This window comes from Pleurocapsa sp. FMAR1, assembly GCF_963665995.1.
GTDB lineage: Bacteria > Cyanobacteriota > Cyanobacteriia > Cyanobacteriales > Xenococcaceae > Waterburya.
Genome location: NZ_OY762512.1, coordinates 1094136 through 1324821 on the forward strand (window position 1 = coordinate 1094136; position 230686 = coordinate 1324821).

The following is a 230686-nucleotide window of genomic DNA, read 5'->3' on the forward strand; positions in this document are numbered from 1 at the left end:
GTTTCAATGTCTTTTAGAAAATCCTCAACTTCATCTATTTCTTTATGGTGAATTGATTTTAAAAAAGCCTGGACGGCTACAGTGCTAATTCCTTCTGAAATATCGGCTAGGCGATTGAAATAATTGGTTTTATTTGACTTGTCGCCTTCTAAAAGCCGTTTATCAATGCCTGGCTTATCAAAAGTAATATCTAAATTCTTAATAATAGGTTCGAGCCAGTCTTGAAATTCTTCAGGCTCAATTTCAGGTAACGTCATCACTTTTCCGCAATATGCCTCTAAATTGCAGACTGAGTTTAAATATTCCCATCCTACTTCACCCCCGCCAATAATCCAGAAGCGATTTTTAGAGCCATCACACAATAATGACTGTAGATATTCAATTCCTTCTAAACCTTCAAGCGATCGCAAAAAACACCAGCTAAGGTTAGGAATTGCTATTACCTCTGACTGTTCTTCTGGTTCATCATCTTCAGGCTGTTGTTGCTTGAGATAATGCTCTAATTTAGATTTAATCTTCTCCGCAGCAACTGGTCTGGCTTGCAGGGGCAAAAGCTTCATCGGTATTTGCTTCTGTTTTGTCCAGTCTTCTAAAGTCTCTGATAATATACGGGACACCGCAGCCACAGGACTACTAAGAATTACAATTGAATTATTATTATTATTGGGATTAGCCTGCCAACGTTCAAAAGCTTCATCCAAGGCATCGACAATCGCCTTTTTATCAGCAGGGTTGCTAGATAGATTTTCAGTGTCCTCCACCAGCTTTTTTCTGACTTCTGGTGACAATTCAATTAGCGATTTTTCAGGCTCTTGGGTTTTTTCCGAGTCTTTAGTGTACCGAGAAAATACAAAATTACGATTATCAGCTAGCCAACTTTTAAATCCCTTGAACATAATTAGCCGTGTCGCACACTGTCATTATTATTCTTGTCATTTTCTTTATTGTTACGTATCTGAGCTAGTTGTCGCAGAGAATCGCTAATATCCCTAGCTTTGGGATTGTTACCTTTAACCGAGGGCCAGCCTTCTCTTTGACGAGCGCGATCGCCATCTGTCTCTTCTGTTTGATCGTGGAACAAGATTTGCTGAGTGGGGAAAGGTAAATCTATACCAGCAGCTACTAGTCTATTACACAACTCGGTTAATACCATATCTTGAGAGTCTATGGCTTCGGCACGACCAGGAGGACTAATCCACCAGCGAGCGCGAATATTGACGGTGCTATCGGCTAACTCTACTACCAATGCTTCAGGAGGCGGATCTGATATAGCTTGAGGATCGTCGTGGAGTACATCTAAGATGATTTTCTTGGCTTCGGCAATATTGTCACCATAGCCAATGCCGATATCATACTGTAAACGACGTTTTTCAAAGGCTGTATTCACTTTGACTGAGTTGGTAAATAGCTCGGCATTGGGAATTACAATTCTAGTCCCGTCATAAGTTCTAATCATAGTAGCACGGGTCTGAATGTCTTCTACCGTACCTTCAAAGTCATTAAATACTATCTGATCGCTAATGACAAAAGGTTCAGTAATTAAAATTAAAATACCTGCCAAAAAATTTTGCAAAATATCGCGGAAAGCAAAACCGACGGCAACCCCACTAACTCCTAATAGCTGTACTAAATCTCCTGGCTTGAAAGAAGGAATAATAATTGCCAAGGCAATAAAAGCACCTACTAAGATAATAAATCCCTGGGAAAGCCTAGCTAAAACCAGACCTAGGTTACGGGACTTTTTACGCTTGGTAAAATTTTTAATTAACCTGCGGGAAAATCTGGCAATAAACCAAAAAATAATAAAGACAACAACTGCGATTAGTATATTCGGCAACAACTGTATAGTGCTTTTGACCATTGAGGTCAACTGTTGCGTCGCGGTTTGTATAGGTGTAAAAGAATCCATAAATATATCTTCGGTTATCTTGCCACCGAGTATAGCAATAACTTCAATAAATATGTAGATATGTCTATTTAAGATAGGAAAAACTTATTTTTGTTAGCATTAATTATTCATTGATAATACATTTACTACCAAAGAGGGATGCGGTAGCAAATTAATTTGCTGCACGATTGTTGACAAGCAGATTAGTAATCAAGTTGATTAATAAATGAAGGGTATTAAAGGCAAGAACGTTTTAGTTACAGGGGCAACTTCGGGTATTGGAGAGGCGATCGCAGCTTACTATATTACAGAAGGTGCCAATGTAGCCCTCAACTATCGCAACGACCCTGAAAAGCTTGACTCCACCAAAGAATTGATCGCTCAGATGTGTTCTAAAACTGAAGGCTGTAGTGGCAAGAGTATAGCTGTGGAAGGAGATGTATCGGTTGAAGCAGATATTGTGCGGATGTGTGATCAGGTAGTCAATCAATTAGGTAGCCTAGATATTCTGATTAATAATGCGGGTATTCAAACTGCTGCACCTTCCCATGAACTAAAAACTGAAGATTTTGACAAAGTAATTCAGGTTAATCTGCGAGGTGCTTATCTTTGCGCTAGAGAAGCTATCAAACACTTTTTAAAACGCGGCAGTAAGGGGATTATAATTAATGTTTCTAGCGTCCATGAAATTATTCCTCGTCCTACCTACGTCAGCTACTCAATTAGCAAAGGTGGCATGGAAAATATGACCAAAACTCTGGCTTTAGAATATGCACCTTACGGTATTAGGGTAAATGCGATCGCGCCTGGTGCTACCGCTACACCAATCAATAGCTGGACTGAAGATCCTCAAAAATTAAAAGAAGTAGAAAGTCATATTCCCATGGGTAGAGTCGGAACTTCTGAAGAAATGGCAGCTATTACAGCTTTTTTGACATCTGATGACGCAGCCTATATTACTGGTCAAACTCTATTTGTAGACGGCGGTTTAACTTTATATCCTGATTTTCTCCAACCCTGGTCTGCGGGAGAATAAATTTTAATAGCCTAAATCTAGTTAATTTGAATGAGATTGTATATCTCATAGCCTACTCAGAAAATAAGCTTTATAACTAGCGGATGATTACGAATAACGATCATTATTGAAATAATTAGGTGTAGTTTAAAAAACCTTTAGCGTTTTTTTCTGGTGAGATTACTCCAGATCGGCAACTTTTCAATGATGACTAAAGTATTTCTGCCAAACGATTCTAGTCTTGATTCTCAAAAGACGTGTTGTTACAAAAACAATACGGACGGGATCGCCATTGCCCGTATTCGCGGACTAATTGAACAACATTGTGAGCGAGTTATTTTCCCTGGCGAAATGTTTTTATTTGAAGCAAACGATGATTGCGAACTAGAAATTTCTCAGCAAACAAGTGTCGGAGTAATTACAGACGTTACTTCTCGTTTGGGAATTTAGAAGTTATAGGTATTGTCTTTTGTCACCATTTTCATACCCATAACGAACCAGACAAACAAATATACTAAGTAAATTGAGTTAATCATGGCAACTACCTCTAATAACAGCATAGCTAACTATTTAAAAGAAATTGGTCGTACTCCTCTATTAAGTTCAGAGGAGGAAGTCACGCTTGCTAACCAAATTCAAGCAATGCTGCCTTTAAATGAGAAAGAAGACCTGACCCCAGAAGAAACAAGAATTGTGCAACAGGGTCAGTTAGCTAAAAAGAAAATGACTCAGGCAAATTTACGTTTGGTAGTTTCAGTAGCTAAAAAATATCAAAATCGTGGTTTATCTATATTGGATTTGATCCAAGAAGGTAGTATTGGTCTAATGAGAGCCGCCGAGAAGTTCGATCCTAGTAAAGGTTATAAATTTTCTACCTATAGCTACTGGTGGATTAGGCAAGCAATGACCAGAGCGATCGCTAATTCTGCTCGTACTATTCGCTTACCAATTCATATTACTCAAGATTTAAATAAAGTAAAAAAAATCACTCGCCAACTTTCACAAACTCTAGGACGCAAACCCACCGATAGCGAAATAGCGACGAAGTTGGATATGGACGTTGATAAATTGAGAGCTTTAGCTCAAACTGCACGGATTACCAAACCGAAAAGCTTAAACGCCACCATTGATGAGAATAAAACTGAATTAGGACAAATTTTGGCAGACGATTCTGATTCTCCCGCAGATTTTGTATCCGAAAAAGAAATTATTGATAAGATTGAAAATTTGCTACATACCCTATCCCCTAAGCAGCGAGACGTAATTATCTTACGTTATGGTTTGAAAGACGGCAAAATTATGACTTACGAACAAATTGGCGAGGTGTGTGGTATTAGCAGAGAAAGAGTCAGACAGATTAAAAATAAAGCTATGAAACTGCTGCAAAAAAGAGCAATCAATTTATCAACTATGGCAGGGTAAATTTGAATTGCGATCGCCTTTACGCCCTACAAATATATCTTCAAAAAATAATCTCTAAATTGCAGCCAGCTTATTTTCCAGGTGAGATGCGATCGCTGTTTGTAATTCTTCTAGAGCATAAGGTTTGCAAACATAATCGTCAAAACCTGTTGCAAAGATCAGGTCTTTTTCTTGCTTACTAGATAATCCAGTAACCGCAATTAAAGGTATGCTGCGAGTTTTACGATCTGCCTTAAGCATCATTGCTATCTGTAATCCGCTTATGTCTGGTAAAACAATGTCTAGTAAAATTAAATCTGGCTGATGTTTTTTAGCCATGCTGATTGCTTCTAAAGCATTGGCTGCGAATATGGATCTCCAACCATAAATGTCAATTATATATTTGAGTAGTAGCTGGTTATCTAGGTCGTCTTCCACCGATAAAATTAGAGGAATTAGCTCAACTTCTGATTCTGTATCTAATAGCTTTTTCATAGTCCATTTTTGATTTCCCTTAATTAAGAAACGACCGACGCTTAACTACAATGAAACAATAAAATTATTAATTTCGCTAATTAATTAAATAATGGGTTGTAATTTATTAAATATGTTTTATTAAATTAAAGTAGAGATGATTTCTTCTTACAAAGTTTCCTCAACGCGCAAAACCCGCGCAACGGAACTTTGCGCTTCAACCAGCTTGGCGATCGTCTTTAAATTATCTTATAGAAATTTTCATTTTTATTATTAATTATTATTATGTATCTACTTTTTTTTGTCAAGATCATAATCACTATTATTTATGACTATTCGCAAAACTTTAAGCTCAATCATCAACTAACAGATGAAATTAAAACCACAGACAAAAAAAATGCAGGTGGGTATTAAATCCCACCTGCATTTACTATGAAGAGATTAGATAATACTTGATTTAAATGTTGTCTCTTCTGTCTCTGTTAATATCATTAATATCTCTGTTTCTGTTAATATCTTCGTCTCTGTCCATGCTTTTGTTGACAACGGCATCACCATCTGTTTGCACGTCTAGTTCTTCACGACGAATAGTTTCATTAGCAGATACAATATCTTTCTCTACTTCTTTACGAACGCTTACTTCTTCTCTAACAAATGCTTGCTTTTGAATATCAGCAGTCTCTTCGTATAGTTCTACACGAGCAACTTCGCCTCCACCAAAAGCAGCTTCTCCAGGTGCAACCACATTAGTATCAGTAGGTGTGGTACGCTCAATTACGATCCTTTCTTTTTCTACAGGGACAGATACACTTGCTGTCTCAGTCTCAACTCTTTTTCCTACGGTTACCGAACCTGCACGGAAACGATGTTTATTGGCTACCAAACGCTCTTCATAAAGTTTTAGGCTTTGGCGACCATCTACATCTGCTTCTTGGTGATCGTATAGACTTGGTTCGCGATCGTAAGTGTAGTTATCGGCAGTATAATCACTAGCGTTGTTGTAAGCACCTCTATCGTATTCTTGCGCTACTCCATCGCCAACTGTACTTGTGTCGTTGTATCCTACACCGCGATATACCCCTCTGACTCTTTCTTCGTAATCATGATCGACGGTCATATCATCGCTATATTCAGGCAAGCTTTCTGCTTGGTCTTTAGTTAAGCCTTTAGCATATACTCGGTGTTGACTATAATCAACATTTGCTTTACCTACTGGTAACAAAACCTTTTTACCAAAAATCCAAAATCCAGTATCAAGAACTAGGTAACGAAAACGACCAGTTTCATCAACAATGATGTCGTAGACTGAACCTACCTTGTCGTTGTTGAGATCATATACTGAAAAATCTTTAATATCTTCGCCGCCGAAAATATCCTCTTTATAATTAGGATATAAATCTGCAATTTTTGCTAATGCCATAATTGTTTTTTCTCAAACATAATTAGATAATTTCAACCCCATAATATTATTAATGGAAATTACTTACATCTAACCAATGAGATATCTATTTTTTCAATAGCTTATGTCTATAGATATAGTTTTTTGTACTCAAGAACTTTTGTATTAAAAACTGTTGGTAAAAAAAATGTCTAAAAAGTATGTTTTGGGCGATCAATTACGACCGCGTGAAATAGCGGTGAGAAAGGGATTCCCCCCGTTGCGAGACAAAGCGGTCTTGAGGGTTTCCCTCATAGAGCTATTGCCGAGGGCGAGGCTATTGAGTAAGAAAGGGGTACTAGATGCGGACAAGCGCGAAAAGCGAAGCGAGGCGGTCTTGGGGGTTTCCCCGCAGGGCTGGGTACAGCCCAGAGCGTCGCTGGACGCGACTCAACGCTTCGCGTTGTGCAGCCATCGCTTCAAGAAGCCGTTGCGGGGGTTTCCCCCGTTGAGGCTATTGAGTAAGAAGTCCTTTCTCGCATTTAGTCCTTTCTGTCGGTGAAACCGCCCACTAAACATTCTTGCTTTCGCTATCCAGTATTGTCTCTAACATAGGTGCGTACAAGTTTATCTTCTTATGTGTCATCTCTATCCCAAGATAGTTTTGGTGATTGAAAAAAACTCAAATACTGTTAATAGCTAACAATAATGTAAATAGGTAAAAATTATGGCAGATCCAAAAGAAAAAGAAACAGATAAAGAAACAGAAACTCCTGCTGCGGATGGTGGATTCCAAACTCCTGTAGATCCAGAACAGCGTTTAACAGGACAAGGCGTAAAGCAAGAAACTAAAAATGCAGCACCTGAAGCTCCTGGTGCTAGATCCGAAACTCCAGGTGCTCCTAACCAAGGTACAGAAGCTCGTTAATCAATAAGCTTGGTTAACGTCGATCTAGAAGATCGGTAATTTATTATAAAATACGATCATTTACCGATCTTTTTGCTGGCAAAAAAATATATAGTATGTGAAAAAAAAAAGCAAAAATCGCTATAAAGCTCTTAGAGGCGATAATTGGCGAGATGAAATAAAAGAAATTGTTAGCGGAGCATCTGGAGGCTTTCTTTTTGGGATTCCTCTTCTGTATACAATGGAAGTATGGTTTATTGGCTCATATGTTCAACCAGCAATATTACTAGGCATATTAGCAGTTACCCTGATCATTGTTTTCTTGTTTAACCGCATCGAAGGATTTCGTCCTCAAGAAACTGATACTTTATTAGGTGCGATCGCCGAAACGATAGAGACTTTAGCAATAGGTATTACCTGCGCTACTTTGATGCTAGTTATTTTACAGCGCATTGATTTACATACATCTTTGAGCCAAGCATTAGGCAAAATAGTATTTGAAGGCGTACCTTTTTCTTTGGGGGTTACTTTTTCGCGATCGCTTTTGGGCGGTGAATCTGAGGTTAATTTAGATGGACGTAAGCCAAATAAACCTCAGGTCAACGATGCTAATCAAATGGTTTGGCAAGATGCTATAGCCGACTTTAGTGCCACCTTAACTGGAGCCTTATTTATTGCTTTTAGTATTGCACCTACAGATGAAGTAACTGTATTGGCAGCTTCGTCTTCTCCTTTTTGGCTATTACTTATTGTGGCAGCTTCTTTACTAATTTCTTATGGTATTGTTTTCGCTTCCAATCTTACCAATTCTAAGCAACGTCGTCAGCAGCAAGGACTCTTTCAATCTCCCCAAAGTGAAACGGTTGTATCATACTTAATATCGTTGCTAACAGGAATGTTAATGCTGTGGTTTTTTCAAAAATTAGCTTTTAGCGATCCTTGGTTTATCTGGCTACGCTACAGCATTATTCTAGGTTTACCAGCAACAGTTGGCGGTGCAGCAGGACGATTGGCAGTCTGAAATAGTATTTTTTATAGAATTAAGCAATGCAGGAAAAATCGATAAGGCGATCGCGAAGAGGTTGGCAAGGTAAATCAATGGCTGAAAGAGTCAGCTTTGGTGTTTCTCTTTCAATCGTCGGTATTGTTGTCGCCTTAATCTGTTTTGCTTGGATTACGGGAGATAATAACCCGCCAATTCTGGCGATCGCTACCGAGTCTAAAATCAGAGAAATTAATCAACAGTACTACGTACCTTTTACGGTCAGCAATTCTGGAGGAGAAACAGCAGAGTCGGTAGAAGTTACGGCTAGTTTGTTGTTGGATAATAAAATAGCCGAGACTGGTAGACAAGAAATCGATTTTTTATCTCGCCAAGAAAAAAGATCTGGTGAATTTATTTTTACTCGCGATCCACAGCAAGGAGAATTAATAATTCGGGTAGCTAGCTATAAATCACCTTGATGTTCACTGACTTCTCTTCTTAGCTGGTTTTGATTCGACGATAACGAGCCTGTAAAAAAAGATAGACTGCATAGGCAATTAAACCTGCTGCAACTAAAGCCAGAAAAACCTTACCAAAAGGCTGTCGAGCAAAGGTAAGTAAAATGCCGTCTAGTCCTCGTACTTTTTGAGAATCATACTGATAAGCAGCCTGTAAGATAAAAAAGCCTAAAGCGACAAACACTACTCCTCTAGCAGCAATACCAAAACGACTAATATTTACTAACCATTTTTGCTGCTGAAAATTCAATTCACTAAGGTTTAGTTTTTTGCGAAACTTAATTTTGTATGCTTGGTAAAGTCGCCAAAAACCAATGCCGATGGTTATTGCGCCTGCTATGCCAACTAACCATCTTCCTAACGGTTGCTGCATTACTATCGATGTCCAGTCTTGTTTAGATTTGCCACCGCCACCATTGCCAGAGCCAATAGCTAACGAGGCTGCATTAGCTGCAACACCTGCATAAGCAATCCCGCTCAAAATGTAGCCGAGTCGAGTAAATATGCCTTTCAGATCGGAGCCTTTATTTCGAGGGTCTTTGATAGCCTGGATAAACCGCCAGATAACATATCCTACTAAACCAATGGCAATCAACCCTAATAAAATTTGACCAAAAGGCTGTTGGGCGATCGCCTGTAAAGCCCCAGTAGTACCAGTGGTATCACCTCCACCAATATCAAAAGCTGCCATCAACGCTAGAATACCGATTGCTCCATAGACAAATCCTTTCGCTGCATAACCAAAGCGTGCAAATGTTTCCATAACTTTATTAAATATAGGTGTTTTATCAATTACAAACATGGAAAGTAATACACCAGATCCACATTATGATTTTCAATCAGAACGCAAGTATGACGAATTCGCTACTAAGTTCCAATTCGGTTCTAATCCCAGCGCAGAGATCTGGAATGGTAGATTAGCCATGCTCTGATTTTTGGGAGCATTAGTAGTGGAATTATCTACTGGTCAGGGTTTTTTATTAATAATTAATAAAAACATGAAAAAAGGACGAGTTTTCTCATCCTCAATATATTTGCTAAGACTCAAAGGCAATAGCTAATAGTCTTTGAGCCGAATGGTATAATAAGTAATTAGCGGTTATAGGTAGTAGGGCGATCGCTCAATCCTAAATCATCGCGACGCTCAACTACAGTGGTTTTCTTGCCACCAGCTAAACCAAATAAACCAATCAGACCAAGTAAACCTAACCAGCCCCAGTTAGATTTTTCTTCAATGGCGTTTCCAGCATTTTCTAAACCTTGTCCTGCTGCTTGACCAGTATTTTTGACACCTTTGCCCAAAGCACCGCCTGCATCTTTAAGATTTTCGCCAGCATTATCGACGTTTTGTCCAGCTTGGTTTAGGTTCTGGTTAGCAGTTCCATTTTCTTGAGCTAATGCTACTCCAGTAGGCAAAGCGAGACTAAGACTTATAATAGTAGCAGTGGCTAATTTTGTTAAATTCATAAAAACTCCTAGTTAATATTTATTGAAAATTTATCGGTAATATGACTCTTGAAGAATTAAATCAGTTTGATTCTGTACTTTAATATACCAAAAAATATTCAATGATTTGGTATGCTTACACTAACTTTATACGTGCTACGCAAAAACTACATCTTTCTGGGGATATATATTTTTAGTGAACATTACACTGTCGTCTTTCAAGATGAGTTTGAGAATAAAAAAGCTGTACTTTCTATAGAAAGTACAGCAGATGTAATTAAGAATTTATACTCAAAGTTTACTATCCCTTAAGCTCAATCTAAGTCGAAAGGTTCAAATCTATTACCATTTGCGATCGCCATCTTCATCAACTCTAGCTTGGCGAATTACATCGGAAATATCTTCAGCATCTCTAACGTGATGTAGTGCTTCTTCTTCTCCTTCTTCGTTTTCCACAGGAAAATAAGTAGGGACTTTAACATGACCAGCAACATCCCAAGTATCTACAGCAACCTGATCCTTTTTTTCTTCTATAGATTTAGATTCATCAACCACATCTCCTTTATTGGCGGTACGACGACCCTCTTCGCTATTACTTTGACGATATACTTTTTCGTGTTCTTGATTACTCATAGTTTTTTAAAATTAAATTCTTACCAATATTAAAAACCATTTAGAGACAAATACGCTCTAGCTATTGATAGATTTTTGCTCAAGCTACATCAAAGATAAAAGGTTGTTTTGGTATTCGGTTTTATCTTGACCTTTATTACCAACGGCTTGATCGACTTTGATTTTTTCCCTGATAGCCTCAATGCGATGTTTGCTACTAGGATGGGTGCGTAAAAATTCAGGTGTACCACCTCCACCATTCAACTTATCCAAAAACTCAGCGAAAGCTTCTGCTGGATAACTAGCCTGTTGCAATCTTGTTAAACCGTAGCTGTCTGCTTCGTATTCAAATGAACGACTCTGGGGTAAGTCTATCGCCACCTGATAAGCAATTTGAGCTAGAGCTTTGCTATCTACTCCTGCTGCGGTAGCGATACCTTTAGCAGCAACTGCCTGTTTTAAGCCTTTAATGCCGTGTCTTTGATTAACGTGAGCAATTTCGTGAGACATTACCGATGCTAGCTGCGCTCTATCTTCGGCTGTTTTCAGTAAGCCAGTAGTAACATATACGTATCCTCCAGGTATGGCAAAAGCGTTTACCTCATCACTAGACACTACTTGAAAATTAAAGGGAATATTTCTACTTTGACTGCTGCTTACTAACTCTTGACCTAAATTGCCAACATACTGTTGAACTTGAGAATTGTTGTATAACTGGTATTGGCTTAACACCTGAGCGTTAGTCTGTTTGCCAATTTCGATTTCTTGCTCATCTGAAATATTGGCTACCTGAATATATTCAACCGCACCCTTAAAAATATTGAGAAAATCGATCGCGACAGTGATTGGTTGCTTTTCAAGATTTGGTTGCTTTTCAAGATTACGGTCAGGATAAGCCCAAAGAGGCGATCCTGCCAAATTAATTATAAATAAAGCGCAGAAAACTGATAAGACTGTATATACCCAAAGCGATCGCTTGGTTGAGCTTCGCTTACGCCATACCTTAAGATGTTTGAATAAGGATTTATCAGACATATAGTTTAGTTATTCAATAATATTTTGTTTCATTAATCCTCTTATAATATTATCCTTAACCATCAGCAGTTGAGAAGCACCTAATAACAAAGTGCGAGCATCTTCAGAATTCATAGTTTTAACTGACTCTTGAAAAATCCGCATCTTAAATTTTTGTTCGATACTTAACTCTAGATTGAGTTGAAAGTTCGGTATGTTTGCATCCACGATCAAAAGTCTCCAGGAAGAATAACAGTCTATTTAGTTGGCTAAAAAAATATCTCGAAAATTTCGATTGCTCTACCTATATGCAGTTAAAGTTAGCTCTCCAAAATTTATGTTTCTTCTGTCAAAAGATGTAATATTTTAAGTTTCTTTACAACATCTTTGATTTGAAGCTGATATTGTGCAATTAAAATATAAATCGAATGAAGGTCTGTCTTTGGATAGACCTTTAACCTGCTAAAAATAACGTCTATATAATAATAAATGATTGTTAATTATTTATTATTCATGTATATCTATAGCTTTTCTCCGTATATGAGTAAATATATATGTCTTAAGTCAGATGTGATTGGATTCTGCTAATTGCTATTAATGTTAGGTAATAAAAAATTATTGAGGAAAACTTATGTTATTTAATAAGTTGAACAACTGGTTAAAAACTTCTATTCGTTTGGTATTGACAGCTGTAGTTTGTGGAATGCTGTTTATTTCTAGCGCTTATCCTGCTAATGCAGCAACTAGCAAGACTACCGATGGAGAAGCTAAGTTAAATGAAATCCAAAAAGAAACTGAGGATGTAGCTCGTTCTGGTCCTAGAGGAATTAACGAAATAACTGAAAAAGCGCAGCAGGGAACAAATGCCGTCCAGGGTGCAGCAGATGCTGATAAAATGAACAATCCTGGTAATCCTGATGCAGAGACAGTAAAAGAAAAGGCAGCTAACTTCTTAGATAACTTGACTAACTAATATTTTTTAGCTGTTAGCTTTTAGCTTCTAGCTTTTAAAAACTGCAAGCAAAGATCGATCATTTTTTAATTCACATTAAAACGTGTATTAGACTAATAAATTATTTCCTGACTTTCCTAAACTCTATCAAAGGTTCAGTCAGGAATTTTTAGTATTTACATTAGTATTTATATTAGACACATTACGATCATTACCATGTCAAAACCAACTCCACCTGAAAACTTTATTAGCGAAGCAGTTAACAATCTAGGCGATTTAACTGCAACCATTACTACCGAAGCTCAAAAACTATTAGAGCAAACTACCCACTCTACAGGCGAGACTTTAGAGTGGATTGCCTCTAATCCTATTTTAAAGTCAGCAGATAAGATCATCGGTTTAGGTTGGTTAAAGACTTTTTTAGGCAAGGTTGACACTACTAAAATACAGGCTACCGTAGATAAAATGCGATCGCAATATCCTAATGATACTCCTAATGAAATTGCTCATCGCTTAATTGTGGAAAAAACTTGGGAAGGCGGACGTTTAGGACTACTTACCAATATCATTCCGCCTATTGCAGCATTATTTTTGGGGATAGAATTAATCGCCACCACTAAGCTGCAAACCGAAATGGTGTATGAAATTGCAGCAGCCTACGGCTTAGATTTAGAAGATTCTGCAAGACGAGGAGAAGCTTTAGCTATCTTTGGCTTATCATTAGGTGCAGACGTAATGAAAACAGGTTTGACCGTTGTGGAAATCATTCCAGGTATTGGTGCGGCAGTAGGTGCGTCTACTAATGCAGCTATGCTTTATGTATTGGGTCAAACAGCCTGTCGTTTTTATCAAGGAAAGATCGATCGTACAGAGGTTGCATCTATGCAGCAAAAAACCGATGCTGATTGGCGAATTGCTTTAGAACAGTCTAAAATTATGGACTGCATTTTGGCGCAGATGATCGCAGTTAGTTATCCAAACCAAAATTGGTCAGAAACTCTAAAGGTAATTGAAGACATTTCTTCTTCTTCGGTGAAAAACATTGCTGAAAGTCTAGAACATCCTCAAGATTTGTCTAAGTTACTGGATCAACTGTTACCAGAATTTGCACCTTTAACCTTAGAAAGATGCTACAGAATTGCTAAGTCTAATGGCGAAGTCACTTTAAAAGAACAGGAAATACTAAGCCAAATTGCCATCAAATTTGATTTAGATATGTCTGGACTAAGTGAAAATTAATCTATTGCTAAAAGCTAATCTGTGTAATGCTATAAAACGAACAGCCACAAAAATAAGGACGTGAGGTAAAACAAAACGTCCTTATAATATTGCTTTGAAAGATTAGCAGGTTATTTGGGTTAGCGATGTAACCATTTAGCTGCCACTGCACCTAAAGCTGCACCAACTAAGGGATTGCTTAGGAATTTTAACAGTGCGGGTTGATCTGCCATTACTTCTTGAAAGATATCAGGATGAGAATGATAGCTAAAACTTGCCAGTTTGCTAACATCGTCAGCATTCATGCGACTGGCGTGATGGGTAGACAAACCAAGCTGTTTTTCTAGATCTTTTTCCTTTAGACCTCTTTTCTCTAGATGCTTAATAAACTCTTTGGCTACATCATCTCGTTCATTGGGCTTAATCTGAGCGATCGCTTTTTGCAACTCAGGTTCCATCTGTTGTGGAGAAACGTTATCATGATGAAAAGCTTTTTGAAACAAACCGTGTCTTTCTTCTTTGGTGCTACGTTGAGCAAAATCATCAAAGTTGTCGTAATTTTCGCTCACAGAAGTGCCATCGAGAGATTCGACGTTACCACCTGCTAGGTCGTTCATTATTTGCTTTTTATACTTGTCACTGCTGGACATATTCTTGCTCCTAAAATTAGTAATACGGTTAAACTGCATCGAGATAATTACAATTATCCTTGGTACTCAATGTTGTTAGACTGCACATCATATTTAGCAGTCAAAATTCTTTCTTTATCTGGCGCATACATCAAAATAGTCAAATCTTGATCGGGAAAATTCTGATGGAAACCCATTGCCAACGCTTTAGCTAATGTTTTTACTTCTTCGGGCTTAACTTTGTCCGAAATAACTACACCGAGCTTATTATTGTCACGTACAAAAGAATCTTTGACTAATCCTTGACTAGTGCTAACTACCCAATCACCAAATTTTTGTCCTGCAACACTGTCTCCTCTTTCTAATTGAGTATAGGCATTAGATCTACTGTCTAAAGTTGGATTAGGAAGAGTGGCAGTACTACTTGAAGAACAGGCGGTAGCCGTAACTGTGATCATCAATGCTAGTAAAGTAGCCGTTAAAATACGGCGAATTTTGTTCAACTTCATTTTTGTAAATGAAACTCCAAATGTTATTTAACAAGGCGATATTTAAACAAAAGAGAGAAGGAAAATTTTGTTTCCTTCTCAATTTTTAATGGATTAAACTACTATCGAATTGATTATTTGATTAGTCAACTGCATCTTTGACTGCATCTTTGCCATCTTCAACAGCGTTTTGAGCAGATGCTTCACCTTGTTTGGCTTTACCTTCTGCTTCAGTGCCTTCGTCTCCAGTAACTTTACCCATTGCTTCTTTGGCTTTACCTTCTACATTCTTAGCTGCAGCTTTAGCTTTATCTTCAAGACTCATAATATTATCTCCTTTGAGATTTCTGTATTTATTGTTACTACTTAGAATAATTTGAATTTTTTAATAATCAATCTACCAAAAGGAGTAGTTTTGTTTTTTCAAATATAAATGTGACTAAATGTAATTTATAGATTTACTAAGATTTTTTAAAAGATAATTAAAATTTACTTATTATCTTTAATATATAAATAATATTTTGATACTATAACTCTGGTGTATGACTTGAGGAGATGCAGTTTTTAAACTAAATATTCCTATCTAAAGAAAGATGATGCTCGGGTAAAAATTTGGTAACCTAATTCCAAATCAAAGGCACAATTTTTGGAAAATTATTCAAGAATTTACTCTACCTATTTACTTCTCATTTGTTAATAGGTTTTTTCAAGAAGATTAATTATTAAAGGGAAGAAGTCGTGTTTTTTACAAAAGTATTGCTCCAGGCACCTGTCATAGTGCAACCAGAGCCGAGTTTAGAAGCAGTTCAAGATGCCTCCTATGTATTCAATGGTCCCCAGTTTTTTGCAGCTTTGATTGCAGGAATAGTTTTGGCTTTTGCTTTCCAGCTACTATTTACCAATTTGGGAGTTGCTGCTGGTATTTCTATGGCTGGGGGCAGTTCTAGTAGATCTTCTACACCTGATACACAAAATCTACAGGATTTAGAAGGGAGGACTGTATATGACCTAGCAGACGATAGTTCTCACAGTTCTAGTGGCTTGGGCAGCACAATTAAAAAAATTGGTCTTGCTGTCGGTTTGGGTACGCTAATCAGCGTTAGTCTGTCTCTATTTATTGCTAGCTTTCTAGCCGTTAAGCTAGGCTTATTTGTAGCTCCTCTTTCAGGGGCAATTGTTGGCTTGGTTATTTGGGCAGCCTTTTTTGCTCTGATGGTAACCTTTAGTTCTAGGGCAATTGGTTCACTGTTAGGATCGGTTGTTAGTACTGCCACATCTGGAATGCAGTCAATTTTGGGTACTGCCACCGCTGCCATAGGTGCAGGTGCAGCTAGTAAACAGGTAATAAATACAGCAGAAGCTGCTGCGGCTGCGGTGAGAAAAGAGTTAGGAATGGCAATCGACCCTGTTTCGATGAGGGAAAACGTCGAGGACTTTTTGCATTCTCTCAAACCAGCAGGGCTAGATATTGACAAGATTGCCCAAGATTTTGAACGGCTATTAGATGACGAAAATCTGCATACTATTTTAGATAGCGACAGTATTCGCAGCGTTGATCGCAACACCTTCGTCCAGTTGATTAGCGATCGCAGTGACATCTCGAAAAAAGACGCAGATCGTATTGCTGGCAAGCTAGAGTCGGTTTGGCGTAAAACCCATAGTAAGGTTGCTCCCTCTGGCAATCCTCTTAATGATTTCACGAGCTATCTCAAGTCGGCAACTAGAGAGCAGCTTACAGGTACAGATTTTGGAGATAAGATAGATTCTTTGATTGGCGAAATAGGCAAAAATCGTCGCGCTCAATCTTCTAGTCCTCTAACCCAAGCAGCCAGCATGAGCGTGAATAGCTTAATGGGTATGGTGATGGGACGTAGCGATCTTACAAATATAGACGTTGATAAAATTACCGAGCAGTTACAAAATTTGGGAGGACACTTAGGCGAACAAACCAATAAGGCTGCATCTCAGTTGGGACTTGCCAGTACTCCTGAAACTACAGTTAAAAAGGACATCAAAAACTATTTGCTCAATGCCTATCCTTGGCAGCTAAAGCAAGCTAACCTAGATCGAGAATTTCGCGATTTGATTTACGATCCTGCTGCCGATCCTTTAGCAGTAGCTTCAGATTTAAGACAAATTAGTCGTCCTGATTTTGTTGAAATCCTTAAGCAGAAAGGATTATTGTCTCAAGCTCAAATTCGCAGCACGGCAAACTTACTGGATGCAATTCGTTTAGAAGTAATTGCTACGGCTGAGGCAGCCCATGCACGACAAAGAAGTATTGAACTGATGGTGGAAGTAGAACAATATTTAACTACCACCCCCAAAGAAAATCTCACTCCTGAGAAAATTCAAATGGAGTTTAAGCTAATACTCGAAGACTTTGACGCTAGCTATGAAGAGTTGAGTACTCGTTTAGCTGTGTTAGATCGTCCTACTTTAGAAAGAATGCTTGAGTTACGGACTGATACAGAGGCAATTGAGGCATCAGCCATTGCAGGGGAGTTAGAAATAGCGCGCGATCGCGTTTTGGCAGATTCTCAGAAAAACCTTGGTCAAGCAAAAACCGTTGCCGATAGACAGTGGCTACAGGTTCAGTCTTATTTAAGGGACACTGGAAGAGGCGAATTAAATCCAGATGGCATCAAGCGAGATTTACAGCTAATGCTTAATAATCCACAAGCAGGAAGTTCGGCATTAAGATCCAGATTATCCAGCTTTGATCGCGATACTCTAACTCAGCTACTGGCTCAACGTCAGGATTTAAGCGAAGAGCAAATAGAAGATGTACTCGATAGCGTTGAAGGTACATGGATGCGAATTGCTAATGCACCAGGGCAACTAGTAGGAAAAGCTCAAGAGCAATACGATCAGGCTACTTCAGTGGTTGCTGATTATCTGCGCCAAACTGGCAAGCCAGAACTTAACCCTAAAGGTATTGAACGGGATCTGACTTTATTATTCAACAATCCCAAACTCGGATCTAGAGCTATTCGTCAACGTATAGCAGCTATGGATCGCGATACTTTGGTACAGCTATTGGCACAGCGTCGAGACTTAAGCGAAGCTGATGTCAATCGCGTGATCGATGATATTCAATCTACTCTACGCAGTATTGCCAAAGCACCTCGTCGTGCAGCTATTCGTACTCAGGAGAAGGTTCAAGATTTCCAAAGTGCGATCGCAGATTATTTACGCTCTACCGATAAAGCGGAATTGAGTCCTACGGGTATTAAGCGCGATGTAGAACTATTGCTTAACGATCCTCGTGCGGGTGCAGAAAGTCTTAAAGACAGATTGTCACACTTTGACCGCTCGACTTTAGTTGCATTATTGACTCAAAGAGAAGATATCTCTGAAGAAGATGTCAACCAAGTAGTCGATCAGGTGTTAGCAGTCAGAGATAATGCCATGGCACAGCTACAGAAGATACAAGATCAAATCAAGTCTGTACTTGACAGTATTCTGGCAAAAATCAAAGCTTACCTTGACGGTTTAGATCGTCCTGAACTAGCTTATGAAGGTATTAGACGAGATATAAACGTGATGTTTGACGATCCTCAAGCTGGCTTTACTGCCCTCAAAGATCGCTTTTCTAGCGTCGATCGAGATACTTTAGTTGCCGTTATGAGTTCTCGCGATGATATCTCTCAAGCCGATGCCAATCGCCTTGTTAGCCAGATAGAACGAACCCGCGATCGCGCCTTACAGCGTGCAGAACGTATCCAAACCGACGCAGCAATGCGTATAGAGTCAGCCAAAAAACAGGCTGCAAAACAGGTAGAAGATACTCGTAAAGCTGCTGCAATTGCTTCGTGGTGGTTATTCTTTACCGCTTTAATATCAGCGATTGCTGCTGCTGTTGCAGGTGCATTAGCTGTGTTGCCTGTTGCTGGTTAATTGATTAACAATAATTTAGTTTTAAGGGCGTGGTTGTAAAGCTGCGTCTTTTTCTATATTGCGATCGCATTTCAGCTATGTTAAGGAATAATTAAACCTTGACGATCGCCTGTTTCTCTCGATAGATAGAAGCAGTTTAATTTGAATTAGCTTAAAGTACAGATATAATTGCTTATTATTTTAAACTTTAAACTTAGGATGTCCATCCCATGGTTTTCCCTTCTAATAAATTACCTTCTATCGTTCCCCCATCAGTCAAATCAGTTTATATCGATGGAGAAAAGTATCCTTTGTCTGAACAGGTAGTAAAAAACATCGAAGCAATTATTGGCTTTCAGGCAAAACAAAAACAAAAGTTGCCCTGGCGCGATCGCATCATTGACAAGATAGCTGCTTTTTTTGGCAAGTCGGATTTTTTATATCTGCAATTATTATTTTTTGCCAGTTGGGCAATATGTTCCCGTCTAGCACCACAAATATTACCCTTTGGTTTGCCTCTGTTTGATGTCCAAGAAATGGGAATTGATGTTTCTGCCTTACTAATAACTACTGGGGTATTAATACAGCAAACTCGCCAAGATAAACTGGCTGAACAGCGATCGCATTTAATTTTACAGATCAATTTATTAACAGAACAGAAGATTGCCAAATTAATTAAACTAATGGAAGAATTACGAGAAGACCTTCCTGATATACGCAATCGCAGTGATTTTGAGGCACAAATTATGCAGCAAGCAACCGATCCCCAGGCTGTTTTAGATATTTTGCGAGAAAATTTAGATTCGAGTGAATCATAATTGTTTTAATTTGGTACTATGCTTATTTTGTATATATCTTGAGAATGATTCTGATAATGATTATTTAGCTAATGATGGAGTTAACTTTAATAAATGCTAAATTTTATTAAGCACTTTCACTTTATATTTACTACTATATGACAGTTATTCTGACCTATAATCCTCGATATCTTACTCGCATCAGATATTTTCTACGTAAAGTAAATCGTAAATTTCATCTCAAACGACTTTGGGAACAGGATAATGGCAATTGGCTTTGGTTGAGAGAAAAGGCGACCCCTATTGCTAGCTTAAACCGAAGTATCTGGCGATTATCAGTTCCCTCATTTAGCTTTCACTTTATGCTGGGTTTATCGGCAATTATTGCTACTTTGGGGCTGCTGGCTAATAGTGCTGCGGTGATTATTGGGGCGATGATTGTTGCACCTTTGATGGGTCCAATTGTCGGCATGGCTTATTCTACGGCAATGGGCAATCGTAGACTGCTGCGTCGCTCTAGTTTTACGCTACTCAAAGGAATCTTGCTAACAATTGGTGTTTCTTGGCTTGCTACTTCAATCATTGGTCTAGATACCGTAGATTCAGAAATCATGTCTCGCGTCAAGCCGACTTTAATTGACTTTGGTATTGCCATGGCAGCAGGGGCAGCAGGAGCTTTTGCCAATACTCGTCGGAGTATTTCTACTGCTATGCCTGGGGTAGCGATCGCCGTGGCTTTAGTTCCACCTCTTAGCGTAGTCGGTATTGGTATGGCACAGGGAGAAGCTGATATTGCCTTTGGTGCGCTGCTGTTATTTTTAACCAACCTAATTTGCATTATCTTTTTTGGCAGCTTAGTATTTTTATTTCAGTCCTATGGCAATCTTGGGCGAGCGAAAAAAGGACTAGCAATGTCTACGGCAGTAATGTTTTTGTTGGGTATTCCCCTAACTCTTTCGATGCGTGAGTTGATTGTAACCAAGAATGTTCGCCAACAAATTGAATACTTTATTTTCAATGAGACAGAAACTTTTGCTAATGCCGATATCAACTCAATTGTAGTTACGCCGAAAAAAGGCTATTTGAGAGTAGATTTAGATATAGCAGCACCACTTAATTCAATTTCTAAAGAGCAAATCGAGCGGGCAAAATCTGCTCTCGCTCAAAAAATTGGTCAAGAAATTTATCTTGATGTGGAAATGGTTCCTCTAAAACGTATAACAATCCCCAACTGATTAGGGAGATAGGGAAATCAAAAAATACTAATAATTCAACTCTTTGTGTAATTTGGCTTTATTCAAATAATTATTGTAAGTTGCGATCGCCACAAAAGATTTTGCCAAAAACGCAATCTATCTTAAGGATGATTTAGATTCTCAACTGGTAGCGTAATATTACTTAACAATCAACAAGAAACTAAACGATACTAATAAAATTTTTGTAACCTAATTGTTGCAAAAAAAATTCAATTAACTAATATATAACTATTTATCTGCCCTTGGAGGGAGTTTCAATATGTCCGAGTTTAACGGTGTGATGATGCAGTATTTCCACTGGTACAACGAGCCTGATGGTAGCCTGTGGAATCAGTTGACAGAAAATGCTGCACATTTAGCAAAAGTTGGTATTACCTCTGTTTGGCTACCTCCCGCATATAAAGGTACTGGAGGTGGCTATGATGTGGGTTACGGCGTTTACGACATATTTGACCTAGGGGAGTTCGACCAAAAAGGCTCAGTTAGAACTAAATACGGTACGAAAGAAGAATACATCAAGGCAATTAAAGCAGCCAAAGAAGCTGGCATACGCACCTATGCAGACGTAGTGTTAAATCATATGCTTGGTGCTGACAAGGAAGAAGAGACAGAAGCAACGCCAATGGATCCTGATAATCGTCATGAAGCTATAGGCGATTTACAGAAGGTAAAAACCTGGACACATTTTACCTTTCCTGGGCGTAAGGGCAAATACTCTAGCTTAGAGTGGCACTGGTGGCATTTTGACGCGGTTGATTATAATGCTTATGACGGCGATGCTAATGCTATTTATTTATTTAGAGATAAGCAATTTGACGAGCAGGTAGATTTGGAAAAAGGTACGTTTGCCTATCTTATGGGTTGCGACCTGGATATGGAACAAGAAGAAGTTCGAGGCGAACTTATGTATTGGGGTGAATGGTATATTGACACCACTGATGTCGATGGTTTTCGCTTCGATGCCGTTAAACATATCAAGGCTGGATTTTTTCCTGATTGGTTAAATCACGTCAGAAAATACTCAGGCAAACCTTTATTTGCTGTCGGGGAATACTGGTCAGATAATATTGAAGCCTTGCAACACTTTATTGATACTACAGGTGGAGACGTGGCTTTGTTTGATGCACCTTTGCACTATAACTTTACTGAAGCTGGTAAAGCAGGCAACAATTTCGATATGCGTCAAATATTTGATGGCACATTAGTTGAATATCAGCCTACTTTGGCAGTAACTTTAGTCGAAAATCATGATTCTCAACCTTTGCAGTCTTTAGAATCTGTAGTGGAATCTTGGTTTAAACCCTTGGCTTATGCCTTAATTCTGTTAAGGAGAGATGGCTATCCCTGTGTTTTTTATGCTGACTACTATGGCGCACATTACAAAGACACTGGCAGAGATGGACAAGAGTATGAAATCTTTATGGAATCCCATCAATGGCTGATTGATAAATTTCTTCAGACACGCCAAGAGTATGCTTACGGTGAGCAGTACGATTACTTCGATCATGCCAACTGTATTGGCTGGACAAGACTGGGTGATGAAGAACATCCAGGAGGAATAGCAGTGGTTTTGAGCAATGGTGGAGACGGTACTAAATGGATGGAAGTTGGTGAACCTAATCACACCTACGTTGACCTAACCGAACACATAGAAGAACCAGTTACTACCAATGAAGAAGGCTGGGCTGATTTTCATTGTCTAGCGGGTTCGGTTTCTGTTTGGATTCCCAAATCATCCGATTTACTAGATTCTTAGATCTCTAAAATTGCGATCGCCCATCTTCTTTACTAAAGTATTCAAGAAGTGGGCATTTTGCTTTGTTTGATTACAGCGAATTTCAGTTGAGTAGAATTTATAATCTATAATTTATAACCTATAACCCATTGGTAACTGCTGTAAACAAAGCAAAGATAATTTAAGGTTTGTGATTAATTATCTACACCATCAATCGATGGAGTCTTAATTTCATTTAAATTAAGTTTTTCGGCGACGCTTTCTGAGTTAGTTTTGGCTTCGGCTTCAGCTTCAGCCTGTTGTGATAATTCTGCCTGTAATCGATTGCGGTTTGCTTTTGCTGATTCATACTCAGTACCGCTTAGAGGTTTCTCTTCTGGTATGCCTACCGTATCCCTTTCTAAAACTTCGGCAAAAGCGGTATTTTGGCGCTCAACTGCGCTCGCTGAACCAAGAAATAAAACAAGCGAAATTAAGCATACAGCCAAAAGACGGCGAAAATCAACTTTCGATAAGATAAACATTTTTTGTTTAAGGCGATTTAATTATATTTCAAGTATCTATTAACTCAGTATCTTGTGCTAATTAGTATCCTTCGCAAGATTGACTTTTACAAAATTATACTTTCAAATCACCAACACCTAATTTGGATATCTAGCCATCGATTGATTTAATCGTTTTTAAGATTAAGTTAGGTTGAGGCTGCTTTAACAAAACGATAATAATGGACACTTATATTCTCAGCCTATTAGTAATAGGATTGCTGTTATTGGCAGTAACCCTTGGTTCTGGCTGGATCAAAAGACTACCTCTTTCTTATGCCTTAATTTATTTAGTAGTCGGTATTTCACTTGGTTCTTATGGGTTTGGATTAATCAAAGTTAAACCAGATACGCAATTTTTAGAAAGATTAACCGAATTTGTTGTTATTGTCTCTGTATTTGGCTGTGGACTTAAAATTAATCGTCCCCTTAAATTTTGGGCATGGCAATCGACGATTAGATTAATTGGGTTATTAATGCCGATCTCTATTTTAGCCCTAACGCTGGCTGCTCATTATATTTTAGGCATGAATTGGGGGGCTGCGGTACTGTTGGGGGCAATACTAGCACCTACCGACCCTGTATTAGCTTCAGAGGTACAGCTTGCCCACGTAGAAGATAAGGACGAGTTGCGCTTTGCCTTGACTTCTGAAGGAGGTTTAAATGATTCTTTGGCGTTTCCCTTTGTTTATTTTGGCATTTATGGGTTCAAAGATTCTAACTGGGACAACTGGTTTAAAAGCTGGGTAGCAGTTGATTTACTTTGGGCGATCGCAGCAGGGATTATTATGGGTATAGTGGTGGCAAAAGCATTAGTCTGGATCGATCGCACTCTTCAAAAACGTCGCCAAGCAGATGAACTATTAGAAGACTTTGTGGCTATAAGTATTATTTTGTTAACCTACTCTTTGACTGAATTAGTCAATGGCTATGGCTTTTTAGCGGTATTTGTGGCAGGTTTAGTGGTGCAGCGCAGTTACTTTGTCGAACAGGAAAAACGCATGGCGCAGCTAGAATTTACCGAACAAATAGAAAAGTTATTAGAAGTAACGGCAATCGTCGTTTTAGGCACAATTTTATTGGTTGAACCGATGCTTAAATATGCAGGAGAATCTTTATTAATTGCAGGGTTGCTATTTCTAATCATTCGTCCTTTTGGAGTCTGGCTAAGTACGTTGGGAGGAGGTTTACCAAAAACAACTCGTAGTCTCATGGGTTGGTTTGGCATCAAAGGGTTAGGTTCACTTTATTATCTGACCTATGCTTTGGGCGAGGGAGTTACAGGAGAAGTAGCCGAAGAAATTGCTTGGATTACCTACACTGTGATCGTCTTGTCTGTTATCGCCCACGGTATTAGTGCTTATCCTTTGATGGCTTGGTATGAAAATCTCAAAAATAAAGATCAAAAACCGAATAAAGCTTCCAATCATTTAGTTTAAAAGGAATAAAATTAACTTTAGTCATTTTGAAAATCAGGATGACTAAATTACTCTATCCCTCTTACGATAGAGCTAATTTTGGACAAAATTATTTAGGGTAGAAAAAATCTGTATGTTTTATTTAATAATATGACTCGTTCAGCTTGTTTGATTTTCAATCCTGTTGCTGGACAAGGCAACTCAGAGCAGGACTTAGCCACGATTAAACGCATTTTAGAGCCAGAATTTGAGCTTGATATACAATTTACCACTAAAGAAATAAGCGGTGGCGAATTAGCTCGTAAAGCAGTAGCAAACAATGCAGAGATAATAATTGCCTCTGGGGGAGACGGGACGGTTTCAATGGTAGCTGAAGCTTTGATCAATACAGATATTCCTTTAGGTGCGATCGCTAGAGGTACGGCAAATGCTTTTGCTAATGCCTTGGAGATACCCGACACCATCGAAGCAGCCTGTAAAGTAATTGTCGATGGTGCTACCAAAAAAGTAGATGCAGCAATATGCAATGACAAACCAATGATTTTGCTGGCGGGAATTGGTTTTGAAGCTGAAACCGTAGAAGATGCCGATCGCGAGGCAAAAAATCGTTTGGGAATGTTAGCTTATGTACTATCAGGCTTAAAGCAGCTAAGAGAATTTGAAAAGTTTAAGGCTACCATTGAAACTGATGACAAAGTAATTAAGGTAGCTGTTAATGCTATCACTATTGCTAATGCTGCTCCCCCAAGCTCTGTATTGGCTCAGGGTACAGCAGGAGTAGTTTATGATGATGGGCTATTAGATGTCACTATTATTGCTGCTGAGACAAGAGCAGGAGCGATCGCGATCTCCTATCATCTTTTGCAAAGTGCCAGTAATGGTGAAGCTGCCGAAAGAGATGATGTTGGCTATCTACGAACTAAATGGATAAAGGTTACTACAGATCCACCTCAAAAAGTTGTTTTAGATGGGGAAATTGTTGGTTCAACTCCTATCGAGATTAAATGTATACCAGAAGGCTTAACGGTATTTACTCCCGTAGAAGAAGTTATTCAAGCTGAAGAGAGATTGGAACATCTAGCAGGAATACAAATAGAAAATAAGGAAGCTACATCTGAATCTGAGACTATTGTAGAAACAGACAACAGTAAAATTATTAGCGATTAAAAACAGGCTTATTCTATAATTTGTGTTAACTAGCTTGCCCAAATATAAAAAGCTTCGGACTAAATAATTTTGGTGGGCATAAGTAGCGATTTTATTAAGAACATAATTGTTTTTCCTGCCCACCCTACAGCTGATAGTTGTTTATTGTTCATGGAAAAAATTGGGTTTTCTACAAATATTTGTTCTGGTATAACACGCTACTAATAAAGGCAATAAATCACACTTCCAGTCAATAAATATTTTTCTTAAGATGGTATCAAAGCTAGAAAAAAATAAAAACGAATTCATCGAAGAAATTAATTATGGCAATTGTTCGCTATAACCATTGGACAGAAACAAACTCTTTTCAACGTCAATTAAATCGTATATTTGATGATACTTCAACCCCTGCTACTTTTGCCGAGTTGGCTAACTTTTCTAAAGCTCCTGCTGCTGAACTTACAGAAACAGAATCAGCATTAATTCTCAAGTTAGAAGTTCCGCGAATGCAGCCTGGAGACATTGATATCAAAGCAACAGCCAAAAGCATTTCCATCCAAGGCGATCGCCAGCCTGAAGTTCAATCAGAATCAGCAGATAAAACTCGTTCTAAGTTCCACTATGATAGTTTTCCAAGAGTAATTTTTCTACCTGTGCCAATTCAAAATACTGAAGTCAAAGCTGAATACAAAGATGGTATTCTTCACCTAACACTACCTAAAGCTGAGGATGAGAAAAACAGGGTTATTAAAGTTAATTTGTTAGATTCAGCACATAGCTAACTGAGTTACTAAGTAGAGTCTAATAAGTTCTACAATTCCATTTAGAAAACGCTAGCCAGTCTAGTTTTTACTAAGCTGGTTTTCTTTAACTTATTTTAAGCTGATGTATTGTTGTATTTAATTGGATGTATAAATTAAATACGTCATTAGATAGACGAAGAAGATCGAAATAACGGATATTCTAATTCCAACAAGTAAAAACAATAAATAAATTTTTAGGAGCAAACACATGGGTATTATAGCTTGGTTAGTTTTAGGATTAATTGCAGGTGGATTAGCAAAATTAATCTATCCTGGACATCAGGGTGGCGGCATTTTTGCTACACTCGGCTTGGGAATTTTAGGTGCATTAGTTGGAGGCTACCTTGGATCAATGCTACTAGGTAGTGGCTCAGGAGCAGGAGCAGCCTCTGTAGGAGCTTTAACAATTCCTGGTGTTATCTTCGCTGTGTTGGGCGCAATGCTACTTATCTTTATTTGGGGTCTGATTACCCGTCGTGCTGCCTAGTATCAGCGCACCAACTGATTAAGTAGTTTGGTATATTCCTTCGTAGTCATCATTTATATAGTCATTATTTTGGGGACGTTAATTTAACGTCTCCATTTTTTGGCGATAAATTTCTTATGCGATCTCCAAACTGGAGTTTGAGCAATGCTTATTGTTTGAGCCTTGTTATTGATTGGTTGAGTAATAGGTAGTGGGTAGTAGATAGCGGGTCATCATTACCCATTACCTAAATTAAGATCTACTGAGCGCAATTGTTGACCGAGAAGTATTGGGAGTTTAAAGATGTCTTTCTCAATTTGGCAACAGCCAGAGATTATTCGCTGGAGTCAAATTTTGACCAGAAATTTCAAGCAATTGCTAAACAAAGACTTGGTTGCGTCTGCAAATACACCAGAGCAATTAGCTCAAACGTTGTTTGATGCACCTTTTGTTGTAGTTTCTCATGGAACTCAAGCAGATCCTATTTTAAATTACGGCAATCAGATGGCTTTGCAACTATGGTCAATAAGTTGGGATGAATTTGTTACAACCCCTTCTCGTCTTACAGCCGAACCTGTCAATCGATCTGTCAGGGCGCAAATGCTAGAGCAAGCAGCAAAGCAGGGATATATTGATAATTATCAGGGAATACGTATTTCTCGTACTGGTCAAAGATTTCTAATCGAACAGGCGATAATCTGGAATTTAACTGACGAATTTGGCAAAAAGTGTGGGCAAGCAGCCACTTTTTCTGATTGGAAACTGCTAGGGTGACTACTGATTACCAATCAAGAGTAGGGATTAGCAGGTAAATTAAAAACATCCAAAATTTTGTTAACTGTTGGGTATTTTAGGTAGATAGATGTGTGAAAATTACAGTAATCATAAATATTAAGTTAACAAAATAAACTATACTGCGATCGCTCATGAATGAGAATCTACCTGTAATATATATTTCCGCTTTACTTGCCATACTTGTTCTCGCTGCTATTTATATTTTGCGCGAAGTAATTAGAACTCGTAAGCAAGAAACCACTTTCTCTCGTCTACAAAGCAAACTTAAAAACGAAAAAGGCACTGCTGAAGAATATTACGAACTAGGTAGTCTTTATTTAGATAAAAAACTGTTTGTTCAATCTCTTAACCTGCTCAAAAAAGCGTTAAAAGTAGATAAAGAACTACCATCAGAAAATCAAGCTTTAATTCACAATGCCATGGGCTATGCTTACTTTGCTCAAGAACAATACGACATTGCTATCAGAGAATATAAAGAGGCACTAAAGCTATATCCAGAATATGTGATTGCTCTAAACAATTTGGGCAATGTCTATGAGAAAAAGCAGATGATCGTTAAAGCGGTAGAAACTTATAGAGAAGCTACCAAATACAATCCTGAAAACGATACTGCTAAGCAACGCCTCAAGTCTCTTGAAAAACGCCTAGTTCCTTCCAAATCAAAATAGCTTTGTATTATTTAGCAGTCAACATTTAACATTTATCCTCCTTCAAGGACATAGTAAATGTAGGGTGGGCAAAACTTAAGTTTATAATTTGAACTTGTTTGGATAATACTTTTGCCCACCCAAAGTTGAATACTACTCTTTAAGTAGCCAAAATCCTGCAAAGGATTCAGAATCAGGAGATGATTGAACAGCCAAAAAGTGAACCCCAGCAGCTTTTTGTTTGGCTTTTTCAAAATCTTCTGCTTGTTTGACAGTTTCTTTGTTGGTTAGATTAACTAGCGTCCAACTATCGCTTAATCCAGTTTCTAAGCGTAACTGGGGGCGCATATCTTTTTCTAAGTTTAAATAACCCATTTCTAAACCAGACATCCAGGCAGCTAAGGGTGTAGCACGGAGAGAATAGATAATTAAGCCAGGAATAATAGTATCTGAGGCTATATTAAGCAGAGAAAGAGCAAAGGATTCTTGAAAAGCAATATCCCATTCTTTCATGTTATCAAAGTCCGTTGCGCTGAGGCTCACAAAAATCCATTTGTCTCCGCGATCTCCCTTTACAGCATCGGGTAAAGAAATAGCATTTAGGGGCGGGTACTGCACGGAAGGAGCATTGGCAGTATTGAGATCGAATCCTGATTCTTGGGGATAGACATTTTTGATGCGTTCTTCCAGCCATTTGTTAAGAGCATAGGTGCGACGGCTAGGGACGGGATTTATGCCCACATCGTTGCAGGCTTTAACAATCATATTATTCATCTGACGGCGAAAAAAGCGAATTTTTCTAGGGGTAGTTTCGGCAAGGGCGATCGCTTTTTCAATAGCTTCTTTCAACCACAATGAGTTAACCGTTTTGCTCGAACAGTATTGAGCATATTTAAATAGAGTATCAGGCGATCGCGCAATATCGTCAGAACTTTCACAGATTAGCAATTCCCAAAGCTTTTTTCCCTCTTCGTCTAATATTGGACGTGAATAAAAATCTAATTCCCAAACTGTATTGCCCATACTCACCAATAACAATTAATTTTTAAATATATAATTAAACTCAGTTATTAGTTTACAGATATATCTGTCATGACGGTAATTAAAAAACCTCAGAAACCAGAATTTCTAAGGCTGTAATCAAAAAACCAAATTTTAATAAATATCTCAGAGATAGTTTTACATTCGATATCCCTACACTACAGACAACTTCATGCTAATGTCGGTAAACAAAATGTACATACCATCGTCTAGAGAATCTAGATTATACCCGTGCCTTTACCGCCAGGTGTATTGATATCTTTTAATTCTTCAGCACGTTCAGCTTTTTCAGCTTCTTGCTTTTCTCGTAAATCGCCTGGTTCTTCAATATACATTTCAGGCTCAACAGCATAATTATTAGCTAAACCTTCTCTGTCTACTGTTTGACCATCAGTTGCATCTAAATCCCCTTCACCTTGAGAAGTATCTTTAAAGTCTTCTCCCTCTCTTTCCATTCTGGCTGCTGTTTCGGCGGAGGTAATACCACGGTCATAGTTAGCGTCGTTGGGCGTTTTGTTTTCCATGTCGTGTTTCTCTTAAATTTTGTTATTATAGTACATTGGAAGTACCAAAGATTTTGCGACGATTACTTATCAACTTTAGGAACAATATCAGGACGCTCTTTATCTTCCCAGCCAGCAGGACGTTTGGAATTGTACCAAGCAATAGAACCAATGCTCACCGCAGCAATAAAGCCTACAACTAATGCTCCTGTTGCTAAATAAGGAAAGTGAGGTCCGGCGTCGGCAATCTGTAGTAAAAGATTCATAAACTAGTTTTCCCTGTTATTTTTTATTTTAATTAACTATTAACTTTATATCACCAATCTTATCTACTGCATCTTTCTTTTTATAGATATAAGAAGAAAGATGCAAATCCTGCTGATGATAGATCTTTCTTTCTTACTTAACTAATCCTGCCCGTAAAGCTCTAACCGCTGCTTGAGTGCGGTCATCGGCACACAGTTTATTAAGGATATGACATACATGAGTTTTAACTGTGCCTACGGTAATATATAGCTTGGCTGATATCTCTGCGTTGCTACAGCCAGCTACAATTAATTCTAATACTTCTAATTCTCTGTCCGTGAGAGGATAGGTTTCAATTAGCTGCTGATATTCTTCGGCTATAGCAGTAATAGCCTGAGTATCCTCTTCAGCTTGAGGAATATTTTCAGCCACAGCTACACTAGTACTTTTAGTAGATTGAGCTTGCTTAAGCACAATACGAGCGATCGCTGGATCGATCCAGGCATTTCCTTCGTGGGTGGTGCGAATTGCCTCGACCAGATTGTCCATGCTGACATCTTTGAGGCTATAGGAATCAGCCCCAGCAGCGAAAGCAGCCATAACTGAATCTTCGCTATCGTGCATCGTCAGCATCAAGATTTTAGTATTAAAGTCAGAGTTTTCTGCTTGATGTTGCTTTAGTTTTTGAGCTACCTCAATGCCGTCAATGTCAGGTAAGCCTATATCTACTAGAGCAACATCAGGTTGATGAGTCGTCACCTTTTTAAAGCCGTCTTCGCCATTAGCAGCATTATTAATAATTTCTATATCTGAATATTGCTTAAGGGCTGCACATAAACCGATTCGGCTTAAGTCATGATCTTCAATTAAGACGACACTAATCTTGCTCATTCTTGTTTAATAAAAAATATTTTTTTACCTATACCTTTTAGACTATGCAATATTTCAATATTGATAACATCTTTCTTTAGAAGTATATCTTTTGAGGGCAGTTGTAGCTTATACATCATCCATGATTTTGTCCGAACTATTAATTAAAAACCCTAAACATTAAAAACTTTTGACCTCTGTACGGCGGCGAACAACTGTTCGCCCCTAACGGACTTCATTCGTTAATCTATAACCTTTAATAGACACTAGCTATGAGCAGGAGCAGTATTATAAATGATTATAAAGAATATTAATATAAGAAGTTTTTATAGTTTAGTAAGTTTGACTTTTGAAAAAGTATAAATCTGATCTTAATCAAGTCAGCTTCAAGTGACTGTAAGTTTAATAATTGATCCAAAGCAAAAATAGGTATGGAAAGCAAAATGATCAACATCTTATTGGTGGAGGACGACGAGGTTGATGTGATGAATGTCAAACGCGCATTCAAAAAATATAAGATAACTAACCCCTTGTACGTTGCAGGAAATGGCTTAGAGGGTTTAAAAATGTTGCGATCGCCAGATGGTCAGCCGACCGTACCAGATAATCGAAGATTGATTTTACTAGACCTAAATATGCCGAAGATGAACGGTCTAGAATTTTTACAAGAACTTAGAAATGACGAAGAGTTAAAACGCACTCCTGTAATCGTTTTAACTACCTCTGACGAAGACAGAGATAGAATTGAGGCTTACAACTTAAATGTTGCTGGTTATATTCTCAAGCCAGTTACTTTTATAATTTTTGCTGAGGTGATGGTTGCCCTCAATAAATACTGGACTTTATGCGAGATGCCATAGCTGCACAAGAATAGTGAATGATAAGTGATGAGTGAAGAACAATTTTCTATACTGTTGGTTGACGATGACAAAGTCGATCGCCTAGCAGTCAGACGAGCTTTAAGCAAAGCTGGTTTGATGGCGAATTTAACCGAAGCTAAGAATGGCGCAGATGCAATGTCTGAGCTAAAGGTTAGGCAAAATTTTGGCGGTGTTGACCAAGTTAATTGCTCTGACTCAGCTTCCAATTATCTTGGACATATTTTTGATTTGGTACTGCTCGATTATCGTTTGCCAGATATTGATGGTTTACATTTACTTTCTCAGATCAAAGCTTTTAATCTATATTTGCCTGTCATAGTTTTAACGGGACAAGGAGATGAAGAAATTGCCGTCGAGATCATGAAGGCAGGAGCAGCAGATTACTTATCAAAAGCCAAAATTGAACCAAAAGGTTTAGCTAAGGCAATAAACAGTGCTGTTCGGATTCATAAAGCAGAACTGGCAGTGGAATTGATAAATAAACGTCTGCGTATTAGCAATGAATTATTGATATTCAAAAATCAAGAATTAGAAAGACAGCAAGAACAAATTAAGCTCCAGAATGTCCAGCTACAAGAATCCTACAAACTCAAGTCCGAGTTTTTGGCAACCATGTCCCACGAATTGCGGACTCCCATGAACGCTATTATGGGCTTTTCTCAGCTTTTATTGCGCCAATACGGCGATCCTCTATCTGAGCAACAACAAAACCTTATTCAGCGCATTTTCAGCAACAGTAAAAATTTGTTAGATATGATCAATGAAATGCTCGACTTTTCTAAGATAGAGGCAGGCAGATTAGAAATTAGACCCCAAAGATTCAATCTAGGCAATTTAATTAATTTAACTATTGAAGAGCTACGTTCTTTAGCTGTCCAAAAACAGCTTGATTTAACAGCAGAGGTAAAGTTAAAAGATTCCTATATTGTTCAGGATGCTAATTTCATTAAAAGAATCATCGTTAATCTGGTTTCTAATGCCATAAAATTTACTGATATAGGAACAGTAAAAATTAAGGTTTGGGAAATAGATCCAGACAAAATTGCGATCGCCATTACGGATACGGGAATCGGCATCGCTCCAGTAGATAGAGATAAGATATTTCAGGCCTTTCGCCAGTTAGATCAAGGCTTCACCCGCCAACATTCTGGAACAGGCTTGGGTTTGGCTATTACCAAGTCTTTAGTAACTATGATGGGGGGCAAAATTAACCTAGAGAGCCAACTTGATGAGGGTTCGACTTTTACTATAGAAATACCTCGCAAGTATGATGCCTAAATCTCAGAGTGTTAGTTAGATTAAGTGGTATTTATGTATAATATTTTACTAAGCAATGTCTGTTACACAGCCCACAAAAAGCAACTATATTTTAGCCGTAGATGATATTCCTGATAATCTTTTATTGATTCAGCTTTCCCTAGAACAAGAAGGTCATCGAGTTGTTGTGGCTAATAACGGCAAAACAGCTTTAAAACAGATTAAAAAAGCTCCTCCCAGTTTAATTTTATTAGACGTGATGATGCCTGGGATGGACGGTTATGAAGTCACACGACGCATTCGCGAAGACCGCAATATTCCCTTTATTCCCATACTGTTGGTTACAGCTAGAGAGGAATCTAGCCTAGTTGAAGGATTGGATGCAGGTGCAGATGAATTCGTGCGCAAACCTTTTCAACTAGATGAGTTACAGGCTAGGGTGCGCTCTATGCTCAGGCTGAAAGAAACAATAGACCAAAGAGAAAACTTTGTATCTTGTCTGACTCACGATCTTAGAACACCACTGGTAGCTGCTAACCGAATGCTAGATTTAATTCAGCAGCAGGCATTTGGTGAGGTTAACAATGAGCAGAAAGAAGCGATCGCCAGTATCCTCAGCAGCAATCAAAATATGCTACAAATGCTCAATACCCTATTAGAGACTCATCAATATGAATTGGGGCAAAAAACTCTAAGCTTTATCCCTGTAAATCTTCAGCAGCTAATAGTCGAAGTAGTAACTGAACTTCAGCCATTAGCAATTGAAAAAGGAATAGAGTTAAAGCAAAATATAGCTTCAGAAGTGCCAGAAATTAAGGGCGATCGTCTTGAACTGCGCCGAGTTTTTACCAATTTGATTGGCAACGCCATTAAGTTTACCGACAAGGGTGCAGTAAAAGTATCTTTAGATCACAATAAGTCTCAGGTATTAGTTACGGTTAAAGATACGGGAATTGGTATATCCCCACAGGATCAAAAGGCTGTTTTCCAACGCTACCATCAAGGCAACCATAGACGATCTGGCAAAGGCTTAGGACTCTATCTGTGTCAGCAAATTATTAATGCCCATCAAGGACAAATTACGGTGACATCCGAAGTCGGTAAAGGTGCTACTTTTTCTTTTTGGTTTCCCAAACAATTATCCTGATGATTGATAATTGATCATTGTTTATTGATAATTGATAACATTTCTCGATCTTGTTTTAGCCGCTCAATCTGTTGGCGATCGCCTTCAATTGTTTTTTTGACCTCGGCTAGTTTTTCGTTAGCAGTTTTGGCGATCGCCTCAATTTGCTGTTGATAATATCTATTTTCTTCATCCACCGAAGCAATGAGATCCCGCGTAATTTTGTCTGCTGATAAGCGGATTAATATCTGGTATTTGTTATCTAATGTCCGCTTTAATTCTTTACTTTGCTGTTTTAGTTTATTTGTTTTGGCATCTTGTCCTGTAAACAGATTTATAAACTGGAAAATTATAATTATAAAGCCAATAAATAGACCTTCACCTGATAGAAACTTAGTAACTAGATAAATCATTAAGCCTATGCTAGCAACCATCAAAAATCTGAACCATTTACCTTGACTAAAGTGATAGTCAAAAGTTAACTTGCTTCCTGCTTCTAAGATTGGTAAGTAAGCCAAGTTGGCTAACTCAAATTTAGGTGCGGTAACTACTTTGGGTTTGATCGTCACATCGGCTAAGTGAACTATAGATTCAAGCTCTACTGCTATTTGCGATCGCAATTGTTTTAAGCCTCCATTAGCATAAGTGTTATTGCAGCTATACCATTCTTGCTCTAAATAATTTTGAAATTCGCACTGATATAAATCGGCTATATACAAGCAAAGCTGTGACTCAATATTATTGTTTTTAACTATCGGTAATAAATAGGTGTTTTTTTCTTCTTTGATTATTTTAATTTCTGATTTATAAATAATTTCTTGGGTTGACCAAATCAAATTGTCTTGGACAAAAGGATTGATTAAAATAGCTTTTTTGTGATTTATTTCTTGCTTGATTATTTGTAAACTGTGCTGTTGCTTTTTATTTATCTTAGGAATTAGCTGATTAATTTGTTGCTGAGATTCAACTCCTTCTGCTTGGCAATATAGTTCTTGTAGTGTTTTTATTTTCTGCCATTTCTGTTGATTAGCAACTTTAATACTTCTATTAATAGTTGTGATTAGCTTTTGAGATAATCTTGTTTCTAATTTAACTAAAGCTAAAGTTAATAACTGCCCCAAATTATGCTGATATTGCTCAATACAAGCAGAATCTGTAACTACCAAAAAATTGTCTAAAAGAAAAATGATTTCTGAAGGAAATGTATATGCCTGCTGTTTAAGCCAATTGTTTATATCTGCTTGACTATCATCAATTATAACTATCACCATGCCAATGTTTTTGGCAAGTGATTTCTGGATTAACCTTTGTTTTTTAGCTGAGATTTTTTCATGGCGATCGCATACCAGGAAAATAAATTCGCAACCATGTACGATATGCTGAATTTTTACATCTGGGGGAATTATTTGTAGCTGATATTGCTGCTTGAGATTTGGATCTTGTTCGCTAATGTCTTTTAGCTGCTTCGATAAAGACGTGTTGCAACTAACTAATTTTATTTTTGGCTTGCTGTGAGCTAATCGATCGATAAGAGCATCTATTTCGGTAATTAAATCTAGGTAAACCGCTTTTTGCTCGACTTTTGTAGCTAAATATTCCTTTACCTTAATTAATTTTGGTAATAAGCTGGGTTCAATAGACTGCATAAAATTGCCACAGGCGCCATCGCCTGAATACTTCTAATCATTTCCTGCCTATACTAGCTAAAATAATTGTTTTCTACTGGAATTATCGAGCAAAATGTTTAAATAGAAAAAGATCTAACTGCTTCTTTGTCTAAATTTAAATAGATATAATCTTCATCCATACGAGCGATCGCCGACATGGGTAAGGTTAATTCTTTTTTGTGCCATAAATGCCCCTCTTCTAGTACCAAATGAGTAATGTGCTGATCCTGGGGATCGAGCAAAAATTCTTCTACCCGCCCAATATGTCCGTCGGTGGCTTCTACTGATGCACCTCTGTGTATCGCTATCTCCCCAGCAGGAATTATTTCCTCTTCTACTGGCATAGAGAATATATCTGTACTCATATCTCCACTCATAGTTGGATCGGACCACATCAAATAAGAAGTGCGATCGGCGATCGCTTTGTCGCTAAAGTCTTCTAATGCTTCATACTTATACGTAACAGGATTGAGAAACCGCATTTCAGTAAAAGGAGGCATAGCAGCCAATTCCTCTTTAGTACAGCTTAAGGCAATAGATTCGGGGGTAGTTCTCACAACTCGGTCAATCGATACCAAATATTTATGAGACTCTAAGAAATTAGAAACTTTGACTACAAAGTGAGTTACTTTTTGACTATTGCGCTCGATAATTACATGAGTTGATTTACCGCATTCACCATCAACACAGACAACTTTTGCATCTAAAGAAATTTCTTTCATTTTCCTTACCCAACTTTTAATGCCTGAATGTATTGTGGCACAATTAATAACTGACTTACGCAGAATAACGAAAAGTCAGTAGTTTTAATGAAGCTCAAAAAATAGATGTGTCGTTTCTTTGGCAATTTTGTCATTTAATAATTTCTTCCTATTTTGATAACAAAATTATTGGCTTCCATACTGATCAACAAGACTGGTTGATTTAGATTGTCCGTTGCTTACCAAAAAGTTAAATCAGGAAACAATATGGCATCTATAGAATATAGCCCTGGTCCAAATACCGCAATTAGCATCATGATTAAAACGTAAATAAAGGCTTTTTCCCAGCTTGGTCCTTCAGCTTTGCCATGTGGTCCTTTATAATCGTCGGCAGGAGTTAAATAAGGATCTTGAGCAATAAAAGGTTCACCCCCCATAATTTCTAGTATCATAGCAAATGCCATCGAGCCTAAAATACCGATGCTAGCTAATAGAGTTAGAAAACCAGCAATTAAGCAAAATCCGCCAAAAAACATGGTCGCTGCACCAATAACACAGAGCCAAATCGGCATATTATTAAGTGACTTAGACCACTGCTTTAGGTGAGTCAGCTTGGGATATGCGTGACGCACGAAGATAATGCCCATGCAAACCCGAAAAATTAATAAAATTATGCTTTTAAATACTCCTGGGAAACTATCACTAGGATAGATTAAAGCAAATGAACTTGTAGCCGATAGGGCAGGAATTTTTAGTAAGATGCCGCTAGTTATCAAAAAAGCAACTACAGCAACTGCAATATAAATAAATTTGCTTATAAATTTGCTCATTATTTTCCAATTTTTAATATTCAATGTATTTGTAAGCCTCTTGTATTGGTGTCGATCGCATATAAGAGAAGTTTTAGCCGTAATAAACAGGCGATTTTTCTCTTTACCGCCGAAAGTAAGATTAGTGCATACTTCTGGCACGAAGATTTTACCCAAGCGAGTACCATCGGGGGCATATACCTGTACGCTATCGGCAGAACTGGTAAAAATATTGCCATGCACATCTACGCGAAATCCATCAGGTTCGCCTGGTTCTATAGTTGCAAACACGCGACCCTCTTCTACATAGCGATTTTCCCTCACTTCATAAACGCGGATATTGTGAAGCTGCTGGGGATGTTCGGCAGCAGAAGTATCGGAAACATATAGCAGACTTTCATCGGGGCTAAAAGCAATTCCGTTGGGTTTTTCCATTTCTTTAATTACTGCATCTATTTCCCCCGTCGCAGGATCGAAACGATAGACAAAATCTCCAGCTTGTTCTTGTTCGCCCCCGTACCCTTGGTCTTCGTGAGTGATCCCGAAAGTTGGGTCGGTAAACCAGATCGTCCCATCGCTTTTTACTACTAAGTCATTGGGACTATTAAAACGTAGACCCCAAGCGCGATCTATTAAAACTCGCCACTCACCATCTGCTTCGCGTCGGATAATTGCCCGTTGACCCTGAGAACAGGCGACAAGACGACCTTCGAGGTCGCGATAATTGCCACTTTGATAGTGGGATGGCTGACGAATCACTTGATCGCCATCAGTCGGACTCCAACGCAACAGGCGGTTATCGTGGGCATCACTCCAAATTACGCTGTCATCCTCAGAAAAATAAACAGGTCCTTCTCCATGAACCGTTCCACCTGTAAGCTTTTGCAGAGTAGCATCTTGACGCAACAGAGGTTTTAAGCGATCGTCATAAATTTCAATACCTTCAGGCATAATAAGTCAACCTTATTAGCAATAGTTTTCTAGATTCAAGCAAAGTCACCAGGTTGTGCAGCTAGCCATTTCTCATCTTTTAGCTGCACTACCATTAGTACTGCTGGCTCATCACCTACAGTACCCGATAAATGACCTTTATGTCCTTTTTCATTGGGTTTGGTTTTTTGGTCGCCACCAAAAGAAACCTCCCCAGCACCCATTTCTACACGAGTGCCATCTGTTGTCTCGACAAACCATTTACCAGACAAAGGCACGATCCACTGGGGCTTAGGGTTTTCATGCCACTGACCCACCCAGCCAACTGGCTGGACGGTAAATAAAATCTCTGCATCACTAGAAAGCAGATGATCATTCCACTGGGGATCGGCACCGCCACCCATACTTTCTTTGGCAAAGTTGGTCAATTCACATTGAGTTTGGTGACTTATACCATCTTCGTCTGTCCATACGTGCCAGTATTTTACTTTTGGCTTGCTCATGTTTTTTTAGCTTTTTTATGATAAATCAAATAAGAACGCGAGGTTATAGTGCTTGACTTATGAAGGCATTAATTGCTGAAGTTTCTCTGGTTCTTCTCCCAGCCAATCAGGATTTTGGGCAGTGCTGTCAAAAATTGAAGAGGTTTTAAATGGCTCAAATTCTCCTTTCGCTCCTGCCTGTGCTGTTTTATCTAATAACGATTGTACCTGTTGTTCGTCCATTGGCTCAAAGCTACTTACGGCTTCAAATGCTTGGTCGAGAATTTCGAGACTATCAATTCCAGTGATTACGACCGAGGTGGGTAAATTGAGAGCATAATGCAGACATTCGATGGGAGTAGCAGTATTGGAGCGTAAAAGTATACCGTTTGCCATAGTTTTCATCGCCAAAATGCCGATATTTTGTTTAACTAATTCTGGAACAACTAACTTAGCAAAGCTACGGTAATGAGCATCCATTACATTTAAAGGCATTTGAACTGTATCAAACTGAAAGTCGTTTTCGGCTGCCACTTCGAGCATATGTAGATGAATTTGGGGATCTTTATGTCCCGTAAAGCCGATATATCGCAGCTTGCCAGCTTCTTTTGCTTCGATAAAAGCTGCATGAGCGCCCTGTTCGTCAAATACTCGATGTGGGTCTTCGTAGCGGATAATCTCGTGATACTGGATGAGATCGATGCAATCTACTTGATGACGCTGTAAAGATTCGTCTATCTGTTTTGCCGCTTCTTTTTTCGAGCGACCATCAATTTTGGTCATCAAAAACGCTTTTTCTCGATAGCCATCGCGAAGAGCTTTGCCCATGCGTTTCTCACTGACTCCATCATTGTAATCCCAACTATTATCCATAAAAGTGATACCGCGATCAATCGCTGTACGAACAATTCGGATACCTAGCTGCTCATCGACGTTTGGCAAGCCGATATGCCAACCGCCCAGTCCTATGGCTGAAACCTTTTCTCCTGTATTACCAAGCTCTCGATATAGCATTTGTGATTGACTATTAGCTGACATTTTTTTCCTTTCAATTTATTTTTGTACTTGAACTTTATTAATCTGAGTTGGATATGTTTAAGAGTAATTTAGACAGTGATTAACATCATTGCGTGTCCATTAGGATCTTTGACGATGCAAGCTTGAGAATAAGGATAGGAGTTGGGAAACTGGATGATTTTAGGCGAGATAATTTCGACTCCGTTTTCTCGCAGGGTATTTACTGCTAAATCGATATCCTTAACTACAAGCTGTACTTGCATAGATGCAATATCGTAACTTTGCCAATCATCGGCAAACGGACGACCAGTTCCAGGGACGATATAGTCGAGTAATTCTATTCCCAAACCTTTTTTTTTTGGTCGCGTTCCTGTCACTCGCACTTTGGCTTCTGCTAAGCCATCAAGATGAGCCTGAATTTCGCCAGAGTTGATATTGCTTTCTTCTACCTCCATCCCTAAAAGATCTCGATAAAATTTGAGACTCTGTTCGGTATCGGCTACAGCGATCGCACTATGATCAATGCCTAAAAATAATTCTTCCGTGTTTTGCTGCCACTTATCTTTACTAAGCTCAGGTGGAAACCAAATTATTTCTAAATCGTGACCGTCTGGGTCTTTAAACTTAAAGGCACGTATGCCATTCGGAAGAGTTTGTAGTCCGCTAGAAATTGGCTCGATCTCAAAAGATTTTACATGGTCGTAAGCGCGATCTATATCGCTAACAACGATCGCCAGATGTTGAAACCACAGATCATTACTCTGGGAATCAGTTGGAATGGGTTTTCCCTCGATGTCAAGATACTCGATAAGCTCGATCACTTCATCCCCAAGCTGCAATGTAACAAGCCGAATTTTAGTCGCTTTTATTCCTTCCAATTCGCTGTAGTAACTTTCTTCGAGCGTAATATCTGAAACTAATTTAAATGAAAACGCTTCAGTATAAAACTTGAGCGATCGCTCTGCATCGCTTACTGTTGAACCAATAGCTCGAACTTTTTGTACTTGAACGTCATCAGTCTGTGTTGAAATAGTCATCTTCGTAAACCTTTAAACCAAAGCCAAATCCCTGCTCCTGCCATAATTAATAAGGCAAGAGCATTATAAAATGGATAAAAAGAACTCAAGTCAATTATCCCAAACTTACCAGTATGGATATCCATTAACCATCCATACTGGTCGTCTTTTCCTGCTAAATCCGCTATGTGGAAAAGCCCACCTGTTATTGGAGTCAGGATTAGAGGAATAATTACAAAGGGAGCAAGGCTATATTTGATCTTTTTTAGACGACTGGCACGCATTTTTTTAGTGACGATAATTTGCTTTAAACTATTATCACTCTTAAGCTGATAACTGTCCGCCAGTTACGTCGTAAAGTGCGCCTGTCACAAAGCTACTGTCAGAACTACCTAAGAAAACATAAGCAGGAGCTAGTTCTTCTGGTTGAGCAGTACGCTTGATAATACCGTCACTATCGTAGTTATCTACTTGCTTTGCCGTCATCGTCGCGGGAATATTAGGAGTCCAAACGGGCCCTGGTACGACGGAATTAACTCGAATACCGCGATCGCCTAAATTCAATGCCAAAGATTTGGTGAAAGTATGGACTGCACCTTTGGAAGTGGCATAATCAACTAGAAAGTTTTTACCCATTTTGCCGACAATGCTACCAGTATTGATAATCACATCACCTTCTTCTAAATGAGGCAATGCAGCCTTGACCATATAAAAATAGCCAAATACATTGGTTTCCATCGTGCGACGAAACTGTTCTAAGGTAATATCTTCAAACTTCTTCTGCACCATTTGGTAAGCAGCGTTGTTAATTAAGATATTTAACTTACCAAAACGCTCTACTACCTGGGCGATCGCCGACTCACAATCTTCATAGTTGCGAACGTCGCCTTTGATTATCAGGCAGTCTTTATTACCAATATCTTTGACCATTTTTTTAGTCTCTTCCGCATCGCCATCATTTACGTTGTAGAAGATAGCTACTTCCGCTCCTTCCATGGCATAGGCGATCGCCACAGCGCGACCAATACCAGAGTCTGCACCAGTAATAAATGCCACTTTTCCTTTGAGTTTTCCTGCTGGGGAGTAGTTAGACAGATCGCTATCTGGCTGTGGAGTCATATCCGCTTGAGAGGCTGGATAATCTAACTGCTGTGGTGGAATATCATCGGGAGTTGGACGACGTTCTTTGGTTACCATTTTTGTCTCCGTTTATAACTAAATATTGGCGATTAAATTTTGGTCGCTTTTAGGCATTCTGGCAAATTATGTAGCTGATAACACCCGTTTTTGAGCAGCGCAACTTTTCTCTACGCTATTAGTTACTATTTTTATTTCTTATTCAACTGATGATCGTCTGCCAAAAGTCAGAGAATTTATTTTTTATTTGTTATTTTTTATCAATATCAGGTTTTCATAACAATAATGAGCGGAATTTTGTTTTTTCTCTTAATTGCTAGTTAAAAGAAAAAACAAAATGAACCGCAAAATAATTATCGAATTTTTATTAAACAAATAATCTTCAATTGCCTCTTGTGCCATGGCGAAAATTTTTAATTACACCGTTAACTCCAGCCCTAAAGGATTGTGCCACTAAAGATACTTTGCTTTACCTCACTCGTAAACATACCATAAGGAAAAACCAGATCGGGCGCACTGCTCTGTTTTAGTGTCTGGATTTGGTCTGGGGCAAAGCGGATTGACAACGAAGATAAGTTATCATGCAGGTGTTCGAGCTTGCTAGCACCCAGGATAGGCGCGGTGATGCTAGGCTGTGCCGAGACCCAAGCCAGGGCGACTTGCGCCAGCGGGCGATCGATCTCAGTGGCAACCGTTCGCAGGGCATCGAGTATGCGCCAATTGCGATCGGTGAACTTAGTAAACTTTCCCTCGAAGGGATTACTATTGCTGAGTCGTCCCTGTCCGTTAGTGTTCTCAAGACTATACTTACCAGTGAGGAATCCACCTGCAAGCGGACTCCACGCGCAAATGCCAAGACCACATTCGCGGGCGGCGGGGATATGTTCGTTTTCAATATTGCGCTCGACAAGAGAATATTCAACCTGCAAGGCAATAGGTGCAGGAACATTAAAGGCAGTGGCAAGCCCAACAGCTTTAGCAGCATACCAGGCTGGTACATCTGAAAAACCGAAGTAGCGAATTTTGCCAGCGCGTACCAAATCGCCGAGTGACTGTAGTACTTCCTCAACAGGTGTCACCATATCCCAAGCGTGCATCCAGTAAAGATCAATATAGTCAGTTTTAAGACGACGTAGCGACCCTTCAATTGCCCGATACATATTCTTTCGTCCGTTGCCCCCCGCATTTGGATTGCCCGATTTGCCACCATGAAAGGTGAACTTTGTCGCAAGTACCAGATCGTCGCGTAGGCTGCTATGGTTGATATAGCTGCCGATTAATTCTTCACTGCGACCCTGTGCATATATATCAGCGGTGTCGATAAAATTCCCACCCGCCTCGACATAGGCGTGAAAAATAGACTGGGAAATTTCATCAGACGCTCCCCATCGTTGCGTGCCGAAGGTCATAGTACCGAGAGCCATAGGACTGACGATCAGTCCAGAGTGACCAAGGGTGCGAAAATTAGTAAGGTTCATAAGATTTTATTCTAAATAAAACAGCAAAGTTAATCGAGATATTTTGTTGACGTAAACTACACTAGTTCGATGACGATTTTGCTAAAAAGATCTGATGAGGACTGGGCTTGAAAAGCATTTTTAGCATCCTCAAAATCAAATTTGCGATCTATCGGTGGCTTAATTTTATGTGTTTCAATTTCTTGGGATAAAGCTTTATACATTTCGGCACTGCCAACAGAACTACCACGAATGGTAATGCCTTTACTCATTAGCGGGTTAACGTCTGGGGGACTATCGCCATTTGTCATCAGTCCAATGAGGGCGACTTCGCCACCGTAGCCAGCAGCAGCCAGAGACTGATTTAGTGTACCTGTTCCGCCAACATCAACTACTTTATCGACCCCCCCCGTCCGCTCGAACACCGCACTGCCCCAATTCAAATTGTCTTGATAGTTGATGGCATCACTAGCACCAAGCTCAATTAATCGCTGCATTTTAGTATTTTGACTCGATGTGGCAATTACTTCAGCACCTGCGGCCTGGGCAAAAAGTAGAGCGAATAGTGAAACCCCGCCACTGCCTAAAACTAGAACTTTGCTGTTGGTTTGAATAGGATGGTCGCCGTAAAGAGCATTCCAGGCTGTAAGTGCAGCGCAGGGAAGCGTAGCTGCTTCAGCATAATCCAAACTTGCGGGTGCGGGTACGATACGGTCAGCGGGTAAGACGACATATTCAGCCAACATACCGTCTTCGTTGAGCGAACCTAAACCCATGCCGAATCCTGCTTTAACTGGCTCTTTTAGCCAGGGTAATAGTAATCCAGTGACGCGATCGCCCACAACCCAATTATCGACCCCAGACCCAACCGCATCAATTTCACCTGACCCATCGGAAACTGGGACGAGATCGCGATCGCTTAGCCGACCGAATGGCCCTTTAATCACTAGCTGGTCTCGGGAATTAAGCGAAACTGCGTGAATCCGAATCCGAACTTCGCCCACGCCTGGCTCTGGCATTGACACATCCTCAAGTACTAACCCCTCAAGATCGGTAGCACCCGCTTTCAAAATCCAACGTTTCATAGTCATTTTCCTGCTTTATATCCGAATAGCCTAACTATAGAGCGAATGTTATTCTATGACTAGATAGTATAATCAATATAGACTTGTGAGAAATATGCAACAATGAGGCGTGACGAACTAACCGATTTATCTGCATTCGTGATGGTTGCCGACGAGATGAGTTTTACAAAAGCTGCGTCAAAACTGGGAATGTCTCCATCCGCCTTAAGCCATGCTATGAGGTCGCTTGAAGACAGACTGGGAGTACGATTGTTGGCGCGAACGACCCGAAAAGTATCTACAACAGAGGCAGGTGAAAGACTATTGACAACCTTACGACCTGCACTTAGGGATATCAATGCTGGACTAACCGACCTGGGCAAGTTACGGGACAAACCTGCTGGAAACTTACGTATTACCACATCTAAACACGCAGCAATTTCTGTTATCTGTCCAGTATTGCCTGATTTTATCGATGCTTATCCAGATATTCGAGTCGAGATTACAATTGACGAAAGCCTGAGCGACATTGTTGCCAGCCGTTACGATGCTGGAATTCGGTTAAGAGAAAAGGTTGCCAAAGACATGATTGCAGTGCGAGTCGGCTCAGATGTGCGAACGGCAGTTGTTGGATCTCCAGCCTATTTTGCGACCCACCCCAAACCAAAAACACCCCAAGACCTGGTTGAGCATTGCTGCATCAACTATCGATTTATGACCTCTGGAGGGCTTTATCACTGGGATTTTGAGAAAGATGGCAGAGCTTTTCAAGTTAGAGTTGATGGATCTCTTGTTTTCAACGACAGCGATCTAATTCTAACGGCTACCTTGGCGGGGCAAGGCATTGGATATCTTTACGAGGATCAGATTGCCGAACTGGTCGTCGAGGGTCGGCTAATCCAGATTTTGACAGACTGGTATCCGACCGCTTCTAGCTACTACCTTTATCATCCTAATCAACGTCAGACCCCAACCGCACTCGCCGCGCTAATTGATGCTTTGCAAGTTAAATCAACATAGACAATAAACAGAAGTCTATTGGTTCATGTCTCAATTAGGCAACGCCTGCAATTTTTAACAAATTTGAGCAAGAAAAAAGAAGAAACCCTTTGGCATTTTGTTTTCTTCTAGAGCGATTCTAATAGCTGGCAAGGACGTAACTATCAAGTTGTAGTAAAAAGCGATTGATTTTTCTGAACAGTTTTTTAGGAGCGACCCCCGCGCATGGTTCGACATCGAAAAGCCACGCGGACTTGGGAATACGCAATTGGTATTTTTTCAAAACTCGGACAATCAAACTCTGCTTTTCATTGAGATAATAACATTAAGGTAATAACATTTCCAACTTCAATACCAGTGCCAGAGGTAAACCGATGACTCGAAAACAATCTCTTTCTTTTGCAGATAGACTGACTCAGGGTGCGCCACTTGCAGTTTTACTGTTATTATCTCTCCTCATCCTCTATCAACTTCGTTCAGTTTTAGAGCTTATTGCGATCGCCATTTTATTATCGCTAATTTTTCAAACGCTACTGCATCAGCTAGAAAAGTTGGTAAAAAAGCCTTGGTTAGCAGTTCTAATTCTATCCGTTGGCATCCTTGGTTTAACCGTAATGTTCCCCCTGGTTATTGTTCCTAGTCTTTTAGATCAAATGGGAAAACTATCTTCACAATTACCACAATACATAAGTAATTTAACTTCAGAGTCTCGCAATCTCCACGAGCAATATCAACTTGTTCTTGATCTCTCTCAGGAAATTAGTAAATTAAATAATTTTATCGATGGTGTTATCGGGTCATTACCTCAGATGCTGGCACAAGCTTTTGGGATTACCATTGAGGTTTTTGCTACATAGGTTAGCAATTCTCGAAACAGATGGCGCAATGACTGTAGAGCATTATCCCTCCTCTTCTGAAGATAATCGGCACAGAGAATTTAGCGATGCCTTCAGGCCGCGCTTCGCAATCGCCTAAATGAAATTGAAGAGCTATTATCTCAAGTCAACAAACAACTAAGCTGATCTAGCGATTCTCGGTTTAGTGAGGTAATAGGTGATCAGGATTTTAAGCTTTTTGAGTAAGTTAAAATTTGTACTTCATAAGTCTGAAAACTGCTATCTCAATCAATTCATTGCTTTTCAATATCACTGACACAATAATGCAATATCAGAGCTTTAGGATGAATAATTAGCGAGAAAAACCAAATAAATTGCCCGAAAAAATACGTAGCCTAAATGAGTTGTTTTTAAATATAAAACTTTAGCTTTTCAAAGCGATCGCGCCAATAGCAGCATAATTCCACGGCTTTTTACAAGATTAAACAACTGAAAACACATATTAGTCAAAAAAACATTGACATATTAAGAATTTGAGATTTGTAAGACAACAATGTAATTTTTTGGCATTTTATTAATAACCGAAACAAGGCAAAAATAACTTTATCTTAATAGCCATTTTAACGATCATTAAAAATGATTTTATCGAAAATTCAAGTTGCTCAATTAGATGTATATGAGTTCACCTTTTTGATAATTAATAGCATTTAAATGCAGTTGATCTGCGCTTTGTAAATTAAAAAAACTAGAATAAATAAGCGTACTCAAATAATACATCAATAGTATACAGAGGTTTGATTTGACAGATTGCGAGATCTCTATCTTAAGATGGTGTAGTCAAAAAAATTAGCGAATTAGTATTAGTTTATGAGTTAATTTAAAGCAGCGAAATTTTAAAGTTAGGAAAGGGTATATATATAGTTTGTAAAACTTACCCTAAATACACATCAAATAATCGCTTTATAGGAGGCGTAAACCAATGTTTTTCCACAAAAAAGAAACCATTCACAATGTCGAGATCAAAGAAGCAAATCCCCGCTTTGCTCAACTATTACTAGAGCAATTTGGTGGTGCAACTGGAGAACTATCTGCTGCCTTGCAATATTGGGTGCAATCTTTCCATGTTGAAGATCCAGCAATTAAAGATATGCTCCAAGACATTGCTATTGAAGAGTTCGGTCATTTAGAAATGGTTGGTAAAATGATCGAAATGCACACTAAAAATGTAGACCAAACCGATGCATATAAAAGTACGTTGTTTGCCGTGCGAGGAATGGGACCTCATTTCCTCGATAGTCAAGGTAGTGCTTGGACAGCAGCTTATTTAAATGAAGGCGGTGATGTCGTGCGCGATCTACGTGCCAATATTGGTGCAGAAGCTGGAGCGCGTCAAACTTATGAATCGTTGATTAAAATAGCGCCAGATGAAGGTACAAAAAAAACTCTAGTACATTTGTTGACTCGCGAAATTTCTCATACGCAGATGTTCATGAATGCATTAAAAGATTTGGGCAAGCTTGATGATCCCTTCTTTGGTAACGTTCAGCCCGATGAAACAGTAGATTTGTATTATAATTTATCTACTTCTACTCCAGCAGAAGGCTCAAACATAGAAGTAGACCAACGCGGTCCCTGGAATCAAGAGCCAGATTTTAGATACGTCGCTCACCCCCAACCAAATCATTCTTCGGCAGCCAATTGAGGATATATGCTCAATTAAAAATCGCTCGAAACTGATTTAGCCATAGCCAAGAAATTAATTTCTTGGCTATGGCTTTTAAATTACAGCAGTTTTCATGCTTGATAGACTTAGTTTAAATTACTACTGTCCACTCACGAGCCAACACTCGCGCGTTCCTTTGCTGCTTGCAAAGCAGCAGGGTCGCTCGCCTTTTTGTGTACTGGCTTTTCTGAATTGTAGTGCTGTAGAGCATTTTTGAATCTCTTTTAAGATCAAATTTTTATTTAAAAAGCTAATAGCGGTGCAACGCGGTTTTGGTGTCCTAATCTAAATAATGGCAACGGCTATAGTCCCGAAGAGGATACAGACTGGGCAGGCCTCTGTATCCTCTAACAATTTAGAACGTTGTGTTAGTACTTCCTTGACAAGTTGATGTAGGCGTTATCAAGAATTGTCGGCATTCATATTGTTCATCAGGTATTTGCTGTAGCTAGTGCCATTTTCAAGTGCCTTAGATAATTGCGTATGCATCTCCTGCACGGGTAAAGACTGCTCGATGAAAGCTTGCATATCTGGATCTTGAGCAGATGTAGCTTGACTTTGCAAATCCTTTACGTCACTAGCGTTAGCTTGCATTGACTCGCTGATATACTGTCGATCAAATTCGCTTCCTTGAAGCTGCATAAGCTGCTCTAACTTAGATTGGTTTTGACTATCTAACTGGACGGGTACGATTATGCCTTTGCGACGAGCGAGTTCCATTAGCTGCGTATTATACTCTGCGTGGTCATTCATTAATCGTAAACCGTACTGTGCAATCTTAGGATCTTGAGCTTTCTGGACAGCTAATTGAGCGGAAGAAAACTCATAAAGACTATCTTGAGCAGATTTGGTCAAAAAATCTTTTTCGCTGTTGCTTAAAGAAGATGTGCTAGTGTTGCCAAGCTGCTCGCTCGAAGGCATTTGCGCTATCTGTTCGGAGATGGTCTGCTGCATTGGCTGCGTTTTGACAGGGGCTTGCTGTGCTAAAACTGTTCCAGCTAAAGTTACTGAAAGTATCGCTACTGCTGCTATTGCAGTAAATTTAAGTCTAATCATGGGAAATTCTCCTTTTTTTTATTGTTTCAAAAGCTGCTTGGCTTTTGACTTGTCCCTGTCTGCTATCGAGTTATCTAAATATTGGTATACTGATTTCGATAATATTCAGGCTAGAAGCTGTGGATATTTTTAGGCGTTGCTGATTCAACAGAGCAGACAGCGCCTTGTGAAGGGCGTGTTGCCCGAACCTGGATCGGGCATTTATACCGCTGGGTCTTCGTCTTGTAAGAGTATTCTTGCAAAAAACGCGACGTGCTTTGTATCGCTATTGGCTTTTAAGCAATCTGTATTTATGAATAGATAAGTAAGATCGGATTTAAGCATTACACATTGAGCAACGCCTATTTTTATTATGGCTAAAGTGTTTCAAAATTGCGTCGGTTTGCCAAAGTAAATTTGAAGTTAGTTTTGGCGATCGCAATCTTAAGGCGTTTGATCTTCTGTATCAGCTTGAGCGGTGGGATATGCTCCTGCTTTAACTGCTACATTCATCTGTTGTCCATTGCGTTTTAAATCAAGCTGGAGATTTTTACCCACTTTGCTGCTTTCCACTGCTTGCTGTAAGGCATCAGCATCTTTAACTGCTTGTCCGTTGACTTTTCCGATGACATCCCCAGCCCTCAAGCCAGCTTTAGCCGCAGGAGAGTCTGGTACTACTTTCATAACCAAAACCCCGCTATTATCATAAACACTCAAACCACTATTGGGATTAGAGTTTATTTCTTGTTTAACTTCTGGGGTTAGAGTAACCATTTGGATACCCAAGAAAGGATGTTCTACCTTTCCAGAAGCAATCAACTGGTCGGAAATTCCTTTAGCAGTATCGATGGGAATGGCAAAACCAAGTCCTTGGGCTCCTTGAATAATAGCGGTATTAATGCCAACCACTTCGCCATTTTGGTTTAGCAAAGGACCACCAGAATTGCCAGGATTGATCGCAGCATCAGTTTGAATAAAATTGACTCGTTTATCGGGAATACCTACTTGTCCTGAAGAGCGACCTGTGGCACTGATAATACCTTCGGTGACGGTGTTATCTAATCCTAAAGGATTACCAATGGCGATCGCCGTTTCTCCTGGCTGTAGAGTCTTACTGTCACCAATTTTTACTACAGGTAGATTTTTGGCATCAACTTTTACTACTGCTACATCGGTAACGGGATCTTTGCCCATTACCTTCCCAGGAAAAGTACGACCATCTTTTAAAGTGACGCTGACTTTTTCTGACCCATCGACAACATGAGCATTAGTCAAAATCGTGCCGTCTTTATTGATGATAAAACCAGACCCTAATCCCCTCTCAACTTCTTTATTGGGCATTTGGGGCATTTGCGAACCAAAAAAGTTACGGAAAAAGGGGTCGTTAAACATTTGGGCATTAGGATTGTTGACCGTACGAGTAGAATCAATTCGCACTACAGCCGGTCCTACTTGTTGGGCGATCCTCGCAACCGGATTGTATACTGAACCTTCTGCTGGCGAGGGAGTAGTAACCTGGCTATTAGCTTGGGTAGCTGGATTAGATTCCGCAGCTGCGGTAGTCCCTAAAACTGGACTATTGTGAGCAAATAAATAGTCTCCCCCCACACCGAGTCCTGCACCCAACAAAACTAAAGCCAAAGCAGCAACAGATTTTTGAGGTATACGGCGACGATGAGATGAAGAACCAATAACTACATTACTATTAGAATCATATTTAGGATAGGTTGGCATAATTTTAAGCTTGAATTTATTTGTATATTAATATTTTTAAAATTTCCGTTTGTCTTTTGTGTGTCAAAAAGATAACAGTTTGACGACGCTCAAATAATACTTTTGTTGATTGATGTCCAAAATACCTTCACGACAATGACAAGGCTTTGACACATTTTGGTCATAAACTCTTCCTACATTGAAGTTGTGACAATTTATAGATAAATTTAATTGCCCTTAAAGCAGTTGAACAATAACTAAGATGGATACTTCAACTTATCAACACACACCCATTTTTGTTAATCATCAAATTCCTCAACCTGCTGTAAATGAACGCGCAAGACGCTCAAGCGCAAGGCAGAGAATTGACCTTCAGACCTTGAATGGTAATTATCAACAAGGTTCTCAGTTAGATCGGCATTTAGAATTAGCCACAAAAAACGTGCAGTTGAGCGATCGCGAAATAGTTATAGCCACTGAGCCAGAGGTTATAGTAATTATGGGTTATGCAGAATTTAGCGATTGCGAAGCGAGGCCTGAAGGCATCGCTTAAAAACCTATGATAATAGCTAAAATACAACTAGACTAATTTTAATTTACTTGTGTCTATCAGCCAGAGTGCGATCGCCTGAAGGCATCGTTTAAACAAAAAGATTCTGACAATAGAATTAAAGCCTGAAAAATAGTTACTTTCGCCTACTTACTTAGCGACTACTGACTTGGCAATTGAAACATCAATATTGCCAAAATAAATGCTAAAAGCAATGAGAAGATGTTCTAAAGTTTTAAATAACCAAGGTATTTCTTGAATAGCATTTAACTGGTAATAGCTAGCAATCAAGGCAATTCTTTTCTCTAAATCAGATTTTGATTCGGGACAGATTAAGACTATTTTAATTAAAATCATCATCATCTGAGCAGTGCCTAAATTAATAATATCGACGTTTCTTCCTTGAATCAATAAGTTTTTAAATTCCTGAATTACTTCAGGGGAAGATTTTGCGATCGCACACTGCAATAAGTATTCATAGACAATATTACTTGTTTGATTAACTGGTTGAGCCGAATTATTTATATTTTTAATTACAGATAGAAAAGAAATATATAAACTCTTGCCACATCTTAACCTTAGATAATCTGAATTAGAGAAAAGTCTGCTTGACCAAAATAAACGCTAAAGGCTACCTGTAAGTTTTCTAGGGATTTAACCAGCCATGAAGCCCGATCTTCGGCTACTGTTTCGTAATGGGAAAAGAGAATTGAAAATCTTTGCTCTAAATAAGGTTTGACTTTGCTGCATAGCAAGACTAACTTTAATAACAAACCAATGGTTTTAACTTCTCCTAAATAGGCAACTAACTCTAGATAACGTTGATGATCCAAATTGCCTTTGCTATCAACTACCAAGCATTTGAACAATTAGTAGTAAGTCCGCATGGTTATAAATTCATTTAACTCACGATTATTAAAATCCGTCAAAGTATTTTGTAAATAATCACTTAGTCTGTCAATAGAAGTTTGAAGACAGAAGTATGAAGGCGCGAAGTTTCAAGTTTGGAAGAGGCTTGTACCTCTACCAAACCTCTTCCGTCGTGAACGACGGGGCTTGCAACTATAGTGGAACAAAGGACTTGTCCGCATGTAGGAGGAAGTAGCTGTTTTACTTCATACTTCATACCTCACACTTCATACACAGGGCTATCGCCCAGATCGTCCGTCCTTCGGACGACTTCGATGCTTCGCATCGTGTAGGGCGAAGCCCTGGTCAAGATTTTACTTGATAGCTGTTAGTATATACACTCAAAACACTGAGTTACTCTAGTAGCCCAAAAGTAAATTTAGGTATTTTTCTCTGTAAACAACACCATGAGCATCTATTTCTCTTTGTCGCAACTCTGCACAATTCTTAAGACAAATTTAATCGCTCTTAGTTCTAATGTTGCGGATGACTCTGTAGTCGGTATTACTACAGACAGTAGAAATGTCAAACCTGGAGAAATATTTATTGCCTTGGTAGGAGAAAACTTCGATGGTCATAATTTTGTCGAGTCAGCAGTATCTCAAGGCGCGATCGCCGTAGTTGTTTCTCAATCTCAAATCTCCTCAGACATCCCGCAATTTGTTGTTCAAGATACCCTTAAAGCCTACCAGCAAATAGCTCAGTGGTGGCGCGATCGCTTTGAGATTCCTGTAATTGGCATCACGGGTTCAGTGGGAAAAACTAGTACTAAAGAATTAGTCAGTGCCGTTTTAAGTACCCAGGGAAAAGTATTAAAAACTGAAGCAAACTTTAATAACGAAATTGGTGTACCTAAAACCCTTTTGCAAATTACCCCAGAACATAACTATGCCGTAATTGAAATGGCAATGCGAGGCGAAGGAGAAATCGCTTTATTAACAGATATTGCCCGTCCGACTATTGGCATCATAACTAACGTGGGAACGGCTCATATTGGTCGCTTAGGCTCAAGAGAGGCGATCGCCAGAGCTAAATGTGAACTCTTGGCACAAATGCCTGATTCTAGTGTCGCTATTTTAAATTACGATAATTCTTTATTAATCGAAACTGCTGGGATTTGGCAAGGAAAAACTATCACCTATGGTTTTACGGGGGGAGATATTTCAGGGGAAATAATTAATTTGGCTACTCTAAGGGTATTTGACAAAGATTTACCTTTACCCTTACCAGGAAAACATAACGCCAGTAACTATCTTGCTGCGATCGCTGTTGCTCAAGTTTTAAATATCGATCTGACACCTTTAATAGCAGAGTTAAAAGTAGAATTACCTCAAGGGCGATCGCGTCGCTATGATTTACCCAATGATCTAGTTGTTCTCGATGAAACCTACAACGCGGGTTTAGAGTCGATGCTGGCTGCGCTACAGATGCTCAAACAAACCCCAGGCAAACGCCACATTGCTGTCTTAGGCACAATGAAAGAATTAGGAGAACATTCCCCTCAGCTACACCGTCAGGTAGGGAAAAAGGCACAGGAATTAAACTTAGATCTGCTGCTGATATTAGCTGATGAAGCTGCAACTCAAGAAATTGCTAGGGGTGCAGAGAAAATAACTACAGAATGCTTTAGCGATCGCGCTAGCTTGACTCGTAAATTAAAAGAAATGATGCGTTCAGGCGATCGTATTTTATGTAAAGCTTCTAATTCAGTCGGTTTAAACAAAGTTGTAGATGAGTTAATTTCTGACAATGAAAGAGTAGCTAAACAATTAGAAATTACAGAATCGATTATAAGTGAAGATCGTAACGTATTGAAAAAGCTGGCAGAATAGACGATCGCAATCTTATTTTGTGGTTGAGCTTTAACAGGCGATCGCGCTTTTATTTTGTTCGACATTTTGAGAATAAAATAGACAAAAAAAAAGGGATGAAGTTTAATCATCCCTCCTCATTAAATTTGTAAAAGCTGAAGGCTGATAGCCAATTACATTACTTGTTCTACTTCAACAATTTCAGGAATTTTCTCTCTTAGACGGCGTTCGATACCCATTTTGAGGGTCATTGCCGAACTAGGACAAGAACCGCAAGCACCCTGTAGTCTTAATTTCACAATAGGTCCTTCGATTTCGGCTAATTCGACGTTACCGCCGTCAGCCATAAGATAAGGACGTAGTTCGTCTAAGACGGTTTCTACGTTATCTTGAGTTAATGCTAATGACATAGTTTACTCAGTTGATTTATTTGTATTATTATTATTCGATCCTAGCGCGATCTTACACCCCTTGGGGCGATTCGCTAATTGCCTTTGCTACCTAACTGTTGCGGGTTCTAATAATTTGGTTTGCGAGAAGGTAAACTCAGTAATAATTTTATCGTTGTCTGGATCAATAGATTCAATGACCTGATGTTTAGGAACATAGTAGTTACCTAGCTTTTCGTAGCTTTCGTTAAATTCTCGTTTAGCCTTTAAATTATCAGTTTTGGAGTCGCGGAAAATTGCATTATAACCAGTAGAAATATAGCCTTCTCCAGTGTCCAAACTTTCGTTAGTGTTAATCACAAAAGCCATTGGTCCCATGACACGGCTAACCTGAGAAATTTCTGTACCGCGAATTTTGTAGTTAGACCCCATAGAGTCGCCCTTAACCAAAATTTCTACTGCACCAGAAGCATCTTCTTCTCCTAGAGTGAAAGTACTTTTACCGTGAGCATTTTCAAAGGTATTGCGCTTACGGTGGGTAACCACATCTCTCATGTGGTTGTAAACGCTTTCAGATACCTTCTCGTCTTCGATACCAGTAACTTCTACAGACAAATCGCTATTGACTTTAATATCGGCTGTATATACTTCATCACCTTGTTTTAGTTCTAGCTTGGTACTATAGCCAGGAAAATTACTATCCCAGGTGTAACGGTTTTCGTAAGCTGCGCGAAAGCGATCGCGTGCGGTATTATCTGACATAATTTACTATTTTAACTTTTATTACTCTTCGTGATCTAGTTTAAGAAAATTTGCCCCCAATTCACAGTAAGCACCCGAAGAAATTTCAATTAACTAAAAATTGCTGAATTAGTATTGCTCAAAACATAGATTTGGCTGGCGATCGGCTAACTTAAAAGAGAAGGCATTTTAGGGGAAGCCAAATGCAGTTTAATACATCCAGCTTTAATTTAAATAGTCCTGAATCCTGGTTTATTTTACTGATATATATTGGATTTTGGGTATACAGTTGTTATTCTCTAGTAATTTTTCTAATTCATACGCATAAACAAAATAGTCTAATAGAAGATCTCGAAGCGGAAGAAAATCCTTGAAAGATTTTTTGTAAACATCTTAGTTAGTCCCAAAGTATTAACATCTCTCCGTAGTGCCTTTAACCTGATTGGGCTTTAGCGTCACCCAACAAAATAATTTATTTTCGCTATAGTCGAGATAAATTCCCTGAAGATCTTAAATTTCAGGCAACGAGCGATCGCAATTTGTTTCAAGGCAAATATGTAATATGTAATTCGTCATCCCTATGAAGGAGAGCTTACCTGTGATGTTGGCAAGGAATACCGACAGTCAGTCAAAAAAAGGCAAGAGCGTGAAGCTAAGTCTCTTGCTAGCTTAACAGGCTGGAAAATTAAAGAAATCCGCGATCGCATTAAGTTTGTCGAAGCTAAACCCTTTACATGGTGGGAAGATCTTTGGAATCGTTAAAGGTATTTGTAATTGAAAGTTTGGAATCGTTAATGTTATTGTTTTTAGCTATCAGCTTTTAGCTCTTAGCTCTTAGCTTTTAAGAAATATACTCTGTGGGAATTAGAATGTGTCTGAGGCGATTTAAATTAGGGAGTCTTGCAACTACTGATAAATGTTAAATGCAAAGTGGAAGATTTTATCGGCATCAGATATACCCCAGGAATTTATTGAAGGGGTGGCAAAGATTACGGGCAGAAATTCTCAGTATGTCGCGCAATTGCTGTGGCAAAGAGGAATCCAAGACTTAGATCACTTAGCAGGATTTCTCGATCCTGCTCAATATCAGCCTAGTAGTCCTAGTGCTTTTGGCTTAGAAATGGATTGGGCTACAGAACGTTTACAGCAGGCTGGCGATCGCTCCCAAAAGGTGACAATCTGGGGGGATTTTGATGCGGATGGTATTACTTCTACTAGCGTTTTATGGGATGGACTAGGACAGTTTTTTCCGCAACATTTGCAGCTTGATTACTATATTCCCAATCGTATTACCGAGTCCCACGGTTTAAATAATTCTGGCATAGCTAGACTAGCAGAGGCGGGGACAAAGTTAATTGTTACCTGCGACACGGGGAGTACAAATTTAGCAGAGATTGAATATGCGACGGATTTAGGTATTGATATCATCGTCACCGATCATCATACTTTGCCTGAAGCTCGTCCCGAAGTAACAGCAATTATCAATCCTCGTTATTTAGAAACCGATCACCCTTTATATAATCTTTCTGGGGTAGCAGTGGCATACAAACTGGTTGAAGCTTTATATACAGCTTTGCCCGATGTCCCCCAGCAGCCGTTAGAGAATTTATTAGATCTAGTTGCCATTGGTTTAATTGCCGACTTAGTGGAGTTGAAGGGAGACTGTCGCTATTTGGCACAGGTGGGAATCCAACAGCTACAAAAACAGGTCAAAGCCGAGACTATGACTCGTCCAGGAGTGGCTAAATTACTTGATTTATGCCGTCGAAATGGCGATCGCCCTACGGATATTTCTTTTGGCTTAGGGCCAAGAATTAATGCTGTTAGCCGTATTCATGGTGATGCTAGTTTTTGTGTGGAACTACTTACCAGTCGTGATGCTCAAAAATGCAGCCAGCTAGCCGAAGAAGCAGAGTTGGCTAATACTCGGCGTAAATCTTTGCAGAAAGACACCATTAAACAGGTTATTAAAAAGTTAGAGCAGCTAGATTTATCTACCACGTCAGTTATTGTCCTCGAAGATCCTCAGTGGCAGGGTGGAGTCTTAGGTTTGGCTGCGGGACAAATTGCCCAAGAATATGGTCGTCCCACGGTTTTGCTAAGTAGCGATAGCAACATGGTAGGGGCGAATGATAAAGAAATAATGGCAAGAGGATCGGCAAGATCTGTCAACGGTATCGATCTATATAAATTAGTTAAGTCCCAGTCCGATTTACTCCATCGTTTTGGGGGACATCCTTTTGCCGCAGGATTAAGTCTGCCCTTAGCTAATCTAAATTTGTTTAAGCAAGGAATCAACCAGCAACTACGACAACAAGTTGACGTTACAGTCATGATGCCCCAAATTGAGGCTGATTTGGTAGTTACGGTGGCGGATTTGGGAGAAGATTTATTTAATGAATTAAGACAGCTTGAACCCTATGGAATGGGTAATCCTATTCCCAAGTTATTAATTAAAAACTGCTGGTTTAAAAATGCCTGGAATAAAAATATCAAAGACAGACGCGGGCAACAGGTTCAATATATTAGGACTACTTTTAATATTTGGGATGATTCAACTGATCGGGGGTTTCCTGGTCTTTGGTGGGGACATTATAAGGATGAAATACCCGTTACGGGAAAGTGTGAAGCGATCGCCGAATTAGATTTCAATACCTACAGCAAACAGTATGAAATTAGACTAGTTGCAGTCCGTTTGATGTCAGAAAGTTCTTTAGGCAATTCTACTTTTGAACCAGCATTTTCGGTAATAGATTGTCGTTTTGCGCCTCAAGAATTAGACAGTTTGGAAATACCCTTATCTCAGGTAAGCATCTTGCAGCAATGTCCTAATAACTGGGGTGATATTCGCTCCTCATACCATCAGGCACTAAATTGCGATCGCTCTCTTGTCCTGGCATATACATCCGAGCGATCGCCAGATGCTATAGAAGTTTGGCAGCAGTTAGTGGGAGTTGCTAAATATTTAAGCCGTACTCAAAAACAGGTGACTAAAGCTCAAATACAAGCAAAATTAAACTTAAGCAATTATAGTTTTAATCTAGGATTGCAGGCTCTTAAGACGTTAGGTTTTCAATGCCAAATAAAAGATAATTTATATCAGTTTGCCTTTGAAGAAAATCTTGATGCCAACCTGAATAATCAAATAGACACTTTTTTGTCAACCATCAAAGAAGAAAATTTTCAACGTCAATACTTTTACAAAGTCCCCTTGCCGACAATTAATAGACAACTGTCACTAATGTAAGGGCGATATTCGAGAAGGCTTCGCCAACGCTAATCGCCCCTACATTAATTGTCACTATGGCGATAGACTTCTTCAGCAACTCTTTTTAGCCTTCTTAACTGTGCCTGCATATCTTTTTTGGTTAGGTTGACTGCAAAATTGTTAAATCCCCAGCTAACCATCGGGTTAGGAATAGCAAATTCAAAACGATTTAAGAGAAATGTACCATCTTTAGTGGGTTGACATTCCCAGCGATCGCGTCCTTTAAAAAAGCCGTCAAATTCCCAGACAATTAGACCTGGTTCTCTTTGAATCACAACGCTTCTAAGACTTGGCTGGAGTAGAGGAATTTTGAGCGTAAAACGACTCAGGCTGCCTACAGTCGTACTCCAAATGCCAATTGGTTCACACTTTAGCATTGGATTTAGCCAACGATGCATTAATTTTAAGTCCGTTATGCATTCTTCAGTGATTACCGAACTGGCTTTGATTTTAATAGATTGTTCAAAAATTTGAGCAGATGGCATAGATTTGAGCAAAAATACGAATATGAATCAGATAAAAAATGTGGGTGCTGTATATTTAACCTTCTCTTTATTTTTAAATAATCAGCCAGTTTTTTGGAAAATGCGACACTATGAAATATTTTGATTTTGGGAAAAGTATAAAAATATTAAGTTTAAACTCAGTAATTTGGCTTAAAAAGAGCTAAGAACATTAATTTTTTAAACATCTGGGATTTAATTTGGGATAATTATTGCAGAAAAATATACTTACTTGTGAAAATAACAAGACATCTGTATTGATTCCCGCTACTATTTATGGCGAGAATAACCAACGCTCACAGTAGGCTCAGTCCGTTTATGTCGGACGCGGCAGAGTAATCTGTGACTAGATAGAATTAAAACTAAACAAACATGACACAAATACTTAGTAATATTTCGTCACTAGATCCTTTGCTTTTGGCTCAGGCTCAGGCTCAGGCAAATCCTATACAGCAACTTCAAGGTCAACTAGGAGTTGATATCTGGAGCTTTGTTAAAGCTCTTCTCATCTTAATTATTGGCTGGATTATAGCCATCATTGTCAAAGGAGTTGTTAAAAAGATACTTAACAGCACCGATATAGACAATCGAATTGCTGCTGCTGTTGTTGGACAAAGAGGCGCACAGTCTTTTCCGATTGAAAGCTGGATTGCCAACCTATGTTTCTGGCTAATAATGCTATTTGTCATTATAGCTGCTTTAAATACGCTAAATTTGCAGGCGGTATCTGGGCCTTTAAATACGCTCTTAGACCAAATAACAGGCTTTATTCCCAAAATCATTGGGGCGGCCTTTTTACTGGGTATTGCCTGGGTAGTAGCAACTATTGTCAAAACAATAGTAACTAGAGGATTGGGCGCGTTAAATATAGAGCAGCGTTTAGGCTTAGATTCGTCCGACACTGGCGATTTTTCCTTAACCGATACTTTAGGTAATGCCCTATATTGGCTGATTTTTCTGCTGTTTCTTCCTGCAATACTTAATGCTTTGCAGCTAAACGGAACTCTTCAGCCAGTCCAATCAATGCTCAATGAGATTTTGGCACTATTACCAAATATTTTGGGTGCAATTATTATTGCAGCCGTATTTTGGTTTGTGGCAACTATTGTTAAACGCATTGTTTCCAACTTATTAGCTGCTACTGGCGTAGATAACATCGGTCGTAAAGTCGGGCTAGGGCGTACTACAGGAAGCCAGTCTCTATCTTCAATTATTGGCACAATAGTTTTTGTACTGATTTTAATTCCAGGTATTATTGCTGCATTACAACAGTTACAGATTAGTGCTATTTCCGATCCAGCAACCGAGATGCTGAATCAAGTCTTGGACTTAGTTCCAAAACTATTTGCAGCAGCAATAGTTCTGGCTATCTTCTACTTTGTAGGGAAGTTTGTATCTGAGTTTGTTAGCAATATTTTGACTAATGTTGGTTTTAACAATTTGTTCCAGTGGTTGGGAATATCATCTACTACTGCTGGTAGTGACTTTCCTCCTCCAGGGTCACAACCTTTAAATAGACCAGCAGAATTAGGTTTGGCTAGCGAGCAACCTACTAGAATTCAAACTGAATCTAGTGTAAGTTCCAAAACACCTTCGGAGTTAGTTGGCTTGATTTGTTTAGTGGCAATCATGCTAGTTGCTACCCTGACAGCCGTAAATATTTTGGGAATCCCTGCTTTAGAAGATGTCTTCCGCGTTATTTTAGCGATCGCAGGTCAAGTCTTGATTGGGGTAGTTGTCTTTGCTATTGGTCTGTACTTAGCAAATTTCGCTTACAAACTGATTATAGCTTCAGGAACTACTCAATCACGTTTGCTAGCGCAATCTGCTCGTGTGGCGATTATCACTCTTGTAGGCGCGATGGCGTTAAACCGTATGGGAATTGCTCCTAATATTGTTAATCTGGCATTTGGCTTGATTCTAGGGGGAATTGCTGTGGCGATCGCTCTAGCATTTGGTTTAGGTGGTCGAGAAGTGGCACGAGAAGAACTAAAATCTTGGGTTAGTTCTTTTAAGGGTCGATAACTTAGCGTTGAATTTATATTCAACGACCTAATTTAAGTTTTATCATGGCTTTCAGTATTAAACTACTGGGAGCTTTTCAATTAATATGAATTCCAAAAAAGAATGACACGAATCAGGTGACGGGGTGACGGGGTGACGGGGTGACGGGGCGACGCGGTGAGTCCATTCCTGCGGACGGGTTTCCCTCCACAGGGAACTGGCGAACCCTTTAGAGGGTCGCACCGCAAGTCCCCAGGTCTATAAATTAATCATACGTAGCAAACATTTGAGTGTTTCATATAAGATTCATAAGTGCTGTCTGTATTTTGCCCAATGGTAAGATATGTAAATTTTCTACATTGAGATGGTTATACTGCTTTTCTTCCTTGGTAATTAACAATAGCAAAAGCGGAATTTTAAATCCTTGGAGATATTCTACTAACTTCTTTCTCTCTTCATCCCAATCAATAAAAATACAAATACAGCCACTCAGCATTGATATTCGCTCTATTAGGCCAGCAGTTAAATAAGCAAAAGTTTTATCCTGACAAGCCGTAACCCCCGCTAAAATCTCCAGCATTTGTTCGCTATTGCCCAAACCCCTACCGCTCGTAAAGCAATAGGATTCTATGCCCACAAACATTAGATCCAACAATGATTCTTGGGTATGGAGATCCCAGGCAAAAGATGCTGCTACAGAAATGGCTTCTTCGAGGATTTCGCTTTGGCTTTGGGATTGGAAAGTATCTAGCACCAGGGCATGACGCACAAAATACTCGCTTTTTTCTTCCTTAACTACTGGTTTGCCTGTTTTTGCCCAGCTTTGCCAATGAATTTTGCGGAGAGGATCGCCTGGGCGATAATCTCGCAAAGAGACAAACTCTTCTGAATCGCCTACAGAAGAAGCCAAACTAACGCTACCAGATTGGGACATTCTTGCTCCTGGCAAATTAATTCTTGGTAGCTGATATCTTTGGGGTAAAACTAACAGTGATTGGGGCAAGCTGATAGTTTTTATGGCATTAAACAAGTTAAACGGATCGGGGCGTAAAATTGTGATTCGGCTAAGTCGAACGACTCCTCGATGAGTTGGCGTAATTTCGCCCCGAATTTTGGTTTCGCTATCAGGCTTGAGGATAGGTAAATCGATCGCCTTGGCTTCGGCTTTTCTTTGGCGAGCGATCGCTTTTAAACAACGAATATAGATATAGGTCAAGGAATTAATTCTGCCTTTTTTGGTAGAAGATTTTACTATTTGCTTAAATTCGCCTAAACTTAATTTAGGATGGGCAATCTCTTCAATAAATTTTAATCCCGCCTGTATCTTCTTAGTTTTGTTAGTAATAACTAGAGGATAAGAAAGCTTAACGCCAACTGTGGCAAACCTGGGTAATGTGCGCGTTGCCCTAAATTGAAAACGGAAATAAAAGCTAAAGGCGATCGCAATTATTAAAACCGCCAACAAAAAAGCCAAAACCTGATATGCCATAGTCTGTTTGGTATCCAGACCAATAATTGCAGCAGCCAGCAAGCAAACTAGCATAGCTAACCCACCAGTAGTAAAACGTCTAACTAACCACTGCTGTATCCCATAGCTAAAGCAAAACAGGCGATAGAGAAGTTTCATTTACATTAGGGTATGGAAAACAAAGCACTATCTTGGCATAGTTCAGAAATCACAGGTCACAGGTCACAGGTCACAGGTCACAGGTCAGGTCAGATTGAGCTTTATTCCTTATCCCTTTAAAATTGATTTTTCTAATGCAGAGCGAAGATCTTGAGTTAGATCTTCAACTGCTTGGCGACGATTAGATTTATATTGTTCCCAGTATTGATCGATAAAAAGTGCGGGCATAGCCGTCATCTGGACAGTTTTTTTACCAAGATAGGGCGTTTTACCTTCAGATTCTCCCTTAAGTCGGGCTACCATTTTCCATAAAAGTAAAATAGTGTCGGCAAATCTTTCTACAGTTCGCTTTTCAGCTACATAGTGTCCCGTGACGCTGACAAAATTTTCGACTAAGCGCATATGCCACAAGCGCAACTCTGCTTCTGAGGCGATCAGATCCGCTAAACCTTTGACTGCGGGGGCAAGATTGTCTAATGCCGATAGATCGTCGCGATAAATACGATTCCATCCTGCCTGTTCTACCCGCCGACAGCGATCGCTTATACTGCCATTTGGCTTAACTCCCAAAGACTGTTCGGCTACTTTCAAAGCAGCATCTAATAAAGCCTGAAGGCGACTGGGCAAATCTTGATTTTCAGCAACTAGCTGCTGATGATAAAACTTACTATAAAATTCTTCCATCAAAGCTAAGAGATATTCTGCTAGAGTATAAAGTCTTTGATAAAGAATATCTTCTTGGCTAGCTGTAGGAGCAACACCGTTTACTAGTCCCATGCTGGCTGGAGTGATCTTCTGCAAGCCACTATCGACTTCGAGTTGAGCCAGCAACCGATCTAAATATTGCCAGGGTGCAGTTTGATAAAAATATCTGATGCCTAAAGGAGCGATCGCCACATTTTCAGGACGATTAGCCTTGAGCAAATCTTCTTGACACCAAAAGCCAAACTGAGCAATACCAGGCTCTAAGGAACTGATCAATTCATTATGACCGTTAGTTGCGCCTTCTGGTGCAGCAGCCATAGGCAGCTTGCCATTCACAAATAAATCTCGCACCGAACGTAAACCAACCCGATCCAATGCACCCCTGCGAATGGGAGTCCCGCCTAATTTAGAGATGCCCCAGCCTACTTTTTTACCTGCCCAAAGAGGAATACCGCGATCGTAAATGAAGTGAGCGTGTACGGGAGCTTTTAAATTTACTCCTTGTTGGCTAGCTATTTGGGGTAACTGATTCCATAACAACTGAGCAATACAGGGAGGATCGGTAACAGCAGGATGACGAAATGCCAGCATAAACCGAGTTTTTCCCTGCTGAAACTGACTAAATAAATTAATCAATTCTGTGGCATTATCAATCTTGACGCTAACAATATCAAGGTTGTAGCGTAACCAAAATGGTGATATTATCTTTCCCGCTTTCCATACTAAAGGATTGTAGTCTGGGGGAACAAACTTTAGGGAGGGTTGAGCTTGAGTCATTTCATTAATCATTTACAATTTATCATTGACTTGGAAATAGACTCAAATCCAAAACAATGTCTAATAAAAGGTCATTACTATTAAAGCTCAAATTTCTTTTACTGTTTTGTCCAGTACTGTAACTATCTATGCTGCGTCGTATTTTTTTATTCCAGATCTTATTAGGCTGGCTCATCGTCGTCATCAAAAAAGGTCTAGAAGCGATGCAGCCGCTCATGAAGGAAAGCCCCAAGACCGCGCTGCATAAAGAAGTAATCGCCAAGCCAGCTTTAACTGCTCCTTTATTTGCCCATGCAGAGCCAATTAATTTGTATGTTGCCCTCAACGGTAATGATTCTTGGACAGGAAGACTTGAAACAGCTAACCAATTTAATAACGATGGTCCATTAGCAACTATAAAAAAAGCAAAAACAGTAGTTAGAGAATTAAAATTACAGCATAGCGATCGCCCGATTAAAATCAGCTTGCGAGGCGGGACTTATTTTTTATCTGCTCCCATAGTATTTGAGCCAGAAGATTCAGGCAGTATTAATCAGCTAATTACCTATAGGTCTTACCCAAAAGAGCTAGCAACTATCAGTGGCGGGAAATTAATTACTGGTTGGCAAAAAGAAACTGTTAACAAGATTGAAATGTGGACTGTCAAGCTACCTCAAGACACTGAGACTAAATGGCAATTTCAGCATCTGTGGGTGAATGGCAAAAGGCGATCGCGATCGCGCTATCCTAATCAAGGGTACTTAAAGGTTAAAACAGTAGACCTTAAACCAGGACAAACTTGGTCACAAGGAAACTCCAGTTTTGAATATTACCAAGGAAATTTACCTGATACTAACGCTGCTGCTTTTAAAGGCGCGGAATTGATAGTCATGACTCGTTGGGTAGAGTCTCGTTTGCCTGTTGTTAAAATAGATCCCACTCAACGTCAGATTTATTTTAGTAAAAACAGCGTCTTTCAACTTGCCCCTGGAGATTTATATTACCTAGAAAATTCTCTAAAGTGGTTGAATACTCCTGGGGAATGGTATTTAGATCGCCTACAGGCTAAACTCTACTATTTGCCATTATCAGAAGAAGGGATCGATACCGTCGAAATTATTGCGCCTATTCTTGACTCTCTCTTAATTTTCCCAGGTAATGCAGCCGAAAATAGATATATTCAGCATTTAAAATTTGAACAATTAGCTTTTTCTCATACAGACTGGCAATTACCTGCTTACATATCTGGTTACAATCAAAATGCCTGGGAAGTGCCAGGTGCAGTTAAAGCGATCGCCATACGTAACTGTACCTGGAATAATTGTACTTTCTCTCATTTGGGCAATTATGCTTTGGAGTTAGGCAAAGACTGCCAATACAGCCGAATCTCCTGTTGCTCCTTGTTTGATTTGGGTGCTGGAGGAATCAAAATTGGAGATAAACACTCTAATAACTTTGATCTAAATACTGCCGAGGTAACACATCACAATCAAATTATTAATAATCATCTATCTGCTGGCGGAAAATTTTTTCACAGTGCAGCAGCCATTGCAGTGTGGAAAAGCCATCATAACCTTATAGCTGGCAATCATATCCACGACTACTATTACACTGGCATTGCAGTTATGGGTGATTGGAGTTTTCAACCAACTCAAAGCTATCAAAACCTAGTTATAGACAATAACATTCACCACATCGGCAAGTTGAGCAATGGTGATGGACCAATCATGAGCGATATGGGTGGTATCTATATATTAGGCTGCCAAGAAGGAACTAAAATTTGCCATAACCAAATTCACGATATCAATGCCTTACGCTATGGTGGCTGGGGAATTTATCTGGATGAAGGTAGTTCTTATATAGTGGCAGAATATAATCTAGTCTATAGCACTAGCCACAGCGGTTTTGCTCAACACTACGGCAAAGAAAATTTAATTCGTCATAATATCTTTGCCTTTGGAAAAGAATCTCAAATTCATCGCCATCGACAAGATCTGCAAACTGCTCGTGAGCAAAACTTTATCAGCTTTAGGTTTGAAAATAATATTGTCTATTGGCAATCGGGTCAACTGTTTACTGGTTTAGACAAAGACTATCAATCTCATGCGATTTTTCAGCGTAATATCTATTGGCAAACAGATAAATCTTCTTTCTTATTTGGTAATTTAACTTGGCAACAATGGCAAAAAAGCGATCGCTATTCTTTAATTATAGATCCCTTATTTGTTGCACCCCAGGAAGATAACTTTAAACTACAACCCAACTCTCCTGCTTATAAAATTCTTCCTGCTGCATCACTTGCAGAATTAGAAAAATAATTGCATCTCTAACTCATTTCAAATCAACGGCATTGCTGAATGTGTAATGCTAAAGCACTATTTTACTTACCTAAATAACTAATAACTAACAACTAATAACTATTTTTGTCCTGTAATTTTAATCTGGTATTTATTGCTAGACTGAGCCTGATATGAACCCACCCAGACTTTATATATTCCTGGCTGCCATACTCCTTCGATCATTGGATTAGCACTACTTACATCATCATTACACCATGTTCCTCCAGAACCTTGAACCATGATAGTTGTATCGGCATCACTTTCAACTTCCAAGCGCAAAAATTGCCAATAAGAGTCGATTTCTAAAATATGATTAGGCTGAGAATTGGCAAAGCCATCACAATAACCTGTGGCAGTATTTTCAGTTTGAGTAATTTCTAAAGCAGCAACTGAACCACCACTCATTCCTTCAATAATTAGAGGCTGGATCATAGTACTTTGATTAATTACAATCTGAGCAAAGGCTGAGGAAACGTTGACATTCAAGCTAGCTCCAGTTAATAATAACCAAGCAGCTTGTTTGAAGATAAATTGACTCTTTGTTTTAAAAAAAATTGGCTTAACGATAGCTTTAAACACTTATATTAATCTACTTTTTAAACATCAAAATACATATACTTTGATGACGCTACCATTATTTTTTTGTTCCACTCAAACTACTTTTTAGGAATAGTAAAAACCGCTTTTGCGATCAGATTATTTCTATATATTGACTCTCTAACAAAAATGCTCCTTGAGTAAAACGAATGCCCCAATAGCCTCCAGGACGACGATCCATAATTGTTCCTTGTTCTCCTACCGTCAATAGATTAGGAGGACGTAACATGGGCATAGGTTCTGCGGTTTTAATATAGGCAGGAAGAGATATAATTTTAATGCGATCGCCTACTTTGAATTTTTGCTGTTCACTACTCATTAATTATCAATTTATTATTTTTCTACTGAATTTACATCAGTTGCTTTAGAAGCCTTTACTTTAGTCAAAATCTTGTCTTTTAACTTTTCTAATTCTTGTCTTAAAATTTCTTTTGCCGTTTTGGCATCGCCGACGCTTCTTGTTACCTGACTAAGATCTGCCCATTGCTTCAACATTTTACAATTACGAGCATTAATTATCGAACTGACAATATGCTGGCATTGCTGAGATTCATTTAGGGCATAGAATAAAATACGATATTTACCCTGTTCTGCTAGGGCGCGGCTAATCTGTTGTCCTTTATGAGATTTAAGGTCTAAATAACAGGAAAGCCATTTAGCCCCATGTTCTAGGTTATATAAAACAGTGATCCAAAGCAACATTGGATGGGGATGATTTAGGTAGAGGAATTGATTGTAGCGCGTGCTAGATATTCGCTTTTGAATACCTTCTGGATCTAGCATGACGCAAAGAACAGGAGCTTCTCCCAAAGGAGTAGAAATTAGTTGAGGAAAAACAATTTTCTGTAATGGCTTGTTTTTTGGCCAGGGAGTTTGCAAACAAGTCTCTGTCACCGAAAATTCGGCATTGACGGTTTGATCCTTAGCAAATGCTGTGTTTTTAGTCTTCTGGTCAGTATTGTGATCCTTAATTTCTAACTGATGTTCCTGAGCCATATTTCCCTGACTGGGGTTTGTCGATCTAGATTTAGTCTGTTGCTCAATTGTGTCTAAAACATTAATAATCTCGCCGACGTTTTGCGGTCTATCCTCTCTCTTCTTTGCCAAACAGCGAAATACTAAATTTTGTAATTCGGTCGGTAAGCCAAGGTTGCTACTAAATGGTTCTGGTTTAAAGTTGTGGTGAGCCTGATACCAGCCTCCAAAGGAAGAGTTTTGAGGCAATAGCGGCATATCCATAGTCAGCATTTCGTACATCATGATGCCTAGACTATAAATATCAGAACGATGATCTAATTCTTTGCCTTCCATTTGTTCGGGAGAGCAATATGCCAAAGTCCCCATAAATGATTGAGTTTGATTAGCATTGGCTTGAATTAGTTTAGCAATCCCAAAATCGAGGATTTTTGCTACTTCTCCTAGAGTGGGATCTTGCAGTACGATAATATTGCTAGGCTTAATATCTCGATGAATAATGTGGCTTAGTTCACCATTCACATAAATACCTTTGTGAGCCGAATCTAGACCAAAACAGACGTGACGAGTTAGGGTGAGAAATCTGTTTAAAGACATTGGCTGATGGCAAATTAGCTCGTTGATGCTTTCTCCCGAAAGAAACTCCATCACATAGAAAGGAATATTGCTTTCGTCTACTCCGTAATCTCTGACTCGGACAACATGAATACTTTTTTCGCCTAACAAAGCCGAAATTGTTGCCTCACGCTCAAAACGCTCACGCATATTATCGTTAAGTAGAGCCTGTGCCAAGAATTTTATCGCTACCGTAACACCGCCCAATATAGTATCTTTGGCTCGATAAACCCTGCCCATAGCACCTTCGCCAACTAAATCATATAGTTGATAGCGGTTGGCAAGTAAACGACCAGTGTTAGAATCTTTATTCATATCTTCATATATTGGAAGCTGTTGTGGCTTCTGTTATTTTGGTCTTAACTTATAAATATCTTTAACGTTTGAGGGTGACTTCGATTGTGCTTAAGAGACTGTGACCTTCTAGAATATTGCTAGTCAGGTAGTAGGTATTTTGGTCTATACAGTAAAAAGTATCCAATCCCTTTTTATTGGTAGTAGTTCCTAAAAACCAGTAATACTGAATAATAGACTGCAATCCAAGTCGCCCCTCTCCCTCAATGTTCCCTAAAAGGCTATGTTGAGCAACATAAGTATAATATTTCTCTTCGTAATTTAAATTACCCCTACACTGATAAATAATTTTGGTTTCAGCTTCATCATCACAAGCTAAACTGGTGGTCATTTTGAACCAGTTTGCTCGTTTCCAAGCAATTTGAATATCACCTTCTAAGGTAATTGGTGTTAAATTGGGCTTAAGCCAATGACCCTTTACATTCCAATAGCCTGCATCTACCAGAAAACTATGAGCCACAACTTTATCCTCATGATTTGCGTATTATTAAAAAATCTAGATTTAATTTTTGGGGTTGCATAGCTGCACAAAGGCGCCTGGTTTGCCGCATGTATGATTATGAACAAAGAAGATTAATGATTCCCCAAGTCCCCAAGTCCCCAAGTCCCCAAGTCCCCAAGTCAGCTTCTACCATCCCATGAAGGTGCAACCAATTTTTTAGGGGCAATAGATATTTCCTAATAAAGTAGGTTTGTCTGCGCCTGTTACTTGAGGTAAATTACCAGGAATAGAATTAACTCTCCAGTATGCCAATACTGCAAAAGCGATCGCTTCTTTCAAATTGCCGTTAAGTTCTACCTCGTCTGTTGTGCCAATATGTGCCGATATTAACTCAGCTTGTAAGCGATGTCTCATATAGGAATTTCTACTGCCTCCGCCACAAAGCAAAACTTCGTCGGGTATTTGGGGTAAAAACTGTCGATAGCTATGGACAATTGAGGCGACGGTAAGTTCTGTTAAGGTAGCAAGGCGATCGCCATTGTTTAGCTGCTTTTGCTCCATATCTTGCCAGCAGCGATCGAGATAATCTTTACCAAACAATTCTCTGCCAGTAGATTTTGGGGGAAACTGATGAAAAAAATCATGCTTTAACCATTGTTCTACTAATTGATGATCCCGAGTTCCTTGTGCCGCCCATTGACCATCGCGATCGTAGGTTTTGCTACCATTAGTCAGGCGAGTAACAGCTAAATCTAAAAGAGCATTACCTGGTCCTGTATCCCAACCGCAAACTCGTTTCTCCCAGTCTTGTGTTTGGCTAGCAGGTAAATATGCCACATTGCCAATACCGCCTATATTTTGAATCGCTCTGGTTTTGGTGGGATGGGATAGCAAACAAGCATCTATTTTAGGCACTAAAGGCGCGCCTTCTCCCCCTAAGGCAATATCTGCTGCACGAAAGTTACTGATAGTTTTGATGCCCGTAATCCGAGCAATTAAATCTCCCCGTCCAAGCTGGAGACTGTAGCCTAAATTTTGATTTGTTTTTATTTTTGATGGTGGTCGATGATATACCGTTTGACCATGAGAGCCAATTAATTCAGCAATTGAATGCTGAGATTGAATTTTTTGTGCTGCTTCGGCAAATTGAATTGCCACTGCATCATCTAAAGCAGCTAGTTCAGCGATCGAAACTGCTTGACCACCACATACTGCTAATATTTTTGCTCTTAATTGTTCGGGATAAACAAAAGTCGCTCCTGCCAACAGTCTTACTTCTAAATCTTTCTCTCTACCGCTAACTTCTACCAAAGCAGCATCAATACCATCGACAGAAGTGCCACTCATTAAGCCGATAACTTTCATGATTTTCAACTGTTAACTGTAAGGTGACACTTTAACAGTTTCTTTTAGTCTTGAAAAGACTATTTATATTGTGTGTACTATTATCACTTCAGTTATTTAGCCAGTTGGAGCATAATTAAATCATCGATCATTTAAAAAGCCATTTAACTCAAAAACAATGCTTTCATCTACTGGCAAGTTAACTGTCCAAGAGTTCTTTGAACTTCCCGAAGGCGATCGCCCCTACGAACTTATAGATGGTCAAGCTATTCTTAAAATTTCTCCTAAATTTTTTCATTCTCAACTACAAAAAACTTTGCTCCTTGTTTTAGATAGCTGGGCTAAAAATAGAGGCAGAGTTGAGCCTGAATGGGCAATTAAACTAAAACGAAATGGAACTGATTGGATTCCTGTTCCCGATCTAAGTTACACATCTTATAATCGTCTGAGTACAGATTGGATACTAGATGAAGCTTGTCCTGTGGCACCAGAATTGGTAATTGAAATCATTTCTCCAGGGCAGACATTTGGTAATTTAGCAGAAAAAGCCACAGACTATTTGCAAGCAGGAATAGACAGAGTGTGGATAATTGACACAAAAGCTCAAAGTATTACTATCTTTTATCCTGACACTTTACCCAAAACAATCAAAGGAACTTCAGCGATCGCTGATGACTTGCCAGAATTAAACCTAACTCCTCAACAGATTTTTCAACAAGCAGGTTTAATTTAATTTCAATTACTGCTAAATAGAGTGGACATTTAGATAGCTTGCAGATACAAAATAGTTAGACCTCTGTAAAAATATCTGCAAAGCAAAGAGATTAAATTAATGGCTATTGAGAAACAACGTCATGGTTGTCTAACTACCTGGTTAATTTTGATGATAGTAGCCAACTCAATAACGGCTTTGATGTATCTCTTGAATAGTCAAACAATTAGACAAACTTCTCCAGGGCTTCCTAGTTGGCTATTTCCTGTCCTGATTATCGTCTGTATTTTTAACCTTATTTGTACTATTGCGCTCTTTAAATGGCAAAAGTGGGGTTTTTGGGGTTTTCTCGGTTCTAGTATTACTGCACTGGTGATAAATTTATCTATTGGTTTAGGTGTAGGAAAGTCTTTACTTGGTTTAATTGGCATAGCTATACTTTATGCTGTGCTAAATATTGGAGAAAGTAATAAAGGCTGGTCACAACTTGAGTAATCAAACCGTTCAAAATAGCATTTTTATTAAATTAAACAAATAAAAAAGCGATCGCCTTCTTTTTATTTAAGGAGATCGCTACATGCGGCTTAAGCCTTTGTTAATTAAATATTCCAATTCTCAACGAGACTGAGAAAACAACATTTTAGTTTCTGATACTCCTGCTTGCCTTAGTTTCCTTGTCATCTGTAAACCAATTAAAGAGATGACAAACCACTGTACCGAAACAGCTACCATCACTGCCGAAAAGGTAGCATATTCAGCAGCAATAGTCGGAATAAAGCTAAATAACCAAGCTTGAGGCGAAGTCTCAGGAATAATTCCAACAACACCCAAACAAAGAAACGGTACAACAATCATTGAGAATACTGTAATCGCCGACCAAACCGAGCGTTTACGAGTTTTAGCAGTCAGGATTAACTGAGCCACTACGGCACAAAGAAGAATGCAGCCAGCATTAAGGATCAAACCCGAAAATATTTGCTGTTTATCTTCCCCTAACATCAAAAATATGGAAGGAGTAATATAAGCGATCGCGATCGCTAGATTAATTGCCACCGCAATTGTTGAAGGACTATTTTCGCCAAAAATTAATTCTTTCCAGAGGACATTGCCATTTTTACTCTTTTGATGACGATATCGCGCCCAATCATATAATGCTTGGCGATGCGGGCTTAATAGAGCAATTAATGTTAATCCCCAAATAAATAAACAGCATTGTAAAATTACAAAATTGCTGGTTAGTAAACGATTATTATCTTGTTGCAGAGTAAACCCAAGAGCGATCGCCATAAACCAGCCAGTTAACCAATAACTTTGGGTTTTGCTAACCAAGGTATTTTCTGGATTATAAAAGCGGCGTTTTAAAACTGACCAACACCAATAAGTCCAAAGACTTAAGTTACATAACATTAAGCCAATGCCGATACTTGCTTTTGTCCATAATCCTTGTCCATAAAATAATAATTCACCCAAGTTTTCTGCTGATAGAAAAGCAATTTTGCTTTGAGATATGCTGGTAGCATCAATCAAATACGATAAAACTATAGCTGGATTGAATAAAAACAACCAATCAAATATGGTTTGGGACAGATTACCACCCTCAACCAAAACCATAGTGGTAGTCGATATAAGAAAGCCAACTGTTCCACTAGCTAACCAAGGTTTAAAGCCTGATAAGCCAAAATTCATTAAACTCCAGAGTAAAGCTAAGCTGTAGCAAAAGGCACAACTAGCAACTATTACTGCATCAAAGCCAATAATAAGCGTAAGCGGAATACGCGCTCCCAAACCAGCTAGCAAATGCAGGGGAACAAATAATGAAATTACTGTGTAAAGCAATATTGGCACTCCCAAAATTTTCCCTAGCAAAATACTGCCAGAAGATTGAGGAGTTAGACGAATAAAGTTAAGCGTGCCTCTACTTTCTTCTTTGACCGTATCGGCAATCAGCATATAAGTACCGACTATTAGTAGGGCAAAGATGCTAATAATGCTCAAAATTATAAACAAATCGAGCCATAATAGCTGCCAATTGACCATCCAATTGTCCAGCATATCTTTGGTATACAATAGTTCATTAGTGCCATAGCCGAAGGCATAACGTCCTGTTTGATATTCTAATAATCCTTTTGGATCTGGTTCTGGTAATTCACTTAAAAGAGAAATGACAATCACAAATTGAGTGATAATGGAGATGGCAGCAGCAACAACTACATTTCTCGTTTTTAACTTGCCTTTAAGCTCTCGAAATAGTTGGGGATTCCAATCTAAGAATTTTTCCCATAACGAATTATGGTCGTGCCACACCTGCATATTTTGTTTCATGATTATGACTAATAAAACTTAAATAGTAAATTGTTACCATCGCCGATTTTGTACTTTAAGAAGCCTGTTGATGTCCTAATTTTAAAAATATAGTTTCGAGATCTTCTTGGGTACAATAAAATTCTGTCAAGGGAATATCAGCGAGAATAAGCGATCGCAACAGTTGAGCGCAGTCAGACTCTTTTCCTGTAAAATTAACCCGAAGACGATTGCTTTGGGGTATCATCTCCCATGTTTCTACCAAAGAGTTTTGGCTGAGTTGTTGTTGCAATATCTCTATCTTACCTAAAGTGCTAATAATTATTTGTTGACGAGATAACCTTTGGTATAGTTCTTTCAAAGAAGTGCTTTCTACCAAAAAGCCCAACTCCATTATGCCTACTGAAGTACAGAGTTCGGCAAGATCGCTCAAGACATGAGAAGAAATTAGAATTGTCATTCCCGCTTCTTGTAAAATTTTAACAATTTGCCTAAATTGTTGTCTGGCTAGAGGATCTAATCCTGATACGGGTTCATCTAACAGTAACAATATGGGTTCGTGAATAATAGTCCGAGCTAAACTAAGGCGTTGCTTCATGCCTCGCGAGAGGTTAGAGATAATACTTTTGCGTTTATTTTCTAGCTGAACTAGTTCTAATACTTCTACTAGACGACGACGACGAAAAGGTTGTTTAAGATTATACAAACGAGCAAAGTAATCTAGATAATCCCAGACAGTTAGATCGTCATAAAGCGGAAAATCATCTGGGAGATAACCCAAGCGTTTTTTTAAGACAGAATTAGAATTATCCCGTAATAAGCGATCGCCATGGAGATAAATTTCTCCTTTTGTTGGTTCTTCTGCTGCTGCTAACATTCTGATTAAGGTCGTTTTGCCCGCACCATTAGGACCAATCAAACCGTAAACTTCGCCACTTTTGATCCTTAAATCGATATCATTGACGGCGATATGTCCTTCAAATCTTTTAGTTAGGCCGTAGGTGGCGATCGCCAAATCTTCGCTCATAAGCAATAATTATACCATCTCCAACTTTATACCCTTGCTTTCTTGATTATATGTAAAGCGATCAATCTTTTAGGTAGTAAGTAGTAGGTAATGGGTAGTGGGTAATAACTCAATCAAAAATTAGAGTTGGTTGCAGATCGAATCTCCAGATCGAGCTATCTTATGTAAGATATAGATTTACCGCAAGTTGAGATTAAAGTCAGTAGGCGAGTCACCCCACCTACTGCTCTACAAAACGGTACGTGAACCTTTCAATTCATACCGCTCCTCAATAAGACGGCTGTTGTCATCAGTACGTCTCAGAACTTATGTGATTAACATTCCTTCTGACCAATGCCATCCTTCAGGAAGGTTGGCTGGTTTGAAGGGCGTTTCGTTTGAGCCGTCAATCGCTGTCTTTTTATCATGGCAATGTCGATGTAGCAATTGAAGATTGTTGTAATAATCCTTTCCACCTCTTGATTTTGGGATTATATGGTCTTTTTCAATCACATCATCGTTGAAGAATGTTAAACCGCACCAATTACATTTTCCTTTTTGGATTTTAAGTAATTTGGCTTTGCTTAGTGGCATGAGTGGATTTCTTCCCATGCGAGAACTCCAGTAGACTAAATCTCCGTCAAATGGGCTACTTTCACCTTTGACTATGACGTGACGAGTAATTTTCGTATCCTTGTGAAAACGAAGACTATCGTTAATAATTCCGTCTTTAGTCGTGGCGAATATCCAGTCTTTACTACTAAATGTGTTCTCTTTATTATTGTAAATTGACTTGCTTTGGAAATATTTGCTTTTAAGCCATTTCTTTCCTTTGTTTCTATGTCTTTTTACCGCCCACTTCCAGAGTTTAAATACAGTCAAAGCGTCTAATTTCTCAAACGTTATGCTACTTACTACTTTTGAATAATAGTTACACCATCCCCTAATTATGGGATTGAGCATTCCTATTAATCTTTCTTGCTTAAGTGATTTACCAGAGTTGATAATATCTGCAAGTTTTTCGTAATGAGTTTTAATACTCTTTTTACTAGGCTTAATAAGAGTTTTAAAACCTAACAATTTGCCCTGTGGATTTTTCCCACTTATGTACTTGCCGACTTTGTATTGTCGAACGTTAAATCCGAGAAAGTCAAAACCAGCTTTTTCCTTTCCTACATTATGTAGGGTGTGGGTTAATCTAGTTTTGCTAGGTTTTAATTCTAGTCCTATGTCTTTTAACCATTCGGAGATAATTTCTCTGCAACTTTGAACCACAGAATAGTCTTCGTGAAGGATTACGAAATCATCCGCATATCGAATTAAAGATAAAGAAAATCTTTTGTCTCTTTTACCTACTTGTTTACCTCGATAGTCTTTCATATCTAGAGTTTCGGCATATCTCTTTATGCGTTCTTCCATTCCATGTAAGGCAATATTAGCCAAAAGTGGGCTAATAACTCCACCTTGCGGTGTACCTTTAGTTGTTTCAGAGAATTTGTAGTCCTGCCATATCCCAGCTTTTAACCAAGCTCGTATTTGTCTACGTAAGGATGGGTAGGTATTTAATTTTTGTAATAATTTTTGATGGTTGATTTTATCAAAGCATTGGCTAATATCCGCATCCAAGACAAATTTTGATTTTTGCTTGATTGCGAGGAAGATTGCTCTGATAGCATCTTGACATGAACGTCCAGGTCTGAAGCCATGCGAGTTTGGTTCAAACTTTGCCTCCCATTCTGGCTCTAATGCCAATTTAGTGAGACACTGCACTGCTCGGTCGTACATTATAGGTATTCCCAAAGGTCTTTTCTCGTCCTTCCCTGGTTTGGGTATGAATACCCGCCTTACAGGAGACGCTTTGGCTTTCAAGGTGATTTTATCAACCAGTTTGAATCGGTCTTTTGGAGATAGGTTTTTAACCCCGTCCACACCTGCCGTTTTAGAACCCTGGTTATCTTGTGTTACCTTTCGTACCGAGATGAGTTTTGCACTTCTGGATTTTAGTAATAATTTTTGGAGTCGTCTAACATTCTTGACATCACCACGTTTCGACGCTTGATAGATACGTTTTTGAAGCTTATACAGAACCTTCTCGAATTTCTTCCAGGGCAGGTCTGACCATTCATACTCTTGTTGAATATATTCAACGTTGTCCATGACTTTTATACTTTTACTTGTGTCCCTATCTTCCGTTTCACCGTGAGTCTGTCTGCATATACTCTTTTATTACAAAGAGTCATTGGCTTCTGACTCTATCTCTATCAATCATTCCCTAGCGAATGAAACTAGATGTTGCATCTTGGTTGATTACTCAAGTTTTGCGACCTTGTACTTGAGAAGAACAATTGATTTATTTCGTTCCACATACCATTGGTTTGCTCTTTTAGGTGGGAATCTCTTTGCCCGTTATAGGTAACGCAAAGCTCTCATCATAAATAGGAGCTTACCTGTTAAAGAACGCATATAGCGGTTCTTTATGCCTTTTTAGGACTTCCAGCGCATTAAGCCTTTCCGCTGGTTTCCCCTTGGGACAATTCAGTCAATTCCTTAGACCTCGTTCACCTTGAGAGCTTGCTGACGTTAAACCACATTAGGCTAGTAGTTTAAATCCGTCGTCCCCCTGCTTTACGGATTGATGACCAGTCGCTACCGCAAGGGTTTTGCTTTCATTTTGCGTCTAAATGGTTGGGCTTGTATCATTTAAGTTAGAAAAATAAGTTATTCTTCTTACCCCTACTGTCTTTGCTAAATTAGCTTGGCAGGGTTAACTCACCAACATGGTTATGTAGTTGTCATTTCTAAGAGGATTAAAGTGCTACCTCAACCCAGTATGGGTTACTCTTAGAATTGCTCTCAATCCTCCGTATTGATATTCACCAATATAGTTTCTGAGAAACGAATCGCACTTATGTTTGGAAAGTCGCCCCGTGAACCACAAAAACCTACTATGTCTGATTTACAAGACATTAAACTTACTCCCCCTACTGTAGTTAATTCAACCTTTCCCCAAGATACTTTGCTACAAACAGAAACCGAGATGCTAGAAAGCAGCGAGCTTGTATCTTCTGTGGAAAAAATTAGCCGTATTGTTTCTCCTTACTTTATCGCTATAGTTGGTTTAGCTTTGTATAAAGAGAACTTTCTAATTGGCACAATTTTGATTGTAGTGGGTATACTTTCTTTGCTTAAAGTTTCTACTAAAGATGTAGGCAATTTTTTAGACTGGCTCAAGAATTTTTTAGGTTTAGGTAGCTAATAGCAACAGTTAGGGCAGTTAAAGCAGTTAGACGAGCGAACCCCGTCTAGGGAGATGTCTTGAGAACAAGTCCTTTGTCTGCGGAGAGTTTCCCTCCTGCAAAACTGAGATGCGGACGAAGCGTCCTTTCTAGCTGTTCCACACCCGCGTTGACTTCACTTAACCAGAGTTTTGGAGACTTATGCAAGAAGTCTAGTACAGTTGGTCGTAATCAAGAATTGTAATTGGGCTAAACTTGCCAAGTCTTTTGTAGTTTTGTCCAGACTGTAGAAACTGTCTGTTTGACTTCATTTTGAAAACTCCATCTTTGGAAGGCTCGTTCGTGTTCTTCTCCCTGAGTTTGATAAGCTCTCCAACCATTGAGAGCAACGCCTAATCCCCAAAATAGCAGAATATATAAAGACCAGGTAAGAGAGCCAGCAGCAATTATGTTTAAAGAAACCAGAAAAATATTAACGATCGCAAATTTAGTAAGTTTCTGCTTAAAGTTTTGACGGCGATATAAATTAAAGGTATGTCGCTGGCGATCGACTATTTTTTGTTCGAGCCAATCTTTTTCCGCAGCTTGAATAATAGCGTTGCTAATATCTAATTCTGAGGCTATTTCCCACAGTTGTTGTCTGCTTAATTCTTCGTGGGTATGGTGACGGGCGATCGCGATATTAAGAATCTGCTGAATATCGTCTTGACTATAGGAGTCTGGATATTGGGGGGTTGTATCTGGCATATTACTATTGCTGCTCTCTAATATTTATTATGCCCAAAATGTGTCAAGTTGTTACCGTAAATTTGAGGACGGTTTTTACCCTACTACCAATCGTTACGCTTCGCTACCATTGTAATAAATTAATAGCAAACAAAATATAAAACATTTTCCTTTAGCAAAAGTGGAAAAATATTAATATTGCTTCATCCACAAAGGAGTATTTAATGAACGGCAACATTCGGATCGGTAATTTATTTGGGATTCCATTTTTTATTAACCCATCTTGGTTTCTTATCCTAGGTTTAGTGACTTGGAGCTATGGTTCTAATTTAACTAGCGATTTTACAGGGTCAACTCCCTGGATTTTGGGTTTTGTTACTGCCATACTATTATTTTCTTCAGTATTAGCTCACGAGCTTGGTCATAGCTTTGTGGCGATTTCTCAAGGAATTCCCGTTAAATCGATCACCCTATTCATTTTTGGCGGTTTAGCGACCTTAGAGAAAGAATCAGAAACACCATTTCAGGCGTTTTCTGTGGCGATCGCAGGGCCTTTAGTTAGTATTTTATTATTTGGAATTTTTTCACTAATTGCAGCTAGTTTCTCACCAAATCAACCTTTAGGGGCGATTATTTATCCTGTAGCCATTATTAATTTAATTCTGGCACTATTTAATATGATTCCTGGCTTACCTCTTGACGGTGGGAATGTCCTCAAGGCTGTTGTCTGGAAAATTACAGGTAATCCTAATAAAGGAGTAATTTTTGCAGGGAGAGTTGGTCAAGTCATAGGCTGGATTGCTATATCTCTGGGTATTTTATCTGTTTTGGGTATCAGCCAAGCGGGAAGCCTCTGGACTTTATTAATCGGCGTATTTCTCTTGCAAAATGCTGGTATGGCTGCTCAATCGGCTGTGGTACAGGATAAATTAAGTCAGTATACTGCTAGAGATGCTGTCATTGCAGATAGCCCGATAGTGGGAGAACATTTAAGCGTTAGAGAGTTTGTCAATGACTATGTGATTGGTAAAGAGCGTTGGAAAAAGTTTTTGGTAATAGATGAAAATCAAAAGTTAGTTGGTGATATTGCTGTAGAAGATTTGAAACAAATCCCTACTTCTGATTGGAATGAAATTTATCTTCATGAGCTAGTCAGATCTATACCAGAAGTTGATACTATTGCTGCTGATACTTCTTTATTAGAGGTAGCCAAAACTATTGAGATCAAGAAAGCTCAAGAACTTGTAGTTGTAGGAGAATCAGGTGAGGTAATTGGATTACTGGAAAAAGCCTCTATCGTCAATCTAATGACCCAAGAAGAGATAGCTAAAAACAAGGCTGTTGTTGAATCTGTTCAAGATGATGACAAAGTGATAGTTAATTAAATTTAACGGTAATTTCCTGGACGCATTAAATCATTAAATATTATCGGTTCTGATTAGAGTAAACTCACTATATAGTGAGTGGTCAAATGGCTAAATTGTTTCCTAAGATATGCGTTCTTGTTCTCTGATTGCACCAGCAAAAATCAATCTTTATTTAGAAATTATTGGCGATCGCTCTGACGGATTTCATGAGCTAGTCATGATTTTACAGAGTATTAGCTTGGCAGATCGAGTAGATATTAAGCCAAGCGATACTCAAAAGATTTGCATTTACTGCGATCATCCCCATGTACCAGAAGATGAAACTAATTTGGCTTATCGCGCTGCTCAACTAATGTGTAGAGTCTTTCCTGATGTACACGCTAACTATGGTGGTGTTAGCATCAGAATTGCGAAAAACATTCCTGTAGCTGCTGGCTTGGCGGGAGGATCTGGTAACGCAGCAGCAGTATTAGTAGGAATTAATCTAATCTGGAATCTTGGCTTAACTCAACCCGAATTAGAGGAATTGGCTGCTGAATTAGGCTCTGACATTCCTTTTTGTGTTTCTGGAGGAACAGCGATCGCCACTGGTAGGGGAGAAAAACTAGACTCTCTTGCAAATCTTGACAATATTTGGCTGGTATTAGCTAAATACGACAACATTGGTGTTTCTACACCCTGGGCATATAAAACCTATCGTCAACAGTATAGTGATTCTTATATCGCCGATGCAGCAGGAATTAAGTCTCGTACTGCCAAAATTAATTCCAGTCCTTTGGTTAATGCCATAGTCAATAAAAATGCCAAGGAAATTGGCAAATTAATCGACAATGATTTAGAAAAGGTTGTTTTGCCTGAATATCCCCAGGTAGCAAAACTTAAGTCAGCTTTTGCTGCTCAAGATATACTAGGTACAATGATGTCTGGCTCAGGACCAACGGTGTTTGCACTGTGCGACTCTGAAGCACAGGCGATCGCCGTTAAAGAGCGGGTAAAAACTCAAATTAACGATTCTCAACTTCGTTTTTGGGTAACAAAACTTGTTAGTCATGGCATCCAAATTAAATCCCAAACATAAACTTTTTAGGGTTCAATTCTAGGAATACATACAAAACTGGCTGTTGTTAATAATTGCTTCTCCATAATCGGGTATCCAAGCTACCCATTCTGATTCTGAGTACCTACACAAAATCAATGCTTGATCGTGGTTATCAGGGTTGGGTAATTCTAGCAGCTTGACCCATTTATCTGTCAAATATTGCTCAATTGTTTCAACAGACAAATTGGGCTGTAATGCACACCATTGAGGCGTAAGGGCTTGCCCGCATCTACTGATAATTGATATGACACAACCAGAAGCACTAAAAAATTTGCTCCAAGCGATCGCCTCTGGTAATATAAGTCCAGAATCGGCTTTGGAGAAACTCAAAGATTTGCCTTTTGAATCTTTAGATGAATTTGCCAAAATCGATCATCATCGACAGCTTAGGACAGGTTTTCCTGAAGTTATTTGGGGTGCAGACAAAACCCCCGAACAAATAATTAAGATCATGACTGCCATGGCACAAGACGCTACGGTAGTTATGGCAACTCGGATTGAAAAGGAAGTATATCAACAGCTAAAACAAACGATTCCCGATTTAATTTACTATCCTACTGCCCGCATTTGCGCTCTGTCTGCGCCTCAAACTCCCAACCAAGCGGGAACAATCTCAATTCTTACCGCTGGTACGGCAGATATTCCCGTTGCCGAAGAAGCTGCCATTACTGCTGAACTCTGTGGCTTTGCCGTGACTCGTCTTTGGGATGTGGGGGTAGCAGGAATCCATCGTCTGTTGAGCAATCGTGAAGTCGTTTATGATGCCGATATTTTAATCGTGGTGGCGGGCATGGAAGGGGCATTACCCAGCGTTGTGGCAGGAATGGCAGACTGTCCAGTGGTGGCAGTACCTACTAGCGTTGGCTATGGAGCAAGTTTTGGTGGTGTTGCGCCTTTATTGACTATGTTAAATTCCTGTGCTGCGGGAATCGGAGTAGTAAATATAGATAATGGTTTTGGTGCAGCTATTTTGGCAGGACAAATATTGCGTACTGCTAAGAAAATTGCCAAGAATTTAAGCTGATTTTTATTTACGGCTTAATTACATAATTCCAGAAGCATTGATTACAGGTAAAACTGTTGCTAAAACCAAAAAAGTTAGAACTCCCAAAGCTAAGTTACGATAGATTCGCTTTTCGGGTCTGCATTTTTTATATCTCATTTTAATTGATATTATTTAAATATAATTTTCTCCTTTATAACAAACTTAGTTTTTGCTCATTTTTCAAACGAAAAGCTACAGGGAATCCTAATCCCCAGTCTCCAGTCACAGTCATCATCGAAGTCTTTCGTTACTAGAGATAAATGGTAAATGGTATTAGTCTAGCCAATAAGCTGACTATCCTGATTAAATAAACGTTTGTATATCCCTTCGGTGACTAAAATTGTCGAAATCAAATTAGCTAAGACAATGGCAAATAAAATCATGATTTGATAAGAAGCTGCATCTAAAGGGTCACTACCTCCTAAAACCTGTCCTGTAAACATTCCAGGCAAGCTAACTAAACCTATCACCACCATATTATTAAGAGTAGGAATTAAGCCAGTGCGGATTGCTTCTTTTTGATAAGGGGATATAGCTTGCTTGGCAGTAGCACCCAAACATAGGTGAGTTTCAATTTCTAAGCGATTTTGATTGACGGCATTTAAAAAGCGATCGCCAGCCAGAGAAGCACCATTCATGGCATTGCCAAACAACATTCCCGCCAGAGGTATCAGGTAGCGAGGTTCGTACCATTTATCGGGTTGCAGGATCAACAGAATTACATAACCTAAAGTAAAGGCACTACTGGAAATAATCGATAAAAATACCACAGGTAAAAGCCCCTGAAGCTTTTTATCGATGCGGTTGCGGGTAACAATGGAGGCAATAGTAATCATCATGACTAAAATGCCCAATACCACTAGCCAATTATCGATCGCAAAAACTATATTTAAGATGTAGCCAACGGCAATTAGCTGCATCAAAGAGCGAACTGCACTATATGCCAACTGCTTTTCTAATTCTAGCTTTTGCCAAAGAGATAAAGCGATCGCCATGCCGATCATGCCTAGACATAAGACTAAATCGGTAGTATCTAGGGAAATTAAATTATCCATTCTACATTTTTACTGCTCTTACTGTCCTCAAGGAGATAACCTGGCAATTTTCCAACTACCATCAGCCTTTAGATCGTATACTAGGCGATCGTGAAGACGACTGGGACGACCTTGCCAAAATTCAATACGGTTAGGTATAACGCGAAATCCTCCCCAGTGTTCGGGAAGAGGAATAGTAGCATCTCCTTTGTATTTAGTCTCTAGATCTGCTAATTGTTGTTCTAATACTTGGCGATTGGGAATTACGCGACTTTGAGCAGATGCCCATGCACCCAACCGTGAGGCTTTGGGGCGACTATGGAAATATGCCTCGGATTCTTTAGTAGCCAATTTTTCTATTTTCCCCTCAATACGAATCTGTCTTTCTAATTTGTCCCAGAAAAAAACCAGTGCAGCATAAGGATTGGCAATTAACTGTTGACCCTTTTGGCTTTCGTAGTTGGTATAAAAAACAAAACCGTTTTGGTTAACGCCTTTGAGTAAGACAATTCTAGCGGTAGGTTTCCCGTCAGAAGTAGCAGTAGCCAGAGTCATAGCATTTGGTTCAATTAGTTCGGCATCCAAAGCTTGTTGAAACCAAACTTCAAATTGTTTAAGAGGATCGGCATCTAAATCGGCTTCAGATAATCCTGCCAGAGTATAATTTTGTCGTAAATCGGCGATTGAAGAGTCCACTTTATCAATTATCAGTTATCAGTTATCAATTATCAGTGATTAAAGTTCCCCCAGCAAGACAATTGAACAATTTAAGTTTCCTAACAAGGGTTTGGTTGTAGGACTCAGAGCCAAACTATCTACACCGACACGCTGGCGTTGCGATCGCAATATTACTAGTTCATGGGTACGACTGGCGTTTAAAATTTCTCTAACGAAATTGTTTTGAGCGGTAACGTGAATATCTACTGTTGCTTCTGCTAAAAAACGGTTTGCCACTGTCTCTAACTGATTATGAAGACTAGCTTTACGCTCTTTAGAAGTACCAGAAGCACAGACATGAAGCAAAGTTATTTCTGTCTCTTTGCTAGTAATTAGGCTTTTGACAAAGCGCACTGGACGCAAGCCAATGGGGTTAATACTTTCAACTGGTACGAGAATGCGTTTGATTGCCAGAGGTGAAGTGAGTAGGCGAGCGACAACCACAGAGCAGTGAGCCGACCATAGTATGCTATCGGTAACTGAACTAAATAAGCGCGAGCGAAAGCCAGTCAAACTACTAAATCCTAAGATAATTAAATCGGCACTGACTTCGCGACTAGCATGAGCGATCCCTTGAGCAATGTCATACTCAACCCTTAATTCTGGTTGAACTTGAATATTAAGTTCTGTGGCAATTGCTTCTGCTTGAGTAAGTAGCTTGGCACAACGCTGAAAATCAACTTCAAGTTGCGGAGAATCTAAACGAGCTTGAGCTTTGGCGATCGCTAAAGGGACAATTGCGCCCTGATTTTTTTCAGCTAGTAAAGATGCCAACTCTAACAAATAACGTTCTGTCTGCGGGTTATAAACTGGAACAACAACTCGAAATATATCTTTTGATTTTGCATCGAGATCGGACTCTGCTTCAGATTCTGTCGAATTCCTAATAGGCAACTGAGCAGCAAAGCGAGATGTAATCAATGGACCTGCGATCGAAGTAACTAGCATCAGTAAGATAACGCTATTGAACACTCGCTCATTAATAATTTCTGCCTGAAAACCAACCAAAGCAGCAGCCAAGGTGGCAGCTACCTGAGGCAAGGACAGCGACCACATGGTAATGGTCTGTTGCCAACTGTAGCGATAGGCCAATTTAGCCACGCAAGCTGCCAAAAACTTACACAGGAGCAAAGCCCCCACAATTGAAAGAGGAATGCCAATGGAGCGAAACACATCTTCAAACGCCTTGAGATCGAGCAGTAAGCCCATATCGACAAAGAAAATCGGAATAAATAGAACCGTACCGATAAATTCCACCTTTTCTTTTACAGGACCATCGCCAATAACATCGTTAATTGCCAAACCAGTTAAAAATGCGCCGACAATTTTTTCGATCCCTATTGCCTCTGCCGATACTGAAGCCACAAACAAAGCCAGCAAGACAAACAAAAACTGATTACCTTGGTCATTCTTAGAACGACGGAAAAAAGCTCTACCCAAACGGTCTAAGCCAAATAAAACCAGCAGAGTATAAATGGCTAAAGAACCTAATAAGATCCCCAATTTTGCTGCGCTAAAGTTCCCTTCGTTTACCCCCAAACAAATTGCCAATACTAATAAAGCACTAATATCAGTAAAAATTGTCGCTCCAATGGTGACGGTAACAGCTTCATCATTAACTACCCCTAAACGTTTGACAATGGGAAATGCTAGCAGGGTATGGGAAGCTAAGAGTGAACCGATGAGGAAGGCAGTATTCCAGCCAAAACCAAATACTCGTCCCACTAAAATACCGCCAATTAAAGGAATGGCAAAAGTAGCAAAACCAAAGCCTATAGAGCGAGTTCTGGTACGGCGAAACTGCTCCAGGTCAATTTCTAACCCTGCCACAAACATTAGATAAATCTTACCAATATCTGCCAGCAGGATCATTGTTTCCGATTTACTATCGAGTAAACCTAAACCGCTAGAGCCAAACACTACTCCTGCTGCTAATAAGCCTACTAGTCCTGGCAGCTTTATTTTTTCAAAAATTGGTGGCACTAGCAAAATAATTGCTAAGAGCAAGGCAAAGGTAAAGATAGGCTCGCGTATTGTTTCAGAGATAGATTCCATATTCGTCAGTAATAAGAGAAAAAGGTGTAAATCTACTATTTATATTGTTTATATTGTCAAATTTCGTTGCCAATACAAGCCCCACCGCCAAACACTAAATATTCATGTAAAGTATCGGCATCAAAAGCATCGCCTTGCGCTTTTGCCAAAAAAGTTCTGCCTTCTACATATTCATCTACCGTAGTTTCTCTGCCATAAACTTCAAAAGTAACAATGTCTTTAAATCCAGAATAGCAACTCAACTTATCAGTCATAGTCAAACCTTTTGGGACAAATGTAACACGGCGATCGATGATGCACAGTCCCCCGGCGAAATTCAAACTATGTTCTCCTGTTTCATCTTTTACCTTGACTTCGTGAGCGAATTTATACTCATCGGCAAATGGTCCTGAAACCATCTGTTTGCGTAAAATTTCTCTACCACCTGAAAAACAGACAATTGTTCCAGGAAATACTTCTGGTTTTACTTGTCTGGCAATTGCCGATCGCACTCCCAAATTAAACCAAGAATAGAACAAAATTACCAGACACAATAGAACTCTGATCATTATTGCACCTATTGAATTGTAGAAGTGTTTCTTAACCAACCCCGTCGCCAAAAATAGATAATCAGCACTAAAGCGATCGCCAACATAAACCCCAAACAAAAAGGATAGCCCCAATACCAGTTGAGCTCTGGCATATTCCAGGGAGAAACATCAGGATTAAAGTTCATGCCATAAAGTCCCGCAATAAAAGTTAAGGGAATAAAAATACTAGAAATCACCGTTAGTAGTTTCATTACCTCATTCATTTTGTTATTAACTGCTGATAGGTAAACATCCATCAAACCAGAAGCTAGTTCGCGATAGGTTTCGATCGTGTCAATAATTTGGACTGTGTGATCGTAACAGTCTTTAAAATAAATCAGCACGCGCTCATCTATTAATGGATGACCGTCTCTTATCAGGGTATTTATGGCATCTCTTTGAGACCAAATTCCCCGACGCAGAATTAATAATTCTCGCCTAATCTGATAAATTTTGGTTAAAGTACGATCGTTTGGCTGTCCAATTACTTCATCTTCTAATAGTTCAATTTTTTCGCCGTAAGCTTCTAATACGGGAAAATAACCATCGATAATGGCATCCCAAAGAGCATAGGTTAAATAATCTGAGTTTTGCTTTCTAATAATACCGCGATCGCGTTTTAGGCGATCGCGTATTGCTTCAAAACAGTCTCTTTCTGGTTCTTCCTGCACCGTCAAGACATAATTTTTTCCCAAGACAAAACTCACCTGTTCGAGCCAAAATCCTGCTGCGTTGGGTTTGAGATTAGCCATTTGTGTAATAATGACCAACTGTTCTTGATAGTCTTCTATCTTCGGTCTTTGAGGCACATTGACCACATTTTCTAAGACCAGAGAATGTAAATTAAACACTTGAGCTAACTGTTGTATTATTGATTTGTCTCCCAAGCCAGCAATATCAAACCAGGAGATTAATTCTGGATCGAGATGAATACCACATTGGTCTGGAGTTAAATTAGTTAGATATTCATATTGATTTTGATTGTAATCAATTAAAGTAATCTCAGGAGTTTGAGCTTGCGAGGAAATGGTGATCGTTCCTGGGGGACTGCCTGGTTGATTATAAGCATAGTTAAATAAACTTTGGGCAGATGGACTTTGTTCTCGATGGAACAGACGAAAAGATTTTGCGCTCATGAAAAGTGGATTTTAGTCAAGGGTATTCACTTGTTTTCTTTAAAAGAGGAAAGCAACGGCAATATATAAAGCAGCAACCACAAGCTGTACCAACATTACAGGAATACCGTATTTCAAAAACTTGCTAAAAGAAATACGACTGCCGTGAAGTTCGGCAACACCTGCTGCCACAATATTAGAAGATGCACCCATTAAAGTGCCATTTCCGCCCAATGTCGCTCCAAACATCATGGCGTAGAATAAGGGCAAAACTTCTGGGGGTAATTGTCCAGTGAAATCAGGGCTTAATACTTCTGCGCCGACTAAGCCGACATTAACCAGATATTGCTTGAGCAAAGGAACCATTGCCACTACTAGAGGAATGTTCGGCACAACACTAGATAATAGACCCACTAAAACTAGTAAAACAATTGAACCTAGGGCAATATTTTTACCCAAGATAATTGCCAATAAGCTGGATATGCTGTCTAAAACTCCTGTTTTTTCTAGTCCGCCAATTAGCACAAAAGTAGACATAAAAAATAACAACGTACTCCAGTCAATGTCCTTGAGAATATTGTTGACTGTATCAATTTTGCTTTGATCGGCAAGGAATAAAGCCAGTGCTGCCCCTAATAAAGCTACTGCAGCAGGAGGAATTGGTGTAGGTAAAGAATCGCCAATCACAAAAAAGGTTAGCACTACGACAATTAACAATCCTCCAAGCATCAGTACCTTGGGGTGATTAATTTTAGGATGAGGCAAAGTATTCATGTCTGCCAGTTTCTTGTTCCAGATACTACGGAACAAAAAGGGAGCCATAATTAAAATTGAGCCAACGGCGATCGCGCCACCCAAACTCAACCTCATCAAATAGTCATTGAAGCTTAAGTTAACTGCATCTCCCACAATAAAAGTAGCAGGGTCGCCCACTAAAGTTAATAATCCCGCGCTATTTGCCACAAAAACCATCAAAATCAGCAAAGGTACAAAATCTACGCCGATTTCCTGAGCAATAGGGGGAATCAAAGGAGCAAGTAGCATGACCGTAGTGGCATTAGGTAAAACCGCACAGATAGGAGTAGTAATGGCAATTACTCCTAACACCAAACGTTTACCTTCACCCTTGGCTAGCACTACCATTTGGGTGGCTAAATAGGCAAAAATATTTGTTGGTTCAAAAGCTCTAACAAGGATCATTACTCCCAAAAATAAAGCTAATGTGGCGTAACTCTGGCTGATATATTCGATTGCCTGATTAAGGGTCATGACGTGGGCGAAGATTAAAACTAACGCCCCTAAAAATGCAGCAACAGTTAAATGTAATCGTTCCGTCAAGATGGCTATAGTTACAGTCGCAAAAGTAACGGCTGCAACTATCGATGGCAAATTGGTAGCGGTTATTTCCATGATTATTCCTCTTGATTAATAACTGTGCTAAAAAAAAGGCAGTCAGATAAAACACTGGCTGTCTCAAAATTAAGTGAGGTATGACTTGCCAATTAAATATTTATTTAATTGGCAAGCTATTTAAAAATTATTTACCGTGAAGAATCACTTTGTTTCAAGCAACTTCACACAAGCTACTTTTAGAAAAACGAGGCAAAGTGCAGGCTAATATTTTAATTTGTCTATCTGGCAAAGCTTGCCATCGATCGAACAAATCTTCTGCTATGGGTTGAATAGGACAAGAACTATAGGATCGAAGTTCGACTTTGAGAGTGGTTAGATTATAATCATCGCCAACTCGACATCCATAACCGACTATTTTGCCAATTTTCCCTGTGGTTTTGTGTTGAACAAGGTCGCCAATTTTAAACATAATCATAAGTCTCCTTGGTAACTGGTTATCTAAAGGCGATCGCCAATTTCAAATAAGTAAGGGCGATGTCCTCGGCTATGCTACGCAAATCGCAGCTAGGTGTAGAGAGCAGTTGGTAACTAAGGATCGTGATAAAAACAATATCTAATATATATATTGCTTTTTCAATCTCCTCTCAATGCCGACGAGGTTAGCTGACGGGCTAGGACTGAGAGATGTCCCTTTCTATTTACCGTAGAAATAAGCCCCGAAATTGGTTCCCCCGCTTCTGTATGTGACTACAGAACTAAGCTGACTGACAACTCTGGTTTTTGTTCTCGACCAGACTAAACAATTAATATGAATATGTTGTGCCAATCATATGTCAATTTTGACAGGTCTTTGAAGCAGGCATCACTTAATTACAGTCCGTATAAAGACATAATTAGCAAGGGCGTGATAATTGCCATAATTAAGTTCAAAGGTGCGCCAACTCGGAAAAAATCCCAAAATTTATAACCACCAGGACTATAAACCATTGTATTTGTTTGATAGCCAATCGGAGTCATAAAGCTATTAGAAGCTGCAAAGGTAACGGCAAACATCATTGCTATAGGATTGAGGTTGAGTGATTCAGCTACTTTGGCTGCAATAGGAATTAATAGCACCACTGAAGCATTATTAGAAAGTATTTCTGTTATCAGAGAAGTAATGACAAAGAAAAATAGCAATATCCAGTAGCCGCTTAAGTTGCCACCAACAGCCAAAATATTATCTGCCAGCCATTTAGTTGCGCCAGAGTTTTCCATTGCCGTACCTAAAGGAATTAATCCTGCTAAGAGAAATATTACGTCCCAACGCACTGCGCCATATACTTCTCCTGGCTTTAAACAACCCGTAATAATCATTAATACAACCCCAACTAATGCACTGACTAAAATTGGCAATACGTCAAACGCAGCTAGCAGAATAACTCCGAGGACAATGCCTATAGCAATCCAAGCTTTATCACGACGGACCAATTCAGGCTCTTTTTGCTCCATAACTAGTAATTCTCTGGTGGTTTGTAAACCCAGTAAACTTTGTTTCGCTCCTTGAACTAACAGCAAGTCACCAAACCGCAGACTCACTTTACCTAATCTGTCTCTAATTAGTTCTTCTCCTCGACGAATAGCTAATACTGTTAGGTTATAGCGTTGACGAAAACGCAAGTCTTTGAGGGTTGTGCCAATTAAACGGGAGTTAGATAAAATCAAAACTTCAGCAACTCCTTCATTAGCAGAATTTAGCTCTGTTTCTAAGTTTTTTTGCTTGAATTTAACATCAGGTAAAATATCCAAACCCTGCTCTGTTTTAATTTGTAATACATTTTCTGTTTTTCCCCGTACTAAGAGAATATCCTCGGCACGAATAGTTCGGCTTGTAACAGGTTGAGGTAAACGCTCTTTGTCTCGGATAATTTCTAATACATCTACCTGTGAATTACGCTGTAATTGCGCCGAACGAAAGGTACTGCCAATTAATTTGGAACTAGGGGTAACGACAACTTCGGTAACATAATCTTCTAAGCCATAGCCTTCACTAACTAAATCACTATTTGGATTTTTACGGTTGGGCAATAGACGGGGAGCAATAAAAGCCAAATAAGTCAAACCAACTAAAAAAGTAATAACACCCAACCCTGTAAACTGAAACAGATGAAATTCTCCATATCCCAAATCTTTAGAAATACCGCTGGCAAGAACATTAGTCGATGTACCAATAACGGTAATCATGCCTCCTAAAATAGTGACAAAAGATAAGGGAATTAAAAGCTTAGAAGGAGATATACCTCGCTTTCTGCACCATTCTTCCACAATCGGTAAGAATATTGCTACTACTGCCGTGTTATTAATAAATCCAGAAATAGGACCGACAAGTAATCCCATAACTAAGATCTGGCGAGTAATACTCTTGCCACCCCACTTAAGGAGTAAATCGCGAAATACTTGAATTACTCCAGTACGACTAATTCCTGCGCTGAGGATAAACATTGCCATGACGGTAATTGTGGCAGAGTTACCAAACCCAGCTATGCCTTCATCGGGAGTAACTAACCCTAAAACAATTAATACTACCGCTACACACAAAGCAGTAATGTCTACAGGTAGTAATTCAGTAATAAAACAGATTAAAGCTACAACAACTACACCTAACGTAAGAAAAATAGTCATAATTTTTAGATTTACCCCTAAGACAACTCCAGTAAGTTTGCTTTTTAAATTTGAAGATAATCATATTCTATTTATAATTAAATTGCAAAACATTTAAAACTCACAAAAATCTCCTGAGAAAATTGCATTAAGATCCAAGGGATTCAGTTAGCGATCGCCAGACTTAAAATCTCATTATTGCTTTAGCTATTAACGAATATCATTTTGATTTTTTGAAAAAAAACAGCTTTTTAGATGTTCTCTGAGAATGAAAACCACTATAGTTTGATTTATCTAGGATTGTTTTAACCCAAACTGACGTTAAAATAAAGGATTGATTATTCCAGTAACAGTTAGATAATGCAGATTAGACGTAGAAATCCTAACCCCAAAGTCAAGTCAGGAGAAGTGATATATCAATCAAAGATTCCTAATGCCGAACCAAATAATATCTTAGAAGAGATCGTTTGGCATAAAGAGGTTGAAGTTGAACAGATGCGCGATCGCCTGCCTCTAATGCAATTGCAGCAGCAGGTAAAGGATGCTTCTGCGCCTCAAAATTTTTTAGCTGCTTTGCATAATGGTAAAACTAATCCTGCTTTAATTGCCGAGGTCAAAAAAGCCTCACCTTCCAAGGGAGTAATTAGAGAAGACTTTAATCCAGTGGCGATCGCCAAAGCCTATGAAAAAGCGGGTGCAAGCTGTTTATCTGTTTTAACCGATCAAAAATTCTTCCAGGGAAGCTTCGATCATCTGAATTTAGTCAGACAGGTAGTAGACTTACCTCTGTTGTGTAAAGAATTTGTTATTTATCCTTATCAGATATATTTCGCTCGCGCTAAGGGTGCAGATGCCATACTCTTAATTGCTGCGGTGTTAGAAGATAAAGACTTAAATTACTTTGTCAAAATAACCAAAGCTTTGGGCATGACTCCTTTAATAGAAGTGCATACTCTAGAAGAGTTAGATCGAGTACTGGCGGTTGATGGGGTAGAGTTAATTGGGATTAATAATCGCAACCTAGAAGATTTTTCCGTTAGCCTTCAGACTACTAGGGATATTTTGGCAGCTAGAAAAGAAACGCTCGAACAGCGCGGTATCTTAGTCGTAAGTGAATCTGGTTTACATACCCCAGAAGACTTGAAAACGCTTAAAGCAGCAGGTGCAAAAGCAGTTTTAATTGGTGAATCTTTAGTTAAGCAAGAAAATATCGAGCAAGCAGTAGCTAATTTATTTAAGGCGTAAAAACAATAGTTAGACGAGCGACCCCCGCGCATGGTTCGACAGTTCCTTCAACAGCGCGATTATTCAAGCGGAACTAAATTCCGCGAATCTCGCGCTCAAGTCGGGGAACCCGCCCAACGGACTGTCGAACCGCGTCGGCGTAAGACGCAAGGGAATGCTCACCTAGAAAGGGAATGCGCAAGGGAGACAGTTAAAACAGTTATCAAATTGCTAAAATCAACCAGCTAAATACATGGACAGAAATAACTACAGTTAATTATTATTGACCTCTGACTTTGAGCATCAACGTTAAATTTAATTTTGTCCAACTACTTATTTAGCTATCAACAAACTCAGTTAATCTTTTAATTCCCTCTTTAATCGTGTCCATATCTGTAGCATAGGAAAAGCGAATACAATCATCCATGCCAAATGCCACACCAGGAATGGCAGCCATCTGTTTAGTTTCTAACAACTGATTACAAAAATCGAGGGATTTTTTACCAGTCTTGGAGATATCTACAAAAAGATAAAATGCACCATAGGGTTTAGGACAGCTTAAGCCAGAAATAGTATTTACTGCTGCGTGCATATAACTTCGGCGTTGAGCAAAAGCTTGAACCATTTCCTGCACACATTCTTGAGATGATTCTAATGCTGCGATCGCGCCATATTGGGCAAAGGTGCAAACATTAGAGGTACTATGCCCTTGAATTTTAGCCATTGCCTTGAGGATTTCCATTGGTGCTGCTGCATAACCTACTCGCCAGCCAGTCATGGAATGGCTTTTGGCAAAACCACTACTGGTAATGGTGCGCTTAAATATTTCCTCGTCTATCGAACCAATACTTAGATGTTGAGCATCATCATAAAGAATTTTTTCGTAGATCTCATCCGAAACCACTAAGATATCTCGCTCAACGATTATTTTAGCTAATGCTTTTACTTCATTGGGTGCGTAAACTGTCCCCGTGGGGTTAGAAGGGGAATTAAACACAAACAGCTTAGTATTAGGTGTAATAGCCTGCTCTAGCTGCTCTATGGTAATTTTATAGTCATTCTCCGCCGAAGTCTCGACAATAACAGGCGTACCTCCAGCTAGTTTAACCATTTCTGGATAGCTTAACCAATAGGGTGCAGGAATAATTACCTCATCTCCTGGCTCAATCAACACCTGCATCAGGTTAAACAAAGAAAACTTGCCACCGTTGGTAACAATAATATTGTCCGCTTCGTAATTAAGATTATTATCCTTTTTGAGTTTATTGGCGATCGCTTCTCTAAGCCTCAACTCCCCTACCGCAGCACCATAGCGAGTTTTGCCTTCATCCAAGGCAGTTTTAGCAGCTTCGCAAATATGCTTTGGTGTCGGAAAATCTGGTTCTCCTGCACTAAAGCTACAGACATCTATGCCTTTAGCTTGCATAGCTTTAGCTTTGGCAGCAATTGCCAAGGTAAGAGATGGTGATACTTGATTTACTCTTGCTGATAGTTTCATTTCGTTCAAACCCAAGTTCTGTTCCGCGCCCGATAAACTAAACTATAGTGTCTCAAAGTCTCTTGGATTTTTCTGATATCCTGGCACTTTTCTTTACATTTTTGCTTAAATTGTCAGAGAAAGAGGATTTTTCAGAGTCATAAATTTAAACTTCTTGGTTTAAGCGATCGCCTGGGGCGAACCTATAATAACCAGAACCCCTTTCATAGCCTAAACGAACTGATTAAGAATGCTACAAAAATTATGACAGAGCGTGACGCAGAATTTTTACCGCACGAATTGCTGCGGGAGTGTCTGCGTCAGAGTCAGGGAAGATACGAACTACTGAAGATACAAAACCAAATCGCTCTCTATCAATCGCGCTCCTTCAAAGTGGTAAATACGATCGCACCACGCGCTCTTGATTCTAATAATATCAATGTCCCCTATCAAAAACTCAACGAGCAGAGGAAAATCCAGCAAATTGTTAATAATGAGGCACGTATAAAGGCGATCGCGCATTCTGTGCGTCAGAGTTTGATGGCTGAAGGAATATTGGGCAATCAAAGTCAATTAATTCCGACTTTACGGCGCAAAAACCTGGATAAGTTGGCTATAATTCAAGCTCATCATTATCAACGGGGAGATGTAATCAAGTTTCAAACAGACTTGGCTCGATTTAGTAAAAACTCATATGATTCACATAGCCTCCAGTTACGGAAGGAAATATGAGGTCATTTCTATTGGGTTTGATGTCCATAGAATCTAGTAACACTTTCAGTTGTAAATTTATAGGAAACAAACGTATTTCGTAGGTTTTTGTGTGCGGTAATAGTATTCCGTTGCTGTATGCCTTGTTAATGGTATCAATCGACACCACTCCTATCTTTGCTTTGTGGTTCGAGTCATCAATGTACATATTACTTTTAGGTTGCAAAAATAATATTTACTAACCCAAAAACTAACCTAAGTTTTATTGAAGCTATTTTTGTACTGAACTACTTTTTAGTATAGAAATACTAATAGACCACATTATTTATAAATCCCCAAACAAAAAGCTTGCGTTAAGCTACGAAAACTCGTAATATTAAATTTGTGTTAATCACGGGGCGTAGCGCAGCTTGGTAGCGTACCACTTTGGGGTCATTCTGTTCTAGCTTCTGAATCTTTTTTAACGCAATGTTTTCGTGATTTACTTTGATATGGTCGCACACGATTAGCACACGACCACGATTTTTTTGCAGGCTTTATGTCAATGTAGGATTCATGCTGCAATATGATTCCATCTAGTTCCAGTGTTGATAGTACTGATTATCTGTTGACTAACATTGAATTTGGCAGCTATATCCTTTTGCAAAATATTACTTTTTAGCAATTGTTTGATTTGGATTACTTCTTTGAGAGTTAGTTTAGCGTAATGATGCTTCTCTCCTTTGGGCTGTAATCCATTTTGATAAGCGTGTATTTGCTGCTCAGATTGAGTATTCCATTCTAAGTTACACAAATTGTTATCAATCTTACAGCCATTGATATGATTCACTTGAGGTTTGTGGAATGGATTAGGTAAGAATGCTTGAGCTACAAGACGATGTATTGACCTGCTCTTTCTTTTTGCATTAAGCAATAGATGAACCTTAAAATAACCTTTATTCGTTATGCAGGGTTTCAGAACTTTCCCTTTAGCGAACTGTTTTTTTCCATTTTGCTGAGTGATAATACGGTCTAGACTTTTTACTCTACCAAAATTTGAAATTTGGTAGTAACTTTCATAATCTGGGATATCTAACCAATATTCAGTTAAGCCACTTAATTGTGGTACTAATTTTATTTTTGATATTTTTTGCATTAATCTTACTCATAACCTTAAACTTTAAAATAAATTTTATATACTTCTATTATATTTTATTCAAAAGGTTGTTGATTATAAAAATAATGTGTTTGAGGATAAAGCTTTAATGAATGTGCGTGTGGAAGAAAATCACGCTCCTCTCTTTGAAGCAAATGAAATTAGAGAGGAAGTTATTGTCACACTAAAAAATAATTCAAAGTATCAATTACCTGAAGTTCAATCTGGTAGTGATTCTGTATAAAACAATTATAGCCTACAATTTCTATCGATAAAGGATTACAGGCTATTTCAATTAATTAATTAAATAAATTATTTAGGCAGCTATCGCTACTTTTTCTTCACAGAGGTAAAACTCTTTAAAGAAATAAACATTGCCAATATTTCCAGGCATTCGAGAACTTTCAATTAATCTACATTCAGCTACTAAATCATTATCTTTTCTAGCCATCCCTATGACTTCATAAAGAGCATCACCTACATTTCTATGAACAATATCACCAGCAGAGATCTCTATTAAAGGTGTGGGCTGCTCAGGCTTTTTTATAGCAGGCTTTTTCTCTTTACGTTCTTGTGTAATAGGGATGCTGATATTTACGTCTTCTTTTAAGACTTCTTCTTCTTTTTTCTCTTGAAGAGTAAAATCTATTTTAATATTTTCTTTTGGTACTAAGTAAGCGTCCTTAATATAACTAATTTTACCAATAAAGGTTGGCATCTCAGCATTATAAATTGCTATTACTTCTAAATGAGGCACGCCATCCAATTCTTTATGAGCTAGTACTTTATATTGTTTATCTTTAATCTTGGTGGCATCAGTAGAGACAATATCACCTAACTTTGTATTTTCTATTGCGATCGCTTTAGGTAAAGGTTTACAAGCAGACTCATATTTACGCTTGCGAGTAGTGCGCCAAACTTCTCTAACTTCGCGGTGGTCTGGGTGATCGTAATCTCTCTTAAGATTAAATTTAGTAAGATGAGTGGCATCTTCTAGAGATATTTCTTCTAGTCTTAGTTCATATTTACTATCTTTGACGAATGAAGGCTTGTTACTTACAGTATATTTTGATGCAATGTCTAGGATTTTTGTAAGATAGCTACCATAAGTATCAGCCCTACCTTTTGCACTAAAGGCTACATACGCACTAGAATCATTGTGGTTAAAAATTATGTCAGCCCCAATCTTTTCAAATTCAGAAGGTTTTTTTACATCCTCAATTAATCCCTCTATATATTCGCGATCGCAGTAGAATTTGAGTTCCCAACTATGCTTGTTCATAACGTTTAGTATTCTTTGGTTCTTGCTTCATTTGTTTTACGTTTATAATTTTCTATGTAAATAAAAAGAGGATTAGAAAGGTTCTTCTTCAGGTGGTTTACAAGTCCATACACTAGAGATCTTCTATTTGGTTGAGTGAAAATGTATAGACGAAAAAACAGCCCTCAATCAAATTAATGATCGAGAGCCGTCTGATAATTATAAGTAGCTAGTCACTTTATCTACCAAAAAAGTTTACCTTCTGGCTAACTCATAGTGTTTTGGCAAGATAATAAAGTGCGGGAACTAAAATAGATTTTGCAGATCACTCTCCTAAAAGCTCTCTTCTACGCTGTTCTTTTTCTTCTTCTGCCAATCTTTGACGTAAGGCGGTATATTCATTCCAAGCTTTGTCAGCTTCTCCTCTCATGCTAGTACGATTAGCCAATTGAGCTTTTTCATCGCCCAAAATAGACATTAGTTCTTTTTTTTGGGATGGTTTGAGTTTAGTAAACCATTCTATGAATGCCCCAATCATTTGTTTTCTTGATGGATTGTTATTGTAAGCAATCACACAAGAAGGACAAGTGTAGGCAAGTCTTAAAATAGGTTGAATATCACCTTGAGATCCAAAAATTGAATCAAATTTGCCAGGAGTATCTTTACTATACATTTTATAAAATGTATCTTCATCAAATGATGAATTGATACACTCTTGACTATCTTTATTTTTAGAAGCAAGACAATCCAACATATTAGATTGACTAAAGCCGTTCTCATAAGCTATACGAGAAATCGCAACCGAACCTAGATATCCAGGTAACATTTCATTAGTTGAAACTAGCCAAGGTAATTTAGAGATAACCAGTAGATAGAAATATCGAGATTTAATACAGTTATCGACATAATAATCTGAATCTTTGCTAGTTGGGCTTACTACTTCTTTAATTCCCATTTGTTGATAATATTCTGATGAAAATACATCTTTTTGACAACTTTCAGCAACCTCAGTTAAAAAACTCATATCAACCTGTGCCATACTAGCTTTGGCTGTCGAAAGTATTGCCATACTGGTTATACAAGCTGCGATCAAGCTTTTGAATACTATGTTTTTCATTATTTTTTCTCTCCACGAAGCACACTTTCTAAATCACTTGAATTACTTTTAATTGAAGTTTTTAATTGCCAAGGTCTAGGAGCTTCTAATGCTGCTTTAAGAGCAGCATCTTTTTCAGCTTTCTCGGCTTCAATAGTAGCTAAACCTTCTTGTTCTTTTTCCTCTGCTTCAATAGCAGTTAAATCTTGTTCTTTTTCCTCTACTTCGTTAGCTTCAATAGCAGCTTGCTTTTCCTGTTCTTCTTGTATGGCAGCTTGTCTTTTTTGCTCTGCTTGAATAGCAGTTTGTTTTTCTTCTTCTTTAATTTTTGCTTCTTTTGTTCCTCGCAAAATAAAATAAGCCGTGAATGCTGTAATGACTATAGAAACTACTGCTAAAGTTGCAAGCATTATCGGTTTTTTCTTGAAAGAGTCAATTTGTGGTTTGGTCATAATTGGGATGTGTATCCAAGCGTCTGAACTATTGTTCCCAAATTCACTGCAAAATTTAAATAAAGTTAAAAAATTAAGACTATGAGCAAAAGTTAATTTCTGGTAGATCTATCGCTTTGGTTCGACAATGCTAAAGCAAGATGGTTTTTATGTTCAGATGTTCAACAGAGAAAATAGACATTATTGGCACTTCATATTTTTGTTTTTTTTATCGCCCAAATAATAGACGAGAAATTTTTACCTTGAATTATGAAAATGGATCGAACAGATTTATATTTACTACTCAAGTCAAGTGAATGCTGAAATGTGATTAAGCATTTTTACTTTGAATTTCAAAATGAATGTATTTCTCAATATTGTTTATTGAGTATTTAGACGTAATTTAACAAGCTTTTGGTAGCAATACATAGCAGTAAACACCTAATTCTAAATTAGATGTTAAATTGATTACATTTTATTTAATATCGCTAGTTTTGATAATTAAAAGCCATGTCTGGGAACTATAAAAATATTAAACTGTTTTAAATATTTTTAATTTAATGCAGAAATTTTTATATAAAGGAAATATTACATGGGAAATATTGTTGGAATTGATTTAGGAACAACCAATTCGGTTGCTGCTTTTAAATTTGCCAATCTCGAAGTGGTCACTGCGCCAGATAATCCTGCACCCGATCGCACTCTTACTCGTTCTGTGATTGCGTTGGAAAACAATCAAATTATCGTAGGAAACGATGCTTACCAAAAGCTAAAAGCCGATCCAGAGAATGTCATTATTTCGATTAAACGTCTGATTGGAAGAGGTTTTGGCGATTCTGTAGTTCAACAGCAATTAGATCGTTTTGCATATAAAATCGCTCAGTCCACAAAGGGTACAGAAAATAGTCTTTCGGTGTGGTTAGGAGGGAAAGAATACGAGCCTGAAGATATTGGTGCTGAAATTTTAAAAAAAGTAGTGCAGAATGCTCAAACTTATCAAGAACAGCAAGGACAAAGAGAAAGAATTACTAAGGCAGTGATTACTATTCCTGCTTATTTTAATGACAAACAAAGACACGCTACTCAAATAGCAGCAACTAGAGCAGGATTAGCGGGATCGGAACTTTTACCAGAGCCAACAGCAGCAGCTATTTCTTATGGATTTAAACCAGACTCCGACGATGTAAAAACTATTTTGGTTTATGACTTTGGTGGTGGTACTTTTGACTCATCTATAGTAACTGCTGCTGGCAATCAATTTATTGAATCTGGTAAAGCAGGTGATTTATGGCTTGGTGGAGATGATATAGACGATCGCCTAATCGATTTTGTTAAACAGCAGGTAGCAGAAACAGAAGATTTAGATGATATTGATGGCTTAATTGCTAAGATGCCGCATTATCAGAGAGTTCGTTTTTTGGGCGATCTAAAAATGGCTGTAGAACAAGCCAAAATTCTGTTAAGTAGCAATTCTACAGCTAAAATTATGCCTTCTACTCCTCTACTAGATGATTTAGGAATGGCTATATCTATTGATGTAGAGATTACCCGCGAACAGTTTGAGAGCATAATTTTACCCCTGGTGGAACGTTCTATTTCCGTCTGTAAAAATGCGATTAAGTATTCTGACTATCCAGAGGACATGATTGATGTTGTATTACTGGTAGGTGGTTCATCACAAATTCCTTTGGTACAGCGAAAAGTTAAATTAGCCTTTGGTGCAGAAAGAGTAGTAGTTCATCCACGCCCCATGTATGCCGTGGCTGAAGGTGCTGCTATTCAAGCTGCTGGGTTGGTAGAAAAGGTTGGTACGGTTTCTCGCGACTATTGTATTGAATTAGTTAACGATCCCAGACACAAACTTATTGAACAAGGAGATATTCTTCCAGTCAAAACTACTCATACTTTTAGAACAGAAGCAGATGGACAAAGCTTAATTCACTTTAAGTTTTATAGTCCTGATAATGTCAACAAGCGAGATGATGAGCGAATTGGGGATATGTGGTTAGCATTGGATAAAGCTTATTCTAAAGGAACAGAGATTTTGGTAACAGCAGAGTTGGATGAGAAAAATGGCTCACTTCAAACTACAGCTATTTTGAAAAACGATCCTTCTGTCAAAGTTAGCTGTTCTCTATCAACTGGCGGAGAAGATGAAAGTATTTCTCGCGACGTAGAAGAGACTATTAAACAATTGAATCAAGAGGGCAATTTAACTGAACATGGAGTTCAGGAAGTCTATCGCATTGCTGGAGAAACAGTTAGGGCTGCTAATCAAATTAAAACTCAAGATGGAAAAATAGAGGAAGATCGAGCTAATGCAGCAAAAGAAAAATCGCAAGAGTTAAAAAGATTTGCTGACGACGATTACGATACTGCGGAATTTTTTATCAGATACTTTAAATTTATTACAGAAGAATGTGATTTTCTACTTCCCTCAAGTCAGAAAGCGCGACTAGAAACTCTGTCTAGAGATTTGAAAAATGCAGTTTCTAGAAATGCTAAGGGTGATATACACAAACTTTGCGAAGATGCTAAACGAGAGTTAGATAATCTTCCTGAAAAAGTCTCGCTAATCCTGGCTTGTCGTGATGGAGTGTCGAGAGCGCATCAAATCGAACCAAACAAAGCCAGAGTATTGGCTGGGAAATTCTCTCAAATGATTGATGCTCTAAGACGTGAGGAAGGCTACGAAGCTCAAAAACTGTTTGAAGAGTTAGCAGAAGGTATTCGTCCTTATTGGGATCGAGAGCTTCCTACTTCTAACAACAGCATTGCTACAGGATTAACCCGATAACTATGCCCCCTAAATCCCCCAACATTGGGGGACTTAGATAATATTTTTCGTTCTTCACATCTTAAAAGAATCATGTCAGTAAAGTTAACCTGTCCTGTTTGCGATCGCTCGCAGATCGAAGACAATACTTGTCCTAATTGCGAAACTAATCTTTCTACTTATCGAATGCTGGCAGAATTACCAGTAGAAACACCCGTAGAAAGAAAAGAACAAAAGCGAACTATTCCTTTGTGGTTACCTGTGGGTGTAGCCATTTTATTTCTGCTACTGGGTATTGGCTTAGGATTTGCAGGTAATTCTGTTATTGCCAAACAACAGCCAAAAACTACACCAACTTCTACCACTGCTTCTAATCAAACATCCGAAACCAAAGCAGATCAATTAGTCGTATCTCCTACCGTTGTGGAAAAGCCTCAAGGAGTAGAAAAGTCTGAATCAAAATCCTGTGGCGGCTTTAACTACGTAGTGAGAAAAGGAGATTCTTTATCCTTAATTGCTTCGCGTCTTTATGGAGACATTAACTCTTGGTCATTAATTAGTAAAGCTAATCCAGCAATACAAGGTCGAGAAAGTTCGATAGAAATTGGAGAATTATTATTTGTACCTAATCTTAAGAACAATTGCCAAAACATTTAATTACTCAAAGACTTTTCAGTGTTTATACGCAATAAAGATCTGTAATATCTGAATTAATTTCTCTAATTAAACTTCTAAAAGAATTAAGCGTATGCCATTTTTACTTTTTCTTATTATTTTAATAGGCTTAGGTAGCTTCATATTCATCCAATATCGAAAGCACCATAAAGCTAATGAACTTTATATTGAAGCCAAAGAATTAGAAACGAAAGATACTAGAAGTCCTTACGATACAACTAAGCTTAAACAAGTTCTTACACTATATAAGCAGTGCAGTAAATTAGTTAATAAACCCGAATTTGTCAAAGCTGCAAATCAATGTCAGCAAAAAATAGACGATTGCCAAAGATTTCAGCAACTAGTAGCTGAAGGTAGAAAAAAAGCTAAAAGAAATTATTTTAGAGAAGCATTACGTGATTTTACGCAAGCCAAGAAACTTTTTTCCACCACTGAATTAGAAAGCGAAATATCTAAATGTCAGGAAAGTATTAAGCACCAAAAAAAGTATGAAAGGGTTTTAAAACAGTCCGCTCAAATAGCTAGACAAGGACAATTTAAAGAAGCAATTGATTTACTTATACCTGCACTCGATAAATTTCCTCGTGAAGATGGGCAACACTTACTAAGTAAATTACGACAAGTAATACGAGCCAAAGACTTATATAAATTGGGGTTGATTGCAGAAAATAAAGCTCAACTTCAAGAAGCGATCGCCAATTACAAACAAGCATTAGATCTATTACCAGAATTTACTGAATGCAAAATTAGGCTGGCTATTATTGTTGTTAAACAAAAACCCAAACAAACAATTTCTTATTTAGAAAGAATAGAGGGAGAACAAGCAGCTTATATTCGTGGTTTTGCTCATATTCAATTGGGAAACTGGCAGCAAGCAGATAGAGAATGGCAGTCTATTTCTAAAGTCAGTATAGAAATAGTTCAGCGTCCTATTCTTAAACGTTTGGCAGAATGCGATCGCTTATTACAAATTAAAGAAATTGAATCTACGGTTGATAATAACAACGTTGAGATAGCTAAAAAACTTAGTTTAGAATTTATCAACAAGTTTGGCTCAGAACCTACAGTAAAGCAAAACTTAGAAAATTATATCCAACCTTTTTTAGATCGTCAGATTTGGAAAAGTCAAAACTGGCAAGAAATAGCTGCAAAAACCGAACAAATTTGGTTAGAACAACAGGATATTAACTCTTTGCACAATTGGGCGATCGCTAGCTACTATCTTTCTCAAACAGATTCCAGTAAGTTAGATTATTTCATTATTGCTTGGTCAACAGCTTTAGCAAATATAGAGTTCAATCCTACACTACAAGACATTCCTTGGTTGGGAAATAACTCCATAGATATAAAAGATATTTTTGCCAAACTAAAACAAATACTGGAAAATGCGATCGATGCTGTAAAAGATGAGGATATTAATAAGTATCTTAAACTACGAGATATTTATCGTCGAGACATGGTGACATTATCTTTAATTCAGCAGAATGATTGTGGGATGAGAATTAAGCAGCAATTGTTTATTCTTCCTGGCTGTTACCAGCGTTTTTGCGATCGCTTTCCCGAAATCAAATTTCCTGTTCAAATCTTGGGCGCACTATACACAGATTGGGGATTGGCTGTAGCAGCTTGTCACGACGGAGATACAGCCCGTGCTATTAAAATTAAACCTAGCAAAAATCCATCTTCCGTTGCCGATCGCTTTGCTAGTTGCTTTGTCGCCTACCATGAAGGTTGTTATTATCTGCAAAATCTAGAATGGCGTGAAGCAATTAAATCTCTTCAGCAAGCTCAATCTGAGATTAAAGTTAAGTCTGTTTGGTCTAAAGAAATAGATAAACTTTGTGAATTACAGCGTAAGAAAATAGATGATTTTGAAGAACATCTAGAATTTAGTCAATTCTGGTACGAACTTATAAATAGTCAAGCTGCTAAAAGTTATTTTGCTGAAAAAAAAGCTATACAAGTCGGTATAAAACTGGACGACAAAAAAATTAGTCCCGAACAAGGACTAAAAGAATTGAAAGAAGTAGCAAGTATCGATCCAAATAATTCTTTTATTCTCGATTTGATACAAAGAGTAGATATATCAATCGAAGCGGAAAAAATTGATCGTTTAATAAAACAAGGACAATTTAGTGATGCAATTATGGTAGCAAAACGATCTCGCCATGAAAAAATCCGCTTTAGACTTGCTGAGATGTGTATAGACTTACTGCTCGAAGGTGCTAAAAATCGTAGTTTGAACTTTGAAACTATGCACCAACTTGGACGATGGGCTTATGAACTTTGCCCACGCGAACCAGCATTTCAACCGATTTATAGCCAATTAGGAATTTATTAAAGAGAAAATCAATGAACAAATCGCCTGCACCAAACCCTTATGATGTTTTGGAAGTATCCCCTGGAGCATCCAACAAAGAAATTACTGTAGCCTTTGCCATGGCAATGAAGCGTCGTAAATATCCTCCTGATGCGATCGCTCTTGCTCGTAAAAGTTTAATGAATCCTGAAGAGAGAATCATCGCTAATTATCTGCGCCCTCTCATTGGTAATGTTAAACGTTTTAAACGCAGCGATTTTTCGGCTTTGAATACACCAGCACCCAAACTAGAATTTTTATCAGAATTTGATGGTTTGGAACAGGCGATCGCAGATAGCAATAAAGTATCACAAAGCGATCGACGATTGGGGGCAGTATTATTTGCAGATTCTCCTATTTAGACAAAAACCACTCAAGATAATACTTTTACCAAAACCTCTACTATGACTACTAATCAATTACCAGCTTTAAAACTAAACGATGAACAGAGAAATCAACTTCAACAGGAATTAGGAACTCTGCTTAAAGAAAAAATGTCTCTCAAGCAAACTATACAGCAACAAGGGGAAAAAGCAACATCAGAAAAAGAAGAACTATTTCTAGAATTGCTAGAAGTTTTCGATGCTCTGGAATTTTTTCTTAATTACATTGAAGAAAATCCCGATCCCAATCCCAAATTTTTTAAGCGTTTACCAAAATCTTTGGGAACTATTCAGAAAAAGCTACTCAATATTCTTGAGCGCAGACAAGTAGAGCCAATTGAGTTTCAAAATACTAAACCTGACTATAGTATTTGCCAAGTAGTCGATCGCGAAGAGAGAGAAGATATTGAGGAGCAAACAATTACGAAAGTAGTTCGTCAAGGATTTCGAGTGGAAGATAAAGTTTTACGTCCTATTGAAGTTATTACGTCTAAAAAACCATAAAGTTGAATCTACAATCTTTAGAAGTTATTTAGTAAAATTTGACGCTTAATTTTTGGGTTTAACTAATTAAATTAACTGAGTATTTATTAAAAGCAGAATCAACAGATATGATGGGTATCTCCTCTGCTATAGATTGAGCAATAATGAGGCGGTCAAATGGATCTCTGTGATGAAAAGGCAGAGTAGCATTAATCCTTAGATGCTTTAGTTCAATATTGAGTAACTGTATAGTGCTAGTAGCAACTTCTCTATCGACAAATTCTTCGTAGTTAGGGTCTAACGTTAGCTTGCCTAAGTTAAATTTAATCGACATTTCTCAAAGGCTAGCTACACTCAAGTAACTAACATTGCTTGTATCTTCGATTAGATCCTTGAGATGGTTGCTTAGTTTGGGATAATCATTTACGAACCAAAGGAATGTATGCGTATCTAGTAAAAGTTTCATTCCATATATTCCCTGAAGTCTTCTAAAGGTTCATCGAAATCACTACTCATCTGTACTTTTCCTTTGGCACTACCTCTTTTTAGGGGGCGTTGCATAGAGACTATAGGAGAAATTTTAGCCACTGGTTTATTATCTTGAGTAATAACAATCTCTTCGCCTTTAATAGCAAGATCTAAGAGTTTAGATAAATCTGCCTTCGCTTGGGTTATATCTAGTTGTGTCATGGTATTAATTTAACTTTCTACCCTCGTTCAAAGAGATCTACTAACAGTAATAGAGCGATCGCAACAACTAAAAAATAAGTTGGATATTGATAGGCAGGAACGATGATTGTTGATGCGAGTATTATTTTCATAATTTTTGGTTGACTATTTAGTCAAGTTTTGAGTATTTAAAAAAAGTAGTGTAGTTAGATGTAATTATCAGGTTCGCTCTGGCTAACCCATACTGATTTAATACACCAACTAGAGCCGTATCCTTTTTCTTGCAGGCGTTTTGCAATGTACTTATAGTCTGTACCTCCACAAGGTAAATACACTTTACAATGAGGGATATCTTCAAAGTGAATAATTTTAGTATCTACAGGTACTAGACGATGACAGTCTGTTTCTATTTGCGCTCTGGTGGCTATTTCACAGCTTATTGAAACTAAGACTGGACGGTCATCTTTGTTAGCGTTGTATATTTTTTTGAATGTAGTCATAGTAGTAGTTGATGTTTTAGTCAAATTAATAAACAAATAAAAAAAGACTGCCACTCAAATTAATGAATGACAGTCTTATTTCTTTCCGACTTTTATATTGACTTTCGGCAGGTCAAATAGGTGAGGTTAAGGTATTTAATCAATCTTCATTTCCATTGAATTAATAATTGATTGGTGAGGCGCAGTACCAATAATGTTTGCTATTTTCTGCATAGCAATCACTTTATGCAACTTAATGTCTGCGATCAAAGAATTAGCATCTACTAAAGGGTTAATAGTGTTTAGCATTTTGGTTAGGTGTCTTTCAGCCAATAGGGGATCGCCGTCATCAAAGACATTCCTCACGCTATTGATCATGAAACACGCTGTTAAGTACATATTCAACATAGTTTTCCCCTTCTCCTCTGTATAGTCGCCCAGAGGATGATGGTAAGCCTCATCGGATTTTAAGGTAAGGGATTGATTAAGAGCTACTTTTAGCCCCTCTTGTCTTTCATCTAAAGGGATACCCAAGCTATCTGTTAGGCTATTGTAGTTAATCATAAATTCTCCTTTCACCTTAGTAGCCTTCATCTCAAAAGGTTCTTGCATTTCTTCTAAGATAAATTTAAGGATTACCGTCTCATTATTTTTTACCTTTAGACTGGCTGCCTGAAAATATAAGTCCATACCAAATTCAGCCGATACTTTTTCAGTAAATTCTTCGGGTTTTAAGTGTTTGTATTTGACCGCTACTTTATCTTGAACTTGCTGCGTTATATCTTTTTGACTGATAGTTATTGTCTTCATTAATTTACTAATTTATGGTTTTCTATATAATTTTTAATTAATTGCCTCAGAGCTTTACTAAGCGTCGTGCCGTTGAGTTCTGCCGTATCTTTAAACTGATACCACAAATTAAGTTCGATTCTGAAGTTTCTGGTTATTTTATTGTTTTTAGTCATGCTACCTGCTCTATTTCCCTACTCATTTCTAAATGAAGTGGCGACATTATCTCAGTACCCTCATTTTCACAAGCAATCTGATTGAATTCGCCCTGATACTTTAGCCTCTGGTTCTCTCTCTTTAATTATTCGACTCTTAGTATTAATTCAGCAGTTTGATTAGCCTCTCTACCGTCACTAGGTAAATTTGAATCTTGGTATATTAGACCAGCTATATATTGATTCAGAGATAAATTATCGACATTGGCTTTTTTTTCTATTAATATCTTTACCGAGCCACCTATATATACCCCTATCGAATGATCATTTCTGGTCGCCATATTCATGTTGATAATTTGTTCGTTGATTATAACAAGAATTATTTAATTTTGTGGTGCTAAAAATTAAAAATATTATATATAATAAAAAAGTCAGAGACAATTAAGTTTCCGACTCCCCTAGGTACCTATTAATTTAATAATTATGTACGATAATTCTAACATTTCAAATCATTTAAGTGCGCTATTAAACACTATTAAAAGTGAATTATCAATAGTAGATGAAATTAAGGGTACGACTGCGATCTCTTTATCTGGTACTGAAAGATGTTTAAAAGTACCCATCTATCAACTCAGTAGAGATTTAAATAAAGAAATATCACATAACTTAGATACCTTTGCATTTTCTGACTTTTCGTTAGCTGAAAAGCTTACTCTACATGGCTTTAACCCCTTTGCATTTTTTCAAGGAAATGGAGTAGCAGCACAGATACCCGATATAGCATTTGGAATAATTGCTAATCATTATGCAACTAAACTAGGTAAAGACTATACCGATCACTGCCAGATGGTAGCAACGGCTCTTATTGCTAGTGGGGCTAGAAAATTATTTAGACAGGTTTTAGGCTGGAAACAAGATCGACAAATTAACTCCATAGAAGAACAATTAAAAGTAGCCAAATTTATCGGAAACGAGATTGAAGCTAAATTTAATAATTCTGGTATTGGTAAACAATTAGCTTTAAAAATATATAGTATTGTTGCTCCTAATAAATTTTTACCCATCCTAGAAGAGGCTAAAATGCTATTAGCTGAAGCGAATGCTGTCGATAGTAAAAATCTTTATACTGCAACTAATATTTTCCACGAATTAGTAGAGCGAGGTTTTGTTCAATATAATACTGCCCGTAAAGTTAATAATCTGTTAGAAAAACTTGGATTACAAACTAAGCCTAAGAAGAATTGGATAGCTACTAATAAGGCTAAAAATCTAGACCTTTGTTCAGAAATGGAAATTACTGCTTCCTTTAAGCAGAAAGATAATAAATGGGTCGGCAAACAGCTACGCTGGAAACAACCTGTTATTAACTATATTGCTGCCGAACTAGAAGACAATATTAATATAGCTTCTTAATTCAATAACTACACAAACAATAAGAGAGAAGAGGTAATAATATATCTCTCTTTTTTTTAATTAGGAGTTGAAAGAACCGTCCTCTTTGCTTGCTACTCACTTTACGGAGTGCTACTTCTTTTGTCGCTCCTACTTACGTAGGAGATGCGTAAATTGGAAGCATCACTTCTTATTTTACTTTTATAGGTTTAATATAGTGTGGTATTGATTCTGTAGATAGAGTATTTTTTTGAGATGCTCTGACAAATAATCTATATTCTTGATTCTCAATTTGTACGAATATATTGAGATCGGGATTATAAACCCACGATAGAATAGGGTTTCAGGCTACGAAAGAATAGGTATTTCAGGACTTAAGCGGGATTTTTGACAGGGGTTAGGACGCATAGTCTGTATGCTCTAAGGTACTATATATTAGTATATGATGGACTACTTAACCCTGTCTTCTCTTCGCGCTTCCTGTTCCTGCCTCCTGTTCTTCTCCTGCCTTGTGTTCTGTTTCTTTCTCCTGTCTTTTCTTGTCTTGGGGGGGGGTTCTAGGGGGGGGTGGAGGCTGGGCTGTTGAGATGGATGGGGGAAATTTTACATTAAGATTACATTAAGAGAAATTATAGGGCTAATAAAGCTAAGGGCTAAGTCCGTCTGCAAAATGGAGCTAAGAGAAAGGTTTTTCTTCTAAAGAGGCATAAGTCATACCTGCATAGCCAGAGGCTTGCAGTACAGCTTCATTAGGAATAGTACCAACGGTGATTACCCCGTCCATTTCATTCTGAATAACTTTGTAATCGTATTGAAGACTCATAATTGTTAAATGATGAATAAACGCTGCTTCCTGACCTTGTAAAACAAATGCAGCTATCTTAGCTTTACGTTGCCAAATATCCTTACCTTTAGGTAGATCGTTAACACAGATTTTAGTACCAGTTGGATTACTCACGTACAGCTTACTTGCTGCATAATTGCCAATCTTTTTAACATAGGTGCTTAATAACCATTCGTGCCATTTTGTGATTTCTTTTTGCAGGGGAGAAACAACGTCACTAAATTTACATAAATAGTTGGCAGCTAATGCAAATTCACCGCTTGCTTCCTCCATCAGGTATTCCCAAATTTTAGCATTATTGGTTTTCTGACCTTTAGTTGGAACATAACCGCCCATTAGTAAAGCGCATAGACATTGCTTCCATGTGTCTACACTAATTTCAATTTCGGCAGAGTACTCGTACTTAGCCTGTTTATTTTCTTTATAATTTTCTAACCAAGTAGTGTCTAATTCTGCTAATTTAAACTGTTGGATTAAACCTATGACTTGACTACTTCTTAAATCGTAATTTCTTAAGTTTTTCACATTTGTAAAAGCTTTTTTCTTCATCTTTCTACTGGCATTTTGCATAAAGGTGTGTATTCTTCCAGTACTCGATACCGTGTAATTTGGAGTATATGAATAGAATCCTGGGAAAACTTCGATTATATCTTGATTAAGAGCCTTTTCTAAACAAGTACTATCATTATAAAATCTACCTCTTGCCTTTTTGTATTCAATGCTATCTTTTCCAGAGACAATTTTAGATTCAACCATACTAATCTTTAAATCATTAATATGTTTTTCAACTGGAGCTAATTCAAATATACATTTAGGAATACATTTGATAGATTCTACTATTAATTTAGGATAAGGATGCTTATTACGATCGTAAAACTTGCTTTTGTTAATAGCTCTACATCTTTTACCATTGAATAAATTAACTTTGGTGGCTGCCATATATTCAGCAGCACAAATATCCCGTAATTCAATAAATCTTTCAACAATATTTTCTACAACTCTGTAACTAGTACAGATGTGAAATTCAGCCGAATAACTATAACCTTTTTCCTCATCAATAATAAGACGTTCGATTATACACTTATTTACTAAATTCTGTACATCAGCCTTTTTACAAAATCTTTTTTTTACCACATAGGGAACTGGAACATAACCTTTATTTCCTTTTATGTATTCATGTAATTGGCAACTCATAATATGAGCTACAAGTTTAAAACTATCTTCGTTAGCCCACGGCATCAAACCTTTTATGTATTCATACTGCGATTTTAATACCTTACAATGATGCTTAATATAAGATTTTGACTTAAGACTACCAGTTTTTTTTACACTAGACTTTTGTGCTATAATTGGGAGGATCGATGTATTTATTAATTTATTAGTCATCAACTTTCTTAGTAGTTAATTCATTAATTAATATTTGATCTTTTACTCTTCTTTAAATTAGGTTTTTCCTAATAATCTAAATCTTTCTTAACCACAAATTAAGGAAGATTTTTGGTTTCAAATATTATTAATATTCCTTTAATACTAACATTATTTTTACTTATGCTTGTGATATAAAGTAACGAGTTAATAATTAACTTTAACAATTCTTTTAAGCGTTTGGCTGTCTATTTTGAAGAGATTTAAAATTAATCTGTATCGTCTCTGATTTTAAAGATACTAACTACGTATTTTTATTATCTGTTCGATAACTTAGTATAAGTTTATACTCGTTATCCCCCCTTATTCTTTTTTAACTGCATAATATAGATGTATTTGAGCATTTCAACACCGTCTGGTTGGAAAGTATGACCGTTAGTATTGCCACCTAGTCATACCTTTAGTCACACTAATAGTTAAAAAACACATCTAATAGTAAAACAGAGTAATCAAGAGATAAGTATTTTACTGCTATAATCATTGGTAAAAATAAAATCTTTACTGTGTATGGGTAAAATGAACTTTAATACCTTAGAAAAACAAAAAGCTATCTAAGCTTAAATTAAGATTATTTCCCTATTAGATTGCCTCCCAAGCCTAAATATGGATAAATATGGCTAATTACAGACGTTCGTGGATTAAACCCTCAGTTCCTATATAAAACAAAAAGGCGCGCACTTAGTACAAGCCCTCATTTGACTTAGAATTTTAAAGGGGGTTTCAAAACCTAGAAGTATCTACCAGTAGCCATCATCTCTTCTAATTCATACTGACAAGCTAAATTAATTAGTGCCATATCATCTCCATCTTTGAACTTTTGCACCGCCACTAAGTTTTTATCTGTGTATCCTCTAAAATTAGATTTAGATTTCTTACTGGACTTTTTATTAATGTTTGAACAAAAACCTGACATAATTATTTCTCCTTTTTAATTGTTATATTGAATTATCGAATTCCTGTGATTATCTACTCTGAATATCTTTTTCAACTTAATGAACAAAGACTAGTAATAAACACAAAGGTAGAAACCCTACTACTACTTAACTGGATTACTAGGATTACTATCTTAATATTTATTTAATAATAGGTTGTTCTCTCTCCTAACTTAATAGGCAGGAAGAATTTTTACCTATCCTTGGCTCAATTTAAAAGGGTCTTATTTTTATTATTCATTCCAGAAATTGTCGGGCAATATGTCTGCATCAAAACAAAGGTTTTCTTGTGCTATATCTATCTCTAGACTAGTATTAAACATTTCTACGTCTCTACTAGTAAATGTTTTAGCTTTGTATATCTCTCTACCTTTATCATCTAGAACAAGGTTTTCTACTAAGTCATCAATTCTGTCAGCAATGTCGTATATGATTGCTTCAAATACATTGGCTGGTATCATTATTAAAGTTATCTCCTAAAAGTATGTAATTTTGTTTATTGAGCAACGGTGACTCGCAAGCCGCGTCTTTTCAAGACGGGGAACGAGTGACTCCTAACTTAATAAGCAGTCAATTTAAGAAGATACTCAAAGGTGTTACTAATAGTATTACCTCTAGGTATCAATATAATAGAAGAATACCCAAAGGGTATTTTCCTGGGAAAGGGTAGGGATTCGCTTTTCATTACATCTAAATCTAAATTAAGACTTGAGTATCGATCTCTAGATATTTATTATCCCAACACTTAAATGGCGATAAATCTAGAAGATCGATACCTTATGATATATTCTCTACAACAATCTACACCTAAGCAGCACTGTTATTAGTTAGAGAGATATCACTTAATTTAGACATCGATTAGAAAAGTAATATATTTAAATACTTATATTTAGTGTTTATTAATTTTAAATGTTTCATAGGTCAATAATTGGAATGTTTATAAATTCTATTCGGTATCAGAACTTATCAGTATTGCCTCACTGTTGAGATAGAATTAAGCTACTTATTAGGCTACGCTAAGACCATTCTGAACAAAGGATTGCCAGGTTTTTAGAGCATCAGCAAATGGATTACCTTCATTAACTTGAGCGGAGTTGAATAGAGAGTTGACTTCAGTGCCGTCATAAATAAAAGCACCTTTGGTTAGTGAACGGAATAAACCATTGGCAAGAGCTTCTTCTCTGATACCACTAGCTTTTGCGTCTTTAGCAAAGAAATTGCCCGCGCATTCAACTTTTGATTGAACTAAGTGCTGTGCAAAGAATATAGCAGCAGCATTCTTAACTTCGGTGCTTAAACCAGCACCACTACCAGAATTCGCTCTGCGTAACTTTTTGTTAATCATGCTAGATGAACTACCTTTATGGATACCTAGATGAACCTTGGCGCGTTCTTTTAAGTCAGCAAATGCTTTCTCATTATCATCTGTGTATCCAGATAATCCCGCACTTTCGTAATATACAAACGAACATCCTTTAATACCTATTACTTCGGCTTCACTGAATACACCACCATTATTGATTTTGTTGATGTAGGTAGAATAAGCATTGAACATAACAGAGTAACCTTGCCCAACACGTTCTCTGTAGTGTCTAGCTACTTTCTCAGCTTCTTCTAGAATGTTAATCTCGATTTCTGTGGCAGGGTTAAGCACACTGAACTTTTCTCGACATTTGATAATCCCTGAATAGAGATTCTCGCACCCAAATGCGTCCATAGTTTTATTAGCGATCGCTTGTCCGACAAGTTCGTGCTTCATTAAGCTACCAGCTACAGTGCTTGGGTTAATGGCAATACCCTCTTTAGTAGTGAAGCAATTGCTATTAACATTAGCTACACCAATTTGGTTAGCAGGACATACCCATAACACATCTCCATCATTATCTGTCTGGCTACTCCAGGCTAGTACAGACGGACTAACTGCACAAGTATATTTGCCACAAACAGTCTGATTTTTAGCAGTACGGATAATAGCAGGAGTAAGATCCACCATAGGATTACGATAGAAAAATACTACATCGCCGTCTTTAATAGCCTTAGCTAATTTACCATCCTTGCTGATAGCAGTGCCTTTAACAAGAGGATTGTTTTCGTCTACCAGAATGACTGGGACTTCTTCACCGCCGTGTAGTTCAAAACCAGCTTCAGGATTAGAAAGAACTTTCATACCGTGAGTAGTATAGACTGCGCTACCTTTGGTAAATGCCTTCTTGTTATGGACAACATCTTTACGCCATTCATCTAATGTTACTCCTAAGCCCATAGCATAGTCAGCAATTAACTGAGAGCAGGAAGTTTTATCAGCAAGAAGATTTAGGAAGGTATATACATTACAGACTCTTTCATCGAAAGACCATCCGCTATTACTGTCAAAGCTTCCTTGTATGCTCAGAAGATGTGTAGGGATTCTAACTGTCCAATGACGAGTTCCTTTATTAGTGCTGCCACTGATTTTAATGCCTTGTGGAAACTTCTGAGCTAGGCTACGGAAGAATTCACGGGGATTGTGCTTTTTGTTAGCAATAGTTAGTAAGTGAGCCAGAACATCACGAGTTTCCATAGGAACAGGAGCTATCTTAAAACGCAAGTCGAAGTGAGCATCAACTTTAGAACTAGCACATAGTTCAATTGTTCTACTAATTTTCTTAGAGTGCTGTTTAATAGTGTTGCGAACAGTTTTGTTGATGAAGCTACCAGGAGTTCCAAAGGTGCTTAGGTGAGCAGACTGGATTGCAGATAACTTACGACCGACACTAAAGTTTTCCGCAATAGAACTTAATTCCACAGCATATACAATAGGTGCTTCGATACCTTCAGCTTTGAAGGTAATGCGAACACGACCGTTGCCAATAATTTCTTTATTGCTAACGGTAGCAAAAGCATCGGGATTCGCTCTTTCAAAGAGTAATAGTTCTTTTTCAGTAGTGATAAGAGAAACAGTGTAGGATTTGATGTATTTATTATCAAGGTCTGCTTGAACTTTAGAGAATTTAATTGCTTCTTTTTGTTGAGTAAAGGTTTCAGTATCTTGGCAGTAATCTACAAGATAAAATTCTCCGTCTTTACCGAAGCTGACTAACTTGTCTTCAGACTCCGCCCACATACGAATGAGAGTTGCTTTGCGGTTCTTAACCGAGTTATCGTTAAAGATAATATTTGCTTCTACTCTGCCTTCTTTTGAATTAACAACAACATCGTTATTACGAGTAGTCATACCTTTGAACCACTGACCGCGAAGTTTGGCATTACTATCGATAACTGTGGATAGGGTTTTAAGCTCGATGGCGATAGTGCGAGTCTCAGTGTTAATGGCTTTGCCTTTCTTAACTATAGGCTCTTTAGAAACTGTAAGCTCTAAGTTAGTGTTGTTTTGGATTATAGGTAGGTTTTGGAACTCAATAATTTCACTAGGAGCAATCACTTTACCTTCTAACTCAGAGTTTAAGTAAGCTTTAAGCTCATCTTTGATAAACTTAACTTGGTTATTTCTGTTAGATCCAGCTAGAGCCACTACTTCAGTTTTATATTCTGGATTAGTAGCAAATAACAAATCAATGTTTAGGCTACCGTCTAGACGTTTGCAGGTAGTATAGGTAATATCATTTCTTACTACACATCCACCATCACCAACGGCTAGGGATAGTAATGGAGTGTTGAGATATAAACTATTTTGCTCAAGACCATAATGGGCAGCAAAGCGATTGTCAGAGATTTCAGCAAAGAGTCTATCAAAGCTTTTATCTTCTTCAGCAATTACAGCACTGATATGTTTGACCATTGCGTGACGGTTGAAGAATTTTCCGCCTTTGTCATTGCTAACCATAGAGATTCTGCCGTTAGCCGATACACCCATAACTCCCAAAGCATCTTTTACAAACGCTCTTTTAGTATTAGTTTTATCAGGCAGTGCAAAGCCAAAAGCTTTAGTAGCAGCATCTAAACAATCTTTAACCCAAGCAGTCTTGGTATCGCGATCGCTTTTAAGTATGATAAAGCCTTGTTTGTTGACGTGGAAAGCACAAACGCTATTTGCAAGAAGAACTTTTTGAGCATCGACAAGGTTAGCTCGATCTTGCTCAATGTTAGCGTAATTGTAGTTATCAGGATTATGTTCTTCAACTTCACCGTCAGCTACAAGCACAGTGCCTACCAATCCATTAAGGAACTGGGTTGTATTTTTACGCTGTCCTTTACTTTCTAGCCGATCCTCCACAGTATCTAAGATTTTATTAACTACTTCTTCAGTAGTAGGAATAGTAAATAAATATTCATTAGTCTCGAAGTCGAGTTGTTTCTGAGCGCAGATTAGATTGTCAGCTATTTTATAAGCATTACCGCCATCCCAAGCAATAAGTTTTTCAGCAACGCTATACTCTATTGTTAGATTAGTATCAGCATTGATATTTCCATAACCTTTAAAGTTATAGGATACTGCTTTGGCATCAGACGAACCCTTAAGTCTTTTGTTGTTGATTTCAGGATTAGACATTTGATTTTCTCCTTTTATATTATTAGATTGAAATGAATTATTAGAAACACAATTATTTAAGTTGGACATCGTTCGTTACCTCATCCGTTTTTTGATTGATTGATTTACTGAAATACTTATTTAATTCGTGATTTCAGACACGATAAAACATCAACCAATAAGGTGAATATAAGTTGATAAAAAAAGGGTCAACCTCAATTAAGAGATTGACCTAATTCTTAATAATTTAAATCATGAACTTGAAGAACAAGCTTTAGCTGTCTTTAACTCTAGTTATCGCGCAGCAAATGATAATTAAAATCTATAACATTTTTCTTAATTACTATTACTTTTTTCAGGTAATTATACTAAAAGCAAATTTAATACAAATCTAAATTTGCCGATTCTCAATAGCTTTTCTTCCATTTTGAAACTGATAGTTATTACTACTACGAGTAGTGATCTTTAAATTGTAGGCATAAACAATATTTAAAATTACGTTGATCATCGAACCAAACGTCATTTCATTCTCCTTTTTAAATTAAGTTAATGACAAAAAAAAGGTAGATTATTCTACCCTTAATTAAAATTATTTATTCATTTTAGCCCCTACACTGTTCCATATACACTATGCTTGGCTCAAACAAGCAAGGATTAGTTACAGGAAGAACGTAAATGAAATAACTCCATACGCTTAGAAAAACAGATAGGATAATAATCATCTCTGCACTAAATAAAGTCTTCATTGTTTTTATGTATAGATAGGCATAAAGGCATCCATCTACAAAATAAGGGTCATAGACCTTATTAACTATTTAAAAAAGTATTTTCTAGTTTGAAAAAACCCGATGGGGTGGGGGACTACCTATAGCTATACATATCCCTACAAGTTGGCTGAGGAAATTTACTCAAATACAAAGCTCTTGCTGAACGCAAGAGAAGCTTTCATCTACAGCAAAAGGAGTAGCAAGCTAAGATTTTTTATAGATAGGAAATAAGCAAAAAAATCAAATATACTTTTTATAATTTAACCTCTTTTTGCGATCGCAAAAAAAGACTTCTAAAACAATTATTGTGAGAGGCTTACAGCCTTAGCGGGGTTTTTTGCACGATTGTTACTCGCTTTCCCTCTCCTAAAGTTTCTAGAGAACGTGTACGTCAGGTAATCTCAAAAGCTCTTGCCAAATTAAAATTTAATCCAATTGTTATTAGCCGACTTCAAGATTATGTATCTTAGGTGATGTGAACTATCTACACCGAATCAAAGATTACGGATGTAAGCTTCAACTACGAAGAGTTTGCTTCCCACTCTTCTATTTGTGGATTAAAGTTCTGGAATATCAAATTCATTTTTAGCAGCTAAGTAATGTTTAATGATAGTTTCAGGACTGTTGCCAGATATTCTTGCAACAGTAGCAATATCCCAACCATCTCGGATTAATCTAGTAATAAAAGTGTGTCGCAGAGAATAGGGACGAAAAGCCTTTTCTAATCTCTCGTCTTCTATCAAGCCACTTACAATAGTTTTCCAGTAGCGTCTATTAAATGTTTTCTGGTTTACATAACCCAGTGACACGCTAGGAAATATTAAATTATGTTTATTTTCAGAAGTAGCCATTGTATTGAGTAGTGTCTTTAGCTGCTGATTAATTGGGAACAGTCTGATTTCATGTGTCTTAGTATGAGGTAGCAAGATACCTTGGCTGTAGGCTTTATTAAATCGAATATAAAGCCTGTCATTATTACGTTTAATATCATCCCAAGTTAAAGCATGACATTCACTAGGTCTACATCCCACTAAACTAATGAAGTCAATCATGGGAGCATAGTATGAGTGAGGATAAATACTGCTGGGTTTGACATATTCATCACTATAGAATGCACTGACTATAGCCTTTACTTCATGTGGGTTCATAAGCCTCGATAGGCTTCTTACCTTTGTTTGCTATTGATATTGCAGCATATATATTGCGCTCTATCTTTCCCATCTTAACTGCCAGATTAACTGAAGGATTGAGGCAGTTAGAGAAGATAGGTAATATTGAACCCGAACTATAGCGAGTCAATAAGTGAGCTACAAATTCACTAGCTCTATCAAGTTCCAATAGTTCTTTTGGTGTTTTACCTAGGTAGTGTTTTTCATATTGTGTCCAATGCTTTTTCTTTGTAGTAGCAGCAACTCTTTCCTTACTTATTTCTTTATACGTTTGCCAAAGATCAATTAAACTTGGTTGCTTATTTGCTAATTGAAGTCTTGAAGCTCTTCTAATACTATACTTGGCGAGCGTTTGATCGTAATTTTCTGTTTCAATATCTGAGTTGATTATGTTTGCCAGCCTAATAGCAGAAGCCCAAACAACATCACTATCTTTACCTACTGTTAAGTCTTCTTTTGTGTTTGTGGGATAGGTGAAGCGAATTTTAACTGAACCGTTTCTAACTGACAGGCTAACACGCCCAATTTTAGCTTTTCTCTCTTCGTTGTTGATATACATAGTGTTTCACCGATCTGGTGCTAACACACGATTTACACACGATTTAAAAAGAGAACAGAGAAAACAGCCTTATTTGACCAGCCAATTTGATAATATAGCCACAGCATTTAAATAAATTAAAAATATTTGTAAGTCTTTAACCCGCTTATTTTCAAAACATTTATTAAAAAACACTGAACAATGTTATGATATCTACTTGTGAAAACGGGGCGTAGCGCAGCTTGGTAGCGTACCACTTTGGGGTAGTGGGGGTCGTGGGTTCAAATCCCGCCGCTCCGATATAATTGAAAGCTTCTGTGTGAAAGGGTTTTGTCGTTTTTAGGGACATTTTTGAACTGTGCCTGATTCTCAATAAGTAGGGCTTTTCTGGTATTTTTTGGGGGGTTTAAAGTTAAAATTGGTAGAAGATTGGTAGACGGATTTTAGCCTTTAACTATTCATGATTCAAAGCGATATCAGCATTATCAGTAGACAAAGTGGTAGACAAAAAAAAAGGCAAAAGCAATAGTAAAGATTGAATCAGATAAAGGCTGGCTTAGACTGAGATTTACTCATGCTGCTAAAAGACGTGCCTTTGCGCTTAGTTTACCAGACACTATAATTAATCGTAAATTGAGCAGCGACCCCGCGTCGGCGTAAGACGCAAGGGAACGCGCTGCTTCTGCCGAACAGAAAGAAAGGCAAATAGAGCTAGATATTCTTTCTAGTAATTTTGACTCCACTCTACAAAGATACAAACTGCAGAAAACAAAGGAAGAGATTGAAGCAGATTTAGTAACTGCCGAAGAGTTGATTTTAAAATTTATCGAGTACAAATTTAAGTTTGTATCTTCACCTCGTTTCTCGGAAAAATATCAAACTGTTTTGACTCATTTGAAATCTTTCAGTTTAAAAAAGAAGAATGCTGTTAGCTCTTTAGCTAATCAATCTGCCATCGATTTTAAGCCAGATTATTCTGGGCAATTTTATCAATATTTGGCAGAGAAACTAGCACCAGTGACTCTTAAACAATCTATTGTCTGGTTGTCTGCTTGTTGGCAATGGGGAACAGAGCAAGAAATAGTTGAATTTAATCCTTGGAAACCTTTGATTAAGAGAGTTAAAGTTCCGCCCAAGCAAATGCCTAAACCCTTTACTTCAGAAGAAATAAAAGCAATTATTTAAGGATTTGAGCAAGATAAGTATTACTCTCATTACACTGGGTTTGTCGAATTTCTATTTGGTACGGGTTGCAGAACTGGAGAAGTTATTGGCTTATGCTGGAAACATCTAAACGAAGACTGTTCAGCAGTTTGGATTGGCGAGAGTTTAAGTAGAGGGATCACAAAAGCAACCAAAACTAATAGAGCTAGAACAATTACCCTGACATCTAAACTGCGATCGCTTTTACTTTTAATGAAATCTGAAGATATCGATCCAGATAAATCTGTTTTTACATCTTCAAAAGGTAATCCTATTGACGACCATAATTTTAGAAACCGAGCTTGGAAATCGGTTTTATCTAGAGTAGGTGTGGAATACAGAAAGCCTTATAATACTCGCCATACATTGCAAATGGCAAACCACTAGTTATCTAATTAATGTATTCGACAAAACCGAGTTTTGTTTATGGTTTTCATGGGATAGATAGAGATGCTGCTATCCATATTTTGAATCAAGAAGATAATTTTCGTCATAGCAACAACTCCTATGACTGGCTGGGAAATGGGATCTACTTCTGGGAAAATAACTATCAAAGAGCTATTCAATACGCTCAAGAAAACAGCAAAAGGTCTAACTCAACAATAAAAACTCCTTTTGTTTTGGGGGCTGTTCTAGATTTAGGGAACTGTCTCGATCTCCTCGCTCAAAAGTACATCGATTATTTATCAATTGCTTTCAATGTTTTAGAGCAATATTTAGAAAGAGAAAATAAACTTCTTCCTATGAATTCTGCCTTCGGAAAATCTGATTTTGACGAGTGACCCCGCGCCGAGGCAAGAGGTGAGACCCCCGCGCATGGTTCAACAGTTTGACGGGCGGTATAAACGTCGCAGCAAAGCTACGACGACACGTCCTCCTCAACGGGGGGAACCCCCCTTCGGGTGAAGCAGTTTGCTTATGCCAGGGAACCCTTTCAGCATTTGCTCATGGGGGAAACCCCTAAGACCGCAATGCTTCACCGCAACGCAACTGTCTCACCGCGTCGCCGCTACTGCGCCTACGGCGAATGCTCACCTAGCAAAGGAAGAGGGTATATATTTTGATTCTGTTCGAGCAGCTTTTTTAGAGGGGAAGCCTTTGTATCCAGGCTCAATGTTTAGAAAATAGAACCATATTCAAATAGCAGTTATTAACCCTAACTGTATCAAGGGAATATTTTTACCAAGAGAGGAAGTAAACTTCCCCTCAGATGATTTCACTAATTGAGAATGTATTCTAGAAAGATTCTAAGCAAACTCTTTAAGAGAATGAATCATCCCACAAGACTTATCAAATAGCACTTCAGCCGTTCCCGTATCTCCATGCCTGGCTTTAGCTAAAATCAACTCTAAAATTCCTGGTTGGGAAGTATTGGCATCGTAATATTCATCCCAATAAGCAAAGATAATATTATCTGCTACCATTTCCAGAATTCCTGACTGAGAAAGATCTGACATCATCGGACGTTTATTTTGTCTGCCCTCTACTCCCCGATTAACTTGAGATAAAGCTAAGACAGGTACTTCCCAATTCTCCTGCTAGTTGATACAAACCCCTACCGACATCACCAAGTTCATAACTGCGATTGCCACTATTGTCAGATGCCATCATTTGCAAATAGTCCACAATGACTAAACCTAATTTGCCCTCTCTGGCTTTAACTTGACGAGCCTGTGAAGCAATTCTGGCTACACTAATTCCTCGATTCTCATTCATGTAAAGGGGAAACTCTGCGGCAATTTCAAGCACTTTAGCGATACTTTCATTTTTCGCGTCAGTGAGTTCAGATAACCTAGCACGATATTTACGAAGGCGATCGCCATTAATCGGAGTTATATCTAAATACTGATAGCAATCTAAACGACTTATCAAACTCCAAAGCCGATATTTCATGTGGTTTTTGGTCATTTTCAAAGGAAAACAACTATAGGTAACTTATGTTGAATGATAGTATTGCAAAGCCAGATAAAGAGCGATCGCATCGCCTAAATTCAATGATTTTTAGAAGACTCTTATATGTATTTAAGCTAAGCTTGCCAACCTCGCCAGTCAGTATTTGATCGCTCTCGAAAAGATGTGGTTTTAAATATTTCCGACCTTACGGCTTCTTGGGAAGGAGAATCGGGGCAACTGAATACAGCAATTACTAATCTTCAAAATGAAACTGGTCGTTCGGCATTGAGGTTAGAACCAGTCAGTTCTCAGGGAAGTGAGCTTTATTACATTTTGCGTACTCGATTGTTTAAAGAGCTTCTAGAAGAATCAGTAATTAATGATGTGGCACAAGTTTATGCTAAATCGGTCAAAGATGCCAAAGAGATGGACGTTACTAATGCGAATCCCGATTCTTATGCTGCTCAATTGATAGAATCATATTCTTTTCATTTCTCCATCCGAGACTTATATGCTCGCTTTAAAGAAAATCCTGGTTTTCAGCAGACAAGAGGCTTGATTCGTTTATTACGAGCAGTAGTTGCAAATATTTATGATACTAATCAAGCTGAACGGCTAATGCTGATTCATCTTTACGATCTTGACTTAAATAATGATGAAATACTATTTGAAGTCAAAGCCATCAATTCCAGTTTGGGAGAAGCGATCGCTCATGATATTGCCAAAGAGGGTTTTTCAGTTGCCGAACAACAAGATAAAAAGTTAAACACTACAGATTTTCAAGATGTCGCCAAGCTAATTTTAGTGGCATCTCTGGCTAATATTCCCAATGCCACCCATGGTTTACGAGAAGCTGAAGACCAAGAATATAAAAACCGTATTTTGTTCCTGACAGGCTCTCACGAAACGATGGAGCGAATTATCGAGCAAGCAAGACAGCGTAGGGCGATCCTGACAATTAAAGCAGAACAAGAGCGCGAGCGCATTTCCCCCAGAGATCCGCAATATATTGAAGCTGATAAAAGTCTCGACCAGATTCAACTCAGCCTCCGCAGTGCATTACAAGAGACATTTACCACTTTGGTTTATCCCTCAAGGAATGGTTTTCGCTTTACTGATTGTCGTATTTACTTCCAAGGGAATCTGTTTGATGGCGAAGCTTTAATCCGTAACACCCTAGAAAAAGCGCACAAGTTTACGAAAGATATAGCCTCTGAAACTTTTCGTAAGAAGTGTCAAGCCCGACTTTTTGCAGGACAGAAAACATCTTCTTGGAATGAAGTAAAACGATGTGCTGCTACTCAAACAGATTGGAATTTTGATCATCCTAAAGCACTGGAAGAATTGAAGAAACAAATGCTCGAACAAGAAGTTTGGGTAGATGAAGGGGGTGCGATTAATACTTAACCACCGCCACCAGAAACAACAGTGGGGATTAAAGAAATCAGTCGAGATGAAAATACAGGAGAAGTAATCCAGAAAATCAGCCCTACTAATGGCAATGATGTTAAATATGAAATTGCGGACGGGCGCGGTCTTTGCGGGTGGAAACGCTCCCGTCCAGGGAGCTTGTTCCACACCCGCGGTGGGGGTTTCCCCCATGAGCGACCCGTTCAAGAAGGCGAGCGCGAACCTTCGAGCGCATCTAGTTCTGTAGGCAATGCCCTTGGAGGCTATAAAGCATTTAAAACTAAAGATCTTTGCTTGAGATTTAAGTGTTTTGATACTGAAGACAAAAATAATTAGGGTGCATCTATTCTGTGGAGAAACAGAATTATCCTTAAACATCGAGTTTATCAAGATTCCGATGAGTGGAAAGTAGAATTTCAGGCAATTCCCAAGGGTGAAATTCGATATACCACAAGTTATGCGATCGCTCAACTAGCTAAAGACATCACTTGATTTTATGTTAAGGCGATCGCATTATTGCATAGCTAATGTCCATACCTGCTATTTATATGGTCAAGCTCTAATTAGTTAGAAGCCTAATCGTTGTCAGTACAATAAAATATAGGTCACTCAAAACATCAATTCTATTGTTTATGATTGTTTATTGTTGACGGCTGATAGCAAAATTCTTAATTACGCTGGAGTGAAAACTTTGAAATAGTATACTTGATTATCTTTAGAGATCGCATTATTTAGTTTAAAGCTTTAGCCAAGGCTAGAGGTATGAATCTTGATAAGCTAATTGAAGAATTAAGCACCATTGCTTTAGCGGAATCTGATGTTGAGACTAGATTTCGCGCTGGCGATCGCAAGTCCGAGTAAATTAGTATAGTAAAGCTACGGTTTTTTCGTTGTTACGGTATTTTTACGCGAATAAAATTGTTTTGTATTATTTTTTTACAAACAGCAAAATTTCAGTACAGTTTTATGCTTGTTTTAAAAGCTGTACTGAAAACAGATAACTGGTTGCCATCATTGTTACAAAATGCCTACCATATGGAGAGGACCACTACCACTAATTAACTCAACCAATAAACCAATAAAGCCCAACATCGCCAAACGACCATTCCAAACTTCGGCAGCAGTAGTCAAACCCCATTGCCATTTTTCCTGGGGATACATTTTCATGTTTTTCTTAGGATGAGTTACATCTGCAAAGGTATGAGGAGCCGCATCCAATGAATCGGTGACTAAATGAGCTAGTGAATCGATAAAGCCAGGGTGAACATTAAGAGCAGGTACGCGATAGAAGTTTTTGACTCCCGCTTCTTCTGCTACTTCGCGATATTCAATATCTATTTCCTGTAACGTTTCAATATGTTCGGAAACAAAGCTGATGGGTACGACGGCTAAGTCTTCAATTCCTTGTTCACCCAACTCTCTAAGAGCATCATCGGTATAAGGCTGTAGCCATTCAACAGGACCTACCTTGCTTTGATATGCTAGGGTGTATTGGTTGGGTCGTCCCAGAGTTTGCATAATTAAGCGGGTACACTCTTGAATTTCTTGCTGATAGGGATCTCCCGCTTCTTCTACATAGCTGACGGGAACACCATGCGCGCTAAAAAACACATGAGCCTGATCTGGAGCGGGGAATTTGTCTAGTTCTTGTCCAATCAAATCTGCCATTGCTTGCAGATAGCCTTGATTATCGTACCAAGAGGAAATTAATGTATATTTAACATCCTGTAGAACCCGATCGGTATTCCACATTTCTTCTAAAATACGGAAGCTAGAACCACTGGTGCTAATGGAGAATTGCGGATAAAGTGGCAAAACTACCACTTCTTTGATGCCGTCTCTTTTTATTTGGGCGATCGCTTCTTCTGTAAAGGGATGCCAATAGCGCATACCAATATAAATCTTGGCATCTTGACCCATCTCCTTGAGTTTGGCTTCTAAAGCTTTTGCCTGTGCTTCAGTTATTTCTCTTAAAGGAGAACCTCCGCCAATTTCTAGATAGTTTGCTTGAGATGTTTTGGCTCTTAAAGTAGAAATTAACCAAGCCAAAGGTTTCTGTAACGCTTTAACGGGTAAACGAATAATTTCTGGATCAGAAAATAAATTGTACAAAAAAGGACGGACATCTTCGATTTTGTCGGGTCCGCCTAGATTGAGTAGTAAAACTCCAATACGACCCATAGTTCTAATAGCTTATTTAAATTTTTAGTTTCTTTACTAATTTTAACAATATATCTTTTCTTTAGGTTTGATTGTTACGAGTATACAGAACTTAATCGATTATATATACACATTTTGCAGTATTATAGTATTTTTTTGTAACTGAATAAACTAGACAAAGACCAAGCCATACTATCTCTTAAGTCGCTAATATAGTTTTCGTCGAGTAAAATTTTCCTGTTATCTACATACTTAGATATTTTTTTGATTATGTCCGTGATTACCCTACTGCAACCGAATTTGATTCTTGGAGCGACTATTTTTGATTTAACGCCTCAAATACTCCAGAAATATAATATTAACGGGTTGATTTTAGATGTGGACGAAACCCTGGTTCCTTTTAAACAAAGGGAAGCTTCCGAGGAATTACAGCGGTGGATTGAGCAAATTCGACAAGCAACTCCTATTTGGTTAGTTAGTAATAATATTAGTCATAATCGCATCGGCAACATTGCCAAATCTGTTGATTTACCCTTTATTTCTGCTGCCAAAAAACCTTCTCGTCGTCGCCTCAGAGAGGCTGCAAAGGCAATGGAACTACCCGTAGAAAAAATTGCTATGGTTGGCGATCGCTTGTTTACTGATGTTTTAGCTGGTAATCGTTTGGGAATGTTTACCATTTTGGTCGAACCAATGATCGATCCTTTAGTAGCGGTTCGCTCTCATCCCATCCGCGATTTTGAAATTTGGCTATCAGAGTCTATCGGCGTATCTTTAGTAGCGAATCGAGATAATGTTACAAAAAGCAACAACTCTTGATTGAGCTAAATATAAAGAATATATTACGAATTGACTGCTCACCGCCGTAAACGATCGGTGATTCCCAGTTATTAGTTATTGGTTCTTAGTTCAATTAACGTGCATGACTAAATACTAAAAACTAAATACTAAAAACTAAATCGTCATAAATGACGGGGTTTTCGACCCATTTACTAAACGATAAAGATGTGTCTAAAACTGTTCAGTTGGAATTTGTTTGACACCGAGGACAGCAATTTTCATAGGTGTTAGCTAACTAATAATTGGGATAAGAAATATATAGTTTGGTAATTTTGCGCTCGGCAATTTAAACGCAGACATCAAAGAAATACGCTTTAAACTGTGAGATTTGAATGAAGATTTATGTAGTTGCGCTCAACTAGGCAAATTTATAAATTGAAAATATTTGTTAATACAATTGCTACTTGCAGTTAGTTAAAAAAGCCACGTGTATTTTTATACACGCATACCAGAAAAATAGCTTCTAATCTTATTAGAATAAAAGCAATCTAAGCCAGCATTCTCTAAATTTATTTAATTTTGAGCGGGTTTTGGGTAAAATATATTGGATATATTTGGTTAATAAACTATCAAGAATAAAGAATGTTGATGTTGATCTTTATCTCAGTATAAATATTTAAGAGAAAATACTTAGGTTGTTTTCAAACACAATCACAATCACAATCACTCAAAATAGAATTGACAACCTTGATTTTATAAAGTTTCAATAAACATCAAGCTAGTTTTATAAAGTTTTAGTAAATACTAAGCTATCAAATATTTGATTTTATGAGCGACCTCCGCGCATGGTTCAACATCAAAATTCCCCAATTCCCTACTTTCCTATCTCCCAGTCTTTCAGGATTAACAGGTGCATAACATCAGTTAAATAACTCCTACCAGATTGTTAATTCTTCATTGGCTTTCAAAGGCACTTCATAGTTATGAGATAGGATGAAAAATTGTTCAATCATCAAACCAATTAGGATGAAAAAAGCTGTTTATCGTATTTTGGATGCTAATCTCGATCGCGCCAGAGAAGGATTAAGGATTATCGAAGAGTGGTGTCGCCTTGGTTTAAATAATCAACCATTAGCTGAAGAATGTAAGCAGATACGTCAAGAATTAGCCCAATGGCATAGTTGGGAATTACGTCAGGCGCGAGATACTCCTGGTGATGTGGGAACAGATTTATCTCATCCCCAAGAAGAAACGCGAGATAGTATTGAACAACTGCTACAGGCAAATTTATGTCGATCGCAAGAGGCTTTAAGAGTTTTAGAGGAATACAGTAAGCTTTATAACTCAGAAATGGCAGCAGCCTGTAAACAGATGCGCTATCGCGTTTACACAATTGAAAGCAGTTTATTCAACAATTATCGTCTTCAGCAGCTACACAACGCTCCTTTATATTTGGTGACTTCTCCTGAACCAGAAATTCTTAAAATAGTTGAAGCTGCTTTAAAAGGTGGTTTAACTTTAGTACAGTATCGAGATAAAGAAGGTCAAGATAGCGATCGCATTGCCAAAGCCAATCAATTGTGCCAGCTATGCCATCATTATAATGCTCTGTTTCTTGTTAACGATCGAGTAGACATCGCTCTAGCGGTAGATGCAGATGGAGTTCATTTGGGTCAACATGATGCACCTGTAGGTTTTGCTCGTGAGGTATTAGGATCACACAAAATTGTTGGTCGCTCTACTACCAATAAGCAAGAGTTAGACAAAGCGATCGCCGAACGAGCCGACTACGTTGGGGTAGGGCCTTTCTATGAAACTCCTACCAAGCCAGGTAAGCCAGCACTGGCTGTTGAATATATTAATTATGTCAATGCTAAATGTCCTGTACCTTGGTTTGCGATTGGTGGCATCGAGCAAAATAATTTAAATGCAGTTCTAACCACAGGCGCACAAAGGGTTGCAGTAGTTCGCGCTATCATGAAAGCAGAGCAACCAATGCAAGTTACTCGCCAGCTTATGTCTCAGTTAATTAGACGGTAATTACCCCATTTAAGGCTAGATTTATGTCAAATGTAACTAATACAATAAAAGTACAGGTCAACGGAGAACCTCATACTTGCGTAGCGTCAATCCCTTTATCTGAACTGCTAACCCAATTAGATCTAAATCCTCGTCTGCTCGCCGTAGAATACAACGGAGAAATTTTACATCGTCAGTATTGGCAACAGACGCAAATGCGTTCAGGCGATCGCTTAGAGATTGTTACCATCGTTGGCGGTGGGTAGATCGCTTTGCTTTTAAGTGAGAAGTAAGTTAGAGGCGAAGGGCTTTTCGCCCGTACAGAAGTAAAAATATTTTAGATAGATGATTAACAAACAAATGAAAATGATTTTTAAACGAGAATTTTGGTTCAAATCTATTGTTGCTTTAGGACTTGTCGGCGTTCTTGTGCTTGGCAATGCTAGCACGGCAATGGCAGCCCGTAGTGGTGGCAGAATTGGTGGTGGTTCATTCCGCGCACCTTCTCGCAGCTATTCTACTCCTCGTGGCGGTGGCTATGGTGGTGGCTATAGATCCCCTGGCTATGGTTACGGCGGTGGCGGATTTGGGTTTCCCTTCCTGCTTCCCTTTATTGGCTTTGGTGGTGGCGGACTGTTTTCAGTTCTGATCTTTTTTGCGATCGCCAGTTTCTTAGTCCGTAGCTTCCGCAGTGCTGGAATTGGTGAAGATGGTGGTTATACCAGCAGTTCTAAAGTATCTGTAGCGCAAGTACAGGTAGGCTTATTGGCTAATGCTCGTGAGTTGCAGCCTGAGTTAAACCGTTTGGCTTTGACTGCTGATACTAGTTCAGCCACAGGTAGAGCCACCGTAGTTCAAGAAGCAACCTTGGCTTTATTACGTCACCCTGAATATTGGGTATATGGTTCAACAGACTCGCAAAAAGCCAGTCTCGATGCTGCTGAAGCAAAATTCAATCAGCTAGCTTTGACTGAACGCAGTAAGTTTAGCGAAGAAACCCTAAGTAATATCAATAATGTCATTGATAATGAAGAGCAGAAAGCTTTGGGCGGTAACTCCAAAGAAGGGGCGATTCAGCTAAGAGAAGGAGACAATGGAGAATATATTGTCGCCACGGTAATTGTGGGCGCAACAGATAATTTAAACCTGCCTAAAATTAATAATCCTGATGATATGCGCCAAGCATTACAACAAATAGGCAGTATTGGCAGCGATCGCTTATTGGCAGTAGAGATTCTTTGGACACCCCAAGCAGACGGTGACACCTTATCCTCTGATGATATTTTGGCTTACTATCCTAACCTTAAATTAGTATAGATTAACCTTGACACAAAGCCCCTTCTATTGAGGGGGTTTTTCTTTTGGTCTACAAAGCTTGTCGCTAAAAACAATAAATTGAAAACGAAGCCTATAGACATCAAGCGCAATCTAGAAATATGGATAAATGGTTAAGAAAACTGGTACATTTGATTATAGTTACGTCTGGTTTGGCGTTAAAAAGCCTTTTAAATAAATTGAAAATTGTAAAGGAGATAAAATTATGGATTGGCGTATAGTAATAGTCGTTGCTCCCCTAGCGATCGCAGCTAGCTGGGCTTTATTTAACATCGGTAGTGCTGCTTTAGCTCAAATACAAAAATACTTCAACCAAGAAGAAGCATAAATTTAAAATCAATATTTAAATTATTTTGCCGACTAATTACATCTTCGTGTTAGTCGGTTTTTTTGTATCTAAGATTTGGCGTTATAGAGCCTATATCTGTAATATCTCTAACTATTCCATTAACAACTAATTTTTATTTATCTGACTCCAGTGGCGCATCAGGAAGCGAGGATGATAGCTATATTAAAATGCTGGTTGCCAACACTAAGTCAATTGTCAAGTCTTTAAGTAGAGATTATGAGGCTTTTTCAGCGAAAAAATAAATGTTCTATTAAAATTTTGCTACCAATAGCTATTAAAATTAAACCACCCATGATTTCAATTTTATTATTTAACTTGTTGCCAACCTCATGACCAATAAATACTCCCGCAAAAGACAATAAAAAAGTAATTACGCCAATTAAAGTAGCCACATAAATAATCGAAATTTTAAGTAAAGATAATCCCAGACCAGCAACTAAAGCATCAATACTAGTTGCGATCGCTAAACCTAAAAGAGTATTAAAATCTAAGGGGTTAAACTTTGGTTTATCAGTTTCACATTGCAGTGATTCGTAGATCATTTTGCCCCCAATTAAGCTCAAAAGTAGAAAAGCTATCCAGTGGTCAAAATTCGCAATCAGTTGACTAAAGTTTACTCCAAGTCGCCAACCTAGCAAAAACATCAGCCATTGAAAACCACCAAAAAACAAAGCAATTTTTAAAGCTTTATTAATTTTAATTCTTTGAATTAGCAAACCACTAGTCAGAGAAACCGCAAAAGCATCGGCAGCCAATCCTGATGCTAGAAAAATTATTCCCCAAATGTTCATTCATTTAAAATAAAAGTTTATCAGTAATTTTCTATTATTACTTATTTTAGTAATTTTACTTGCCGATAAATATCATTTTTAGCTCATTTTTTCATCATTTTACTTTCACATTTAGACTTAAAATTATGATGGAAAAGCTATTAATTATTACTTAATTTGAGATACGCTTTGAACATAATTAAGAATTGCGCTACTATAAAAGCAGTAGTAGGCTAATGAACCTTTGATTTACTGGTAATTTACTGATTTTGAGCGATACAGAGAGTTTTTAAACTTTTTGGCTGATGCAATGTATAAGAAAGGGATATAGCATCAAATCCGTTCTCTCTTGACGAAAAAGTAGGCTTTCTAGCTAGTTTTAGCTACTATATTTATATAGATTTATATAAATATAGTAGCTTCGGCTTGGATATGATATAAACTTGCTAGACTGATCAGTAATATTATTCAGTTTTTCTTTGACTTACTCACGATGTAGTTAAAGGAAGGCAATTTTTAGTTATTCGTTTCTAAGCTGATAATTTATTTGAGGTTGATAGCCAAACTGCACAAAGCAGAAAAGATTAGCTAGAGCTACGGGCTGATTTATTCGCTCAGTAATTACCAGAGGCTAAAGGCTCAAAACATAGAGGTTAAAGCTTAAGAGGTAGATAAATAACCTGTATTCAAGATAATTATGTCAATTATTCACGGCAGTTGGATTGTTAATTCGGGACAAGATTATTTCTTTGTCTGGGGGGAAGCTTGGCGATCTCTAGTCAATGAAAATTTCTCTTTAAATAAATCAGGAGATTTTATTCATCCGTTTGATTTATCTCGTCAAGAATTACTAGATCTATTTCAAAGCCATGAGTTGGACGTTGCCAAATTATTAGCTAAAAGTAACTGGCAAACTCAACTAATTGGAATGCCTACTGTTGTGACTGGTACAGGAGAAAGCAGAAAAATACAGCCAGTTTATGCCAAAGATATCGTCGAAGCTGAGTCAAGTTTAGACTTATATCTTTGGGAGGTAAAAGGATTTGGCTTAACTCCTACTGAAGCCGTTGATTTATTGCAGGTTTTATCTCTTAGTTCATTGCAGGCAACAACTAAATATTTAGCAGGGGATATTTGTTTCTGGTCCCATGTTTATCGTTGGGCATTGGACTTAATTGTCAGACAAAAGTTTTTACCAGGAATTGATGCCCAAGATGCTAAAAAAAATATTTATCGAGGTATCTGGCAACCATTAATCGAAAGCGAAGTCGATCGGGTGCGGTTAGCTAAGTTTACTCAAGCTATTCCTGAAGCCTGTTTAGCTTATTTAGATGCAGAGAAATCAGAAGTAGATACTACAGACGAAGATTTATTATTGCGATCGCTTTTTGTTATTTTAGATACGCGGTTACGTTCTTGGGTTGGTGACAACTATGGTAATGTCAGAGAAGATGGGATGCAGCCTTGGTTGCGATCTTTAGCCGAATCACCAGTATTAGAAGCTGAACCCAAAAGTATTAAACGCCTAATTAATGCTCTTTATAATTGGGCATTACCCATCAGTGAATATGTAGTTAGTCGCCATAATCAAAACATAGGTTCAAATCGCTATCGAGTTTGTTTTGTGCTGACTCCACCCCATGAAACTACCGAAGGAGAACAAAACGACTGGCATTTAAATTATTATCTCCAGGCATTAGACGATCCTGACTTTGTTGTTTCGGCAACAGCTATTTGGCAATGTGCGGGAGAGTTTCTAAATATTGGTGATCAGTCAAACCTAGCAGCGTTACGTATCATTGAAAACCCTCAAGAAACTCTTTTAAAAGGTTTAGGGTTGGCTACGCGCATTTACGATCCAATTAAAGCCAGCCTTGAAAAAGGTCAACCTGTCAATTGTTCTCTCGATCCCATCCAAGTTTACCAATTTATCAGAGCAATTTCTTGGCAGTTGCAGGATAATGGTCTGGGGGTAATTGTTCCGCCTGGCTTAAGTCCTGATAATAGTGAGCAAAGATTAGGCATCAAAATGACTGCCAGCGTTGCCAAAAGAAAAGGAGAACGCTTAAGTCTGCAAAGTATGCTCAAGTATAAGCTAGAAATTGCAGTAGGCGATCGCCATGTTTCTAAAGCAGATTTTAAAAAGTTATTGGCGCAAAAATCGCCAATAGTTGAGATAGATGGACAATGGATTGCCCTGCAACCTGCCGACGTAAAAGCCGCTCAAGCGGTATTAGATCAGTCTAATGAGCAGCTTGATTTATCAGTGGAAGACGCTTTGCGTTTATCTACTGGCGACACAAAAACCCTAGCTAAACTGCCTGTAGTTAAGTTTGAATCTACTGGAGTATTATCAGGTTTACTTGATAACTTGAGCGACAATAAAGCGGTTGAACCTGTTAATAACATCAAAGGTTTTGTTGGGGAATTGCGTCCCTATCAGGCAAAAGGTGTAGGTTGGTTATCTTTTCTAGAAACCTGGGGATTAGGTGCTTGTTTGGCAGACGATATGGGTTTAGGAAAGACGATCCAGCTAATAGCTTTCTTGTTAAACCTGAAACAAGAAAATGGTTTAGAAAAGCCGACTTTATTAGTTTGTCCTACTTCTGTGATCAATAACTGGGAGCGAGAAGTAAATAAATTTGCACCCAAATTAAAAACAATAATTCATCATGGAGATAAGCGATCGCAGGGCAAAACTTTTGTTAAACAAGTTCAAGATAAACAGTTAGTAATTACCAGCTATTCTTTAATCCCTAGAGATTTTAAAACTTTATCGACTATGGACTGGCAGGGAGTTGTTTTGGACGAAGCGCAAAACATTAAAAATCCCGCTGCTAAACAGTCTCAGGCAATCAGAGAAATTCCCGCAGGCTTTCGGATTGCCCTAACAGGAACACCTGTAGAAAACCGCTTGACAGAATTATGGTCAATTCTCGACTTTCTCAATCCTGGCTTTTTGGGTAATCGTAACTTCTTCCAAAAGAGGTTTGCTGTGCCGATTGAAAAATATGGCGATCGCGAGTCTTTAAATATTCTTAGATCTTTGACTCAGCCCTTTATTCTCCGCCGTTTAAAAACCGATCAAAACATTATTCAAGACTTACCAGAAAAGCAGGAAATGAACGTTTTCTGTGGGCTTTCAAGTGAACAGGCAGAACTATATCAACAGCTAGTTGATAACTCCTTATCAGAAATAGAAGATTCTGAAGGCATCAAACGCCGTGGTTTAATTTTAACTCTCTTATTGCGTCTCAAGCAGCTTTGCAACCATCCAGAATTACTCAATAAAGATAAGAGTAAAAAAGAGCAAATAAATACGGATAATTTTGGCGATCGCTCTGGTAAATTACTGCGTTTAGAAGAGATGTTAGATGAAATTGTTGACGAAGGCGATCGAGCCTTGATTTTTACTCAATTTTCTCAATGGGGTAAGATGCTTAAGCCTTATTTAGAAGAAAAATTAAAAGGCGAAGTTCTATTTTTGTATGGTTCAACTCGTCGTGAAGCCAGACAAGAAATGGTAGATCGTTTTCAAAACGAGCCTAATGGTCCTAAGATATTCATTTTATCCCTAAAAGCGGGAGGAACAGGACTTAACTTAACCAGAGCAAATCACGTCTTTCATGTCGATCGCTGGTGGAATCCTGCGGTTGAAAACCAAGCAACAGATCGAGCATTTCGGATTGGGCAAAAGCGCAATGTCCAGGTACACAAATTTGTCTGTACTGGTACTTTAGAAGAGCGTATCAGCGACATTATCGAAAGTAAAAAAGAACTAGCAGAACAAACCGTAAATGCAGGAGAACAATGGCTAACAGATTTAGATACCAGCAGCTTGCGTAACCTATTACTGTTAGATCGCGATGCAATTATTGATGAGTGAAAACATTGAACATAGTTGTTCTAAATAGAAAACATCTGAATGTTCAGTCTTATTACTCATTACTCGTTACTTTTAGCACAGATAAACATAGGTCAATTAATTAGTATGGCTATAGTTATTCAGTCGGCGTTTGATTTAGCTGCTGACGACCATTTTGCACAATATTGAGCATTCCTTGTAGCCGTTGTTCAATATCTTCTAAAGCAGAATCAGCATACTTGTCAGCACCTGTTTGAATTGCTAGACATTCGGCGATCGCATCTTTGCGCCACTGCTCTATCTGCTCTATTGTGGTCTTTTTTAGCTGCTCACACTCTTGTTCAGTTTTCAAACGCATTTTTGCTCCATCTAGCTCTGCTTGACGAACAATGGCTGAATTTTGCGTAATTTTGCTAGTTGTCTCTTCAGCCGATTTGATCATTAGGCAAGCATAACCCTCAGCTTCGCTAATAATCTCTTGTCGGCGAGTTATAATTTCAACCGCAATAGCTAATTCAATCGGTAAATTGACTCTAATTTGATTTAGCTGATCTAACAACAAATTTAGATTTAAAACAGTTAACTCTGTTAAAGGAATACGAGATCCACTGATAACTATTTCTTCTAAATCGTCTAATTCAGCTTCAATCTTAAAATTAGATGAGGAATTATCAGCTATATTTTCTTGTCCCTCCAACTCATTATGCTGAGTTAGATTATCTTGATAATAATTTGTCTGTACCATAATTTAAACTGCTTCTTTTAGTAACTTGTAACCTAAATAACTAATAATTGCCAGTAAAAATTAGATATTTATCAGCCAAAAATCACTTTTTAGTGTTTTTTAGCCAATTTACTACTGGTTTTGGTATTTTTGATACATATCTTGAGCAACATTCGTCGAAACTAAATGATCGATTGACCCTCCAAAATGAGCGATTTCCTTAACAATACTACTGCTTAAAAAACTATATTCTTTAGTGGTAGCTAGAAAAACTGTTTCGATTTCCTGATTTAAAGTTTTATTGGTATGTGCCATTTGTAACTCCTTTTCAAAGTCCGAGAGAACTCTCAAACCTCTCAACAATACTCCAGCCTGATGTATTTTTGCATATTCAACTGTCAAGCCAACAAAGCTATCAACCTTTATATTTTTAATATGTTGAGTGCATTTTTTAATCTGCTCCATTCTTTCATCTACGGTAAATAATGACTGTTTACTAGGATTAGAAAGAACTGCTACAATCACTCGCTCGAATAGTTTTGCGCCTCTTTCAATAATATCAATATGACCTAAAGTAACTGGATCAAAACTGCCTGGATAAATTGCAATCATAATTTGAAATTTTTCTCTGTTCCACAAAATTTAGACATTGACCGTTAGTTTTTCAGGCTTTGGTTCGGGTTCAGACTTAAAAATAAGCAATAAAGCTTTGATAAAGCTAGCAGCAGGCACTGCTAAAATCAAGCCCAAAAAGCCTCCTAACTGCGCTCCAACCAACAAAGAAAGTAAAATTAAGACAGGATTTAAGCCAGTAAACTCTCCCAAAAGACGAGGAGCAATTACGCTTTCAACTATTTGCTCAATTACAAAGGCTACTATCAGAACACGTAATCCTAGCCAAATACTTTTTAAAGCCATCAGTAAACTAACCAAACTAATGCTGAAGGCTGCGCCAAAAGGAAAAAGTGCCATAATCCCCACAATCAAACCAAACAAGAAACTAAAGGGAACTTGAATAATGAAAAATGCCACGGTAATGCTAATCCACATTACAGAAGCAACCGTTAACTGTCCGACAAAATAGTTATTAAAGGTTCGCTTCAGCGATTCACGAATCCTAACTCTTGATTCATCAGGAAAAACTTGGAATAAATCTTGCCAAAGTTCGCTGCCGTGCAGCAGCAGGTAAAAAGTTAAAACTACAGTTAATAATAAGTCTAATAAACTACCAACTACCGAAAAGAAGCTGCCCAAAATTTGTCCGCTTAACTGCTGTAGTTGGGAAGAAATGCGACCTAAATAATTGGTAACTAAGGTACTAATGCTAATCGGAAAATTGCGCTCATCAGCCCAGGTTTCAAATACCTGTGCTTGCTCACTACCCGATGCTACCCAGCTAGGTAAACGCTCTAATAGTCCATTTGTCTGATCGAGCAGGACAGGAATGACTGTAATTCCAATTACGGTCAATAGTAGTATACACGATAGTAAAACAACTAAAATAGCGATCGCTCTAGGAAGACGGCGTTGTTCTAACCAGCGAACAGGGTAATCTAAGATAAATGATAGTAAAGTTGCGGTGGCAAGGATGGTAACTAAAGATTGAAAATATTCAAACACCAATATTAGCAGCCAGCCATTTAAAACCAATAGGGGTAAAACTAACCCTCTAGTCAACCATTTCGGTAATTTAGTAATTGTATCGATCATATTGTCGGTATTTGACAGAGTCTAAGCCAATAATCTATCTTCAAAAAACATCATAATAGACCTACTGCCAAAGGTGGAAAAAACCTGGTTAAGCTTTACGATTTAGAATTGTTTGGCATTAGAAGCCTCGTCAGCCTTAAATTAGCCCACCATACTTTTAATGTTTAGCTAATAACTTAATGCTTAGTTATTAATAAACATCAAAATTAAATAATTTACACAGCAGAAGATTGCTCATTTTTAGTTTTAGATACTGTTTTAGAAAGGGTTAGCTTTGTGCCATCCCTATTCCAGTGTACGCAGTCAAAAACCTCGTGCAGAATTGAAAAGCCTCGACCATTTTCAGCTTCTTCTTTTGGTAATTGTGTAGCAATACTGTGGTAACTGTTAAGACATTCATGACCTTTAGCAAATCCGCTTCCTTCATCTGCAATTACCCACGAATATTCTTGGTTAGTAATTACAAACTTGACAATAATAGTTTTACTGGGATCGAGCTTATTACCATGTTTGGCTGCATTAACTAAGGCTTCTTGTAGTCCTAACCTTACTTCTGCTCGCCATTCTAAAGGTACGCTTGCTAATAGTAAATCGAGAACAGGGCAGAGATAAAGTGTTGAAGTGAAGCTCAACGTACTCCACTTGCTTCTATTCCAGGGAATAGGAATGGCAATCACTAATTTGTACCTCTAGGTTAAATTATCGGATTTTTGCTGTTAAAAACTTATGTTTGTAGCTTTACTAGCATTCAAACTTTAGAATTACGAAAGTTGCTCATGGTAGCTAACACAGTGCTTGAATGTATTAGTACTTGTGCATACTTTCTATAAAAATTATCTTTAACAATTTATTCCCTGAAATAATTCGCTTAGGTCAGTGTTTAGTTTAACAGCTAAAAGCATATTGTTCCTCTTAAGGTTTTTTGAGTAATCACTATATCCGCAGATACTATTGATTATACTAAATTTCGGAACAAAATTATAAATAGAACAACGCAAAACTGTATATGGCGAGACATTGAATCTAAATTATTTTATTTTATATATATTAAAAAAAATAAAGCGTTGCTGAATATGTAATGCTAAATCACATTTTTATTTACCTATTTGCAAATTAAAATTACTCAAAGGCTAAAAGCTAAAAGCTAATAGCTAATAGCTACAAACAGAAATACATTGTACGTCATTAATTAAATCAGCAACTCCAAAAATAAACTTATGTCCTGCTTAGAATTACATAACACTCAACATGAGTAGTTTGAGGAAAAAAGTCAGCAGGTTGAACATACACAGGTTGATAAATACCTGATTGAGACAACAACTTAATATCTCTAGCCAAGGTTGCAGGTTTACAGCTAATATAAACAATTCTAGATGGTTGTAAATTAAGTAATGCTTCAATCACCTGAAGATCGCATCCTTTTCGGGGAGGATCGAGAAAAAAAATATCTGGCTGTGGCTCAATTTGCTTAATGATGTTTTTGACTTTACCTGTGCAGAAAGTAACGTTGTCAATGTGGTTAAGTAGAGCATTGTTTTGAGCCTGTTGAATTGAAATAGGATTAACTTCTATGCCCTTAACCTGCCTTACTTTCTGTGCCAAGGGTAAGCTAAACGTACCAATGCCACAATAAGCATCGATAACAGTTTCATTCCCTGTCAGGTTCAACTGATCGATAATTGCCTGAAATAACAATTCGGCTGCATGAGTATTAACCTGAAAAAAAGTATCCGCAGCAATTTCTAGCTCTACTCCTGCAAAAATTTCTCGCAGATAAGATTTACCTGTCACAGTGATAGTTTTTTTGCCTAAAATAGCATTGGTGCGATCGCTATTAATATTTAAGCATACTCCCACGAGTCCAGGATATTTATCTAGCCAGATTTGCGCCTGTTCTTCTAAACCCAAGAGATTTTGCTCTGTTGTCACCAGAGTAAGTAACATTTCTCCTGTGTTGATACCAATTCTTAGAGAAAGATGTCGTAACTTCCCTCGATGGCTAGCTTCATTGTAGATTGACCAACCTCGTTCTTGAATATCTTGCTTAACTTCTCTAAGTAATGGATGCAAACGCTCATCCTGCACAGGACACTGATTTAGATTGACCAACTTATGACTACCCTGTCGATAATAGCCAGCTTGAACTTGTCCTGTAGTCGATCTAGCAAGAGGATAAGTAGACTTATTACGATAGTTGAGAACATTTGATGTATGCAGAATTGGCTGTACTTCAATATCAGACAAACCCCCAATACGTTGAAAAGCTTGAATTATTTGCTGACGTTTGGCTTCCCTTTGATAGACTGGATCGATATGTTGCCACTGACAACCACCACATTTGTCAGCTACTATACAATTGGGGCGTATACGGTGGGTCGAGGTTGCCAATAATTGCTCAACTCTTCCCCTAGCAAATTTAGCTTTAGATTGGATTATTTTAGCGCAAACGCGATCGCCCGTAACTGTATTCGGCACAAAAACAACTCTACCTTCATGCCTGCCTACTCCTTCACCACTAGTATTTAGGTCAGTTATTTCTAATTCAACTGTTTGACCCTGCTGCAATTTTTGATTCATTTATTAAGAATAAATTATTTAAGCCAAGATGTTTGATTCCCTTCAAGCTTGTTTAAAACAATTAATCTTAGTTGTTGTTTTCTCACTATTAATTATCCAGCCAAGTTGCGCAATTACAGCCACCGATATTCTTCTTTAACAAAGTTAGAGTAAAATAAGGCTTCAAACAAAAGCATCAATGGCTTTGATACTAAAATTATAAATAAAAGTTAAACAATATCTAATTACATCGTCAATAAATGCGATTTTGAGCAAGAAGGATATGATGATTAACTCCACCATATCCTCTCTTTGTCTTTGTCTGCTCTTTATCTATTAAAAACCAACGCCGTTAGCATCAATACCAACTAAGTGATCCAATTGACTTTCAGAAAGAGCATTGCCACCCAGGTTGTCATACTGCTGAATCAAAGCAGAAGCCAAAGGCGCATTGTAACTAGTACCCACTTCATTGGTGATCGCATCATCACGGCGGTCATTGTAAGAATAATCATCCGCATAACGAGGGCCACCCACGACTGCACCGTAAAGAATATGTTCGGCTGGCGCTGTTGGGTTGCCACCCTGGTTAGGAGAAGAACCTCTGTGGTGAATATGCTGAGGATAGTTCTTGCCAAATCCAACCACGTAGCTAAAGTTATTTGGATTATCACCCAGGATATAATCTATTTGATTATTAGCAAACTTGCTGTAGCGAGAATCCTCTTTTACCGTGTCGTTATAAAGCTGTGCTAAATATGCAGTAGCACTAGTTACAGGAATCGAACCCCATTCAGCACGATGAGCAAAACCACCCGCCGTATATTTAATATTGCTGTTGCCATTGACCCAGTTATTTAACCAACCTTCTACCTGACCTTTAAAGAAAGGATCTTTACTTTCTTGAGCCAAAATCACTCCCGCATCATAAGAATGCTCATCTGCTGCGGATGACCAGTCTCCTAAACCACCAACTTTAGTTTTAAAGTAGTTTTCCGCTTTATTTAAGTAAGACTGTTGTTTTGTAGCTTTGTATAACCAGGCAGCACCAGAAGCTAACTCATCTCCAAAGCCACCCCAGCTAGTATAGAAAGGATTAGCCGCAGCGACTGAATCTGAATATTTGCCCTGATAAGTTTCGGCAAACTTATATAGCTGCTTGGCATTGTTGAGTAATTTATCGGCATAGGCGTTATCTACTCCACGAAACAGCATCGAAGCTGATGCTAAAGCACTAGAAGTCAAGGCAGCTACATCAGTCCCAGGATGGGCTGGGTCAATCGCAAAAGCTCGGCGGGTAGTATGTTGTTCTACCGTCTCTGGCGCCCCCCAGTAACCATGATCGTTGGCAACACCGCCTTGTCCGACTTGAACCCAAAGTTTTGAAGTTTTACCACCACTAGTTTCATGTGCCTTGAGGAAATAATCTGTTCCCCACTTGACTGCTTCTAAGAGTTCGTCAAACTGTCCTGCCTGTTTGTAAGCATCCTTATACTCCACCCCACCCCAAGCCAGCATATTAATTGAGGCTGCCATGGGTTGACCAAATTTGACGTGATCGCCTGCATCGAAATAACCACCTTCTAAATCGCGACCAACGGTGCTACCGTCATGAACTGTAGCATCACCACGCCATTCAATACGGTTGTCTGCTCCTAAGTCTCCAGAGCGATTGGCTTCCCAGAAGAGGAAGTTTTTTTGTAGAGCTTCACCGTAAGCGAATTTACCTTTTTGTGCCACCGATTTACCTGTCTGACTGGTCATAGATGTATTGGGGGTTGTTGCTTTGGGAGTAGTAGATATTGGGTCAAGCAGATTGCTATCGAATTGAGGTGTTAAAGCTTTTTTGCCGTTGTCGTCAACGATGAAGATTGGAGCAATGGACTGTCCTTTGCTTAAACTTGCCTGATCGTTTTGACCGCTAATTGTGTATTTACCATTGCCATTGTTGACGAGATCGACACCATAAGCAGCAGATATGCTGTAGGGAAGTTTAAAATCTAGTTTCCAATCTTTAGCATTGGATTTTGCTTTTAAACCTAGCTCTAATTTGTAGCCACCGTTCCAATCTTCAGTTATCGAAGCATTGGTGTTGAAAATTGAGTTGGATATTTTGTTAGTAGCCATAATGAGTAACTTTGAGTAACTTGTTTTTTTTGTTGAACTTGTTACCTTTATAAAAGCTTTACATACCTTTCACAGTGACTTCATAACTTCTGCTGTGTAGATCTCGATCACAATTGAAGATTGAGCGCGAGAGATGGCGAGGAAACCTCGCCATCTCTAATCGCGCTGTTGAGGTGAGTTTTTGATGCTCTCTAATCCTTGTTTTACGTGAATCTTATCAGGCTGCTCGTTTGAAAAATTTTGAGAAAAAAATGTTTATTCGTTGAATTTGACCAGCGTTCTACGAGCGATCGCTCTAGTCTCTAACTTATGATATTGCTCGGCTTGAGACATTTTAAAATGTAATAATTCGGTTTGAGAAAGACAGTATATTTGCTGGGGTCTAACTGGGATAAATTCCATTGCCTTAATAATCTCTTGGGCGACTGCTTTGGCTAGCAGAGGCGGAACAGAATTACCAATCTGCCGAAAGCCATGCCATTTAGTAGCATGAAGCATAAACCAATCAGGATAGGAATGCAGCCGTGCAGCCTCTCTAACGGTAATACAACGGGGGGTAAGGGGATGAATGGGGCGAGGAGAAGTAAACGCACCATGATTGCTAGCCGTACCTGCCCTCAAGGTTGTACACAGACCGTTTAAATCTAGACGATGAAAATGACTAATGCGATCGCTTGTTCCCGGAATAGTTGCCGCAAACCTGGCAATAGTTTGGTTGGTGTGTTTGGTACGGCGACTACAGGTTAAAAGTTCGGGTTTACATTCACGCTTCTTGCTCAACCAAGGGGACGCTGGAGCGTCCCGACAGCTTCGCTGGCGAATCGGCGAAGCCGATTGCCGCAGGTAGCTCAACGGGGATTCCCCGCGCAACGCTTCTTCGCGCTGATAAGCGTAATCATCGTCAACTAAGGTTAGATTACGCAATTTACTAGCATATTCACTAGGTTGACCATAATCGGCTATTACCCAATCTCGTAGCTCTAATTCTGGATAATTATTAGCTTCTGGAAGATCGCCAATAGCATCTTGTACGGTTGGAGTAGGTGGCAAACCCCGATATTTTTCTTGAAGCGATGGCTGCACAACGCTTCGCGTTGAGTACAGCGCATCCGCGCCATCGTCTGCGGAGCACAAAGGCGTGAGCCGCATGTCTGGCAAAGCTTTGCTTTGCGTTCCAGCGACGCTCTGGGCTGTACCCAGCCCTGCGGGGTGACCCCCAAGACCGCCTCGCTTCGCTTTTGCTTTTAAAGAAGAATCTAGGGCTTTTTGAATTAAAGGTTGGGTTAAAGGTTGAGGATAATTTGGTAAGGTAAAACCCTGCCGACAGCCAAGGAGAAATAATCGACGACGATTTTGCGGGACTCCATAATGGGCAGCATTTAAAACCTGATAGTTTTCAGTGACTTGATAGCCATAACTTTTAAACTCTTCAATTATGGTCTGGAGAATTTTTTGATGTTTGCCGATGGTAATTCCCCGCACATTTTCCATTACAAAAAATTTAGGATTTAAATCCAAAACCAGCCGCAGGAAATGAGACACTAAGGAATTGCGATCGTCGTCAAAGTTCCGTTTTCCCATCATGGAAAAGCCTTGACAGGGAGGGCCTCCAAAGACTACATCAATATCGCGATCGCCAATTGTTGATAATTCTCTAATTTCTCTGCCAGTGATTTCAGTAACGCTTTTGCAAATGGTCGTCCAAAAAGGAAAATTATATTCGTGGACGCTGGCATGAATTGGATCTAATTCTACTGCTGCTAAAACATCAAATCCAGCTTGTTCAAAACCGAGGGTCATTCCTCCCGCGCCAGCGAATAAATCTACAGCTATTGGTCGTTGATCATTAGTAGCCATTGCTTACCTCTGGAGGGATCTTTAGGGCCTAGTTTGATTAGCCAAGAAATTTGCTCTATTTTCTCCGCTCAATCTAAGATTTTAGTCTGATTAACCTCAAATTGTGTAGATATAGCAATATCAACTGTGCTTAAGACAATATGAATCGTCAGGGCGATACTGGATTTATCTCGCTCTTAATTTATGAGATGATTAAAGGTTATTAACAGATTGTAAAGACAAAGGAGCTAGAGTATGGCAGATATTCAATTTGCTAAAGGCGTAACTGAGAAGGTAGTCCCCAATATTAAGGTTACTCGTTCTACAACAGGAAATACTGGTACGGCTACCTTTTATTTTGAAGATCCTCAAATTTTGCGCAAGGAAAGCACTGAGGAGATTACAGGTATGTATCTGATTGATGATGAAGGAGAAATTGTCAGTCGCGAAGTAAAAGGTAAATTTATTAATGGTGAAGCTAGAGGAATAGAAGCCGTTTTGATTATGAAATCAGAAGAGGAGTTTGAGCGTTTTGTTCGCTTTATGGACAAGTATGCTGAAGAAAACGGACTAGGATTGGATAAACAGTAATTTATTCAAAATTTTAGCTGAAAAAGTCCAAATAATTGCTACAAACTGGGAAACTTTCGTTAGTAAGGCGAAATTTCCCTTGATTATTTTCAAGTCTATTGCGCTTAATACGCCATGATTCCTCATCCCGATCCTGAGAATATAACTTTAAATTGTGCCGTGATTACGGTAAGCGATACTCGCACTAAAGAAACTGACAAAAGTGGTCAGCTAATCCAGCAACTGTTAACAGATGCTGGTCATAAAATAGCAATTTACGCCATTGTTAAAGATGAGCCTGAAGATCTAGATGATTGGCTCAATAAGTTAGATACTAATTCAGAGTTGAAGGTAATTATCTTTAGTGGCGGTACGGGAATTGCACCTAGAGATACAACTTATGATGTAGTCACTGACTGGTTAGATAAGCCAATTCCTGGTTTTGGTGAGATATTTCGCTATCTAAGCTATCAAGAAATTGGCTCTAGAGCGATCGCATCCCGTGCCGTGGCAGGTGTTAAAAATCAAAAGCTAGTCTTTTCGTTGCCTGGATCTGCAAATGCTGTAAAACTCGCAGTTAGCCAACTTATCTTGCCAGAACTAAATCATTTAGTGAGGCAAATTCAGGGCAAAAAATAGTTTAATTTTGAGTTTTGAGGCAATCTAACAATATAATCTACGGATTTAAACCAAATTGCGATCGCTCAATACCTCATAACCATCTTTGGTGACTAATACGGTATGCTCAAACTGAGCCGATAAATTATTATCTACGGTAACTACTGTCCAGCGATCGCGTAATGTCCGAGTATGTTTAGAACCAGCGTTGAGTATGGGTTCTATTGCTAATGTCATTCCTGCTTTTAATTTAACGTTGGGCATCCGCTTAGTACGATGATTAAATACGGACGGTGCTTCGTGCAGATTTTTGCCTACACCATGTCCTGTATATTCTTCTACCACACTATAGCCATTAGCTTTTACATGGTCTTCTACCGCCCCTGCAATATCTAATAGATGATTACCTGCTTTTACCTGTTCGATTCCTTTATATAAAGCTTCCTCAGCAACTTTGATTAACTTTATAGCATCTTTAGAAACTTTGCCGACGGCAATAGTAATGCAGGAGTCGCCATGAAAGCCATCGCAATAAGCACCCGTATCTACTTTTAAGACATCTCCGCGACGAATTACTTTTTTATGGTTGGGAATACCGTGTACCACTTCGTTGTTAACGCTAGCGCAAATCGAAGCAGGGAAGCCATAATAACCTTTGAAGCTTGGGGTTGCGCCCATCTCACGGATACGTTTTTCGGCATATTCATCTAAATCAGCAGTCGTCATTCCAGGCTTAGTCATCGCTTCGATTTCAGCCAGGACTGTTGCTACAATCCTGGCTGAACGTCGCATTTTCTCTATTTCAGGTTCAGATTTAATCTGAATCCCACGCGGGTTGCGATTTAGTACAGGAAGTCCATTTGATGTAGTTGTCTCTCGATCAGAGCTTTTTTTAGATTTAGGAAAGAGAAGATTAGTAATAATATTCATTAAATAGCTTTTTTATATATCTTTAAAAAGTATATCGCTTGAGAGCAACTATTAATCAGTAATCAATTATGTATGTTCTCGGTATGCTGCATAAACTCCCTGAACGTTATACCAGTTGAGAAAAATGCGGGCTACCTGTTCGGCAAGTTGAGGTTGTCCACGGCTAATTAGCCATTGTAATAAAGGTTCAAGAGTACGTTCATTTAACTTTCCGCCTAATGATAATACTGCCCAAAGAAGACGATGTAAAAACGTCATTTGAATCATCATTTTGACATCCAAAGTTGGATGTTTTTGATAGAAAACAACTCCCATTTTTCCTCTTTGAATTTCTTGTTCTATCATTTGAGGAATTTGTTCTAAACTAAAGGCAGGATGCCAATGATAACCAACAGCTTCGGGACACTTTATTAATTTTAGATTTAGTTTTTTCAAACGCACTCCAAGCTCTAAATCTTCCCAGCCATAGAGTTTAAAACCAGTATCAAATAAGCCTGCTTCTGACAACCATTTACGAGCGATCGCAACATTACCTGTAGCGAAATAGGCTGCGGAAAAATCAGTTATTTTATAAGGTTCAGAAGTAGGATTTTCAAAGTTATTAGTATTAATTACTGCACCATAGGTAAACAGGCGATCGCTTTTAATTTCTTGTTTACCTTTGACTAAAGCATTTGCGTGGGACTGAAGAAAACTATTGGTAACTACTAAATCACTATCGATAAAAACTATAGTGTCCCCCTGCGCCTTTTTGACCCCTAAATTTCTTGCTGCTGCTGCTCCTTGATGATTTTGCTCAAATATTTTAACATGAGGAAATTGAGCTTTATTTTCTGTTAACCAACTCAATGTTTTATCCGTTGAACCATCATCAACTAAAACTATTTCATAACCATCAATTTTATTATCAGTAAGCTCCTGTTTTTCTAAAGCTACAAGGCTTTTTTGCAGAATCGGTAAACGATTATATGTGGGAATTACTACACTGATATACATTAATAAGTAGGTTAGGCAAAATAAAGTTAACTATGACGATAAGAGGTCAGAGAAAGTATAGTACACGTAATAATGTTTAGCATGAGTAGGTTTGATTATGTCGAACTACTTAAGACCAAACTAAGTTTACCTAAAATAACTTAAATCATCTTCTCTAATAACATTTTAATTGTGGGTGCATCTTTACTGTCTGGAAAAATTTTTAGGAAATACTCTAAATCCACAACTGCTTCATGCCAACGATTCATCTGGTAATATAGCAAACCGCGATCGCGTATTTCTAGAGCATTTTCGGGAAATAAATTTAAGATGCCACTTATGATAGCTAAAGCTTTATCTAAATTCTGCTGACGCAAGTAGATAAATTTTAAATTATTGAGCATTCGCGCAAGTATGTGTTTATTGCTCACGGGAATAAGTAAACTAGGGTCTAATTTAGCTTGTTGATAAATTTGGTTCAGCTTTGCCTGACAGTCTTGTTTAAATAAAATTTCTCCCCGATTAAAAGCGTCCACAAAAATTCCTGCGTTTTCAAATTGAGGACGAATCAAAAAATGCCCAGGCATACCAATTCCTACCATCGGAAAATCTAGCCGTTTAGCAATTGCTAAATAAACTACCGATAGGGTTATAGGGATTCCTGTTTTTAGCTCTATTACTCGATTTAAAAAGCTATTGTCTGGATTATAATAATCTTGACTGTTCCCTTGGAATTTCAAACAATCAAAAAGATGATAATTGATTGTTTGAATAACTTTAAGCGGATAAAGTTTTGCTGGTAACTGAGGCTTTATCTCTGAAGCGATCGCATCTAAAACATTTAAATATTTTTGAACATCTAAATCTGGATATTCTACTTGAGCATAATAAAGTGAAGCTTTAGCTAAGTCTATCTGCTCGTCTGGCTGGTTAATTTCTTGATAAAAATTATGCCACAATAGTTGATTCTCCATGAGGCTGATTTTAGTTTTTTTGTTTATTTAAAATATCTTAGTATTTTTCGGTATTCACGAATAGATGTAGGCGATTTTAAATATTAAGGCACAAGTAATACAGCGAGCGCCCTATATCCTAACTGTTGTTATCTATGGTTGAATAAATAGTGTTGTTCTCAAACAATGTTTAAATACTTTTCCTCATGGCTATTTCTAATCCTAGTTTAAATTTGCATAGTGAACCCCATAAACGCTCGCTTTCCCTCGATCATCAGAGTTTGAGTCAAATACTAAGCCAGCAAGAAAATATTCTAATTATTCAAGATCTTGATGGTGTCTGCATGGGTTTGGTTAAAGATCCTCTGACGCGAAGGATGGAGATTAAATATTTAGAAGCAGCTAAGTCTCTAGGCGATCGCTTTTTTGTTTTAACTAACGGTGAACATATCGGCAAACGAGGCGTTAACGGCATCATTGAAAAAGCCTTTGACAATTTAAATCAAATCAAAGAGCAAGGCTTATATCTACAGGGTTTAGCTGGAGGTGGGGTACAGTGGCAAGACTGTTTTGGTAATGTTTCGCATCCTGGAGTCAGCGATGAGGAAATGGCTTTTTTGGAGGCAGTACCACAAAAAATGGCAGATTCTTTGAGAGCATTGATTACACAGCCTCAATATGGCTTAAATCAGATGCAGATTGAGGAATGTATTCAAGCAGCAGTATTAGATAATAAAGTTTCCCCCTCAGCCAACTTAAACACCTTTCACGAAACCTTTAGCCAGTCTCCTGAACTATACGCTGAGTTGCAGCAAGAGGCAAAATCTTTGATGGATAGGCTACTTCAAGAAGCACAACAAGGTTTAGCAGATTCCTTTTTTGTACATTATGCTCCCAATTTGGGTAGGGATGCTGAAGGCAAAGAAATTATGCAGCCATCTCAGGGTCAAAATTCGGGAACAACAGACTTTCAGTTTATGCTACGGGGAGCAATTAAAGAAGTGGGAGTTTTGGTAATTCTCAATCATTACTACTTCTTGCAAACAGGTAGCTATCCTCTAGGTAAAGATTTTAATGCTCGACAAGCTCCTAGACAACATCAAGCGCTACTAAAGCTAGTTAAAGATAATTTCGATCCTGTTATCATGCCTACCATTGTCGGAGTTGGGGACACGGTAACAAGTAAGGCAGTAGAAAATGAAAATAAGCTGGAATTTAAACGAGGTGGAAGCGATCGCGGATTTCTCGAATTGATTCAAGAATTGGGTAAAGAATTTAAAACCAACAACATTGTAATTTACGTAGACAGTAGCGGGGGAGAAGTCAAAAATCGCCAAGCACTTAAGTTAGATCGCTCTAATACTCAAGAAATTAAAGTTATCCAAGGCCCTGGAGATCCTAGAGATGTAGAAGATCCTCTAACTTTGAATATCGTCTTTCCTGGAGGGTATCAAGAATATGTTGATTTTTTCTGTCAAACAGCTAAACAAAGAAAATTGGCTTAATAGTCAGAAGTTAGGAGTTCTAATGTTCATTATTAAGCTTAAGTGAATATATGGAAAAATGTTCTATTGAAGCATCTTTGATAAAGACTATCAGACATTTATTATTGACGCTACTTTCTGCCTCAAGATCTATTTGATATTTTTTTTTATTTTCAAATTAAGCATCTTAAACCAAAAATTTTGCTTTGGTATATAAACAACTGGATGATGTAGCGTTAGCTCTTGCTCGTTTTCTGGCTGATAATTGGCTATATCTATGTCATTGTAAATATCGGTTTTTAATAATAATAAATTGACTACTATGACTCCATCCCCCCAAAAACTGTGGCTTTTGAAAGCATACTCTTTTAAAAAAAACTTATTATTAATTACAAAACTTTTATTTTTTCGTTTACTTACAGACGAGCTATGAGCCATGGGACATTTGCCCTAAAATGGGTCTAAAGATATTTATTAACCTAATAATTTATTGCCCTATAACGTTGCATAATCTCATCTGATTAAAATCGCCCATAAGAAATGAATACAGCTTTCAATAACCTTAAATAGCCATTAGTAAGGCTCAGAAACATGATCTTGCTATCGAGATTAACAAAAAAACTAGCTGATGACTAGAGTAATAATCTTGAAAAATTATTGCGAGTCATAAGTTAAATATGCAAAATTAATTAGAAAATAGTTTGGGTAAGTAGTAAATACTAAGGCAGAGTAACAAATAAAACTAAATTATAGTTTTTGGAGTTGTGTAATTATCTACGTCTATTTACTTAAAAAGATCGGTAATAACTTTTTCAATTGACCTTTCTACTCCTTTCTGAACACCATTTACCATTATTCTTTCTATCCCAGAAGATTTTTTGACTGGTTGTTGATCGGATGAAGTAGATCTTTCTGTCTGAGTTATTTTCTCGCCAACAAACAAAAAGCTGATATCGCTTTCTCGATGATCCTGACTAGTGATGTTGTTTTTATAGCTTCCTGTATAAAATTTTTGTCCTTCAAGCAATTCTATGGTTACTTCTCCTCCTTCTTGGGCGACAATCATCCCTGAATGAACGGCGGTAGTGCAGATGTCTGAATTAACTGTGTAAATATTTGTTCCCCAGATAGGAGAATAAATTAGGTCTTCTGATGCAGCCTGACAATAAAAGGTGTATCTTTTGCCAATATTATCAGCCTTATCTAATCCCATACTGCTCAATCTACTACTCCAGCCAATTTCAGGAACTTCAGTATTTTGAGCATTGACTGGTTTTAAAGAAGTTAGGTCTATGGCGATCGCAATACCAGTAACAATAAATTTTAAGCTGTTAATTTTAAAGGTTTTCATAGAGCAATTTTACTGAAGTTATATTCAGTTTTTTGATTTTAAAAAATTTTTATTAGTATTAATCTAAAAAAGATTAATCTGAAATCTAAGCAAATTTAATAGCCTCTTATAATTAAAAACATCGAAGTTTTATATTTATTATTAACATCAATAAAAATTTCTTTGTCAGTGATATTTAGCACTTACTAGCACGATCCAAAATCACAGTTACTCGATCGATTGCTTGTCTAATTTTTTGGCTCGATTGCTCAGAATTATTGAGCAAAATACTAAAAACTATAGTTTTACCTTCAGATGTAGTTAAATATCCTGATAACGTGTCAACTCCTGTTAAAGTGCCAGTTTTGCCAATTAAATTATTTTTGATAGCAGTATCTATAAAGCGGTTTTTTAAAGTGCCGTTGACTCCAGCAATTGCTAAAGAGCGACGAAAAGTTTGATTATCTTTAGAGCGAGACATTAATCTTAATACTGTGACCAATGCTTTAGGAGTAACCAAATTTTGACGAGACAAACCAGAGGCATCTAGCAAAACATAATCCTCTGAGTTTATACCTAAATTATTCAAGCTTTTATTGATAGCTTCAATCGGAGTTTTTACATTTAATTCTTTAGCTAGAACACGAGCTAAAACTTCAGCAAATAAATTATTACTTTCTTGATTAGTTTTGGCTATAATTTGCTGCATTGGTGGAGAAGCAATTGCCATTAATTCAGTTTCTAATTTATTGCGATTGGGTTTGTCGATTACTATTCCTTGGGTAACTTTAATGTCAGATTGAGCTAAATAAAGACGCAGTGATTCTAAAAAATAGTTATCAGGATCGACTATGGCTAAATCCCAAACGTCCGCAGGTTCATTAACGGCTAGCTTTCCCCTAATTTGTAAAGTAGGTTTTCCTAAATCTCCATCAATTTCTATCTCATAAGGAATATTTAAAGCCCCAGTTATCGCCTCATTAATTACCTGCCATTGTCTAGCGGCGATCGCATCACTCCAATAAAATTTAACGGGCTGTCCTATCTGCTGCGGTAACAAGATCAGAGTAACCGTATTTTGATTGAGAATCGTACTATTTACCGCCGTGGCAAAGTAACTATGGACATCTAACCATTCCCAAGTAGGGTTAATTATCGGTGGCTCAAAATAGCTATCATCGATTATTAATTTTTCGATCCGTTTGATTTTTAAGACCTGTAACTGATGTACTATATGTTTTAGGCTTTGGCTCGATATAGTGGGATCTCCTTGTCCTTTTAGGCGCAGAGAAGTCAAATTTGGTGGATGACCCACAGCATAGATAGGAGTACGAAATCGATAGTCTGCACCTAATGCCGAAAGTACAGCAGCAGTCGTTAAAAGTTTGGCACTAGAGGCGGGGGTAAAAAACTTATCTCCATTCAGGCTGTATAAAGACTCCCCATCAAGGGTTTGGACTTCAATTCCCCAACGCGATCGCCTAAACTCCGAACGGTTAATAACATTCTCAATAGCGGTAGATAAATCTTGGTGACAAAGCCTGGGAGCATCGTCAGCTATATTGTTCTCGACACTTGACTTAAAATCTTTATCCTGTGCCAGAGTTTCTTGATTAATTGTTGAGCTACCAAACAGCAGAAACAGTAAACTAAAAAACCTCAACCACTCAAAAACTAATTTCATTGGCGACAATAATGAGACAGAGTTGAAAAATAAAATAGACAAGCTTGAAACTAGAAGCTAATCAAGCAATATATAACCTTTTCAAATAAAAAAAACAAAATTGATTTAGTAACGAGAGCTATCTAATACTGGATAATCTATGAGACATACATCAAGTTATCTTTAATGCTTCTCGGCTAAATTCTACTATGCCATCTCCATCTATAAAAAACTGTATTGTCTCCGTTTTAGAGTTATTCGAGCTAGATCTATTTAGTAGTTGTGCCGATTTATACAGCGATTTGCATCTAAATAGGGGACAATAAAGTGTTATAAAAATAGGTAACAAATGAAGCCTTATTCTGTAGATTTACGAGAGAAGATAGTTAGTGCGATCGAGAAAGGTGATAGCTCGGTGAGAAAAGTTGCGCTACGCTTCGGTGTGAGCAAAAACTGTGTCCAAAGATTGATTACTCAGAAGCGGACAAAAGGGCATATCCTGCCAGGGAAGCAGGGCGGGTCGATGGTAAGTCCTGTTCGGAAATATAAAGCCGAGCTGATAGCCATCTTTAAAAAACAGACTGATGCGACTTTAGCAGAATACTGTGAGCTACTTTTTGATGAGACGGGACTATGGGTAAGTCAAAGTACGATGTGTCGGACATTTCAGAGATTAAAATTACCACTCAAAAAAAACACTTCGCTCCAGCCAAGCAATTCGTGAGCGCGTCCAGCTTCTAAGAGCAGAGTATTGGGCAAAAGTTAAAAATGTAGATCCCCAAAACCTCGTGTTTTTAGATGAAATGGGTGTTTTACTCGGATTGATGAGAACTCATGCTCGCGCTGCACGGGCGTGAGAGAGCCTATGACTACAAACCGTTTGCTCGAGGTAGCAAGGTAAGTGTTATCGGCGCAATCAGCGAGTCTAAAATACTAGCAGTAATGACGCTTAATGATTCAATGGCTGCGGCTGCGTTTGAGGTTTATGTTTCTAGGTGTTTAGTGCCTCAGCTATGGAAAGGAGCAGTGGTGGTGATGGACAATTTGCCTGCACATAAAGTAGAAGCTATTGCACCTTTAATTGAAGCAGTGGTCGCGAAGATTTTGTACCTGTCTCCATACTCTCCCGAATTTAATCCAATTGAACATTGGTGGTCACAACTCAAGGCTTTCCTGAGACAATTTTCTCCCAGGACTTCCAAAAGGGTCGATATGCTGATTAAAATAGCGATGGATTTAATTAATCCTAAACATTTGCGTAACTGGTTCGCTCACTGCTGCTACTGTCCCTCTTAAACCTGCAAACCGCTGTAACGAAGCTAAGAGTGTAGAAGCGATCGCTAACTTAGCAGGAAAACAGAGAACGACAGTATTAAGATGGCTAAGTAGTTATAGGAAAGGAATGAATGCTCTACTAATAAGAGGAAAAAGTACTGGTAGAAGCAGAAAGCTTAATGACGAGATTGAGCGATTGTGGAAAGAAATCAAAAAGCATCTTAAATGGGAACTATTCGATAATCTCGATCGCCTCAGACAAAAGCGATCGAGAGTATAATCGCATCTTACTTCCTCCACGATCGCATTTATTACAGGACGAGACCTTATTCTAGACTCTTTATTTGTAGCAAACGTTTAAGTAATTCAGCTAAAATTGAGCAATGGTTACGCAGCCGAAACCCGATTAGTTAGATTATTCAGCTTTTCTTCTAATACTGCTTGGTCAACTAAGCCAGGAATCCGCTCTACTACTTCCCCTTGGTCAAAAATGAGAATTGTGGGAATAGCTTGTATTTGATAATTAGTGGCGATCTCTTCATTGTCATCAACATTGGCTTTGCCTACTATGACTTTTCCTGACCATGTTTCTGCAATGTTAGCCACAATAGGATTCATTACCCTACAAGGACCACACCATACAGCCCAAAAATCGACTAAAACTGGTATGTCACTATTAGTTACTTCAGCAACAAAATTATCTGGGGTTAAATCGATATACTTTACTTGCTTGGACATAATTCTCTCCGATTAAACTTTTTGTTGACTGGTAAGGTTATTGTTAATCCGATCGAGGACAGTAATAATTTCGGTGGGATTAAGTCTTTGGGTATAGTCTGCATGGGCGAAACTGTAGACAACTGTGCCGTCAGCAGCTACTACGTAGGTGGCAGGAAGGGGTAACTCAAAAGTAGAGTCCCCATTATAAGCAGAGATATCGATGCCGAAGTTGTCATAAATTGGTCTTAATGATTCAGGTAGAGTAAATACTAAGCCGAATTGTTTGGCTAGTAAGTTGCCGCGATCGCTCAAAACTTCAAAGGATAATTTGTTTTTTTCTTGAGTAGTAAGAGAGTTATCAGGGGTTTCTGGAGAAATTGCGACTAAAGTTGCGCCTCTTGCCTCTATTTCTGGTAAGGCTTGTTCTAAGGCGCGTAATTCAAGATTGCAATAAGGACACCAGCCACCACGATAAAAAGTAATAACTAATGCACCCTTAGCCAAGAGTGAATCTAGGGTGATTTCTTTACTCACTGCATTGGGTAAGCTGAAGTTAGGAACTTTTTGTCCCTTACTTAGACTTTGTTCGGCGATTTTGGTGTTAATTAAGTCTGTGGTAGCTTGTGCCATCATTGCTTTGATTGATTCTGGTTGATTGGCACTAAATTCGGCTTTGAAGTTATTTATTTCTTGAGTCAGATTCATAATCATCTCCTGTTTTTGAATGAACGTTCCAATATTGTGTAAAAAAAGTCAGAGCATTTTTTTGGAGTAATAGAATAGCTAAGATTTAATCCAGTACTGAGAGAATGACATCAACAATGTTGTTTAGAGTTCGCCGATCGCGGTTAACTTTGCCGATTACCCTTAAGCCTTGCAAACTAGAGGTGAGATATTGCGCCATGCTAACTAAATCGCGATCGCTTTTTATTTCTCCTTTAGCCTGCGCTTTACTGAGTGCCTGTTGAAAAGCACCAGCTATTTGACTAAAGTGAGTATCAACTCTGGCTTTAGCTTCAGCATCATGAGGACAAAGTTCGACAGCAGTATTAGTCATCAAACAACCATAGCAATTTTGCTCTTTTGCCATTCCTACTACCAAATCTCGAAATAAATTGGTAATAGTTTGTTTTGCTGCGTCGGGAGTCATAAGAGATGAGATCGTACTTTTAACTACCGTTGCTTCGTAATGAGCGATCGCAGCTAAAAATAATGAGCGTTTATCCCCAAAAGTGTCATAAAGACTACCTCGGTTAATGCCCATAGTTGAAACTAAAGTTTGTATTGATGTCCCTTCGTAACCGTTACGCAAGAATGTGTACATTGCTTTGCTTAACACTTCGTCTTTGTCAAACTCTTTGGTTCTTGCCATCGCCTCCCAATTTTAACTCTTGGAGATACTATAACATATTTTAGAATGATCGTTCCAAAATAATCATTCTTCTAATTTCAGAAGATACAGCGATCGCTTAAGAATATGGTGTAGATAATATTACTAATATTGCTCAACTGTATATTTAATCAATTCATCGCGCACAAGAAACGGGTGGTTTTGAGCTAGCACTATTGATAGAGTAAAAAAGTTACAACCTGGGCTTGGAGTACAAGAGTAAAAATGCAGGTATCTATAAAATACGAAGATTGCCAGAGAATTGCCAAAGCGATCGCCTCTATTCGTCAACATCACCTGAGTCAGCCCGCTCTTTTCACTGTGGCACAACACATTGGAAAGAGCGAATACCATTTTCAAAAATTATTTACTCAATGGGCTGGTATTAGCCCCAAACGTTTTTTGCAGTATCTAAACCTCGAATATGCTAAATCAAAAATCAACCAGACCAAAAAGCTTATTAGATTTGACATTAGATGTCGGGTTATCTAGTCCAGGTCGATTACACGATCTATTTGTGAACTTAGAAGCAATGTCTCCTGGTAAATACAAAACAGGTGGAATAGGTTTGCAAATTCATTATGGTGTTCACGACACCCCGTTTGGTAAATCTTTAATTGCCACAACTACTCGTGGTGTTTGCAATCTTCATTTCTTAGATCTGGCTAATAAGCAAACGCCTGAACAAATCCTACGACAGTCTTGGTCAAATGCCGAAATCATTCATAACCAAAACGCTACTCAAGCCTTATGCGATCGCATTTTCCATTTAGCAAACTTGCAAGAGCAAAAATCACTAACGCTTTTAGTCAAGGGAACTAATTTTCAGATTCAAGTTTGGCGTGCGCTTTTGCAAGTACCATTTGCAGAAATTACAACTTATCAAACCATTGCTGAAATGATCGGTCGCCCTACTGCTAGCAGAGCGGTAGGCAATGCTGTGGGAAAAAACCCTATAGGCTATCTCATTCCTTGTCATAGGGTGATTCGAGGCTCTAGAGAACTCGGTGGCTATCGTTGGGGAGCAGAGCGTAAAACTGCCATTTTAGGTTGGGAAGCCAGCCGTAAAATTGATCGAGAATAAAATCATGAAAGTTTTAGATATTATTGAGCTTCTTCTGTTAGCTGCGTTAAGAACTAGACTTATTCTAGTGCTAGTAAACCGTCAAGTCTTAATAAAAAAAGATGGAAGAACTATTGTCTATACAGATAAACCTTTAGAGGCTAACCATTCCTGGTTATACAGACGAGATTGATATCTTGCTCCACCATCACATAGTACCGTAACTATAGTATGACCAGGACCCATTTGTTTTGCTAAAGCTAAGGCTGCACCGACATTAATCCCCACAGAACCGCCCATAAATAAGCCTTCTTTATTGAGTAGCTGATAGATAACGCGGACACATTCTTGGTCGTTAACCTGAAGCGCATCATCAATGGGCGCACCTTCCATATTGCCTGTAATGCGACTATTGCCAATTCCTTCGGTAATCGAATTTCCTTCAGGATTAATTTCTCCTGTTTTGATGTGGCTATAAAGACCGCTACCCATAGGATCGGCAACTACACAACGAACATTAGGGTTTTGCTCTTTAAGATACATAGATACCCCAGCATAAGTTCCCCCCGTACCAGTAGCAGCAACCCAAGCATCAATTTTGCCGTCGGTTTGCGACCAAATTTCTGCCCCTGTAGTTTCATAATGTGCCTGACGATTAGCTAAATTCTCAAACTGATTAGCCCAGATAGCATTTTCCATCTCGGCTGCTACACGCCCTGATACTTTGACGTAATTATTAGGATTTTTATAAGGAACTGCCGGGACAAGACGCACATCTGCACCAAGAGTTTTCAGGGTATCAATTTTCTCTTGAGACTGAGTTTCAGGAATGATAATTAGACATTTATAACCTTTGGCATTACAAATATGCGCCAGACCAATTCCCGTATTACCTGCTGTTCCTTCAACTACAGTTCCCCCAGGTTTGAGTAGTCCTTTTTTTTCCGCATCTTCAATAATATAAAGAGCAGCACGATCTTTTACTGAACCACCAGGATTAAGAAACTCTGCTTTACCTAGTATTTCGCAGCCTGTTTCTTCACTAAAGCTGTTGAGCCGAATTAACGGAGTATTGCCCACCGTGGCGAGAAAACCATTTTTGATATCCATATTTATAAAAACTATACTGAATCCACCCTTTAGTCTTTACATTACCTGAATTTTGCTGGTAGTTGATTGTTAATTGCTAATGTCTTGATGTCCTTCGGCGATTAATTTGGGCTTGATGTACAAGTTTTCCAAAAGTACGCCCATTCCTGCTATCCAAGGTGGAACAATTAGCGCACCAATAATTCCTAGAACCTGTGCGCCACCAAGGACTGCCAGCAATTGATATAAGGGAGAAACTTTTACAGAGTTGCCGACGAGTAGAGGATCTAAAATATAGGTTTCTAAATTCTGGACAATGGCAAACAATAAGAGTACCCAAACAAAAGTTAATCCTCCTTGGGAAGTGGCGACGATTAGAGCGGGAATTGCACCTAAGATTGGACCAAAAAAGGGAATAAGGTTAGTAAATCCAGCAATTACGCCTAAACCCAAAGCTAGATCTGATAAGCCTAAAAATCTGAGACTAACGCTAATTACTACACCCAAAATTCCCGAAACTAAAATCCGTCCCTGAATATAATTTCCCATGCGTTTGCCCACTGGCTGAATCTGTTCTGCTAAACGTTGATTCCAAGGTCTGGGAAAGAGATTGATAATATCTTTTATTAGTTGTTTGGAAGCAGATAGCATATACGCTGAAAGCAGCAAAGCCAAAAAAGCACTAAGCACACTGCCAATAATTCCCCTCGTAACGCTGTAGGAGCGAACTACTAACTGCTGACTAGAACGAATTGCCCAAGAGATTAATCCCTGCACATCTAATAGCTGATTAATGATATCTGGTGCGCCTGTACCGTTCAAGCCCAAACGCAGAATTAAATCTGATAAAAGCGATCGCACTGTCTCTAAATATACAGGAAGTCTACCAATCAAGCTTTGGATTTGTTCTACTACCGTCGGTCCAATAATTAAACCAAAACCCGTCAAAGTACCGATTAACGCTGCATAAACTAGCAAAATTGCTAAAAATCGGGGCAATCCTAATTTTTGCGTTGTCTCAACTATGGGAGCTAAGGTAGCAGCTATGACTACGGCAATCATTAATACTACGATTAAACTTCGCAACTGCCATAAAAGAATCAGCAGCAAAGGAAGAGTAACTAGCAGGATAATATTAGTCAGAGAAATAGAAATCGGTCTGTTGGTCATGGGAGAGCCACAAGCTATAAGCCTTAAGCTATTAATAGATTTGAATTATTTAAATTGTTTTACAGCTAATAATTTTGTAGTTAAAAACTAAAAACTATTGAATAACTATTTAGACTAAGGCTAACTCAATTGTTTCTCCAGATTGAGGATCGATCGCTTTAGTAGCAAGATTGTTTTGTTGCAAAAGTTGCTTAAACTCTTCTATCGTGCCGTCTGCTTTCAGTAGTGTCTTAATCAAGCCTTGAACATCAACATCGCCTCCAGCAGCAGTAGCTAAAATCACCTGTGGTTTTAAGCGTTTACACACCTGCAAAGCTGTCTCCTGCCCTTTGATTACCGGTCCTACCAAAGGTAACTTAAGGTTAATAAGAGGAGTGATAATTACATCGATAGGTGCTGCTTCACTCAAAGAATCAGAATGATTGCCGTGAGGTTCGTAATAAATATTTTTGCCCGATTCTAAGCCTTTTATAATATACCCATTTTCAACCAGTGTAGGACCGACGGGTGAACCTGGAACAGCAAGAATTTCTGCCTGTTCTCCTAGCTTAAAGCTTTCTCCATGGTCTAGGGAAGTGACGTTAGTATAGCCTAATTCTTTGACTACCTTGGCTGCATTAGGAGATGCTACAACAGGAAGATTATGATCTAATTTTTTGAGAGTAGGGGGATGAGCATGATCTTCTAGTCCCTGGGAAAGAAGAATTAGATCTATATTTTCAGGAATTGGCTGAGGATTATTTTTTTTGCTTTTAAACAACCAAGCTTGATTGCCGAAAACTAAATCTCCTACCAGCCAGGGGTCGAGGAGAATTCTTTTACTATCAATTTCTATCAGCCAGGAATTGCTATCTAAATAAGTAAGATTCATATCAGCTATTTACTATACACCTTACCTATTATTGTAAAGATTTGTTTCGCAATTAGGAGAAATTAATTCCCTAATATATTTCTAGGAAGCCATGTTTTTATTGGTCAGGGTTTAGCGTAAAATATTTTGGTGTTCAGAAATATCTATTTAAAGCTAGTACAGTTTTTAAGTAAAGTTCAAGACAAACTAGAAAACCTTCCTTAACGAAAAGTTAAAATGGTCATAACTTCTAATATGTAAGATTAATTCTAGGAAAAATCAGTAGCAGATAGATATAAATATTTATTCAAATTTTAGAGCAAGATAGATTTTATGATTTATGATCAACAGACTGCTAGTCAAACAGAGACGGTTTTACAGGCAGAAAATGTAAATGTATACTACGGTGATTTTTTAGCCGTCAAGGGTATTTATTTAGATATTCCCAAAAATCGAGTTACTGCTTTTATTGGTCCTTCTGGATGTGGTAAAAGTACGCTGTTACGCTGTTACAATCGCCTCAACGATTTAATTCCTATTTTTCGCTTAGAAGGACTGATAACCTATTACAATCAAAACCTATACGGTAAAGATATCGATCCCGTGCAGGTGCGACGCAAGGTAGGGATGGTTTTTCAAAGACCAAATCCTTTTCCAAAATCAATTTATGACAATATTGCTTTTGGAGCTAAAATTAATGGCTACAAAGGTGATATGGATGAGCTTGTAGAGCGATCGCTTAGAAGCGCAGCACTTTGGGATGAAGTAAAAGATAAGCTCAGACAAAGTGGTTTAGCTCTTAGTGGTGGACAACAGCAAAGATTGTGTATTGCCAGAGCTATAGCGCTAAAGCCTGATGTCGTCTTGATGGATGAACCCTGTTCTGCCCTAGACCCTATTTCTACCTTAAAAGTAGAAGAGTTAATTCATCGGTTGAAAGAAGATTACACCATTGTTATCGTTACTCACAATATGCAGCAGGCATCGAGAGTAGCAGATTATACAGGATTTTTTAATGTTACTGAAGTTGAAGGGGGAAATCGCCAGGGCTATCTAGCAGAATTTGCGCCAACAGAGCAAATTTTCCAAAATCCTCAAGAAGAAGCAACTCAGCAATATGTAAGCGGTCGTTTTGGTTGATTTTTAGCAGATAACTTACTTAAGAAAGACGAGGTGGAGTCGATTTCTTGATAATATAGGTTCAACCTGGGATTGTTAAAATAAAATTATGTTTTCTAAAAAATACTTATCTCGTATACTTGCTTTAGTTCTAGTAGTTGCTATTAGCTTAGTCGGCTGTGGTTCTAACCCCTCTGGATTGTCGGGAAACTTTACTGAAGATACCGTGGCGGTGTTAGATAATCTGCGGATGGCAATAGATCTTCCAGATGATGCTTCTAACAAGAAAGAAGTAGTTAGCCTCGCCCGCACGCAAATCAGTGATTATGTTTCTCGCTATCGTCGTAATTCTAAAACTTCGGGATTGCGCTCTTTTACTACGATGCAAACCGCATCAAATGCGATCGCTGGCTATTATAGCTCTTACGGCAATCGTCCTGTACCAGACAAGCTTAAAAAACGTCTAACTCAAGAGTTTAGACAAGTAGAAATTTCTTTAAAACGAGGCGTATAAGTTTCTGTTGATAATAACTATTTTTCTCCTGAACATAACTGTTTAGGATTTTTTTTTAGACTTTTTCATTAATCAGTAAATATCGAGCGAAAGACACCCATTGCTAAACTCAGAGTATGACAGCATACATTTATCTTCACGGTTTCGCTTCTAGTCCCAAATCTAATAAAGCGCAGTATTTGCGCGATCGCTTTACAGAAGTTAATCTTAATCTCAATGTCTTAGATCTCAATCAAGGAAATTTTAGTCGTCTAACTCTATCTCGGCAAATTCAACGAACTATTGCTGCCTTTCCAGATTCTCAAACACCTATTACTCTAATTGGTTCTAGCTTTGGCGGCTTAACGGCTGCCTGGGTTGCTCAACAGCAACAAGTAGAGAAGATAATTTTATTGGCACCTGCCTTTGGTTTCCCTCAAAGTTGGTATGCAAAATTAAAACCTGAGCAAATAGAACAATGGCGAGAATCAGATGCCTTGCCTATATATCATTACGGAGAAGGTAAACAAGTTTTGTTGCACTATCAATTTTTACAAGATGCAGATAACTATCCTCTATCGGGATTAAAAAGATCTGTTGCTACTTTAATTATTCACGGTATTCATGATGATGTTGTACCAATTCAAGTTAGTCGCGACTATACTAGCCAGCATTCTCAGGTAAAGCTGATTGAACTAAATAGCGATCATGGTTTGAATGATGTTAAAGAGAGAATTTGGCAGGAAATTAAAGGGATGATTAATGCTTAACGAATTTTGCAGACTGATGGTTGCGTTGCCACGGCAGTTTTTGCTGGAGAAATCAGTTCAATATTTCCCTTAGCATTAACTATCCAGGTATGAGCTTCTGTTAGAGGCTGATAGTCAGCATTCTCTTTCTGGCTGACGTTATGCTTATTGTCTCGATCTGTATCTGCATCTGTCGATCTATTAGAGGTTTCGTCTAAATCCGCTAAAATTTCTAGATTACTTGTTTCTTGCAGCAAATTATTAGGAACACCGCCACGTCCAATATTACGGAATTGATTTTGACTAAAACTTGCTCCCTTACCGCAGCCTTTGTAAATATAATTTTCTGCTACCAAAGAAGCCTGCTTTCTAAATTGCGTTTGAAGTCTAGAGTTTAAATTTAAAGTAGAAAATTCCACAACTCCTTTTTTCTGCTTGTCTTCGGAGTCAGCAGTAACGCTACTATCGCTATCCGCCAAAAATAATCGAGCCTTAATGGCAATTTTGCCACCGCTTCCCTGTTGAGCATCAGCACTAACTTGACTGGACTTTAGCAAAACTAAATTAGCTGTTTCTACGTTTATTTTACCGCCATCACCGTTATTTTTAGCTGTTGTAGAGATAGCACCTTGATTGTTTAGAATAACTGACTTTTCTGCCATGATGCCGATCGAGCCACCATTTCCAGATATGGTATTAGCGATAATTTTGCCTTGGGTATCTAAATCTAGATTTGAGGTAGTAATTAGAATATCTCCCCCATTAGCAAGACCGAAATTGCTGACGGATATTTGTCCTCCTTGCTCTATTTTTAAGCTAGGAGTATTAATAACTAAAGACCCGCTTGCAGCTTGGGGTTGCCGTGCTGGAGATAAACCTTCAATACCCGAAGAGGCAGAAAAACCACTAGATAATTTAGTTTCAGTTGGCTGCCCTGTCATACTATTTTGCGATCGCAAAACTCCTGTACCAGAAATATCGATGGCTTTACTAGCATTAACTGTAATTGTTCCCCCTGCTCCTATTCCGCCCAAAGCCTGAATTTGTCCTCCATCTTTAACAGTTAATTGGGCAGTATTAATTGCTATTCCGCCTCCATCTCCTTGTCCTTGAGTCGAAGTGCTGATGATGGGAGGATTTTTATCTGCTTCACTCTTCAACTCCACAATGTCTTGAGCGTCAATAGTAATATTTCCGCCTGGATACTTGCTAAAAGTAGCGGCAGAAATTAGTGAACCATTTTTGACTGAGATTTGAGGTGCTACCAGAGAAATATCACCTCCTCCACCAACTTGTTGTTCTAGATCGAAACTCTGTCGTAATACCTGAGAAAGCAGAGAACTATTATCTAAATTGATCGATTCTCTGGCTTTGAGATTAATCGTACTTTTTGCCGCGTTAATACTTGTAGCATTAATGATTCCTGAGCCTGTAGCCAAATTAATGTTGTTGCCTTGAAACTTAATCGCACCGCTATTATTAACAACTAAAGCTCTATTAGTCAGGTCAATATTACCGAACTGGTTGAGGTTTTCATATTGGAATTGCCAACCGCTATTATCTAGTTTTAAATTAACACTGCCAGACTTGATACTACTAACTTCAATATTACTTTGAATACCATTAAGACTATTTCTAGTGATGGAGACATCTCCGCCTAGTAAAGCTAGAGTGTTGCCTGGCTTTACACTTAAGCCACTAGAATTGCTGGATACTCGACTATCATTGGGCAATAGTGCTATTTTTCCAGGATTTTGACCATACTGTAAGCCGATAGGCGAGGTGATGGTTAATAAGGGAGTGCTTTGGGGATTAGTGGCAGCAAATTCCGTACCATCTTCAAATATAAAGCGATCGCCCGTGCTAGCAATAAAAGATCCCCCGATATTTAGCTGGGCGTTGGCACCAAAAACAATTCCCGCAGGATTGAGCAAAAATAAACTGGCATTACCCTGAGTTTGAATCAAACCATTAATCTCAGAAACAGTTCCCCCAGTAACACGACTAAAAATATTTTCAATATCTAAACCGTTATCAAAATTAGCGATCGCGCCTGTCGCCAAAGAAAACTCTTTAAAGCTATGAAACAGGTTTTGACCAGTTTGAGTACCTCCTTGGATTAGAGAAGTACCATCAATTACTTGGACTTGAGTATTAGTCGTTTGATCGCTGGTTATCTGCGCTTGAGCATTACTATCACTAAACATCAGGGTTAGGGTAGCAATCGTCAGACCGACTGTAGATTTATAGCCACCAAAATTAGTAGATAGCATTGCCATGATTTAGGAGAACTAACGCAATATTAACTTACGTAATATAAGACAGCCACTTATCAATTATCAATGAGCAATGAACAATGACTATTTTGTTTAATCTAAGTACAAATTTTTGAGAATTAAGTAAACTCATATACAGGTAGTCTGTTATTTCCAACTTAATGCAACTTAGTTCCAATCAAACTTCATCATTTCCCAAAGCCTTGCAGCTTATCGCCCCTTTTTTCCTTTGGGGAACAGCAATGGTAGCCATGAAAGGAGTAATTCCTTACACCACTCCCTTTTTTATGGCGGGAGTGCGATTAGTACCTGCGGGAGTTTTAGTGCTAGTGGTAGCGATAATTTTAAAATTGCCTCAACCTAAAACTTGGCAGGCTTGGCTTTGGATTTTGGCTTTTGCTGTAGTTGATGGAGCAATGTTTCAGGGCTTTTTGGCTCAGGGAATTGTTAAAACTGGGGCAGGTTTGGGTTCGGTGATGATTGATTCCCAACCTTTAGCGGTGGCACTTATGTCTAGCTGGTTATTTGGCGAAGTGATTGGCTTGTGGGGCTGGTTAGGACTGAGTATTGGCATATTAGGTATTAGTTTAATTGGTTTACCCGATCGCTGGATTTATAGTATATTTGCAGGCAATCTAGGAGAAGTGAATTTAAATTTGCTAGGGTTGTTTGATAACGGCGAGTGGTTAATGCTGCTGGCTTCATTATCGATGGCGGTGGGGACGGTAATGATTCCTTATATTAGTCGTCATAGCGATCCTGTAGTTGCTACAGGCTGGCACATGATTATTGGTGGCTTGCCTTTGTTTGGTTTGTCTTGGCTACAAGAATCTCAGCAGTGGGATAATTTGACTGTCGAAGGCTGGTTAGCCTTGGGATATGCAACAGTTTTTGGTAGCGCGATCGCCTATGGAATCTTTTTTTATTTAGCATCTAAAGGTAATTTAACCAGCTTAAGTGCTTTAACCTTTTTGACTCCTATTTTTGCTTTGCTGTTTGGCACAATTATTCTTTCAGAAGTATTAAGCAGTCTTCAGTCTCTGGGAGTGGCATTAACCGTAGTCAGTATCTATTTAATTAACCAACGAGATAAAATTGCAGCCAAATTCAAACCTAATGTTGACGAATCAGAAATAATAGATATTGCTGAAGATCGGGGGTCATTAAATATAGTCACATCCGAAGAAATGGCTATAGAGGATTAGATTTTATTAATGTTCAATGCTCAATATTTAACTGTTATAAAGCCTGTTGCAATTTCTCGGCTAAAACTCGCACATAAGGCTCTTCGAGCATATTAAAGTGATTTCCAGGTACTTGCTCAATTTTTAGTTGACTTACTATTCCTTGATGCCAACCATTGCGAGGGCAAAGCCAGTGCTTAATTCTGTGGTCAAAAAAGAAAGTACGATCTTTTTCGGTAGCCAGAAATAAAGACACTTTGCCTTGGTAAGGTTGAATAATGTAGGGATCTGAAGTTGATTTTTCAGTTGTCGGCAATTTAGCTGTAATTCCTAATTTTATTCTGGCTTGCAAATAGCTAATTTTATCTGCCAGCTTAAGACTGGCAAGCCGATTCCAGTTAGTACGTAAAGTATAGTTAAGCTGTTGATAATTTTGGTAGAGAGGATGTGAACCAGCAGTATCCAAAATAGCCAATAAAGCTACCTCTTTGTCCATAGCTTGAAGCTGTTGGGCAATTTCTAAGGCAATTAATCCGCCAGTCGAATAACCAGCGAGTATATAAGGGGGTTGAGGTTGGACGGTCAAAATATCTTTTAGATGATGACTAGCTAAAGCTTTGATTTGACGACTATTGCATTCTAAGGTGAAGTAACCTGATTCCATTAGATAAAATGGTTGCTCATCTCTCAGATAATCTGCTAAAGGTGCTGCTTCTTCGTAGGCATTGGCACAGAAAAACAAGGGAGGCTTACTGCCTTGTTTTTGCAATGCTATCATCAGAGAGTTAGGTCGAGGGCGATCGCCTTGTCTGCCTGCCATAATGGTTAGTAATGCTTGATAGTCTTCTGGCTCTATGCCATCGGGAGTGGTATCTAAGTCTTCAATTGTTGGCTGTCCTTCTGCAAAACAGCGAGCCATTTGTTCGATGGTAGTTAAGTTTGCAAGAGCTTTAAGAGGTATTTTTTGCCCTAAAGCCTGCTCAATCTCGCTAACCAAGGTGATGGCTAAAAGAGAACTACCGCCTAATTCTAGAAAATCGTCTTTAATTCCAACTCGTTTGACTTCGAGAACTTTTTCCCAGGCTGAAGCGAGTTGAGTTTCTAGTTGACTTCGAGGAGCGACATAACTTTCGGCAACGGTTTGACTAGTAAAATCAAATGGGGGCAAAGCTTTTGGATCGATTTTGCCATTAAGAGTTAAAGGCAAAGCATCAATAGTCATAAACCCAAAAGGGATCATGTGTGCTGGAAGTTGTTGTTTAAGAAAGCCACGCAATGCTTCATGATTGACTGTAGCGTTAGGCTGGTTAACTATATAACCTATTAACCTCTGATAACCCGTTGCTGAGTTTTCCTGGACTGTTACTGCTGCTGCTTGAACCCCAGGATATTGCAGGATCGCTGATTCAATTTCTTCAATTTCGATGCGGAAGCCACGAATCTTTACCTGACGATCTAGACGACCAACACAGATCACCGTTCCGTCTTCAGCATAGTAAGCCAAATCTCCAGTTTTGTACATACGAGCTTCTGGGCGATCGCTAAAGGGGTCACGAATAAACCTGTCTATGGTCAATTCAGGTCGATTTAAATAACCTCTAGCTAGGCAATCCCCGCCGATATATAGCTCCCCTGGAATACCAACTGGCAGAAGCATTAAATGAGAATCTAAGATGTAGTATTTAACGTTAGCCAAAGGATGACCAATAGAAATTGGCTCTGCATCGGCTTTTACTTGATGGACTGACGACCAAATTGTAGTTTCGGTTGGCCCGTATAAATTCCACAGCGAAGCACCCTTATCTTGGAGTTGCTTGGCTAGTTCTTTGGATAGAGCTTCACCAGTGGAAATCATTTTTAAGTTTTTACTGCCCTGCCAACCCGCTGCTAAGAGTATTTTCCAGCTAACTGGGGTAGGCTGCATAAAGGTAACCTGATATTTTTCCAGGGCTTGCAATAGTTGATGACCATCAGTAGCAGTTTGACGAGAAACTACAGCTAATTTTGCGCCGACAATTAAGGGGAGAAAAATTTCGGCAACGGCAATGTCAAAAGAAATGGTGGTAACTGATAAGAGAGTATCACTAGCATTAATTCCAGGTTCGCGGGCAATGGAGGTTAAAAGATTGACCGCAGTACGATGTTCAATTTGTACACCTTTAGGTTTGCCTGTCGAGCCAGATGTATAAATGACATAAGCTAGATTATTAGGAGCTACTGTATTAGTTAAATTGTGACTGCTTTCTGGTGCAATCGCCGTATCAAATTCTTCTAAATTAACAACTTTTTGTTGAGCAAAATCCAGATTTAAATGCTTTTGAGTTAGCAATACGGCAACTTGAGCATCTTCTAGCATATAGCCAATACGGTCGACAGGATAGCTAGGATCTAGTGGCACATAAGCACCGGCTGCCTTTAAGATAGCCAAAATACCTACTACCATCTCAACTGAACGCTCAACACAAATTCCTACCAAAACTTCAGACTTTACACCAATGTCTCTGAGGTAATGTGCCAGGGAATTAGCTCTTTGATTTAATTCTTGATAGGTTAAGTGTTGCTCTTCAAAAATTAAAGCGATCGCATCTGGGGTTTTAGCTACCTGCTGTTCAAATAATTGATGAATACATAAAGTATTAGGGTAATCAATCTGAGTATCGTTCCAAGTAACTAAAATTTGCTGCTTTTCGGCTGGAGTTAAAAGCGGTAAAGTAACAATTTGCTCTTTAGGTTGAGCCACAACACTTTCTAGTAATACTTGAAAATGACCCATCATTCTGGCGATCGCAGCATCCTCAAATAAATTACCGTTATAAGTAAATACGCAGGATAATCCCTCTGGCTGCTCGATGATTTTCCAACTTAAATCAAGGTTAAGAATTTCCCAATCAGAATCTGCTAAAGTTTCTTCAGAGATGTTTTCCAGTTCAAAAAGTACTTTAAATAAAGCCGTACTTTCGGCATTTTGCATCAGTATTTCTACTAATTCTTTGCTTATTGTTAGATTTTGTTGTATCTGAGCATCCAAAGTTATTTGTAAAGTTTGAATTAGCTCATTAAAACAACTTTCAGAGTTTAATTGGAGAGGCAATAAAATAATATTTTCTAGTACGCCAAATCGAGTATTTGCCCTAATTCTTTTTTGCTTATTTACTGGTGTACCAACAATAATTTCTGTCTGTCTAGTGTAGCGATTGAGAAGTATTTGAAAAGCCGTCAACAAAACAGAAAATAAAGATACATCTTCTTGAATAGCAATATTTTTTAAAGACTCAGATAATTCTTGAGACAAAACCAAAGTTTGATTACTGGCAACAAATTTTTTGACTTGCGCTCTAGATTTAGTTGTGGGGAGTTCTAAAACTGGCAGTTTACCTTGGAAGAGTCTTTCTAAAAAATCAAGCCTAGATTGAATACTATTTAAAATGGGCAAATCTGATGTTTCAAAAGAGTCTGATTGAGATATGGATTGGTTTTTTTCTGAATGATTGTCGGTATTGCCGTAAATATCAGTAGAAACTGAAGCAGCATATAAATTTTTCTCAGTATTTTTACTGTTCATTAAAGTTAAGTATTATCGAATAAAAATTGAAATATAGTAAAAACAATAAAATATATTTTATTATTGCAATTAATATTTTAGCCCATGAATTTTGTGATTGGGTAATTAAAAAAAACCAATTAAGCACTGTTTAACCGAAGAAAAACTCTAGATTACAATGCTCAAATCTATCATCAAACTTTTCGTTTAACTAATTTAGATTTAGTCTTCTAAATTAAAAATAATTATCTAGATTTTGTTAAAAATCAAACATTTAAAGATTTATAAAAAATACTATTCAGGAAATTATTTTGATGCTGTAGAATCAAACAACATATTAGATTAGAAATTAGAGAGTAAATCAACTACAAATGTCTTTTAGACAGACTTGAGAATAAGCCTTTGCGATCGCTAAATTCAAATCTCGGTATGCTTTTTTTAGAACTTTTAATCTTGTCTGCACTTACTCAAGCATTAAGAATCTATGTTCTTTGATCCCTCTCGTTCACTAAAAGCAAAAAAATCACTGTATTTACCAGTAAAGAACTAAGCTAAGTAATAAGACTTATTATATTTTTAGCATTGACACACGCGGTTCAAATATGTCCGATCCTGATTTAGAAAAGTTATTGCGTCGTTTACATAATAATCTTGCCGAAGATAAACTGATTCAAACAATAACTAGCGATCTTAGAAAGAAACTTAGGGTAGATCGCGTAGCTCTCTATTACTTTTATCGTCAGTGGTCAGGAAGAGTGACTTTTGAATCGTTGAGTTCTAGTATTTATTCAATTTTAGGCTCAACTGGACCAGATGACTGTTTTAATCAAGAATATGCCGATTTATATCAAGGCGGTAGAGTAAGTGCGATCGCTAATATCGAAACTGCCAATATTGCCGAATGTCATCGAGATTTTTTAAAAGAAATTCAGGTAAAGGCTAATTTAGTAGTACCAATTTTGATTCCTTCAGGACTTTGGGGTTTGCTGGTTGCTCATCAGTGCCAAAGTACTTTTTATTGGTCGGCAGAAGATATTCAGGCGATGCAAACAGGAGCAAGTAACCTCGCTGAAGCTCAGGCAATTCGTAACAACAAATAATGCAGCAGGGCTTGTTAGTTTTACTCAGCAAAAAGCGACTGCATTTCTGAGCGATCGCTTTAACCCAGCTTGAGTTAATGGCGATCGCCTTATATTTAGTCTAGTTTAGTTTCAGGTTGAATACTTAGAAACCAACGCCGTTAGCATCAATACCAACTAAGTGATCCAATTGACTTTCAGAAAGAGCATTGCCACCCAGGTTGTCATACTGCTGAATCAAAGCAGAAGCCAAAGGCGCATTGTAACTAGTACCCACTTCATTGGTAATCGCATCATCACGGCGGTCATTGTAAGAATAATCATCCGCATAACGAGGGCCACCCACGACTGCACCGTAAAGAATATGTTCGGCTGGCGCTGTTGGGTTGCCACCCTGGTTAGGAGAAGAACCTCTGTGGTGAATATGCTGAGGATAGTTCTTGCCAAATCCAACCACGTAGCTAAAGTTATTTGGATTATCACCCAGGATATAATCTATTTGATTATTAGCAAACTTGCTGTAGCGAGAATCCTCTTTTACCGTGTCGTTATAAAGCTGTGCTAAATATGCAGTAGCACTAGTTACAGGAATCGAACCCCATTCAGCACGATGAGCAAAACCACCCGCCGTATATTTAATATTGCTGTTGCCATTGACCCAGTTATTTAACCAACCTTCTACCTGACCTTTAAAGAAAGGATCTTTACTTTCTTGAGCCAAAATCACTCCCGCATCATAAGAATGCTCATCTGCTGCGGATGACCAGTCTCCTAAACCACCAACTTTAGTTTTAAAGTAGTTTTCCGCTTTATTTAAGTAAGACTGTTGTTTTGTAGCTTTGTATAACCAGGCAGCACCAGAAGCTAACTCATCTCCAAAGCCACCCCAGCTAGTATAGAAAGGATTAGCCGCAGCGACTGAATCTGAATATTTGCCCTGATAAGTTTCGGCAAACTTATATAGCTGCTTGGCATTGTTGAGTAATTTATCGGCATAGGCGTTATCTACTCCACGAAACAGCATCGAAGCTGATGCTAAAGCACTAGAAGTCAAGGCAGCTACATCAGTCCCAGGATGGGCTGGGTCAATCGCAAAAGCTCGGCGGGTAGTATGTTGTTCTACCGTCTCTGGCGCCCCCCAGTAACCATGATCGTTGGCAACACCGCCTTGTCCGACTTGAACCCAAAGTTTTGAAGTTTTACCACCACTAGTTTCATGTGCCTTGAGGAAATAATCTGTTCCCCACTTGACTGCTTCTAAGAGTTCGTCAAACTGTCCTGCCTGTTTGTAAGCATCCTTATACTCCACCCCACCCCAAGCCAGCATATTAATTGAGGCTGCCATGGGTTGACCAAATTTGACGTGATCGCCTGCATCGAAATAACCACCTTCTAAATCGCGACCAACGGTGCTACCGTCATGAACTGTAGCATCACCACGCCATTCAATACGGTTGTCTGCTCCTAAGTCTCCAGAGCGATTGGCTTCCCAGAAGAGGAAGTTTTTTTGTAGAGCTTCACCGTAAGCGAATTTACCTTTTTGTGCCACCGATTTAGCTGGCTCATTGGGAATAGATGTATTGGGAGTAGATATTGGTTTGGGAGTAGATATTGGTTTGGGAGTAGATATTGGGTCAACCAGATTGCTATCGAATTGAGGAGTTAATGCTTGTTTTCCATTGTCGTCAACGATGAAAATAGGCTTAATAGATTGTCCTGTTTTGAGGCTTGCCTGATCGTTTTGACCGCTAATTGTGTATTTACCATTGCCATTGTTGACCAGATCTACACCATAAGCAGCAGATATGGTGTAAGGAAGTTTAAAATCTAGTTTCCAATCTTTAGCATTAGATTCTGCTTTTAAACCCAGCTCTAATTTGTAGCCACCATTCCAATCTTCAACCACACTAGGAGAAATACCAAACTTTTTAACAGGTTTTTCGGGGGTAATAGGGCTGGGTGTTGCTGGTTTTTCGGGAGTAATAGGGTTGGATGTCGTTGGTTTGTCTGGCATCATCACGCTAGAGCTTGTAACCTTGGGAACTAACGCTTCTTTTCCATTGTCGTCAACAATGAAAACAGGCTTGATAGATTGTCCTTGCTTTAAATTTACCTGGTCGTTTTGACCGCTAATTGTGTATTTACCATTACCTTTGTCTATTAAATCTACGCCATAGGCTGCGCTAATCTTATAGGGAAGATTGAAGTTTAGTTGCCAATCCTTAGCGTTGGATTGGGCTTTTAAACCTAGTTCTAATTTGTAGCCACCATTCCAATCTTCTGTTATTTGACTATCAACATTTAAAGCAGCAGTAGATTTACTAGGAGTAGCTAGATTGCTCGCACTATTGTCAAAAATAAATTCGGTTTTGATGGGTTTAGACTTGCTTCTGTTACCTTCATCAATAATTAAAATAACCTCGGTTTTATTACCTTTGCTTAAAGACTTATTCCAACTTGTACCTGAAATGTATACGTTATTTCCTTCTTTTGTTAATTCTGCACCATAAATTTGATCGATTTTATAACCTTTAGGAAGGGCAATACCCAAGTTCCAATCTTTAGCCGAAGTTAATGCTTCTAAATCTAGAACTAATTTATGGCTACCGCCCCAATCATCTGTAATTGTAGATTTAAGATTAAAAGTCTTTTGATTTACTAATTTTGTGTTCATAGGAATTTTATAGAATTTTTCAGTATTAAAACCTAATTTGATAATGAATATCCGATGAAAGTATTAGAGATATTAATCGGAAATTAATAAAGAGCTTTATTTATTCTTTATTTGCTTACAAAACAACTTTATCTCTGCTTAATATCAAATATGAGTGAGAAGAATAACTGAAAGTTTGTGATCTTTGTCACATTTAAGACAGTAAAAGTAATGTGCCTCTAATTGAATTTTTTCAATTACAATTATTACTGGTATATTAAAGGCGATCGCGCAGCTAGTCGGAGACATCGCTCAATAGCATTTTTGTTTGTCGCTACAAAACAGAGGCAATTCTTTGAAGATTAAGGTTGGCAACTGGGACAAAAATGAGAGGATCGCCCTCCTAGCTTTATCTTCTCAATAGAAGTACCACAAACACGACAGGGTTCTCCTTTTCTGCCATAAACTAAAGCTGCATCACCATAGTTGCCGCTGACTCCCAATAAGTTGAGAAAATCGCTAAAGGTAGTACCGCCTCGCTCAATGGAAGTTTGTAAAACTTCAATAATTGAGTAGTGCAGAAGTTTTATTTGCTTTGTGGTTAAGTTTGCTGCTGCTGTATCAGGTCTAATTCCGCTTTTGAATAAAGCTTCATCTGCATAGATATTACCGATACCAGCGACAACACTTTGATCTAAAAGAAAAGTTTTAATCAGACGGCGACGATTGTTTAATTTCTGAGTAAGGTACTCCAGAGAAAAGTCGGCAGAAAAAGGTTCGGGACCCAACTTCTGTAATCCTGTAATGACTGATTCAATTTCTAGATGAGGCGGTACATACCAAACTTTGCCAAAGGTGCGGGTGTCAACAAAACGTAACTCTTTATTTTGTGCAAACAACAGGCGAATACGAGTATGTTTTTGTAGAACTGAATCTTGCTGTACCCATAGTAGCTGTCCTGTCATACGCAGATGCACCCCAAGCCATCCAGCAGGTCGTGCAGAGTTGTTTTCTAGCTGTGCCATGAGGTACTTTCCCCGTCTTTGCCAGCTTGCGATCGCCATTCCTGTAATTCCCCGGCAAAATTTTTCGCTCTCAGCAGGATAGGCTAAAGTTCTGGCTAATAAAACTTCGACCTCTTGAATTGGCTGTTTGACAGTTAATTTATTTAAGCCTCGGCGGACGGTTTCTACTTCTGGGAGTTCTGGCAAAGCGCAAGCTATTCCTCGATCAAAATGCAGTCAAGAATAGTTTATCAGTCTGGTGGAAATTAATGCTAAATCGCGCTTTTATCTTTAATAGAGGTTACTTCTTCAGCAAAACTTTGCAGAGGAGTAAATTCAAATGGGCCCGCTACCGATCCCCAAACTAGTTCATTCGTCTCGGGATCTCGTCCTCGATCATAGCTAATCAACTTGTTGTTGGTTATCTCAAAGCTGTTATCTAAATAAGTTATTTTGCCTTGACGCTCGACAATACAGGCTTTGCCTGGCTTTATTTCACCTTGGAAACTGCTGCCAGTCCAGGTCACGTCCATATCGCATCCCTCCATTTTCTCAATCAGATCCCCAGTCAAGGTATTCAATAAATCCAGATTCCGTGATGCACCAAAAAATTTCTCTTGTTCTTTTACTTTATAGTTTTCTAGTTCAAGGCGATCGCCTGCTACCTTTAATTTAATTACTCGTAAACGATAAGGTTGATTGAGCATAAAATCGTAAGCCTGCTCTAAAAACAAGCTAGTGCCATCAAGTAAATCGTCGGGTAAAGGACGCATACAGACGCGAATATGGGCAAAAAATGGTGGATTGGCATAGGCTTGAGCCTGGTTACTAAAGTCTGATGCCATCCAGCGGGCAAGAGTGGTTACATCTTGAGAATGAGTCATTTATGTATTTTTTGTATCTACAGAAAAATAAGTAAAACTTTTTTCTTATTTTAAAACTTTAAATTGATTCAAGTATTAATTATTGATACTCCCTAATGATCCCACCGCAATTTTCAGATCGAGTATAAAAAATACTTATATTATATATAAATTTATCTGTAGTAAAAGCTGAAAGTCAAGAATTGCCTAACTCGGGAATGATCCCCAAAAAGAAAATCAATCAACTGCATTCTTTGATACGAAAAAATCGTCAATTTATATTTTTATTTGTTAAGGTGTGTGAAGTGGTTAGATTATCTAAAAATTACTTTTCAAAGCCTCAGAATAATAAAGCAATTGGAGAAAAAACTCATATGCTACTGTCTACTTGTTTTAAGCCACTGAACTGATTGTAAATTGAACCTGGAATCATAAAAGTTAGTACTTGATTCAACAAACATTTTTGTATACACAAACACTCAAAAATGACAAATTGCACAAAAAACTTAATCAAAAGCCGTATAACTAGATACAGATTGATTCTGAAAACAATTATAAAACAAAGCCAAATTTAGAAAAGGCTTTGCTTTTTACCTACTTAATAATGAACTGACTTAGCGATCTATATATAGCTAACTTTGACAAGTTAGTTGATATTGTACGAAGTATAAAGAGAGGATTTAAACGATGAATGTCAAAGGAAAAACAGCTTTGATTACAGGTGCTTCTCGTGGTATTGGAAAGGCGATCGCCTTAGAATTTGCTCGCCAAGGAATTAAGCATTTACTATTAGTAGCCAGGGATCGCCAAAAACTAGCAGATGTTGCTCAAGAAATAGAAGCAAAGGGCGTAAAAGTTACTACCTTATCTGTAGATCTATCTCAGTCATCTGCAATTAATATTGCGATCGCTCAAGCATGGCGCACTCATAGACCAATTCATTTACTAGTCAACTGTGCAGGAGTAGCTCATCAAGCACCCTTTTTAGAAACAAAACTGCCCAAAGTAGAAGAAGAGATCACTACTAACTTGCTGGGTATGATGACCATCACTCGTCTGTTGGCAAAACGTATGGCAAGACAAAAAGAAGGCACGATCGTTAATGTTTCAAGCCTCATGGGGAAAGTAGCAGCCCCTACCATGTCAACTTATTCGGCAACCAAGTTTGCAATTGTTGGTTTTACTCAGGCTTTGCGAAGTGAATTAGCTAGTCATAATATTCAGGTTGTTACCCTGTTACCAACCCTAACCGATACTGATATGGCGCGGGGTCTTAAGCTGTTTCGCTGGGTCATGCCTATGACACCTGAGAAGGTAGCCCAAGCTTTAGTTTCAGGACTATATAATAATTCAGGTGAGATTTTGGTAGGATGGCAAAGTTATCTTGCAACCTGGTGTCAACGCATCTTCCCGCAATTGTTTCAGAGGCTTATGAAGTTATCTGCACCAAGTATGTAAATATCGCAGTACGGCAATCGGTGAGGACAGAAAAGTTAGTAGCTCAAAAGTAGCAAGTAGCAATAAGGAATTTAGCAATTTTAAAAGCGTCCTAAACATCTCAAGTAATACTATGTTTGTGCAACATCAAATTTACTTTCGATAATCAGGTAAAAGATAAAAAGAAGATCCAGATTAAAATGCACAGTCGCTAGGTAGAGGTTCAACAGACTTTAACTTTGCAGCAAAATTTTGGGGTAAAGTGACTTTAGAAAAACCTGACTTTATCGATCCCTGTTGTGCTATAGGACTATAACCATCAGTAGACATATGCACTCTGACAATTACTTTTTGTTCGGGATCGATTGCTACTATTCCTCCTGTGCGTTCAAAAGGTTGTTCATCTACATGACTGTGTAACAAGACTCGACGGTATAGCAATTTTCCTTCTGGAGTAATTACTTCCCACCAATCAGCATAGCGATCGCAACCAGTATCGGGACTTTTAACTGTAACGGCAAAAGTATAGTTATTAGCTTCGCCCGTAGCTTTGATATTTGTTACTTGAGCGGTTGAATTATTTTTAGTCATGGCTACAGTAGGTTTTGTGGAGACTACTTTAGATTTATTAATGCTCGAACATCCGCCTATAATAATACTTAAAGCTAAAGCTGGAAAAATTTTGCTCACATCAAATACCTAATTGCATTAGGGATATAAAGAAAATACGTTAAATAATTTTAGTGTGGCTTAAATCTCTAAACAATCAAGCAAAGTAGAATCTACATTGTTAATTGCAGCAGTTTTCTATTATGTAGACCAGACAATAATCTATATAGAGAATAGGGAATGGGTTTTGCTCAACTAAATTCGGCTGTAAGCGTGTATTTTTAAACAAAATTTTATTCAGCTTAAAGTTTTTTCAATGTTAACCAACTTTTCAGAAGATGGATATTTGCGAACAAGATGATTATGTCATTAAACGATTTTATTAATTCGGCTTTAGGGCTGGATGCTCAACAATTAAATATCTGGCAGATGGGATTGAGGGCAGCAGTAATCTATATAGCTGCATTGATCATGGTTAGGCTATCAGGCGATCGCCGTTTCATTGGCAAATACGCTGCTTTTGATGTAATTCTTAGCATCATTTTTGGTTCTACCTTGAGTCGGGCTATTAATGGTAGTTCCAATTTTTTTGAGACCATTTTTGCTGGATTTGTTTTAGTGGGGATGCATTGGTTATTCTCGACTGTTTCTTTCCATTCCACAAAGTTAGAAAGAAAAATAAAAGGAAAGTCACGAATTTTAATTAAAGATGGTCGGCTTTGCCACAAAGCAATGCAAACTTCTCATATTACCAAACAAGACTTAGAATCTAATTTACGTCTTAAATGTCAGATAGATAGATTAGAGCAGGTAAAAGGTGCTTGTTTAGAAAGGAATGGTGATATTAGTTTTAGTTTAAAAGCAGAATTTACAGGCGATCGAGACAATTAACGGTGAGCAACTAACAACGAGCGTCGTTATTTTCGATTAGCAAGAGATTTGATCGGCAAAGAGAACAATAACAATACAGAGATAATTTCTAAGCGTCCCATCCACATTAGAAAAATTAGCGTCAGCTTACCCAACCAGGGTAAGTCGGGATGGCTGATACCAGTAGATAGACCTACACCACTTGTTGCCGAAGCAACTTCAAAAATTACGTCAACTAAGTTGTAGGTGGGCAACTTTAAATATTGCAGCACAAAAACACCGATAATTGATATGCTCAACCACAAAATAGCCAAAACCGCTGCTGCGTCTACACGGCGATCGGCTTCTTGCTCTTTTAAAAGCTTTCCATCAAGCTTATAACGCATCATTTCGTGGGGTAATAAGGCAATACGTCGAAAACGCCAAACAATAGCTTTAAACAGAATTACCAAACGACTTAGTTTGATTCCTCCCGCTGTTGAACCTGCCGCACCGCCAATCGCCATCGCTAAAGCCATCAGTAATTTTGCCCCCTCATCCCAAGATTTTACTGAAACTGTATTAAAGCCACAAGTACCCAAAGCCGAAGACCATTGGAATAGGGTATCGATAAAGGCAACATCTCTATTTGCTAAGTAATGCATAAGCGAAAGTAGCAAAGTTCCAATTGACAGTAAAATCCACAATGCCTGATGCTGATTATCCGACCAAAAAGCAGACAGTTTACGGTAGCGCAAAAACTGATAGTGAACCGAAAAACTAATTGCACCCAGAGTCATAACGACAATAACTGCTAGTTTAACTGCAATTCCATAGTCACCAATGCTATTGTCGCGCACGCTAAAACCGCCCGTAGAAATAGCCGTCATGCTATGATTTAGGGCTTCCCACCAAGTCATGCCAACGATACGAAATAAAAAGATACTACCGATGGTGTAAGCCAGATAAATCCACCAGATACGTCTAACTGTCTTACCAACGGTTAAACCAATTCTTTGACTTCTACCCTCGGCATTGTAAAGCTGATAGGGTTCGGTAGTTGGTTCGAGCAAAGATATTACCAAAACAATTACCCCCACACCACCAACCCACTCTATGAACGATCGCCACCACTGGAGAGTATGAGGTAATTCACTGTAATTGAATGCCATTGATAGTCCTGTACTGGTAAAGCCAGAAAAAGATTCAAAAATGCAGTTCCAAGGATTTTGAAACTGTAAAATAGTTGTAGACAAATCAGGAGCAAGATCGGCAGCGTTAGCCGTCATCCAGATCGGAATTGAGCCAAACAAAGGTACGAGCAACCAGCCTAAAGCAGCGGTTGCCATGACATAGGGAATACGATTGCTAGTTTTAGACTTAGTTTGACGAAATAGTAATTGACCGATCGCAATTGAGACAAACGCACAGGTGAGTAAAGGAACAAGAGCATAGGTTTCATTGGCTAGCAAACACACAGGCAGAGAAATTAATGCCATAATTCCAGGTACGTGCAAGAACAAACCAATATCTCGTAAAATGGTTCTCATGCTAAATCCAGATATATCATTTATTAGGGCGATCGCCTTATTTTGAGTCTACAAAGCTATATAATTTTTGGGCTATCAATCTTTCAGGATCGCTAAGAACCTGAAAACCTAAATTTTCAAACACACCGCAATGCTCTTTTTCTTGCAGTAAAGTAATTAAGTTTTTGACGTTATGGTTTTTGCCTAAAATCATTGCCATCAAGTTAACCGAATCGTCTCTTGTGGTGGCAATAATTGCATCAGCATTATCTACATCTGCTTCTTCTAGAACGCCACCTTCAGCAATATCAGCATGAAATACCTGCACGTCAAACTCTTGCATAATTTCCCTAGCGCGATCGGTTTGTTTTTCGATTACAGCAACTTTGTGTCCTTGCTCTTGGGCAGTTGCAATTAGCTGTTTGGTCACAGCACCCGCGCCAACTATAATTAGATACATATTTATCTCTAAAAAAATTGTTCTGAGTAATTAATAATCTTAAATACTTTTTGATTTTTGATAACAAGTTTACAGCAATCAACTAGATAAATTAAACTTTTAATTTAATGTATATTTTGTTACTAACTCATTCATGTACCTAAAGACATAAGTTTAGATAACTTGACAGCTTTTTGCTTAAAGTTTGCTAATAAAAAGTAAAAATTATCTATAAAGCGATCGCTTTATGGATTTAACTAATAATATATTTTAAAAATATGCCGACAAAATCTGGAATAATTCGCTATAAATTTCTCAATTATGGTGTTTTAAATTGTCAAACTAAAGGTATTTTGCAAATAGCAAATATAATCATTCCAGACGGCAGATTGTTAGATACTATATCAATTTAAGAACTAGCTTTTACGGATTGGGATGAAAATAATTATAAATTTCCTGTGCCAAACTTTGACCAATGCCTGAAACTTCAGTTAACTTTTTCACATTCGCTTCACGAATATAGTCAATTGAGTGAAAATGAGCCAGAAGCTGCTTTTGACGCTGAAAACCTAAGCCTGGAATTTCTTCTAAGCGCGATCGCCTGCTGCTTTTTAAACGTTGCTGACGATGGAAGCTGACAGCGAAACGATGGGACTCATCCCGCACCCTTCTGAGTAACTGTACTCCAGATTGTTCTGCATCCGTATCTAATGGTTTCGTTTCTCCTGGTAAAAAGATTTCTTCTCTTTTTTTGGCTAAACTAACTACTTTGACGGCTTCTAAAAGATTCATATCTTGCAATACCTTAACCACAGAAGATAATTGTCCCTTGCCTCCGTCAATCATCACCACGTCAGGAAAATCTCGATCTCCCCCAACCCCCCTTGATAAAGGAGGATTTTTAGCATACTTGCGAAAGCGACGACCAATTACTTCTGCCATGCTGGCAAAATCATCAGAACGTCCAATTCTGACATCAGGATTTTTGATTTTGTAATGACGGTAATGTTGTTTTGCGGGTACACCATCGACAAAAACAACTTGAGAAGCTACTGCATTCGATCCCTGAATATGGGAAATATCATAACCCTCAATGCGTTTAGGTAGTTCGGGTAAATCAAGAACAGTTGCTAAATCTTGTAAAGCCCGATCGTTGCGATCGCTTACTCTTTGAGTTCGTTCTAATTCATAGTTGGCGTTGCGTTCCACCATTTCAATTAGTTCAGCTTTTACCTGTCTTTGGGGATTAACCAAACTAACTTTTTTGACTTTTTGATTAGTCAACCATTCTGTCAGCATTTCTCCTTCGGGTAATTCATGCTGTACTAAAATTTCGGTAGGAATTTCTACTGCTTCTACAGTAGTGTAATGTTCTTCTAATACCCGCTGTAAAATTGCCCCAGGCGTACCCGATCTCGCATCGGCAAAAAAGCCTAAGCGTCCGACTAATTTACCTGCACGAATCTGGAATAATTGAATACAGCAGTGTTTATCGTCAGCAGCTAAAGCGATCGCATCACGGGAAACGGTATCATCAGGCAAAGACACTTTCTGATCGGCAGTAAGATTCTGTAAAGCTTTAATCTGATCCCGTAGTTGAGCAGCCCTTTCAAAGTCTAGTCTCTCTACCGCCTTTTCCATTTGAGACGATATAGTATCAACTAGTTCCTCACTCCTTCCCTGGAAGACCATCGCTACTTTTTGAACAATCTTTTTATATTCTTCAGGAGTAATCAAAGACTGGCACACCCCAGGACATCTACCCATGTCGTAATTGAGACAGGGACGATCTTTAAATAAAGGCTGGCGACGCTGACGCAGCGGAAATACACGCTTAATTATATGCAGAGTATAGCGCAGCAGACGAGTATCTACATAAGGACCATAATAGCGATCGCGCTGCTTCGTTGCTCGACGTTTACGGGTAATAAAAATGCGCGGATAGTCTTCTGACCAAGTGATGCACACATAAGGATATTTTTTATCATCCTTGAGCAATACATTATAGTAAGGTTGATGTTTTTTAACTAAGTTAGCTTCCAATGCCAAAGCTTCTGCTTCGGTGTCGGTAACAATAAACTCAATTTCTGTTACCTGACGTACCATCATGGCAATTCTGTCACTCAGCTTTTGAGAGTCACGAAAATAAGAACGAACTCGCGATCGCAATTTCTTGGATTTGCCAATATACAAAATATCTCCATTTTCGCTACGCATAAAATATACCCCAGGTTCGGGGGGTATTTCTTTGAGACGAGCTTCAAGGCGATCGCTTTGCTTTAATAATGGTATATTTTCAATCAATGCAGTCATAGGTTTAAATTACTCCCTATGATAATGATAGAAAATTTTCGCTCTGTCTAGCCTGTAAATATTAAGCACTAGTTAAAGTGAGAAATTTAAGATTTTTAAAATAATTAATCAAATGAATAGTGGCTAAAGCATGGATAAAATCTTAATGGAGTTTGTGAACACGCTTGATTCCTCTTTCAAAAAAATACAAGCGCAGGCGGGCAGCAGTTCTGGTGTTTCACAGTTAACTATCAGTCAATTTCAATATATTGATGCAATCTATGAGTTAGAAAAACCAACAATTACGGAAGTTGCTAATAAACTATTGATTGCTAAAGCTTCAGTTTCTACAGGCATAAACAAATTAATCAAACAGGATTATGTAACGAAAACTCAGTCTTATCAAGACAAACGCATTTTTTACCTGAGTTTAACGGCAAGGGGTGAACAATTAATTAATGCTAAGTATCAAGCTCTAAAAGAATATGGCGATTTTATAAGTGCTGCTCTAAATGACGATGAAACAAGGCAACTTGAAGCTATTCTTACTAAATTAGTCAAACTTTTTGGCAGAATTTAGTTTGACGTTAATATAATTAGTTAGACTAACTAATTAATTATTTCATGCTAATTACCCTACTTGCTGCTGGCTCACGCGGAGATACTCAACCCTATATTGCTCTTGGAGTAGAATTACAAAAATCAGGCTATACCGTTCGGATTGCTGCATCAGAAGCCTTTGAAGATTTAATCAAAAGCTGTGGATTAGAGTTTTATCCGCTTCTTGGCAATGTATCTAAGATCGCAGATAACGATAAATTGAGACAGGCGATGTCAGCCGACAATCCGCTAAAAGTAATCATGAGTTTTAACACGATGAAAAATTATGCCTACTCTTTGCAGCAAGGATTTTATGATGCTTGTCAGGGTTCGGATGCGATCGTCTATCATCCAGGGGCAGTAATTGGATATTTTATAGCCCAAACTTTAGATATTTCTAGTATTTTGGCAACACCGTTTCCGATGATTCCTACCAAGACTTACCCAGCACTCATTTTTTACAACTCTGTAAGATTAGGCAAAACATTCAATTTACTGACGCATATTCTATTTCAGAAAATCAGGTGGCTAATCTCCAAAGCCCCGATCAAGCAGTTCTGGAAAGATAAATTTGGCAGTATACCTCGCAATTTTATCGATCCGTTTTCTCAATTACAGTCAGAGAATAATTTAACTCTGGTTGCCTGTAGCAACTATGTATTTCCCAAGCCCCAGAATTGGTCGAAAGAGGTACATAATACAGGCTATTGGTTTTTAGACGAAGATGACTATTGGTCACCGCCAGATAAATTAAGTGAATTTTTGCTAGCTGGAACGCCACCTGTATATGTAGGTTTTGGAAGTTTAGGCAACCCAGCTAAAGCAACTCAAACAACTGAATTAATTATAGATGCGCTCCAACTTTCTGGACAACGTGGCATCTTAGCAACAGGATGGGGTGGAATGACTAAGCTGAATAAAACTTCTCAAGACATATTCATCATTGAAAGCGTTCCTCATGCTTGGTTATTTCCTAAAATGTCAGTTGTCGTTCATCACGGTGGTGCAGGAACAACTGCTGCTGCTTTGAGAGCGTGTGTTCCCAGCATTCTTATTCCTCATGCCAACGATCAATTTGCTTGGGGAAAAAAAGTTTATGAACTAGGTGTGGGTGCAAAACCAATTCCTAGAAAAAAACTGACCGTAGAAAAACTCTCGGCTGCCATTTCTTATGCTTTAAAAAAAGAAGTAAAAGTAGCTGCAAAAACTTTAGGAGCAAAAATTCAGCGAGAAAATGGAGTAAAAGTAGCTGCCAAGTTGATTATTGATTTTCTCAAACAAAAATAATTGAAACTGATTAGCGATCGCCAAACTAGACTACAAAACTTACTGATATAGAAACAACTTTGCCTACTATTTCTTTATGGTTCTAATACTTGTAGATCGCGACAAATTTTGCGCGTCAGAAAACTATTGATCTCACGGTGTCGAGGAATTGCTGAGGATTTTTGCACAGCACGATTCACATAGATTGTATGTCTTCCACCCTCTCTCAATAGCTCACAACCATTTTTTTCCAGATAGCGAATTAAATCTTTGCGTTTGATGCAGCAGAGAAAGTTACTGATTCTCGAATTACTTCTTGTCCCTGAAGTTGCTCTTGTGATAGCAAACGATTAGCTTCCAAAACTAATTCAATAGCTTCTTCTAGATTTGTCCTAGTTTCTTCTAAACTATCTCCCTGAGTATTAGCTCCTGGTAATTCTTCGACCAAACCAATATATCCTTCAGGTACTTTTTGAAAAACTTTGGTTAATTGAAACTGCATAGTTTTAATAGATGATCGCTTAATACTCGTATTTTTTCCATTTTAGTTGACAGAGTAAAGCGATCGCCTTTCCCATTTCTATGTATAAAGATAATAATAAATTAGCAACACTACCATTTAACTTGCGATCGCTCTTTGGCTACTTGGTTATAGACTTCAATTGTTTGTTTGGCTAAATCATCCCAGCTAAAACGCTTGGCTATAGATTTATAAGCATTTTCGACTAAATACCGGGAATGAGCAGGATTGTTTAGCACTTCTAAAATGCCCCAGGTTAGAGAATCAACATCGTTAGCCTGAGTAACGATACCCGTATAGTTATGCTGCACTACTTCTGATAAACCACCAGTATTAGAAACTACCACAGGCACACGAGCAGCGAAGCTTTCTAATGCCACAATGCCAAAAGGTTCGTATAAACTAGGAAACACTGCACAATCAGCAATTGTCTGAAACTTATCTAAATCAGTATCTGACATAAATCCTGTAAAGTAACATTGTTCGGCAATACCTAAGTAATCAGCTTGGTACTTAAGATGGCTAGTATTTCCGCCACCGATAATTACAAATTTTACATTGTTGGCTAATTCTGAAAGTATTTTAGGTGCAGCATTTAGTAATACTGAGATGCCTTTTTCATAGGTCATGCGCCCTACATAATAGACAATTTTTTCTTGATCGTTGGCAAAACGACGACGAAATTTTATTTGCTCAAAATTATGATGCTTTTTTTCAGGGCGAATGCCATTGTAAATTACATCAAGTTTATCTTCAGGAGATTGAAATACCCGCTGAATTTCCTGACGCATATACTGACTACAGACAATGATTCGCCAGGCTTCGTGAGTTAATAGTTTTTCTTTGCCGTAGATGTAATGTTGATTTGCTGTATGGATACCGTTGTAGCGTCCGTATTCTGTGGCGTGGATCGTTGCCACAATTGGAATTTTGAAGTTATTCTTAAGAGCGATCGCCGCATCTCCTACTAACCAATCATGAGCATGGATTAGATCGAAATCGCCATGTTTAGTTAATAACTTTCCCCCAATACAACCCATGCTGTCGTTCATGTTTGCAACCCAATGAAAAAAATCATTGCCGTGGGCAACATGACAACGATACAAATGAATACCTTCAACTATTTCATATCTTGGAGTAGAACTAAATTCTATAGTTATGAGGTGAATTTCGTGTCCTAGCTTAATTACTTCTGGATATAATTCTGCTACATGACGAGCTATTCCCCCGACTATACGAGGAGGGAATTCCCAAGCTAGTACTAAAATCTTCATCTTTTTGCTTCCTCACGCGATCGCATAGTGGATAAAATATAGCTTTATCTAACTTATGTCTTCAAGTCGGCTTTTCAAATTTACTTTAAGTTTCTTTTAATTCTGAAAATATTATTTAATTTTTGTACATAATAATAGTCAATAGATTTATGATTATAGTCTTTATTTTTGAACAAAATATAGTAAAATCGCGGTTTGTTTTTCAGTTCCAGCTAGTTGTTACAGTTATAGGTCAACTTCTATAGAAACGCAAAGTGTTTACCCTAGAAAAACATAACAATAGTCAAAAATAAAAAAAGCACAAAGCAACCTACCTAAAAGAATTTTTTTAAGTAGATTGCTTCAATCTAGTATTGCTCCTATATGCCAACAGCACTATCAAATATTCGATAGATTTTTAATCGGCTAGATTCTGATTAGCATTATCTATGTCTAAACGGCTATCGTCGCGCTCTTCTAACTTTTCTTTTAAACCTAAAGTTTCGCGATCGTCCATCTCTAAGCCAGCTTGCTTACCTAGCTCGTCAACGTCATTCATCTCGTTGATCTCATTGACATCACTAACTTCTGTAATGGGATCTGTCTGAGCAAACTTTTCTGCACCAGTATTCATATTTTCCTCTTTGTGAGAATGTAATTTCTATATACTAACTAAGACTTAAGCAATGATATTGATTTCGCCTTCCTGCCCCCTTCTAAGAGGGCAGATGAGCAAGTCCTACCAACGCTAGATACATAGCAATTAATAAAAATAATTGACTATAAAAAGTTTATCGGTTGGTTAATGACATTAATTGGGAATCTACTGCGTTAACATAAGAATCATCTTCCGCTGCTTTGGGAGATAAATCTCCAGAATCAATACCTGCCTTGATTAGGTCATCAGCAGTTACCTTGCCTGTCTCATAGTCGCTAATCAATACTTGATAGCCATCAATGCCCTGTTTCTCAAAGTCACCTCTGTAGGCAGAACTTACTAAATTAAATGCCTCAGTGCGACGTACATCAGAACCCATCATCATATCGCCAGATTTCATATCGCCAGATTGCATATTGCCAGGCTGCATATCTCCAGATTGGGCATCTTCTAACGTTTCTTCTGAACGGTTAGTTGGTGGTTCAGCACCCTGAGAGTTCTCCATCTCCATCCCGTCGTCTTGATTCATTTGACCTTGTTTCATCTGACCTTGTTTCATTTCCATTGAATCCATGTCAGATTGAGAAGCATCAGTTGGAGATTCAGGTTGAGTTAGGTCATCGTATTTCTCAATTCTAGTATTGTCAGGTTCAGTTGACGTTTGAGCGATCGCTTTAGGAATAGCAAATGCAGTAGAGAATAATAATAATAAGCTACCAATAGTTAGTTTGTTCATTGTTAAAAATGTCCTTAATTTGTCTACTTATTTTTAATAAACTCAATAAATCAATCAAGATGTAAAGAGTTTTGATGGATAATCTTTAAATTATTCGCAACTTTGAGTGATCGTCAAGCTGCTAAATTGTATTTTTCTAAGATCTACTCTAGTAGATAGCAAATAAAAATAATGCTCTTAGCCTCTGCTAAAGGTTACTATCTACCAGAAAATAATCCGAGCAAGAATTGAATTATTGGGCTGTGGCAGATCTGCCTTCTGTCGCGCCTAAAATTGCCTTCCAGCCTGCCAAACCACCCTGCAACTGAGATACGCTTTCAAAGCCAGCTTGACGTAAGTTATCTGCTGCTTCCGCTGCTTCTTGATCTGTATTGCTGTAAATATAAATTTCGCGATTTTTAGGAATATTGTCATTGTCCACGTCTGTAGCTAGCATAGAACCTGTTATGCGCTCATCTAAAAAAGATTCGCGATCGCGCGCATCAATGATAGTTAAACCTGGTTCACCCCATTGAAGGCGTTCTTTGAGAGACTGCGCGCTAGCTTTTGGCGTAGCTTCGGGAGGCGTAGGAATTACTTCGCCTAGCTTCTCCTTGGCATTGGAAATTACTTCTGCTTCTGCTTTTTGTTCAGACATAAATTAATTTTTATTTCTGTAAATTACGGTACTAGTTCTTATTAAGCCAAAAATTCGCCAGAAAACACTCCATCAAAAGCCATAGTTTTTGCAGATGGCTAATTTTTAAAAATAGTACTTTAGATTCATATATTTAAGGTTATTTTTCATTAACGTTTTTACAGAATGTCGAAAATATAAGTTGACGCTCGTATTAGTAATCTACTTAAATTAACGGCATCAGAATTAGCCCTCGCTTTCGTTTTTCGTGCTGCTTCTAACAGCAACTTTGTTACTGGCGCACTCTATGACGTAACAGACAGGCAATTACCCGCATAAACGATTAACAAACTCGCGCATTCCCTCACCTTCATTGGCTTAAGGATGCGGAGTCACTCGTCAACCAACAACTAACAAAACTTATGACTATTTCTGCCGATCAAATTCCCGCTCAATCTCAAGATAACAAACCAGCCCACGAGTCGGAAATGACTCCCAAACCAATATACGATCGCGATAGCTACAAAGGCAGTGATAAACTAAAAGGAAAAGTTGCCCTAATTACTGGTGGCGATAGTGGTATCGGTCGTTCAGTAGCCGTACTCTATGCCAAAGAAGGTGCTGATGTTGCTATTGTTTATCTTGATGAACATGAGGATGCCAAAAAAACTAAAGAATTAGTAGAAGCCGAAGGTCAAAAATGTTTACTAATTCCTGGTGATATTAGTGGCGAACAATTCTGCGCTGAAGCAGTACAAAAAACTGTAGACGAACTAGGCAAGCTAGATATTTTGGTCAACAATGCAGCAGAACAGTACATGGAAAATCCTGAAACACTTGAAGATATAGACTCGGCGCGTCTGGGCAGTATCTTCAGTACTAATATCTTTGCCATGTTCTATTTTTGCAAAGCAGCCATCCCTCACTTAAAAGAAGGTAGTGCAATTATTAACACCACCTCAATTAATGCTTATCAAGGCAATGCACCTTTACTTAGCTATTCCACTACCAAAGGTGCAATTTTAGCCTTTACTCGCTCTTTATCCCAATCTCTGCTTAAAAAAGGCATTCGCGTCAATGGTGTTGCTCCTGGTCCAATTTGGACTCCTTTTATTCCTGATGCCTTCCCTGCCGAAGAAGTAGAAGGATTTGGCAAACAGGTACCAATGAAACGTCCTGGTCAACCTGTAGAGGTAGCAACTAGCTTTGTTTTCTTGGCTTCAGAAGATTCTTCTTACTTTGCAGGACAAGTATTACATCCTAATGGTGGTGCGGTAGTTAACGCTTAAAACCTTTGTCTTACAGGCGGGCAGTTGTCCGCCTTAATAATGAGTGTCTAAATGATTACGAATTTAATTTTAGAAAATAAACAAACCTTAAAAGGAGTATTCGCCGTTTGTATGATTGTGGCAGGAATTACTCATTTCATCGCTCCCCATACTTACGTCAAGATTGTGCCACCACAGCTACCCTATCCCGAAGCTATTGTCTATATCAGCGGCTTTTTTGAAATCTTAGGCGGTATTGGTTTATTAATTCCTTTGGTTAGTCAAGCTGCTGCTTGGGGTTTAGTATTGCTGCTGATTGCGGTTTATCCAGCTAATATAAATATGGCGGTTAACAATATCCATCTTGATAATGTTCCTGATGGTAATTGGTTTCAGGCAATTAGGCTGCCGTTTCAATTTGTACTCATTGCTTGGGCATATTGGTATACAAGATCGGATGCCAAAAGCGATGTCTATGACTAGATCGACGATGAGTCGCCTTTGAGAATAAAAAGTCATTGCTGTTTCCACCATTTAAAGATAAGATCTCGTACTTTTTCCTGCTTAGTTTCTATAAAGCTATTTAATTCATTTGCATAAGTAATTAGCTTCGTTTCTGGTTGTTTTATAAACAAGTCAGAACTTTTAAAATAATCACACGCTTTTTCAAAGTTAAAAACCTGTTTTGAAACATAGTATAAAGTCGCTTCTTGATCTGTCATCTAATTTATCTAACTACATCAAAATCACAAAGGAAAATAATTCAGATCATCGAATTATTTTCCTTTGTAGGCGTTCTCTTGGAAAAACTCTTAAAAATTACTAAGTTGTCTAACTGAAATCTGCGTTTTTAAATCGCGATCGCAATATTGTTTTTAATGATACGCTCTAGTTTTATTGTTATCTACCAATGGGTTAAGTTTATTAATCAAAAATACTGTCTAAAAAACTAAAAGCTAATAGCTCTTTTGATAAACTTTAGTTTTACTCTGCACCAACCATTTCTCCAGCTTGAAGTAGCTCTACTAAATTTCCTTCAGGATCTCTTACCAAAGCTAGCTTCACTCCCCAATCGGCAAAGTTCCAGGATGAAGAGACAACTTCCACATTTTTACTCTTTAAATACTCCAAGGCTTCATCTACGTCTTTGACTCCAAAACTTAAGGCGATCGCATCACCTTTTTGCTCAAAAGAAACAAGGGTTCGGCTGCCGAAGTATTCTTTGAGTTTACCGCGACACATGATAGTAAGTTTGGTTGTGCCATTGGTTAATTCAACATAGCGATCGACCTCAGAAATAAAAACAACCTCTAGCCCCAACACATCTCGATAAAACTGTAAACAAGTATCATAATCGTTGACATACAGTCTGGTATAGGAAAAATTAAATTTCATTGATTTGGTTCTCGAATAAACGCTGCTACAGTTTTGTAATTGATAGATTTCTTACACAAATTATGGTTGATTACCCGATCGGCAGGTAAAAGGTAAAAATTGTTGTTGGTTTATTTGTGCAAGCAGTTTCATAGATAAATAACTTCTTCATTTTAAAAGTTTCTGGCTACTTATTTTATCTTTTAGCCAAACTAAGCTAAAAAGAGTTTATCAAACTTGTGCCAGAGATTTATTGTATGCTGCCCTCAGAATTTATGGTAATTGCGCCATCCCCTAACGCACAGGCGCTAGCTTTGCGGTCAAAGCATTTAGAGATGTCTATTTCTAGAACTCTCTTTATTAATTCCGTTGTGCTTCTTAGAGAACAGGTTTTTTGTCATGTGTGCCTCGTCACAAAACCCCAGACGCAGAAAACGTATTACTAAAAATGAACGTATATCTAGTCGTCGTGCTGCTAAATTCCCAATCAACTATCGTGATGGACGCATCGACATTCCTGGTGTAGATAGCTGGCATAGTTATTGGCGAGAGCCTTATTATTTAATGCTGACTGTACCTTGGTGGATATTCTTTTTATTGACTGCGATCGCCTACTGTGGAGTTAATGCCCTTTTTGCTTTAGGTTATTTATTAGGAGGTGACTGTATTGCCCATGCTGATTCTGGCTCATTTAGTGATGCCTTTTTCTTTAGCGTCCAAACGCTGGCTTCTCTCGGTTATGGAGCAATGTATCCTAATACCTTCTACGCAGATATATTAGTAACCATAGAAGCTTGGGTGGGAATTATTAGTATTGCCGTAATGACAGGATTAGTTTTTTCTAAGTTTTCCCGACCTACCGCTAGGGTGATATTTAGCAAAGTAGCCATTGTTAACGCGCATAATGGTATACCTCAACTATCGTGATGGACGCATCGACATTCCTGGTGTAGATAGCTGGCATAGTTATTGGCGAGAGCCTTATTATTTAATGCTGACTGTACCTTGGTGGATATTCTTTTTATTGACTGCGCCACTCTAACGATGCGGGCTGCTAACCAACGACATAATCAAATATTACAGGCTCAAGTTCGGGTTTATTTGATGCGAGATGAAATAACTTCTGAAGGAGAATCTATGCGTCGATTTTATTTGTTAAAGTTGCTGAGAAATCAAACTCCAAGGTTTACCCTAAGCTGGACTATTATGCACCCAATTGATGAAACCAGTCCTTTATGGCAAGCCACCCCAGAATCTTTAGCCCAAACCAGAGCGATGCTGATTGTTTCTTTAAATGGAATCGATCAAACCGTCTATCAATCGCTTCATGCAACCCACACCTATAGTGTCAATGAGATTTTATGGAATCATAGTTTTGTAAATATTTTTCATGAAATTGAAGGACAACATTATATAGATTTCCAATGTTTTCACCAAACAGAGCGAATTAGCCAATAGACCTCTTGCACAAATTGTAGTCAATAAACATATCAACAAAGCTGAAAATATGAGTTTTTTATCTAATACATTTATCAAAAGTAATTAGATAAATAAACATTCTAAAACGTAATCTCAGCCAGTCAATTCGCAGATCAATCGCCTGGATTTTAAATCTGCCCTTACCACAATTACTGGCTGGCAGAAGTGATGAATGTCTACTACTTTATGTGATTTGACTCAATAGGAATCTGCATTCTGCCGATTAACTTGGGATTGTAAAAACAATTTTGAGAACAAATCACTATGGCTACTTTAATAGAATCAATTCATAGCAACAATATTATGCTTGGAAGTTCTGGTAATGATACCTTATGGGCTGGTAGGGGGGATGACCTCGTGTATGGTTATGCAGGGAACGATAAGTTGACTGGTCATTTGGGCAACGATACGCTGCTGGGGGGTGAAGGCGACGATAGTATCTATGGCGGTGAAGGCAACGATAGTATGGTTGGGGGCGCGGGAAATGACTCTATATGGGATGGTATTGGAGATGATTTCTTAGATGGTGGTAACGGTAATGATAGGTTAGATGCTTACATAGGAAACGATACACTAATTGGTGGTAATGGCGACGATTTACTGATGGGTGGTGAAGATGTCGCTTGGGCGCCTGGCAAAGATTGGGGTCCCGATCGAGATGTTTTAGATGGTGGTGCAGGCAATGATACCTTATCTGGTGGAGCCGATGATGACTTGCTTTATGGTGGATCTGGTCACGATCGATTGGGGGGAACTTCAGGAAATGATACGCTATTTGGTGATACAGGTATGGATAGTCTTTACGGTGGTGTAGGAGACGATCTTATGTTTGGAGGTGCTGATAATGATCGATTCTGGGGTAACGAAGGCAACGATAGAATGTCAGGAGATAACGGTCATGACAATCTGCTCGGTGGAGACGGTAATGACATCCTCATTGGTGGAAATGGTAAAGACACGTTAGATGGAGGTTCAGGCTCTGATATTTATGTATTAGAGTACAATAGCGGTAAAGATCTTATACTGGGTTTCCAAGATGGGGTAGATCGTCTGGGTTTATCTAAAGGATTAAGCTTTACTGACTTGACTTTTGTCTCCATAGGAAACGTTAACGGAACAAATATACTAAAAGATGGAGAGCTTTTAGCCACCTTATACGGTGCTAAACCTGACTTGCTCGATCAAAGTGATTTCGTTACAGAAGGATTTGACAAAAATTCATGGAGCTAATATCAATTCTCAAGAATTGGCTAGAGAGATAAAGCATTAGTAAAATATTCCTAACCTACTAAAGAAACAATAATATCTGTAGATAAAGAATCCAAAATTTGGGCAACTTTATTCTTGACATCATCTAAATCAGTGAACCAAGGTGAGCTTAAGCGATATTTAATATATTCCCATACTCTTTCAATTAGATTTACTAAATGCGGACAAGTCCTTTCTGGGTAACCAAGGATTTGTCCGCATCTAGGGGGTTGAAATAATAAAATAATATTATCTGATATTTTCAGTTTCTTAGCGGTATGGATAGGAGATTATCTAATTGAACAATGAGAATTGGTACAACTTGCAGTTGATGAGCCAATACAACCAGTGGATGAACCAAAAAATATATCAGGCTGCTCAACAATTAGGGAATGAGGCAAGTCAGCAAGATCAAAGAGCATTTTTTGGCTCAATTTTTGGCACGCTCAATCATATTTGGGTGGCAGATATTATTTGGCTGAGAAGATTTTCTCAACATCCTCAGCAATATTCAAGTTTGAGCAGTTTACCAAAATTATCTAGCTATACAGCGTTAGATCAGTTGGTAGCTAACGATATCGAGACGCTAAACAAATTAAGACAAGAACTGGATCGGACTATTATTCAATGGTGTGAGAAAATTGCACCAGCAGATTTGGAACATAGTCTTGAATACTTTGATACTAAAGAAAATCTATATAATAAAAACTTTGGTCTGTTGCTCCAGCATTTTTTCAACCATCAAACTCATCATAGAGGACAAGTTTCTACTTTGATCGTTCAGCAGGGAGTTGATGTAGGGGTTACGGATTTACTGAAACTTATTCCCTAACAGCATTAGGTTTCTGGCTATTGAACTAACCATTGATAACCTGCTAATTTTCAAGCCAATTGCCAAAAGGTTAAGAACTTTGGTAGCTGTTGATAACCTCTGAGTTCCTGTCGCCCTGTAAAATTGAAATAATATTTCCCTAATATTTGCTGCATTTTGGTAAAGCAGCAGACTATGCCTTACTCGATCGCGGTAATACAGTTAGGAAGATGCAATTTAAATCAATCCTTATCAAAGTCCTACTTCTCATATATCTTTATGAACATTAATACTGTCTCCACAACTCCTTTTGCGGATCAAAAGCCAGGAACATCAGGATTACGTAAATCTGTCCAAGCTTTTCAACAGCCTCACTATTTAGAAAATTTTGTGCAATCAATTTTTAATTCTTTAGATGATTGTAAGGGTCAAACAATAGTTTTGGGTGGCGATGGTCGTTATTACAACCGTGAAGCGATCCAAATCATTATGAAAATGGCTGCTGCCAACGGAGTTGGGCGCATTTTAGTAGGGAAAGCAGGGATAATGTCTACTCCTGCTGCTTCGGCAATTATTCGTCAATATAAGGCTTATGGCGGTATTATTCTTTCTGCTAGCCATAATCCAGGCGGTCCGAAGGGAGATTTTGGCATTAAGTACAATATTACCAGCGGCGGCCCTGCACCTGAAAAAGTTACGGAGGCGATCTTTGAGCATTCTAAAAAGATTGACAGCTACAAGATCTTAGAAGCGAATGACATTAATATAGATAAACTAACGGTGACTCGCTTGGGAGAAATGAGCGTTGAAGTTATCGACCCAGTTGAGCCTTATGCGCGCCTGATGGAGTCTCTATTTGATTTCGATCGCATTCGTCAGCTAATTAAAAATGACTTTAGAATGTGTATTGATTCGATGCACGCCGTTACAGGGACTTACGCTAAAGATATCTTTGAAAAGCGTTTGAGTGCAGAGTCTGGAACAGTGCAAAATGGCGTTCCCTTAGAAGACTTTGGCGGTGGACATCCTGACCCCAATTTAGTTTATGCCCATGACTTAGTAGAGATCATGTTTAGCCCAGATGCGCCTGATTTTGGTGCAGCTTCCGATGGAGATGGCGATCGCAATATGATCTTAGGCAATAACTTTTTTGTGACTCCTAGCGACAGTCTGGCGGTATTAACAGCTAATGCCACCTTAGTTCCAGGATACAAGGACGGTTTGTCTGGGGTTGCTCGCAGTATGCCTACTAGTGAAGCAGTAGATCGAGTTGCAGACAAGCTCAATATTAGCTGCTATGAGACTCCTACAGGCTGGAAGTTCTTTGGTAACTTACTCGATGCCAACAAGGCAACTCTCTGTGGAGAAGAAAGCTTTGGTACTGGCTCAAACCATGTACGGGAAAAAGACGGACTATGGGCAGTACTGTTCTGGTTAAACATTTTAGCGGTAAAAGGAGAATCCGTAGAGGCGATTGTCAAAGATCACTGGAAAACCTATGGACGTAATTTTTATTCCCGTCATGACTACGAAGAAGTAGACAAAGAACCTGCAACAGAACTCATGGAACGCTTACGAGATATGGTAGGTACAATGGCTGGTAAAAAGTTTGGCAGCTACGAAGTAAAATATGCCGATGACTTTAGCTATACTGACCCTGTAGATCACAGCGTCAGTAAAAATCAAGGTATTCGCATCGGCTTTACCGATGGTTCGCGTATTGTATTCCGTCTGTCTGGGACAGGAACAAAAGGAGCAACTTTAAGGCTGTATGTCGAAAGTTATGAACCCGATGCCAGTAAACATAATTTGGATACTCAAGAAGCTTTAAAACCGTTGATCGATCTAGCTCAAGAGATTGCTCAGATTAAGGAATATACGCAACGTGACGAACCTACTGTAATTACATAACTGACGTTGCACATTTAATTTAACTGCTGTGACGGGGTGACGGGGAGAAACTACGCAGGTAGCAAGTCTATCCCCAAGTCGCCAAGTCCCCAAATCCTCAAGTCCCCAAGCCTTACAGATTAATTAGTGCGTAATATCAGTTACATAAATAAGTAGGGGCGAACAGCCGTTCGCCCCTACTTGTTCTCAACAAGCTCGACCAAATCTTCTATCTGTTTAATCTGACTATTTCCAGCTAGATAACCAATACCACGATGAAGATGTAAAACAAACTGCTGTTTCAACGTATCGGCATCTGTTTTCAACCCATCTTGATGACATCTTTGTTTCAAGGCAATTAATAAAATATCTGCTATTTCTCCGCCAAAAACATTCCAGGCTATTTCTACTTTACTATCAGTTTTAATTGGCACAGGAGAAGGAACGCTTGGTTCAGCCAAAGAACGGCAAAAAGCCCAGCGACAAAGAATATTCCACTGTTTTATTTTCGTATTGCGCTTTAGTTTAACTAGCTGATCTTCGGCACTGCTAGAAAGGCGAACTCTCTCGATCGGATTTTCCATAGTTTGATCTTTGGTTGATTGTTAGTTATTAGTTTTCCGCAAGCTGCAAGGCTATCTGCTGATGAATCACTTAAGCAGTCAATATTCTATTAAAAACTGAAGACTAAAGACTAAAGACTAAAAACTTATTTGTTTTGATACAGGCTGCGAGGATCTAAAGCATCCCGTAAACCGTCTCCTAATAAATTAAAGGCTAAAACGGTCAAGATAATTAATAGCGCAGGAGGAATAATCAACCAAGGTTGTAATACCAAAATAGAGGCATTGGTAGCAGAGGACAATAAGTTACCCCAGCTAGGATCTTTTGATTGAATACCTAAACCAATCAAGCTGAGAGTTGCTTCGGCAATAATGAAACCAGGTACAGCTAAAGTTGCAGAGATAATTATATAGGTGGCTGTCTGGGGTAAGATATGACGCACAATAATGTAAATAGGATTAGCACCCATAGCATTTGCTGCTTGCACAAACTCCTGTTCTTTAATAGATAAGACTTGCCCTCTAATTACCCGCGCCAAACCAGACCAACTAATAAAAGAAGTAATCAGAACAATAAGTAAAAAAGTTTGCGCGCTGCTTAAACCAGGAGGTAAGACAGACGCTAAAGCAATTAACAGGTAAATTCCTGGAATAGTCATTAAAACTTCTACCACTCGCATAGCAACTGCATCAATCCAGCCTCCGAAATAGCCTGAGATTCCACCAATTAGCATTCCTAGAGGATAAGAAATAGCAATCCCTGCAAGTCCAATAAATAAGCTAATTCTGCCACCAAACAAAAGACGACTAAACAAGTCTCTTCCCTGTTCATCAGTGCCAAGCAGATTAATTCGAGCTTTGTTTATAGTACCGAAAAGATGTCTGTTTAGAGGAATACCAGGAAATATGGCAACTGGCTCAAATTTAGGCGGTAATGGTAAAGAAATCTCAAATAAGTTATAGGGATTACCTTTGACCAAGAAAGCAATGGGAGAAGGTTTTTCTTGGTTAATGATTAATAAGCGATCGCCTGTGTTAATATCAGTTACCCCTTGAGTTGTCGGATAGACAAAAGGAGCAGTGATTTTTCTAGCTGGATTGCGCCAGTGTATTGCTGTAGGAGGCAAAAGTGAACCTTCAACCTGAGAATCATAAGGCGAATAAGGTGCAATAAAATCAGCAAATATAGCAGAAAGATAAAAGATGATTAAAAGGGTTGCTCCTAAACGTGCCAAGGTGTTTTTCTGAAGCTTTTGCCACCAGTTCATAGGCTATATAAGTAAGTAGGTGTAATTAAATATGAAATGGCTTTAATAAAGGTCAGAGGTCAGAGGTCAGAGGTCAGGGCAAAAAGTTAGTGTTGGTATCTTATAAATGATTTCGCCCACCTACTTAAATATTTTTTTAGACAAAATTTATCCCTCATCCCTCATCCCTCATCGCTTATTTCCACTGGACTCACTTTTGCTTTATACAATAATTTATCCTCTTGTTTATAGCCCACGTAACGAACTTTTACCAACTCTCCTGGTTCTGCTGTTCCTTTTAATAATTGATGATATTGAGGATCGTAAAATAACTCTTCTCCTACACTAGCAATAGTTTTTATATCCCACTGCTTTAATAATTGTTCTATGGGTTTTACCAAGCTGAGTAATCTCTCTGCTGGTAGCTGGGGGTTTTTATGAACAGCAGCTACAGCCGTCGGCCACTGTAGTAACCAAGATTCTATCGTTTCTAGGCTCGCTTGTTGAAATTCTGCTTCTAAAAATTCTTGTTGCTCAAGCATTTCCTGCTGAAGTTTTTGATACTCTTGTTGACAAGCTGTTAAGGCATCGCGATTTTCAGTTTTTTGTAGCTTAGTGTTTTCTGTAGATTGCTCGACAAAAGTTTCTACTAAACTGTCTATCGATACATTCAGTGCTTTGGCAATACGCGCGATCGCATCTACAGATAGATTACGAATCAATCCTCTTTGGATTCTAATTAACTGTAATCGAGCAACGTTTGCCTCTTGAGATAGTTCTTCTAGATCCGATATATCTACCTGCTGCATCAAATCCTGTAGCAGTTGCTTATTGGTTTCGTATGAATATTGATTCATCCTGCAATATTTATGAATAAATAGTTAATTTAATTTATTTTTCTAGTCTATCAAGCCTTTTTTTTAAATCTCATTAACATTTTCAACTCCCTTAACTGTTGTCGGATGTTATTTTATGAATTAACCAACGAGATTTGCAACAAAAAAGATTAGAGAGAAATTTAACATGGCTGCAAAACGCAATTCCCAACGTCAACCCATTGCTTATCAAGAATTTGGCAATACTGATAATTCTCAGGCATTAGAAAGAGGAGTGCCTGATTTACCACCCCAACAGCAAGATCTCAGAATACAAGCGACTCGTTCTGGCAGAAAAGGCAAAACAGTAACGATAATCACTGGGTTTCAGCATAAACCCGAAACTCTCAGCAAGCTATTAAAACAGCTAAAAGCTAAATGTGGCACTGGCGGCACTGTCAAAGATAATAGTCTAGAAATTCAAGGAGAACATAAGCAAAAACTCCTAGAGTTATTAATTCAATCAGGTTACAAAGCCAAAATCAGTGGTGGTTAATGATTAACATCAGTGCTACAGGTTTTAAGCTGTAAACCTTTTTAGCTTTCTAGATATAGGTTTAAATCTTCAATTAGCTGAGTCAGTTCGGCTTCGCTTGTCAAACGAATACGACTATCTCTTAAGGTAATCAAAATTTTGGCAGCAAAGGGGCTAGGGTAAATATTAGGGTTACAAAAAATTTCGAGAAAGACATCTCCTGTGTATTGGTATTCCATAGATTTTTGGGGAGATGGACGGCTGCCGCTACTAGAAACTTTGCTAGAGGCTGCTTTTAAACTTTGCATTAAAGTAGATATTTCTGCCTGAAGTTCCTGAGCAGATTCTTTGCTAAAGTTAAAAATTACTGCACCTTGAAGTAAATTGAGAGTAAATTGACTCATTATCAAACCTGGATTAATTGAATCTAAAGGGAGTTTATTAACAAGAATATAATCAAATCATGTCATCAAAATATCAGTTAGCCTGAGACTAATATTATTTTTGTCAGAAAATATTTTAATAAGTTACTTTTTTTCTAATAACTCAACATAGCTATTTATTTTTCATTGTTCCTGATAAAATTACGCTCGATCGCATCAGCAACTTTACAAACATCAAACATTTCGGCTACATCATGAACTCTTAAGATATCTGCACCTCTGGCGATCGCACCGTAGCAAGCAGCAGCCGTACCCCATATCCTTTCTTGAGGCTCATTTTGCTTGAGTATAGGACGCATAAAGCTTTTACGAGATACTCCGACTAATAAGGGCAAATTCAATGATTTTAATTCAGCCAAACGCTGGAGTAATAATAAGCTTTGTGACGCAGTTTTAGCAAAGCCAATGCCAGGATCGATGATAATATTAGTCCGCTTGACACCACAGGCGATCGCTTTAGATGTCTGGGTTGCCAAAAATTCTGCTACTTCTGCCACCACATCTTGATATTGGGTCAAAGACTGCATGGTTTGGGGATTGCCGCGAATGTGCATCAAAACAATCGGTACGTCTAATTGAGCTACAGTGGTTAACATCTGCCGATCGAAAGTTGCCCCTGAGATATCATTGACTATATCTGCCCCTGCTGCGATCGCTTTGGGCAACAGTTGCTTTGGTAGTATCAATAGAAATAGGTATAGTTGATTCTTGGCGTAGCTGCTCAATTACAGGAATAACTCGCTCTAATTCCGACTCAACTGAAATTGCTGGGCATGAGGACGAGTAGATTCTCCCCCAATATCAATAATATCTACTCCTTGGGCAATCATCTTTCGAGCCTGCATCAAGGCAGATTCCAAACTATTAAACTTCCCGCCATCGCTAAAGCTATCGGGAGTAACGTTGAGAATACCCATCAAATAGGTTCTTTCTCCCCAGTTAAAATGGCGATCGCGAATTTTTAGAGTCATAGCAATTAGATCGAGATATTAGATTCTACCAACAAAATTACTTCTTAATGCTTTCTTTAGTGCAACTCCTCTGGTAGATTAATCCTAGTCCCAGATTCTAAAATTTATCTAATTTATCTTTAGACTTGGGTAATTTTTATTAATTTATTTTACAAGCAATATTAGGAGGAAAGTCGTAGTGGCTAAAAAGACCGTAGCGAGTTTAAGCGAAGCAGATGTTTCTGGCAAGAGAGTTTTAGTAAGAGCCGATTTCAATGTTCCCCTAGATGATAGTGGCAAGATTACAGACGATACTCGCATCAAAGCTGCGTTGCCTACAATTAAGGATTTGGTTGACAAAGGCGGTAAAGTAATTTTATGTAGCCATATGGGTCGTCCCAAAGGAGAAGTTAAAGAAGAATTACGACTAACTCCTGTTGCTAAAAGACTTGGTGAGTTGTTGGAACAAGACGTTACTAAATGTGATGATTGCGTTGGCGATGCTGTGGCTTCTACCGTTAATGGTATGAGCAACGGTCAAGTTGTTCTTTTAGAAAACCTGCGTTTTCACAGTGAAGAAGAAGCAAATGACCCTGAATTTGCCAAACAGTTAGCTTCTAATGCCGATCTATACGTTAACGAAGCATTTGGGACTGCTCACCGCGCTCATGCTTCTACTGAAGGGGTAACTCATTACCTCAGTCCTAGCGTTGCTGGTTATTTAATTGAAAAAGAATTAGATTATCTGCAAGATGCAGTAGACAACCCCAAGCGTCCTTTGGCTGCAATTATTGGTGGTTCAAAAGTTTCTAGTAAGATTGGCGTAATCGATACTTTACTCGACAAGTGCGACAAGCTACTTATCGGTGGGGGGATGATCTTTACTTTCTATAAAGCTCGTGGTTTAAGCGTTGGTAATTCCCTTGTAGAAGAAGATAAGCTAGATCTAGCAAAGTCTTTAGAAGCTAAAGCTAAAGAGCAAGGTGTTGAATTGCTATTGCCTACTGATGTAGTCGTAGCTGATAACTTTGCGGCTGATGCCAATGCTAAAACTGTAAGCATTAATGATATTCCCGATGGCTGGATGGGTTTAGATATTGGTCCTGATTCAATTAAAGTGTTTCAAGATGCTTTAGCTGACTGTAAAGCAGTAATTTGGAATGGTCCAATGGGCGTATTTGAATTCGATAAATTTGCTGCTGGTACTGAAGCGATCGCCCATACTTTAGCTGGTAAATCTGATGCTGTCACCATTATTGGTGGCGGTGACTCGGTTGCAGCGGTAGAAAAAGTTGGTGTCGCTGCCAAAATGAGCCATATTTCTACTGGTGGTGGTGCAAGTTTAGAGCTATTGGAAGGTAAAACTCTTCCTGGGATCGTTGCTTTGGATGATGCTTGAATCATTGAGCATTGAGCATTAAACATTTATCATTTATTAGCCTGTAGATTGACTTATGTTGGTCTATGGGTGTTTTTTTATGGCGACATTTAGACATTAGGCGATTAGGATATGAAGGGGTAAAGGTTAAAGGAAAAAGGGTAAAGGTGGAAAGTTTTTGGGACTTTGTAAATATAAATTGGCTAAACTCGGAAATTGTGGAGGGGGATTTTCCTCTGCTAAAAGTTGTCCTGGTAATTGTGGTCATAACCCTGGCACAAGTATTCAGAAAGCTGTTTTCCACAATTATTATTAAATATGTAGAGGATTTAACCAGTCAGACAGAAACAGAATTAGATGATAAGTTAATTGCTATTCTCAAGCAGCCTCTAAACTGGCTTATTGTTATTGCTGGGGTTGGAGTTGCCAAGTTAATTATCGTCACTGAATTAAACTCAGCTATTAATAAAACTGCTAATAATATAATTGGTTTAGCAGCGATCGCCACAGTCGCCTGGATTATTTTTCGTGCTTCTCCTCTGTTAGGAGAACTATTGGGCAATTTAGCACTCGAAACAGAAACCGAACTAGATGATCTGGTTGTCCCTTACCTACCCAAGCTTTTTCAAACCTTGGCGATCGTCATTGTCTTACTCAAGGCAGCAGAAGTCTTGTTAGGTGCTTCAGCAGGAGCATTAGTCGGTTTAATTGGTGGTACAGGTATTACTTTGGGGTTATTGCTCAAAGATATTGTTTACGACTGGTTTTGCACCGTAATTATCTTTTCCGATCGCCTTTATCGCCCTGGTGACATCTTAAAGGTTCAGGGCATCGATAAGCTGGTACAGGTAAAAAACATTGGGGTAAGAAGCACCACCCTCTGCGTCTTGAGCCAAAATGCTTTAAGTAAAATTCCCAACTCCAAAATGATTACGGGAATTGTGGAAAACTGGTCGCAAAATCCTGAATCGGAAAATCTGCTGGGTATTGATATTACTCTCAAGATCGACGATATTCCCTCAGAACAAACTGACCGTATCTGTAATACTTTACGTCGCTTCCCCAAGGAAATTGAGGATTTGAGCGATCGCTTTACTGTTTGGTTTAGCGGTATGGAGCAAAATGCACGGATTATTAAAGTTCAGGCTTTTGCCCAAGTAGACAATCTCAAATCCTATCGTGCTATTTGGTCAGAGATTAATTTAGGTATCTTAAAAGTGATGGAACAAGAAGGAATTGAACTATTTTCTTCCATGCCCATTGCCATTTTACCTACCAAATCGCAAAATTCAACAGAAATAGAAAGTAGTCTGAAAAAACTGATGTTATAAAGTAGGAAGTTATCTAGACTTCAGAGCATAACGGTTAACATTTACAATTATTATTCTTATCTATGTCTACTATTGAAGAAATTAAACCTGCTGGTCAGGCTGATGTAATTATTTATGTACCTTATTATCCTAAAAATAAACATAGTTGGCTGCCTCATGCGATCGCTTTATACCGTGAAGCATCCTTAGAAGGAGAAAGGCAGGTAGAAGGTGCAGAAAGTATTCCTTTTGTAGCTACTTGGTATGTATCTAAATTACCATCAGAGTTAACTCGTTGTCGTTTACAGTTTGATGGACAGGCAGAATTGAGTTATGAAGTAACATTGTCTAACTCAGAGTTCATTGATTACCTAATTGATGTCATCATGAACTTTAAGCGTTCTAACACAACAGATTTTCCTAGAGATTTTTATCGAAAACTGTTGCGCTTTGAATAAAAGATAAATCACAGGGCTTAAATGCTACTTGCAAGCGACATTTAAGCCCACTACAATAAATAATATTATCAAGGAGCGAGGGCGTGGCTACATCTGCTAAACATCTTCTAATAGCTTCAACGGAGGCTCACAGCGGTAAATCGGCAACCATATTGGGTTTAAGCCAATTATCTTTGGCAAGAGAAATATCTATTGGTTATGGACAACCTTTGGCAACCGATCTGCAAAAAAATCCTCAGAATGAAGATGATAGGGATGTTAATTTTCTAGCAGCTACTTTAGGATTATCAGCTAATCAAATTAAGCCACCTCTATTAAGGTTGGATCATCAAACAATTAGTCAGCGTCTTCAAGGTAAAGATGATCGAGACTATACTCAAGATTTACAAGAATATATCAAACAAATTGAAGGTGATTTAATTCTACTAGAAGGTTCTAGCAACCTTTGGGAAGGCAGTATTTTTAATCTGTCAGCGCCAGAAATTGCCGAATCAATAAATGCTAAAATTCTTTTGGTAGCTCCTTATCATCATCTACTCTCAGTTGGTAGCCTGTTAGCGGCTAAAAAGTTTTTGGGCGATCGCCTTTTAGGAGTTGTTTTAAATGATATTTCCCCAGCAGAATTAGCCGACGCCAAGGATACTGTCAAGCCTTATTTGGAAGCTCAAAATATTCCTGTTTTGGGCATGATTCCTCAAGATCGTATTTTAAACAGTATTAGCGTCAGAGAAATAGCCACAAGACTAGATGCTAAGATTTTGTGTTGCCCTGAACATCTAGACTGGATGATAGAGAGCTTGAGCATTGGAGCAATGAACGTCAACTCAGCTTTAGGTTACTTCCGCCAGCGAGAAAATATGGCTGTAGTCACGGGTGGCGATCGCGCTGAGTTACAAATGGCAGCTTTAGAAACTTCTACTCACTGTCTGATTTTAACAGGTCGCATTCCCCCCAAAGATTTGATTATTGAGCGTGCAGAAAGTCTAGACATTCCCATTCTCTCAGTAGACACGGATACTTTAACTACTGTAGAAGTGGTTGATGCTGCTTTCGGTAAGGTTTCGATCCATGAGCCTATCAAAGTAGAACAAATTCAAAAGCTGATGGAGCAACATTTTGATATTGAGAGGCTGATGCAGCAGCTTGGTCTAGAAGTAGTGAAATCAGTATAAAATACGTCTTTGTGTCGCTATCAGCTTTTAAGAGAAAGCACAAAGTTTAACTTCCTTAGCATATTAATCAAGCAAATTCATGTAGTTAAGAACCTTTAACTAAAGCCTTTTAAAGCTTTTTTGATCCACACAAGGCGTAAAATATAATATAGATTTAAAATTTAGGATTAGATTTTTCATGACAATGAAGTTTAAAGTACCAAGCATAGTTTGTGCTGGTTGCATAGATACGATAAAAGAAGCAATTATTACTGAGGAACCTGAGGCTAAAGTTGAGATAGATTTAGACTCGAAACAGGTGATGGTAGACACCGAAGCCTCAGAGGAATCTATCAGGCAAATTATTACCGCAGTTGGACACACGGTTGAGGAATAAATGAAGGGATAAGGGATGAGGAGTCAAAAAAAGTTCTCATCCCTTTTATCTCTATAGTTTTTATTTGATGGGCAAAGCTGCAAAACTATCAACTTTGGCAAGCTGATAATCGGGGATACAGTTATGCTCCATATAAAAGCGATATTCATCTCTGGCGCGATCGCATTGTTCTGTAGTCCAGCCACAGTGCTTTTGTAATATATCTGTAATTGCAGGCAATAAATTAATCCCGTAATGACCATTTATTGCCAAGGTGGTACGACGACGCATGATATCTACTAAAGTATGGGCAAATTCTCGTTCTACAGCGTAGGGTATCTGAGCTTTAATATCTAAGACATTGGGACTCAAAGACTCGCATAAATCAGGATTGTCTTTGGTTAAAGCCAAAACTTCTAAAGCTCTAGCACCATAAATTGAAAATAAATGATAAATAGTATTAGCTGTCAAAGTTGAGTCATATTCAATAATTGCCTGTTCAACCCGTGGATCGCTAGGCAGAATACAGCCAGGCAGAGGCAGAGAATCGGTTTGACATGGCTTGGGCGATCGCTTTGTACGTTTGAGAATGTCATCTACCATTTCTTCGCCGACGTTGCGATAGGTTGTTAGCTTCCCGCCAATTAAAGTCAGCAAGTTGTTAACGCCCTCTTTTTTATGATCGAAAATAATATGTTTACGGGTAATGCTACCTGGCTTTTTGCCCTCAGAGTTGGGTAGAGGACGGACTCCCGAATAAGTAAACTTGATATCATCTCGTCCTAAATTAGCCGTAGGAATAATGCTATTAGTTTCTCTTAATAAGTAATCAATCTCTTCATCATTGGCTTTAATATTTTCGATATCGCCTTTATAGGCTATATCCGTAGTGCCAATCAAATACATACCCAACCAAGGAACAACAAAGAAAGGGCGACCATCTGATTTTGCCTCAACATAGAGAGTCGAGCCTGGCGCACCAGGAAAGGGATCGACGACAATATGACTTCCTTTTGTACCACCATTTTTTTTAGTATTACCAATTGGCTTTTTATTTCCCTCTTTGCTGCCCAATTGACATACGCGATCGATCCAAGGACCTGCGGTATTAATTACCATTGCGTTTGCACTACCTGAAATGGTAAAGCTTTCTCCCGTCAGCTTATCTTTACAAACAACATCGGTGATACGAGAGTTTTTAAGAGGAAGTTCGGTAACTTCGACATAGTTAAGTACGGTCGCGCCTGCATTTTGAGCCGAGATAATATTTTCCAAGCAAAGACGCTCTGCTAGAGTAACTTGTCCATCGTAATATTGTGAACCACCTGCTAAATCATCATCATCAAGGGAGCGAAATAGCTGTTTAAACTTTGCTTTAGGTAGCATTCGATGAACAGGCAAAGTCTTATCAAAGCTAAAAATATCGTAAAGAATCATTCCTGCCCAAATTTTCCAATAGGGACGAGAGCGATCGCGATAAATAGGTATAGTTAACTGAAGGGGAGTAACTAAATGCGGGGCGTTACGCAGCAACACCTCTCTTTCTTTTAGAGATTCTCTGACTAAAGGAAATTCAAAATACTCTAGATAGCGTAAGCCACCGTGAATCAAGCGGGTAGACCAGCTAGAACTACCGCTAGCAAAATCATTCTTCTCCACCAAGATTGTTTTTAAACCCCGCAAAGCTGCGTCTCTTGCCACACCTGCACCATTAATTCCGCCACCAATAATAATTACGTCGTAGTCTGTTTGTTGAATTTGAGCAAAATCTCGCATAAAGAAGGTTCTATATAGTTCAATATTGTTACTTAATCACTTATAACTTAACTAAATTAGAAATCAAATTCTACACAAAAGGGCATGGCGTTGATATTGCTATACCCTTTTATTGAATTAGTAGTTGGTCAAATTGGACTTATCAAAGAGTCATTTTTGAGTAATCTGTAACTATGCTGCTACCTTTTCGTGCTTAAGCTCTTTAAATTTACCCAAAAGACGATCTGCCCAGTATTTTACGTCGTAGGTGGTTACGGTTTTGTACATCTTGGTCATCTGCTCTTTCTGCTCTTCTGGGGACATACTTAAAGCTTTTTCAATCGCTCGATCCATGCCAGCAAGAGAATAAGGATTAGTTAAAATTGCTTCGGGTAATTCTACTGCTGCACCGACAAATTCAGAGAGAACTAAAACACCATCTTCGCCACCATGAGCCACAACATATTCTTTGGCTACTAGGTTTAGACCGTCTCGTAGAGGAGTTGTCCAACAAATATCGGCAGCCTTATAGTAGGCAATCAAATGAGGTATAGGTATAGGCTGAGTAAACAAGCGAACTGGCATCCAGTCTAGTTGACCGTAGCGACCGTTAATTTGACCTACTAGCTGCTCTATGGTACTTTGAGCCGTTTTATAAACGCGCATTCCTGGGGCAGATTCTACACAGGTCATCACAAAGCTTACTTTTTTGTGTAAATCGGGGCGACGCTCTAGTAAACGACCATATGCCGCTAATTTTTCTTCATTCCCTTTGACATAATCAACTCGTCCAGCAGCAATAATTAATTTTTTACCTCCTAATTCTTCTTTGATTTGGTAGAGTCGATTTTTGGTTTCTGTTTTATCTAAAACGTCTTTAATATGCTGAGGATTTGTACCCACAGGGAAAGCATCAATATTAACGATTTGCCCTTTATAGCTCAATTGCGTAGTCATTTCAGGTTCAGCCAAAGCCGTACCTACAGGAGTCATATGTCCATTTACGGCTTCTTGTTTAAGAATCTTAACAGGCTTGAGACTACGAACTACGTTGACAAAGTTTTCTGAATAACGGGGAACATGAAAACCAACAATATCACAGCAAAGTAGACTTTCAGCGATCGCATCACGCCACGGTAAAATATTAAAGACATCCACCGAGGGGAAAGGGGTATGATGGAAAAAGGCAATTCGAGCATCGGGCTTTAGTTCTCGAATATACTGCGGTGCCATCCAGAGATTGTAGTCATGAATCCAGATCAAAGCATCGTCGGCAGCTTCTTCACAAGCAGCTTCAGCAAAAAGGCGATTGATATATTTAAAGTTTTCCCATTCAGCCGTCTCGGAAGTAAAATGATAGGGAAAAGAATGCAGAATAGGCCAAAAAGCCTCTTTAGAAGTGATGTGATAAAACTGTTTAACCTGCTCTTCATCTAAAGGGATGCGTCGCACATTATAATTAGCTTCCCCTTCAATATTGACTCGCTCTTCAAAGCTGTCTTTTTGCCCTTCGTTTATTTCTTTCCAAGCAATCCATGTTCCTTGGTTGACATCAGCAAAGAAACTTTTGAGGGTGGGAACAATGCCGTTGGGGCTTTTCTTGGGAACATAATGAATTTTGCCATCTTCTATTACTTCGTCATGAGGTTCGCGATGATAGAGAATAACTAAAGATGATTTCATAATTTTGGTGGTTAAATTACAGTGTAAAAGGACAATGGATTGACAAGATAAAATGAAAGCCAAATTATCTATGCTATTTGATTTCTAACTGCTGACAACTTTTCTATTTGTAATAGTTCTTAGATTTAATATCTAAAAATTAGCTATTTTTTCTTTAGCTAGCAAAATCTTGTGGTCGTTCTGTTTACTCTATAAATTAAGCTTCTCCTAACTAATAAAAATGAGACTTATACAATTAAATCCTACACCAACTTCTGTCTTTAACTCAAATCTACCAAGATACAGCAAATTTAGAAAATTTATCGATAATCTCTGCTATCCAAATTTAAAGAAGTTTAAAAACTTGGAGTAAACGGTTGCCGTGTTTTCTTCTATACCTCAGAATGGGTTAAAGAAAGTAAATTATCTATAGTTCAGAGAAAATTGCGTGAAAGTAGAAGTAGATACATCAATTAGATTAGTCCCCGAAGCTACTGGGAAATTATTAGCTTGGGCATCAGGTTTAGAAAGTTCAACCAATAATTATCTAGAACAAGTCAAAGCCTTAGCCCGCAAATTAGGTGCGTATTATCGACCCGATGGCTTGACGGAAATTGGTTTTTGGGTGCCTGGGCTAATGAGGGATGTTCTACACGAGCGAGAAATTTACCTAGAAGTTTTTACGCCTATAAAACCTATTGACTGGCAACAAACAGAACAAACGATTAAATTTAAACGCGATCGCCTACACTTAGAACAGCAAGGAGAGTTTATCTGGGGTGTAGTGGCAGGAATGCAGCCAGGAAACCGCGAGCAAGCAGGTTCTTTCTACTGGTTGCGCTACATTGACCGCGCTGAAAAACTGCGGACTATTCGCGATTTGGTTCCTCTTTCCTTACCTTTCGGTATTTTTGCCCCTGCTGAACTATATGACATAGATAGCCTTCAGGGAAATAGACAGGATTTAGATTATCTAGAGCGGACAGCTAAATCTGATGATCCCAAAATAAAAATTCCCCGCGTTAAAGATCCCAGAAATATTTTACAGATTCATGTAGGGACAGCTTCCTCTGAAGGAACGATTGCAGGGTTAACTCATATTTATCAAAAAATTGCTCATAAAATCAAGGAAAAAGAAGCTTTAACCCCTAGTGAACAAAATTATATTGGCTATGATGCGATCGAATTGTTACCTACCGAACCAACAATCGAATATCGCGATGAATACAGCCCCGAAAGCGAATTTTTTGCTTTTATAGGCGAAGAAGACGATCTAATAGAAATAGAGCTATTTAAGCCTAATACCCAAGATTGGGGCTATGATGTACCCATCCTTGGTTCTAGCACTACTAATCCTGCTTTACTTGATAGTTTGCGTCCTGATGAGGTAGTAGATTTTATTGCTACTTTGCACAATTTTCCTACCCATCCTATTCAAGTAATTTACGATCTTGTTTATGGACACGCTGATAACCAAAGTGAGCTATTAATTGCTCGCGAATTTCTCAAAGGACCAAATATGTATGGTCAAGATCTCAACCATCAATTGCCAATGGTCAGGTCAATTCTCTTGGAAATGCAGCGACGCAAAATCAATACGGGGGCTGACGGCATTCGTATTGATGGCGGTCAAGATTTTCGCTTTTTTAATCCTCTTTCAGGCAGGGTTGAACAGGATGATGCTTATTTATTAGAAATGAGTAATATTGTTCAAGAGGTAAAAGGTCACAAGCGACTGCTGTTTACTATTTTTGAAGATGGTCGTCCTTGGCCTGATGAAGGTTGGGAGGAAAAGTCTACCTATCGTGAGTTAATCGATCTCAAGCCAGAGTCCTATCAGTGGGGACCACTAATTTTTGCTCACAATACCCCCAGTCTTAAAGGGTTTTGGAACAAGAAGTGGTCTAGAGTCATGGAAATCATGACCATAGGCGATCATTGGATTACAGGCTGTGGTAATCATGATACTGTACGACGGGGTAATCAAATAAATGCTAAAGAAGCAATCAACTGGAATCTAGGTACAACCCTGCCAGATGTTTTGCATAATGCTTACGATAACCCTGCGGTGACTTTGTGGGTCAACTGCTTTAGTCCTGGTTTGCCAATGGACTTTATTAATGCCACCATGCACGCTCCTTGGCTATTTTTTCGTAATACTGATGAACAGTATGGAGTCAAGGTACTTTCTGAGGAAATGGGCTTTTTAGACTGGCAAATCAACCCCAGCCTCTATCAACAGTCTCATTGTTTTGTCCACATGAAAACTCTGGGATTTAAACAGCTAAAACAGTTAAACCAGTTTGGTGCAGCTTTACACCATGCCATGATCCAGCAAAACTATAATTTAGCCGAAGTAGTCGAAGTTCTGCGTGCTTGCACTAGCCCTGAGACACACTGTATTGAGGATTTACCGCCCTGTACGGAGTTAATGCGGGTGGGAATGGTACGTTTTTTGAAAAAACTAGACGAAGACCGTTTAAAAAAATTTGCCTTAATGTTTATGGAAGACTGTTATCAGGTTTGTAATGTCTATAATTATGAATCTATGGTTGATAGCTCAAGAGCCGAATTTAACCTTGCTACGAGAGAGTTTCGTCATCAAAACCCTTGGCTAGCGCAAAATATTCTCAAAAACGATACTTTTGACAAACTCAAGGATAGTGAAAGAACCGTAGTTTATGGAATTCGGCATAATTCTGACCAAGAACCAGCAGTGGCAATAATCGCGAATTTTGAAGGGGAAACAATTGAGCTAGATGTGTCAGAAATATTAGAAACCGATCTATCAGATTGGCAAATTGCGATCGCAACTCCCAACCTAAAAACAGACGATCTTGCCAACCTTAGCCTAAATAATAGTCAAGGTTTATTATTAACACGATCTGCATAATCAATAACGGTATCTAGATTTAAAGGCTAAAACAATGAAAGACACTGCCCAGAATCAATCTGTAGTCATCATGGCGGGAATGCACCGTTCTGGTAGTTCTTTGACCGCATCCCTATTACAAAACGCAGGAATATACATTGGCGATCGCCTAATGGGAGCTACAGAAGCAAATCCCAAAGGTTATTTTGAAGATTGGGACTTTGTAGATTTTCATGCAAATGTATTGAGATCCCAAGGAATTGCTGATGAAGGATGGACTAAAGAGAATCAAATCAAAGTTCAGCAGCAGTATATGCTTACGGCTCGAAATTTGATTCTAGGAAGAAAAGAACATTCGATTTGGGGCTGGAAAGATCCTCGTACCACTTTATTTTTAGACTTTTGGGCACGGTTAATTCCCGATGCCAAATATATCTTTGTTTATCGTTCACCTTGGGAAGTTGTAGACTCCTTATTTCGTCGGGGTGACGTTATTTTTCGGACAAATCCTAATTTTGCTGTTCAGCAGTGGTGTAATTATAATCAAGCAGTTTTAAATTTTTATCAACAGCACCAAGAGCGATCTTTTTTAATCGGCATTGAAAGCATCATTCAGAATTCAGATGGCTTTATTGATTTAGTCAAGCAAAAATTTTCGTTAAAATTGCGATCGCCAGAATCTCTTTACGAACCAGCTTTATTTAATGCTAATAGTAACATTCACTATCGCCAGGCTTTAATTACTGAGTTCTTTCCCGAAGCAATAGATCTATATGCTCAACTACAACAAGCAGATAAAAGCAGTTCAGCCCCCGTGGCACATCAGTCGATAGACTTAACTTGTAAATCATGGATTTTGCAAGATTGGAGTGATTTAAAAGGAACAACAAGAGAAAAAGGCAATCTAGAAACAGAGCTAACAGAAACTCACCAAAAACTCCACTCAGCCCAGGTCGAACAAGCTCAGGTTCAACATCAGTTAAACTTAAACACAGAACAACTAACAGAGACTCAACAGCAACTACAGGCAACTCAAACAGAGCTAACAGAAACTCACCAAAAGCTCCATTCAGCCCAGGTAGAACAAGCTCAAGCGCAGCATCAGTTAAACTTAACTACAGAACAACTAACAGAGACTCAACAGCAACTACAGTCAACTCAACTAGAGCTAACAGAAACTCAACAGCAGCTACAATCAGCCCAGGTAGAACAAGTTCAAGCGCAGCATCAGTTAAACTTAACCACAGAACAACTAACAGAAACTCAACAGCAGCTACAATCAGCCCAGGTAGAACAAGTTCAAGCGCAGCATCAGTTAAACTTAACCACAGAACAACTAACAGAAACTCAACAGCAACTACAGTCAACTCAACTAGAGCTAACAGAAACTCAACAGCAGCTACAATCAGCCCAGGTAGAACAAGTTCAAGCGCAGCATCAGTTAAACTTAACTACAGAACAACTAACAGAGACTCAACAGCAGCTACAGTCAACTCAACCAGAGCTAGAACAAGCAAAGATAATAGAAGTCCAGGTAGTCCGACAACAAGTTGAAGAACAGTTAAATCAAGCTCAAAAACAGCTACAGATATCTCAAATGCAGGCGGAGCAGTTTAAGAGTTTGGTTGTAGCAATGGAAAGTAGTAAATTTTGGAAGTTGAGAAGATTGTGGTTTGATTGGAAACAAAAAACCAATCTGGGTGCAACAGATATTGTTTATCAAAATTATCTTTTCTCTTTAAACAAAGCTGCTCAAATCCCAACTGCTGTTGCGAATGTAAATGTAAATGTAAATACAGATATTCCCATAAGCGGGGATCCTAAATATCAAGTTTGGCTAGAGCGCAATTACCCTGGGCATAATGAGTTAAAAAAAATCAAAGAAAAAAGTTTGGCATTGGCTTACAAGCCTTTGATCAGCGTGATTGTGCCAGTCTATAATCCTGAAGAAAAGTTCTTACGCCAGGCGATCGCCTCAGTAATTGAACAGGCTTATTCTAATTGGGAATTGTGTTTAGCTGATGACTGTTCAACTAAACCTTATGTCAGATCGATTTTAGAAGAATATGCAGCACAAGATGAGCGGATCAAAGTCGTTTTTCGCTCAGAAAACGGTCATATTTGTCATACTTCTAATTCTGCCTTGGAAATAGCTACAGGAGAATATATTGCCCTATTAGATCACGATGACCTATTGCCACCCCATGCTCTAGCCAGAGTTGCGGAACTACTAAATGAACATCCAGAGGCCGACTTTATCTATTCTGATGAAGACAAGATAGACGATAACCATATCTATCAAAGTCCCTTTTTTAAGCCAGATTGGTGTCCCGATTCATTTCTGGCGCGGATGTATACTTGCCATTTAGGAGTTTACAGGCGATCGCTTGTTCAGTCAGTTGGTAATTTTCGAGTCGGCTTTGAAGGTAGCCAAGATTACGATCTGGTGTTGCGGATAACTGAAAAAACTAATAATATCTTTCACATACCCGATATTCTTTATCACTGGCGGATTCATCTTCAGTCTACTGCCTCAGATTCTAACGCTAAACCCTACGCTGCTGATGCTGCTAAAAAGGCGATCGCCGAAGCAATTGAACGACGGGGAGAGCCAGGTAAAATTAAGACTCAGGTAAGTTTTCCAGGGGTGTATCAGGTTCGCTATCAGATCAAAGAACAAAAGTTAGTCAGTATAATTATTCCTACCAAAGATTTAGCGGACACCTTAGACGTTTGCCTAAAGTCTATTTTTGCTCAAACGACCTATTCCAACTATGAAGTTGTTGTAATCGACAACAATAGCACTGAGGCAAAGACTGCTCAATGTCTGGCAGATTGGCAAAAGCAACAGCCGCAACGTTTTCGCTCTATTCCCTATCACGTGCCGTTTAATTATTCTCAGATCAATAACTATGCCGTCCAACAGGTGAAAGGGGACTATCTGCTGTTTCTCAATAACGACATAGAAGTAATCACCAAGGGCTGGTTAACAGCCATGGTAGAACAGGCACAAAGAAAGTCTATTGGGGCAGTAGGTAGCCTGCTGCTTTACCCTGATGACACTATCCAGCACGCGGGTGTAGTGGTGGGCTTAGGTGGTGTGGCAGGACATAGCCATAAACATCTGCATATTTCTCAGCCTGGCTATATGTTTCAGGTAGTTTCTACCAACAATTATTCGGCGGTTACTGGAGCGTGTTTAATGTGTCGGCGAGAAGTATTTGCAGAAGTGCAGGGGTTTGAAGAAGATCTGGCGATCGCCTTTAATGATGTTGATTTTTGTCTTAAAATTGCCAAGCTAGGTTACAACAACATTTATCTGCCCCACGTAGTTTTATACCACTATGAGTCCAAAAGTCGGGGATATGAAAACACCCCTGAAAAACAGGCTCGCTTTGCCAAAGAGGTCAATTACATGAAGCAAAAATGGCAAAAGGTTTGTCTGCACGACCCTTGCTATAGCCCTAATTTGACTAAAGATTACGAGAACTACAGCATTAATGTTTAAGCAGCCAGACTCTTGACCATATTTAACAGTTTTCCCTCAAATAAAATTTTATCTAAACGTTTAGCTCCTAATTTTAACCTATAACCTGATAACCTATAACTAGTACAAATAACTTGACTATACCTGTTATAGGTTAAAGGTTATAGATTAGAGAGAGAGTCACAGTGGCAAACTTGATTAAGCTCGCTTACGTATTTTACGAGATGGAATTTTTGAGCAGTCTACTTTAGCTACCAGTTTACTTAAAGGCAGGATGCGAATGCGACCATCCATTGTATTAGCTTGATAAACCTTATGATGATTCAAGTCTAAAGCAGTCATCCAGCCGCTTTTATGATGATATGCTCCTGTCTCAATACCTAGCCATCCTCTACCTGCTGCAATCTGTCCTGCCTGCACTCCAGGCAAGGTGAAGGTAATAGTATGACCAGTAATTATTAGTTTTTTAGGAAAAAAGGCTTGATCGCTACTATGAAAGTCTTCTCTAATCCAGCAAAATTGATCGGCACCTTGTTGGGGCAAAGGAACATTAGGATCGACTCCTGCGTGAACTAGCCAGTAATCACCCAAATCTAAGTATAAGGGTAGACTCTTGATCCAGTCGATATGCTCTTGAGGAATTTTGCTATCGTAGCTAGCTACCGTAGAATGACCACCACTGTATAACCAGCCTTGATACAGATCGATAGATACTTCTCCACGACCAACTACATCGAGCAGCATTTCTTCGTGGTTGCCTCTCAAGCAAGTGTATTGATTGCGCATTACAAAATCCACAACCTGAGCGCTTTTGGGACCGCGATCGATTAAATCACCCAAAAAATACACTTTGTCTTCACTAGTAGGTGAAATAGAGTCTAGTAATGCAATTAAAGCGTCATAGTGTCCATGTACGTCACCAATGACAATTCGGCGATTTGTGGTCATGTTGGCTGTTCTAAGGATGTGCATCCTAAAATTACTTTTTGCGACTCAAAGGTTCTACTGATGATAAAAGTAAATTGTCAACTTATTAATAAGTATTCTCTAATAATTATCAATAATGTGTATATCGAATGGTTAATGTTTATTTCTAACAAATAAACATATCGGCAATCAAGAAAATTAACCCTACTAAAGTATAGGAGGACAATGACTAAACGAGTAGTCTCATCTGGGGCAATGACCAAAATAAAAATTCGGCAACAGCCATCTAAACCCGCTTGGCTCGATTAGGCGATCGCTAATCTTTAGATGTAATTTTATTAGATCATTCCCGTTGTGAACGCAAGACAGCAGGAGTGGCAATTAACATAATGTTTCGCTATCCTCTCGATCATCGATTAGCCCGTTAGTCAACGGCGATCGCCAAACAAGAATTAGAGCATTTTGAAGTGGATCAGTGGTTAAAAAAATGTTATATTCCCTTTGCATCTCTAAATTCTCTTTAGTTAGAACTGTAATGTAAGTTTGCCATGAGTTGATGTAAAACACATTTTTGGATATGAAAACAAAAGTGATCGATCACTGGGCGTGGAATAGCGGTACGACCCTGCGGATTGAGCGAGAGAGAGGCTTCTGGTTAAGAAGCATCTCTCGCTCGTGAAAATCCGCCCACTAGAATCCATAATTTAAACCTTTTGCCTTTGCCAAACATGAGGAAAGCTAAACAACCATTGACTATTGGTTGGCGAGAAATTCTATCGTTGCCAGCGTTAAATGTCGCTCGCCTCAAAGCCAAAATTGATACAGGAGCGCGCACTTCTGCCCTGCACGCTTTTAATTGCCAGGAATTTAAACTAGAAGGCAGAGCGATGATTCGCTTTGAGATTCATCCTGTGCAGCGTAATAATAAAAAAACTGTATTGGCTGAGGCGCAATTATTAGAATATCGTCAAGTACGTAGTTCGGGAGGACACGCGCAAACTAGACCCGTCATTCTTACTGATGTAAGACTGGGTGAACAACAATGGCAAATAGAACTAACTTTAACCAACCGTGATGTGATGGGATTTCGGATGCTATTAGGTAGACAAGCTGTACGCGATCGCTTTTTAGTCAATCCTGGTAAATCCTATTTACAAAGTGACAACCACGAACATTCATAATTTAATAAAAAAACAAGCAAATGAAAATTGCTATTTTGTCTCAAGATGGTTCTTTATACTCCACTAGAAGATTAAGAGAAGCTGGAGAAGAACAAGGTCACCAAATGCGGATCATTCCCTATTTGCGTTGCTATATGAATATTACATCTAGTCGTCCTGGTATCATTTTTAACGGCAATCCTTTAGAAAATTTTGATGCCATCATTCCTCGTATTGGTGCATCAAGAACCTTTTACGGTACTGCTGTAGTCAGACAATTTGAAGTTATGGGGGTATTTAGCTGCAACGAATCCCAGGCAATCTCCCGTAGTCGTGATAAGCTGCGCTGTTTGCAAATTCTCGCCAAGGAAGGGATTGGGCTGCCGATAACTGGTTTTGCCCATGCAACCCAAGACATAGATGGTTTGATCGAAACAGTAGGAGGCGCACCATTAGTAATCAAACTTTTGGAAGGAACTCAAGGAATTGGAGTAGTCTTAGCCGAAACCTATCAGGCTGCTAAGTCTGTGATTGAAGCTTTTAGAGGATTAGATGCCAATATCTTAGTCCAAGAATATATTAAAGAAGCTGGAGGGGCGGATCTACGTTGCTTTGTAATTGGAGGCAAAGTGATTGCAGCCATGAAGCGTCAGGGGGTAAAAGGCGAATTTCGCTCTAATCTCCACCGAGGCGGAAAAGCAGAAAAGATACAGCTTTCTGAGGAGGAGGAAGCAACGGCACTTAGAGCAGCTAAAGCCATGGGTTTAAATGTCGCTGGGGTTGACTTACTCCGCTCAAATCATGGACCTGTACTGATGGAAGTAAATTCTTCACCTGGTTTAGAAGGAATTGAAAAGGCTACAGGTATAGATGTAGCGGGGGAAGTTATTAACTACATTGTCAAAAATGCAGCTAATGCAGATACCAAAGATAATATTAAATACTAATAGTGTTTAAGTCAAAAATTTGACAATTATATTTTTGTGATCGACTGATACTTTATCATTTTTTTTGGGCAATATATAACTAGCTTATAAACTGGCTCATATGCTTGGAAAGACAACTATCTTTTTTTGTAAAATTAAAAGTTACATACTGGTAGGAAAATCTCTCGATGGCTGAAAGAGTTCAAAAAGTTTTGTCCCAATGGGGTATTGCCTCGCGACGCAAAGCAGAAAAAATGATTTTAGCAGGTAGAATCCAGGTCAACGGTCAAATAGCTAAAGTAGGAGACAAAGTCGATCTAGCTACGGATAGCTTATATGTAGATGGAAAGCCTATTAAAATGGCCGACCGCCCTCAATTAATTTATTTACTATTGAATAAACCACCAGGAGTAGTCTGTACTTGTTCTGACCCTCACAATCGCTCTACCGTCATTGATTTATTACCTGCAAAACTAAAACAGGGAACAGGAATTCATCCAGTAGGTAGATTGGATTTTGCCTCTAGTGGTGCTTTGATTTTGACTAATGATGGCGAGTTAACTCTCAGTTTGACTCACCCCCGTTACCATTTACCCAAGACTTATGTTGTCGAATTGGATCGTTCTCCAAGGCAAAAAGACTTGGCTTTGTGGCGTAAGGGAATTATATTAGATGACAGAAAAACTTTGCCTGCCAAAATTAAACAGATAGAGCATAATCAACCACAAAAAATCATAGAGATAATTTTAACAGAAGGAAGAAATCGCCAAATACGTCGTGTAGCCGAACAACTTGGTTATCAAGTACAAAAGCTACACCGCACAGCAATTGGTTCGATAACTTTAAAATCTTTGGGCAACGTAGAACTTCCTCAAGGAAAATGTAGACATTTAGAACAAGCTGAAATCAACTTTCTTAAAAATTCGTTAAACTTAGAATCCTCAATAGCTGCACAGTCTGGGAGCGCAGTGATATGACCAACAATAATCTTAATGCCGAGCAACAAAAGCAACTTCAAGAAATTGGTATTAAACTACATAATCTTCGTGTGGCTAAAAATATCTCTCTAGATACTGTAGCAGCTAATACCAGAATTGGTAAACGGCTTTTGTTAGCTATCGAGGCTGGGGATCTAGAAGAATTGCCTGAAGCTTTTTATATTCAAGCCTTGGTCGCCAAATTTGCTCGGGAGATTGATGCTGAGGGAGTAAATTTTGTTGTTCCACCATCTGCCGACTCAAACGTGGTAGATACTGCTAGTCCTAAAGCCACTCGTCGATACGGGTTTAATTTTCAATTGCGATCGCTTCATTTATACTTACTTTACGTTTTTTTGGTAGTTGTATCCGTTAAAGGGATCACGATGCTGGTAGAACGTCCAGTAATTATCAATCAAACACCTAAAGAACAGCCTACTTTGGATGCTGAAGTGACGCAATCTGCCAATCCTCTCAAAACAGAGAAGCCTCAATCTGTTCCTCAATTTGTTTCTCAATCGAGTGATTCCAATTCAGTCAGCGTCGGTATTAATTTACAAGAGCGTTGCTGGCTCAAAGTTATGGTAGATGGCAAACTTGCTTTTGAGGGGACTTTACCCCAGGGTACACAGCGTCAATGGACTGGCAAAAAAGAAGTGACAATTAAAGCAGGTAATGCAGGAGGGGTAGCTATTAGCTTTAATAACGAACAGCAAAAGGTTTTGGGCGCACCTGGAGAAGTAGAAGAGATTACCTATACGGTTAATTAGATAAGTAGTTGGACAAAATTAAATTTAACGTTGATGCTTAAAGTCAAAGGTCAGGAAGTTGATAACTACCTTTGTCAATCGGATTTAGTATAACTATCCCTCTCTAAAAGCTTTATTTTAGAGAGGGATGCTTTTTGCAGCCATGTCAAACAAATCCAAATCATTTAGATTACAGAGGTTTTATGCCCAAGCTAAAGCTAAATTTAGCATTACCGCCTCCTAATATTTTGGTATTGGTGTCTATAGCCTCAACTCAACTAGGTTCGGCATTCGCCAAAACTATCATTCAAGAAATAGGTTCAACAACTACAGTGCTGTTACGAGTTGGCTTAGGTGCGATCGCTTTATTACTGTTGCAAAGACCTCAGCTAAAAGGTTATACCCGTGCCAACTATTTACTCATGATTTTGTTTGGCTTGAGCATGGCAGCCATGAATCTAAGCTTTTATGGGGCAATCGAGCGTATTCCTTTAGGTATTGCCGTTACTTTAGAATTTATCGGACCTTTAGGCGTTGCTTGCGCTAATTCCCGTAGAATTTTGGACTTGCTCTGGATATTTTTCGCAGGAGTAGGAATTTTCTTATTAGCTCCAGTACAAGGATCTTCTCTCGATCCCCTTGGTGTGGCTTTAGCTTTCTCGGCAGCATTTTTTTGGGGCGCCTATATTCTGCTTTCTGCCAAAATAGGTAAAGTGTTTGCTGATGTAAATGGACTAGGGCTAATGTCGGCAGTTTTGATGGTAGGAACATTAGCACTTTTACCATTGAGTATCTTATCTGGAGGTTTGACCAGACTAGAACCCAAGTTTTTAGCAATAGGAATGGTAGTAGCAATTCTCTCCTCGGCAATTCCTTATACTTTTGAACTTGAAGCACTTAAAAAACTTCCTATTCGTGTATTTGGGGTGCTGATGAGTTTAGAACCTGCGATCGCTACTTTTTTGGGCTTTATTATTCTGCGAGAAAAACTAGAGCTTCGCGCCCTTGTTGCCATTACACTAGTTAGTTTCGCTTCGGTTGGAGCTTCCGCTTTTGAAAAACGTTCTCGTTTGAAGTAAAAACTGTTCAACTTTTTCAATTCATTGTTCTATGGCAAACATTAAACTGCCTGCTTTAGAGATAATAATCTCTATTCAGTGATTATCATTATGTTTATTCTTAGAGAAAACAATATTAAACAAACAGATAATTATGAATACAGCAGCTACAAAAATCGCCTTTGACTATATTAATCTTGATTCTTTACCTGACGTATGGAAGATAGCAGCCGAAAAGTTTGGCAATACTGTCGCGTTGCAAGATCCCCACGCTAAACCAGAAGTTATTATCACTTATCAACAGTTACATCAGCAGATTCAGCAGTTTGCTAATGGCTTACAGGCTTTAGATATTCAGCCTCAAGAAAAGATAGCTTTGTTTGCCGATAATAGCCCCCGTTGGTTTATTGCCGACCAGGGAATTATGATGGCAGGGGCGGTAGATGTGGTGCGCTCTTCTGGAGCAGAACAGCAAGAACTAACATATATTTTAGAAAATAGCGATAGTAAGAGCCTAGTGGTCGAGAATTTGAAAACTTTAGACAAGTTACGCTCGAACTTGGCAGATTTACCTATTAAGCTAGTTGTTTTGTTAAGCGACGAGACACCAGACAATGAACAGCAGATTAAAATTATTAACTTTCCGCAGTTGATGGAATTGGGCAAAGATACACAGCTAAAGCCTGTTGAGCAAAATAAAGACACTTTGGCAACCTTACTTTACACTTCTGGCACTACAGGAAAACCCAAGGGAGTAATGCTAAGTCATGGCAATTTATTGCATCAGGTCAACTACATTAAAACTGTATTTCAACCTCAACCAGGGGACATAACTCTTTCTATTTTACCTAGCTGGCACGCTTACGAACGGGCTGGGGAATATTTTTTCATAACTCATGGGACAACACAAATTTACACCAGTATTCGTTACTTTAAGCAAGATTTGAAAAAATTTAAGCCTACCTATATGGTTGGTGTACCTCGTCTTTGGGAATCGCTATACGATGGTGTGCAAAAGCTTTTAGGTGAGCAATCAAAGTCGCAACAAAAGTTAGTTAAATTCTTTCTTAAGCAGTCAGAAAAATACATCATGGCAAAACGAATTGCCGAGGATACCAGCCTAGAACATTTTAAGGCTTCTGCTACAGAGCGATCGCTTGCCAAATTTAAAGCAGCTTCTCTCTATCCTGTTCACGCTTTGGCAGACAAACTTGTTTATCACAAAATTCGCGCTGGCGTGGGTAATATTAAGGCTGTATGTAGCGGTGGTGGTTCTTTGGCTAAATATCTCGATGATTTTTATCAAACCGTAGGTATTGATGTCTTTGTCGGCTATGGATTAACCGAAACTTCGCCGATTACAAATGCTCGTACTCCTAAACATAATGTCAGAGGTTCAGCAGGACAACCTTTACCAGAAACGGAAATCAAAATTGTTGACCCCGAAACTCGCCAAAAATTGCCCCAGGGAGAAACGGGATCGGTTTTAATTCGTGGCGCTCAAGTAATGCAGGGCTATTATGAAAACCCCGAAGCCACAGCCAAGGCAATTGATGCCGAAGGCTGGTTTGATAGTGGTGACTTGGGCTGGCTGTCTCCCTATGATGATTTGGTGCTTACAGGGCGTTCCAAAGATACTATTGTCTTGAGCAATGGCGAAAATATTGAACCTCAGCCTATCGAAGATGCCTGTGTCCGTAGCGTTTATATCGATCAAATTATGCTAGTTGGTCAGGATCAGCGAGCTTTGGGGGCGTTAATCGTACCTAACTTAGAAACCCTGCAACAGTGGATCACAGAACAAAAATTAGACTTACAGCTTCCGAATCAAAGTAGTTTATCTGAACCAGCGATCGCCAATTTATACCGTAATGAGTTAAACCGTGAGGTCAAAAATCGCCCAGGTTATCGCTCAGATGACCGTATTGGCGATTTTCGCTTTGTTATCGAGCCTTTTTCTCAGGCTAATGGCACTATGACCCAGACTTTCAAAGTCAAGCGTCCTGTTGTTAGGGATAAATATCAAAGTTTAATCGACGAAATGTTTACTAATTAATATAGTAATATAGCTGTCTTATCTTGAAGAATTTCCCCAAAAACAATCTAAAAGTAATTTTTTAAGGTACAACTAAAAAGATTAAAAATTCAGGAATAAAACTTAGCTAGACTAAGAAACTGCCTTTAATATTTAAGCTGCAATCAAAATTTAAGAATTTAAGGAGTCAAAATCATGGATTACACAAATGCTAGCTTGCTTTTAAAACGTCCTGTCACCATTAAAGCAATAGTAACGGCTCAGTGGAAAGAAGAAGTAAATCAACAGTTACAACAGCAATTAACTCAGCTAGACCAGCAAATGCAGCAGTTAGAAATGCAGGGCAAAAGAACAATTGAAGAGATTTCTAAGCAAGCCCAAGATCCTGCTAATCTTCAGATGAAAAAACAGGTAGAAAATATTCAGGGGCAAGTCAATCAAAAAAAAGCAGAGATGCTAGAAAAGAAAAATAACTTTTTGCAGCAGCTACAGCAGATTCAGCTATTAGATTTAGACCAAGAGGTAGTTCAAGCTCAAATGGAAAGCTTTTTTCGTCTAGAAAAAGGCGATAACCTAGTTAGAAAACTAAACGTAGAGGTTGTACTACGAGATGGAGTAGTTGAAGACATTAGAGGCGATCTATAAACAATGATCAACCTCGACAGTTTACTCAACGGGTCATAGACCCGCAACGTAACTGTCTCGCAATTACCAATTACCAATTACCAATAAATGATCAATGACTAATAAATGATGAATAGCCAACAAAACCTTTACTTCATAAAACAAAATAAGATGATAGTGAAAGCAGCCAGAAAATTAAACTTTTCTAAAGACTCTTGTTTTCAATAGACGATACCCTGAAAATTAAGAAAGAGAATTGGTACGTATTGAGGAAGCAAGTTGAGTAATAAAGCGATCGCCCGTCGCCCTGCAAGAGTTATATGTTTAGGGGAAATATTGTTTGATTGTCTTGCTGACGAGCTAGGAAAGTCGATGTCTGAAGTCACATCTTGGACTCCTTATCCAGGAGGCGCACCTGCAAATGTTGCCTGCGCCTTGACTAAGTTGGGAACTCCTTCGGCTTTTGTGGGCTGCGTAGGCAAAGATGCTGAGGGTGAAGAACTAGTTCAATTGCTTCAGTCTATAGGAGTTAATACTTCTGGCATTCAATATAGTGAGCAAGCTCCTACTCGACAAGTATACGTCACTCGTACCGCTCAAGGCGATCGCACTTTTGCTGGCTTTGGAGACAAGAAAGCAGATCGCTTTGCCGATGCCTATCTGCAAGCTCAACATTTACCCCCAAAATTATTCTTAGAGGCTGAATATTTAGTTTTAGGTACTTTAGAATTAGCTTATCCCCAAACTAGAGCAGCCGTATTTCGCGCTTTAGAATTGGCAGAAGAATATCACCTCAAGATTGTTCTAGATGTTAATTGGCGACCGATGTTTTGGCTCGATGAACAAGAGGCACTGCCTTTGATCGAAGAACTGTGGCAATATGTGGACTTTCTCAAGCTGGCTGAGGAAGAAGCCCAATGGTTGTTTGACACGGCTGATGCAGGGGCAATTTCTGCTCGTCTTAGCTCGGTTGAAGGGGTTCTAGTCAGCAATGGTGATGCTGAAGTTAGCTACTGCATCAGTGACAATGAAGGGACTGTAAAACCAATAAAGGTATCAGTTAAAGATACTACTGGAGCAGGAGATGCTTTTTTGGCTGGCTTTATTCATCAATTGTGTTTGCAAGGTATGCAAAAGCTAAATAGTCCCCAGGTTGCTCAAGAAATCGTGCGCTACGCCTGTGCCGTTGGGGGATTGACTGCTACCAAATCAGGAGCGATCGCTGCTCAACCCAGCGCACAAGAAGTAGAGGCTCTTCTACAAAAAATATAGGCTTGACAGCTAAATAAAAAGGCTTACAAACTAGTAGGTGCAGCAACCTTTAATTTTTCGAGTAATATTCTTTGCAGCCAATACTGCGCCATCGCCATTAATCCCAGACGAGCGATCGCTTTTTGAGGAGTTTCGCGCTTTACCAATCCCAAAAAACGACATTCTGCCAAAAAAACTTCGACTGTTTTAGCCAAATTAAAAGCTAATTTAAGCCAATCGTTTGATTTTGAGGCAAAAGCATCGCTCACCATGAGCAACTGACGCAACAGGCTATATTCTGCTTCTTGGATGAACCATAAGTTTTGCTTTTCATCTAACCAAGATATAGTTTGGGGTTTTTCCAACTGCCAACCTACATGACTAAAACTTTCGTCTTTAAGAGCGATTAATCTTTCTCTAGCTGCTAAACGTAATAGAGAGCAACAACGAGCATGAACATATTGTATAGAAAACAATTCTGCCGTAGTTTGCTCTAACTGATAATTTTCCGAACCAATTGGGGGATAATCTTGACTAGTCTGGCTATTATTCAACAAAGCCAATGATTTCTCTAGCCAGCTTGCCAAAGCTCGATCTAAATAAAAATTGATCCAACCAGAGTTAATTATTTCGACTTTTAACTCTAAATAGGATTCGGACACAAAATTATTTTGCTCAAAAACTGATAAACGTAGCAAATTTTCGGCAATTATTTGTGCAGGAAGTAAAAAGTAGGGAGCTAAGACAAAAGTAATAGGACAGCTATAGGCAATTGACGTTGATTGTGATTTGGAGAAAAACCGCTCCCCCTGGTTTTTTGATAATAATTTCCTATGAGTAGGTTGGAAAAGAACAATTTTGCGCTCAAGGATGGTAGAAATAAATTTAAGATCGAGCTGTACTTTTGTTTGTTGCTGATATAGATCGAGGGTTTGCAGTAATTCTTGTTTTAATAACTTTTTGATCGAAATAGATGTTTTTTCCTTGGTAAATCGAAGTTTAAAAAACTTATGTGAAAAAGTGTTTTTTGATACATTGTTATCCATGTAAAATCAAATATGCCTTAATGTTCTACTTTGACTCCCACTATGGAATTTTCTGAACACTCGTCCGAGAAATCTTGTCCAAGTTTAGCTTGGCAAAATGTTGTTGACTGGGCGCAAAGCCATTATCGCGATCGCATTTTTCGTAAAGACGAACAAATTCCCACACGTCCACAATTAATTTACTTGGTAAATAAAGGTGCAGTACGTTTAATTAGTGAAATTCAAACTCAGCACCATGATAATTCGACCATTGAACCACCAAAAACCGATGAGGACTCAGAAGAAGTTTTTTTAGGTTTTGTTGGTGCCAAGAAACCCTTTGAGATTCTAACTCAATCTTCTTTTAAGGTTCATGCCTATGCTCACGTCGATCGGACTCAGGTTGCGTGGCTATATTGGCAAGATTTAGACAATTGGTCTGATTTTCGCCAAGAAATATACGAAGCTTTTCGCTATCAGCACCAACGTAAACTACTATGGCTTAGTGCTTTGGGTCAAAGAAGAACCATAGATCGTCTGACCAGTTTTTTGACTTTGTTAGCAGAAGAATATGGTCACGACAACGAGCAAAGCTACTGTTTACCTTACACTCTTACCCATGCTCAAATAGGTAGTGCGATCGGCTCTACAAGGGTCACTGTAACTAGATTAATGGGTAAGTTACGTCGGCAAGGAATAATTTCAATTAAAAAGGATAATTCTATTTGCGTCAATATTTTTGAAACTATAGAACAATAGTTTAACGTGAACGATATCAATTTTTCATATATTTCTTAACTTATTATTTATAATAATTATCAAAAAATAGACTAAATTAACGATCTTATTAGAAGAAATTAACAAATTAAATTAGTGTAAATGTAAAAAATATCTTAAGATTGACAAGTAAGAAGTTTAACCGCAAAATGCGGTCAGCGCAGCCAAAGCCGTTTTCCCTCAATTAATTTAATTCCGTCAAGCGGAATAACCAGGGCAAGCGTCGGTGTATCGCTGGCTTTCTTAAAAACTTAATATTTGACACAGATATAAATTTAGGAGAATATATATGGCGCTCGTACCCATGCGTTTGCTTTTAGAACACGCGGCTGAGAATGGTTATGGTATTCCTGCCTACAACGTTAATAATATGGAGCAAATCATCTCCATTATGGAAGCTGCTAACGAAGCTGATAGCCCTGTAATTCTACAGGCTTCTCGTGGCGCTCGCAAATATGCTGGAGAAAATTTTCTACGTCACCTAGTATTAGCAGCAGCAGAAAGCTATCCTCATCTTCCTATTGCTATGCACCAGGATCACGGAAATAGCCCCGCGACTTGCTATTCGGCGATTCGCAATGGTTTTACTAGCGTCATGATGGATGGCTCTTTAGAAGCAGATGCTAAAACTCCCGCTAGCTTTGAATACAATGTCAACGTAACAGCAGAAGTAGTCAAAGTGGCTCACGCTGTTGGTGCTAGTGTTGAAGGTGAACTTGGTTGTTTAGGTTCACTAGAAACTGGTAAAGGCGAAGCAGAAGATGGTCATGGTTTTGAAGGCGCTCTCAGCAAAGAGCAGCTATTGACCGATCCTGATGAAGCAGTAGAATTTGTAGAACGCACTCAAGTAGATGCTTTGGCTGTAGCTATTGGTACTAGCCACGGTGCCTATAAGTTTACTCGCAAGCCTACTGGCGAAATTCTGGCTATTAGCAGAATTGAAGAAATTCACCGTCGTCTACCTAACGTTCACATCGTCATGCACGGTTCTTCTTCCGTACCTAAGGAGTGGATCGACATTATTAACGCTAATGGTGGTAATATTCCTGAAACCTATGGTGTACCCGTAGAGGAAATTCAAAAAGGTATCAAGAGTGGTGTACGTAAAGTAAACATCGATACGGATAATCGTTTAGCAATCACTGCCGCTATCCGTGAAGCAGCTTATAAAGATCCTGCTAACTTTGACCCCCGTCACTTCCTCAAGCCTTCTATTGCCTACATGAAAACTGTATGCCTCAGACGTTATGAAGCTTTTGGTACTGCTGGTAACGCTAGTAAAATCAAGCAGGTTTCGCTTGAAGATTACGCTGCTAAATACGCTAAAGGCGAGTTGTCTACTAGCAATAAAAAAGCTGTTTCCGTTTAGATTTAGTTAGACGAATCGACAATCTAAATTAAATTTGAAGCAGAATGAGTAGCAATAAACAGCTACTCATTTTTTTTGTCTGATTGTCTCTCTTTTGTGTTTAAGGTTGGAGTAGCATTGTTAACAGAGTGGGCAAAAAGCAAAAAGGTAAAACCGCATTTCCAGAAAAAGCTTTGCCCACCAAATAAAAAAAAGGGTCTTGCAATAACTCTAATTACTACATAAACCCCTCTAATAAATCACCGTTTGTTTCATTAAACCGTTGCTGCTGCTTCTTTTTTTGCCGATCCTTGCGTTCCTAGCTGAATCAATTCAATTTTGTAGCCGTCTGGATCTTCTACAAAAGCAATTACGGTACTACCGTGTTTCATTGGCCCTGGTTCTCGGCTAACCTTACCGCCTTGAGCTTTAATGCGATCGCAAGTACCATATATATCATCAACTCCCAGGGCAATATGTCCGTAACCTTTGCCCAGGTCATATTCTTCTACGCCCCAGTTATAGGTAAGTTCAATGACGGTGTTGTCTTTCTCTTCGCCATAGCCCACAAAGGCCAAGGTAAATTCTCCTCCTGGGTAGTCTTTGCGTCGCAAAAGCTTCATGCCCAAAATATCGCAATAAAACTTAATAGATTTGTCTAAATCTCCGACCCTGAGCATTGTGTGTAGCATACGCATATTTTTAATTCTCCTTTTTAATCAAATAAGCTATTTATTTACATTGCTTGTGGAACAATAGTTCAATCCACTTAATATAAAACTATCTAAAATTCGGCGATCGTGGCAAAAATCTTTCTATAGAAGGAAGTGAATATCCATAAATCAAGTTAGTTTATTGACTTATTTTATTCAACTTAAACTGCTCCAACTATTGTTTATTGTTACTTGTTTGTATTTCTGGTGTCGTAGCCATACCAGCATTTAAAATTAAAAAATGACTAAATCTATTGACCAACCTCCTAATCCCGAACCCGAAAAGCCAAATCCCGTGAAGCGATTGATATATAAACTAAAATCATCCCCAAAAAAAGTAGCAACAGGGGCAATTGCGATCGCAGCTTTTGGTAGTTTAGGCTATTGGGGGACGCAAGTGTTAGTTAAAAAGAAATTACCGCCGTTTCTAGAAAGTCAAATTGGTAAGTTTATTCAACGTCCCATTGACTTGGGTGAAGTTAAAGGCTTTTCTCTGGGTGGAATAGAGTTTGGCAAAACGGTTATTCCTGCTACTGCTAGCGATCCTGACAAAGTAGAAGTAGAGGGGGTTAAGGTCGGATTTAATATCTTTCCTGTTTTATTTCGCCGTACCTTGCCTATAGACGTGGCTTTAATTCACCCTAATATTTATTTGGAACAAGACAAGGATGGGCAATGGATTAATCTAGATTTTCTCAATAAAGATAAAAAAAAGCTCCCAATTTATTTTGATGTGGATTTAGATGTTGACCAAGCCGACATTACCGCCGTACCTTACAAGCAAAATCCTCTCAAGGCGCAGCTAGACGGTAGCGGAAGATTTAATCAAAAGCAAGAAATTCTGACTTATGATTTAGATGCAGGAATTGAAAAGGCAAAAGCGACTATAAAAGGTGAAACTAAGTTAAAAACTGTCACAACCGATACAAAAGTGCTGGTTAAAGACTTAGCTTTAGCTGATGTTGCTACTCTTTTACCTAATTCCCCTGTAAAACTTAACAGCGGTTTACTTAATGCCAACTTAGATATTAATATTCCTTCCTGGTCAGAGATTAATACCGCCAACGTCAAAGGAATGGTCAATCTGCAAAACGTGGAGGGGAAAGCTACCGATTTAAATGCCCCTGTTTCAGCAGAATCTAAACTAAACTTTAGTGGTCGTAATGCTGATGTTAAGCAAACTCAAGCTAGTCTGGGTGACATTACTGCCCAGGTAGGAGGAAAGGTTAACTTAGATAGTGGCTATAACCTGAACTTAAATGTCTTGCCTTTTCAGTTAGCTAGTATACCTAGTAATCTTATTAAACAAGTACCTGTCGATTTAGCAGGAGAAGTAGAAGCACAGGTTAAAGTGCGGGGTGCGATTAAAGATCCTCAACTGATGGGAAATATTAATAATACTCAACCTGTAAGAATAGATAAAACTTCCTTTAAACAAATAAATGCTGACTTCCAGGCTAATCTAGATCAGGTTGTTCTAAACAATGTACAGATAAATCCTGTGGCGGGAGGGAACGTTACCGCTAAAGGTACGATTGAAACAAATCTGAGACAGGCTTTAGAAAACAATAAGGCTATAGACGCAATTAAAATGCCTTTGGATTTTAGTTTTCAAGCAAATTTACCAACTCAGGAATTAGTTACCCCTTATTATCAACTGCCTGAAAAAGTTGCAGTGGGTAATCTTAGGGCAAAAGGACAGGTAAACGGCACGGTAGATAATCCTAATGCCCTAGTTAACTGGAGTATACCCCAAGCCAACGTCAATAATTTAGAGGATATTGCAGGATCGGGAGAACTAGCTTTTGCCAACAATAAATTATCTCTGCGGGATACGGAAATTACCTATGGTGATGGCAAGGTCGATGTAGAGGCGGATGCTAATTTAGACAATAAGCAGTGGCAAGCAAGCTTAGATGCCAACTCACTGAATTTAACGCCTTTTCTGGCACAGGTTAAGAACCCTAACCTGAACTTAAATCGTCCCGTGGCGGTTAATAC

215 protein-coding genes, 1 tRNA gene, 7 pseudogenes and 1 riboswitch (2 of these 224 only partly in view) are annotated in these 230686 nt (G+C 38.5%); of the genes and pseudogenes, 100 read left to right on the forward strand and 123 right to left on the reverse strand.

Annotation, left to right across the window (positions count from 1 at the left end; genetic code table 11):
* Nucleotides 1–896, reverse strand: the 5' portion of a protein-coding gene (locus tag SLP02_RS05350) for a winged helix-turn-helix domain-containing protein (protein ID WP_319419616.1). The gene continues 307 nt to the left of window position 1, outside the view; only the first 896 of its 1203 coding nucleotides appear in the window; it begins with the start codon at nucleotides 894–896; its stop codon lies beyond the left edge, outside the window.
* Nucleotides 897–898: 2 nt separating this feature from the next.
* Nucleotides 899–1909 (reverse strand): mechanosensitive ion channel family protein, encoded by a 1011-nt coding sequence (locus tag SLP02_RS05355; RefSeq protein WP_319419617.1) that lies wholly within the window; start codon nucleotides 1907–1909, stop codon nucleotides 899–901.
* A 205-nt stretch (nucleotides 1910–2114) separates the two neighbouring features.
* On the opposite strand from SLP02_RS05355, the gene SLP02_RS05360 reads away from it, so the two are divergent.
* The 3 genes from SLP02_RS05360 to SLP02_RS05370 all read left to right on the forward strand — a co-directional run bounded on the left by SLP02_RS05360 (nucleotide 2115) and on the right by SLP02_RS05370 (nucleotide 4325).
* Complete coding sequence (locus tag SLP02_RS05360; RefSeq protein WP_319419618.1) at nucleotides 2115–2924, forward strand: glucose 1-dehydrogenase; 810 nt, start codon at nucleotides 2115–2117, stop codon at nucleotides 2922–2924.
* A gap of 183 nt (nucleotides 2925–3107) precedes the next feature.
* Nucleotides 3108–3353 carry a DUF1830 domain-containing protein gene (locus tag SLP02_RS05365; RefSeq protein WP_319419619.1) on the forward strand — a complete coding sequence of 82 codons (246 nt, stop codon included), beginning with the start codon at nucleotides 3108–3110 and terminating at the stop codon, nucleotides 3351–3353.
* An 84-nt stretch (nucleotides 3354–3437) separates the two neighbouring features.
* Entirely contained in the window at nucleotides 3438–4325 is an 888-nt protein-coding gene (locus SLP02_RS05370) for a sigma-70 family RNA polymerase sigma factor (protein WP_319419620.1), read from the forward strand.
* 54 nt (nucleotides 4326–4379) lie between these two features.
* Here SLP02_RS05370 and SLP02_RS05375 read toward each other — a convergent pair whose 3' ends face one another.
* On the reverse strand, nucleotides 4380–4799 hold the full coding sequence (locus SLP02_RS05375; RefSeq protein ID WP_319419621.1) for a response regulator: 420 nt from the start codon (nucleotides 4797–4799) through the stop codon (nucleotides 4380–4382).
* Nucleotides 4800–5235: 436 nt separating this feature from the next.
* Nucleotides 5236–6198, reverse strand: a complete 963-nt coding sequence (locus SLP02_RS05380) for a DUF2382 domain-containing protein (RefSeq protein ID WP_319419622.1) — start codon at nucleotides 6196–6198, stop codon at nucleotides 5236–5238.
* A 685-nt stretch (nucleotides 6199–6883) separates the two neighbouring features.
* Between SLP02_RS05380 and SLP02_RS05385 the strand changes: the two genes are divergently transcribed.
* The 3 genes from SLP02_RS05385 to SLP02_RS05395 all read left to right on the forward strand — a co-directional run bounded on the left by SLP02_RS05385 (nucleotide 6884) and on the right by SLP02_RS05395 (nucleotide 8527).
* A complete protein-coding gene (locus SLP02_RS05385; protein ID WP_319419623.1) occupies nucleotides 6884–7084 on the forward strand; it encodes a hypothetical protein in 201 nt (66 codons plus the stop codon).
* 97 nt (nucleotides 7085–7181) lie between these two features.
* A complete protein-coding gene (locus SLP02_RS05390) occupies nucleotides 7182–8084 on the forward strand; it encodes a TIGR02587 family membrane protein (protein ID WP_319419624.1) in 903 nt (300 codons plus the stop codon).
* Nucleotides 8085–8110: 26 nt separating this feature from the next.
* Nucleotides 8111–8527: a TIGR02588 family protein gene (locus tag SLP02_RS05395; protein ID WP_319419625.1), complete on the forward strand. Its 417-nt coding sequence runs from the start codon at nucleotides 8111–8113 to the stop codon at nucleotides 8525–8527.
* Between the two features lie 19 nt (nucleotides 8528–8546).
* Here the strand turns inward: SLP02_RS05395 and SLP02_RS05400 are convergent, their stop codons facing one another.
* The 5 genes from SLP02_RS05400 to SLP02_RS05420 all read right to left on the reverse strand — a co-directional run bounded on the left by SLP02_RS05400 (nucleotide 8547) and on the right by SLP02_RS05420 (nucleotide 11866).
* Nucleotides 8547–9329 (reverse strand): DUF1206 domain-containing protein, encoded by a 783-nt coding sequence (locus SLP02_RS05400; RefSeq protein WP_319419626.1) that lies wholly within the window; start codon nucleotides 9327–9329, stop codon nucleotides 8547–8549.
* 329 nt (nucleotides 9330–9658) lie between these two features.
* Nucleotides 9659–10033 (reverse strand): hypothetical protein, encoded by a 375-nt coding sequence (locus tag SLP02_RS05405; RefSeq protein ID WP_319419627.1) that lies wholly within the window; start codon nucleotides 10031–10033, stop codon nucleotides 9659–9661.
* Nucleotides 10034–10354: 321 nt separating this feature from the next.
* A complete protein-coding gene (locus SLP02_RS05410) occupies nucleotides 10355–10645 on the reverse strand; it encodes a hypothetical protein (protein WP_319419628.1) in 291 nt (96 codons plus the stop codon).
* Nucleotides 10646–10729: 84 nt separating this feature from the next.
* The gene (locus SLP02_RS05415) at nucleotides 10730–11659 is read right to left on the reverse strand and encodes a M48 family metallopeptidase (protein ID WP_319419629.1); all 930 of its coding nucleotides are present in this window, start codon (nucleotides 11657–11659) and stop codon (nucleotides 10730–10732) included.
* Between the two features lie 9 nt (nucleotides 11660–11668).
* On the reverse strand, nucleotides 11669–11866 hold the full coding sequence (locus SLP02_RS05420; protein WP_319419630.1) for an NblA/ycf18 family protein: 198 nt from the start codon (nucleotides 11864–11866) through the stop codon (nucleotides 11669–11671).
* A 403-nt stretch (nucleotides 11867–12269) separates the two neighbouring features.
* Between SLP02_RS05420 and SLP02_RS05425 the strand changes: the two genes are divergently transcribed.
* Nucleotides 12270–12611, forward strand: a complete 342-nt coding sequence (locus SLP02_RS05425; RefSeq protein WP_319419631.1) for a hypothetical protein — start codon at nucleotides 12270–12272, stop codon at nucleotides 12609–12611.
* A gap of 195 nt (nucleotides 12612–12806) precedes the next feature.
* Nucleotides 12807–13829 (forward strand): hypothetical protein, encoded by a 1023-nt coding sequence (locus SLP02_RS05430; protein ID WP_319419632.1) that lies wholly within the window; start codon nucleotides 12807–12809, stop codon nucleotides 13827–13829.
* Between the two features lie 119 nt (nucleotides 13830–13948).
* Here the strand turns inward: SLP02_RS05430 and SLP02_RS05435 are convergent, their stop codons facing one another.
* The 3 genes from SLP02_RS05435 to SLP02_RS05445 form a co-directional block, all read right to left on the reverse strand.
* Entirely contained in the window at nucleotides 13949–14458 is a 510-nt protein-coding gene (locus tag SLP02_RS05435) for a hypothetical protein (protein WP_319419633.1), read from the reverse strand.
* A 53-nt stretch (nucleotides 14459–14511) separates the two neighbouring features.
* Nucleotides 14512–14946, reverse strand: a complete 435-nt coding sequence (locus SLP02_RS05440; RefSeq protein WP_319419634.1) for a hypothetical protein — start codon at nucleotides 14944–14946, stop codon at nucleotides 14512–14514.
* Between the two features lie 121 nt (nucleotides 14947–15067).
* Nucleotides 15068–15250: a CsbD family protein gene (locus tag SLP02_RS05445; protein WP_319419635.1), complete on the reverse strand. Its 183-nt coding sequence runs from the start codon at nucleotides 15248–15250 to the stop codon at nucleotides 15068–15070.
* Nucleotides 15251–15663: 413 nt separating this feature from the next.
* On the opposite strand from SLP02_RS05445, the gene SLP02_RS05450 reads away from it, so the two are divergent.
* The 4 genes from SLP02_RS05450 (at nucleotide 15664) to SLP02_RS05465 (ending at nucleotide 22613) form a co-directional block, all read left to right on the forward strand.
* Nucleotides 15664–18825, forward strand: a complete 3162-nt coding sequence (locus SLP02_RS05450) for a YrzE family protein (protein WP_319419636.1) — start codon at nucleotides 15664–15666, stop codon at nucleotides 18823–18825.
* A 209-nt stretch (nucleotides 18826–19034) separates the two neighbouring features.
* Complete coding sequence (locus SLP02_RS05455; protein ID WP_319419637.1) at nucleotides 19035–19622, forward strand: DUF1003 domain-containing protein; 588 nt, start codon at nucleotides 19035–19037, stop codon at nucleotides 19620–19622.
* A gap of 137 nt (nucleotides 19623–19759) precedes the next feature.
* A complete protein-coding gene (locus tag SLP02_RS05460; RefSeq protein WP_319419638.1) occupies nucleotides 19760–20836 on the forward strand; it encodes a TIGR00341 family protein in 1077 nt (358 codons plus the stop codon).
* Nucleotides 20837–21116: 280 nt separating this feature from the next.
* Nucleotides 21117–22613: an alpha-amylase gene (locus tag SLP02_RS05465; RefSeq protein ID WP_319419639.1), complete on the forward strand. Its 1497-nt coding sequence runs from the start codon at nucleotides 21117–21119 to the stop codon at nucleotides 22611–22613.
* A gap of 173 nt (nucleotides 22614–22786) precedes the next feature.
* Here the strand turns inward: SLP02_RS05465 and SLP02_RS05470 are convergent, their stop codons facing one another.
* Nucleotides 22787–23116 carry a hypothetical protein gene (locus SLP02_RS05470; RefSeq protein ID WP_319419640.1) on the reverse strand — a complete coding sequence of 110 codons (330 nt, stop codon included), beginning with the start codon at nucleotides 23114–23116 and terminating at the stop codon, nucleotides 22787–22789.
* A gap of 200 nt (nucleotides 23117–23316) precedes the next feature.
* Here SLP02_RS05470 and SLP02_RS05475 point away from each other — a divergent pair, with 200 nt between their 5' ends.
* From SLP02_RS05475 to SLP02_RS05500, 6 genes are all read left to right on the forward strand, one after another.
* Nucleotides 23317–24573, forward strand: a complete 1257-nt coding sequence (locus tag SLP02_RS05475) for a cation:proton antiporter (RefSeq protein WP_319419641.1) — start codon at nucleotides 23317–23319, stop codon at nucleotides 24571–24573.
* 129 nt (nucleotides 24574–24702) lie between these two features.
* A complete protein-coding gene (locus tag SLP02_RS05480; RefSeq protein ID WP_319419642.1) occupies nucleotides 24703–25719 on the forward strand; it encodes a YegS/Rv2252/BmrU family lipid kinase in 1017 nt (338 codons plus the stop codon).
* A gap of 302 nt (nucleotides 25720–26021) precedes the next feature.
* Nucleotides 26022–26480, forward strand: a complete 459-nt coding sequence (locus SLP02_RS05485) for an Hsp20/alpha crystallin family protein (protein WP_319419643.1) — start codon at nucleotides 26022–26024, stop codon at nucleotides 26478–26480.
* Nucleotides 26481–26709: 229 nt separating this feature from the next.
* On the forward strand, nucleotides 26710–26988 hold the full coding sequence (locus tag SLP02_RS05490) for a GlsB/YeaQ/YmgE family stress response membrane protein (protein ID WP_319419644.1): 279 nt from the start codon (nucleotides 26710–26712) through the stop codon (nucleotides 26986–26988).
* Between the two features lie 282 nt (nucleotides 26989–27270).
* Nucleotides 27271–27741: an MEKHLA domain-containing protein gene (locus SLP02_RS05495; RefSeq protein ID WP_319419645.1), complete on the forward strand. Its 471-nt coding sequence runs from the start codon at nucleotides 27271–27273 to the stop codon at nucleotides 27739–27741.
* A 152-nt stretch (nucleotides 27742–27893) separates the two neighbouring features.
* The gene (locus SLP02_RS05500; protein WP_319419646.1) at nucleotides 27894–28430 is read left to right on the forward strand and encodes a tetratricopeptide repeat protein; all 537 of its coding nucleotides are present in this window, start codon (nucleotides 27894–27896) and stop codon (nucleotides 28428–28430) included.
* 132 nt (nucleotides 28431–28562) lie between these two features.
* Here SLP02_RS05500 and SLP02_RS05505 read toward each other — a convergent pair whose 3' ends face one another.
* From SLP02_RS05505 to SLP02_RS05520, 4 genes are all read right to left on the reverse strand, one after another.
* Nucleotides 28563–29432: a Tab2/Atab2 family RNA-binding protein gene (locus SLP02_RS05505; protein ID WP_319419647.1), complete on the reverse strand. Its 870-nt coding sequence runs from the start codon at nucleotides 29430–29432 to the stop codon at nucleotides 28563–28565.
* A gap of 236 nt (nucleotides 29433–29668) precedes the next feature.
* Nucleotides 29669–29974, reverse strand: a complete 306-nt coding sequence (locus SLP02_RS05510; protein ID WP_319419648.1) for a hypothetical protein — start codon at nucleotides 29972–29974, stop codon at nucleotides 29669–29671.
* A 62-nt stretch (nucleotides 29975–30036) separates the two neighbouring features.
* Entirely contained in the window at nucleotides 30037–30219 is a 183-nt protein-coding gene (psb35, locus tag SLP02_RS05515) for a photosystem II assembly protein Psb35 (RefSeq protein ID WP_319419649.1), read from the reverse strand.
* Between the two features lie 133 nt (nucleotides 30220–30352).
* Nucleotides 30353–31090, reverse strand: a complete 738-nt coding sequence (locus SLP02_RS05520) for a response regulator transcription factor (RefSeq protein ID WP_319419650.1) — start codon at nucleotides 31088–31090, stop codon at nucleotides 30353–30355.
* A gap of 410 nt (nucleotides 31091–31500) precedes the next feature.
* Here SLP02_RS05520 and SLP02_RS05525 point away from each other — a divergent pair, with 410 nt between their 5' ends.
* From SLP02_RS05525 to SLP02_RS05535, 3 genes are read left to right on the forward strand one after another with little or no spacing between them, the layout of a single operon-like run.
* A complete protein-coding gene (locus tag SLP02_RS05525; RefSeq protein WP_319419651.1) occupies nucleotides 31501–31929 on the forward strand; it encodes a response regulator in 429 nt (142 codons plus the stop codon).
* Between the two features lie 27 nt (nucleotides 31930–31956).
* Nucleotides 31957–33228, forward strand: coding sequence for an ATP-binding response regulator (locus tag SLP02_RS05530; RefSeq protein ID WP_319419652.1), 1272 nt, complete (start codon nucleotides 31957–31959; stop codon nucleotides 33226–33228).
* 55 nt (nucleotides 33229–33283) lie between these two features.
* Entirely contained in the window at nucleotides 33284–34354 is a 1071-nt protein-coding gene (locus SLP02_RS05535) for an ATP-binding response regulator (RefSeq protein WP_319419653.1), read from the forward strand.
* Nucleotides 34355–34368: 14 nt separating this feature from the next.
* On the opposite strand, the gene SLP02_RS05540 is transcribed toward SLP02_RS05535, so the two are convergent.
* From SLP02_RS05540 to SLP02_RS05585, 10 genes are all read right to left on the reverse strand, one after another.
* Nucleotides 34369–35979 (reverse strand): hypothetical protein, encoded by a 1611-nt coding sequence (locus SLP02_RS05540; RefSeq protein ID WP_319419654.1) that lies wholly within the window; start codon nucleotides 35977–35979, stop codon nucleotides 34369–34371.
* 98 nt (nucleotides 35980–36077) lie between these two features.
* A complete protein-coding gene (locus tag SLP02_RS05545; protein WP_319419655.1) occupies nucleotides 36078–36722 on the reverse strand; it encodes a PRC-barrel domain-containing protein in 645 nt (214 codons plus the stop codon).
* A gap of 218 nt (nucleotides 36723–36940) precedes the next feature.
* Nucleotides 36941–38461, reverse strand: coding sequence for an SMP-30/gluconolactonase/LRE family protein (locus tag SLP02_RS05550; protein ID WP_319419656.1), 1521 nt, complete (start codon nucleotides 38459–38461; stop codon nucleotides 36941–36943).
* A 35-nt stretch (nucleotides 38462–38496) separates the two neighbouring features.
* Complete coding sequence (locus SLP02_RS05555) at nucleotides 38497–38943, reverse strand: cupin domain-containing protein (RefSeq protein ID WP_319419657.1); 447 nt, start codon at nucleotides 38941–38943, stop codon at nucleotides 38497–38499.
* 57 nt (nucleotides 38944–39000) lie between these two features.
* The gene (locus SLP02_RS05560; protein WP_319419658.1) at nucleotides 39001–39960 is read right to left on the reverse strand and encodes an aldo/keto reductase; all 960 of its coding nucleotides are present in this window, start codon (nucleotides 39958–39960) and stop codon (nucleotides 39001–39003) included.
* Nucleotides 39961–40028: 68 nt separating this feature from the next.
* A complete protein-coding gene (locus SLP02_RS05565) occupies nucleotides 40029–40976 on the reverse strand; it encodes a VOC family protein (RefSeq protein ID WP_319419659.1) in 948 nt (315 codons plus the stop codon).
* Entirely contained in the window at nucleotides 40973–41239 is a 267-nt protein-coding gene (locus tag SLP02_RS05570) for a PepSY domain-containing protein (protein ID WP_319419660.1), read from the reverse strand. The genes SLP02_RS05565 and SLP02_RS05570 overlap by 4 nt, the downstream gene beginning before the upstream one ends.
* Before the next feature lie 40 nt (nucleotides 41240–41279).
* Nucleotides 41280–42152 (reverse strand): SDR family oxidoreductase, encoded by an 873-nt coding sequence (locus SLP02_RS05575; RefSeq protein WP_319419661.1) that lies wholly within the window; start codon nucleotides 42150–42152, stop codon nucleotides 41280–41282.
* Between the two features lie 377 nt (nucleotides 42153–42529).
* Complete coding sequence (locus SLP02_RS05580) at nucleotides 42530–43570, reverse strand: aldo/keto reductase (protein ID WP_319419662.1); 1041 nt, start codon at nucleotides 43568–43570, stop codon at nucleotides 42530–42532.
* 56 nt (nucleotides 43571–43626) lie between these two features.
* Nucleotides 43627–44634: a zinc-dependent alcohol dehydrogenase family protein gene (locus SLP02_RS05585; protein WP_319419663.1), complete on the reverse strand. Its 1008-nt coding sequence runs from the start codon at nucleotides 44632–44634 to the stop codon at nucleotides 43627–43629.
* 102 nt (nucleotides 44635–44736) lie between these two features.
* On the opposite strand from SLP02_RS05585, the gene SLP02_RS05590 reads away from it, so the two are divergent.
* The 3 genes from SLP02_RS05590 (at nucleotide 44737) to SLP02_RS05600 (ending at nucleotide 48150) form a co-directional block, all read left to right on the forward strand.
* On the forward strand, nucleotides 44737–45633 hold the full coding sequence (locus SLP02_RS05590; RefSeq protein ID WP_319419664.1) for a LysR family transcriptional regulator: 897 nt from the start codon (nucleotides 44737–44739) through the stop codon (nucleotides 45631–45633).
* A gap of 353 nt (nucleotides 45634–45986) precedes the next feature.
* A complete protein-coding gene (locus SLP02_RS05595; protein WP_319419665.1) occupies nucleotides 45987–46469 on the forward strand; it encodes an AI-2E family transporter in 483 nt (160 codons plus the stop codon).
* 958 nt (nucleotides 46470–47427) lie between these two features.
* Nucleotides 47428–48150: a manganese catalase family protein gene (locus SLP02_RS05600; RefSeq protein ID WP_319419666.1), complete on the forward strand. Its 723-nt coding sequence runs from the start codon at nucleotides 47428–47430 to the stop codon at nucleotides 48148–48150.
* A gap of 423 nt (nucleotides 48151–48573) precedes the next feature.
* On the opposite strand, the gene SLP02_RS05605 is transcribed toward SLP02_RS05600, so the two are convergent.
* Nucleotides 48574–49227 carry a DUF4142 domain-containing protein gene (locus tag SLP02_RS05605; RefSeq protein WP_319419667.1) on the reverse strand — a complete coding sequence of 218 codons (654 nt, stop codon included), beginning with the start codon at nucleotides 49225–49227 and terminating at the stop codon, nucleotides 48574–48576.
* Nucleotides 49228–49650: 423 nt separating this feature from the next.
* Nucleotides 49651–50940 (reverse strand): HhoA/HhoB/HtrA family serine endopeptidase, encoded by a 1290-nt coding sequence (locus tag SLP02_RS05610; RefSeq protein WP_319419668.1) that lies wholly within the window; start codon nucleotides 50938–50940, stop codon nucleotides 49651–49653.
* A gap of 241 nt (nucleotides 50941–51181) precedes the next feature.
* On the opposite strand from SLP02_RS05610, the gene SLP02_RS05615 reads away from it, so the two are divergent.
* Nucleotides 51182–51472 carry a hypothetical protein gene (locus tag SLP02_RS05615; RefSeq protein WP_319419669.1) on the forward strand — a complete coding sequence of 97 codons (291 nt, stop codon included), beginning with the start codon at nucleotides 51182–51184 and terminating at the stop codon, nucleotides 51470–51472.
* 147 nt (nucleotides 51473–51619) lie between these two features.
* Here the strand turns inward: SLP02_RS05615 and SLP02_RS05620 are convergent, their stop codons facing one another.
* Nucleotides 51620–51937 (reverse strand): hypothetical protein, encoded by a 318-nt coding sequence (locus SLP02_RS05620; protein WP_319419670.1) that lies wholly within the window; start codon nucleotides 51935–51937, stop codon nucleotides 51620–51622.
* A gap of 110 nt (nucleotides 51938–52047) precedes the next feature.
* Nucleotides 52048–52302, reverse strand: coding sequence for a hypothetical protein (locus tag SLP02_RS05625; RefSeq protein WP_319419671.1), 255 nt, complete (start codon nucleotides 52300–52302; stop codon nucleotides 52048–52050).
* A gap of 483 nt (nucleotides 52303–52785) precedes the next feature.
* On the opposite strand from SLP02_RS05625, the gene SLP02_RS05630 reads away from it, so the two are divergent.
* Nucleotides 52786–54210, forward strand: coding sequence for a UDP-N-acetylmuramoyl-tripeptide--D-alanyl-D-alanine ligase (locus tag SLP02_RS05630; protein WP_319419672.1), 1425 nt, complete (start codon nucleotides 52786–52788; stop codon nucleotides 54208–54210).
* Nucleotides 54211–54362: 152 nt separating this feature from the next.
* On the opposite strand, the gene SLP02_RS05635 is transcribed toward SLP02_RS05630, so the two are convergent.
* Together SLP02_RS05635 and SLP02_RS05640 are read right to left on the reverse strand one after the other, a co-directional pair.
* Complete coding sequence (locus SLP02_RS05635; protein ID WP_319419673.1) at nucleotides 54363–54599, reverse strand: NifU family protein; 237 nt, start codon at nucleotides 54597–54599, stop codon at nucleotides 54363–54365.
* Between the two features lie 87 nt (nucleotides 54600–54686).
* Nucleotides 54687–55340, reverse strand: coding sequence for a DUF3386 domain-containing protein (locus SLP02_RS05640; protein WP_319419674.1), 654 nt, complete (start codon nucleotides 55338–55340; stop codon nucleotides 54687–54689).
* A gap of 895 nt (nucleotides 55341–56235) precedes the next feature.
* Here SLP02_RS05640 and recJ point away from each other — a divergent pair.
* Nucleotides 56236–58566, forward strand: coding sequence for a single-stranded-DNA-specific exonuclease RecJ (gene recJ, locus SLP02_RS05645; RefSeq protein WP_319419675.1), 2331 nt, complete (start codon nucleotides 56236–56238; stop codon nucleotides 58564–58566).
* Between the two features lie 44 nt (nucleotides 58567–58610).
* Here recJ and SLP02_RS05650 read toward each other — a convergent pair whose 3' ends face one another.
* A complete protein-coding gene (locus SLP02_RS05650; RefSeq protein WP_319419676.1) occupies nucleotides 58611–59072 on the reverse strand; it encodes an SRPBCC family protein in 462 nt (153 codons plus the stop codon).
* 390 nt (nucleotides 59073–59462) lie between these two features.
* On the opposite strand from SLP02_RS05650, the gene SLP02_RS05655 reads away from it, so the two are divergent.
* Nucleotides 59463–61115 (forward strand): mechanosensitive ion channel, encoded by a 1653-nt coding sequence (locus SLP02_RS05655; protein ID WP_319419677.1) that lies wholly within the window; start codon nucleotides 59463–59465, stop codon nucleotides 61113–61115.
* 274 nt (nucleotides 61116–61389) lie between these two features.
* Here SLP02_RS05655 and SLP02_RS05660 read toward each other — a convergent pair whose 3' ends face one another.
* Nucleotides 61390–62721 carry a DUF58 domain-containing protein gene (locus tag SLP02_RS05660; protein WP_319419678.1) on the reverse strand — a complete coding sequence of 444 codons (1332 nt, stop codon included), beginning with the start codon at nucleotides 62719–62721 and terminating at the stop codon, nucleotides 61390–61392.
* Between the two features lie 108 nt (nucleotides 62722–62829).
* Nucleotides 62830–64215: a lysophospholipid acyltransferase family protein gene (locus SLP02_RS05665; RefSeq protein ID WP_319419679.1), complete on the reverse strand. Its 1386-nt coding sequence runs from the start codon at nucleotides 64213–64215 to the stop codon at nucleotides 62830–62832.
* A gap of 116 nt (nucleotides 64216–64331) precedes the next feature.
* Between SLP02_RS05665 and SLP02_RS05670 the strand changes: the two genes are divergently transcribed.
* Nucleotides 64332–66500 (forward strand): right-handed parallel beta-helix repeat-containing protein, encoded by a 2169-nt coding sequence (locus SLP02_RS05670; protein ID WP_319419680.1) that lies wholly within the window; start codon nucleotides 64332–64334, stop codon nucleotides 66498–66500.
* Between the two features lie 99 nt (nucleotides 66501–66599).
* Here the strand turns inward: SLP02_RS05670 and SLP02_RS05675 are convergent, their stop codons facing one another.
* The 5 genes from SLP02_RS05675 to SLP02_RS05695 form a co-directional block, all read right to left on the reverse strand.
* Nucleotides 66600–67100, reverse strand: a complete 501-nt coding sequence (locus SLP02_RS05675) for a hypothetical protein (RefSeq protein ID WP_319419681.1) — start codon at nucleotides 67098–67100, stop codon at nucleotides 66600–66602.
* 112 nt (nucleotides 67101–67212) lie between these two features.
* Nucleotides 67213–67437, reverse strand: coding sequence for a regulatory protein SipA (gene sipA, locus SLP02_RS05680; RefSeq protein ID WP_319419682.1), 225 nt, complete (start codon nucleotides 67435–67437; stop codon nucleotides 67213–67215).
* Between the two features lie 14 nt (nucleotides 67438–67451).
* Entirely contained in the window at nucleotides 67452–69023 is a 1572-nt protein-coding gene (locus SLP02_RS05685; RefSeq protein ID WP_319419683.1) for a serine/threonine protein kinase, read from the reverse strand.
* 61 nt (nucleotides 69024–69084) lie between these two features.
* The gene (locus SLP02_RS05690; protein ID WP_319419684.1) at nucleotides 69085–69522 is read right to left on the reverse strand and encodes a hypothetical protein; all 438 of its coding nucleotides are present in this window, start codon (nucleotides 69520–69522) and stop codon (nucleotides 69085–69087) included.
* A 198-nt stretch (nucleotides 69523–69720) separates the two neighbouring features.
* Entirely contained in the window at nucleotides 69721–70869 is a 1149-nt protein-coding gene (locus SLP02_RS05695) for an anhydro-N-acetylmuramic acid kinase (RefSeq protein ID WP_319419685.1), read from the reverse strand.
* A 157-nt stretch (nucleotides 70870–71026) separates the two neighbouring features.
* On the opposite strand from SLP02_RS05695, the gene SLP02_RS05700 reads away from it, so the two are divergent.
* Nucleotides 71027–71581, forward strand: a complete 555-nt coding sequence (locus SLP02_RS05700) for a Uma2 family endonuclease (protein ID WP_319419686.1) — start codon at nucleotides 71027–71029, stop codon at nucleotides 71579–71581.
* A gap of 99 nt (nucleotides 71582–71680) precedes the next feature.
* Nucleotides 71681–72055 (forward strand): hypothetical protein, encoded by a 375-nt coding sequence (locus tag SLP02_RS05705; protein ID WP_319419687.1) that lies wholly within the window; start codon nucleotides 71681–71683, stop codon nucleotides 72053–72055.
* Nucleotides 72056–72175: 120 nt separating this feature from the next.
* On the opposite strand, the gene SLP02_RS05710 is transcribed toward SLP02_RS05705, so the two are convergent.
* The 3 genes from SLP02_RS05710 to ltrA all read right to left on the reverse strand — a co-directional run bounded on the left by SLP02_RS05710 (nucleotide 72176) and on the right by ltrA (nucleotide 77024).
* The gene (locus SLP02_RS05710; RefSeq protein ID WP_319419688.1) at nucleotides 72176–73882 is read right to left on the reverse strand and encodes a hypothetical protein; all 1707 of its coding nucleotides are present in this window, start codon (nucleotides 73880–73882) and stop codon (nucleotides 72176–72178) included.
* Nucleotides 73883–73937: 55 nt separating this feature from the next.
* Complete coding sequence (locus SLP02_RS05715; RefSeq protein WP_319419689.1) at nucleotides 73938–74888, reverse strand: ABC transporter ATP-binding protein; 951 nt, start codon at nucleotides 74886–74888, stop codon at nucleotides 73938–73940.
* A 306-nt stretch (nucleotides 74889–75194) separates the two neighbouring features.
* A complete protein-coding gene (gene ltrA, locus SLP02_RS05720; protein WP_319419690.1) occupies nucleotides 75195–77024 on the reverse strand; it encodes a group II intron reverse transcriptase/maturase in 1830 nt (609 codons plus the stop codon).
* Between the two features lie 790 nt (nucleotides 77025–77814).
* Here ltrA and SLP02_RS05725 point away from each other — a divergent pair.
* Entirely contained in the window at nucleotides 77815–78123 is a 309-nt protein-coding gene (locus SLP02_RS05725; RefSeq protein WP_319419691.1) for a hypothetical protein, read from the forward strand.
* Between the two features lie 229 nt (nucleotides 78124–78352).
* Here SLP02_RS05725 and SLP02_RS05730 read toward each other — a convergent pair whose 3' ends face one another.
* Nucleotides 78353–78850, reverse strand: coding sequence for a 2TM domain-containing protein (locus SLP02_RS05730; RefSeq protein WP_319419692.1), 498 nt, complete (start codon nucleotides 78848–78850; stop codon nucleotides 78353–78355).
* 203 nt (nucleotides 78851–79053) lie between these two features.
* Between SLP02_RS05730 and SLP02_RS05735 the strand changes: the two genes are divergently transcribed.
* Together SLP02_RS05735 and ispE are read left to right on the forward strand one after the other, a co-directional pair.
* Nucleotides 79054–80214 (forward strand): site-2 protease family protein, encoded by a 1161-nt coding sequence (locus SLP02_RS05735; protein WP_319419693.1) that lies wholly within the window; start codon nucleotides 79054–79056, stop codon nucleotides 80212–80214.
* Between the two features lie 109 nt (nucleotides 80215–80323).
* Nucleotides 80324–81274 carry a 4-(cytidine 5'-diphospho)-2-C-methyl-D-erythritol kinase gene (gene ispE / locus SLP02_RS05740; RefSeq protein WP_319419694.1) on the forward strand — a complete coding sequence of 317 codons (951 nt, stop codon included), beginning with the start codon at nucleotides 80324–80326 and terminating at the stop codon, nucleotides 81272–81274.
* 18 nt (nucleotides 81275–81292) lie between these two features.
* Here ispE and SLP02_RS05745 read toward each other — a convergent pair whose 3' ends face one another.
* Nucleotides 81293–81478 (reverse strand): hypothetical protein, encoded by a 186-nt coding sequence (locus SLP02_RS05745; RefSeq protein WP_319419695.1) that lies wholly within the window; start codon nucleotides 81476–81478, stop codon nucleotides 81293–81295.
* 61 nt (nucleotides 81479–81539) lie between these two features.
* Here SLP02_RS05745 and larB point away from each other — a divergent pair, with 61 nt between their 5' ends.
* Nucleotides 81540–82319, forward strand: coding sequence for a nickel pincer cofactor biosynthesis protein LarB (gene larB, locus SLP02_RS05750; RefSeq protein WP_319419696.1), 780 nt, complete (start codon nucleotides 81540–81542; stop codon nucleotides 82317–82319).
* Nucleotides 82320–82618: 299 nt separating this feature from the next.
* Here larB and SLP02_RS05755 read toward each other — a convergent pair whose 3' ends face one another.
* The 8 genes from SLP02_RS05755 to SLP02_RS05790 all read right to left on the reverse strand — a co-directional run bounded on the left by SLP02_RS05755 (nucleotide 82619) and on the right by SLP02_RS05790 (nucleotide 91844).
* Nucleotides 82619–83395, reverse strand: coding sequence for an ABC transporter permease (locus SLP02_RS05755; protein WP_319419697.1), 777 nt, complete (start codon nucleotides 83393–83395; stop codon nucleotides 82619–82621).
* 27 nt (nucleotides 83396–83422) lie between these two features.
* The gene (gene pdxH, locus SLP02_RS05760; RefSeq protein ID WP_319419698.1) at nucleotides 83423–84070 is read right to left on the reverse strand and encodes a pyridoxamine 5'-phosphate oxidase; all 648 of its coding nucleotides are present in this window, start codon (nucleotides 84068–84070) and stop codon (nucleotides 83423–83425) included.
* 39 nt (nucleotides 84071–84109) lie between these two features.
* The gene (locus tag SLP02_RS05765; RefSeq protein WP_319419699.1) at nucleotides 84110–86146 is read right to left on the reverse strand and encodes a cation:proton antiporter domain-containing protein; all 2037 of its coding nucleotides are present in this window, start codon (nucleotides 86144–86146) and stop codon (nucleotides 84110–84112) included.
* A 56-nt stretch (nucleotides 86147–86202) separates the two neighbouring features.
* Entirely contained in the window at nucleotides 86203–86694 is a 492-nt protein-coding gene (locus tag SLP02_RS05770) for a hypothetical protein (protein ID WP_319419700.1), read from the reverse strand.
* Between the two features lie 8 nt (nucleotides 86695–86702).
* Entirely contained in the window at nucleotides 86703–87851 is a 1149-nt protein-coding gene (corA, locus tag SLP02_RS05775) for a magnesium/cobalt transporter CorA (protein ID WP_319419701.1), read from the reverse strand.
* A gap of 39 nt (nucleotides 87852–87890) precedes the next feature.
* Complete coding sequence (locus tag SLP02_RS05780; protein WP_319419702.1) at nucleotides 87891–89240, reverse strand: SLC13 family permease; 1350 nt, start codon at nucleotides 89238–89240, stop codon at nucleotides 87891–87893.
* A 154-nt stretch (nucleotides 89241–89394) separates the two neighbouring features.
* Nucleotides 89395–89652: a hypothetical protein gene (locus SLP02_RS05785; RefSeq protein ID WP_319419703.1), complete on the reverse strand. Its 258-nt coding sequence runs from the start codon at nucleotides 89650–89652 to the stop codon at nucleotides 89395–89397.
* A 164-nt stretch (nucleotides 89653–89816) separates the two neighbouring features.
* Nucleotides 89817–89955, reverse strand: a riboswitch (cyclic di-AMP (ydaO/yuaA leader).
* A gap of 98 nt (nucleotides 89956–90053) precedes the next feature.
* A complete protein-coding gene (locus SLP02_RS05790; protein ID WP_319419704.1) occupies nucleotides 90054–91844 on the reverse strand; it encodes an SLC13 family permease in 1791 nt (596 codons plus the stop codon).
* Nucleotides 91845–92183: 339 nt separating this feature from the next.
* Here SLP02_RS05790 and trpC point away from each other — a divergent pair, with 339 nt between their 5' ends.
* Nucleotides 92184–93068, forward strand: a complete 885-nt coding sequence (gene trpC, locus SLP02_RS05795; protein ID WP_319419705.1) for an indole-3-glycerol phosphate synthase TrpC — start codon at nucleotides 92184–92186, stop codon at nucleotides 93066–93068.
* 316 nt (nucleotides 93069–93384) lie between these two features.
* Here the strand turns inward: trpC and SLP02_RS05800 are convergent, their stop codons facing one another.
* A complete protein-coding gene (locus tag SLP02_RS05800; protein WP_319419706.1) occupies nucleotides 93385–94545 on the reverse strand; it encodes a pyridoxal phosphate-dependent aminotransferase in 1161 nt (386 codons plus the stop codon).
* Between the two features lie 243 nt (nucleotides 94546–94788).
* Here SLP02_RS05800 and SLP02_RS05805 point away from each other — a divergent pair, with 243 nt between their 5' ends.
* Nucleotides 94789–95256: a hypothetical protein gene (locus tag SLP02_RS05805; RefSeq protein WP_319419707.1), complete on the forward strand. Its 468-nt coding sequence runs from the start codon at nucleotides 94789–94791 to the stop codon at nucleotides 95254–95256.
* Nucleotides 95257–95788: 532 nt separating this feature from the next.
* On the opposite strand, the gene SLP02_RS05810 is transcribed toward SLP02_RS05805, so the two are convergent.
* Nucleotides 95789–96370, reverse strand: coding sequence for an NUMOD4 domain-containing protein (locus SLP02_RS05810; RefSeq protein WP_319419708.1), 582 nt, complete (start codon nucleotides 96368–96370; stop codon nucleotides 95789–95791).
* An 88-nt stretch (nucleotides 96371–96458) separates the two neighbouring features.
* On the opposite strand from SLP02_RS05810, the gene SLP02_RS05815 reads away from it, so the two are divergent.
* Nucleotides 96459–96614: a hypothetical protein gene (locus tag SLP02_RS05815; protein ID WP_319419709.1), complete on the forward strand. Its 156-nt coding sequence runs from the start codon at nucleotides 96459–96461 to the stop codon at nucleotides 96612–96614.
* Nucleotides 96615–96686: 72 nt separating this feature from the next.
* On the opposite strand, the gene SLP02_RS05820 is transcribed toward SLP02_RS05815, so the two are convergent.
* The 3 genes from SLP02_RS05820 to SLP02_RS05830 form a co-directional block, all read right to left on the reverse strand.
* A complete protein-coding gene (locus SLP02_RS05820; RefSeq protein ID WP_319419710.1) occupies nucleotides 96687–97652 on the reverse strand; it encodes a hypothetical protein in 966 nt (321 codons plus the stop codon).
* A 304-nt stretch (nucleotides 97653–97956) separates the two neighbouring features.
* Nucleotides 97957–98748 (reverse strand): hypothetical protein, encoded by a 792-nt coding sequence (locus SLP02_RS05825; protein ID WP_319419711.1) that lies wholly within the window; start codon nucleotides 98746–98748, stop codon nucleotides 97957–97959.
* A complete protein-coding gene (locus SLP02_RS05830) occupies nucleotides 98748–99137 on the reverse strand; it encodes a hypothetical protein (protein ID WP_319419712.1) in 390 nt (129 codons plus the stop codon). Before SLP02_RS05830 ends, SLP02_RS05825 begins: the two co-directional genes overlap by 1 nt.
* A 613-nt stretch (nucleotides 99138–99750) precedes the next feature.
* Here SLP02_RS05830 and SLP02_RS05835 point away from each other — a divergent pair.
* From SLP02_RS05835 to SLP02_RS05855, 5 genes are all read left to right on the forward strand, one after another.
* Nucleotides 99751–101955, forward strand: a complete 2205-nt coding sequence (locus SLP02_RS05835) for an Hsp70 family protein (protein ID WP_319419713.1) — start codon at nucleotides 99751–99753, stop codon at nucleotides 101953–101955.
* Between the two features lie 72 nt (nucleotides 101956–102027).
* Complete coding sequence (locus SLP02_RS05840) at nucleotides 102028–102591, forward strand: LysM peptidoglycan-binding domain-containing protein (protein WP_319419714.1); 564 nt, start codon at nucleotides 102028–102030, stop codon at nucleotides 102589–102591.
* Nucleotides 102592–102682: 91 nt separating this feature from the next.
* Nucleotides 102683–104950, forward strand: coding sequence for a tetratricopeptide repeat protein (locus SLP02_RS05845; RefSeq protein WP_319419715.1), 2268 nt, complete (start codon nucleotides 102683–102685; stop codon nucleotides 104948–104950).
* Between the two features lie 11 nt (nucleotides 104951–104961).
* A complete protein-coding gene (locus tag SLP02_RS05850; RefSeq protein WP_319419716.1) occupies nucleotides 104962–105330 on the forward strand; it encodes a hypothetical protein in 369 nt (122 codons plus the stop codon).
* Between the two features lie 42 nt (nucleotides 105331–105372).
* Nucleotides 105373–105855, forward strand: coding sequence for a nucleotide exchange factor GrpE (locus tag SLP02_RS05855; RefSeq protein ID WP_319419717.1), 483 nt, complete (start codon nucleotides 105373–105375; stop codon nucleotides 105853–105855).
* Nucleotides 105856–105913: 58 nt separating this feature from the next.
* Here the strand turns inward: SLP02_RS05855 and SLP02_RS05860 are convergent.
* The 6 genes and pseudogenes from SLP02_RS05860 to SLP02_RS05885 form a co-directional block, all read right to left on the reverse strand.
* Nucleotides 105914–106300, reverse strand: a pseudogene (locus SLP02_RS05860) (type II toxin-antitoxin system VapC family toxin).
* Complete coding sequence (locus SLP02_RS05865; RefSeq protein WP_319419719.1) at nucleotides 106297–106524, reverse strand: type II toxin-antitoxin system Phd/YefM family antitoxin; 228 nt, start codon at nucleotides 106522–106524, stop codon at nucleotides 106297–106299. Before SLP02_RS05865 ends, SLP02_RS05860 begins: the two are co-directional and overlap by 4 nt.
* Nucleotides 106525–106709: 185 nt before the next feature.
* Nucleotides 106710–107003, reverse strand: coding sequence for a hypothetical protein (locus tag SLP02_RS05870; RefSeq protein WP_319419720.1), 294 nt, complete (start codon nucleotides 107001–107003; stop codon nucleotides 106710–106712).
* Nucleotides 107004–107138: 135 nt separating this feature from the next.
* The gene (locus SLP02_RS05875; RefSeq protein ID WP_319419721.1) at nucleotides 107139–107792 is read right to left on the reverse strand and encodes a hypothetical protein; all 654 of its coding nucleotides are present in this window, start codon (nucleotides 107790–107792) and stop codon (nucleotides 107139–107141) included.
* Nucleotides 107792–107947, reverse strand: a complete 156-nt coding sequence (locus tag SLP02_RS05880; protein WP_319419722.1) for a hypothetical protein — start codon at nucleotides 107945–107947, stop codon at nucleotides 107792–107794. The genes SLP02_RS05875 and SLP02_RS05880 overlap by 1 nt, the downstream gene beginning before the upstream one ends.
* A 125-nt stretch (nucleotides 107948–108072) precedes the next feature.
* The gene (locus SLP02_RS05885) at nucleotides 108073–108267 is read right to left on the reverse strand and encodes a hypothetical protein (RefSeq protein WP_319419723.1); all 195 of its coding nucleotides are present in this window, start codon (nucleotides 108265–108267) and stop codon (nucleotides 108073–108075) included.
* A gap of 142 nt (nucleotides 108268–108409) precedes the next feature.
* On the opposite strand from SLP02_RS05885, the gene SLP02_RS05890 reads away from it, so the two are divergent.
* The gene (locus SLP02_RS05890) at nucleotides 108410–109339 is read left to right on the forward strand and encodes a hypothetical protein (RefSeq protein WP_319419724.1); all 930 of its coding nucleotides are present in this window, start codon (nucleotides 108410–108412) and stop codon (nucleotides 109337–109339) included.
* A gap of 655 nt (nucleotides 109340–109994) precedes the next feature.
* Here the strand turns inward: SLP02_RS05890 and SLP02_RS05895 are convergent.
* The 7 genes from SLP02_RS05895 to SLP02_RS05925 form a co-directional block, all read right to left on the reverse strand.
* A complete protein-coding gene (locus SLP02_RS05895; RefSeq protein ID WP_319419725.1) occupies nucleotides 109995–111548 on the reverse strand; it encodes a hypothetical protein in 1554 nt (517 codons plus the stop codon).
* 766 nt (nucleotides 111549–112314) lie between these two features.
* Entirely contained in the window at nucleotides 112315–112500 is a 186-nt protein-coding gene (locus tag SLP02_RS05900; protein ID WP_319419726.1) for a hypothetical protein, read from the reverse strand.
* A 252-nt stretch (nucleotides 112501–112752) separates the two neighbouring features.
* Complete coding sequence (locus tag SLP02_RS05905) at nucleotides 112753–112980, reverse strand: hypothetical protein (RefSeq protein WP_319419727.1); 228 nt, start codon at nucleotides 112978–112980, stop codon at nucleotides 112753–112755.
* Between the two features lie 545 nt (nucleotides 112981–113525).
* Entirely contained in the window at nucleotides 113526–117008 is a 3483-nt protein-coding gene (locus SLP02_RS05910; protein WP_319419728.1) for a hypothetical protein, read from the reverse strand.
* 370 nt (nucleotides 117009–117378) lie between these two features.
* The gene (locus SLP02_RS05915) at nucleotides 117379–117510 is read right to left on the reverse strand and encodes a hypothetical protein (RefSeq protein ID WP_319419729.1); all 132 of its coding nucleotides are present in this window, start codon (nucleotides 117508–117510) and stop codon (nucleotides 117379–117381) included.
* Between the two features lie 801 nt (nucleotides 117511–118311).
* Complete coding sequence (locus SLP02_RS05920; protein ID WP_319419730.1) at nucleotides 118312–118902, reverse strand: tyrosine-type recombinase/integrase; 591 nt, start codon at nucleotides 118900–118902, stop codon at nucleotides 118312–118314.
* Nucleotides 118889–119482: a hypothetical protein gene (locus tag SLP02_RS05925; protein WP_319419731.1), complete on the reverse strand. Its 594-nt coding sequence runs from the start codon at nucleotides 119480–119482 to the stop codon at nucleotides 118889–118891. The genes SLP02_RS05920 and SLP02_RS05925 overlap by 14 nt, the downstream gene beginning before the upstream one ends.
* A 205-nt stretch (nucleotides 119483–119687) precedes the next feature.
* Between SLP02_RS05925 and SLP02_RS05930 the strand changes: the two genes are divergently transcribed.
* The 4 genes and pseudogenes from SLP02_RS05930 (at nucleotide 119688) to SLP02_RS05940 (ending at nucleotide 121446) form a co-directional block, all read left to right on the forward strand.
* Nucleotides 119688–119761, forward strand: a tRNA-Pro gene (locus SLP02_RS05930).
* A 594-nt stretch (nucleotides 119762–120355) separates the two neighbouring features.
* Nucleotides 120356–120646, forward strand: a complete 291-nt coding sequence (locus SLP02_RS05935) for a hypothetical protein (protein WP_413467122.1) — start codon at nucleotides 120356–120358, stop codon at nucleotides 120644–120646.
* Nucleotides 120647–120685: 39 nt separating this feature from the next.
* Nucleotides 120686–121051, forward strand: a pseudogene (gene xerC, locus SLP02_RS26525) (tyrosine recombinase XerC); the annotation flags it as partial.
* An 11-nt stretch (nucleotides 121052–121062) separates the two neighbouring features.
* Nucleotides 121063–121446: a hypothetical protein gene (locus SLP02_RS05940; RefSeq protein WP_319419733.1), complete on the forward strand. Its 384-nt coding sequence runs from the start codon at nucleotides 121063–121065 to the stop codon at nucleotides 121444–121446.
* Nucleotides 121447–121911: 465 nt separating this feature from the next.
* On the opposite strand, the pseudogene SLP02_RS26530 reads toward SLP02_RS05940, so the two are convergent.
* Nucleotides 121912–122641: pseudogene (locus tag SLP02_RS26530) on the reverse strand (DnaB-like helicase C-terminal domain-containing protein); the annotation flags it as partial.
* Nucleotides 122642–122740: 99 nt separating this feature from the next.
* Between SLP02_RS26530 and SLP02_RS05955 the strand changes: the two are divergent.
* The 3 genes and pseudogenes from SLP02_RS05955 to SLP02_RS26535 form a co-directional block, all read left to right on the forward strand.
* Nucleotides 122741–123964: a DUF499 domain-containing protein gene (locus SLP02_RS05955; RefSeq protein WP_319419735.1), complete on the forward strand. Its 1224-nt coding sequence runs from the start codon at nucleotides 122741–122743 to the stop codon at nucleotides 123962–123964.
* Nucleotides 123965–123985: 21 nt separating this feature from the next.
* Nucleotides 123986–124303, forward strand: a complete 318-nt coding sequence (locus SLP02_RS05960; RefSeq protein ID WP_319419736.1) for a hypothetical protein — start codon at nucleotides 123986–123988, stop codon at nucleotides 124301–124303.
* Nucleotides 124304–124705: 402 nt separating this feature from the next.
* A pseudogene (locus SLP02_RS26535) lies at nucleotides 124706–124807 on the forward strand (toxin-antitoxin system HicB family antitoxin); the annotation flags it as partial.
* A gap of 177 nt (nucleotides 124808–124984) precedes the next feature.
* Here the strand turns inward: SLP02_RS26535 and hemH are convergent.
* Nucleotides 124985–126148 carry a ferrochelatase gene (gene hemH, locus SLP02_RS05965; protein ID WP_319419737.1) on the reverse strand — a complete coding sequence of 388 codons (1164 nt, stop codon included), beginning with the start codon at nucleotides 126146–126148 and terminating at the stop codon, nucleotides 124985–124987.
* A 249-nt stretch (nucleotides 126149–126397) separates the two neighbouring features.
* Between hemH and SLP02_RS05970 the strand changes: the two genes are divergently transcribed.
* The 5 genes from SLP02_RS05970 to SLP02_RS05990 all read left to right on the forward strand — a co-directional run bounded on the left by SLP02_RS05970 (nucleotide 126398) and on the right by SLP02_RS05990 (nucleotide 130589).
* Complete coding sequence (locus tag SLP02_RS05970) at nucleotides 126398–126946, forward strand: YqeG family HAD IIIA-type phosphatase (protein WP_319419738.1); 549 nt, start codon at nucleotides 126398–126400, stop codon at nucleotides 126944–126946.
* Nucleotides 126947–127933: 987 nt separating this feature from the next.
* Nucleotides 127934–128947 (forward strand): thiamine phosphate synthase, encoded by a 1014-nt coding sequence (locus SLP02_RS05975; RefSeq protein WP_319419739.1) that lies wholly within the window; start codon nucleotides 127934–127936, stop codon nucleotides 128945–128947.
* A 23-nt stretch (nucleotides 128948–128970) separates the two neighbouring features.
* Entirely contained in the window at nucleotides 128971–129192 is a 222-nt protein-coding gene (thiS, locus tag SLP02_RS05980) for a sulfur carrier protein ThiS (protein ID WP_319419740.1), read from the forward strand.
* Between the two features lie 100 nt (nucleotides 129193–129292).
* Nucleotides 129293–130243 (forward strand): DUF1517 domain-containing protein, encoded by a 951-nt coding sequence (locus SLP02_RS05985; RefSeq protein ID WP_413467336.1) that lies wholly within the window; start codon nucleotides 129293–129295, stop codon nucleotides 130241–130243.
* Between the two features lie 223 nt (nucleotides 130244–130466).
* Nucleotides 130467–130589: a photosystem II protein Y gene (locus tag SLP02_RS05990; RefSeq protein ID WP_319419742.1), complete on the forward strand. Its 123-nt coding sequence runs from the start codon at nucleotides 130467–130469 to the stop codon at nucleotides 130587–130589.
* Between the two features lie 248 nt (nucleotides 130590–130837).
* Here SLP02_RS05990 and SLP02_RS05995 read toward each other — a convergent pair whose 3' ends face one another.
* Entirely contained in the window at nucleotides 130838–131401 is a 564-nt protein-coding gene (locus SLP02_RS05995) for a manganese efflux pump MntP (RefSeq protein WP_319419743.1), read from the reverse strand.
* A 676-nt stretch (nucleotides 131402–132077) separates the two neighbouring features.
* On the opposite strand from SLP02_RS05995, the gene SLP02_RS06000 reads away from it, so the two are divergent.
* Nucleotides 132078–135266 carry a DEAD/DEAH box helicase gene (locus SLP02_RS06000; protein WP_319419744.1) on the forward strand — a complete coding sequence of 1063 codons (3189 nt, stop codon included), beginning with the start codon at nucleotides 132078–132080 and terminating at the stop codon, nucleotides 135264–135266.
* Between the two features lie 115 nt (nucleotides 135267–135381).
* Here the strand turns inward: SLP02_RS06000 and SLP02_RS06005 are convergent, their stop codons facing one another.
* The 7 genes from SLP02_RS06005 to SLP02_RS06035 all read right to left on the reverse strand — a co-directional run bounded on the left by SLP02_RS06005 (nucleotide 135382) and on the right by SLP02_RS06035 (nucleotide 144219).
* A complete protein-coding gene (locus SLP02_RS06005) occupies nucleotides 135382–135990 on the reverse strand; it encodes a hypothetical protein (RefSeq protein WP_319419745.1) in 609 nt (202 codons plus the stop codon).
* Between the two features lie 111 nt (nucleotides 135991–136101).
* Nucleotides 136102–136581, reverse strand: a complete 480-nt coding sequence (coaD, locus tag SLP02_RS06010; protein ID WP_319419746.1) for a pantetheine-phosphate adenylyltransferase — start codon at nucleotides 136579–136581, stop codon at nucleotides 136102–136104.
* 30 nt (nucleotides 136582–136611) lie between these two features.
* The gene (locus SLP02_RS06015; protein ID WP_319419747.1) at nucleotides 136612–137679 is read right to left on the reverse strand and encodes an AI-2E family transporter; all 1068 of its coding nucleotides are present in this window, start codon (nucleotides 137677–137679) and stop codon (nucleotides 136612–136614) included.
* A 215-nt stretch (nucleotides 137680–137894) separates the two neighbouring features.
* Nucleotides 137895–138356: an ATP-binding protein gene (locus tag SLP02_RS06020; RefSeq protein ID WP_319419748.1), complete on the reverse strand. Its 462-nt coding sequence runs from the start codon at nucleotides 138354–138356 to the stop codon at nucleotides 137895–137897.
* 538 nt (nucleotides 138357–138894) lie between these two features.
* Nucleotides 138895–140256, reverse strand: a complete 1362-nt coding sequence (gene rlmD / locus SLP02_RS06025; RefSeq protein WP_319419749.1) for a 23S rRNA (uracil(1939)-C(5))-methyltransferase RlmD — start codon at nucleotides 140254–140256, stop codon at nucleotides 138895–138897.
* A 315-nt stretch (nucleotides 140257–140571) separates the two neighbouring features.
* The gene (locus tag SLP02_RS06030) at nucleotides 140572–142362 is read right to left on the reverse strand and encodes a glycoside hydrolase family 9 protein (RefSeq protein ID WP_319419750.1); all 1791 of its coding nucleotides are present in this window, start codon (nucleotides 142360–142362) and stop codon (nucleotides 140572–140574) included.
* A gap of 255 nt (nucleotides 142363–142617) precedes the next feature.
* Nucleotides 142618–144219, reverse strand: a complete 1602-nt coding sequence (locus SLP02_RS06035) for a DNA cytosine methyltransferase (protein ID WP_319419751.1) — start codon at nucleotides 144217–144219, stop codon at nucleotides 142618–142620.
* Between the two features lie 234 nt (nucleotides 144220–144453).
* Here SLP02_RS06035 and psb28 point away from each other — a divergent pair, with 234 nt between their 5' ends.
* Nucleotides 144454–144789, forward strand: coding sequence for a photosystem II reaction center protein Psb28 (gene psb28 / locus SLP02_RS06040; protein ID WP_319419752.1), 336 nt, complete (start codon nucleotides 144454–144456; stop codon nucleotides 144787–144789).
* A gap of 114 nt (nucleotides 144790–144903) precedes the next feature.
* Nucleotides 144904–145407 carry a MogA/MoaB family molybdenum cofactor biosynthesis protein gene (locus tag SLP02_RS06045; protein WP_319419753.1) on the forward strand — a complete coding sequence of 168 codons (504 nt, stop codon included), beginning with the start codon at nucleotides 144904–144906 and terminating at the stop codon, nucleotides 145405–145407.
* Between the two features lie 45 nt (nucleotides 145408–145452).
* Here the strand turns inward: SLP02_RS06045 and map are convergent, their stop codons facing one another.
* From map to SLP02_RS06060, 3 genes are all read right to left on the reverse strand, one after another.
* Nucleotides 145453–146316: a type I methionyl aminopeptidase gene (gene map / locus SLP02_RS06050; RefSeq protein WP_319419754.1), complete on the reverse strand. Its 864-nt coding sequence runs from the start codon at nucleotides 146314–146316 to the stop codon at nucleotides 145453–145455.
* A 66-nt stretch (nucleotides 146317–146382) separates the two neighbouring features.
* A complete protein-coding gene (locus SLP02_RS06055; RefSeq protein WP_319419755.1) occupies nucleotides 146383–147312 on the reverse strand; it encodes a glycosyltransferase family 2 protein in 930 nt (309 codons plus the stop codon).
* A 140-nt stretch (nucleotides 147313–147452) separates the two neighbouring features.
* Nucleotides 147453–148265, reverse strand: coding sequence for a SirB1 family protein (locus SLP02_RS06060; protein WP_319419756.1), 813 nt, complete (start codon nucleotides 148263–148265; stop codon nucleotides 147453–147455).
* A gap of 185 nt (nucleotides 148266–148450) precedes the next feature.
* Between SLP02_RS06060 and stpA the strand changes: the two genes are divergently transcribed.
* Entirely contained in the window at nucleotides 148451–149749 is a 1299-nt protein-coding gene (stpA, locus tag SLP02_RS06065; protein ID WP_319419757.1) for a glucosylglycerol 3-phosphatase, read from the forward strand.
* A gap of 129 nt (nucleotides 149750–149878) precedes the next feature.
* Here stpA and SLP02_RS06070 read toward each other — a convergent pair whose 3' ends face one another.
* The 3 genes from SLP02_RS06070 to dacB all read right to left on the reverse strand — a co-directional run bounded on the left by SLP02_RS06070 (nucleotide 149879) and on the right by dacB (nucleotide 152742).
* Nucleotides 149879–150166: a hypothetical protein gene (locus SLP02_RS06070; RefSeq protein WP_319419758.1), complete on the reverse strand. Its 288-nt coding sequence runs from the start codon at nucleotides 150164–150166 to the stop codon at nucleotides 149879–149881.
* 346 nt (nucleotides 150167–150512) lie between these two features.
* Entirely contained in the window at nucleotides 150513–151079 is a 567-nt protein-coding gene (locus tag SLP02_RS06075) for an LCCL domain-containing protein (RefSeq protein ID WP_319419759.1), read from the reverse strand.
* Between the two features lie 175 nt (nucleotides 151080–151254).
* Entirely contained in the window at nucleotides 151255–152742 is a 1488-nt protein-coding gene (gene dacB / locus SLP02_RS06080; RefSeq protein ID WP_319419760.1) for a D-alanyl-D-alanine carboxypeptidase/D-alanyl-D-alanine endopeptidase, read from the reverse strand.
* Nucleotides 152743–153070: 328 nt separating this feature from the next.
* On the opposite strand from dacB, the gene SLP02_RS06085 reads away from it, so the two are divergent.
* From SLP02_RS06085 to SLP02_RS06095, 3 genes are all read left to right on the forward strand, one after another.
* Nucleotides 153071–153445, forward strand: a complete 375-nt coding sequence (locus SLP02_RS06085) for a helix-turn-helix domain-containing protein (RefSeq protein WP_319419761.1) — start codon at nucleotides 153071–153073, stop codon at nucleotides 153443–153445.
* Nucleotides 153446–153555: 110 nt separating this feature from the next.
* Entirely contained in the window at nucleotides 153556–154017 is a 462-nt protein-coding gene (locus SLP02_RS06090; protein ID WP_319419762.1) for a transposase, read from the forward strand.
* 106 nt (nucleotides 154018–154123) lie between these two features.
* A complete protein-coding gene (locus SLP02_RS06095) occupies nucleotides 154124–154276 on the forward strand; it encodes a hypothetical protein (protein WP_319419763.1) in 153 nt (50 codons plus the stop codon).
* A 107-nt stretch (nucleotides 154277–154383) separates the two neighbouring features.
* On the opposite strand, the gene trxA is transcribed toward SLP02_RS06095, so the two are convergent.
* The 3 genes from trxA to SLP02_RS06110 all read right to left on the reverse strand — a co-directional run bounded on the left by trxA (nucleotide 154384) and on the right by SLP02_RS06110 (nucleotide 156088).
* Nucleotides 154384–154734: a thioredoxin gene (gene trxA, locus SLP02_RS06100; protein WP_319419764.1), complete on the reverse strand. Its 351-nt coding sequence runs from the start codon at nucleotides 154732–154734 to the stop codon at nucleotides 154384–154386.
* A 12-nt stretch (nucleotides 154735–154746) separates the two neighbouring features.
* Complete coding sequence (locus SLP02_RS06105; RefSeq protein WP_319419765.1) at nucleotides 154747–155421, reverse strand: peroxiredoxin-like family protein; 675 nt, start codon at nucleotides 155419–155421, stop codon at nucleotides 154747–154749.
* An 85-nt stretch (nucleotides 155422–155506) separates the two neighbouring features.
* Entirely contained in the window at nucleotides 155507–156088 is a 582-nt protein-coding gene (locus SLP02_RS06110) for a TetR/AcrR family transcriptional regulator (protein WP_319419766.1), read from the reverse strand.
* A 243-nt stretch (nucleotides 156089–156331) separates the two neighbouring features.
* On the opposite strand from SLP02_RS06110, the pseudogene SLP02_RS06120 reads away from it, so the two are divergent.
* Nucleotides 156332–157190 (forward strand): annotated as a pseudogene (locus SLP02_RS06120) (methylated-DNA--[protein]-cysteine S-methyltransferase).
* A 117-nt stretch (nucleotides 157191–157307) separates the two neighbouring features.
* On the opposite strand, the gene SLP02_RS06125 reads toward SLP02_RS06120, so the two are convergent.
* From SLP02_RS06125 to SLP02_RS06135, 3 genes are all read right to left on the reverse strand, one after another.
* Complete coding sequence (locus SLP02_RS06125; protein WP_319419769.1) at nucleotides 157308–158279, reverse strand: cysteine synthase A; 972 nt, start codon at nucleotides 158277–158279, stop codon at nucleotides 157308–157310.
* Between the two features lie 69 nt (nucleotides 158280–158348).
* On the reverse strand, nucleotides 158349–159428 hold the full coding sequence (locus tag SLP02_RS06130; protein WP_319419770.1) for an AI-2E family transporter: 1080 nt from the start codon (nucleotides 159426–159428) through the stop codon (nucleotides 158349–158351).
* Nucleotides 159429–159537: 109 nt separating this feature from the next.
* The gene (locus SLP02_RS06135) at nucleotides 159538–160299 is read right to left on the reverse strand and encodes an MBL fold metallo-hydrolase (RefSeq protein ID WP_319419771.1); all 762 of its coding nucleotides are present in this window, start codon (nucleotides 160297–160299) and stop codon (nucleotides 159538–159540) included.
* Nucleotides 160300–160611: 312 nt separating this feature from the next.
* Between SLP02_RS06135 and pstB the strand changes: the two genes are divergently transcribed.
* The 3 genes from pstB to SLP02_RS06150 all read left to right on the forward strand — a co-directional run bounded on the left by pstB (nucleotide 160612) and on the right by SLP02_RS06150 (nucleotide 162660).
* Nucleotides 160612–161418, forward strand: a complete 807-nt coding sequence (gene pstB, locus SLP02_RS06140) for a phosphate ABC transporter ATP-binding protein PstB (protein ID WP_319419772.1) — start codon at nucleotides 160612–160614, stop codon at nucleotides 161416–161418.
* Nucleotides 161419–161506: 88 nt separating this feature from the next.
* Nucleotides 161507–161911, forward strand: coding sequence for a photosystem II protein Psb27 (gene psb27, locus SLP02_RS06145; RefSeq protein ID WP_319419773.1), 405 nt, complete (start codon nucleotides 161507–161509; stop codon nucleotides 161909–161911).
* Nucleotides 161912–162027: 116 nt separating this feature from the next.
* Nucleotides 162028–162660: a YqiA/YcfP family alpha/beta fold hydrolase gene (locus SLP02_RS06150; protein ID WP_319419774.1), complete on the forward strand. Its 633-nt coding sequence runs from the start codon at nucleotides 162028–162030 to the stop codon at nucleotides 162658–162660.
* On the opposite strand, the gene SLP02_RS06155 is transcribed toward SLP02_RS06150, so the two are convergent.
* Nucleotides 162657–164918: a filamentous hemagglutinin N-terminal domain-containing protein gene (locus tag SLP02_RS06155; protein WP_319419775.1), complete on the reverse strand. Its 2262-nt coding sequence runs from the start codon at nucleotides 164916–164918 to the stop codon at nucleotides 162657–162659. The genes SLP02_RS06150 and SLP02_RS06155 overlap by 4 nt on opposite strands.
* A gap of 158 nt (nucleotides 164919–165076) precedes the next feature.
* Here SLP02_RS06155 and SLP02_RS06160 point away from each other — a divergent pair, with 158 nt between their 5' ends.
* On the forward strand, nucleotides 165077–166120 hold the full coding sequence (locus tag SLP02_RS06160) for a DMT family transporter (RefSeq protein WP_319419776.1): 1044 nt from the start codon (nucleotides 165077–165079) through the stop codon (nucleotides 166118–166120).
* A gap of 34 nt (nucleotides 166121–166154) precedes the next feature.
* On the opposite strand, the gene SLP02_RS06165 is transcribed toward SLP02_RS06160, so the two are convergent.
* Nucleotides 166155–169661 carry a non-ribosomal peptide synthetase gene (locus SLP02_RS06165; RefSeq protein ID WP_319419777.1) on the reverse strand — a complete coding sequence of 1169 codons (3507 nt, stop codon included), beginning with the start codon at nucleotides 169659–169661 and terminating at the stop codon, nucleotides 166155–166157.
* 581 nt (nucleotides 169662–170242) lie between these two features.
* Here SLP02_RS06165 and SLP02_RS06170 point away from each other — a divergent pair.
* Nucleotides 170243–170740 (forward strand): GAF domain-containing protein, encoded by a 498-nt coding sequence (locus SLP02_RS06170; RefSeq protein WP_319419778.1) that lies wholly within the window; start codon nucleotides 170243–170245, stop codon nucleotides 170738–170740.
* Nucleotides 170741–170864: 124 nt separating this feature from the next.
* Here the strand turns inward: SLP02_RS06170 and SLP02_RS06175 are convergent, their stop codons facing one another.
* From SLP02_RS06175 to SLP02_RS06185, 3 genes are all read right to left on the reverse strand, one after another.
* Nucleotides 170865–173393 (reverse strand): glycoside hydrolase family 9 protein, encoded by a 2529-nt coding sequence (locus SLP02_RS06175; RefSeq protein ID WP_319419779.1) that lies wholly within the window; start codon nucleotides 173391–173393, stop codon nucleotides 170865–170867.
* A 341-nt stretch (nucleotides 173394–173734) separates the two neighbouring features.
* The gene (locus tag SLP02_RS06180) at nucleotides 173735–174583 is read right to left on the reverse strand and encodes a DNA-formamidopyrimidine glycosylase (protein WP_319419780.1); all 849 of its coding nucleotides are present in this window, start codon (nucleotides 174581–174583) and stop codon (nucleotides 173735–173737) included.
* 65 nt (nucleotides 174584–174648) lie between these two features.
* Nucleotides 174649–175260, reverse strand: coding sequence for a chromophore lyase CpcT/CpeT (locus SLP02_RS06185; protein ID WP_319419781.1), 612 nt, complete (start codon nucleotides 175258–175260; stop codon nucleotides 174649–174651).
* A 666-nt stretch (nucleotides 175261–175926) separates the two neighbouring features.
* Between SLP02_RS06185 and SLP02_RS06190 the strand changes: the two genes are divergently transcribed.
* Nucleotides 175927–176697 (forward strand): SDR family NAD(P)-dependent oxidoreductase, encoded by a 771-nt coding sequence (locus SLP02_RS06190; RefSeq protein ID WP_319419782.1) that lies wholly within the window; start codon nucleotides 175927–175929, stop codon nucleotides 176695–176697.
* Between the two features lie 174 nt (nucleotides 176698–176871).
* Here the strand turns inward: SLP02_RS06190 and SLP02_RS06195 are convergent, their stop codons facing one another.
* Nucleotides 176872–177366, reverse strand: coding sequence for a hypothetical protein (locus tag SLP02_RS06195; protein ID WP_319419783.1), 495 nt, complete (start codon nucleotides 177364–177366; stop codon nucleotides 176872–176874).
* 282 nt (nucleotides 177367–177648) lie between these two features.
* Between SLP02_RS06195 and SLP02_RS06200 the strand changes: the two genes are divergently transcribed.
* The gene (locus SLP02_RS06200) at nucleotides 177649–178176 is read left to right on the forward strand and encodes a DUF421 domain-containing protein (protein ID WP_319419784.1); all 528 of its coding nucleotides are present in this window, start codon (nucleotides 177649–177651) and stop codon (nucleotides 178174–178176) included.
* Nucleotides 178177–178202: 26 nt separating this feature from the next.
* Here the strand turns inward: SLP02_RS06200 and SLP02_RS06205 are convergent, their stop codons facing one another.
* Together SLP02_RS06205 and SLP02_RS06210 are read right to left on the reverse strand one after the other, a co-directional pair.
* Entirely contained in the window at nucleotides 178203–179684 is a 1482-nt protein-coding gene (locus SLP02_RS06205) for a TrkH family potassium uptake protein (RefSeq protein WP_319419785.1), read from the reverse strand.
* A 37-nt stretch (nucleotides 179685–179721) separates the two neighbouring features.
* On the reverse strand, nucleotides 179722–180123 hold the full coding sequence (locus SLP02_RS06210) for a potassium channel family protein (protein WP_319419786.1): 402 nt from the start codon (nucleotides 180121–180123) through the stop codon (nucleotides 179722–179724).
* Nucleotides 180124–180380: 257 nt separating this feature from the next.
* Between SLP02_RS06210 and SLP02_RS06215 the strand changes: the two genes are divergently transcribed.
* Entirely contained in the window at nucleotides 180381–180515 is a 135-nt protein-coding gene (locus tag SLP02_RS06215) for a hypothetical protein (protein WP_319419787.1), read from the forward strand.
* Nucleotides 180516–180525: 10 nt separating this feature from the next.
* Here the strand turns inward: SLP02_RS06215 and uvrC are convergent, their stop codons facing one another.
* A complete protein-coding gene (uvrC, locus tag SLP02_RS06220) occupies nucleotides 180526–182415 on the reverse strand; it encodes an excinuclease ABC subunit UvrC (protein ID WP_319419788.1) in 1890 nt (629 codons plus the stop codon).
* 130 nt (nucleotides 182416–182545) lie between these two features.
* Between uvrC and SLP02_RS06225 the strand changes: the two genes are divergently transcribed.
* Nucleotides 182546–182974, forward strand: coding sequence for a MarR family winged helix-turn-helix transcriptional regulator (locus SLP02_RS06225; RefSeq protein WP_319419789.1), 429 nt, complete (start codon nucleotides 182546–182548; stop codon nucleotides 182972–182974).
* 44 nt (nucleotides 182975–183018) lie between these two features.
* Nucleotides 183019–184281, forward strand: coding sequence for a glycosyltransferase (locus SLP02_RS06230; protein ID WP_319419790.1), 1263 nt, complete (start codon nucleotides 183019–183021; stop codon nucleotides 184279–184281).
* A gap of 74 nt (nucleotides 184282–184355) precedes the next feature.
* Here SLP02_RS06230 and SLP02_RS06235 read toward each other — a convergent pair whose 3' ends face one another.
* The 6 genes from SLP02_RS06235 to SLP02_RS06260 form a co-directional block, all read right to left on the reverse strand.
* Complete coding sequence (locus SLP02_RS06235) at nucleotides 184356–184541, reverse strand: type II toxin-antitoxin system HicA family toxin (protein ID WP_413467337.1); 186 nt, start codon at nucleotides 184539–184541, stop codon at nucleotides 184356–184358.
* On the reverse strand, nucleotides 184523–184762 hold the full coding sequence (locus SLP02_RS06240) for a type II toxin-antitoxin system HicB family antitoxin (RefSeq protein WP_319419792.1): 240 nt from the start codon (nucleotides 184760–184762) through the stop codon (nucleotides 184523–184525). The genes SLP02_RS06235 and SLP02_RS06240 overlap by 19 nt, the downstream gene beginning before the upstream one ends.
* A 110-nt stretch (nucleotides 184763–184872) precedes the next feature.
* Nucleotides 184873–186054, reverse strand: coding sequence for a glycosyltransferase family 4 protein (locus SLP02_RS06245; protein WP_319419793.1), 1182 nt, complete (start codon nucleotides 186052–186054; stop codon nucleotides 184873–184875).
* A 397-nt stretch (nucleotides 186055–186451) separates the two neighbouring features.
* On the reverse strand, nucleotides 186452–186667 hold the full coding sequence (locus SLP02_RS06250; protein WP_319419794.1) for a DUF6335 family protein: 216 nt from the start codon (nucleotides 186665–186667) through the stop codon (nucleotides 186452–186454).
* 157 nt (nucleotides 186668–186824) lie between these two features.
* On the reverse strand, nucleotides 186825–187427 hold the full coding sequence (locus tag SLP02_RS06255) for a hypothetical protein (RefSeq protein ID WP_319419795.1): 603 nt from the start codon (nucleotides 187425–187427) through the stop codon (nucleotides 186825–186827).
* Nucleotides 187428–187659: 232 nt separating this feature from the next.
* Entirely contained in the window at nucleotides 187660–188064 is a 405-nt protein-coding gene (locus SLP02_RS06260; protein ID WP_319419796.1) for a rhodanese-like domain-containing protein, read from the reverse strand.
* 401 nt (nucleotides 188065–188465) lie between these two features.
* Between SLP02_RS06260 and SLP02_RS06265 the strand changes: the two genes are divergently transcribed.
* Entirely contained in the window at nucleotides 188466–189332 is an 867-nt protein-coding gene (locus SLP02_RS06265) for an SDR family oxidoreductase (protein WP_319419797.1), read from the forward strand.
* A gap of 51 nt (nucleotides 189333–189383) precedes the next feature.
* Nucleotides 189384–189794, forward strand: coding sequence for a DoxX family protein (locus SLP02_RS06270; RefSeq protein WP_319419798.1), 411 nt, complete (start codon nucleotides 189384–189386; stop codon nucleotides 189792–189794).
* 32 nt (nucleotides 189795–189826) lie between these two features.
* On the opposite strand, the gene SLP02_RS06275 is transcribed toward SLP02_RS06270, so the two are convergent.
* The gene (locus SLP02_RS06275; RefSeq protein WP_319419799.1) at nucleotides 189827–190033 is read right to left on the reverse strand and encodes a hypothetical protein; all 207 of its coding nucleotides are present in this window, start codon (nucleotides 190031–190033) and stop codon (nucleotides 189827–189829) included.
* A gap of 262 nt (nucleotides 190034–190295) precedes the next feature.
* Nucleotides 190296–190706 carry a VOC family protein gene (locus SLP02_RS06280; protein WP_319419800.1) on the reverse strand — a complete coding sequence of 137 codons (411 nt, stop codon included), beginning with the start codon at nucleotides 190704–190706 and terminating at the stop codon, nucleotides 190296–190298.
* A 378-nt stretch (nucleotides 190707–191084) separates the two neighbouring features.
* Between SLP02_RS06280 and SLP02_RS06285 the strand changes: the two genes are divergently transcribed.
* The 5 genes and pseudogenes from SLP02_RS06285 to SLP02_RS06305 all read left to right on the forward strand — a co-directional run bounded on the left by SLP02_RS06285 (nucleotide 191085) and on the right by SLP02_RS06305 (nucleotide 196134).
* Complete coding sequence (locus tag SLP02_RS06285) at nucleotides 191085–191612, forward strand: ion channel (RefSeq protein WP_319419801.1); 528 nt, start codon at nucleotides 191085–191087, stop codon at nucleotides 191610–191612.
* 108 nt (nucleotides 191613–191720) lie between these two features.
* Nucleotides 191721–192143, forward strand: a pseudogene (locus tag SLP02_RS06290) (ATP-sensitive inward rectifier potassium channel 10); the annotation flags it as partial.
* Between the two features lie 285 nt (nucleotides 192144–192428).
* Complete coding sequence (locus tag SLP02_RS06295; protein ID WP_319419803.1) at nucleotides 192429–193394, forward strand: calcium-binding protein; 966 nt, start codon at nucleotides 192429–192431, stop codon at nucleotides 193392–193394.
* 316 nt (nucleotides 193395–193710) lie between these two features.
* Nucleotides 193711–194244 carry a DinB family protein gene (locus tag SLP02_RS06300; protein ID WP_319419804.1) on the forward strand — a complete coding sequence of 178 codons (534 nt, stop codon included), beginning with the start codon at nucleotides 193711–193713 and terminating at the stop codon, nucleotides 194242–194244.
* A 258-nt stretch (nucleotides 194245–194502) separates the two neighbouring features.
* Nucleotides 194503–196134, forward strand: coding sequence for an alpha-D-glucose phosphate-specific phosphoglucomutase (locus SLP02_RS06305; protein WP_319419805.1), 1632 nt, complete (start codon nucleotides 194503–194505; stop codon nucleotides 196132–196134).
* 176 nt (nucleotides 196135–196310) lie between these two features.
* On the opposite strand, the gene dndE is transcribed toward SLP02_RS06305, so the two are convergent.
* From dndE to SLP02_RS06320, 3 genes are all read right to left on the reverse strand, one after another.
* Nucleotides 196311–196697, reverse strand: a complete 387-nt coding sequence (gene dndE / locus SLP02_RS06310; RefSeq protein WP_319419806.1) for a DNA sulfur modification protein DndE — start codon at nucleotides 196695–196697, stop codon at nucleotides 196311–196313.
* A gap of 125 nt (nucleotides 196698–196822) precedes the next feature.
* A complete protein-coding gene (locus SLP02_RS06315; RefSeq protein WP_319419807.1) occupies nucleotides 196823–197944 on the reverse strand; it encodes an ABC transporter permease in 1122 nt (373 codons plus the stop codon).
* 161 nt (nucleotides 197945–198105) lie between these two features.
* Nucleotides 198106–198780, reverse strand: a complete 675-nt coding sequence (locus tag SLP02_RS06320) for a helix-turn-helix domain-containing protein (protein WP_319419808.1) — start codon at nucleotides 198778–198780, stop codon at nucleotides 198106–198108.
* A gap of 166 nt (nucleotides 198781–198946) precedes the next feature.
* Here SLP02_RS06320 and SLP02_RS06325 point away from each other — a divergent pair, with 166 nt between their 5' ends.
* Nucleotides 198947–199294 (forward strand): translation initiation factor, encoded by a 348-nt coding sequence (locus SLP02_RS06325; protein ID WP_319419809.1) that lies wholly within the window; start codon nucleotides 198947–198949, stop codon nucleotides 199292–199294.
* Between the two features lie 41 nt (nucleotides 199295–199335).
* Here the strand turns inward: SLP02_RS06325 and SLP02_RS06330 are convergent, their stop codons facing one another.
* Both SLP02_RS06330 and folP read right to left on the reverse strand, forming a co-directional pair.
* Nucleotides 199336–199677 (reverse strand): hypothetical protein, encoded by a 342-nt coding sequence (locus tag SLP02_RS06330; RefSeq protein WP_319419810.1) that lies wholly within the window; start codon nucleotides 199675–199677, stop codon nucleotides 199336–199338.
* Nucleotides 199678–199832: 155 nt separating this feature from the next.
* Nucleotides 199833–200687: pseudogene (gene folP / locus SLP02_RS06335) on the reverse strand (dihydropteroate synthase).
* A 178-nt stretch (nucleotides 200688–200865) separates the two neighbouring features.
* Between folP and SLP02_RS06350 the strand changes: the two are divergent.
* From SLP02_RS06350 to SLP02_RS06370, 5 genes are all read left to right on the forward strand, one after another.
* Complete coding sequence (locus SLP02_RS06350; protein WP_319419813.1) at nucleotides 200866–202065, forward strand: phosphoglycerate kinase; 1200 nt, start codon at nucleotides 200866–200868, stop codon at nucleotides 202063–202065.
* Nucleotides 202066–202130: 65 nt separating this feature from the next.
* Entirely contained in the window at nucleotides 202131–203375 is a 1245-nt protein-coding gene (locus SLP02_RS06355; protein WP_319419814.1) for a mechanosensitive ion channel family protein, read from the forward strand.
* Nucleotides 203376–203437: 62 nt separating this feature from the next.
* Complete coding sequence (gene ebsA / locus SLP02_RS06360; protein WP_319419815.1) at nucleotides 203438–203812, forward strand: type IV pilus biogenesis protein EbsA; 375 nt, start codon at nucleotides 203438–203440, stop codon at nucleotides 203810–203812.
* Nucleotides 203813–203895: 83 nt separating this feature from the next.
* Nucleotides 203896–204984, forward strand: a complete 1089-nt coding sequence (locus tag SLP02_RS06365) for a phosphotransacetylase family protein (RefSeq protein ID WP_319419816.1) — start codon at nucleotides 203896–203898, stop codon at nucleotides 204982–204984.
* Nucleotides 204985–205162: 178 nt separating this feature from the next.
* The gene (locus tag SLP02_RS06370) at nucleotides 205163–205360 is read left to right on the forward strand and encodes a heavy-metal-associated domain-containing protein (protein WP_319419817.1); all 198 of its coding nucleotides are present in this window, start codon (nucleotides 205163–205165) and stop codon (nucleotides 205358–205360) included.
* A 60-nt stretch (nucleotides 205361–205420) separates the two neighbouring features.
* Here the strand turns inward: SLP02_RS06370 and glpD are convergent, their stop codons facing one another.
* Both glpD and ggpS read right to left on the reverse strand, forming a co-directional pair.
* Nucleotides 205421–207115: a glycerol-3-phosphate dehydrogenase gene (gene glpD, locus SLP02_RS06375; RefSeq protein WP_319419818.1), complete on the reverse strand. Its 1695-nt coding sequence runs from the start codon at nucleotides 207113–207115 to the stop codon at nucleotides 205421–205423.
* A 171-nt stretch (nucleotides 207116–207286) separates the two neighbouring features.
* Complete coding sequence (gene ggpS, locus SLP02_RS06380) at nucleotides 207287–208777, reverse strand: glucosylglycerol-phosphate synthase (RefSeq protein ID WP_319419819.1); 1491 nt, start codon at nucleotides 208775–208777, stop codon at nucleotides 207287–207289.
* A gap of 427 nt (nucleotides 208778–209204) precedes the next feature.
* Between ggpS and gghA the strand changes: the two genes are divergently transcribed.
* Complete coding sequence (gene gghA, locus SLP02_RS06385; protein ID WP_319419820.1) at nucleotides 209205–211649, forward strand: glucosylglycerol hydrolase; 2445 nt, start codon at nucleotides 209205–209207, stop codon at nucleotides 211647–211649.
* 34 nt (nucleotides 211650–211683) lie between these two features.
* Nucleotides 211684–215136, forward strand: coding sequence for a glycosyltransferase (locus SLP02_RS06390; protein WP_319419821.1), 3453 nt, complete (start codon nucleotides 211684–211686; stop codon nucleotides 215134–215136).
* A 177-nt stretch (nucleotides 215137–215313) separates the two neighbouring features.
* On the opposite strand, the gene SLP02_RS06395 is transcribed toward SLP02_RS06390, so the two are convergent.
* Nucleotides 215314–216063, reverse strand: coding sequence for a metallophosphoesterase family protein (locus SLP02_RS06395; protein ID WP_319419822.1), 750 nt, complete (start codon nucleotides 216061–216063; stop codon nucleotides 215314–215316).
* Between the two features lie 360 nt (nucleotides 216064–216423).
* Nucleotides 216424–216609, reverse strand: a complete 186-nt coding sequence (locus SLP02_RS06400) for a hypothetical protein (RefSeq protein WP_319419823.1) — start codon at nucleotides 216607–216609, stop codon at nucleotides 216424–216426.
* A 161-nt stretch (nucleotides 216610–216770) separates the two neighbouring features.
* On the opposite strand from SLP02_RS06400, the gene SLP02_RS06405 reads away from it, so the two are divergent.
* From SLP02_RS06405 to SLP02_RS06435, 7 genes are all read left to right on the forward strand, one after another.
* A complete protein-coding gene (locus SLP02_RS06405; protein WP_319419824.1) occupies nucleotides 216771–217223 on the forward strand; it encodes an ATP-dependent zinc protease family protein in 453 nt (150 codons plus the stop codon).
* 20 nt (nucleotides 217224–217243) lie between these two features.
* Nucleotides 217244–218149 (forward strand): 30S ribosomal protein S6--L-glutamate ligase, encoded by a 906-nt coding sequence (rimK, locus tag SLP02_RS06410; RefSeq protein ID WP_319419825.1) that lies wholly within the window; start codon nucleotides 217244–217246, stop codon nucleotides 218147–218149.
* 167 nt (nucleotides 218150–218316) lie between these two features.
* Nucleotides 218317–219105, forward strand: coding sequence for a pseudouridine synthase (locus SLP02_RS06415; protein ID WP_319419826.1), 789 nt, complete (start codon nucleotides 218317–218319; stop codon nucleotides 219103–219105).
* Nucleotides 219102–219875, forward strand: coding sequence for a helix-turn-helix domain-containing protein (locus tag SLP02_RS06420; protein WP_319419827.1), 774 nt, complete (start codon nucleotides 219102–219104; stop codon nucleotides 219873–219875). The genes SLP02_RS06415 and SLP02_RS06420 overlap by 4 nt, the downstream gene beginning before the upstream one ends.
* Before the next feature lie 182 nt (nucleotides 219876–220057).
* Complete coding sequence (locus SLP02_RS06425; protein WP_319419828.1) at nucleotides 220058–220933, forward strand: EamA family transporter; 876 nt, start codon at nucleotides 220058–220060, stop codon at nucleotides 220931–220933.
* Between the two features lie 133 nt (nucleotides 220934–221066).
* The gene (locus SLP02_RS06430; RefSeq protein ID WP_319419829.1) at nucleotides 221067–222968 is read left to right on the forward strand and encodes an AMP-dependent synthetase/ligase; all 1902 of its coding nucleotides are present in this window, start codon (nucleotides 221067–221069) and stop codon (nucleotides 222966–222968) included.
* Between the two features lie 174 nt (nucleotides 222969–223142).
* Nucleotides 223143–223592, forward strand: a complete 450-nt coding sequence (locus SLP02_RS06435) for a YlqD family protein (RefSeq protein WP_319419830.1) — start codon at nucleotides 223143–223145, stop codon at nucleotides 223590–223592.
* 200 nt (nucleotides 223593–223792) lie between these two features.
* On the opposite strand, the gene SLP02_RS06440 is transcribed toward SLP02_RS06435, so the two are convergent.
* The gene (locus SLP02_RS06440; protein ID WP_319419831.1) at nucleotides 223793–223957 is read right to left on the reverse strand and encodes a hypothetical protein; all 165 of its coding nucleotides are present in this window, start codon (nucleotides 223955–223957) and stop codon (nucleotides 223793–223795) included.
* On the opposite strand from SLP02_RS06440, the gene SLP02_RS06445 reads away from it, so the two are divergent.
* Nucleotides 223944–224843, forward strand: a complete 900-nt coding sequence (locus SLP02_RS06445) for a carbohydrate kinase family protein (RefSeq protein WP_319419832.1) — start codon at nucleotides 223944–223946, stop codon at nucleotides 224841–224843. The two genes, SLP02_RS06440 and SLP02_RS06445, sit on opposite strands and share 14 nt — an antisense overlap.
* Nucleotides 224844–224866: 23 nt before the next feature.
* On the opposite strand, the gene SLP02_RS06450 is transcribed toward SLP02_RS06445, so the two are convergent.
* Nucleotides 224867–225868, reverse strand: coding sequence for a DALR anticodon-binding domain-containing protein (locus tag SLP02_RS06450; RefSeq protein WP_319419833.1), 1002 nt, complete (start codon nucleotides 225866–225868; stop codon nucleotides 224867–224869).
* 42 nt (nucleotides 225869–225910) lie between these two features.
* Here SLP02_RS06450 and SLP02_RS06455 point away from each other — a divergent pair, with 42 nt between their 5' ends.
* Together SLP02_RS06455 and fba are read left to right on the forward strand one after the other, a co-directional pair.
* Entirely contained in the window at nucleotides 225911–226606 is a 696-nt protein-coding gene (locus tag SLP02_RS06455; protein WP_319419834.1) for a Crp/Fnr family transcriptional regulator, read from the forward strand.
* Between the two features lie 307 nt (nucleotides 226607–226913).
* Nucleotides 226914–227993, forward strand: a complete 1080-nt coding sequence (gene fba, locus SLP02_RS06460; RefSeq protein WP_319419835.1) for a class II fructose-bisphosphate aldolase — start codon at nucleotides 226914–226916, stop codon at nucleotides 227991–227993.
* 254 nt (nucleotides 227994–228247) lie between these two features.
* Here fba and gloA read toward each other — a convergent pair whose 3' ends face one another.
* The gene (gene gloA / locus SLP02_RS06465; RefSeq protein ID WP_319419836.1) at nucleotides 228248–228670 is read right to left on the reverse strand and encodes a lactoylglutathione lyase; all 423 of its coding nucleotides are present in this window, start codon (nucleotides 228668–228670) and stop codon (nucleotides 228248–228250) included.
* Nucleotides 228671–228926: 256 nt separating this feature from the next.
* Here gloA and SLP02_RS06470 point away from each other — a divergent pair, with 256 nt between their 5' ends.
* Nucleotides 228927–230686 carry the start of a translocation/assembly module TamB domain-containing protein gene (locus SLP02_RS06470; protein WP_319419837.1) on the forward strand. It continues 4024 nt past the right edge of the window, so 1760 of the gene's 5784 nt are visible here — the first part of the coding sequence; its start codon is at nucleotides 228927–228929; the stop codon falls past the right edge of the window.

Coding starts and splice junctions, on each gene's coding strand:
- SLP02_RS05355 (WP_319419617.1), bottom strand. CDS start 1,909: ATGGATTCTTTTACACCTATACAAACCGCGACGCAACAGTTGACCTCA.
- SLP02_RS05360 (WP_319419618.1), top strand. CDS start 2,115: ATGAAGGGTATTAAAGGCAAGAACGTTTTAGTTACAGGGGCAACTTCG.
- SLP02_RS05365 (WP_319419619.1), top strand. CDS start 3,108: ATGATGACTAAAGTATTTCTGCCAAACGATTCTAGTCTTGATTCTCAA.
- SLP02_RS05370 (WP_319419620.1), top strand. CDS start 3,438: ATGGCAACTACCTCTAATAACAGCATAGCTAACTATTTAAAAGAAATT.
- SLP02_RS05375 (WP_319419621.1), bottom strand. CDS start 4,799: ATGAAAAAGCTATTAGATACAGAATCAGAAGTTGAGCTAATTCCTCTA.
- SLP02_RS05380 (WP_319419622.1), bottom strand. CDS start 6,198: ATGGCATTAGCAAAAATTGCAGATTTATATCCTAATTATAAAGAGGAT.
- SLP02_RS05385 (WP_319419623.1), top strand. CDS start 6,884: ATGGCAGATCCAAAAGAAAAAGAAACAGATAAAGAAACAGAAACTCCT.
- SLP02_RS05395 (WP_319419625.1), top strand. CDS start 8,111: ATGCAGGAAAAATCGATAAGGCGATCGCGAAGAGGTTGGCAAGGTAAA.
- SLP02_RS05400 (WP_319419626.1), bottom strand. CDS start 9,329: ATGGAAACATTTGCACGCTTTGGTTATGCAGCGAAAGGATTTGTCTAT.
- SLP02_RS05405 (WP_319419627.1), bottom strand. CDS start 10,033: ATGAATTTAACAAAATTAGCCACTGCTACTATTATAAGTCTTAGTCTC.
- SLP02_RS05410 (WP_319419628.1), bottom strand. CDS start 10,645: ATGAGTAATCAAGAACACGAAAAAGTATATCGTCAAAGTAATAGCGAA.
- SLP02_RS05415 (WP_319419629.1), bottom strand. CDS start 11,659: ATGTCTGATAAATCCTTATTCAAACATCTTAAGGTATGGCGTAAGCGA.
- SLP02_RS05425 (WP_319419631.1), top strand. CDS start 12,270: ATGTTATTTAATAAGTTGAACAACTGGTTAAAAACTTCTATTCGTTTG.
- SLP02_RS05430 (WP_319419632.1), top strand. CDS start 12,807: ATGTCAAAACCAACTCCACCTGAAAACTTTATTAGCGAAGCAGTTAAC.
- SLP02_RS05435 (WP_319419633.1), bottom strand. CDS start 14,458: ATGTCCAGCAGTGACAAGTATAAAAAGCAAATAATGAACGACCTAGCA.
- SLP02_RS05440 (WP_319419634.1), bottom strand. CDS start 14,946: ATGAAGTTGAACAAAATTCGCCGTATTTTAACGGCTACTTTACTAGCA.
- SLP02_RS05445 (WP_319419635.1), bottom strand. CDS start 15,250: ATGAGTCTTGAAGATAAAGCTAAAGCTGCAGCTAAGAATGTAGAAGGT.
- SLP02_RS05455 (WP_319419637.1), top strand. CDS start 19,035: ATGGTTTTCCCTTCTAATAAATTACCTTCTATCGTTCCCCCATCAGTC.
- SLP02_RS05460 (WP_319419638.1), top strand. CDS start 19,760: ATGACAGTTATTCTGACCTATAATCCTCGATATCTTACTCGCATCAGA.
- SLP02_RS05465 (WP_319419639.1), top strand. CDS start 21,117: ATGTCCGAGTTTAACGGTGTGATGATGCAGTATTTCCACTGGTACAAC.
- SLP02_RS05470 (WP_319419640.1), bottom strand. CDS start 23,116: ATGTTTATCTTATCGAAAGTTGATTTTCGCCGTCTTTTGGCTGTATGC.
- SLP02_RS05475 (WP_319419641.1), top strand. CDS start 23,317: ATGGACACTTATATTCTCAGCCTATTAGTAATAGGATTGCTGTTATTG.
- SLP02_RS05480 (WP_319419642.1), top strand. CDS start 24,703: ATGACTCGTTCAGCTTGTTTGATTTTCAATCCTGTTGCTGGACAAGGC.
- SLP02_RS05485 (WP_319419643.1), top strand. CDS start 26,022: ATGGCAATTGTTCGCTATAACCATTGGACAGAAACAAACTCTTTTCAA.
- SLP02_RS05490 (WP_319419644.1), top strand. CDS start 26,710: ATGGGTATTATAGCTTGGTTAGTTTTAGGATTAATTGCAGGTGGATTA.
- SLP02_RS05495 (WP_319419645.1), top strand. CDS start 27,271: ATGTCTTTCTCAATTTGGCAACAGCCAGAGATTATTCGCTGGAGTCAA.
- SLP02_RS05500 (WP_319419646.1), top strand. CDS start 27,894: ATGAATGAGAATCTACCTGTAATATATATTTCCGCTTTACTTGCCATA.
- SLP02_RS05505 (WP_319419647.1), bottom strand. CDS start 29,432: ATGGGCAATACAGTTTGGGAATTAGATTTTTATTCACGTCCAATATTA.
- SLP02_RS05510 (WP_319419648.1), bottom strand. CDS start 29,974: ATGGAAAACAAAACGCCCAACGACGCTAACTATGACCGTGGTATTACC.
- psb35 (WP_319419649.1), bottom strand. CDS start 30,219: ATGAATCTTTTACTACAGATTGCCGACGCCGGACCTCACTTTCCTTAT.
- SLP02_RS05520 (WP_319419650.1), bottom strand. CDS start 31,090: ATGAGCAAGATTAGTGTCGTCTTAATTGAAGATCATGACTTAAGCCGA.
- SLP02_RS05525 (WP_319419651.1), top strand. CDS start 31,501: ATGGAAAGCAAAATGATCAACATCTTATTGGTGGAGGACGACGAGGTT.
- SLP02_RS05530 (WP_319419652.1), top strand. CDS start 31,957: ATGAGTGAAGAACAATTTTCTATACTGTTGGTTGACGATGACAAAGTC.
- SLP02_RS05535 (WP_319419653.1), top strand. CDS start 33,284: ATGTCTGTTACACAGCCCACAAAAAGCAACTATATTTTAGCCGTAGAT.
- SLP02_RS05540 (WP_319419654.1), bottom strand. CDS start 35,979: ATGCAGTCTATTGAACCCAGCTTATTACCAAAATTAATTAAGGTAAAG.
- SLP02_RS05545 (WP_319419655.1), bottom strand. CDS start 36,722: ATGAAAGAAATTTCTTTAGATGCAAAAGTTGTCTGTGTTGATGGTGAA.
- SLP02_RS05550 (WP_319419656.1), bottom strand. CDS start 38,461: ATGCCTGAAGGTATTGAAATTTATGACGATCGCTTAAAACCTCTGTTG.
- SLP02_RS05555 (WP_319419657.1), bottom strand. CDS start 38,943: ATGAGCAAGCCAAAAGTAAAATACTGGCACGTATGGACAGACGAAGAT.
- SLP02_RS05560 (WP_319419658.1), bottom strand. CDS start 39,960: ATGTCAGCTAATAGTCAATCACAAATGCTATATCGAGAGCTTGGTAAT.
- SLP02_RS05565 (WP_319419659.1), bottom strand. CDS start 40,976: ATGACTATTTCAACACAGACTGATGACGTTCAAGTACAAAAAGTTCGA.
- SLP02_RS05570 (WP_319419660.1), bottom strand. CDS start 41,239: ATGCGTGCCAGTCGTCTAAAAAAGATCAAATATAGCCTTGCTCCCTTT.
- SLP02_RS05575 (WP_319419661.1), bottom strand. CDS start 42,152: ATGGTAACCAAAGAACGTCGTCCAACTCCCGATGATATTCCACCACAG.
- SLP02_RS05580 (WP_319419662.1), bottom strand. CDS start 43,570: ATGAACCTTACTAATTTTCGCACCCTTGGTCACTCTGGACTGATCGTC.
- SLP02_RS05585 (WP_319419663.1), bottom strand. CDS start 44,634: ATGAAACGTTGGATTTTGAAAGCGGGTGCTACCGATCTTGAGGGGTTA.
- SLP02_RS05590 (WP_319419664.1), top strand. CDS start 44,737: ATGAGGCGTGACGAACTAACCGATTTATCTGCATTCGTGATGGTTGCC.
- SLP02_RS05595 (WP_319419665.1), top strand. CDS start 45,987: ATGACTCGAAAACAATCTCTTTCTTTTGCAGATAGACTGACTCAGGGT.
- SLP02_RS05600 (WP_319419666.1), top strand. CDS start 47,428: ATGTTTTTCCACAAAAAAGAAACCATTCACAATGTCGAGATCAAAGAA.
- SLP02_RS05605 (WP_319419667.1), bottom strand. CDS start 49,227: ATGATTAGACTTAAATTTACTGCAATAGCAGCAGTAGCGATACTTTCA.
- SLP02_RS05610 (WP_319419668.1), bottom strand. CDS start 50,940: ATGCCAACCTATCCTAAATATGATTCTAATAGTAATGTAGTTATTGGT.
- SLP02_RS05615 (WP_319419669.1), top strand. CDS start 51,182: ATGGATACTTCAACTTATCAACACACACCCATTTTTGTTAATCATCAA.
- SLP02_RS05630 (WP_319419672.1), top strand. CDS start 52,786: ATGAGCATCTATTTCTCTTTGTCGCAACTCTGCACAATTCTTAAGACA.
- SLP02_RS05635 (WP_319419673.1), bottom strand. CDS start 54,599: ATGTCATTAGCATTAACTCAAGATAACGTAGAAACCGTCTTAGACGAA.
- SLP02_RS05640 (WP_319419674.1), bottom strand. CDS start 55,340: ATGTCAGATAATACCGCACGCGATCGCTTTCGCGCAGCTTACGAAAAC.
- recJ (WP_319419675.1), top strand. CDS start 56,236: ATGTTAAATGCAAAGTGGAAGATTTTATCGGCATCAGATATACCCCAG.
- SLP02_RS05650 (WP_319419676.1), bottom strand. CDS start 59,072: ATGCCATCTGCTCAAATTTTTGAACAATCTATTAAAATCAAAGCCAGT.
- SLP02_RS05655 (WP_319419677.1), top strand. CDS start 59,463: ATGACACAAATACTTAGTAATATTTCGTCACTAGATCCTTTGCTTTTG.
- SLP02_RS05660 (WP_319419678.1), bottom strand. CDS start 62,721: ATGAAACTTCTCTATCGCCTGTTTTGCTTTAGCTATGGGATACAGCAG.
- SLP02_RS05665 (WP_319419679.1), bottom strand. CDS start 64,215: ATGATTAATGAAATGACTCAAGCTCAACCCTCCCTAAAGTTTGTTCCC.
- SLP02_RS05670 (WP_319419680.1), top strand. CDS start 64,332: ATGCTGCGTCGTATTTTTTTATTCCAGATCTTATTAGGCTGGCTCATC.
- sipA (WP_319419682.1), bottom strand. CDS start 67,437: ATGAGTAGTGAACAGCAAAAATTCAAAGTAGGCGATCGCATTAAAATT.
- SLP02_RS05685 (WP_319419683.1), bottom strand. CDS start 69,023: ATGAATAAAGATTCTAACACTGGTCGTTTACTTGCCAACCGCTATCAA.
- SLP02_RS05695 (WP_319419685.1), bottom strand. CDS start 70,869: ATGAAAGTTATCGGCTTAATGAGTGGCACTTCTGTCGATGGTATTGAT.
- SLP02_RS05700 (WP_319419686.1), top strand. CDS start 71,027: ATGCTTTCATCTACTGGCAAGTTAACTGTCCAAGAGTTCTTTGAACTT.
- SLP02_RS05705 (WP_319419687.1), top strand. CDS start 71,681: ATGGCTATTGAGAAACAACGTCATGGTTGTCTAACTACCTGGTTAATT.
- SLP02_RS05710 (WP_319419688.1), bottom strand. CDS start 73,882: ATGAAACAAAATATGCAGGTGTGGCACGACCATAATTCGTTATGGGAA.
- SLP02_RS05715 (WP_319419689.1), bottom strand. CDS start 74,888: ATGAGCGAAGATTTGGCGATCGCCACCTACGGCCTAACTAAAAGATTT.
- ltrA (WP_319419690.1), bottom strand. CDS start 77,024: ATGGACAACGTTGAATATATTCAACAAGAGTATGAATGGTCAGACCTG.
- SLP02_RS05725 (WP_319419691.1), top strand. CDS start 77,815: ATGTCTGATTTACAAGACATTAAACTTACTCCCCCTACTGTAGTTAAT.
- SLP02_RS05730 (WP_319419692.1), bottom strand. CDS start 78,850: ATGCCAGATACAACCCCCCAATATCCAGACTCCTATAGTCAAGACGAT.
- SLP02_RS05735 (WP_319419693.1), top strand. CDS start 79,054: ATGAACGGCAACATTCGGATCGGTAATTTATTTGGGATTCCATTTTTT.
- ispE (WP_319419694.1), top strand. CDS start 80,324: ATGCGTTCTTGTTCTCTGATTGCACCAGCAAAAATCAATCTTTATTTA.
- larB (WP_319419696.1), top strand. CDS start 81,540: ATGACACAACCAGAAGCACTAAAAAATTTGCTCCAAGCGATCGCCTCT.
- SLP02_RS05755 (WP_319419697.1), bottom strand. CDS start 83,395: ATGGATAATTTAATTTCCCTAGATACTACCGATTTAGTCTTATGTCTA.
- SLP02_RS05765 (WP_319419699.1), bottom strand. CDS start 86,146: ATGGAATCTATCTCTGAAACAATACGCGAGCCTATCTTTACCTTTGCC.
- SLP02_RS05770 (WP_319419700.1), bottom strand. CDS start 86,694: ATGATCAGAGTTCTATTGTGTCTGGTAATTTTGTTCTATTCTTGGTTT.
- corA (WP_319419701.1), bottom strand. CDS start 87,851: ATGAGCGCAAAATCTTTTCGTCTGTTCCATCGAGAACAAAGTCCATCT.
- SLP02_RS05780 (WP_319419702.1), bottom strand. CDS start 89,240: ATGGAAATAACCGCTACCAATTTGCCATCGATAGTTGCAGCCGTTACT.
- SLP02_RS05785 (WP_319419703.1), bottom strand. CDS start 89,652: ATGTTTAAAATTGGCGACCTTGTTCAACACAAAACCACAGGGAAAATT.
- SLP02_RS05790 (WP_319419704.1), bottom strand. CDS start 91,844: ATGACTATTTTTCTTACGTTAGGTGTAGTTGTTGTAGCTTTAATCTGT.
- trpC (WP_319419705.1), top strand. CDS start 92,184: ATGCAGATTAGACGTAGAAATCCTAACCCCAAAGTCAAGTCAGGAGAA.
- SLP02_RS05800 (WP_319419706.1), bottom strand. CDS start 94,545: ATGAAACTATCAGCAAGAGTAAATCAAGTATCACCATCTCTTACCTTG.
- SLP02_RS05805 (WP_319419707.1), top strand. CDS start 94,789: ATGACAGAGCGTGACGCAGAATTTTTACCGCACGAATTGCTGCGGGAG.
- SLP02_RS05810 (WP_319419708.1), bottom strand. CDS start 96,370: ATGCAAAAAATATCAAAAATAAAATTAGTACCACAATTAAGTGGCTTA.
- SLP02_RS05820 (WP_319419710.1), bottom strand. CDS start 97,652: ATGAACAAGCATAGTTGGGAACTCAAATTCTACTGCGATCGCGAATAT.
- SLP02_RS05825 (WP_319419711.1), bottom strand. CDS start 98,748: ATGAAAAACATAGTATTCAAAAGCTTGATCGCAGCTTGTATAACCAGT.
- SLP02_RS05830 (WP_319419712.1), bottom strand. CDS start 99,137: ATGCTTGCAACTTTAGCAGTAGTTTCTATAGTCATTACAGCATTCACG.
- SLP02_RS05835 (WP_319419713.1), top strand. CDS start 99,751: ATGGGAAATATTGTTGGAATTGATTTAGGAACAACCAATTCGGTTGCT.
- SLP02_RS05840 (WP_319419714.1), top strand. CDS start 102,028: ATGTCAGTAAAGTTAACCTGTCCTGTTTGCGATCGCTCGCAGATCGAA.
- SLP02_RS05845 (WP_319419715.1), top strand. CDS start 102,683: ATGCCATTTTTACTTTTTCTTATTATTTTAATAGGCTTAGGTAGCTTC.
- SLP02_RS05850 (WP_319419716.1), top strand. CDS start 104,962: ATGAACAAATCGCCTGCACCAAACCCTTATGATGTTTTGGAAGTATCC.
- SLP02_RS05855 (WP_319419717.1), top strand. CDS start 105,373: ATGACTACTAATCAATTACCAGCTTTAAAACTAAACGATGAACAGAGA.
- SLP02_RS05865 (WP_319419719.1), bottom strand. CDS start 106,524: ATGACACAACTAGATATAACCCAAGCGAAGGCAGATTTATCTAAACTC.
- SLP02_RS05870 (WP_319419720.1), bottom strand. CDS start 107,003: ATGACTACATTCAAAAAAATATACAACGCTAACAAAGATGACCGTCCA.
- SLP02_RS05875 (WP_319419721.1), bottom strand. CDS start 107,792: ATGAAGACAATAACTATCAGTCAAAAAGATATAACGCAGCAAGTTCAA.
- SLP02_RS05880 (WP_319419722.1), bottom strand. CDS start 107,947: ATGACTAAAAACAATAAAATAACCAGAAACTTCAGAATCGAACTTAAT.
- SLP02_RS05885 (WP_319419723.1), bottom strand. CDS start 108,267: ATGGCGACCAGAAATGATCATTCGATAGGGGTATATATAGGTGGCTCG.
- SLP02_RS05890 (WP_319419724.1), top strand. CDS start 108,410: ATGTACGATAATTCTAACATTTCAAATCATTTAAGTGCGCTATTAAAC.
- SLP02_RS05895 (WP_319419725.1), bottom strand. CDS start 111,548: ATGACTAATAAATTAATAAATACATCGATCCTCCCAATTATAGCACAA.
- SLP02_RS05900 (WP_319419726.1), bottom strand. CDS start 112,500: ATGTCAGGTTTTTGTTCAAACATTAATAAAAAGTCCAGTAAGAAATCT.
- SLP02_RS05905 (WP_319419727.1), bottom strand. CDS start 112,980: ATGATACCAGCCAATGTATTTGAAGCAATCATATACGACATTGCTGAC.
- SLP02_RS05910 (WP_319419728.1), bottom strand. CDS start 117,008: ATGTCTAATCCTGAAATCAACAACAAAAGACTTAAGGGTTCGTCTGAT.
- SLP02_RS05915 (WP_319419729.1), bottom strand. CDS start 117,510: ATGACGTTTGGTTCGATGATCAACGTAATTTTAAATATTGTTTATGCC.
- SLP02_RS05920 (WP_319419730.1), bottom strand. CDS start 118,902: ATGAACCCACATGAAGTAAAGGCTATAGTCAGTGCATTCTATAGTGAT.
- SLP02_RS05925 (WP_319419731.1), bottom strand. CDS start 119,482: ATGTATATCAACAACGAAGAGAGAAAAGCTAAAATTGGGCGTGTTAGC.
- SLP02_RS05940 (WP_319419733.1), top strand. CDS start 121,063: ATGTATTCGACAAAACCGAGTTTTGTTTATGGTTTTCATGGGATAGAT.
- hemH (WP_319419737.1), bottom strand. CDS start 126,148: ATGGGTCGTATTGGAGTTTTACTACTCAATCTAGGCGGACCCGACAAA.
- SLP02_RS05970 (WP_319419738.1), top strand. CDS start 126,398: ATGTCCGTGATTACCCTACTGCAACCGAATTTGATTCTTGGAGCGACT.
- SLP02_RS05975 (WP_319419739.1), top strand. CDS start 127,934: ATGAAAAAAGCTGTTTATCGTATTTTGGATGCTAATCTCGATCGCGCC.
- thiS (WP_319419740.1), top strand. CDS start 128,971: ATGTCAAATGTAACTAATACAATAAAAGTACAGGTCAACGGAGAACCT.
- SLP02_RS05985 (WP_413467336.1), top strand. CDS start 129,293: ATGATTTTTAAACGAGAATTTTGGTTCAAATCTATTGTTGCTTTAGGA.
- SLP02_RS05990 (WP_319419742.1), top strand. CDS start 130,467: ATGGATTGGCGTATAGTAATAGTCGTTGCTCCCCTAGCGATCGCAGCT.
- SLP02_RS05995 (WP_319419743.1), bottom strand. CDS start 131,401: ATGAACATTTGGGGAATAATTTTTCTAGCATCAGGATTGGCTGCCGAT.
- SLP02_RS06000 (WP_319419744.1), top strand. CDS start 132,078: ATGTCAATTATTCACGGCAGTTGGATTGTTAATTCGGGACAAGATTAT.
- SLP02_RS06005 (WP_319419745.1), bottom strand. CDS start 135,990: ATGGTACAGACAAATTATTATCAAGATAATCTAACTCAGCATAATGAG.
- coaD (WP_319419746.1), bottom strand. CDS start 136,581: ATGATTGCAATTTATCCAGGCAGTTTTGATCCAGTTACTTTAGGTCAT.
- SLP02_RS06015 (WP_319419747.1), bottom strand. CDS start 137,679: ATGATCGATACAATTACTAAATTACCGAAATGGTTGACTAGAGGGTTA.
- rlmD (WP_319419749.1), bottom strand. CDS start 140,256: ATGAATCAAAAATTGCAGCAGGGTCAAACAGTTGAATTAGAAATAACT.
- SLP02_RS06030 (WP_319419750.1), bottom strand. CDS start 142,362: ATGGCTACTAACAAAATATCCAACTCAATTTTCAACACCAATGCTTCG.
- SLP02_RS06035 (WP_319419751.1), bottom strand. CDS start 144,219: ATGGCTACTAATGATCAACGACCAATAGCTGTAGATTTATTCGCTGGC.
- psb28 (WP_319419752.1), top strand. CDS start 144,454: ATGGCAGATATTCAATTTGCTAAAGGCGTAACTGAGAAGGTAGTCCCC.
- SLP02_RS06045 (WP_319419753.1), top strand. CDS start 144,904: ATGATTCCTCATCCCGATCCTGAGAATATAACTTTAAATTGTGCCGTG.
- map (WP_319419754.1), bottom strand. CDS start 146,316: ATGAATATTATTACTAATCTTCTCTTTCCTAAATCTAAAAAAAGCTCT.
- SLP02_RS06055 (WP_319419755.1), bottom strand. CDS start 147,312: ATGTATATCAGTGTAGTAATTCCCACATATAATCGTTTACCGATTCTG.
- SLP02_RS06060 (WP_319419756.1), bottom strand. CDS start 148,265: ATGGAGAATCAACTATTGTGGCATAATTTTTATCAAGAAATTAACCAG.
- stpA (WP_319419757.1), top strand. CDS start 148,451: ATGGCTATTTCTAATCCTAGTTTAAATTTGCATAGTGAACCCCATAAA.
- SLP02_RS06070 (WP_319419758.1), bottom strand. CDS start 150,166: ATGGCTCATAGCTCGTCTGTAAGTAAACGAAAAAATAAAAGTTTTGTA.
- SLP02_RS06075 (WP_319419759.1), bottom strand. CDS start 151,079: ATGAAAACCTTTAAAATTAACAGCTTAAAATTTATTGTTACTGGTATT.
- dacB (WP_319419760.1), bottom strand. CDS start 152,742: ATGAAATTAGTTTTTGAGTGGTTGAGGTTTTTTAGTTTACTGTTTCTG.
- SLP02_RS06085 (WP_319419761.1), top strand. CDS start 153,071: ATGAAGCCTTATTCTGTAGATTTACGAGAGAAGATAGTTAGTGCGATC.
- SLP02_RS06090 (WP_319419762.1), top strand. CDS start 153,556: ATGCTCGCGCTGCACGGGCGTGAGAGAGCCTATGACTACAAACCGTTT.
- SLP02_RS06095 (WP_319419763.1), top strand. CDS start 154,124: ATGAATGCTCTACTAATAAGAGGAAAAAGTACTGGTAGAAGCAGAAAG.
- trxA (WP_319419764.1), bottom strand. CDS start 154,734: ATGTCCAAGCAAGTAAAGTATATCGATTTAACCCCAGATAATTTTGTT.
- SLP02_RS06105 (WP_319419765.1), bottom strand. CDS start 155,421: ATGAATCTGACTCAAGAAATAAATAACTTCAAAGCCGAATTTAGTGCC.
- SLP02_RS06110 (WP_319419766.1), bottom strand. CDS start 156,088: ATGGCAAGAACCAAAGAGTTTGACAAAGACGAAGTGTTAAGCAAAGCA.
- SLP02_RS06125 (WP_319419769.1), bottom strand. CDS start 158,279: ATGGATATCAAAAATGGTTTTCTCGCCACGGTGGGCAATACTCCGTTA.
- SLP02_RS06130 (WP_319419770.1), bottom strand. CDS start 159,428: ATGACCAACAGACCGATTTCTATTTCTCTGACTAATATTATCCTGCTA.
- SLP02_RS06135 (WP_319419771.1), bottom strand. CDS start 160,299: ATGAATCTTACTTATTTAGATAGCAATTCCTGGCTGATAGAAATTGAT.
- pstB (WP_319419772.1), top strand. CDS start 160,612: ATGATTTATGATCAACAGACTGCTAGTCAAACAGAGACGGTTTTACAG.
- psb27 (WP_319419773.1), top strand. CDS start 161,507: ATGTTTTCTAAAAAATACTTATCTCGTATACTTGCTTTAGTTCTAGTA.
- SLP02_RS06150 (WP_319419774.1), top strand. CDS start 162,028: ATGACAGCATACATTTATCTTCACGGTTTCGCTTCTAGTCCCAAATCT.
- SLP02_RS06155 (WP_319419775.1), bottom strand. CDS start 164,918: ATGGCAATGCTATCTACTAATTTTGGTGGCTATAAATCTACAGTCGGT.
- SLP02_RS06160 (WP_319419776.1), top strand. CDS start 165,077: ATGCAACTTAGTTCCAATCAAACTTCATCATTTCCCAAAGCCTTGCAG.
- SLP02_RS06165 (WP_319419777.1), bottom strand. CDS start 169,661: ATGAACAGTAAAAATACTGAGAAAAATTTATATGCTGCTTCAGTTTCT.
- SLP02_RS06170 (WP_319419778.1), top strand. CDS start 170,243: ATGTCCGATCCTGATTTAGAAAAGTTATTGCGTCGTTTACATAATAAT.
- SLP02_RS06175 (WP_319419779.1), bottom strand. CDS start 173,393: ATGAACACAAAATTAGTAAATCAAAAGACTTTTAATCTTAAATCTACA.
- SLP02_RS06185 (WP_319419781.1), bottom strand. CDS start 175,260: ATGACTCATTCTCAAGATGTAACCACTCTTGCCCGCTGGATGGCATCA.
- SLP02_RS06190 (WP_319419782.1), top strand. CDS start 175,927: ATGAATGTCAAAGGAAAAACAGCTTTGATTACAGGTGCTTCTCGTGGT.
- SLP02_RS06200 (WP_319419784.1), top strand. CDS start 177,649: ATGTCATTAAACGATTTTATTAATTCGGCTTTAGGGCTGGATGCTCAA.
- SLP02_RS06205 (WP_319419785.1), bottom strand. CDS start 179,684: ATGAGAACCATTTTACGAGATATTGGTTTGTTCTTGCACGTACCTGGA.
- SLP02_RS06210 (WP_319419786.1), bottom strand. CDS start 180,123: ATGTATCTAATTATAGTTGGCGCGGGTGCTGTGACCAAACAGCTAATT.
- SLP02_RS06215 (WP_319419787.1), top strand. CDS start 180,381: ATGCCGACAAAATCTGGAATAATTCGCTATAAATTTCTCAATTATGGT.
- uvrC (WP_319419788.1), bottom strand. CDS start 182,415: ATGACTGCATTGATTGAAAATATACCATTATTAAAGCAAAGCGATCGC.
- SLP02_RS06225 (WP_319419789.1), top strand. CDS start 182,546: ATGGATAAAATCTTAATGGAGTTTGTGAACACGCTTGATTCCTCTTTC.
- SLP02_RS06230 (WP_319419790.1), top strand. CDS start 183,019: ATGCTAATTACCCTACTTGCTGCTGGCTCACGCGGAGATACTCAACCC.
- SLP02_RS06240 (WP_319419792.1), bottom strand. CDS start 184,762: ATGCAGTTTCAATTAACCAAAGTTTTTCAAAAAGTACCTGAAGGATAT.
- SLP02_RS06245 (WP_319419793.1), bottom strand. CDS start 186,054: ATGAAGATTTTAGTACTAGCTTGGGAATTCCCTCCTCGTATAGTCGGG.
- SLP02_RS06250 (WP_319419794.1), bottom strand. CDS start 186,667: ATGAATACTGGTGCAGAAAAGTTTGCTCAGACAGATCCCATTACAGAA.
- SLP02_RS06255 (WP_319419795.1), bottom strand. CDS start 187,427: ATGAACAAACTAACTATTGGTAGCTTATTATTATTATTCTCTACTGCA.
- SLP02_RS06260 (WP_319419796.1), bottom strand. CDS start 188,064: ATGTCTGAACAAAAAGCAGAAGCAGAAGTAATTTCCAATGCCAAGGAG.
- SLP02_RS06265 (WP_319419797.1), top strand. CDS start 188,466: ATGACTATTTCTGCCGATCAAATTCCCGCTCAATCTCAAGATAACAAA.
- SLP02_RS06270 (WP_319419798.1), top strand. CDS start 189,384: ATGATTACGAATTTAATTTTAGAAAATAAACAAACCTTAAAAGGAGTA.
- SLP02_RS06275 (WP_319419799.1), bottom strand. CDS start 190,033: ATGACAGATCAAGAAGCGACTTTATACTATGTTTCAAAACAGGTTTTT.
- SLP02_RS06280 (WP_319419800.1), bottom strand. CDS start 190,706: ATGAAATTTAATTTTTCCTATACCAGACTGTATGTCAACGATTATGAT.
- SLP02_RS06285 (WP_319419801.1), top strand. CDS start 191,085: ATGTGTGCCTCGTCACAAAACCCCAGACGCAGAAAACGTATTACTAAA.
- SLP02_RS06295 (WP_319419803.1), top strand. CDS start 192,429: ATGGCTACTTTAATAGAATCAATTCATAGCAACAATATTATGCTTGGA.
- SLP02_RS06305 (WP_319419805.1), top strand. CDS start 194,503: ATGAACATTAATACTGTCTCCACAACTCCTTTTGCGGATCAAAAGCCA.
- dndE (WP_319419806.1), bottom strand. CDS start 196,697: ATGGAAAATCCGATCGAGAGAGTTCGCCTTTCTAGCAGTGCCGAAGAT.
- SLP02_RS06315 (WP_319419807.1), bottom strand. CDS start 197,944: ATGAACTGGTGGCAAAAGCTTCAGAAAAACACCTTGGCACGTTTAGGA.
- SLP02_RS06320 (WP_319419808.1), bottom strand. CDS start 198,780: ATGAATCAATATTCATACGAAACCAATAAGCAACTGCTACAGGATTTG.
- SLP02_RS06325 (WP_319419809.1), top strand. CDS start 198,947: ATGGCTGCAAAACGCAATTCCCAACGTCAACCCATTGCTTATCAAGAA.
- SLP02_RS06330 (WP_319419810.1), bottom strand. CDS start 199,677: ATGAGTCAATTTACTCTCAATTTACTTCAAGGTGCAGTAATTTTTAAC.
- SLP02_RS06355 (WP_319419814.1), top strand. CDS start 202,131: ATGGGTGTTTTTTTATGGCGACATTTAGACATTAGGCGATTAGGATAT.
- ebsA (WP_319419815.1), top strand. CDS start 203,438: ATGTCTACTATTGAAGAAATTAAACCTGCTGGTCAGGCTGATGTAATT.
- SLP02_RS06370 (WP_319419817.1), top strand. CDS start 205,163: ATGACAATGAAGTTTAAAGTACCAAGCATAGTTTGTGCTGGTTGCATA.
- glpD (WP_319419818.1), bottom strand. CDS start 207,115: ATGCGAGATTTTGCTCAAATTCAACAAACAGACTACGACGTAATTATT.
- ggpS (WP_319419819.1), bottom strand. CDS start 208,777: ATGAAATCATCTTTAGTTATTCTCTATCATCGCGAACCTCATGACGAA.
- SLP02_RS06390 (WP_319419821.1), top strand. CDS start 211,684: ATGAAAGACACTGCCCAGAATCAATCTGTAGTCATCATGGCGGGAATG.
- SLP02_RS06395 (WP_319419822.1), bottom strand. CDS start 216,063: ATGACCACAAATCGCCGAATTGTCATTGGTGACGTACATGGACACTAT.
- SLP02_RS06405 (WP_319419824.1), top strand. CDS start 216,771: ATGAGGAAAGCTAAACAACCATTGACTATTGGTTGGCGAGAAATTCTA.
- rimK (WP_319419825.1), top strand. CDS start 217,244: ATGAAAATTGCTATTTTGTCTCAAGATGGTTCTTTATACTCCACTAGA.
- SLP02_RS06415 (WP_319419826.1), top strand. CDS start 218,317: ATGGCTGAAAGAGTTCAAAAAGTTTTGTCCCAATGGGGTATTGCCTCG.
- SLP02_RS06420 (WP_319419827.1), top strand. CDS start 219,102: ATGACCAACAATAATCTTAATGCCGAGCAACAAAAGCAACTTCAAGAA.
- SLP02_RS06425 (WP_319419828.1), top strand. CDS start 220,058: ATGCCCAAGCTAAAGCTAAATTTAGCATTACCGCCTCCTAATATTTTG.
- SLP02_RS06430 (WP_319419829.1), top strand. CDS start 221,067: ATGAATACAGCAGCTACAAAAATCGCCTTTGACTATATTAATCTTGAT.
- SLP02_RS06435 (WP_319419830.1), top strand. CDS start 223,143: ATGGATTACACAAATGCTAGCTTGCTTTTAAAACGTCCTGTCACCATT.
- SLP02_RS06445 (WP_319419832.1), top strand. CDS start 223,944: ATGTCTGAAGTCACATCTTGGACTCCTTATCCAGGAGGCGCACCTGCA.
- SLP02_RS06450 (WP_319419833.1), bottom strand. CDS start 225,868: ATGGATAACAATGTATCAAAAAACACTTTTTCACATAAGTTTTTTAAA.
- SLP02_RS06455 (WP_319419834.1), top strand. CDS start 225,911: ATGGAATTTTCTGAACACTCGTCCGAGAAATCTTGTCCAAGTTTAGCT.
- fba (WP_319419835.1), top strand. CDS start 226,914: ATGGCGCTCGTACCCATGCGTTTGCTTTTAGAACACGCGGCTGAGAAT.
- gloA (WP_319419836.1), bottom strand. CDS start 228,670: ATGCGTATGCTACACACAATGCTCAGGGTCGGAGATTTAGACAAATCT.